This window comes from Gordonia alkanivorans NBRC 16433, from assembly GCF_000225505.1.
GTDB lineage: Bacteria > Actinomycetota > Actinomycetes > Mycobacteriales > Mycobacteriaceae > Gordonia > Gordonia alkanivorans.
Window position 1 is genome coordinate 1 of record NZ_BACI01000120.1, and the last position, 220,850, is coordinate 220,850.

A 220,850-nucleotide genomic window follows, 5' to 3' on the forward strand; every position below is an offset into this window, starting at 1 on the left:
CCTGCTCAACGAATGGGCCTACGCCCGCCCCTGGACCTCCAACCGCGCACGTAGCCGAGCACTTGACCAATTCCTGCGTCGATACAACACTCAACGAGGCCACTCCGCACTCGGCGAAAACCGTCCATCAGCCGGCTCACCGCCTGACAACAACGTGTCTGGTCACTCTGTCGAGATGCAGCGGAGATTAGCAGCGATACCCCCGGAAGTCTGACAGAACATGCGTGCGTCGATGAGTCGTGTCAATTTTGATTCTCCACGTGGTCGGCCATCCAAGTCACTTTCGGCGAACAATTGGCGCAGATCGATCTCTTGCGGCGGCCATGCAGCGGCAACCCCTCTGCTCTGACGACCGAGCATCGCCTCACACAAGTCAGTATGTCGCACAAATGCCAAGTGCCACAACGCCAATCGGAGCAAGACTCATAGACAACTGTACAAGCCGGTGCTTTGTCCACGCTATCTTGCTCATCTCCACGAGCTGTTTCGACAGAACCGGGAGAAGAGTCGGGCCCTCGAGCCGATCCTGAACGGCTTCGGGCGTCAGGTGCCGCAGGTGTCCGAAATAGACAAAGTTGTCCGGCGCCTCAACCTCGAGGTTGGAGGCCCGTAGGCGGGGACGCACAACCCAGGCCGCACATAGGACGCCAGCTACTAAGAGGAGGATGCCAATGACGTACCAGACTACGGCCCAGCCCCCAAGGTGATGGAACACCCGCCCCTCGCCCGACAGGGTGATAACTCCTACGAGGAGCGCGGTCTCAATTGTCAGTGCAAATGATGCCTTCGTATCGACCTTGCCCGTCCAGTCGACTAGCGCTGCATGGATCTTCCACGCAGTGTCAGTTGGGTCGGGTGCCATCAGATGCCCCAATAGGTGTTAGATCCGTAGACGGTGTTGTATGTGCCACCGATCCTGACTTGCGAGTACAGCTTGGACCACGAGCTTCTGCGAACACCAGTCGATTCGTAGTAGACGAGGTCATCCGGCAGTTCATCGAATACCCGGTCGGTGATGTACGTCGAGTAACCATTCTTCAGATCACTGAGCTTGGCGGCGATATTCGGCGCTCCCCCGACTGAAATCAGATCGTTGTTGTTGCGTGCACCCCCGCGCACAATTAGCGACTCGCCGGTATCAACTCCGACCCGGTGACTAATGTTGTAGAAGTCTTCACCGTCGCTCCAGTTCGATCTTATCGCTGGCCGAATGACCTCCTCGACGGCCCAGTTGATCGCTAACGCGGCGCGCACAGCGCTCCAATTCTTATCGTCGCCCATATAGATAGCCATCACCCGGTCCCCGTCGAAGGATCGAATCTCACCACCGAAGTGACGTAATATCCGAGTAGAGCTATTGACGAATGCCCGGATGATCTTTGCTGCGGTCTCTCTTTTGAGGCTCTGCGCAATCGTGCTCGAGTCTGCCAGGTCCGCGTAAGCATAGGTGGCATCCACGAGTCGCCCGCCGTTCTTCATCACGACATCTTCGGTTTCGGGGACCACGGTGCCGTTCGTGATGTTCCAGGTCGCGGCCATAATGTCATCCACACTCGACGCTATCGACGGATACATGGTCTGTCTCCTTTTAGCTCGAGGTTCCGGGAAAGGTGGGTCCTCGATTTCTCGGAAGGTGTCGGTACCAACTGTCTTTGAGAGATTAAAGCAGTCGCCTTCGCTAGGTTGCCAGTAGTTCCATCTAGGAGAACGTCCAGTGGTAGCTGCTCCGGTAGTAGCTGTAGTCCTTGCCTCCCATGCTCAATGAGTACGTTCCATCCCACATATTTGTGCCTTTGGATAGTTTGTGTGTCTCCGAGAGGTTGCCATATGTGCCTTTGCCAATTCGAGTTACGTATCCTGCTTCCGTCCCATCGCCCCGCACGTCGCTCAATTTGGCCGCGAGGTTAGGTGCGACACCAATTGAAATCAGGTCGTCACTGCCTCGGAAGCCGGCACGGGCTAAGAGCGTCTCCCCTGTCGCGATGCCACTGGTTTGCCTAAGAGTCCACCCGGCATCGCTGAGAGCAGGTATCTCCTTATGGAGCGCAGGGGTCACTATCTTGTTCACGGCCCATTTAATGTGCATCGCGGATTTGACCGCGCGATCTTCCTTGTTTGGGCCGGTAAAGATGCCCATGACACGATCGCCGTCGAAACTGCGGATATGGCCGTTCAGGCTTCGAATGATCTTGGTGCTGACATTGAGGAATGCACGGAAAGTCTGTGCCGCAGCTTCGTTGTCTGCAGTGGCCGCGAGTCCTGACGAGTTGAGCATGTCGGTGTATAGGTAGGTTGCGCTAACGAGCTTGCCTTCGGAGTACCCGAGGTCAACCGCCTCTGGCACGGTGGTTGTCGAGTCCTGCTTCTTCGTGACAGTCATCGGCTTTCCGATTGTCTTGTCGACTTGTGCATTGACCTCATCGAGTAGACCCATATCTCCTCCAACTGGTTGGGACTACGGACACTAGACGGGTACGACAGCTTGACCGGCTATCCGCAGCCCTCAGTACTCAGCTCTCCTCGAAACCCGACTGGTCAAACTTGAGGGTTCTGGCATTCTCGGAGACGGTGCGGACGCGGTTCTCGTTGAAGCCGTCGAAGTCGGTCGCTTCTATCTCGATCCGTACTGTCACGTTGGTGTTTTCCCCCGAACGGAGGTGGGCGAGTACTTCGTCGGCTACGTTCTTGAACTCCATCGCGATCATGTCAGAGTTGAGTGTCTTCACACCGTAAAAGCGTGTCGGCCAATCGATGTCCACCCTTGGGCCGGGGCCGGGAGGCGGGGTTGGGCCGGGGCCCGGCGGTACGGGGCCAGGTCCCGGCTTCGGCTCGGGGCCGGGCTCGGCCGAGCGCTGCTTCTCAGCGATGTCTGGCCGCACGAGTAGCAACGTGTCCGTGGCAACGGGTGCGGCACCCTTGTCCTCGGGCGTCCATAGGCCGATGTAGCGGCCGGCCGCCTGGTCGTAGTCGGTAGCGAGTGCGAACGCATCGGTCGACCAGATCATCGGCAGGTCAATGATGCCTTCGTCGAGTACCTTCCGATCTCGGAGCCGCGGCATGTAGGGGTACTGCGCGTAGAGCCCCCAAAGGGAACCCAGCGAGACGTGCCCGTCCTTCCAGATCTGCGGCACCTTGTTGATCGCCAGCCGGATCGTCGCGGCTGCCTGTCGTGTTGAGAGATCTCCGTCGTTGCCAAGTCGACGCGAAACGCGCTCGGCCAGTGACTCCGACTGGCCCTCGACTCTGGTCTCACGGATCAGGAACGGCGAGCTGGGTTCCGGCTGCGTCGGCACCATCGCCCAGGTGAATGTTTGTAGCAGGCGCGCGGTCACTGTCTGGTCGGCCTGATCGCGACGTTGCGCCGCTTGGTTCCTCTGGTTCTGCGTCAGGTCGAGGTCGGCCTCGTTGTCGAGGACGTGCGTCCAGCCGAGGAAGTCCCTGGTCGCGGAGTCGAGTTCTTCGAGGCGCGCCTCATCCGCGGCCAGGTAGACGACCATGTTGCGATTCGTCCGGTTGGCGCTGCCCCGTTGCTCGGTGGCCTTCTGCGCGAACGCTTTTGCGTCAGAATCCGTCTTGCCCTTGTGCGCCACCTTTGGGTGAAGGATGACCAGCCGCGCCTCGTCGGTGTCGGGGATGTCGGCGTTGCTTTCGGGGCAGACGTGGACGCCAGCAAACTCGCCGCGGGTGCGGCCCTGACTTTGGAGGCGGCGGACAATCTCGGCCCAGACGTCCTCCTTGTGCAGACGCTCCGCCTGATCCTTCGCTGTACGGGTGATGTTGGGCTGCAGGTCATACCAGTATTTGCCCGACCCGGAGTAAAAGTATGTCGCGCGGTCACCGAGCTGCGTCAGTGCGGCGTGGAAGTTGCCCGGAACGTCCCCAGGTACCGCGGTGCCGAGGAACACGCGCTGGGTGCCGATGCCCTTGTGGGTGGAACCGGGCGCGATGGTCGGTGCGGCGCCGAAGAACACGGTGCGCGCGAGTCGCTTCGTGAGGGCACGCTGCCCGAACAGCGGCTTCTCTTTGTCGATGCGTCCTGGCTCGGAGTTGGGTCCGTCGACATCGGCGTCGATGATCGTCTTCCAGGAGTCCTGAAGGTACTGTGTCAGTTCGGCATTCACGTTCGCGGTGGCGAGGGGGATCGAGCCGGGCATGATCAGCGGCGATGCATCCTCACCCGTCCAGAGCGCGTGGATGACCGTGCTCATCAGGCGCAGCACACCACGTGTGCGTTGGAAGCGTTCGAGGGATGACCACTCCTCGTAGAGAGTGTCGAACATTTCCGGATGGATCGGGTAGGTCCGCTTGATTCGGTCTTCATACGCGGTGTCTCGTGCTTCGCGCGGGAAGTCGTCGGTGTATTTGCGGTACATCTCGACGTAGGTTCGCGCAGTCGCACCGATGGAAGCGAGCGCGGCGGCGTCAGCGTCTTTGAACAGCCGCTGCTTGACGATGTGGTACGCCTCGTCGGACGACGCCGGCCGCCATTGATCTGCCACGCGACGCACGACGTTCTGGAGCCGTTTCAACGCCTCCAGACCGTGGGCGCCGCCGACTTCCTCGGCGTTTCCAGCGACTATATTGTCTCCACTGTCGCCACTTTCGGAGGCGGGGATCGAAATCGCCAGCAGGACACCCGAAGTGCCCTTGGCCGCCTCCGTCAGCGACTGGGCGAAGGTGAACTGGTCGTCGAACGTGCCACCGGCAAGGTCGTCACGGCCCACGAGTGATCGAGCGTAGGCGACCCACTCATCGATCAGAATGACCGCGGGAGCGTAAGTGCTCAGCAACTCGTGGAGCTTCTCGCCGGGGTGTGTGCGGTCAGCGTCAGACCGCGCGACAAGAGCGAACGCATCAGCGCCGCCGAGCTGCCACGCAAGCTCACCCCAGATCGTGTTGACCTGAGTTCCGTCGTCCTTGACCACACCCGACGGGCTGAAGTGGTTACCGACGATCGCGACCCGATTCACCTTGTCACCCCGGTAGCCGCTGGCTAGCAATAGCTCCTGGGTTGCCTGCGGATACTCACCCACTGGTAGACCGGCGGCAATATGCCACAGCGACAGCATCGAGTGTGTCTTGCCGCCACCAAAGTTGGTCTGAAGGTTGATGACCGGAGAGACGTTGTCGTCTCCGGCAAGACGTCGCACCGCTCGACCGATCAGGTCGCTCAGGCCTTCAGTTAGGTACGTGCGCCGGAAGAACTCGACAGGATCGGAGTAGTCCGAGTCGACCTCGCCGCCAGTCGCAACCTTGTACAGGTCAGCCGCGAACTCCGAGGCATGGAAGTTGCCCGTCGCAACATCATCGTGAGGCTGAAGAACCTCTCGCCAAGGTTTCAAACCCCCGATCGCCTCGGGATTGTCAACTGCCGCTTTCAATGCTCTCTTGTCGTCACGGTCAGCCGTCACGCGACGAAGGTTGAGACGAATGCCCTTGATCAGGTCACCCTCACCGGGCTTGGCAAGCAGGCGCATCAGCCGCTCCGCGGTGTCAAGGACGCGGTAGGCATCGTCGTCGGTGAAGGAACCGTTGTGTGCCCAGGTGTTTCGCGCGTTCTTGAGCTCTGTCGCGAACGCTTCACCAACACGACCGAGTGTGTCGGAGAACGGATACCAGCGAGGCTTGACATTAGTTGTGATCGCCGACTCCGTGAGCATCCGTAGCTGCACCTGGGGATCGAGAGGGTCATAGACCTTCCCAGTGTGTTTGTCTTTGGCCGCGACGAGTTGGACCCAGTTCGCGCCTGCGCTGGGATCTACTGCGCCGATCACCGAGGAGATGTAGTCATCCAGTGCCGGGGCGATGGCCTCGAACATTTTGCCGACGCGGTCGCGGTTACTCAGTGCCATGTCAGTTGTCCTCATCGAAGTCGAACGCGCCTTGCGCCTGGGTCGGTTTCCTCGCGGAGCGGGCAACTTCGAGAATCTCAGGCCAACTCGTCACAAGGCTGTTGAAGGAGAGAGCATCCTTCGTCCACCCATTAGCTTCTGCAACTCGGAAGAGTAGGTGCGCGAGCTCCTTCACCAGGTCGGCATCCACTGCCCCATCGGGCCGGCTCAGCGCGACCTGAAGGAAGTCACCAGCGGGTGCGATGCCATCCCGCTCCAACACCTTGATGAGGTGGTGAAGTGCTTCCCAGTTGCTCGTGTGGAGATCGGTTACAGGGTCATAGTCCCAACTCAGATCGGAAGGCTTGATGAGCTGCACCTTGCCGGCCCGGCTGGAGAGGATCCCGTCGCGATCCATGACGTCGACGGTTGTGTTGCGAGCGTTGGCGAGGTTGTTCGCGTCACCGAACGCGCCGACGTCGTAGCCGTGCTGGCGATACCAGGCAATGGCGAATCGGGAAGGCGCATCGAAGTCACCTTCCTGCTCATTCAGCACCTGGTCGAGAATTTCGTTGATCCTCGCGAGTGCAGATCGCACGGTCATCCTTTTGCCGTCCGGCTCCAAGACCGCACTGTACCGGCTGAACACTGCCATCCCAGGCCCGATGGCTGCCTGCGGTAGATCCACAGGAGCTATCTGACCCTGCTGCAGCCTCCTCAACGCCACTGGCAACTGAGCTTCCAAGGCAGCGATGAACCCTCGCCTGTCCGTCGTCGCAGAATCCGAGGCTCTTGGTCGCAGCGAGAGCACGATGGACGACGCCAACGCATTGGTTCCCTTCGCGATGAGGCGCCCGGCACCCTCTGTACGAAGGGGCCACGTCGAAGTTATCTCCCAGCCCGACCGAATCATGCCTTCCAACAGGGTTTCCCACCCGGTCGACGCCGACCCCGTCGCGTCGGACTCGCTCTGCTTGAACGCGTAGTACACCGTCGTTGGTAGATCATCTCTGGCAGATCGACGAGCGGAAGCAAAGACCTTCCGGAAACCGTCTTCAAAGAAGCTCTTTGCCTCAGCTTTGCTTCCAAGTCGGTACTGGTTTGCCACCAATTCCTCTGCCTTGGGAACGAGCATCGTGGATAGCAGCTCCGGATAGACACCTCGCAGACTCCTACGAAGCCAAACGTAGAAGAAGTCGGCAAGGTCCGAGTAGACGATGTTGTCGTAATACGGCGGGTCTGTGCTAACAAGAGATCCGTCAAAGTCCAAACTCGCCGCGTCGGCCTGTGTCGCGACACCATGACCGATTGGGTTCGCCTCGATGACCCTTGCCTCCTTGTCAAGGAGAGTAAGCCACCCCCCACCGAAGTCGGAAAGTACGTTCGCCTCAACGAAATCCCACGCCATGGGAATGGCCTGTCTGGCAAAGGTCTCGCGGAACGCCCCGCGATCGCTCATCCATGTGGTCACCGAAGAGGATAGATTCGTCATCTTGCTTTGAATGAACGCCAAGTAGGTCGCGACTGCGTCGGCGTAATCGTCGGATCCGCCGTCAGAAATCACCTTCGCCCGCGCGGAACCAACCAAGTCATTGAACGTAGCCAGCGCAACCAGCTGACGGTCCGTGAAGTAGTCCGCAAACGTGAAGAACCCGTATCGCTTGCCTTGGGCATTACCGCCGAAAGTTCCACGTGCACCCGCGCCGAGGTTTGGATCACTGGCCCGTAGGCGTCTCGCTTCATCGACCAGCCCGCGCGCAGCAGCGAGGTGCGGGACGGTCGGTTCGGAATAGACACGACGTCTGTTACCAGCAGCCACCACGGCCAGGAGTCTGTTCGGCGGCTTGTCGCTCACGTCGAGCTGACTATGGACCTGCTCGGGGGAAATCGCCGAACCGCAAACCCAACAATCAAATTTGGCGCCTTGACCACGTTTGTTCGCCTCACCGCGACGGACACCCGACTCGACGACGAACTCGACACGGCCGCTGGCGACGACCGGTCGAAGCCAAACTTCTTGACCGCGCTTCGTACTGAGATCCAGTGATGACACAAGTGGCACTTCGGCAGCGCAGGCTGGGTTCGGACACTGCACCGTTCTGGCCCAAATCCAGCCGATGACAGGGAGTCCATCTGCATCAGGATACTGCTTTCCAAGGCGCTTCCGCGCCTGCTCATGCACCCACTCGCCGTACTCGCGAACGTCGGCTGCTAACCCTTCCCCACCCGCCCAACCGCCGATGCGCGAGTCCTTCAGGCCCGGCCACACCGGCGCTTGGCCGGCGAACTTAGACGGCAGCTCGACCACTGCTTTGTTGAGCAAGACCGCAACAGGATTCAAGTCCGAGGCCCGTGCTTCAAGACCCAGCCTGAGCGCCTCTAGCGGAATGGCGCCGCCACCAGCGAATGGGTCGAGGATCGGTGGTGGGTTGCCGTCGGTCGACTTAAGGATCTCGGCGCGTGCCTCAGCAAGGAGGGCCTCGTCTCGTACGTTCTCCCACACGACCAAGCGCTCGATCATCTCGTGAAGGCGCTCGCGCTCCGCGCGCTGGAGTTCGTCGGTTGGAAACTCTGCGAGCCGCGATGAAGGATCGTCGACAAGCTGAGCAAAAAGCACGGCTCGCGCAGCTGCGAGCGGGCGTCGCGCCCACCACAAGTGCAGGGTCGAGGGGTGGCCGTACCTGATCGACTTCTCCCGGGCTGACTCCCGGTTGATTGCCTCCAGCGGTAGTGCCACCTCGATCAGTTTGCGCTTCTGAACCACGTCGACCCCTCTGCCCGCGCGCGGGCATGACCAAGCGGCGCCGGAGCGCCACGACTTCCACTGTCAAACCTATCGGTGACGTCCGACAGAATCGTGGGCAACGTCCGAGTTCGTCCGGCTTCGACCAGTGGTGACGGCGCCGTGGGGTATGGAGCCCGGTTACGACAGCGGACAAGCTCGCGGTCCGGCGTGGGGCGGCTGCGACGGGGCACGTTTCCCGTCGCGATGCCGCCCACCTGAACACCAGGTCGTCCGTGTGACCGAACAAGGTATTCCACCGAGCCGCTCGACTCCAGCTCCTTCCGTTCAGTGGGGCCACTCCCTCTCGGGTTTCCCTCACGTACTTGTTCGGACAACTCGTCGTCGTCCCTTCAAGGTACCCTGACAGAAGAGAGCAGGCTAGCATTAGCGCCGCACATAACCACAACGCTTGCGCTGATGGCAGTAGGCAGCCACTCGTACCTACCCCCACGCCTGTACAGTTGAGGCAACCACGGCAGCACAGTCAACTATTAGATAGCGGTGATATCCGTGTCAATCTCCTCACCGATGACCGCCCCGACCGGCACAAGCGACACCGATTCGGCCAGCGAACGTCGCCCAAGCCCTCTCGCGCTTTCTGCGGCAGCCGCACTTGCGCAGCGCGCTCGGGGCCGGTCGGCGCAGCTTCGCCGCATCTTCGTCGAACGGGAGGACGTCGCGACACCGACCCCACTCGCACGGATGATCCGTGGAGGCCGTGGCGGAGAGGTGCGCCTGAAGACCTATCTGTCCATGCTCTTCATCGCGGGTGCTGCCCCGTACGATGTCTCCTACCCCGCTCGCGCGTGGGCGACACTCCTCGACCTCGACAAGCCCGACACCAAGGGAGCGCGACGGGTGAACGAAGCAGTGTCATGGCTTGAATCCAACGAGTTCGTGACCGTCGCCAACAATCCCGGTCAGCCAAGCCGAGTGACACTGCTGAACGAACGTGGGAAGGGCGAGAAGTACCAGCTGCCGGGCGAGGTTTACAACAAGCTTCGGAACAAAGAGGGCGAAGAAGTCGCGAAAAGCAACCGCTACATCAAGATCCCTCCAGAATTCTGGACATCGGGTTGGCTTTCGGCGCTGTCGACTCCCGCCGTGTCGATGTACCTGGTCATTCTGTGTGCGCAGACCAGGAATGAAGTGTCTGAGGTCTGGTTTAGTCCCGACCAGGCCAAGAAGCTGTACTCGCTGTCCGCAGACACCCGATCGCGCGGACTCGCGGAGCTCCGCGACTCCGGCCTCGTGACAGTCCGACGCCGAGCGCTGTCGAATGACGTTTTCGACGTGCAGCGTTTCCGAAACGCCTACACACTCGACATCGACCGACTCAGCGAGTCAGCGAGCATCCCTGTCAGTTAGAACGGATGCCTCCCCTTGGCCCACTGCTTGGCCCAGTCGCCTCGGACGCCCGTCGCGTCGAAGTCGCCAAGGTCTGTGGTGGCGAAGGGATCTTCTATGTAGCGGACCTCGTCGTGCCTGGCGCCGCGTGAGTCGACACGGACGAGGGCGAGGCGGTAGCGCGGGACGGCGTTCTTGCCGACCATCACCTCGTTGTGGGTGACGAAGAAGTCGGTCGCTCCTTCGATACGCGCTTTGACCTCGATGCGGTAGGTGTCGCCCTTGGCGTCGGTGGAGAGGATGTCGAAACCGGGGTTGTTGAAGGGCTGCTCGACGGGCTTACGACCGAGCTCACGCTCGCGGGCCAGGACGAGGTCAACGCCGCGGCGTTCTACCTCCTTGGTCTCCTTCGCGTGGATGGGTGCGGCCGCGGGCAGGTCGGCCTCCAGGATTCCGACGGGGAGTACCAGTGCTGCGGTGACGATGCGTGGTGGCTTGGTCGACATGAGCTGCTGCTGGTCAAGCAGCCCGAGCCTCTTGCGTAGACGGGCGTCGAGTTCGACGGCCTTACGATTGAGGCTCTCCGACGATTCTTTCGGTTTCTCACCGGCGCGTTCCTTTTCCGACGCGACAGCGGCATCGAGAATCAGCCGGTCACGTTCACCTTCGAGCCGCTTGATGACCAGGTCACGTGCCTTATTCAACTCGGCAAGGCGCCTCGGCTGAACGTCGGCGAGGTAGTCGGGGAGTTGGTTGGCGATGATCCAACTCGTTGCTTTGTCTTCGGCGTCGGCCAGCCACGGAAGGGTGCGGGCTGCTTCGGTGACGGCGTTCGCGGGTGCCGCCACGCAGTCCAGGTAGGGTGCGGGGCCGGCAGGCGTCACGGTGCCGAAGCTGTCAACGTAGGCGTAGCCGAAGCGGCGTGCGACGGACTCTCCGCTCGCGTCGGTGACCTCTTCGATCACGCCGACGAGCAGGTGTGTCTCCTCCAGCGTCGAGGAAACCAAGACCGTGCCTCGGTTGAGGGAGGCACCGAACTGTCGCACGGACTCGTCCATGACCGCGTCGTGCAGAGGATGACCTGGGGCGAGTAGGTCGGCGCGGCTGAGTTCGTCGGCGTGGACCTTGCCGAGATCGAACGTCACTCGGTCGTATTTGGTGGCGATCGGCCCCTTGCCTGCCGCGCGTATTTGCTGGGGCACGTTCGCGATCTCGTAGCGACCCTGTTCGCGCTTCACGATGCGGCCACCGAGCCGAGAGAAGGCTGCCTTGAACGCCATCTCGATGTAGTGCGGTTGGAGTCTGCGAGCGCGGGCTTCGTCCATTGCCGCGCGCAGTGCATGCAGGTCGGCCTCAGCCAGGTTCTCGGACGCCAATGCCCGTTCGTCGAGGAGGTCTTTGAGTCCGTCCCCAACTGAAGCGTCGATGACCTGGTGCATCTTGGCCTTGATGTCGGGGCGCTCGCCGTATTGGATGGCGTCGAGCAGGAGGTTGCGCAGCGGGGTCTCAGTGAAGGCCTCACCGAGGACGTCGAAGACTTTTCCGCCGTAGGTCTGGCGCATCTGGTCGAGCTTCTCCAGCAGGCGGGTGAAGACCTCACCCTCGCGGGTGTTGGAGGCTACCAGGTTCCAGAGTCGGCAGACCTCTTCCTGGCCGATGCGATGGATGCGGCCGAAGCGCTGCTCGATGCGGTTAGGGTTCCACGGCAGGTCGTAGTTGACCATCAGGTGCGCGGCCTGAAGGTTGAGCCCCTCACCGGCGGCGTCGGTCGCGATCAGGATTTGGACGTCGCGGTTCTTGGTGAACTCCTCGGTGATCACGCGCCGCTCGCCTCGGCGGACGCCACCGTGGATCGCCTTGACCGAGTCGGGCTTGCCGAGCAAGGAGCCGATCTTGGACTGGAGGTAGTCAAGGGTGTCGCGGTGCTCGGTGAAGATGATGAACTTCCGGGGCCATCCGTTGGAATCGGTGACCAGTGCATTGTCCTGAAGGATCGTGGAGAGTTCGGTCCACTTGCGGTCGGTCCCGGCCTCACGAACCTTCTTGGCGGTCGCAGTCAATCCGGCGAGTTCGACAAGCTCTGCATTGAGCTCCTCAACGGTCTGCGCGGCTGTGGCCGCGTCCATCACGTCTTCCTCAAGCTGCTCCAACTCTTCAGCGTTGTATTCATCTTCGTCGAAGTCACCCGGGCCGATGACGTCGACGGGTTCCTTGTAGGTGCCATTCAGAATTTCGGTCTTCTTGCGTTCCAGACGCTCGGAGCGTCGGACGAGGCTCTTGTAGATCGCCTCAGGGCTGGAGGCGAGTCGGCGCTGAAGAACGGTCAGGGCGAATCCGACGGTGTTCTTACGTTTGCCGCCGAGCCTGTCGGCGCGGTTCATGCCCTCGCGGACATAGCGAGTGACGTCCTCGTAGAGGTCCTTCTCGCGCTCGGTCAACTCGTAGGGCACGGTTTCGGCGATGCGTTCGGGGAAGAGCTTTTTGCCTTCGAACGTCAGCAGGTCTTCCTTGACCATGCGCCGCATGATTCCGGTGACGTCGACAGACTTCTTCTGCTTGCCCTCGAACCGGTCGCGGTCGAGCAGGGTGAGGAAGAGCTGGAAGTCCTCTTCCTTGCCCGAGTGTGGGGTCGCGGTCATCAGCAGGAGGTGGCGGGTGATCTGGCCGAGCAGCTCCCCCAGCAAGAAGCGTTTGGTCTTCTCCAGCTTCCCGCCGAAGTAGTGCGCTCCCATCCGGTGTGCCTCATCGACGATGATCAGATCCCACTCGGTCTCTTTGAGTTGAGCCTGGAGTTCCTCGTTGCGGGAGAGCTGATCCATGCGCGCGATCAGCAACGGGTTGGTTTCGAAGACGTTGAGGTTGATGTTGGCGTCGATGAGCTGGTTGGTCAGCAGATCGAACCGCAGCCCGAACTTGAAAAACAGTTCGTCCTGCCACTGTTCAACCAGTCCACCTGGAGCAATAATCAGGCACTGCTTGACGTCGTCGCGGAGCAGCAGTTCCTTGATGTAGAGGCCGGCCATGATCGTCTTGCCAGCACCGGGGTCGTCGGCGAGAAGGAACCGAAGCGGGGTCCGCGGCAGGAGTTCCCCGTACACCGCGCGAATCTGGTGCGGCAGCGGCTGCACGTCGCTCGTGGCTACGGCGAGCATTGGATCGAACAGGCCGGCCAGCGAGATACGTTGGGCCTCGGCGACGAGCTTGAAGTCGCTGGCGGTGGCGTCGAACGCGCGGCTACCGCTGGTGGCGACACTGAGGTTGTCCTGGTCCTTGCGGAACACAACCTGCTGGCCAAGGCCACCTGACGCGTTCTGGTAGGTGAGTGCGAGTGCGTCCGCACCATGCCACTGCGCAGCGATGACAGTGATCACCTCTGCGGGAATGAGACCGTCGATTCGCAGACCGGGCTTCAACTCTTCAAGCTGCACGTGTGGACCTCCTGATTGCCAGCCCTCGAACGCTACCCGCCGACACTGACAGGTTCGCCATCGCCAGGAATTCAACGAGACCAAACCGAGTGGCATTGCCAGGCCTTCGAACGCTTGCTGAGAAGCTGTCGAAGACTTCGCTGAGGTGCCGCCCGACGCCCGTCACCTCGAATTCCCATCGGCGAGTTCGCGCAATGCTCGCCCCAACTCCTCCGGAAGCGTGTCACGAAACACTCGATAAGCCGCCTTCGATTGTCGGGTCACCGGCGGCGGCCACGCCGGGCTGGTGTCCAACCATCCCTGAGCAACTTCGCACCACATCCAAGTCACCGCGTAGGGGAGCGCGACCGCGCGCCTTCTCGGACTCGCCGACCGTGCCCAATCGGTAAACCACGTTTCGGGCGTACTCGCGAGCTTGGTGACTCGTCGCTCGAGCGCCCGAAAGTCCTGTTGATGCGATAGTTCCCTCGCTGCCGCGTTAGCGGCCGCAGCGATGTCTCGGGGACTCGCAGTCAGTCGCGTGCTCGCCGCTCGCGATGTCCGTCTGCCAATGTCCGGGTCGAGTTCGATACTCGCTGCAGCGGCGGACCACGTCGACCCTGGTCGTTGTGCGCGCGCAATACACAGGGAGGCGTACAGCCGCCCCGTGCTTTCCTGCGTTGTCAGCATCCCAGCGAAATGGCGACGGTAGGTGTGCTCGTCGAGAAGCTGAGGGATCGCGGAGAGCGGCAGATCGATCAACGCGTCGTGATGATCGATCTGAAGTCCGACATGGCGACGAGCTGAAAGCACCTGAACCACCAGCCAGCTCAACACCGGACTCGTTGCCGCGCGATTGACGATCCATCCTCTCGGGCCGCCCGGGACGTCCGGGATCAGATCGAACCACTCGGCCAACCGTGCGACGGCGTCCGCACTCTCCGGACTGGACAGAATCCCATCCGCCTCCGCCAGTGCTTCACCGCGGGTGACTGCACTTGTCGGCGGCTGAATACCCCACCGAGGCCCTCGAAGCTCAGTTGTGCGACCAGCGGCTTCGGCTTGGAGCTCTCCGGCCCATTCGACGAAACCCCTTGCGCGAGCCCGGGATGCGAGGTGAAGCAGAAGAGTGGTTAAGTTTCGGACTTCTGCGAGGTACGCGGGGGGCGCGAGAGCGCCATCGAGAACGCTCGTCTCTTCGCCTTCGATAGCGGCCGTAACCCGCTTTGCGGTCCGAATTGCACCTTCGGATGCAGCCGTCGGTTTCTCTCTCAGGATGGAGTGTCGGCAGGGAGCCGAGAATCCGAGCGGATTCCCGCACGGCTGGTGTTCATCGAGCCGAGGACGCAGCGGACTGTGGTGTCGCGTTCGAAAGCGCCGGCTACAACTTGAACACTCAGCGACCAGGTAGACGCCGTGGTCGGGACACACTGTCGAAACCGGTAGCTTCCACGACAGTTGCCAGATTCCGTCGTGCGATAGGCAGAGTGGGCATAGTTGCGTCCCATGCTGCGGGAACCAACCCTGGCAAACGATGGCGCGGTAGCTCGCCCGATCGAGCGGGTCGAAGCCGTCGAGGTTGAGTGGCGCGCCTCCGTCGTAGCGCACCAAGGTCGAGTTCTCGACGGCTGATGCCTCCAGCCCAGTGAGATCCACTATTCGGCCGACGAGGTCATCGCTAGGCCGGACGAGCATGAAAGCCGTCGAGACCGACGATCCGTCCCGGTTCTCCTTGAGCATGCGGACAAGACTCTTGGTCGTCAGATCGTTCACAAGTGCAATCCGCTCGAGGTACGAGTCAAGCGACTCGCGTGGATCAATTGCAACTCGAGCGGGGAGCATTAGCTCAGAGGCTCCGTCGCCAACGCAGTTTGGTGGCGCCCGCAGTCGGCGAGTGCCTGGAAGTCACGCACCCACACGAGTCCGGTCCTCTTCTGCGACTCGGTCCGAATCCACCGCACCGGAGTGTCGACAACCAACCTGACGCACAAGATCTTCGTCGGCGACGCAGAGTGCATCGGCGCCACTGCGGAGGATGAGACGGCCTTCTGGGTTGAGCGCGGCGTCAAATGCTTTCATGTGTTCGGCGTCTGGCCGTGTCCGCGGGCTATCACAGGTTGCATCGAACCACATCCAAGATGCGGCGAGCCGGGCGTAGCCATCGAAGTTCCGGGCGGCTGCGGGCAGGGTGCCGGCCAGGTCCGGTGGGACGGCCTCAATCCTTCTTAGCGCGTCGCGGCGCTCACGGTAGTTGACGAGCTCGTCGAGGCATAAAGCTCGCGCCAGATTCATCGCATGGGCAATGTCGCTCTCGCGGTAGAAGATCGGAGTCCACTTTGGCCACGCCCCTTTATAAATCGAGTAGCTACCAGCTTTCGTCAGACGGTAGGTCGGCTCGTCGGCAAGGCTCCACTGATCGCGCAACCGGACACATTGACTGAGAAGTAGCGCGACTCTGGAACGCCACAACCACTGGGCGGGGTCGAGCACGAACGGTTCGCCTTCTTGCCGGTAGATCCCTGGGATGTGGTCAAGCGTCAATTGAGTATGGCCAAGCACCAGCCGGATCAGATCTTCGCCGCGTGGATGGCGGACTGAGCTCTTCGGTAACCGCATGGTCTTGACAGTCTTCGCGCCAGTGCGGAGTACCCGTCGAGTGAAGACCTGCGCATCGGATATCTCAGAATTCTCTGGTCGGACAGCAGCGGGACGTGGATGTGGAGCAACTCGTGGTGTCAGCCACGTTCGCTGTTCTTCCCAGGCCATTGCGATGGCCAGTGCACGAACGGCGGGAGATCGCGGTAGCTCTACCTCGGACTCGCGACTCGTCGCAAGATCTGCCGTCGCAGTGGTCACCAACTGAGCATCCGCTGGGATCCAGTGTGCAGATCCTCGACTGAGCCGACGAGCCACCAAGGGTAGTTCCGCGCGGAGACACTCAAGTCGGTCGAGCGCATCGAAGTCATTCGCAGATCTGTGCGCAGCGGACGAGACCTCCTTGCAGACCGACAGAATCCGGTCGGGAACTCTGACCGGCTGCGTGGTGCCACTGCCGGGCATCCCGATGAGGTGTCCGCAGAAAAAGCAGACCGGAGACAAAGCCAACGCCCACTCTCGCAGTGCCACTCCGTATGGTGCGCAACGGCAATGCTGGCCCCACTCACGTGCCAGCCAGCCTTCCTTCGCGAGGACTCGACCATGGCAGTCATCAAGGGTCATCGCCGAAATGCGCGAGAAGGGCTGGCGCGTCAGCGTGGCCAGGTGCCGCAGAACCGGCTCGTAGTCAGACGCAGATCGCGATAACTGACTTCGACCAAGGATCTTGGCGACGGTGGTGCAGTTAGCCGTGGCCGCACGCAATACGAAGGACTCCAGCGATTCATCGTCGGCCGGAATCGGTCGAGCAGGCAGATAGCCGATACGAGGCTCTCGCATGGATAGGCCCCTTCCGGTATCTGCCGCTGACATCACACCCTGCTCTGCTTGCTACGGCGCCGAAGATCAATTTCCGCCTCTGCCGCCTGCGCGCGTTTACTGAGGCGGACTGCCTTCAGATGTTCTGGGGTTATCGTGTGCGTGCCGTCGGCAATCGCTGCAAGCGCCGCAATGCGGAGGAGTCGTGTCGCGTCGCCAACGTAGCCTTGAGATCGCTTCCAGATGGGTCCCGCGAGCTGTGAAGTGAGAAGCCCTTCACTTGCCCGGGGAAGATGCGGAAGGAGGTACCCTTCCAGCCCGTAGAGCAGTTGTTGCCACGCGTGTTGCTCCTCTGAAGTCTCGATTCCGTACGGACTGAAGCTCATTGACTGGAGGCGGCCGACGAGTTGGGCATCGCTCATGACGTCACTGGTTTCGAGGTCTGTCCCCACCAGAATCAAGCTGGCGTTGAATTCGCCGAGCTCGGTGTTCATGTACTTCACGTGATCGAGGACCTCGCGGCCACCCTTCCAGTCAGTCTTCAGTAGATGTAAGTCGTCGATTACAAGGGTGTGCGCTCCATGGCGTGCCAACGCCCTGACAGCGGCAATTGACGTCTGGTGGGCGGCGCCGGTGGCGGATAAGCGAAAGAATTCGAGAATTTGGGAGTTAAATGCTTTGACCATCGAGCCAGAAAGCAGATTTACCCAAACGACGGGGCATAGGTCTGCGTCGATCGTTGGCTGCGGGTTCCATGTAGGAAGTTCTGCAGGACCTTTCGGTGCATCGATGATCGATTCCACGTACTTCCTTGTAGCCCAGCGACGGACCGCTGTGCTCTTCCCGAGGGTACTTGCGCCTGTGACCGATGCAATTGCCTTCGCACCGGGGCCCGTTTCAGAATTCTCCTGCACGATATCAGTGAGTCGGTCTGCGACTGCTCGTGTCTCGTCCGTTTCGACATAGAGTCCATTCATCCATTTACGCAGCGCAACGACCGCCCGCCTGCGGTTGTCGGATGTCATCTTGTCCCAACCGTCCGACGTGTACCGAGGTGGTTCTGGCAACTCCGGTCTGGTGCAGGCCAAATGCCAAGCGAGAGAGTCCATCAGGTCTCAGTCCGCATTGTCGGCCACGGGACTTCGAGGATGTCCAAGGGAACGTCCTGGGGTGAATCGGTATGGGGCGTCTTGGTGCGTGCTCCGATGCCGCCCGACTGAGTGGCTTCGTCGCGGGTTGCACCTTGGGCTAACTGAGCCTCTTCGTGGTCTTTGCGCGATTGTTCAACTCTGCGGTGCGCCGCTGACAGTTTGGCAGTCCAGTCAGTTGGAACGGGACCAGAGGTGAGTTCAGTGAGCTCGTCGAAGATCTGCCGCTGCGCTGAGCCCCGACTCAGAATGTGGTTGCCGCCGCGTTCGCGGACGCGCCGCCTAACAGCCTGAACGATCGTATCGGTCATCGGCGCGTCAGTGAAGAAAGATCCTCGCCACGCAACGGGGCGTACACGGCCGGTCTCGGGGTGCGGGAACCAGATGCTCGACAAGTCGTGCGGGTCGACAAGAAAGGGAACCTTGTTGTCGTCGTCCCTGAACTGGCCCCGTGCGACATTCCGGAAATCATCGAGTAGCTTGCCGTCGTAGACCATCTCAGCAAACTCGACACCTGCGACTCCGACTGTGCCCCACTTGACCGGAAGCATCTGATAGATCATGTCTGCACGCTGCGGTACGTCGATACGGCCGGTGACGTCGAGCATGATGTCCCAGAGCTCCAAAGGACTGGTGCGAGCGGTGGGCTCACCACCGATAACCAAGCCTGTGTGCCACGACCGGTGGTAGTCCAAGGCGACGAATCGCCGAAGGTGTTCTTCCAGTTCGGCGGCCGTGACCAATGCCTCCTCGGCGACCAATCGGCCGCGCTCCGAGGTGTTGCGACCTTTGTAGCCAGGGAGCTGTTGAACGGCCCGCTGTAGCGTCTCGTGCCAGCGTTCAACGTGGGGGTTGTCCGTTGGCTTCTTCCCGCGACTGAGCAACAAGTCAATCCCGAAGTCACGCAGAATCGCGCGGAAGTGATCGGCCACGAAGATCGAACCGTGGTCGGCGCGGATCGCGTCCGGCATGACGCCAGGGATGTGGTGCTCTCCTTGAAGCGTAGTGAAATCGGGTGCAACACTTCTGCGCCCAACCTTGACCGCTACATCAGAAGCGTCGACGACTTGGGGCAAACCGGCCCAGCGCCAGTGACTGATGGTGGTGCCCTCCACCATCATCGAGAACGGGCGGCAGATGTCGTAAAGAAGTAGCCCGGCATCGATTCCATCGGCGCTCTTCGGCACCACGCGCAGTGCGAGGATCACTCTGGTGGCGACGTCGATCGCAGTGAGGATTTCGACGCTGAAGGGTCGCCCGAGAAGCGGGTCATATACGAGGTTATCCGCCCTCGTGGCGTCGATGGCGACTATTTGCCCAGGCCTGATTGCGGGGAAGTGCTCTTTGCCCGATACGCGCTGTAGCGACCGGCTTCTCTGGGTGCGGGTTGTTGCGCCCGCGCCCCGTTTAAGGTGCGCGAGATACTCTGCCGTCAGGCGCTGCGGCGTGGAGACATCCACGTGCCCTGCACGCTTGAGCTCAACCTTGATCCGCCGATCAAGCTCGCTGATGTTGACGTCCGCCCGATCTCCGTCCAGGGTCGCGAAGACCAACTCAGCAACAGTCCGATAGCGCTCATCGATTCGCTCCCACGTCTGTTCGCGACGCAGGGATCTGGCATCGAGGAGCCCGAGTAGTCCGTCGCGTTTCCAAGCACGCACCCAGTTGCGGATGGTGCTGTCGACCGGAGCCGATCGCTTGATCTCACCGTTCGCGATGCGGCGTTGTAGGGCACGATCTCCCGCAGCTTCTTGCTGCAACGCGACCGCCATCGCGCGACAGCGCGCCGCCTCGGAGACGCCGAAGCCTTCGCCGAAGGGTGGGCGCGGTTCGCCGTCGCGCGCGAGTTCGGCGTGACCGTCCCGGTAGCCGGTCAGTATCTCTTGCACGATTTCAAGTTTGTCGAGGGCGGCTCGGCGCGTTTCCTCAGACAGGCCATCCCAGTACGGGCGGAGCGCCGGTCTGATTGGCGCTACATCGCCATCGACCACGACTCGCACCTCGGCGAGTTCGGGCCAATCGACGTGCAAGGAATCGCCGACGCTGGTGCGGAGGTCTACGCCGGCCGCTGATACCGCTGTCACCAGACCGGTTCCCCACTCAGTCAGAAGTCGGCCACCGACCTCAACCACCGTGCGACTTGTGTCCATTACGCCACCAGTCCAGCGCGCACTGGCGTTTCCATCGTCAATCGCTTCGAGAGGTTGGTATCCAGTTCGCCGGACCAGACCATGTGCCAGACCACGGCGATGGCCTCCCCGTTTCCGGTATCCAGACGAAATAGGGAGCCCAGAGTCGCGGCGTCGTTACTTGCTTCCTTCCCGATCTCGCCAGCCACCTGGTCATACCAGGAAGGCCTTCGGCGGTAGCCGTGCAGCCACAGAAGGTTTAGGCGTTCTACGCGGTCGAGCCCGTTGAATACCTCGTGGCGCCATCCCACATTCGCGCAGGCGGCCTCGACCATTGCGACCTGAAGCTTGAATTTGTCGTCCATCTTGTGCGGCAGGCGTGCATTCCAGAGCGTTACCGACCCGGTGTCGTCAAGGCTGAGTAAGTCGGGCGTGTTTTTCGCCGAGGACGATCCTCCCCGCTTCAGCTGACACGGTTGCGGTACCAGCGCGACGACATCGTGGAGCCGGTCCAGGCGTCGCAAGAGGTCATGCTCGAGGCCCGACTCGAGTTCAAGGTGGTCGCGCATGGTCAGTGAATACGCAGTGACCGGTATGTGCCGTTGTCGCTCCGACGATCGAGGCTTGCGAATCGGAACTACACGTGCAAGATCCGGCGGACCGTCAGACTGCCAGTTCCACACACGGGACACCTTGTCGCCAGCGAATCGGAACCGCCACGTCACCGCCGCGCCGGCACTCTCAGCCAAGATGGCACCTCCGCTCCCGCAGGAATTAGCAGCAAATCTAGCAAGAATTGAGTCGCAGTCCGTCGAAGATGAGAATCGACATCGCTCAGGCAGCGCCGAGCGGTAGTTCGCCGCCCCGTCCCCGAGTACCAAATGCGCGACGATATTCAGCTGTCTCAGACCTCAGAACATGGCTGTGGAAAATTGCAGGTCCGCCGGGCCTCGGCCAGCAGGGCAGGTGGAGAATCCCGGTGAACTCGGCCACCCACGCCCCGTCACGTTCGACGCCGTCGGCGTCATAGGCATGTCCACGCCTCCGGTGACAGTGTCGATGAGCCCGGCGTGGTGTGGGTCATACTGAACCCGACCGAGAAACTGAGGCGTCGTCCGGTGAGGCATGTCGCGAAATTCATGCGTGCCACCGGCGGAATCGGTTCGGATCAACACGCTCTTACCTCAAAGTCCGCGATTGCCTAGTCTAATTTCGCACCCTTCGCTATCGTCTAGCCAACGAGGGAGTGGCCGTGACCGAACAGAGCAACACGCCCAGCAGTTGGCGACTGATAAGGTACGAAGACGCGCACGTCGAGTCGAGCGGAAGCCAGTTCTTCAGCTATCTGATCGTGAGTGGCGTGGCCGCATACGCGAACATCCGCGTCGAGCTCATGCCTCTCGTGTACATCGATGTGCCCGACTATTGGGGGATCGAGGTAGTGGGCAGCGTCTCCTTTGTCGCACTCCCCGCTATCACACCGTACGAGGTCAGGCTTCCCCTGGATCGCGCGATGGGTCGCAAGGGTATCGAGGTTATCGGTGCAGACGGCCAGTCCATGAGGATTGATGTGACCTTCGAGGATCGGCTTAATCCGGACGACGGGGCAAATCTCGATCTCCTGCACACCAAATCGGGTCGCACTCTCGGCGGTCGCACTCTTGGCGGCAGGACGGAGCGCATCGACACGGCTATCGACGACGAAGCCTGACAACCTGGAATCGCCCTTCGCCCTCGTACTCGGTCCGCGACAGCACGTCGATCCTAACGCCGATCGCAGCTAGGTCGGTGTGAAGGCTCAGTGCGCCGACCGCGCGGTGCTCCTCCATGAGGAGCGTACGCCAGCTCGCCGAACGCACGATCTGGTCAATCACGCCGACTTCGGCCCCTTCGATGTCGAGTTTGACGAGCGCACCTTCGAGTCCGTAGAGAGCTGCGTCGACGCACAAGGTGCGGGTCGCCTGCACGAAGCCGGCGCGCGAAACGTCAACGAGTCCATCTCGGGGACGGTGCAGCTTGTGCCCCCCGGCATTCGAGGGATCGAGCCGCAGTACGCCCAAGCCGCACGACTGGTCGAGCGCGCTCATGCGCGTCTCGATCGGCAAGAGAGGATTCAGAGCGACATTGCGTCGCAGAGCGTCGAAGTTCTCGCGCGAAGGTTCGATCGCAATCACACGGTGCGCATCGTCGCGGGCTGCTGAGATCAACGAGAAGTATCCGGCCTGTGCCCCGACATCGAGGACAACCCTCGAACCGCACTCGTGCAATCGGTACACGTTTTGGATAAGGAGTTCGTCGAGGATGTCGATGTCGCCGACCGCCTGGTTATCGCGAGCTCGGACGTGAGCGCGAGCGCCCGACCGTAGTTCAACGACGAAGTCGCGATCCTTCAGTCCATAGTAATTGTCCAGATAGGTTCTCGAGTCGAGAACGATGCCACGAGTTCGGCGCTCCCGCTCCGCTGCGAGCATTAGGAGTCGCTCCCGACTGGCACGAAGACAGTTTCGACGAAACCCTGTCGCTGACTGCGCCGATAGTCCGCGGCGACATAGGCCGCCGCGATCTGCGACGAATACAACAAGAGTCGTCGGGCCTTTTCATCGGCGTCGTCCTCTCGGTGACGTAGACCACTCGCAACGAAACCGGGAGGACACTGCGGCTGCTCGTACGGCAGGTCGGCGTAGTAGCCGACCATCCACCCGGAATCCGATAGACACCGATCCAATTGGCGCGTGAAGTCGTGGTCGGGATGCTGCCCTATGCTCGCGGGAAGAAGCACGAACGCAGCATTGGCGACCCGGCAGGCGGCGCTCACCACATTAGCGACATCCTCGTCCCGCGGACGGGGAAGTGTGAACCGAAGTGGCCAGTCCGGCCAATCAAGGTAGATCCGCTGCGGCGACAGATCGGCGAAGACTCGGCCGTCCTCGCTTCGCCGACGGGCCGTCACCTCTTCGAGATCGCCGGTTCCAAAGCGGGTGTTGTCGCTAGTTGAGAAGACGTTGACGATCACGCATGCATCCAGGACACCCGACAGGAGAGCCCCTCCGAGTGATAGGAACGCATCGTCTAGATGCGGCGAGACAATGACGCTCCGCGCGATCATCGCTGCTGCCTCGGTGCCGACTCGAGCGAACTACGGATCGTTCTCCAGCAAGATGTGTAGTCGCGAAACCGCCGTGCCGTCTCGGTGAGGAGCGCCACATCGGACGCGGTCTGCGAGTCAGCCCATCGACTGTACGCTTCAAGCTGCTCGCGGACACCGCGAAGTCCATCATAAGGGACGCTCGCCGAAGCGAGTCCCTTAGCCGCGTTTGCCTCCTTCTTTAGCCGATAAAGCACGAGGCGATGGCCTGAAGAAAGCATCGTGTCAGAATGCGTGAGCGCTAAGCGGCAGAGCACGGCCAAGCTCGATCCCAGCGCGTATCGACTGAGGAGTTCCGCGTCGAGCGCACGCAGCCTAGTAGGACGATGGACGCCGCGCAGGCTTGGCTCGGCGTCGACCGCAGCGCCAGGATCGATCATGTGCGTCCAGTGGACGTCCTCGTCGACTCCAGGAGGAAACGGAACGCTCATCGCTCGATGGGTTTCGATGAGCATCAGGCCACCCGAAGCGAACTGGGGGACGCCCCAGTCGTGGCGCTCATCGAATCCAATCACCGTGGGCTTTCCTCCACCGAGACAAGACGCGCTCTCGGCTCGTGCCAGCGCGTCGGCGACATTACGGACTATGGGCCCACCGATTGGCGGCGCCGCCGACGGTCCAGCTTCCGCCCACACGAATGCCTGCATCCATTCGAGTGGCGAGAGGTCTGGCACACCCGACAGTCGCCCGAGCGCGACGACTCGATCGGCGCAGTGTGGGGTGGCGAGAAGCTCAATGTCATCGTCGACTAGGAGGTGATGCGTCGCATCGAACCGTAAGAGCGAGAATAGGATCCCGACATTCCTAGCGAGCCCCGCGCCCCAGCCCGACGGCAGACCCTCACGAAGGCTCGGCAGCTCCGATCCCGTGGCCTCCACGAGCTCCGCGTTAACGTCCGGCTCCCGTACGACATCGACGCGATCAGCGAACGGAACAGACGTCGGATGATCGTTGTCGTCCACGATCACGACGCGCGTCGCAGCATCTCGCGCGAGCACTGAGCGCGCAGCAGCTGCTGCATCGCCTGTACGGCCGCGGGTCGGGATGACAGCGACCACTCGCCTATGCAATGCCTGCGCTCCTCCGGCTGAGACATCCTCCGCAGGCGCCGCACTGAGCCTCGCGATCCAGATCGCACGACCATGTGAGCCCGACGGGAAAGGCCAAATCGTCTGCAAGCGACTTCACGCCGAGCTTCGGGACATCCCAAAACGGGAGCCACATCTCCGGCCCACGCGAGCCGTTCTCGATGTAGTCGGCTTCGGCAGTGAGTCGGTGGACGGACGTACCGATCCTCGGAAGGTCAGACCTCAAGTCGGCGAGGACGAGACGCTCGACGCCGAGCCCTCTCGCTTCTGTAAGCCCCACACTCAGCTGCACAGTCCTCGGAATGTGTGCCGAGGCATTCGGCGGAGGAACGCAGATGTCTCGTCGCTCGAGACCCAGTAACGCGATGACCGTGTCCGCCGCAGTGACCTCACGTCGTGGTCGACGGGGGTGATGGAGTTGAATCGCGAATACGGCGATCGACTGAGCCGTCAGCCAAGCTGCGCACACCGACGAGTCGAGGCCCCCGGAAAGCATGAGACCGACCGAACGGATGTGCGGGGCATCGGGGATCAGGATCATCCTGTGGTTCCCAGTCGTCGGTAGCACTGGGCGGCCCTACCCGATCGCGAGTCTGCCGTCACGCTGCTCAGCCTAGCGGTGCCAGAGAGCGAGTGGGACGACCATTTCACTCTTGGTTAGGCTCCCATGCTCGAACCGATAGACACGATCAACCAGTGGGAACTCGCGTTCGGTCGCGAGCACAATGGCATCGCTGTCGGGGAGGACCTCCGCGACAGGTCCAAGGATCCCGATCAGATCATCGCGCGAACCGACGATGAGGCCTGGGGCGTCGACGTCAGCGAGGATCGCACGCACTTCGGCGGCGGCGCCGGGGCGCGTATAGAGCCACCGGACTCGGCCAGCGCCGCCGGCGGGGCTCTCACAGAAGACCGGAGACTCTACCTGGGCCCACGCCTGAGCGAGCCGGTTCGAGCAGGTCGTGCGCGTCTGCCCGTGATCGGAGTGCAGTAAGACCTCCGATCCTGCGTCCGCCCACCGCCTCGCGGCTCGGCTGATACTCTGCAACGCTGTCCGGAAGGACGAATCGTACCCCGAGTAGTGCACGTGTTCGTCGAGGTTCACGTGTATCCAGATCAGAGTGGGACGACCGACGGACCGACGCAACGAGTCGTCGACCTCCGCGATGGTCGTGCTCGCGATCAAGGCTGGAGCGTCTCGTATAACCGACCAGCGATATCGCGGCTGAATGACGTGCGTTGCGCCGCGGACGAGTGCGTCGGTCCAGGCCCCCGGCATCGTCGAGATATCTCCGAGGTGCACGCGCGACACAACACCGCGACCCGAGAGACGGGCGAAGATTGTCGGCCATGGGCCGAGAATGTGGGTCGTGGGAACGCCGTCTCGCTGCCAGTCGTCGTCGAATCCGTAGTGGCGTCCGCGAAACATGTTCCATACGCGCCCTGGAGGGATTGACGGGTGCTGGCACACCGGGCCGACGATCCCATGGTCTGCGACGTCGAGTCCGCTGGTCGCCGTGATCCACGCGGCGACCGAGGTGCTCGGGAAGACCGCCGTCAAGGGGTGGACGACGTCGGCGCCGAGCTCGCGCGCCGACTCCCACGAGAGACCGTCGACGCCAAGGACGATCGCTGCGGAGTGTGCGTCACTCCCCGACAAAGATTCGTCCAAGATCTCGGGGATGCAGGCAATGCTTTGACGTGGATCGGGAAGTATCGAGCCGCAGACTCCCGAAGACCGCGCGACGAGAGTCTCGTAATCGACGAACCCTTCGCCAACCCTCACCGCAGGCCTCGCACGAATCGCTCCGTTCGGTCCATCGCGCTGACGAGGTCATTCTTCTGCACTCCAGGACTGGCGCGCAGCCACGCACCGTCAAGGCAGTAGGCGAGTATCCCAGGGTAGAAGGCGACGCGTTCGCGACGAAGCAGTCGGCGGAAGAGAAGATAGTCCGGACCGGCCGAACCGGGAGCGAAGGTGACATTGAACGAACAGAGAGGCGCGAAGACCTGCTCGCTGAACGAATGGGCGCGGTCGACGGTGAAGTTGCGAAGCGCGAGCAACTCCCTCTCGCGAGCTTCGCGCTCGATCCGGTAGGAGGCATAGGCATTCACGAGATCACGGGCACACGGCTCATACTCTGCGAGTTCGGCCAACTCGTGCGGTCCCGGTTCCATGAGGTCGCGGATCTCCCAGAGCTCAAAGCGAGCGAGCACTTCCGTCAGCAAATAGAAGAGCGATGGAGGCGAACCATACGCGGTCGACGCCAGCTCGTAGAACTCACTCACTATCTCCTCGTGCGCGAGTATCCAACCGACCTTTAGGCCGGGCGCCCCGTGTGATTTCGACAGACTTCTCACGCGAACAAGATTGGGGTGCAACGACCGGAGCCCCTCGGCTCGCGGTCCGAGACAATCGTGCGAGTCGTCGAGGATCACGACCGTCGAATCGGTCACTGTGCGCAGAAGTCGATCGAGCTCGTTGACGTCGACGCGGGCGCCCGTGGGGTTCGTCACCGTCTGGATGAAGACCAGCGGCGTGTCGGTACGGATCGCATCGAGGAGGGGGCGGAGCGGAGTCCGCTGGCCTTCGCACGCGAGCGGCACCAGCTCTGTCGGGAAGCGCTGTCCTATCGATCGGACGAGCGGAGGGTAGTTCGGGAGGCCGACAACGGCGGTCCCCGATCTGCGGTTCCGGTTCCGGCGAGCGAGTAGCTCGACGAGAGATCCGACCGCAGCAGTTCCCCCGAACGTGACGGCAACGTTTGTGGCGTCGTAGTTGGTGCGGCCCTCACGCGCATTCTCCATCTCAGCGATTGCGCTCCTGGTCGCGTCCCGTCCTAAAGAGTCCGAGTATCCGTACCACCCACGCTCGAGCGCGTAATGCACGCACGCTCTCAGCGCAGATGGGAGACCGAATCGCTCCTCTTCGACGGAGCCTGTCGACAGGAGAATATTGTCCTCTCGCTCCAGACGCCCGTAAAGATCGTCGCGAAAAAAGAAGTTGAATAGCTCCTTGATGAATACTGGTGTCGCCTGGTTCTGCAGCACATCGATAGACGAGACTTCGCGCCGCCGACGGCTCTCTCGCCAATGGTCAGCGAGTTCGGGTCTCGCGCAGTCGTGCCCGAGGTCGTGTTCGACACGGGCGAGGTAGAGCGTTAGCAGCTCCATAGGATCATCCGGACGATTCGCGCGTGCGAATACCTCAAGCAGGCCCTCGTCCACTTCGGTGCTAAGGCATGCCGACGTTGCTGGTCGCGGCGTGGTCATCCGATCGGGCAAAACGGCGAATGGAGTGACCCCGGGCCAGCCTGCAAACAATCGCTCCTCCGCATTTAGCGCCATGCGACGCGCCGCGCATTCGACTTGCTGCTCCCAGCGCTAGTCATGGACACATGTTAGCGGTCGCGCAGGGCAATGCTGGTCGGCTGGCGGGAATTACGAGTCAGGATCATCCGACGCGCCGGACGCGCACGCGCTGCAAGTGCCGTGAGCCATGGGGCTCGCCCGCAGTGCGCGCGTGGAACACCTTCGTGTTGTCGATCGCCGCGATTACGCCCGGCCGCCACGGGATACGCCGCACAAGTCGGGTCTGGTACACGGCCTTCATCGCGGCGAGCACTGCGGCGTCGGCGGCCTCCTTTCCCGAGTCCGAGGTGAATCGATCGTCGGTAACCGACGGATCACGGAGCGCGAACACAGGGGCATCGCATTCGACGACGGGATGACTCGAGCCGACTCGTTGTGTGCTCCGCAGCGTCTCGAGCTGGACCGCCGACAGACATCGCGCGACAGCATCCATCGCAATCGCGACGGTCTGAGCGCTCGCATCGTCTTCGTTCGCGGTCAGGCATTGGAGCACGATCCACGTCGGTCGTTGGCCGCTGGGACGGTGGCTCGCCTCCGTATGCGCGAACAGCTCACGCGGAGAGAAGGGCTGGAGCTCGAAGTCGCCAGCGTCCTCGGTCGACCGCAAGTTGAGGACGTACTCGTTCTCACAAAACGACGTGACGGCTGGATCGCGCTCCGCGAGGACCGTGCCCATCCGCCACCCGAGCTGCACGAGTGCGTCTGCCGTGAGCGGGCGGCCGATGTCGAGCACCGCCACGCCCTGCTCGCTTGATCGCGAGGTCAACCGCGCGGCCAGCGCATCGAGCGAGTCGGTGCCATACGGCGCGGGCTCGAGGCCGAAAGCGGGCCAGAGCACATGCGCACTAAGCACAGCCGCCCGCGCGGCGCACAAGTCTTTCCAGTAGGGCTTCAGGTTCTGACTTCCTCTCAATCAGGAGGTCGGCTGGCACTACGAGTCGCGCGGAATCCCTACAACAGAATAGCGAGCGCGGGGGGGGATTGGCGATCTCTAGTCAGTCCCGAACTAGCCGGCTTGTGCCCGGGCGCGACACCCGCTGGGCCTCGCCGAAGGAAGGCTGGCTGGGCCGCCTTCGGTTCCGGTCATATTTCTTGATGCTCCGAAGGCACTGGAGCCTTAAGGTTCTCGGCCCGGCGCGGCTTGCGCTACTCGATCACAATCAGCGAGGTGGTGTGAAATCCCGCGGCCACTGCACACGGTCCACCCTTGTCGCTGTAGTCAAGTTCGCGTGAGATAGGTCGGCGCCAGTCAAGTTCGCGCCAGTCAAGTTCGCGCCGTCCAAATTTGCCCCGGTCAAATCTGCGTTTGTGAGGTCCGCGTCGGTCAAGTCGACGGAAAACAGCCACGCCATAGTCAACTGAGCGCCGCGCAAACCTGCATTGGCCATTTTTGCGCCCGCCAGATTCGCGCCATGCAAGTTTGACCAGGTCAAGTCGGTGTTGGCCAAGTTCGCACTAGTCATCTCCGCGTAGGACAGTTCCACCCGTGTCAAGTTCGCGCCAGTAAGGTCCACGCTGACCAAGTTCGCGCGAGCGAGGTTAATGCGCCGCATCGTTGCATTAATGAGCGGTGCGTACGACAGGCAGATGCCAGAAAGATCGGGAACGTACGATTCGTCGGCGCCTCTGCGACCCAGAACTTCTACCGCTGTAAACAGGTCAAAGTCGAGCGGCGTCTGTGGGGCGGGTGGTGGAGACTGCGGCCGACGACTATCACATCCGACGGAAGTCAATGTGAATCGGCTGCGGACATAGGCTGCGATGACCTCGTACGCTGGCAAGTAATACGTGGTCGACTCAGTACCGAGTTGCTCAAGTGCGTAGATGCCGCCGAGGCGAGTCTCGAGTGTGTCGCTGCCAAGTTGGCCAACAGCGGCGGTGTAACGGTCACTCTGTTGCCCTTTGCGAGCGAGGTCACGATCACTCGCAGCACCGCAGGAAGTAAACGTCGAGGCCACCACGACGATTATGACCGACAGTACAAGCCCACCGACCGAAACTATTGCCGGCCAATCGAGATTTCGGTTCTCGGAGTTTGGGACCGCCGGCGAGTCCTGCGGTCTGATCGAACGGCTTGTCCTTCGGGACGTCGGTGGCCTTGCTGGCGAGCGGCGGGATTTTTTCATCGAAACCCCTTTGGTCTGTTGATTTCGCGACAGCTATCGGAGAATCATGTCAGATTGGATCTCATTGATTGTCTACCCGCTTTGCCAATGCTCGCTCGCGTTTGGGCGCCGTACCGGGATCGAGGCGACCGGGCCACACAGACCGGATCATCGCGGTTTGTTGTTATTCGTCAGACAGTCCCCGCCAATCGCGAAGCACAGAGACTTAGGATCGGCTGGACGCCGATACCGACAGCGTGCTGATATAGGGATGCGAGCGAAAGATGCCGCGAAAACTAGCAGGAAATCGATCAGATTCGCACGTCTCGGTCCAGAACACACTGAGGTCTTCCCTGGTCAAGGCGACTCGAGCAGACGGCGAGCTTGTTAAACAAGGCATGCACCTTTGTTAATCTTCGCTGCATCTCGACACACTCCAACTAACCCCGCGCCATGTCCACGAACCGGCTGAGGTGTAGCTGGTGCGCGACGGTGATGGTGGCGGTGGGGCCGTTACGGTGCTTGCCGACGATGATGTCGGCCTCACCGGCGCGCGGGTCGTCGCGCTCGATCGAGTCGGGGCGGTGTAGCAGGATGACCATGTCGGCGTCCTGCTCCAGCGAACCGGACTCACGGAGGTCCGACACCTGTGGCTTCTTGTCGGTACGTTGCTCGGGACCACGGTTCAGCTGGCTGATCGCGATCACCGGGACCTCGAGTTCCTTGGCCAGCAGCTTGAGCTGACGCGAGAACTCCGAGACCTCTTGCTGTCGGGACTCGACCTTCTTGCCCGACGTCATCAGCTGCATGTAGTCCACCGCAACGACTTTCAGGTCGTGGCGCTGCTTGAGACGACGCGCTTTGGCGCGGATCTCCATCATCGTGAGGTTCGGCGAGTCGTCGATGAAGAACGGCGCATCCGAGATCTCACCCATTCGGCGGGCCAGACGCGTCCAGTCGTCGTCGCTCATGGTGCCGGCACGCATGTCGGCGAGTTTGACCTTGGCCTCTGCCGAGAGCAGTCGCATGACGATCTCGGTTTTGCTCATCTCCAGCGAGAACATGGCCGCGGTGAGGCCGTGTCCGATCGCCGCCGAGCGCAGGAAGTCCATTGCCAGCGTCGAGTTGTGTGTCGGGACCATCGCCTCGCCGGCGAGGTAGAGGTGCTCGTCGTTGTCGACCTCGACGCAGCGCACCGGCACCGAGTCCACCGGACGCACCGCGACGACGCGGCGGACGCCGGCCTTGCGTCGGAGCTCCTTGTGTCGAATTGCCTTGTGGTGGACGGTGAACACGTCTTCGTCGGCGTCGACGCGCAGCCAGCCGGTGGCCGACCGCTTGTAGTTGAAGCCCAGGCCGGCCACGAGATCGGCGACGACCGCGGTCATGTGCCGGGTCGCGGCGGGCACGGTGATCCAACCGTCGTCGTCGACGGTGGCGCGGGCATCGAGCAGACCGGCCAGCAACGCCCGACGCTGCGCGATCGAACCGCGCAGGTACTCGTAGGGGATCCGTCCGCCGAGGTCGGCCATCAGCGTCATCACGTCGACGGGCCCCTCGGCGTCGATGCGCATGCTGATCTCGGGGTCGTCGAATGCCATCCCCGCCAGCGCCGCGACGGTGTACGGACCGTAGGCAAATCGCTTGCGCGGCAACTCGAGTGGCGCGGTGTTGCGGATGACCGCACACCCCACGTGCGCACGCAGGCCCGCCGTTGTGACGACCTGGCGCTCACCGTCGATCTCGGCCGCCCACTGGTGCTGCTCGTCGGCGACCAACACCGCGCCGTCGTTGAACTCGACCTCGTAGCAGGGACGTTCGGTCATCACGTCGGTCGCGGCGACCACCTTGGTGGGCCGGCCGTGCGCGTCGAGCAGCTTGTCGCCCACCCCGACCTTGCCCATCGTCGTCCAGCCGGTGGGCGTGGGCAGCGGGGTGTCGAGGGCGAGCGCTTTGCCGACGCCGGGTCGCGCGGCCACGATGATCATCTGGCCCGGGTGGAGACCGTTGGTCAGCTTGTCGAAGTCCGCGAAGCCGGTCGGCACGCCCAACGAGATGCCGCCGCGCGAGGCGATGGAGTCGATCTCGTCCATCGTCGGCTGCAGCAGTTCTTCGAGGGGAAGGTAGTCCTCGGCCTGACGGCGTTCGGTGACCTCGTAGACCTCTGCTTGTGCGCGGTCGACGACCTCGGCCACGTCCTGGCCGTCGTTGCCCGCGTAGCCGTACTGCACGATGCGGGTACCGGCGGTGACCAGACGGCGCAGGATGGCCTTCTCGGCCACGATCTCGGCGTAGTAGCCGGCGTTTGCGGCCGTGGGCACCGTCGAGATCAGCGTGTGCAGATACGGTGCGCCACCGATGCGTTTGAGTTCGCCCGACCGCTCGAGTTCTGCGGCGACGGTGACCGCATCGGCGGGTTCGCCCTTGCTGTAGAGGCTAAGGATCGCCTCGAACACCGCCTGGTGAGCGGGCCGATAGAAGTCGGCCGTCCGGATCTTCTCGACGACGTCGGCGACCGCGTCTTTGGACAGCAACATGCCGCCGAGCACGGATTGCTCGGCAGCGAGATCCTGTGGGGGTTGCCTACCGAAGTCCTCGGTGGGCGGTGCATCGTCCGCACCTCGACCCCGACCTCGTTCTTTATCCCGATCGCCGGCGGCAGGACCGTGCCCGCGGTCATCCACAACAGCCACGTGTGTCTAACCTCTCGCATACGCTCGATCCGCTCGCCCTGACGAGTGAATCGACCTCTGTGGTGTCGGCCCCGGCAGGCCACCTCGCGAGTCTCCGGTGTCGACGTACTGCTCTGTCTCTTGCTCTGTCCGTCTCTTCCTATCGGGACGCTCCGACAACGACTGCCGCCGGGCGTGCGAAAACAGGACTGAGACCTGAGCCGTGACACTAAGACCTCCGACACGACGACTCAAACCGGGCTGTTGATGAATCTGGGGAGGACTTGTGGACGACGTGTGAATGAGCGGGGGAGCGATTGTGCACCCGTTGTGGACAACCTGAGGAATTCGGGTGTGAACAACTCTGTTTGCCCAGGTCAGAACACCGATTAATTTCCACAATCAAGAAACTGAAAATCCTTCGACACTCTTCGGCGCGTCGTCAGTTGGGCGTGTTGCGACCGACTGTTCAAGTACGTGTGGCAAACAATTTGGTGAATTTCCCGAGTGATCTACGTAACAGCTAGTCACGACAGTGATCAGTCGTATGACTTATCGCTGGATCGACGACGACGACCCGAATCCGTGTGATGCAATGTCGATCGTGTCGAGGTTGGGGTTGGGAACCGGGGTCATCCGTCGAACGGTCGGGGTGGTGGCCGCGCTGACGGTTGCGACCGGGATCGCGTTGGGTGCGCCGCCGGCGCACGCCGCGCCCGGTCCCACGATGCCCGTCGAATTCGACCTGGCGCGTTACCAGCCGGTCGACCCGACGACCTTCCGCTCGCTCGCCTACGGGGACAACGGGCGTTCGTTCTTCACCACCGGCCGCTGGATGTGCCAGATCGGGCAGGCCTACCGCTACGTGGGCTGTCAGGGCCGTCCCGCGACCGCCCCGCCCACCGCGACGGGCGCCGCCATCACGGCGGACCAGCAGGGCCCGTGGTGGGTCAACAGAGACCAGACGTACCGCTTCGGTTCGAAGACCGGGTTCCGGCCGCCGGTTCTGGGCGTCGGCAAGCGCGTCACCATCGCCGGGGTCACGTGCACCGTGCCGCGGCGCGACGTCGTCGCCTGCCGCACCGGCGAACGGGCGCTGATCTTCACCCCCGCGTGGCACAAGTTCTTCTTCCCGTCCTGGGACACCCTCGGACCGGGCAACAACGCCGTCGCGCACAGCGCAAACCCGGCGCCGCGATACCTGCCTCCACGGCTGCAGTATTGGAATCAGTTGCCCGCCAACCCGCCTGCGCCGAAGTAGGGCGGCCGCACATACGACAAGGCCGGGTGGAATCTCTTCCACCCGGCCTTGTTTCGTGTGATGCGGTGCGTCAGCCTGCGGCGACGACGGCGAGCTGCACGGTTGCCGAGACCTGCGGGTGCAGGGTGACGGTGACCGGGTAGCTACCGGTGGCCTTGATGTGGCCCTTGGGCAGCACGACGGTGCGCTTGTCCACGACGGGGCCGCCGGCGGTCTTGATGGCACCGGCGACGTCAGCCGCGGTGACCGAACCGAACAGCTTGCCCGAGTCGTGGGTCTTGACGTCCAGCGAGACTGCGTCGAGGCCCTCGAGGGCCTGCTTCAGCTCGTTGGCGTGCTCGAGACCGCGAACCTCGCGGGCCTCCTGCGCACGGCGTATGCCCTCGACCTGCTTCTCGGCGCCGCGGGTGGCCTTGATGGCCAGGCCGCGGGGCAGCAGGTAGTTGCGGCCGTAGCCGTCCTTGACCACGACGATGTCGCCGGCTTCGCCGAGGTTCTCCACGGCGGCGGTGAGGATGAGCTTCATGTCAACTGATCCTTTCCGCTTATCGGCTGGTCGAGGTGAAGGGCAGCAGGGCCACCTCACGCGAGTTCTTGACAGCCACAGCGACGTCGCGCTGGTGCTGCACGCAGTTACCGGTCACGCGACGCGAGCGGATCTTGCCGCGGTCGGACAGGAAACGACGCAGAAGCGCGGTGTCCTTGTAGTCGATGTCGGCCTTCTTGTCCTTGCAGAAGCTGCACGCCTTGGTCTTGGTGACCTTTTCGACGCGAGGCTTCCGGCTGGGCTTCGCCTTTGCCATGTGTGTATTGCTCCAGTCAATGCTTCTTCGGGATCACTCACATGTGAGTGTCGTCCCGTGAGATATCAGAAAGGTGGTTCGTCGTCCCCGCCACCGAACGATCCGCCGCTGCTGGCAGGCGCGCTGCCCCAGGGATCGTCGGCGACCTGCTGGTTCGATCCGCCGCCGCGGCTACCGCCGCCGCCACCGGATCCGAATCCGCCGCCACCACCGCCGCCGCCGCCGCCGCGCGAGGCGCGGTTGACCTTGGCGGTGGCATAACGCAGCGAGGGGCCGATCTCGTCGACCTCGAGTTCCACGACCGTGCGTCGTTCGCCTTCTTTGGTTTCGTAGGACCGCTGCTTGAGCCGTCCCTGCACGATCACCCGGGAACCCTTGGTCAGGCTTTCGGTCACGTTCTCCGCGGCGTCGCGCCAGATGTTGCAGCGGAGGAACAGCGCTTCGCCGTCCTTCCACTCATTGGTCTGACGGTCGAACGTGCGCGGGGTGGAAGCCACCGTGAAGTTGGCAACCGCTGCACCGGACGGCGTGAACCGCAGTTCCGGGTCGGCGGTGAGATTGCCGATGACGGTGATGACCGTGTCGCCTGCCATGTGTGTTTCCCCTTGGGTCGTAGGTGGGCACTCGCTGATCGACATGCACCGGGATTTTCTGGGTCAACCCTAGAACCCGGTACCGACGTCTTCAGACGTTCAAGAAACCCTGTGGATTACTTCCGCAGGACCTTGGTGCGCAGAACCGACTCGTTCAGCTTCAGCTGACGGTCGAGCTCGGTGACCGTGGCGGGCTCGGCCTTGAGATCGATGACGGCGTAGATGCCCTCGTTGTGCTTCAGGATCTCGTAAGCGAGGCGGCGCTTGCCCCAGATGTCGACACCATCCACCGAACCGCCATCCTTGCGGACAACATTGAGGAAAGTATCGAGTGAGGGTGCGACGGTGCGCTCGTCCAGATTCGGATCGAGGATGACCATCAATTCGTAGTGACGCATAAGACCACATCACCTCCTATGGGCTAGGTCGGCCACGGACTGTCCGTGGCAGGAGGGTCGCCTGCGTCGGCAACCGGTCCAAGATACATGACCAGGACGTTCTCCCGGAAATCCGAGGTCGTGAGCACCGGTTCAGCGGCTGGTGACGACCTCGATGCGGTAGTTCAGCTCGAGGGTCGCGACGCCGTAGCCGTGGATGTGCGCCTGGGTCTGCAGCCACCGGCCCTCGCCACCACGGGGATCGTCGACCACGGTCGTCTCCGCCCAGGTGGGCCCGATCCCGATCGCCGCCGGCCCGGGGTTGCTCACGTACTGCCGCACGCCGAGCTCGGTGTGGATCGCCTGCGGGTCGCGGCGGTGATCGAGGCTGTCGGGGAGGAAGAACGAGATCGACGTGACGTCGGTGAGGCGGATCATCCCGCGGAACTCCCGGTTGTGATCGAGAGAGACGACGCCCTGGTAGCGCCACACCCGCACCGGCAGTTCGCGTCCCGCGGTGCCGTCGTGCCCGATTCCGGTCGCCAGGGTCGCCTCGACGCTGTAGCGCGGCCCCGGGACGATGCCTGCGACGGTCAGCACGTTCATCGACCCAGGGTAAGTCGGAGAGACACCGGTGGCCGTTGATCGACGATCGGGTCGGTTCGGCGTTCGCGGCTCGTCACACCTCAGGGAACACGATCCAGACGCGACGACCTACTCTGTTGGCCATGTCGGAGCCGCGGATCAGTACGCCTCGGCGGATCCCGTGGTTGTCCGGACGCGGTGAGACCGCGGTCATCGTGCTGGTCTCGCTACTGGCCACCGCGGCGACGATGTTCTGGAGCTTCCAGGCGAAGGCCCGCTGCGGCGGGGCGCCGTTCGACGCCGAGGGCCGCAGCGCCAACTGGCCCTCCGGCGATCCCGGCGGCCTCATCCCCTGCTACTCGGACCTGATGTACCTGTGGCTCGGCCGCGACATCAACAACCACGTGTTCCCCTACATTCACGGTGGGATCGCCGGGGACGGCACCCTGTTCGGCGGCGTGGTCGAGTACCCGGTGTTGTCCGGCCTGCTCATGTACGTCGGGGCCATCGGCGCCGACACCGACACCGCGTTCTTCACCCAGTCCGCACTGTTGTTGGCGCCGTTCGGTTTCGCGATCACCGTGATGCTGGCGCTGATGGTCCGCTGGTGGGCGCTGTTGTGGGCGGCCACTCCCCCGCTGGTCCTGTACTCCTTCCACAATTGGGAGTTGCCGGTGGTCGCGACCGCGGTCGCCGCGATCGCCGTGATGGCGTGGGGCGGTTCGATCGATCCCGCCACCGACCGACGGAGACTCCCGCTGCGCGTCTGTGCCGTGGTGGCGGCCGTCCTGCTGGCCATCGGCTTCTGCCTCAAGCTCTATCCCGGGATCTTCGTGCTGCCGCTGGCCGCCTATGTCCTGACCGGGGACGCCGCTCGTCTGGGACAAGCGCGGCGTCGCGGCCTCGACTGGGTCGGTGCCGCATGGGTGGCCGGCGCCGCGGTGGTCACCGTCGTCGCGATCCAGTTGCCGTTCATGGTCCTCGGATTCGACGGCTGGAAGGCGGCATTGACCTTCCAGGGGCGGCGGCGGGCCGACGTCGACACCAACTCCATCTGGTACTGGGGTCTGCGCTATCTCACCGGAACGACAGACACCTACCACTCCGTCGTCGGGGTGGCGTCGCCGTTGCTGATCCTCGTCAGCTTCGCCGTGGCCATGTACCTGGGGTGGCGCCGCTACGAGCGGATGGGGGTCTTTCCCTGGATCGGCGTGAGCGGGGCGATGCTCGCCGGGTTCATGCTGTTCCACAAAGTGCACTCACCGCAGTACACGCTCTGGATTCTCCCGTTCTTCGTGCTCATGCGAGTCCGCTGGCAGGTGATCGCCGTCTACCTGCTCACCGACATCGCCCTCGACCTGACGATCTTCCGCCTGTTCCCCATCCGCGACGCCGGCGATCCCCTGCCCTGGTGGGTGCTCACCGGTGTCGCCGGCTCGGTCTGGGTTCACGCGTTCCTGCTCGTGTACCTGATCGGCACGCTGGTCCGCACCCCGCTACGTGAACCACTCGCGACGATGACGGTCCGCGACCGGAGTCCCGAAGATCGACCCGACGAGGCCTCTCTTCAGCCCATACCTTCCACGGAAAGAGCATGACATGAGTTCTTGGCTTGGTGCAGGACAGCTTGCGGGTGACCGTGTCACTCTGCGCCCGTTGACATTCGACGATTCAACTGCACTCGCGCAGGTGGTCGCTGATCCGTCCCGGTTCCGCTGGGTTCCCGGCGTGCCCTACGACGAGGGATCCGCTCGACGCTTCGTCGAGTCGGCACTCGAATCACGCCTCGCCTACGCCGTCGTCGACAACTCCGACGGTCGGGTGGTCGGCTCGACGAGCTTCTACGACATCGATGAACACAACCGGTCCGCGTGCATCGGCTACACCTTTTACAGCGAACGCGTCCAGGGCACGACGGTGAACCCGACCGCGAAGTACCTGCTGATGCGTCATGCATTCGAAGATCGTGGCGCCGTCCGGCTCACCTGGCACACCCACGAGCACAACACGCAGTCCCGCGCCGCGATCGCGAAGCTCGGCGCTCAGTTCGAAGGTCTGCTCCGCAAACACCGGAGGTTCGGCGACGGATGGCGGACCACCGCGCTCTACTCGATGACCGACGACGAGTGGCCGGACGCGAAAGCCGCACTGCTACAACGGATTAGCTGACACGCCGGGCATCATGGCTCCTTCGAGTGGTAGGGATGACCATGCGTCCGTCGCTCTTCTTTCATCCGCGCCTCGTACAGATGCCGTTCCCCGTCGGTCAACTCGTTGCGCACCCGTTCCGTATGGGCCCGGAACGGGTGCCAGTACGTGTCGTCGAACTCCTCGACGACCTGAAATGTCCAGCGGCCGTTGATGACATTGCGTCCGACCATCTCTGTTGCGAGGATTTCCGCAATGTCGGCGTGTCCGTCTTCACGTAGCGCGTCCACGGCCTCCCCGAGCAGAAGATCCGCATGCCCGATGAGCTGGTGGAAACTGTAGAGGTGGCCACGGGCGCGCTCGACGTACTCGAGCGCCTCCCCCACCTTGCCGACCGCCTCCGCGGTGCTGTCCGGGATGTTCTCGCCACGCTCAGCCATGTCCAGGCCATACCCACGGCAAGCACGCCTCAACCCTCAGAATCGTCGACCGAGATAGCTGCCGTAGACGTGGTCCTCGTCGAATCCGTTGTTGATCTCACTGACCTCGCCATTGAGCGCCTGGCTGATCTTGCGACCGAGGTCCCTGAATTCGTGTTGCGCCTCAGCGGATCTCGGCGCCAATGCGGACAGAGTGCACAACCAGCGGTGGACGACGCGCAGATCGTCGGTGGACAGCGGGCCGCGCACCCAGTTCGCCTTCTCCCACGTCTGACGCTCCCAGGCCTGCCATGGGTGGTCCCATCCGGTCGGGGGCGAGATCGCGAACAGGCCGCGCACGATGACGTCGTTGCGATCGACCCCGGCTTCCGTGCGCCAGCGATCCACGATCCGCGAGTAGGCGACGTAGTCGGCGGCGGTCCAGACGCCGTCGCGCAGACCCTTCCACCCGGCACGTCGCAGCGACCGGCCGACCTTTGCCTCGAGCACCGGACTCGGGTGTTTCGGGTCGCCGGCACCCGCGAAGTACAGAAACCAGGTGAACCCGCCCGGGCCAAGCCGATCGATGGTGTTGCCGCCCTTGTCCGGTCGCAGCATCGCGTACGCCGCGCCCGGGTCGTCTCGACTGGCCAGGGCGGCCTCCTGGAGCAACCTTCCGAGGCGTTTGCGGTCCGCGGCCACGGCGGCGATCCGCTTCTTGCCGTCGGAGTTCTGCCGGCCCAGGCAGAACGCGACGACATTCCACAGCAGCGCGATCGCATCTTCCGGGGATTCGCCGGCGACCGCACCGAGAGCGAACAACTCCTGTCGGCCGATTCGACTGCCGTGCAACGTGTTCGGCATCTCGAACTCGGCCAGCGTGTCGATCCACCACTGTTGGTCGACCAGCACGGAATCGGACAGGAGCTCGGCCGTACGGTCGCCCTCGGCGAGCCAGTCGGTGAGGTCGTCGGGGAGTGCGAGTTGCGAGGGATTCATGATGGATTGGACGCGCCGGCGCAGCGTTCGGTTCCCTCGGATACGCGTCGGACCGCGGCGCAGCCGCTGTCCGCTCACCGACACCCGGCCGAAACCGGCTCGGCCACTTCGTCTTCGGTACGTCGCCGCACACGCCTCGACGGCAGGCGCAGCCGGATGTGGTCCGGTGCGCCGTCGAGCACCCCACCGGCCGGGTCGTCGTACCAGCGGCCGTCGTTCCCGGCCCGGACGAGGTCGTCCTTCGGATGCCAGATCTGCCAGATCACCACCGCACACAGCACGATGACGATCAATCCCCGGAGCACCACCGCGGTGGTGAACCACTGGTCGGGGAGCCAACGACGTTCCTGGTCGAGGAACAGGCCCATCCGCGGAATCCAGATCAGCGCGTCGATCGTCATCCACGTCAGCAGCAGCCGGGTGTGCGGGATCGCCAGGACCGCCAGCGGCACCAGCCACAGCGAGTACTGCGGGCTCCACACCTTGTTGACGAGGAGGAAGCCGGCCACCGCGAGGAACGCCAGTTGCGCGACCCGGGGACGGAACGGCGCGCACAGACCGATGAGGGCGACCGCCACCAGGACGAGGACGGTCAACCCCACCGACAGCGCGTTCAGATGGTTGATGTTCCATGTGAAACCAAGCGTGTCGGCGAGGATGCGGTAGATGGTGTCGGCGTCGGCGGAGCGGTCGCCGTTGAACCGGAAGAACTCCCACCACCCGGTCGGATACGGGATGAGGATCGGCAGGTTGACCAGCAGCCAGGCGGTGAGCGCGGCCGCAGCCGTGGCCCCGAACTCCCGAACCCGGCCGGACCGCAGACACAACGCTCCCAGCACCACCAGGAGCAACGCCGGATAGAGCTTCGCGGCGGCGCCGACCCCGATAGCCACGCCCGCGATCCACGGCCGGTCCCGCGACCAGGCGAGGAGGGCGACCGCGACGGCTGCCGTCGCGATGGTGTCGAAGTTGGTGAAGGCGTGGACGAACACCAGCGGCGACAGCGCCGCCAGCCAGACCGCCCACATCCGGGTGCGTGCGGTCAGAGCCGTGGCCCAGATCGTGACCAGCCAGAACAGCGCCAGACCGAGCGCGACGATGGTGAAGAACAGCACGACGTCGAGCGCACCGGGGACACCCCAGTTCTCCTCGGCCCACACCCAGCCGCGTGTGAGCTGCGCGGCGCCGTACATGAACATCCCGGTGAGGACCGGGTACTCCATGTAGCGCTTGATGGTCTGGCCCCCGGCGTCCTCCTGGAACCAGAAATCGCGGTAGGGCAGTGCCCCGATGTTGAGTCGTTCGGCGCCGTACAGGCTGATGACGTCGCTGTAGCAGAGGTTGGTGAACTGCCGCTGGTCGTCCCAGTCGAGTCGCATCTCGGCGCCCGGCCGACCCGCCGAACCATCGTCTGGCGGAGCCTGCTGCAGACAGCTCGCCTTACCGAACCAGCCGAGGGCCAGTCCGCACAATGCGAGCGCGAACAACACACGCAGCGGTGTCAGGTGGCGGCTGCGGCCGATGACGGCATGCGCGCCCGCCGGGCCACCGACGAGTGAACTCGCCTCGCGCACCAGGTTGTCCGAGCGCGTGGGGAGTACTCGTTCGGCGTCGACGCGTTCGTCGCGCGCCAACGGCGCAGGGCTGTCCCAGGAAGGGTCGGCTGCGTCGACAGAGTCAGCCGAGGGATCCTGGTCAGCCGACGGGCGGTTCAGGGATTCCTCCGCCGTCCTCACCACCGGGCTGGTTGCCTCCGCGACCCGGCGTGTTCCCGCCGCCGGCACCACCGCTGTCGGGCGAGTTGCCGTCCGGCGAGTTGCCACCGCCGTTGCCGCCTCCACCGCGCGGGCCTCCCGGGAGCGGGATGGTGACGCCCGGTGCGAGTGTCAGGTTGCCGTCACCGCCCTGATCAGGGATCTCGAAGGTCGGTGCGGAAGGTCCGCGCGAGCGCGTCGACGGGGCGTATGTCGTCGCCGGCGCCTCGTACGGGATGCCGACCTGTCCGCCGATCGCCTCTTCGGGTTCGGGGAACTCCTTGATCTCCTTGCCCTCCAGGGCGGAGTTCATGGCCGCCTTCCAGATCTGCGAGGGCAGGCCGCTGCCGTAGATCGACGCGCCGCTGTAGTTGGTGAGCGCCGTGCCGTCGTTGGTGCCGACCCAGACCGCGGTGGACAGCTGCGGCGTGTAGCCGACCATCCAGGCATCCTTGTTCTTGCCGGTGTCGCCGAGCTGCACGGTGCCGGTCTTGGCAGCCGACGGACGCGCGCCCAGCGACGAATCGTAGAGCGAGTTGCCGTTGGAGTACGCGGCGATCGGTTCGAGTGCCGCGGTCACGGTGTCGGCGACCTTGGCGGGGAAGACCCGCTTGCCCTCGTTCTTGCGCTCGAAGAGCACCTGGCCCTCGGAGTCGGTGACCTTCTGCACGAAGTACGGCTCGTGGTAGACGCCGGACGCCGCGAGCGTCGCATATGCCGAGGCCATGTCGATGACGCGGGACTGGTACTGGCCCAGCACCACGCCGCCCTCGGGGGAGCCGTTCGCCTCCTCCAGGGTCTTCTCGATGTTGCCGAAGGACTCGGCGACACCGGCCCGGTGCGCCGCGTCGGCGACGTCCTGGGCGCCTCGCTTGAGGTCCATCATGAGGCGGTAGTAGACGGTGTTCAGCGACATCTTCATCGCGGTCGCGAGGTTGCACGAGCCGCAGCTCTCACCGTCGGAGTTCTCGACCGTCAGTCCACCGCTGGCCTCGAAGGGCGCCGAGCTGTAGGTCTTCGACAGCGGGATGTCCTGTTCGAGGGCTGCGATGAGCGCGAAGACCTTGAACGACGAGCCGGTCTGGAGACCCGCCTGCGCGAGGTCCCATCCCCCGGCGTTGTCGCCACCGTAGTAGCCGCGCACGGCTCCGGACTGCGGGTCGATGGACACCACGGACGCCAGGAGGTCGTCGGGTTCACCGTTCAGCTGACCGTTCGGACACTTGTAGATCTTGTTCTTGCGGCAAGCCGCCTGGACGACACCGTTCTGCACCTGGGGGTCGATGGTGGTGCTGATCTTGAGGCCGCCGGTCTGCAGCTGCTTCTCGGTGATGCCGACGTTGGTGAGCTCTTCGAGCACCCGACGCTTGATCAGACCGTTGGGGCCGGGCGTCTCGTCGCTTCCGCTGACACGCGCCTTGACGGTCTTGGGGAAGACCGCGTTGTCGGCCTGCTGCTTGGTGATGGCTCCGGTCGCGACCATGCCGCTCAGCACATACCGCCAGCGGGCCTCGGTCGCCTCGAGGTTGTTCTCCGGGTCGTAGTACGACGGCGCGCGGATGACGCCCGCGAGCAGAGCGGCTTCCTCGAAGGTCAGCGGGTTCTTCTTCGCCCGCGGCTTGTCGGTGATGGACTTGTTGAAGTACTTCTGCGTGGCGACGGCGACGCCGTAGGCTCCGCGGCCGAAGTAGATGGTGTTGAGGTAGGCCTCGAGGATCTTCTCTTTCGACCAGCCGTGCCGCTCGTTCATCTTGGCGGCGATCGCGAGTTCCTTGAACTTGCGGTCGAAGCTGCGTTCGTCGCCGACGATCGCGTTCTTGACGTACTGCTGCGTGATCGTCGAACCACCGCCGGCGGACTGGTTGCCGGTGATCTGACCGATCATGGCGCGGGACAGGCCGCGCGGCGAGAAGCCGTTGTTGGTCCAGAACTCGCGGTCCTCGGCAGCGACGATCGCCTGGATCATCGTCTCGGGGATCTCGTCGAACGGGACGACGGTGCGGTTGCCGTCGGGCTGGGTGATGTCGGCGAGGGTGCGGCCGGAGGTGTCGACGATCGTCGCCTTCTGGCTGACCTCGGGTTCGGGGATCTCCGCGGTGAAGTAGGTGAATGCGAACGCGATGATCAGCACCAGCACGATGGCCGGGACGATCGCACCCACTGCGCCGAGCGCCCACGCGAAGCGTTTCTGCCGCGCCTCCGTGGCCTGCCTGCTGGCTCGTCCGTTGTTACCGCCACCGTTGCGACCGGGACGGGGTCCGGTACCGCGCGGTGTGGGCGAAGAACCGTACGCCTCGCTCATCGTCCACCTTTCCTACCGGGCCGTGCGGCACGTACACGCACCGCTGACCTCGGGCTCATTCTCTAGCCTCGTGCCACTCCACTTTGACAGCACGCATGAGGCCTCGGCAAAAAACCGCAGGCCAGCGCACTACTTGGCCACACGTCGGGTGCGACGCGTGGTCCGCGGCGGCAGCCCGGCAACGTATGACTGCACCAAATGGTTCCAGCTGCACGTCCGGCACACCTCGACGACATGCACCGAGAACTCCTCGGCGGTGGTCGCCAGCCGGGCGATCTCGTCCGTACTCCGCGCTGAGCCGCTCACCTGGCCGAGCCGTTCACCGAACACCCAGGACACAAGTGTGACCTGCTCTTTTCGGCAGATCGGGCACATCGTCTCGCTGGGCCGACCATGGAATTTCGCCGCGCGCAGAAGGTACGGACTCGCATCGCACACGTCGGCCACGGCGGTCCGGCCCGCGTGGACCGAGGACAGCCGAGCGCGCCGCTGCAGGGCGTAGTCGACGATCTGGCGTTGCACGGTTCCAAGCGTACGTGGTCACACCTTTGTCGTCGGCGCGACGGGTCCGCGCGCTCCACGGAACCGGGTGGCTGCCGAGACCGCCCAACGTACGACGTATCTTCCTCGATCGACCTCGTCGTGGACACCGGTTATATCGGTGCGATACATTGGCAAACACATCGGAGCGAGGTGTTGCGCTGTCAGCACCTTTCGACACATCGACGGACCGGAGGGGGTGACGAAGTGCTCGAGCTCGCGATTCTGGGGTTGCTTCTCGAAGCCCCCATGCACGGTTACGAGCTGCGCAAGCGGCTGACCGGGCTCCTCGGGGCCTTCCGTGCCTTCTCCTACGGCTCGCTGTATCCGACCCTGCGTCGGATGCAGGCCGACGGTCTCATCGATGAAGCCGACGCACCCTCGGGCATGAAGGTTCGCCGTGGGCGTCGGGTGTACCAACTCACCGATGCCGGCCGCACTCGGTTCGCCGAGCTCGTGGCCGACACCGGTCCGCAGAACTACACCGACGACGGTTTCGGTGTGCATCTGGCGTTCTTCAGCCGGACTCCCGCAGTTGCGCGCATGCGCATCCTCGAGGGTCGTCGTCGGCAGGTGGAGGAGCGCCGCGAAGGGTTGCGGGAGATCGTCGGACGGTCCAACCGGGCGGTCGATCGCTACACCCGTCAGCTGCATCAGCTCAGCCTCGAGTCCAGCGAACGGGAGGTCCGCTGGCTCAACGAGCTGATCGCCGCCGAGAGCTCCCAGCAGCGAGACGGGACTCCAAGTCCGTTCGATTCCGACACATTTGATCCCGACGACACCGCTCGGGACGACGCCGGAACCGAACAGTCACCTGTCGATCCGGGGCCGGACGCCGGCACCGGACGAGCCGATGACGAATTGCCAGAACCGGACTCGCCGCAGAGCCGGGACGAACAGCTCGGGCACCCGAGCAAGTGAAAACACCGGTGGCGCAGCGAAGGTCTGCGACGCCGCAACAAGAAGGAGAGCCCGACCATGGGTGAGCCCAATAAGGTGCGCGTTGCCATCGTGGGCGTAGGAAACTGCGCTTCATCCTTGGTGCAAGGCGTGCAGTACTACAAGGACGCCGACGAGAACGCCAGCGTTCCCGGCCTGATGCATGTGAAGTTCGGCCCGTACCACGTCCGCGACGTCGAGTTCGTCGCCGCGTTCGACGTGGACGCCAAGAAGGTCGGCTTCGACCTGTCCGACGCGATCTTCGCGAGCGAGAACAACACCATCAAAATCGCCGACGTGCCGCCGACCGGTGTCACCGTTCAGCGTGGCCACACCCTCGACGGTCTCGGCAAGTACTACCTCGAGACCATCACCGAGGCCGACGGCTCGGGTGTCGACGTCGTCGCGGCCCTCAAGGACGCCGAGGTCGACGTCCTCGTCAGCTACCTGCCGGTCGGCTCGGAGCAGGCCGACAAGTTCTACGCACAGTGCTGCATCGACGCGGGTGTCGCCTTCGTCAACGCACTCCCGGTATTCATCGCCTCGGACCCCGAGTGGGCGAAGAAGTTCACCGACGCCGGCGTCCCGATCGTCGGCGACGACATCAAGAGCCAGGTCGGCGCCACCATCACCCACCGCGTGATGGCGAAGCTGTTCGAGGATCGCGGCGTCACCCTCGACCGCACCTACCAGCTCAACGTCGGCGGCAACATGGACTTCAAGAACATGCTCGAGCGCGAGCGCCTGGAGTCCAAGAAGGTCTCGAAGACCCAGGCCGTGACCTCCAACCTGACCGGCGCGCTCGCCGGCAAGGTCGAGGACAAGAACGTCCACATCGGCCCGTCGGACCACGTCGCCTGGCTCGACGACCGCAAGTGGGCCTACGTCCGCCTGGAGGGTCGTGCCTTCGGTGACGTGCCGCTGAACCTGGAGTACAAGCTCGAGGTCTGGGACTCCCCCAACTCGGCCGGCATCATCATCGACGCCGTGCGCGCCGCGAAGATAGCCAAGGACCGCGGCATCGGCGGACCGATCCTCCCGGCATCGGCCTACCTGATGAAGTCCCCGCCGAAGCAGCTCGCCGACGACGTCGCGCGTCAGCAGCTCGAGGCGTTCATCGTCGAGGCCTGATCCTCTTCGGAACGATCCACGACGTCCCCGTCGGGATTCGTGAGGTACATCCTCACGATCCGGCGGGGACGTCGTCGTTTCCGGCGACAAGTTCGTGAATACGCCCGTGACCTGGTCGTCGGTGCCCGAGAATGATTCCTCGAACCACCAGTTGCCGGACGAGCGACGAGGAGACGACCGGGATGGCTTCGAAACTGATCAGGGCTTGTGTCGCTGTGGCCGTCTCGGGTGTCGTCGTGATGCTCGGTCTGTCCGGGGGCGGAGCTGCCGCTGCTGCACCGTCCCCCACGCCGGCCGTGACCGTGGTCGGCGGCTGCGACGGGGCGAAACTCGTTCAGCCACGCACACTTTCGTCGAACTTCTGCGCCGACGTCGGAGTCATCGTCTCCGACATCACCTGGCTCGCGTGGACCGATGCCTTCGCGGTCGGCTTCGGCACCGAGAACCGCAAGCTCTGCGAACCGAACTGTGCCGCCGGGAAGATCGCGAAGTATCCGGTCGGCATCTGGCTGTTCGCGCCGAAGAAGGGCGCGTTCACGCAGGTGTCGCTCTACTCGTCGATCACCGGCCCGCCCGAGACCTATCAGCTCACGGGGTACGTGCGCTGACGCTCAGCTGATCTCGCCGCTGTCCTGCAACACGGTCTCCTCGGCTCGATGTTCGTCCGGATGTTCCTCGGCGGCGAGCCGCGGGATGAGTCCGCCGGCCAGGACGTCGGACACCTGGCGCTTCGAGAGTCGGTGCCGGACTTCGACATTGCGCTCCTTGGTCACGTTGCGGACGGTGAGGACGTCATCGGCACCCAGGGCATCCCGCAGATTCTCGAGCCGGAGGGTGTCGTCCTGCTCGACGGTGTCGTAATCAGCCGGATCGACGAATTCCACTGCCAGCACACCGAAGTTCGCGAGATTCTGCCAATGGATGCGGGCGAACGACTTCGCGATCACCACCCGGAGGCCCAGGTGGCGAGGCGCGATCGCCGCATGTTCGCGTGATGAGCCCTGTCCGTAGTTGTCACCTCCGATGATGATGTGGCCGGTGTCCGCGGATCGAGCTCTCTCCGTGTAGGTGTCGTCGATGCGCGTGAAACAGAACTCGGCGAGCCTGGGGATGTTCGACCGGTACGGCAGAGCTTTCGCGCCGGCGGGCGAGATGTCGTCCGTGGAGATGTTGTCGCCGACCTTCAGCAGGACCGGGGCCTCGACGACATCGGGGAGCGAGTCCAGGTCCGGTAGATCGGAGATGTTGGGGCCCTTCACCGGCTGGACCTTCGCGGCTTCCTCCGGCGGCAGCGGCGGGACCAGCATCGCGGTGTTGACCGAGTGTTCCTGCGGCAGGTCGAGCTCTGGGTAGGAGACCTTGTTGTCGGCGGCCCAGTCGCGGGGGTCGGTGATCACGCCGGTGAGCGCCGACGCGGCTGCGGTCTCCGGCGAACACAGCCATACCTTGTCGTCCTTGGTGCCCGACCGTCCGGGGAAGTTGCGCGGCATCGTCCTCAGCGAGTTCTGCCCGGTCGCGGGCGCCTGCCCCATGCCGATGCAGCCCATACAGCCGGCCTGGTGGATCCGCGCGCCGCCGATGACGAGATCGGTGGTGGCCCCCATCTTGGTGAGGTCGGTGAGGATCTCCCGTGACGTCGGGTTGATGTCGAAGCTGACATCGGCTGACGTCTGCCTCCCCGCCACCATCGCTGCGGCGATCGCGAAGTCGCGGAGGCCGGGATTGGCACTCGACCCGATCACGACCTGCGAGATCTCCTCCCCCACGACCTCACTGACCGGAACGACGTCTCCGGGTGACGAGGGTTTCGCGATCAGCGGGACGATCTCGGTGAGATCGATGGTCTCCTCGGCGTCGTAGGTCGCCCCGTCGTCGGCGACGAGTTCGGTCCAGTCGCCTTCGCGGTCCTCGGCGCGGAGGAACTCGCGCACCGCGTCGTCGCTGGGGAACACCGTCGTCGTCGCGCCCAGTTCCGCGCCCATGTTCGCGATCACGTGGCGGTCCATCGCGGTCAGACCCGCGAGCCCGGGACCGTGATACTCGATGATCCGGTTCACGGCACCCTTCACGTCGTGGCGTCGGAGCATCTCGAGGATCACATCCTTGGCCGAACACCACTCCGGCAGTTCGCCTTCCAGCCGGACACCCCAGATCTCGGGCATCCGGATGTTCAGCGGGCGACCGGTGATGGCGAGAGCCACCTCGAGTCCGCCGACCCCGATCGCGAGCATCCCGAGCGATCCCGCCGCCGGCGTGTGCGAGTCGGACCCGACCATCGTCTTTCCCGGTATGCCGAACCGCTGCATGTGAGTGGGATGCGAGACACCGTTGCCCGGCTTGGAGAACCACAGCCCGAAGCGCTCACACGCAGTGCGCAGATACTCGTGGTCCTCTGCGTTCTTCTCGTCGGTCTGCAGCAGGTTGTGGTCGACGTACTGGACACTCGCCTCGGTGCGTGCGCGGTCGAGACCCAGAGACTCCAGCTCTTGCATGACCAGCGTGCCGGTGGCGTCCTGGGTGAGGGTCTGGTCGATGTGGATCGCGATCTCTTCGCCCGGGGTCATGTCCCCGGCCGCCAGATGGGATTCGATGAGCTTGCGGGCAACGTTCTGGGCGGGCATCGCACACTCCTGATCGGCTCACGTCCGAGCCACACTGGCTCGGGACTGAACCGACGTCAGAACCTGTCCGGGTTGTCGACACCGCGACACACCTGGCGCTCTCGCTCGGACTGATCTCCATGGTCGCAGTGATCGGCGAGACATGCCACGATCGCTCATCGACGATCACCTGGTTCGGTCACCAGATCGGAACCCGTGGCGCACCCTGGAGCACCGCAGCCAGGTATGGGTCCAGGCTCGCGGCCATCTCGCGCTGCCTTGCCAGCAGGAGCCGTCCGTCACCATCGACGAGTGCAGGCGGCGGCGCCATCGGCAGTTCTGCCCTGTCCAGCAGGGTCGCCCCCAGCCCCTGGGCCATGGCAAACGCGATGTCCCCCGAATCGCCGAACGGATCGGTGGACACTGTCTGTCGCACATCGGTCATGTCGAGGGGAATGTCGAGGTTCAGTGGGCCGGCGTCCGCCTCCGTTGCCACCAGTCCGTGAACACCGCCACTGAGTACGGTTTCGATCAGGTCCGCCATGAGCGTCACCGACCCCAACTGGCGGACCATGATGAACGTCCAGGTGATCCGGTGCTCCAACGATTCCCGCCATCGAGCCCGACGCCGTGCATCGGCGAACTGGAAGCGTTGGTAGTCGCCTGCGATGAGTGCGGCGACCGCCGTGTCGACGGCTTCTGCGCTGAGCGTCGCGCGACGGAGTGGATCGATCGAGGCCTCGGTCACCAGCCGCTTGACTCGATTCCACGCGAGGTTGGCCAACTGGTGGTGCATCCCGGCGGCAGCGAGGCCGTCGCGCGCCGCAGCGAATGCCTCATCTGCGACGGAGAAGTCGTGTCGTGCCAGGGCCGCATTTGCCCTGTTGTACTCGCAGATGGCAACTTTGTCCGGCTTGCCAGTGGCCTCGAAGAACCGGATCGCCTCGGACAACAGTTCCTCGCCTCTGGCCACGTCGCCGGTGGCCATGAACACTAGTGCCAAACCCATCCGACTCTCGGTGGCATGCTCCCGGTCACCCTCACGCTCACAGATCTCGATGGCGCGTTCGAATGCCGGCACCGCGAGTTGAGGCCGACCGGACTCCACGTAGGTCGCCGCCAGCGACGTGAGACACATCGCTGCTCGTAGGGTCGCGTCACCGAAGAAGTCGACGAGCTCGAGAAACGCCTTTTCCGCTTCTTGCCGGCGTCCGGACATCCGGTGGTTGTTCGCCAGATTCAGCCGTACTTCCGCAACGTCGTGGACCGTTCCCAGTTCCAGGTAGATCTGCTCGGCGAGTCCGAGCGCCCGATCCGCGTCGTCGAACTCGCCGACCTGGGTGGACAAGGTGCCGAAGTCGTTGAGCGCACCGGCGAACTTCTCGTGATCTTCGTACTCGGACAGCTCATCACAAGCCAGCCCCATCGCCTCATGTGCCGTTACGTAGTCGCCCGACCGAAATGCGATGAGACCGATCACCTGGAGGAGTTCGGTGGCAGCTTCGGGATCGAACTCGGCATACGCATCACGCGCACCGAGAACGGCATCGATGACCTCGTCGGTACCGGCGACGTCTGCCAGATGTTCTGCGAGCTCGACATAGGCCGCGGCGATCGCACGAGGATCCCCGGCCACGTCCGCCTCGTTTGCGACGGCGTACAACTCAGCGCGAACCCGCTCCCACTCATCGGCATCGAATTCGTCGCGCTGCTCGTCGCTTCCCGCACTCATCTGCTTCCCTCCCCGGGCGCCGTGGTGATCTGGCGTCGAGCACAGACATGTGTTCCCACCGAGGCCCATGTCAGCGGCGAGTTCGCGACCGAGGGCGACGCCCGCCACTGTTCGAGCTTCGATCGTTGCCACGCCGACAACGCCGCGGCCGGATCTGCCGCCATGTGCGTCTCGTCCACTGCCAGAGCCAGTTCCGTCGTGGGGCACACATCCGAGTCGACGGCCGCGAGATCCGAGAAGGCAACATCGGACGGCAAGGTCCAGCGCGTCGTCGTCACGATCTCCGCACCTGCGCTGAACATCGCCACCACCAAACCGAAAGTCTCCGAACTCCGATAGTCCACGCCACCCTCGCAGGCGATCACCGCCACTCGCGGCGGCATCGGCCACAACCGATGGCCGGGGATCCCGTCGCCCACGTGCGGGCTCGCCCCCTCGCCCAGATCCGGTCTCGCGGTGCCCAACAGCAGATCCAGCGCAGCCAGCGGGCGATGCGCCCCGTGGACGGATTCGGCCAGCCCCCACTGCTTTCCGTCGTCGGTCAGATGAATCGATGCCGAACCCGGCTGATTCACCGTCGAGGACACGTGTCCAAAGTAGAACAGGCGGCTCGGTTCAAGACGCAGTTCCTCACTCAAATCCCAGCGGTCGTAGGCCGCTCCGACACCCGAGGCGCTCGTGTGCGAACGGTTCGCCATCCGATCACGGATCAAGCGGGCCCCGGGTGGCTGCGATCGTCGTGGTCCCGACGAGGACACCATCACCTGCCGGAGTCCGGAACCTGCGGGCAGCAGCGGATCCACGACATAGAGCACGGGTCGCCTCGAGAGATCGTCGGTCCAGGGGCCGGGGGTCCGGGCCCGTCCGAGATGCACTGCTGCAGGAGGCTCGAAGCAGACGTCGGCGAGCTCTATCAAGCGCGTCTCCCCGTCCACGGCCAGCAACTCGAACGGAACCCTGGCCAGCGACCGACTCGGCGTGATCCGCACCAGAACTCGCCCCACACGGGCCTTCTCGACCAGAGCCGTCGTCACCGCTGCGGGAAGGATCACCCGAGACAGCCCTTCATTCACCGCGAGCTCACTCTGATAGCGGCTGAACGGTCCGGACAATGCACGGCGTACAGGTTCTTCCGGATCCATGCCGTCGCCACCGATCAGAGCCGCATCGAGGCGAGCCAGCGCTCGGCGCAACTTCGGGGTCGTCACCACGTGCACGTGAGGATATGCGGGGTCGTCGAGCCACCGGAACGACAGATATGTGCCTCCGGCGTCGACCGCCCTGATCAGGAGCACCGACGACGGGTCACGCGCGGTCATCCGAACCCGATCATGTGGAGTTCGGCAAGCGTGGGTCCGCCGGGCCCGTCGGTCCGCAACGGTTCGCGGACCCGATCGTCCAGCTTCTCGACTGCCACGAGACGGGCGGCGATCAGCCGGGTCTCGGATTCTCCGCGGTATCGCCTCGCGAACTGTCGCAGGAGAACTCGCACAGTACCCACGGCATCGGATGCCGCCTGGCGTTCCGTTTCCGCGCCGGCCGTCGCGGCAGCAATCCCGTCGTCAGAGTCGGTGATCCCCAGACCTGCGAGGACGGCACCCGCGTTGCGAAGCCGGGTCCATGCGTGCCGGAAATGCCGATCGACCCGGGTCATCGCCACGCCGAAGTGGTCGAGTCGAAGTTCCGCGGGGTCGGCTTCTGAACCGACGAACGCGAACCGCGCGTCGCCGTCGACTCCGACGATGCGCGCCGTGATCCGGTCGCCGGATGCCGTCGCCGGCGCAAACGCGACCAGGTCACCCGTCTCGGGGTCCGCAGCGACAGCGAAAATCCCATCCACCACTGCTGAATCCGCATCCACACCGTCACGCAACTCCGCACTCACCTCGTACGAACCGTCAACGTTCTCGTTTATCTCGACCTCCGGTTCCTCCGGACCGTCGAACCGCAGCAGTCGAGGCGGTAGCGCACGCAGGTCCGCGACCTGCGTGATCACCGGGGAAATCCCGCCGAGATCGGCGGCGAGCACACCCAGGTCGGTGTCGAGACCGAACAGCGCATCCCACAGGACATCTGATCGATCTGTGCGCACACGCAGCGCCCCCAGCAAACCATCCATCTCGTCGTCGGGAAGTACGCCGATGGCCACCGTGCCGATGACCTCGGCGAGTCGCGTCACCAACGGCCCTCCGTGATCGGCTGATTCGATCTCGTCCACCAGACGACCGGGCACCGAGGATGCCAGTGCCAGGTACCAGCCCATGTCCGGGTCGCCCAGGAGGGCACGCGCATATGCGACGTCCAGTGACAGAACACCGTCGTCGAGATCGCCCAGGTGCAGCGTGTCGACCGCGGTCACCGTGGTAAGCCGAACCAGCCCATCGCTGAGATCCGGAGCAGGGATTCCGGTCGTATCCAGAGCGTTTACGAGATCGTTGACCGCTGACGGGTCGGCGAAAACCGACGCGTCGCGCGCGGATTCCGCATCCCGGATGGTCACCTGCACGGGCTGCTCGGGAAACGCCGCATCGACGGTGAATGTGATTTGTCCGGTGGTGATCGTGACCGGCAGGAACGCCTCGGCGTCGTCGGCGCGCCACGTATAGCTTCCGTCGGGTCCACGCTGCACGGTCCCGCTCATGAAACCACTCCCGCGTCGAGCGTGTCGGCTAGTGAACGTCGAGCGCGTCTACCTGCGGTCTCCAGTGTCAGGTACACGTTCATCCCCGCCTTCATCGCCGACTCACTGCGGGCATCTGCCGGCTGCTCCGAGCGCCAGAGCTGCGCGGCCACCCGTCTCACCTCGCCCGGACTGGCGATGTCGAGCGTGCCGCCGATGGTCAGGAGTGTGATCGCGGTTCTCCCCTCCCAGCAGAGTTTTCCGTCGATCTGTTGGTCAGGGTCCTCGGCGATGGTCGCCGCGATGACGGCAAGGAGCTCGTTGGCCGCGTCGGCGGCAGGGTCAGGTGTGTTCTCCACGCGGTCGTCTGCCTGACTGCGGTCCGGGTCGTCGGCCACGATCAGCCGCCTCTCGTGGAGCCGCCGGACTGCGGTGCGGCGCTTCTCGTCGAGCCGGACGGCATCGAGCCGGAGCTTCAGGTAGTACTCCGTGCCTTCCAGTGGCTTCCCGCGGTGCAGACGGTTCACGTAGGTCGTGACGACGCGTTCGAACGCTTCGCTCAGACGCGGGTCAGAGCGGTCCTTGCCCTTGACCCGATCTGCGATCACGCGCTCGACGAACGTGATCGCAGTCGTGCGGAGCTCCGCTCGGCGCTCAGCGGTGAGCGGCTCTTCTGGTTCCGCACCGAAATCGTCCACGACGCGTTCACCGAGTTCTGCGAGAACCGTCGTCTCCTCCTCGGTCAGGATCGTCGACCCGGCCGCGCCGGCATCGAGCAACCGCACAATCGCGCTGACGAAACCGTCAAGCGCCACTTTCTCATCCACGCCTGCTCTGCTGATGGGGGTCTCGACGAAATTCTGCACGGTGTCGAAGGACTCGTCCACGGACGGCTCAGAACGAACCATGGCACCGCGAACCTTGCGCACAGCCGCGCGCCGGGCCTCCCGCACCGCGGCACCGATCGACCTCCGAAGACCAGACGGGACCAACGGAGCAAGGCTCGAGTACCAGCCCGCGGAGTAGCAGCTCAGTGGTCCGATCGTGTCCCGGCAGACTGCCCCGAGTCGGTCGATCGTGTCGAGATCGGCGACCTCGACCCGCCGGCTACACATCAGCAGCGCGACTGACGGCGAGTATCGCTCACCGACCCATCGCCTCTTCCCCAGCGCCCCGGACCAGCCGCACAGTTCCCCTTGGAGGGACTTGCTCTCCGGCAGCGGTTCTCGCATCGAACGTTGATACTGCTTCAGGTACTCATCCCGGCTGACCCCGGACAGCGGAACCACGACGACCACGATGGCGGGTTGTGCTCCTGGAGGGATCAGCGGAGGCACGAGTCGGCTCACGTCAGACGCTCCTCTCGCCAATGCGATCACCCGGATGTGCGGCTTGGCGCCCACCGGCAGGTGAACCCCCCACAAACTTATTGGGTCGAACGCCTGAGGTCGATCTTCATTGTTTTGGGGGAGACCGTTCGGATCATGGCCCGCGTAGTCTTACCCCCGGTGAAGCAACGAGGAGGGACTAGGGCGGACAGGTGCGATCGATGCGCACGCGTGCTGGTCAAGTGTAACGAATGTTGCGGCGAGGCAGGTGGATACAGCATCGCCGGCCGGCTCACCTGCGTGACCTGTGACAGCACCGGAAGACTCTGCCCAGTCCACGGGGGACACTGGCACACAACACCCGGCCCGTCTCCGTCGAGTCGCACGGCACAACGGGAGAACATCAGCGACGAAGCAGGTGATCACGGTCCACCCACCCGTCGGCCATGAGCTCGATCAGCAACTGAGACTTGTTGGCAACCGGACGTCCGACTGCGATGTAGCGGTCGGACACTCTGCGGAGATGGGTGCGGACGGTGCTCTCCGCGATGAAGTGTCGCGTCGCCGTCTCTCGCACCGTGGCACCGAGGACGTACGTCAGCACCACTTCGCATTCGCGGTCGCTGAGCTGCACCCGACCCTCATCGCCGGTCACATCTCCGGCGACCTTGTCGAGAACCTGGCGAAGCGTGCCGGCCGCGAACGGGGAATCCGGAAGCTCCACTCCGTACTCGCGGCCGGGACATACCCCGATTCCGATGATGTGCGCGCGGTCGAATCGTCCCGGCTCCCGCACCCGAGCCAAATGCTTTGCGCTGCGAACGATCACGGCTCTGATCCCTTCCGGACAGAAGACCCGGGCACGGTCCAGATCGACGAGCAGGGCACGATGTCCGAGACCGGAGACGAGCGCCATCATCGCGGCATCGCCGAAGTCGTGCTCGGCTACCACGGCAACAGGTTGGCGCACAGCCGTTTCACGGATGGAGTCATTGTCGAGGTCGATGGTATCGGTAGTCATGAGAGCTCCTGGGTGACGACAGTCAACGTCTGGTGGTCTGGAACAGGCGATGTCGTCAATACTGGTGGCGCGACCGTGGGGTAGTCAGCCACTACGACGACATCCTTGGTGTCGATTCGGGTGAATATCGCCCTCGGCGGTGACCGTTAATGCGTAATCACGCATGACAACTGACGATGCGGCATGATGTCGCGGTGACCGGACTTCGTATTCTCATCGCCTCGCCCCTCGGCCATGTCGTGGCAGATCCGATCAGGAGCACGTTCGAGGGATCGACCGTTGTCGTGGCCCGGAACCACGACGAGTTCCTCAGCGCGGTCGCCGCTCGTGTCCGATTCGACGTGGTCAGTGCGGACCTCATCTTCAACCACGCGCAACTGGAGTGGACGTTCGATGGACTCGACGTGATCGAGGGACTTCACCAGGCTGATCGGCTGGCACCGGTCCTCCTCGCCACCCAGGGCCATTCCATGGAGGAGGATCACCTCGCCGAGGCCCGACTCCGCTCCGATGTCTCCGGGGTGGTGGCCAAGTCGGCCGGCCTCCATACGTTCATCAACTCGCTGCGGACCGTCGCGCTCGGGCAAGCGCTCGCCGAGCAACACCCGAAGTCCATGCGTCCTTCGCTATTCGAGCTCTTCGACGGTCGGCGCGGTATAACCGCGGCCCGCATGGCCGGTGCGATCGCGGCAGGAAACGCCGTTGACGTCGGCAGCCTCGCCCAAGTTGCACGAGTGTCCAACAACACCGCGAGCAAGCTGGCATCCAACTACGTCGGACCGATGATGCGTGCCCGGCATGAACATGACGACCGGTTGCCACTCACGCAGGCCGCCGTGTTCAGATGGTGCGGACTGCATGCCCGCTACATCGTGAGCTGGTGTCGCCGCCACGGTCACAGCGACGTCCTCGAGGCTCAGAGGTGAGCGGTCGTGTCCCCGTGCACCCCGGCACGGGGACACGACCGGACCATCAGCACGGCAAGAAATCGCCGACCCTGAGGTAGGCACGCCCCGACGGGATATCCGCCCCGCACACAATCTGCCGCGCGACGGTCGCGCCCACCGCACCCGCCATGGTTGCGGCGCTGCCCAACTGCGGCCACGACGGAATGCTCCTGCAGACCTCCGCCAGCGCCTTGGTCACACGCGGAGACACCTCGGGACCGACAATCGCCGAAGCGACAGCCACCCTGTTCTCCGGATCGGACAGTTCCGTTGGACTCATCGTTGTGAGAAACCCTGCCATACCGTGGAACTCGGGGTATGAGGGGTCGACGTCGTAACGCTCGACGTCGACGATGACGCCGTCGCCGTCGTCAGTGACCATCACGAGCGGGAGGCCCGCCGATCTCGCGTGACGCCGTATCACCACTTTCATGGCCAAGTCGTCGACCTCTTCGAGGACGATGTCCGCTCGTGCCGGTCCGTCCAGTCCAAGGAAGGACGCGACATTGTTCTCGGTGACGCCGTCGTCGAACACCTCGACCGTCACGTACGGATCGAGCTCCAGCATCCTGCGCCGCGCCAGAGTCGTCTTCGGGACGCCGAGGTCGCAGACCGACCCACTGAGGCGGTTCAGGTTCGTGACACCGAGCGTGTCGGCGTCGGCGATCCGGAACCGCCGGGCGCCGGTCAGGACGCAGGTGTGCAGCAGTGACGCCCCGACACTCAATCCGGCGACGGCGATCGTCGTACCGGCCCAGCAGTCCTGTTCGTTCTCGGTGACCAGGACCCTGTTCCGCGCGGTCCGGAGCCGGTGGAAGATCTCGTCGTCGGGCAACCGCACCATGACGTTCCTCCACGGGTACACGACATATCGGCTGCGTTCCTCGAGATCGGCGGGGGTCAGGCGCTCCATCCGTGGATCCAGCGACTGAAGCGAGCAGTACTCCTCGAACGCGGTCTCCCAACCATCGACCACGCCGACACCGACGGTACGCAGCTCCCCGATGCGCGACTCGTCCTTCTCCGGGTGCAGGATCTCGATCATTTCACCTCTCCGGTGTACTTGTGCTTCGGCCCGACACGGAACAACCCGGTCCCGTGTGGGTGGAGGGTGACCCGAGGCGCCGTGCGATCGGCACCGCGCTGTGCGTGCAGGGCCCGATACTCGTCGTTGGTGCGCAACAGCGTGTTCTGGCACAGCACCGTCAGGTCGTCGACGAGACCGGGCGGCGCCGTGTGAACACCGGCGGCGAGCTCGACAGCGACACGCAACACAGGACGGTGGTCCCCGCCCGGACTCCCGTCCGCGCGGAACCTGCCCGTCACCAGCCGCGCCACGGCGGGAGAATCGAATGCCGGCGCCAGTTGGGACGGGTAGATGTTGGACGAGTAGAACGTCGTCGACACATCCGGGCGACCGGTCAGGACGACAAAACAACCCTCGGGATCGACTCGGTCCGCGAGCCCGTCATGACCGTGCGCGACCAGGATCTGGCGTAGCCGTGCGCCGGTGAGGACGTCGCCCTTGTCGTTGATCCGGTAACGGATCAACGGGAGAGCACCGTCGATGGTGAACAGAAGGTATCCCTCGCCGTCGACTTCGGCGTACCGGCGCGCTGGGTCGACCTCGACGAATGTGGGCAGGGTCGTCGCCTGCGGGAACAGCTCAGCACGAAGAGCGAGGTCGGCGCGCGCCGCGCGCCGGACCGAAACCGTCACGGGCGACTCGTGTCCCATAACGCCCACCTCGGCCGTTCCATAGATGAGGCACACCCGCTCCGGGCGGTCGCTTCGCCCGATTCGCTCAAGCAGATGGTCGCGCCACTCCTCGGTGACGCCCTCACCGGCCAGCAGAATGGAGATGTCCTGCGCGAGAGCAGCATCGGCCATCTGGTCGAGGACGTCCTTGACCAGCGGCGGATATCCCGCGACGACGACCTTCTCGTACTGCGGCCCCAACTCTTTGATGTTGGTGGCGGCCGCTGCGACATCGATTCCCGGCGTCGTCACCGAAACCCGGTAGCCACGACGATGAAGCCCGTCTCCCGCTTGGTGACTGTAGGTGCCACCGATCCAGGTGCCCATCGCGAAGCAGACCACGAGAAGGACGGAGCGCTCGCCGACCTCGAAGCAGTCGTCGAAGATCTGTCCGTAGAAGTGGATCGCGTCGTTGATGGCAGCCGGATCGCGGGGAAAGAATGTCGGCTGGCCCGTCGAGCCCGACGTCGACGACCACGTGTCCGCACGAGCGATGTCGCCGTCCCACATCAGTTGCGGAATCTCGTGCCGCCTGAGATAACCCTTCTTGGTCGTGACTGGCAGCGCCACGAACTCAGCGGGGGTGATGGCGCCACTGTGCGTATAGCCGCACTCGCGCGCGTGAGTCCCGTACGCCGGAACCCGGTGTAGTGCGTCGCTCGCGACGGCCATGGCGTGGTCGAGTCCGACTGCGGATGTTGTGAGTGGGTGCATGTTTGCCTCCTGGTCGTGGTGACCTGGAAGCCGTTTCCCCACCCGTTTCGATCGGCGCCGGCGCATCCGGCAGGTTGAAAGACGACGGTGCCGGCAGGGTTCCTGCCGGCACCGTCGAGAACTCGGATCAGTTGTCAGACTTGCAATGTGGGCACGTCACGGTGACCCGGTTCCACGAGGACTTTCCCCAGAACGCACGGTTGCAGACGCGGCACTTGTGCGGCTCGGTGTAGTCTCCGCTTCGTCGCGCCGAAGCTGTTTCAGCCATTTCTCACTCCTTTCGCATGAGTCGTTACTCTGTGACTCGGGACGGTCCGCCCGATTCCTGTCAGTCGTCGCCCGCCGGCGGATCGTCGGCGCGCGACCATTCGGCCGCGACCTCCGCCGGCCGGATCACGTATCCCGACAGTTCGTAGCCGCGCCGCATACGTTCGACGATGAGCAGCGACTCATCCGAACTGACACGTTTCGCAACGCTCTTCACCACCCGATGTCTGGCCTTGTCGACCTCGGTTCCGGGTTCGCAGTCGATCGGCTCGACCCCGAAATCCTCGAGCATGTCCAATAGTTCGTCGACAAGGCTGGCCGTGAGCGCCCAGGGGTCCGCCTGCCGTCGGGCATCCTCGAGCTCGACACGGTCGATCAGTGACGCGACCTGGCGGGCGATCGGACGAATGACCGCCTGCGTGATGCCCGTCTCGGCCGCCACCGCGCGGTCACGCAGTGCGATCAAGGACTGCTCGTAGTTGCGTTCGACGATCCCCGAACCCGCCTTGACCGCCGCTTCCAACTGGTCGAACCGGAGATGGATTTCGCTGAGGTCAACGTCGACGTCACCCCTGGGCCGCTCACCTGAGTCGACAGGTCCCGAAGACGCCTGGGACGCTCCTCCTACGGCCCGGGTCGGCACCGGTTCGCTCTGCCTGTACGCGTGCCTACCTTCGTGTTCATCCTCTCGCGAGTCCGCGTGAACCGGCTCATCCAGACTGCCCCTCGGAGGTGCCGGATTCCGTCTCGATCGGCGCGAACCCGATCCTTCCTCTACCGAATCCTGCTGCGGAAGAGTCATTCTGGGTCCATAGTCCGGGTAGACAGGTGTGCCCGAACCTCCGTGCGATGCAGGTCCTGTCTCCCCGTCCGGGTATCCATGCCTCGAATCGGTCATTGGACCACGATCTCTTTGCCCTGCTTGCGAAGCGCCTGCACCTCCGCGCTGTCCAGGTTCGCCGACCTCCGCACTTGCATCTGGCCGATCAACCTGCCGCTCACCGCATCATGGAGCTCCGCCTCGACGGTCTGGTTCTCTCCGATAACGAACACCACTCGCAGAGGCGCCTTGGCGGGAAGGTCGTAGTCCAGTTCCAGCAGAGACTCCCCTAGCACCTTCACGTACTGCAGCTCGGCACCGTTCTCGTCACCCTCCGTGATCTGGAAGTTGATCTGCCGTGTCACGCCGACCGTGGAGAACGAACTCGCCTCGACCCTGTTCGGCACCCGCGTATTCGGTTCGACGACCAAACTGTTCAACATCTTCGACCCGTCGTCCGCCAGGACCGCGACACCGAGCCCCTGAGCGACGACGTCGGAGACATTCGCCCTGACTACCGGGCGGGTACCGTTCTCGACAGCGCTTCGCAGTTCTGCCACGATCGCGGCGCCGAGCGCAACCGCTTCGTCCGGATGCACGCTCTTGTCGGCGTCGATCCCCGTCCACTCCTTGACCGACCGCTCGATGATCTTCATTCGTGTGGAACCGCCGACGAGAAGGAGCTTGTCGACGTCGGAATACGACACACCGGCTTGCTCCATCACATCTTCGAGGATGTACCTGGTTCGCGTCACCAGGTCTGACACAGCTCGTTCGAACTCATCGCGCATGATCGTGATGGACTCTGTTCCGATCCTGATCTTGGCCTTGTCACTGTTCGACAAACGATGCTTGGCTGCCTCTGCCTGCTCACGGATCAGGGCCTGCTGCTCATCGTCATCCGGATTGATCGAACCACCGAGCGCACGGTATCGATCCTCAGCCAGCTTGATGAGTTCGTTGTCGAAATCAAAGCCCCCGAGATTTCGGTCGCCGGCTGACGCCAGCACAGCGAAGTTGTTGTTGGAGATGTCCATCAGGGTGACATCAAACGTGCCTCCGCCGAGGTCGTAGACGAGGACCTTTCCGTTGTATCCAGCCTTCAAGCCGAAGCTGAGCGCCGCGGCTGTCGGCTCATTGATCACCTGGAGCACGTTGAGGCCGGCAATTTCGCCGGCGTGCCTCGTTGCGGTCCGTTCAGCGTCGCCGAAGTACGCCGGCACCGTGATGACCACGTCTTCGACCTTCTCGGCGAGGTAGACGGAGGCATCGTCTACCAGGAACCTGAGGATGAAGGACGAGATGATCTCCGGTCCAAACGCTTCCCCAGCCCCTTCGGGAGCGAACGTGTAGTCCGGGTTGCCCATGAACCGCTTCACATAGCGCACCACATTCCGGGGCAGCGACTTCTCTGCGTTCTTCGCTTGCTTACCGACTGTGACCTCGCCGTCGTCGAACAACACCGCTGATGGTGTGGTGTTGTCACCCTCGCGGTTGTGAATTATGACCGGCAGTCCGTCGTCACCGAGAACTGCAACCGCGGAGTTCGTGGTTCCGAGGTCGATTCCGATCACCTTCCGCATCAGAGTCGTCCGATCATGAGAGCCAACGAATTCCGCCGCTTCGACGCCTTCCACCGCGGTACATACGACTGCCAGATGATGAGGCCGAGAACGACCAACGAACCGAGAATGAACAGCGCTCCGATCCCGCCCGACACACTGGAGATGAAAATTCCGAGCAGGAAGGCACCGATCACACCGCCGAACCACATGAACGGCGCATCCGATACCGGTCCCGGCAGGGACCACACCATATCGGTCTGTTTGTTCAGGTACTCCAACATGTACGCAGCCTGCTTCTGGACGTCCTCATCCATACTCAACTGCTGCGCTTCCGATACAAGGGCGATCATCGGCTGAATCTCCGCCTGTTCTGTTACCGCGTAGCTTCCGTCGCCCTGCAACTTCGGAATCGTCTCTGCCTTTTCGAGCAAGGCGAATGCCAGGTAGTACCGGACAGGCTGTGCATCCGGGTGGTTGCCGAACACTCGGCGATACATGTCGATTGCCTCGTCCAGCAGGCTGTTCTGCTGCAAGACCGAACCCTGGGCAAGCGGATAGACGAAGCTCTGCGGGTCGAGCTGGGTCGCGACCTGGTACTCCTTGAGGGCAGAGACCCAATCCTTCAGCTGCTCATGCACGTTGCCGAGGTTGAAGTGGTACTCGGCGCTGTTCATCTCGATCTCAGTTGCCTGACGTGCTTCGTACAACGCGTCCTGCACACGACCAAGACCCAGATTCGCGCGAGATCGCAGACTCCACGATTCCGCGTTACCGCCGAGAACAGTTGTCGCTTCCTTCGCAGCATACGCTGCCGAGTGATAATCGTTGTTGGCCAACGCTTCACGAGCAAGTGCGACCCAGTCCAGCTCGCCACCGGCCCGGGCGCCCTGTGGCGACGGAACCGTTGACGGCAGCACGCCCTGCTGTAGGGACCGGTCGTACGCGGCGCGTTTCTCGGGACCTGTCAGCAGCGCCTCACGTGCTTCACGCAACCGCTTCATCTTCGTCTCGGCCTCGTGTCGCACGTCGATGTTCGGTGACGAGACACGCTTGGTCCATTGTCGGGTCGCGCGCTTCGATGCCTGTTCGATGTCCTCTTCGCTTGCGTTTCGCTGAACGCCCAGCAGTTCGTAGTAGTCAACTTCAACCATGGCAGACCGCTCCTGTTTCTCGGGATGCTCGTAGAGGCCTATCCGCGCCCTCGGAACTGGAGACCAGGCGTGAATCGAGATCGGCCGTGAGCGTGAAGGTAGCAGCAGGCGCACTCCGGAGAGAGTCGTCAGTTCTGACGAATCCGACAGCGTCTCGAAGGATCCATCTGATTGACGGACACCATCCGGCGCAGCGTCCGAGCACCGAAATCACCTGCAGTACAGACAGATCTTCGGTCTCGGTCCGGATCTCGAACAGCATGGTCCGATCGGACGACCCGTTCCGCCTGTCGCACGATGTCCCTGCTGCCAAGCGGAACGACTGTCGCACAAAAGGATGAAATTCATCGTTTGCCGCTTGATCTGAGTGCTTCGCAATGCAGATCCCGCTGCGCAGAACTACTCTCGCAAGCACGCCACCGAATCATGCTGGGAGGTTTGGAATGTCTGAGACCCTCTCCACGACATCAAGCCAAACGAATCTTCACCAGCCAACGAATCGACCTCACCCTGCTCCAGGATGACCTTCCAGCGATCGATCCCACTCGCGTGGTGCTCCTAGATGCGCCCGAGCACCAGGACACACGCATGCGCGCGCAGTGTGTAGGTCTTCTGATGGCCCACGCAGGCGACTACCCCGTGAATCTCCACAACCGACGGATGGCGCTCGCCGCGGCGAAGTTCGTCGTGGACGACGCCGTCAAGCAGACCACCAACACGGCATACCTGACCTTTCGTGGAGGTGGTGGTGCATGACCACGATGTGTGGCTGGGTAGCCCTCCCTTCAGGTGAGCGTGGTCAGCGACGCCACTTGGTGGACAGCCTCCAAGGCATCACCGGAGCCACCTTCGGGAATGTCCGGCTGGACGTGACAATCGACGAGCGGACCGTCCCTCAAGTAGATCTTGTTGACCGCGAGAGGTCTATACCGCCTACCTGGATCAGGGCGAGTGGTTCATCTTGCTTGACGGATGAGCCGCTCGACCGTCTGCGCCCGATGGTCGCTTCACCTGGTCCGAGGAAGCGACTCGTCAATCGGCGGTGCCTGGTCCTCGACGCTCACCCTGCACAAGACATCAACGAACCGCAGCACCATTTCCGCAGTTCATCCGCATGACCCAGTGACCCCGACACACGCTTCACATAGAGTGTTGTCGGTTGCTCCGAGCGTCTGAACCCCGGACGAATCGGACATCACCAGACCACGTACCAACAGAAAGGCACAATCTCATGGGCGTGAGCCTGAGCAAGGGTGGAAATGTCTCGCTGACCAAGGAGGCCCCGGGACTGACCGCTGTGTCCGTCGGCCTCGGCTGGGACATCCGCACCACCACCGGCACCGACTTCGACCTCGACGCCAGCGCCATCGCGCTCGGCGCCAACAAGAAGGTGCTGTCCGATCAGCACTTCGTCTTCTTCAACAACCTGCGCTCGCCCGACGGCTCGATCGAGCACACCGGCGACAACCTGACCGGTGAGGGCGAAGGCGACGACGAGGTCATCAAGGTCGACCTCGCCGCCGTGCCGCCGGAGGTCGATTCCATCGTCTTCCCCGTGTCGATCTACGACGCCGATGCGCGTTCGCAGTCGTTCGGACAGGTCCGCAACGCATTCATCCGCGTCGTCAACCAGGCCGGCGGCTCCGAGATCGCCCGCTACGACCTGAGCGAGGACGCCTCCACCGAGACCGCGATGGTCTTCGGCGAGCTGTACCGCAACGGCGCTGAGTGGAAGTTCCGCGCCGTCGGCCAGGGCTACGCATCGGGGCTCGCGGGCATCGCCCGCGACTTCGGCGTGAACGTCTGACCCCGGTTTCCCCCGGCTGACACCGCAGCAAATTCCCGTGGATGCCGCACCTCTCCTAGAGTGGGTGCGGCATCCTCGTGTCTTCACCCTCCGACGTCGCCGTCGGCAGCGGTCCCTTGAACACCTCAGAAAGGCCACCATCCAGTGGTAGTACGAATATTCGGCCTCTCGGTCGTCGTGACGGTCGTATCGCTGATCATCGCATTCCTCTATGGCGGTGTCGAAGCGCTGATCCTGACGGCCATCCTGGGCGTCTTCGAGATCTCGCTGTCCTTCGACAACGCGGTCATCAACGCCACGATCCTTCGCAGAATGAGCGAGTTCTGGCAGAAGATCTTCCTCACCATCGGCATCCTGATCGCCGTCTTCGGCATGCGTCTGGTGTTCCCCCTGGTCATCGTGTGGCTCGCGTCGGGACTCAACCCGGTCGACGCACTCGACCTCGCGTTGAACCCGCCGCCCAACGACGCGGCCTACTTCGCCAACGGTGACCCGAGCTACGAGACGATCATCACCGACGCCCACCCGCAGATCGCGGCGTTCGGCGGCATGTTCCTCCTGATGCTGTTCCTGGGCTTCGTGTTCGAACAGAAGGAGATCACCTGGCTGTCGTGGATCGAGCGTCCGCTCGAGAAGATCGGCAAGCTGGAGATGCTCGAGGTCGTCATCGCGATCACTCTCCTCGTGCTCACCGCGACGTTCATCGCGCCGGCCGACGAGCGGTCGACGGTCATGATCGCCGGCGCGCTCGGCATGGTCACCTACATCCTGGTCAACGGCCTCGGTGAGTACTTCAACGTCGAGGTCGAAGAGCACGACGAGTCGGCAGAACCGGGTACCGACTCGGCCGAGAAGGCCGCGGCCGAAGGGGACAACGGGCGTTCCGGTCCGTCGAACCTGGCGAAGGCCACCGGCAAGGCAGGCTTCTTCCTGTTCCTCTACCTCGAGGTGCTCGACGCGTCGTTCTCGTTCGACGGCGTCATCGGCGCGTTCGCCATCACCGCGGACCCGATCATCATCGCCCTGGGTCTCGGCCTCATCGGCGCGATGTTCGTCCGTTCGCTCACCGTGTACCTGGTCCGCAAGGGCACGCTCTCGGAGTACGTGTACCTCGAGCACGGCGCCCACTGGGCCATCGGCGCGCTGGCGTTCATCCTGCTGTACTCGATCGGCACCCACGTGCCGGAGATCATCACCGGCCTGATCGGTGTCGCACTGATCATCGCGGCCCTGATCTCCAGCGTGGTTCGCCGAAACCGCCTCGCTGCGAAGGGCGAGCAGGAAAAGGTCGAGGTGTAGCCCTTCGAGGCTCGTCGCTACGCTCCTCGCACCTCAGGGAGCAGAGGCTCCAGACGACCAACTGCGCCGCAGATCCTTTCCGGATCTGCGGCGCAGTTGTCGTTTGGCTCGTACTCAGCCCTGGTGCTGTGTGAGCTGCTGACTGATCTGCTGGTTGATCTGCTGCAGGCCCGGCACCGAGAGACCCGGCAGCTGGCCCTGGATGGTGCGCAGGACCGACGAGTCGTCGCGCACCTTCTCACTGGACTGCACCAGAACCGTTCCGGCGCCGGTGAAGTCGAACTGCCGCTCCTCGCCGGAATTGATGCCGAATCGTTGGCCGGCGGCGGCGATGAAGCTGTTCACCCAGGCCTGGTCATAGTGATGGCTCGGGGACGGGCAATCCGACCAGCCGACAAGCGCTTCGGGGTCCACGCGCACGGGCGGCTCGACGAACATCACCGGACCGTTCGACGACGCCAGGAACTTGCCGGTGCCGATCAGGGTGAGGAAGCCGGGCACGATCGACTGATTCAGCGACAGATTCGGCTGGAACGCCAGTAGATTCGACGCACGGATGGTGAGATTGCCGTCCTCCAGGTCGTAGGCGTTGATGTCGTAGCCGCGGTCGCCGATGATCAGCTTGCCCTGCCCCTCGGCCACCACGTAATCGCCGAGGTACAGCGGGGCGGAGAACTGTTGCGCCACCATCTGCAGCAGCTGGCCCTGCAAGCCCTGCTGCAGTGAGGTGAACTGCATCTGACCGTAGTAGGCGATCATCGCGCCCTTGGACATGAACCAGGGCTGGTTCAGGTCGATGCAGAACGAGTAGTTGTTGTCCGGAACGTTGTCGTCCGACGGCAGAGTCATCGGACTCCACACGGTGTTGAGTTGGCTCACAGCTTCTCCTCCGATGCCTGCACGTAGACGATGCCCTGCCCGGAACACTCCAATTGCATTGCCTCGCCGCCGGTCCGGCCGACGTTGCGCCAGCTGACCGTCGAGCGGAGGTTGGTGTTGACCTGTCCCGCGGAGCCGACGAAGGCCTGCGGGTCGACGGTCACCGGCGGCTTGTTCGGCGTCACCTCGAGCTCGAAGACCCCGCCGTGGCCGAGAATCACCGCGGAGCCCGGACCGGAGAGCTGCGTCGTGAACATACCCTGGCCGGTGACGGCGCCGGCCGCCGCCGACCGCAGGGCACCGAACAGACCCCCGCCTCCGCCACCTCCCCCACTCCCTCCCTGGGAAGCCACCGATACGACCGACGCCTGCAGGTTCGCGCCGTATGCGAGTAGTCGGGAGGCCTCGACTCGGATGGTTCCGCCGACCGCGCCGAGATCCACGACGTGTACCTCGATGCCGAGGAATCCGTAGTGCACCTCGCCCTGCCCCTGTGCGATCATCGTCGACTCGTGCTCGCCGGCGAGCATACGGCCGGCCATGCCGCCCATCGCACCCAATCCGGGCATGCCGCCGCCCATTCCGGCACCGGCGATCTGATGCGGCTGGAAGAAGACGTTGCCCTTGTAGAAGATCATCGCCCCCTTGCGGGCGATGACCGGTCCGCTGCGGCCGATGTCGACCGAGACGATCTTGCTGTTGACCTTGGTGAACATTCGCTACCTCACCCTCACCGCTCGGCCGGTTGGATCGACACGACTCCGCTGCCGTCCCACCGCAGCGAGAAGGCCTCGCCGCCACCCTGCCCCAGGGCGGAGCGCCAGGAGACGTCGGTGACGAAGGACTGGCTCAATTGCCCACGGGCACACACGAATGCATCCGGATCGACGACCAGTGGGTACTGGGGTGACACCTCCAGATGGATCAGCGGGCCACCGTTGGACAGCAGGGCTATCTGGCCGTGCCCACTGACCGTCGTCGTGAACAGTCCCTGTCCCGACGACGCGCCGCGCAGACCCGCGAACGTCACGTTGGTCTGGAGGTTCCCGTTCAGCACCATGAGTTGCTGGGACTCGACCTGCAGCGTCTCGTTGTTGAGTTCGATGATCGTCGTCTCGGCCGCGTTGTGGGCGAAGTACACGATGCCGTTGCCCGAGGCCTCCATGAAGGACAACGCCTCACCGGTCGCCCGCTGCTTGAGACCGGCGAGCACGCCGTCACCACCGCCGAAGCCGGCCGACTTGAACGCGACCTGCCCCTCGTAAGCCACCATCGAACCGCTGATCGCGCGGACCGCGGTGTTGTTCAGCCTGGCCTCGACCACGCGTTTGGATCGTTGTACCAACTGCATTCGACGTGCCTCTCTCGCGCCGCCGGGAGGCCGCCGCTCGGCCCCCCTCGTGTGTTCCCCGACGCCGTCCCCGAATCACGGCACCGCCGCCGATCGGCATCCATCTGCGCCATGAGGTGGCTGATGAGCTCAGCTGTGAGTCGATCGGTCCGGCCTCATACCGAGTTGAAATTAGCCGATAGCATCGTGTCGTGCCCGGAAACTTCGTACGTCGTTGGTTCGGCAACGATTCACGCACGAATTCCGCCTCACCTGCATCATCGGAACAAATGACAGCGACCTTCCTGGAGTCCGAGACGGTCCTCGCCGAAATCGATCCGGCGGTCGCGGTGGTCGCCGCCACCGACCCGCGCTCGCAGCTGCGCGAGGCGTGGTCGGCGATCCGGGATCAGCACGCCCAGGTGACCGCCGACTACCTCCAACTGGTCTCCCCGCCCGCGGGCACGCGCGTCCGGCAACAGGACTACGACCGCACCACCGAGGCCCTCCGGGCGGTCACCGCGTCGATGCGCGGCTTCGCCGAGGCGAACGCCGGTGCACTCCGACGCGCCCGTTCCGCGGTGCAGACCGCGAACGCCCAGGACCACGAGGCGCGCGTCGCCTCGCATCGGGCGATGACGGCCCTGGAGAACGCCGGTCCGGCGATCGGCCGGCTGCAGTCGGTGACCCGGGCCACCGACGAACTCGACCGGGCGTTGAGAGTTTTCGAGCAGAGTTCAGCCCTCCGTGAGCGGCAGTCGGCGGCTGCGACGGTCATCACGTCGGCACAGCGGCTCGAGAGCCTCCTCCGCGAGGCGCCCGCGTTCGCCGACCGCGCCCGTCGGGTCATCCGGTCGGTGGAAACCCGACGCAGCGCCATCGCGACCCGCAGCGCACAGGTTCCCGACACGCTCTCGACGTTGCGCCGGGAGTTCAGCGCGGACTGTTCCACCGACCTGGAGCGCACCGAGACCATCGTCGACGAGCGTCTGGCCCATGCGGATACGGCGATCTCGACGGCGCGCGGAATGCTCGCCGACGCACCCGACCAGGCAATCGAACAGGCCGACGCCGCCCGCGATGATCTGTCCGTCGCGGAGGCCGCGGTCGACGCCGCCCTGGATCGGCTGAGGCTCCTGCGCGAGGTGCGCGCCGATCCGCAGGACGCCGAACGAGGCGTCCGCTTCCGACTCCGCGACGCCCAACGCTTCGCGGTCAACCATTCTCTGGTTGACGAATGGGGCTCGGTACTCGATGCTCAGGCCGACCGGATCGAGCGTGCGAAGGGGGAGCTCGATCGCGTCCACCCCGACTACTGGGGATATCTGACCCAGTTGCGGGCCGTGGACGACCGGATCAGCGAGATAGTTTCCCGGATGAGAGGACAGGTGGCCGCACGATGACCACCACGGCACGCCACGACGATCCCGGGCTCGAACCCGGAACAATCCGGCATTTCGGTCAATTGGGACTTGCTACGCGCGAACAACTGTTCTTCCGGCAACCGGAGTCGATCGATCGGACCTGGCCCGCACAGAGATTGGCGATCGCGCTCGGCGCCACCCTCTACGTGCCCGCCACCCGTCCTGATCTCGCCGACGTCATCCGCAAGCGGCGGGCCGAGGGCGTGATCTCGATGGTCATCGACCTCGAGGACGCGGTCGCCGACCACGAGGAGGCCGATGCCATCGATCACGCGGTCGCCGCCCTGCGCGACATCGGGGAGAATCCCGGCGAGCCGATGCTCCTGTTCGTCCGGCCGCGATCGGCCGACCGCGTTCTGCGCATCGCCACCGCCCTCGCCGGCCCGTCGGCCGCAGGTGCACCGTCTGCGAGCACCCCATCAGCGCTCACCGGTTTCGTCATCCCGAAGTTCAACTCCGCCAACGCCGAAGAGGCGCTTGGCGCCGTCGCCGAGGCGAGTGAGCTACTGGGACAACACCTGTGGGTGATGCCGGTCCTGGAGTCCGCCTCGGTGGTCCACCGGGAGACACGCGACGAGGAACTGACCACCCTGGCCGCGCATCTCAGCGCACACCGCGCCAGCGTGCTCGCCGTGCGTATCGGGGCCACCGACATCTGCGGTTACTTCGGCATCCGCCGGGACCGCGACCTCACGATCTACGACGTCCGGGTCGCCGCCGACGTCATCGCCGGCATCGTCAACCACCTCGGACGCACCGACGAATCCGGCTTCATCGTGACCGGACCGGTGTGGGAGTACTTCGCCGACCACGAGCGTATGTTCCAGCCGATGTTGCGGCACACACCCTTTCGCGAGAGTGACGCCGTCTACTTCCGGCAGCAGCTGGTCAGCCGGGACATGGACGGCTTGTTGCGCGAGATTTCACTCGACCGCGCCAACGGCCTCCACGGCAAGACGGTGATCCATCCGGCACACGTCGCCGCCGTGCATGCGCTGTCCGCGGTGACCCACGAGGAGTATCACGATGCGCTCGACATCCTCTCCGGGGAAGCCGGCGGCGTCCGGGCGTCGTCGTACCGGAACAAGATGAATGAGCTCAAACCACATCGCAATTGGGCGCTGCGCGTGATCGACCGAGCCGCCGCCTTCGGCGTGACCCGGCAAGGCGTCAGCTTCGTCGATCTCCTGACCGCCCTCGCCGCCCCGGGACCGACCGCCAGGTGAACGCAATGAGCCACGATCCCTCAGACCGCGAACCGGACTGGGTCACCACCCGCTTCGGCGTGCAGGTGACGTCCGACGACACCGGTCATGCCGAGCACGAAGTGCGTGACCTCGTCGTCCTCGGTCTGCGCCACAACAAGCGGCGCGCCCACCTCCTGGTCTCGACCGTTCTCGGCAAGCACATCCCCACGCCTCCCCACGTGGTTCGCCGTGCTGCCGACGACCTCGGTGCGGCGATCATCGAGCAGATCGGCGCCGACCCCGCGCGCAACTCCATCGTGTTCGGTTTCGCCGAGACCGCGACCGGCCTCGGTCACTGTGTCGCGCAGCGGATCTCCGCGTCCCGCTACTTACACTCGACGCGTCGTCGGCTTCCCGGCGTGGTCGTGTCGGGAACCTTCGAAGAGGGGCATTCGCACGCGACCACCCACCTGCTGCAACCCAGCGATCCGCGCTTTCTCGACGCGACCACCCCGGACGAGACGCTGATCCTCGTCGACGACGAGATCTCCACCGGCACCACGGCGCTCGGCGCGATCGAGACGATCATCGCGAAGCGCCCGCGCGCACGGTTCGTCGTCGCCTCACTCGTCGACATGCGTAGCGCCGATCAGCGCGCCATCTGCGCCAAGGCCGCCGCCGACCTCGGCGTGGAGGTCTCCTACGTCGCACTGGCACACGGCTCGGTCACGTTGCCGCCCACTCTGCTCGACGACGTGTGGGAACTCACCTCGGACACGCTCAACCCCGTTGTGCCGGAAAGAGCGGCCGTCACCACACTCGACCTCGACTGGCCGAAGGGGACGCCGGACGGCGGCCGCCACGGGTTCGCGCGATCCGATGCGGGGCCGTTCCGCGTCGCGACCGAGGCCGCCGCCGCGACCATCGCGAAACATCTCGATCCGCAGCGTCCCGTCGTGATGGTCGGACACGAGGAGCTGATGTACGCGCCGCTGTGCATCGCCGAAGGCCTCGAGCAACGAGGCTTCGTGACCGGCTATCAGACGACCACTCGGTCGCCCGCGCAGGTCCACAACGTGCCCGGCTACCCGCTGCGTCGAGGATTCCGTTTCCTCGCACCCGAATCCGATCCGGAGACACCGCGCTACATCTACAACGTCTCGTCGGACGCCCTGCCCGATCCCCAGGTGGTGGTCGTGATCGACACCCCAGCCGACACCCCTGAACTCCGCTCCCCCGGCGGCCTTCTCGACGTCCTCACCACCGCAGGCCATCCCGTCACACTGGCAATCCTCCCGGCAACCGACCAGACGCAACTCCGCGCATCACGACAGGCGGTCAACCCGTGACGTCCACACCCCCGCTCCGCGGTCCCGACTTCGGTTCCTACGCACCCGACGAGGTGACGTGGCTGCTCAAGGATCTCTCCGACATCGCGCTCGAGGGCGACCTGCACGAGCGGGAACGTCGAATCCAGTCGGGTAAGGCGCATTACGCCGAGTCCCTGCCGATCGAGTACCAGCCGGGACGCGAATACCAGGACCTCTTCCAGGCAACGCTGCAGTCTTCGGCACAGCGACTCGCCGAGGCGGTCGGGGTCGTCTCCGAACTGATTCTCACCGAACGGCATTCGTCGCCGACACTTGTGTCACTCGCGCGAGCCGGGACACCCGTCGGCATCCTGATCCGCCGGTGGATGCAGGCGGTTCACGGGATCGAGCCCCAGCACTACACGATCTCGATCGTGCGTGGTCGCGGGATCGACACGGTCGCCCTGGACCACATCGTCGAACGCCATCCCGCTGAGTCGATCGTCTTCGTCGACGGCTGGACCGGAAAGGGTGCGATCCAGCGCGAACTCACCGCGGCGCTGGCCGAGTACGCGCAGCTTCCCGGCCGCCCGGCACTGCACGACGAGCTGGCGGTGCTCGCCGATCCCGGCTCCTGCACCACCCTGTTCGGTACTCGCGACGACTTCCTCATCGCGTCGGCATGCCTGAACTCCACCGTGTCGGGGCTGGTGTCGCGCACGGTCCTCAACGCCGACCACATCGGTCCGGGAGAGTTCCACGGCGCCAAGTTCTATCGGGATCTGGCCGAGTTCGACGTCTCCGGTCGGCTTCTCGATGCGGTGAGCGCCGAGTTCCCCACCGTCGCCGACCGCGTCGCCGCCACGCTGGCCGCCATGACAGCGGAGCATCGGACGCCGACCTGGTCGGGATGGCGATCGGTCGAACGGATTCAGCTCGACTACGGATTGTCGTCGATCAACCTGGTCAAGCCGGGCGTGGGCGAGACGACCCGCGTGCTGCTGCGTCGCGTTCCGTGGCGGGTCCTCGTCCGCGCCGACGACCTGCCCGAGCACCGCCACATCCGACTCCTCGCCACCGAACGCGGAGTGCCGGTGGACGTCTCGCCCGATCTCGCCTACTCGTGTGTCGGGTTGATCAAGGAGGACGCGTGAGCGTGCTGGTCGCCACCGACCTCGACCGGACGATGATCTACTCGCAACCGGCGATGGGCGAGGCACAGTTCGCCGCCCTCGACACCGTCTGCGTCGAGATCTACCGCGACGCCCCGCTGTCGTACATGACGACCACCGCCGTCCAGCTCCTCGCCCACCTCGCCGACGAGGTGCCGGTGATCCCGACGACGACTCGGACGCCAGACCAGTACGAGCGAATCGCTCTGCCCGGCGGACCGTTTCGGTTTGCCGTGGCGAGCAACGGCGGACGGATCCTCGTCGACGGAGCCGATGACCCGGTCTGGCGTCACCAGATCGAACGCGTGGTGTCTGCCTCAGGCGCAGGCCTCGACGAGGTACTCACCGAACTGCGCACCCGCATCGACGATTCCTGGGTGAAGTCGCTGCGGATCGCCGACGACCTGTTCTGCTACCTCGTCGTCGAACCCGCGGCCCAGCCGCATGAGTTTCTGCCCGCGTGGCAGGACTGGTGCGCGGCGCACGGGTGGACGGCCTCGCAGCAGGGTCGCAAGATCTACGCGACGCCCCGGTCGGTCACCAAGTCCGCGGCGATCGCCGAGGTGCGTCGGCGCCTCGTCGACGACGGCACGATCGGCACGGACGCGCAGCTGTACGCGGCCGGTGACGGGTGGTTGGACGCCGACCTTCTCGAGATCGCCGACCACGCGATCCGCCCACGCCACGGCGAGCTCGAGCTCCTCGGCTGGACGACGCCAGGTCTCACCGTCACCGCCGAGACCGGCGCTCTCGCCGGGGTGGAGATCCTCGAATGGCTCCACGCCCGGTGTTCGGTCAGGCCGGCATCGGACCCAGCACATCCGAGTGCCCGTGCCGTCGGCACCAGCTGATCAGGTACCGCGCGTGCAGACCGCACCAGCGGTAGACGGCGGCCTGCGACATCGGTGACGAAGTCGGTGCCTCACCACGCTCGGAGATGATCGGGCCGAGGTAGTGACTCGTCACCTTGTTGGCCGTGTTGGGTGACACCTTGGCCGCGCGCGCCAGACTCGCACCGTCGGACGCGTTGCCCGAAGCGATCGCGCCCGCCAGGCGTCCCGCGGTATGACCCCGCTGGCCCGTGAACAACTCATACAGAGGCCTCCGACGCGGAGGCCCCGGCTTCTCCCCCAGCACCTGACCGAGCGCCACCGCGCGCACCGCGCGCATGAGTGTCGCGAACCCGTCGGACTTCGCGATGACGCCCGCGACCTCGTCGCGCAGTCGCGCCTCATCGAGATGATCGGATTCGAGCCCATGGCCCTGGGTCGCGAGGATGACCGGCGCCTGACGGTCGTGTTTGTTCAGGGCGTCGATGGCGTCGAGCCCGTCGAAGCGCCACTCCAGGTCAGGGCGGTTCCAGATGAGGTCGGCGATCACGACGTCGAAGCGGACGTGGCCGGCAACCGAGCGGGTGAACTCGTCCTCGCTGGTCGCCACGGTGACGACAGCGTGTTCGAGCGCGCCTTGGAGAGGGCCCGCCACGACGTGGCCGAGCGGGGAGGCGACGAGCACGCGAAGACGATTCGGCACGTGCATGATTTTGCCTGATGCGGGCCATCCGTGCGTGATCACGCATTTACTGGAGTCATTCGAGCCAATTATGGCTCGATTACTTATCAATCGGGCCGGAAAGGCAGTGACTTATCGAGCAATGTTCGTAACCCTAGAGAAGTAGACGTTGAGAGCAGTTCATCTCTCCGCCTGCCAAACCGATCGCGAGCAAGGTCGATCACGGCTCCCATCATGCCGCCGGGTCGAGAGAATCGGCGGCACGCGGGGCCGGCAGCAGGATTCTGTCGACAGGAGGACGGTACCGATGTCAGCCCCTCTGGATGAACTTCACCGCCAGCACGAGACAAACCCGCAGCCCAACGTGTCCCGACTCAATTCGGTCGGCCGGACCGTCCCGCAATCCGCCGGGTCGCAGCCCCACTCCCATCTGAGACGCCTCGCCGTCGTGGTCGCCGAAGGCGATCTGTTCGACGCCGCACTGGTGGCCCTCATCGAGGGGGCCGGCTACGGCGCCACCCTGGTCGAGCCTGGGCAGATTCCCTCCCTGCGCAATCCCGCCGTCCTCCTGGTCAGGTCGCCCGGCTCGCTCGCTAAGGTCCGGCGTGCGTCGATGCTGCGCAATGTGCGCGTCGTCTTCCTCGGCGACGGGATCGCCTCCCGCGACCACATCCGCATCTCACCCCGTTCGCCGGGCGCCGAATCCGCATTGCGTCAGGCCCTTGCCGCGATCGTCGGCCCGCCCGATCAGCAGTCGACCCCGCACGCGCCCGCCGACCGCGTGCGGGTGACCGAACGCGAGCGCGAGATCCTGCAGACCTACACCCTCGGCGCCACACTCCGCGAGACTTCGCAGGCACACCAGATCGCGGAGAGCACGGTCCGCGAGCACTACCGCCGCGTCGTGCGTCGTTACGAAGAAGCCGGGCGACCCATCGGCAACAAGGCCCAGCTCCTCCTCGAGTTCATGGCCGACGGTTGGGTTCGCCCCTGAGAACGTCCTGGTCAGGGACCTAGTACCCACGACGCCGACTCGCCGGGCGCGCAGACTGGAGGTATGAGGTCAACACCGGGCCTCCGCCGCCCGCTCACCATCGCTGCCGGATACCGACGTACCTGGGCCGCTGCGCTGCTGGCTGTCGTCGAGTTGCTCGTCGCGTATCAGGCGATCGACGGTGGTCTGGCGCTCGCCGACGACCGGTGGAAGATGCCTCGGGAGTGGCTGCAACACACGCCGTTCGACAACTGGACCGGCCCCGGCCTCGTACTCATCGCAGCGATCGGCGTGCCACATGCGCTCGCGGCACTGGCCGTCGTCGTCCTGCCTGTCGACGCCCGGCTCGGCATTCTCGGGGGTCTGCTGAGCGGCGCGTCGTTGGTGGCATGGATCGGCATCCAGATCGCGCTGCTCCAGATCTTCTTCTTCCTGCAACCGGTCATCGTCGTACTCGGGATCATCGAGATCTGCCTGGCGATCCTATGGCGGCGCACGCTGTCGCGCCGCCCGGTACCGCGGCCCGACGACCCGTATCCGACTCGCCCCCTGTCCGCCGCGTCGAACCGGGACCCGGAATGAGGAGCGGCCCGATCATCGCAGGTCTGCTGGCTTCGACCGCGTGTTCCGCCGCTGCGTACTGCGCCTGGGTCCGGCCGTGGGTGATGACCTGGGGCGCAACGGACGAGGAGGTGGCCGCAGCACTCCCGGGCGACGAGTTCCTGCCCGACGCCGACGGTGTGGCCACGCGCGCGATCACGATCGACGCACCACCGGACGCGATCTACCCGTGGCTGGCCCAGATGGGACCGTCGCCGCGGGGCGGCGCTTACACCTACGACTGGATCGAGAACCTGCTCGGGCTCGACATGCACAGCACCGACCGGGTGCTCGAGGAGTTCCAGCATCCGGTCGTCGGCGAGACGATCGGTGTCGGACCCGAGGCCTCCCGCATCGAGATCGCCGACCCCGGCCGCGCATTCGTCACCCGGACCACCGACGGTGACTGGGTGTGGTCGTTCACCCTGGTCCCCGACGGCGACTCGACGCGGCTGATCAGCCGGAACCGCTTTCGGCTGCCCGGGCTGGGCAAGAAGCTGGCGATGATCCCGATGGAGCCCGGGTCGCTGATCATGGAACGCAAGATGCTCCACGGGATCAAGGAGCGGGCCGAGGCTCTCGCGCACGCCGGGTGACCTCGCAGGTCGCGCCGGGTCCACGGGACGGCGCGCCGGTCGTGGCACAGTGAGAGGGTGCTCCTGCCGACGTTGACCCCCACTGCCCCGGACGATCCCGAAGTGATCCGGATAGGTGAGGATCGACTGTCGCGGGAAGACCTGGTCGGTGCGGCCACCGCTGTCGCGGAACGGATTGCCGGTGCGCGCACCGTCGCGGTTCTGGCGCAGCCGACGGTCGAGACCGTTCTCGCGGTGGTCGGCGGTCTGATCGCCGGCGTGCCGGTGGTCCCGGTGCCGCCCGACTCCGGTCCGCGCGAATTCGCCCACATCCTGGCCGATTCCGGCGCACAGGCCTGGCTGGGACAGGGGCCGGCCGACGCCACACTGCCGGTGGTCCCGGTCCGTCGCTACGCGAAGTCGTGGCATCGGCATCCCGAACCCCACGCCGATTCGACGGCACTGACCCTCTACACCTCCGGCACCACGGGGCTCCCCAAGGGTGTGCCGATCACCCGTCAGGCCATCGCGGAGGGACTCGACGCACTCGCGGATGCCTGGCTGTGGACCGCCGATGACACACTCGCGCATGGCCTTCCGCTCTTCCACGTTCACGGGCTCATCCTCGGCGTTCTCGGGCCGCTCCGCCGAGGCGGCCGGTTGATCCACACCGAGAAGCCGACCGCGGCGGGATATGCCTCCGCCGCCGAAGCCGGTGCGTCGATGTTCTTCGGGGTCCCGACCGTGTGGAGTCGCGTCGGCGCCGATCCCGAAGCCGCCCGAACGCTCTCCAGCGCACGCATTCTCGTGTCCGGCAGTGCCCCACTGCCGGTTCCCGTCTTCGACCGTGTCCGCGAACTCACCGGTCACGAGATCGTCGAACGTTACGGCATGACCGAAACCCTGATCACCGTCAGCACCCGGGTCGACGGCGAGCGTCGCCCGGGCTGGGTCGGACTTCCCCTCGCGGGAGTCGAGACTCGCCTTCGCGAGGGCGACGCCGACGTGCCCCACGACGGCGAATCCGTCGGCGACCTCCACGTCCGCGGACCGATGATGGCGTCGGGCTACCTCAACCGAGCCGACGCGACCGCCGAATCCTGGCTCGACGACGGCTTCTTCGCCACCGGCGACGTCGCCGTCATCGACCCGGACGGCATGCACCGCATCGTCGGCCGCCGGTCCACCGACCTCATCAAGTCCGGCGGCTTCCGCATCGGCGCCGGGGAGATCGAGACCGTGCTCCTCGCGCACCCGGCCGTACGTGAAACCGCGGTGATCGGCGTCCCCGACGACTATCTCGGCCAGCGGATCGTCGCGTATGTGGTGGCCGACGAGGTCGACGACACCGAGCTCATCGAGTTCGTCGCCGGCGAACTGTCGAACCACAAACGCCCCCGCGAGATCCGGTTCGTCGACTCACTCCCCCGCAACGCCATGGGCAAGGTGCAGAAGAAGCTGCTCGGCTGAGGGCTTGCGAGTCATGCCCGGCGGCCCGCACCGAAAGGCGCCCCTGGAAAGCACCCTCGGTGGCGGTGCCGGCGGCGACATAGTGTCGTCGGGCGGGCTGTGGAGGGTGGAGATCAGGGGTCGATTTCAGGGGCGGTTTCCGGCGGCGGCGCGGTTGCGGTGGTACCCCTTCCGGACCCCGGCCGCGATGTCGGCGTACGTGGCCTCCCAGTGGCTGAACACCTGCGCGTAGGTGAGTCGCATCGGTAGATAGCCCAGCGGGATGAGCTTGCGGGACCTGACGCGGTCGCTTTCGTAGTCCTCCTCGCCGGTGTGGTGGGCCCGGCTGTCGAGTTCGATCGCGAGCCGCTCACCGACGAGCAGGTCGATCCAACCCACCCCGGGCACGTGATGCTGCACCTCGACGCGTAGCCCGGCACTCCTCAGCCTCAGGCGTGCCGCAGTCTCGGTTCCCGACGCCGCTAGCCGGTTGCACCTCTCTATTGCGTTCTTGATCGCGAGTGGGGCGAGTCGGAACTCGGAACGGAGATCGTCGTGGGTCAGCTTGCCGTGATGTAGTGCGGAGTCACACAGGATGACGAAGCCCTCCTCGTCGAAGCACCGTGCGGCGTACTGCAGAGCGGTCGCGACATCGTCGACGGCGGCCAGAGCCGGAGTCGGGCGGCCGTGGCATCGGCAACGGTCGGGGGACCGACGTCGTTCGTACCGCGTCACGCGCGCATGGGACTCGACGGGATGGTCGGGAATCCACAATCCGTGGCGGAGCAGCGCACTCGCGCACGACACGACGGCGTGGTCGGCCACCGCCGCAACCACGTCGGGGTCGGCATCGGGAACCCGAAACCATCCGTGCCGAATCCGTTGGATCGCACCGGTTTCGACGGCGCGTCGAATATCCGGCGTGGTCTCTCCGGATTCGAGCAGCTGGCGGGTCGACACCACACCCCCGAAGCGCTCGATGAGCTGGTCGTAGTCCATCGGTTCAGTGTCAGGTGCTGGGGACTCGATCGAGCGTGGCGTCCCGGGGGCTGTGGATAACTCCGCTGGAAACCGCCCCTGGAATAGACCTTCCACAACCGACTCGATGACACTATGTCGCCGGCGGCGCTACGGAGGGCGCATTCCGGGGGCGGATCTCAGGGGCGCATTTCAGGGCGGATCTCAGAGAACCCGGTGATCAGTTGGCCCAACCCCGCTCACCCAACCAGTCGGTGATGATGCCGACCGCCTCCTTGAGGTGCGGGATCTGTTCGCGCCCCGAATAGTAGTGCGTCGCACCGGTAATGGTGTGCAGCGTCTTGTCGGGGTGTCCGACGGCGTCGAACAGTCGGTGGGTGTGACTGGGCGTGCACGCGTTGTCGGCCGAGTTGCCGATGACGAGGGTCGGGACCTCGAGATCGGCGGCGCAGCGCGGACCGTCGCCGTGGGCGTCGTCATAACTCCACTGCGACAACCAGCTTCGCAGCGTCGTGAAGCGCGCCAGGCCGACCGGACCCATGTTGACGATGCGCGGATCACCCAGGTAGCAGCCCAGTTTGCGGTCGCTCGGGTCGACGGACAGGTCCAGCCACCGGGGGTCGGCCATGGTGCCGTGGACGATGAAACCGCGTTCCATCAGCGGCTCGCCACGGCCGCGAAGGTCGGCGAGTTGTTCCTTCACCCACGCGGTGATCCGGCGGTTGCGGTCGATCTGCGCTGCCCGGTACCGCTCCAGGAACTCCGCGGTGTACGGCGGCTGGTTCGGGTTGGCCGGGTTGTAGAGATCGAGCTCGGGATCGCGCTTCTCCGGGTCGGTTTCGTCGAGGATCGAGGGGTCCATCCACTCGGTCAGCGTCCCGTGCCGCGACACGTGGGCGGCGAGGAGCATCATGCCGTCCGCGGCCGGGAGGTCGAGCCGGGTGAGGTCTGGCGGTTCGCCCGCCGGGGTCTCGGTGACCGTCGCATGCTGGGCCTGCTGCTGGTAGTACAGCGACAGCGCACCGCCACCACTCCAGCCGGCCAGGATCACCTTCTCGTAGCCGAGGCGCTCCTTGGCGTCCTTCACGCAGGCGCCGAGATCCTGGACGACCTTCTCCATGATCAGCGCACTGTCGACGCCGCGATACCGGCTGTTGCAGTAGATGACGTGATGCCCGGCGCGGGCCAGCGCGTTGGTCATCGGCAGGTAGGCACCACCGCCGATCGGGTGCATGAAGATGATGACGTTCTTCGACGCCACGCCGACCGGCTTGAGGAGGTAGCTCTCCAGGACGACGCTCTCGGTGACACCGCCATAGGTGTCCTTGTACGCCGACGTGTCGTCGAAGACGACGAGGTAGGGAATGCGCTCGTATTCGTGGCGCGGCAACGTGTTCGGCGACGTCATACCTGTGCCTCTTCCTGGACCTCGGCCTGCGCCGACTCGGTCATGACGGGGGTCGCGATGAGACGACGACGCGTGTCGATCGCGATGACCTTCCACTCCACGCGGTCGAACTCGTCGAACTTGCGGCGCGACCGCTCGCGGGCGCGTTCGGGGATGCCGTGGTGGATGCCCTGCGGCGCATGCGAGACGAATCCCGGCGGCATGCCGGCGCCGAACAGGCTGCCGCCGTGGAAGAACGCGATCTCGTCGAAATCGGTGTTGCGGTGATACCAGGGCAGGCGCTCGGCACCCTTGCGGGCCTCGGCCGGGCGCGGCAAGAAGTTCATCACATACACCCCGGTGGCCTGCATGAACAGGTGCACGGTCGGCGGCAGGTGCACCGACTCCGAGGTGATGACGTCATAGTCGGAGATGTTGAACGTGAACGGGAACAGATCTCCGCGCCAGCCCTCGACGTCGAGCGGGTGGAAGGGATAGAACAGCGTCGTCTGTCCCTCGCGCTGACGGAAGCGGACCTCGTACTCGTCGCGTCCGTCGCCCTCGAAGACCTCGGCTTCCGGGACGCCGACCAGTGACGAATCGAACGGGAAGAACCGTCCGAGGACGCCCGGTTCCGGCACCCGGTACTCGTCGACCGCCTCGATGATCAGCAGCAGGGACTGGTCGTCGGGGATCTGCCGATACGTGCACCCCTTGGGGATGTAGATGTAGTCGCCCGGCCGGTAGGGCAGCCGACCGAACTCGGTCTCGAAGTAACCGCTGCCCTCATGGACGAAGATCAGCTCGTCGCCGTCGACCGGGCGGAACCAGAACGGCGCGGCCTGGCCTCGACGACTCAGCGAGATGCGGCAGTCGTCGTTGTAGAACATCAGCAGCGGCTCACCCGACGGGTCGATCTGGTCGGTCGGGGTCAGCTCGGTGACGAACCGGTCGACGCCGGTGTGCGTCCCGACCGCGCGGAACTGCGTCGGATCGTTGCGGCGGTAGAGGTGCGCAGTGCGTCCGGTGAACCCGTAACGACCGAGCTCGTCGTCTTTGAGGCCCTCGAGGTCGCGGTGGACCTGTCGCGGTGTGCGACCTTTCCGGTGCTGGATGAACGATTCCACTGGCTGACTCCTGTGTGAGTATCGGGAGAGCGACGGGCAGGCGCGATCACCTGCACGGGAACACTCCCCGACGGTTCCCGTGCAGCTTTTCTGATGCTAGATTCAGGTTCAGAATATGACAAGGACCACACCGTTCATCCGGACCTTCTCCGACCAACGTGAATGCGTGGTTCGATGAACTGATCAGTCCCCGGAAGGAGTACTCGGTGCCGCCGACGAACAAGGGACGTCAGACCGAGGCCGCGTTTCTCGACGCGGCGCGGCGTTGCTTCGCCGACAAGGGCTATCTGAACACCAAGATCTCCGACATCGCGGAGGCCGCGGGACGCTCCACCGGCTCGTTCTACAACTACTACGACAACAAGGATCAGCTCCTCGAGGCACTGCTGGATCAGTTCAGCGACGAGGTGGTCGAGGGTTCCCTAGCGACACGACACAGCGATCCCGAAGCCGGCGTGCGTGCCGCGGTCACCGCCTATTGGACGACCTACAAGAAATACCTGCCCGAGATCATCGGCCTGTTCCAGATGTCCATGCTCGACGACGAGTTCCGGGATCGCTGGCACGCCAACCGGGCGTCGGGGATCAAACAGGTGCTGGCGGGTCTGCACAGCGCGGAACGCGCCGGATACGACGTCGGCCTCCCCCTCGAGCCACTCGCGTCGGCATTGGTGAACACCCTCGAGTCCTCCTGCTGGTCCTGGCTCGCCGTCCGCGGAGGCGTGGTCGGGTCGATCCCCGATGACGACACCGCGATCGACATCCTCACCACCATCTGGTTCCGTACGGTCTACCGGTCCGCTCCGCGCATCCGACGCTGATCGCGGACAGGTTCTGGCCCTTGCGCCACGTCGGCGACGGTTGTGATGCTGGGACGCATGACGATCGACGTCCGGCCCGCGACGGTCTTCGCCGACATGGCGACGATCCTCGGCCCCAATAAGCCGACCTCCAACGTGTGCTGGTGTCTCAGCTACCGCATTCCGAGCAAGGAGAATCAGGCGCTGGTCCGCCAACAGCGCGGCGAGTACGTGAAGGAACTGTGCGACAGCGGCATTCCACTCGGCGTCCTCGCCTACGAGTCGACGGACGACGGCGAGGACGTGGTCGGCTGGGCGGCGGTCTCACCGCGAGCGGACACGACCTTTGCGACCAGCCGCACGATCCCGCACGTCGACGACCTCCCGGTGTGGTCGGTCTGGTGCATCCGCGTCCGACCGGGCCACCGCAAGCGGGGGATCGCACATGCGCTCCTCGACGGCGCGGTCGAGTTCGCCCGGTCGAACGGGGCGCCGGCCATCGAGGGGTATCCCGTCGACAACCACGGCGAGAAGGTCGATCTCACCATGGCGTACGTCGGCACCCGGGGACTGTTCGACAAGGCAGGCTTCACCAAGGCCGCCGACACCGGCTCGGTACTGAACGGATTCCCACGCGTGCTGATGCGGAAGTCGTTGGGGTGAGGGTGTCCAGCTCACCGTCCGGGACGTGAATCCACCCCTCGCGCAACGCAACCGGCCGGTCGTCCGGGGAGGGAAGCGTCGTGGAGCCCAACTCCGCAGCGCGGGCGATCAACGCGGTGATGACGGCGTCGAATGCGTCGTCGTCGCTCCGCATCTGACCGATTCGCTCGCCGAGCTCCAGCCACGGTGCTGCAGTCCGGAGTGCATCGACGAGTTCGGTCAGCACGGTTCGATCGGCTGCGCGCTTGTAACCACGAGAGGTCAGTCCCCAGCGTTTGAGTGCGCCGGCGGGATACGCCTCGACGGCCCAGCCCTCGACACGATCCTCGACGCCCAGGTCGGCGAGGAGTCCCGCGCAGCGGAAGGCGACGTGGGCGATCTGATCTGCCGACACACTCAGAGGTCGGCCGAGGCCGGATTCGGCGATCCACCGGTCGGTACGACGCAGCGCGAGCGGGCGTCGATTGGCGATGTCGTCGAGTTTGCGGCCGGGAACCAAACCGCCGCGGTGATGTGCGACAACGAATTCCACGAAGTCATCGGGCCAGCCGAACGGCGAGTCGATCCCGATGCGCGTGGCGCCGTCGACGAGGCGTCGGATCTCGGCGTCATCGGCTCCGACGACCAGGTCCACCAGCTCGGTCCGGTCGTCGAACCAGTCGAGGACCGCGACCGCGGTCTTGGCCGGCGATGCGGACAGGTCGACACCGACCGTCCGCATCGCCGCGGTCATGCTCAGATGTTGCCGTCGAGGAACTCGGCGTAGGCGGGCAGATCGAGCTGGCCGTGACCGGACAGGCCGATGACCACGACCTCTTCCTTGTCACTGTCGGCGACGTGGGCCGCACAGGCCGCGATCGCGTGGGTGGACTCCGGGGCCGGGACAATGCCCTGCGCCCGGGCGAACTGCACGCCCGCGGCGAACGCGTCGTGCTGTGTGATGGCGACGCCCTCGACCAGTCCGAGCTCGACGGTGTGGCTCAGCGCCGGCGCCATGCCGTGGTAGCGCAGGCCACCGGCGTGGATCGGGTCCGGGACGAAATCCATTCCGAGCGTATGCATCTTGAGCAGCGGGGTGAGACCGGCGACGTCGCCGTGGTCGTAGCGGTACTCGCCCTGCGTGATCGACGGGCACGCGGCCGGCTCGGCGGCGACCACGCGCGGGTTCGACCGTCCGTGCAGCTTCTCCCGCAGGAACGGGAACGAGAGTCCGGCGAGATTCGAACCGCCTCCGGCACAACCGAAGACGACATCCGCACCGCCGGCTTCGACGGCGTTCAGCTGCTCGACAGCCTCTTGACCGATGACGCTCTGATGCAGCACGACGTGGTTGAGCACGCTACCCAGGGCGTAGCGGGTGTCGGCGTTCGCAGCGGCCACCTCGACCGCCTCGCTGACGGCCATGCCGAGGCTTCCGCTGGTGTTCGGGTCCTTGGCGAGCATCGCCCGGCCCGACTCGGTCAGGTCCGAGGGGCTCGGGTGGATCGTGCCGCCGTAGGTGCGGATCAGGAAGCCGCGGTACGGCTTCGAGCTGTACGAGGCGCGGACCTGCCAGACCTCGACGTCGATGCCGAACTGCGCGCCGGCGAAGGCGAGTGCGCTGCCCCACTGGCCGGCGCCGGTCTCGGTCGTCAGCTTGGTGACGCCGTCGAGGCTGTTGTAGTAAGCCTGTGCGACAGCGGAATTGGTCTTGTGGCTGCCGACCGGGCTGACGCCCTCGTACTTGACGTAGATGCGCGCCTTGGTGTTGAGCGCCTCCTCGAAGCGGCGGGCGCGGATCAGCGGCGAGGGACGCCACATCTTGTAGATCTCGCGGACGGGCTCGGGGATCTCGATGTAGGTCTCGCTGGAGACCTCCTGCGCGATGAGCCCGGCGGGGAACAGTGCGGCGAGGTCCTCGGGGCCCACCGGCTCCTTGGTGCCGGGGTGCAGGTGCGGGGGAATCGGTGTCTCGAGCTCGGCGGCGAGGTTGTACCAGTGCGTCGGCACACCGACCGTCACCAGATCGGGATTGGTGGCGTCTACTTGCGTCGTCATGGGTTGACACTCTAGTGCGCGAGGTCGGCGGCGTACCCCGCCCGCGGCATTATCAGGTCACGATTTGGGGCGCCGGTATTCCTGACGGGGTCGGCCGGTGGTTCCGTACTGCAGCGACATCCGCAGGCGGCCCGCGGCGACGAGATTGGCCAGGTGTCGCCGGGCAGTCGGAGCGGCGATCCCGACCTCGCGTGACACGTCGTCGGCGAACAGTGCGGTGCCGGGGTCGACGAAGAGGTCGAGGATGCGCTGCTCGGTCGGCGACCCGGATTCCGACCGTTCCGCCGCGCGGGTGCCGAAGCGCAGCGCGGACAGCGCGGCGTCGACCGCGTGCTGGTCGACGTTCTCGCCGCTGAGGACGCGACGGTACTGCGCGTAGCCGGCGAGGCGGCGGGCGAGGTCGGCGTCGTCGAAGGGTTTGATCAGGTAGGCCAGCGCACCGGCGCGCATCGCGGTGCGGACAGCGCTCGCGTCGTTCTCGGCGCCGACGATGAAGCAGTCACAGTCGAGTTCGGCGACCAGGTCGATGCCGGAACCGTCGGGGAGGTAGACGTCGAGGAGTGCGAGGTCGATGTCGGGATGATCGACGAGGGCTCGTCGTGCTTCGGCCACGCTGCCGACCCGCGCACGGACGCTGAAGCCGCGCACAGCGTCGACGATCGTCGAATGCAGTGCGGCGACCCGGAAGTCGTCGTCGACGATCAGGACGCCCAGATCCCCTGTCATCACCTTTGCACTTCCTCGTCGGGCTCGGGCGCGATGATGCCCGGGAGCCGGGCGACGAACAGTGCGCCAGGCGGATCATGCTCCGGTGCCGGGGACCGTTCGCCGCCGGGGTCCGCGACCCACAGGTCTCCCCCGATCCGGCGTGCGACCTGCCGCGCGAGGGACAGGCCCATCCCCCGACCACCGGGCACGTGGTCGCCGGGTTTGGTGGTCGCTCCCTCGGCGAAGACCTCGTCGGGATCGTCGAAGGAGATTCCCGGACCGGAATCGCCGACCGATACGAACAGGGTGTCGCCGTCGGCGATCAGCTCGACCTCGACGATCCCGTCGGCCTGCCCGCTTACTGCCTCAAGTGCATTGTCGATGAGGTTGCCGACGACGGTGGTGGCGACGACGGGTTCGGTGAGTGTGCCCTGCAGCCAGGTCTGGTCGCCGAGGCGGAGCGTGACGCGACGCTCCCGCGCGTGGGCGGCTTTCGCGTCGAGGAAGGCGTGGAGGTGGGGTTCGCGGACGTTGCCCAGTCCGGCGAGCAGCGCGCCGCCGGGGCCGCTCCCGAACAGCTCTTCGAGGTAGTCGAGCGCTTCGTCGGCATGGCCGTGGCGTAGGAGGCCGGCAAGGACATGCATTCGGTTGGCGGTCTCGTGACGCTGAGCGCGGAGGGCGGCGCCCATCGACCGGATGGAGTCGACCTCGCGACTGAGCGCTTCGACGTCGGTGCGGTCGATGACCGAGAGGACCATGCCGAGGTCGCGACGGTCGGCGTGCACCCGATGGGAGCTGACCAGGACGACGCGGTCGCCGACGGTGGCGGCGAGCGGCTCGTCGGTGGGCGTGGCCAGAACGGCCGCGATGCGGGGGGTGAGTCCGAGGTCGGCGGCCTTCGTCCCCACCGGAGCGTCGATGTCGAGAAGCGCGCGGGCCTTGTCGTTGACGACCCGGACGATGCCGTCGGCGTCGACGGCCAGCACTCCGTCGGCCATCGCGTGCAGTACCGCGCCCTGTTCACGAACGAGTTCGGCGAGTTCGTCGGACTCGAGGCCGAGGGTGAGCTTGCGCCAGCGCCGGGCCAGCATGACCGATCCGAGTGCGCCGATGCCCAGTGCGGTCAGCGCGAGGAGCGTCGTGGCGATGATGTCGCTGCGCGTTTCCTTCGCGAGCCGTTCCGTCGAGACGCCGACGCTGACGAAGCCGACGATGCGACCGCCGGGGTCGAAGATCGGGACCTTCGCCCGGACGGACTCGCCGAGGGTGCCCCGGTCGGTCGCGACGTCGTCGGAGCCGGCCAGCGCCTTCGACGGGTCGGTCGACACCGGTTTCGCCAGTTCCGCGACCTCAGGGTGGGCGAGTCGGATGCCCTGGTCGTTGCCGATGACGACGAACAATGCGCCGGTCCGTTCCCGAACCGCGGCCGCCTGGCGTTGCAGCGGGCCGTCGACGAGATCGTCCGCTTCCACGGCTCGACCCTGTTGAGCCGCCACCGCCACGCGGACCCCGGTGTCGGCGGCCACCGAACGAGCTATCGCCAGGGCTCGCTGGGCGTACTCGTCGCGGACACGATCGTCGGCCCCGGCGATGACGAGACCGAACCCGACCGCGAGGCTGACCGCGAGGACAGCGAGCTGCAGCAGCAGCACCTGCGTCCGTAAACGCATGACGTCAGCCTAGTGGCGGCGCTGAATGCAGCGCCGCCACCGACATCGATTCGCTCAGAACGGGATGGCTCCGACGAGCACGCCCGCACCGAGCATGACCAGGGAGACCACCGTCGCCCGCCACAGGACCTTCTTGTGATGGTCGGCGAGGGTGACGCCGGCCAGCGCGACGAGCAGCAGGATCGCCGGGACCAGCGGACTCTGCATGTGGACCGTCTGACCGGTGATGGACGCGCGAGCCATCTCGGTGGGGTCGATGCCATAGCGCGTCGCGGTCTCGGACAGGACGGGCAGCACACCGTAGTAGAAGGCGTCGTTGCTCATCAGGAAGGTGAACGGGATCGACAGGACGCCGATGACGACGGCCATGTGCGGACCCATCCAGTCGGGGATGCCGTCGGCGAGCCAGTGTGCGATGGCGTCGACCATGCCGGTGCCGTTGAACACTCCGGTCAGCACCGCGGCGGCGAGGACCATGGCGACCACCGACACGATGCTCGAGCTGTGCCGGGTGATGGCCGCCTGCTGCTGTTTGACGTGCGGGAAGTTGACGGCGAGGGCGATGCCGGCGAAGACCATGAACAGCACGGGGATGGCGAGGATGTCGGCGCCGAGGATCGCCAGCAGGGCGACGGTGAGGCCGGCGTTGAGCCACAAGAGCTTGGGCCGGAGCGTTTCCCGGTTCGGGTCGAGGACGCCGGAGAACGACTGGTCACGACCCGGGGTCTCGTCGGCTTCGGAACCCGTTGCCGTCGAATCGATTTCCGACGATCCGCCGGTGCTGCGTCGGGGCGGGGTCGACGGAAGGGTCGTGCCGGTGCCGGCGGCGACCAGGACCTCTTCACGCGGAGCCAGCAGCGACTCCTTCATCTCGAGGGTGCCGATGCGGCGACGTTCGAGGACTCCCAGGTGGTAGGCAAAGAGGAGTACGACGGCCAGCGCGGCGCCGAGCGCAGGGATCATCGGGACGAAGACGTCGTTGGTGTCGATGTTGAGCGCACTCGCGGCGCGGGCGGTGGGACCACCCCACGGGAGGATGTTCATGGTGCCGTTGGCGAGACCGGCGACGACGGTCAGGACCACCGGGCTGACACCGAGTTTCACGTACAGCGGCAGCAGCGCTGCGGTGGTGATGATGAAGGTCGTCGACCCGTCACCGTCGAGCGAGACGACCATCGCCAGAACCGCGGTGCCGACGACGAGCCGGGCCGGGTCGTCGTGCACCGCGCGGATGACGAGGCGGACCACCGGGTCGAAGAGCCCGACATCGATCATGATCCCGAAGAAGATGATCGCGAAGAACAGCATCGCCGCGGTGGGTGCGAGGTCCTTGATGCCGTCGGTGATCATGTCGCTGATGTCGAGGCCGGCTCCCGCGAACAGGCCGAACGCAACCGGGACGAGGATCAGCGCCACCACGGGCGTGGCCCGTTTGGTGATGATCAGGACCATGAAGGTGGCCACCATTCCGAGGCCGAGTGCTACCAACATTGTCTAGCTCGATTCTGATGTTGATGTGAGGACGACCACATTTCGGTGGCCACATCAGAAGTGTTGGGGCAGACGTCGACACAGTCACGCTTGAGCGCATAAGTATCGTTTCGCGCGTTTTGCTCACCTCCGCGATCGGTAGAAAGCGTGGGGACATGGCGCGCATGTTCTCTACGAGATTCCTAATCGGGGAGCATCGGTGCGTCGTCGCCGTGATGACGGCCGATGAGTACGGCCCGGGTGACGGAGTCCCGGCCGAAGCGATCCCGCAACAAGTCCATCGTGGCGTCGAGCTGTTCGGCATGATCAGTGTCGAAGGGCAGCGTCAGCTGGATGTTGTCGTGGTCGTCGAGATTGGTCAGCGACAACCCGACGAGGGTGCAGCCGCGCTCCCGGATGATCGGCATCGCGTCGGCGAGGAGGCCGCGAGCCGACGCCATGATGAGGTCGGTGCGGTCCGTGGCCTCGACCAGGGTGCGCGACCTGGTCGCGCGGGTGAAGTCGTCGAAGCGGAGCCGGAGAATGACTGTGCGACAGACCCTTTCGGCGGACCTGAGTCGCCTGCCGAGACGTTCGACGATCGCGGTGATGGTCGCCTCGAGGTCGGCTTCGGACTTCGGGCGGCGACCCAGCGCACGCTGTGAACCGATCGACGAACGGCGCTTTCCGGTTTCGACGCGACGCGGGTCCTGCGCCAACGAGAGCGCGAAGAGGTGGCGACCTGCTCCTGATCCGACGATCGCACTCAGTGACCGCTCACCCATCTCGGCGAGTTGACCCACCGTCTCGACCCCGGCGTCGTGCAGCTTGGCCTCGGTCACCGGCCCGACGCCCCACAACCGACGCACCGGAAGAGGATGAAGGAAGGCGAGTTCGGTGCCGGGCGCGACGATCAGCAGACCGTCGGGCTTGCCGACGGCGCTGGCCACCTTGGCCAGGAACTTGCTGCGCGCGCCGCCCACGGTGATCGGCAACCCGACCTCGTCCCGTACGCGTTCGCGGATCGTCGTGGCGATGTCGTGCGGGGTGCCGCTGATCCGGCCCAAACCGCCGACGTCGAGGAACGCCTCGTCGACCGAGATTCCCTCGACGACCGGAGTGGTGTCGTGGAAGATGTCGAAGACCTCGCGGCTGGCCTCCATGTAGGCATCGAACCGGGGACGCACCACCACGGCGTCCGGACAGAGGGCGCGCGCCTCGTGCCCGGGCATCGGCGACCGCACCCCCTTGGCCTTGGCCTCGTAGCTCGCGGCCAGCACGACTCCCCCGCCGACCAGCACCGGGCATCCGCGCAAGGACGGATCGTCGCGCTGTTCGACCGATGCGTAGAAGGAGTCGAGATCGGCATGCAGGATCGTCGCCTCCTGGCGCTCCCGGCGCTCGATCCGCATAGAACATATGTTCGCATACGGGTCCGACAACTCCGCCCTGCGGCGATGACACTCGGCCTGGCCACCTCAGGTCGGTTCGGACTCGTCGATCTCGTCGAGCACGCAGTCGCGGATCGCTTTCAGATCCATCTCGTACCTCACTCCGCCGGCGTTCTCGTACTCGACGAGTCGCGTGGCGGCCCGATCGTGGAGGCGTCGGGCACCGACAGCATTTCCGCGTCGATGATGCGTCAGCGCCACGCAGAGCTGGGCAAGCCCCTGCCACAGGGGACGTTCCTCGACCGGACAGGACTTCCATCGCGTCTCGAACACCTCGTGCGCGAAGAACGGCCGGCCGTCCTCGAGCAGCCGCCGCGCGAATGCGATCGTCTCGTGCGGTGGCAACGGCTCCTCGGGCACCGGCTCGACGCCCGCCGCACCGTACGGCAGCGGGCGACCCAGTTCGTCACGCGGCCGAGCCTGTCGGGCGCGACCGCCGGGATCCCGATCTCGGTCTTTTCCCATGGCCACATCTCCATCGCGTCGATCTCCGATTCGTGCTGTCCTTCGACTCTGACAGACGCCCTGGGCAGGTGCCGGACGCGGCAGGGGGTGCTTGCATCACAACCCCCCTCGACCGTCATCCTGATGAGGTGATGACCCCCACTTCGAACACCGTCGACGGAGTGCTGCGCCGCACTGCCGCGAGATTCCCCGACCGCGCCGCCCTGCATTTCGGCGACGACACCCTCACCTACCGCGAGCTCGACGACGCCGTGACCCGCGCCGCCGCGCACCTTCTCTCCCTCGGTCTGGCCAAGGGCGATCGCGTGGCCGGTTACGGCACCAACTCGCACGCCTACGTGATCGGCTACCTCGCCGCAGCGCGTGCCGGGCTCGTCCACGTGCCGATCAACTACGCCTTGCGCGCCGGCGAACTGAGCTACCTGCTCGAGCAGTCCGGCGCCCGGGCCGTGCTCGTCGACCCCGCTCTGACCGACAATCTCGACGCCGTCATCGACGTCGTGCCGGCCGAGTTCGTGCTCCCCCTGCGCGACGCCGACGACTCGCTGTTCACCATCGCGACCGCGGGAGGGGTTCCCCCACTCGACGTCTCGGTGGAGGACACCGACCTGGTGCAGTTCCTCTACACGTCGGGCACGACGTCGAAGCCCAAGGGCGCCATGATGACCCACCGCGCGCTGATCCACGAGTACACCTCGTCGATCATCGCGCTCGACCTCGACGCCGACGACAACCCGCTCATCTGCATGCCGCTCTACCACTCGGCGGGCATGCATGTGTTCATGCTTCCGTACCTCGCGGTCGGCGCCACGATCCGGCTGATGCCGGCACCCGACATCCCCGAGATCCTGCGGCTCGTCGAGGAACACCGGATCGGCTCGCTGTTCCTGGCACCGACGGTGTGGGTGCCGCTGGCCGCGCACCCCGACCTCGCGACCCGCGACCTGTCGTCGCTGCGCAAGGCGCAGTACGGCGCGTCGATCATGCCGGTCACCGTCCTGCAGCGCCTCCGCGAGCGCTACCCTGACCTCGGCTTCTACAACTGCTTCGGTCAGTCCGAGATCGGCCCGCTGGCAACGGTTCTCCGCCCCGAGGAGCACAACGCCCGCCCCGCCTCGTGCGGCCGTCCGGTCTTCTTCGTCGAAACCCGCGTCGTCGACGCCGACGGCAACGACGTCCCCGTCGGCGAGCCCGGCGAGATCCTGTACCGCTCACCGCAGCTGTGCCAGGGCTACTGGGACAACCCGACCGCCACCGAGGAGGCCTTCCGCGACGGTTGGTTCCACTCCGGCGACCTGGTCACCCGCGACGAGGAGGGTTACGTCACCGTCGTCGACCGCATCAAGGACGTCATCAACACCGGCGGCATCCTCGTCGCCTCGCGCGAGGTCGAGGACGCGATCTACACCCACGACGCCGTGGCCGAGGTCGCCGTCATCGGCACCCCGGACGAGAAGTGGATCGAGGCGATCACCGCGGTCGTCGTGCTGCGCGCCGAGGCCGTGGTCACCGAGGCCGAGCTGATCGACCACGTCAAGCAGCAGCTCGCGCCGTTCAAGGTCCCGAAGCTGGTGAAGTTCGTCGAGGAACTGCCGCGCAACCAGAGCGGCAAGCTCCTCAAGCGGGAGCTGCGCGCCTGAAATCGTCCGCTGTTCACCGAGATCAGGTTGCGTTTCGCCCCGCTCGCCGAGGGCAAACGCAACCTGATCTCGTCCGGGGACCACTACCGTGGACCACATGACCGAGCGCACGAGCACAGGCCACGAAGTCGACATCAAACCTCGCAGTCGCGACGTCACCGACGGCCTGGAGAAGACCGCCGCCCGCGGCATGCTCCGCGCGGTGGGCATGGGCGACGACGACTGGGCGAAACCCCAGATCGGTGTCGGGTCGTCGTGGAACGAGATCACGCCGTGCAATCTCTCGCTCGACCGCCTGGCCAAGGCCGTCAAGGACGGCGTGCACGAAGGCGGCGGATATCCGCTCGAGTTCGGCACCATCTCGGTCTCCGACGGCATCTCGATGGGCCACGAGGGCATGCACTTCTCGCTGGTCTCCCGCGAGGTGATCGCCGACAGCGTCGAGACCGTGATGAGCGCGGAACGGCTCGACGGCTCGGTCCTGCTCGCCGGCTGCGACAAGTCCCTGCCCGGCATGCTCATGGCCGCCGCCCGCCTCGATCTCGCCTCGGTGTTCCTCTATGCCGGGTCGACGCTGCCCGGCTACGCGACGCTGTCCGACGGCAAGGAACGCCAGGTCACCATCATCGACGCGTTCGAGGCGGTGGGTGCTTGCTCCCGCGGGCTGATGAGCCGCGAGGACGTCGACACCATCGAGCGCGCCATCTGCCCGGGTGAGGGCGCCTGCGGCGGGATGTACACCGCCAACACGATGGCGAGCGCCGCCGAGGCGCTCGGGATGTCGCTCCCGGGCAGCGCCGCTCCCCCGGCCCCCGACAAGCGTCGCGACCAGTTCGCCCGGCAGAGCGGGGCGGCCGTCGTCGAGTTGCTGCGCCGCGGGATCACCGCGCGCCACATCATGACCCGCGAGGCCTTCGAGAACGCGATCGCGGTGGTGATGGCCTTCGGTGGGTCCACCAATGCGGTCCTCCACCTCCTCGCGATCGCCAACGAGGCCGAGGTCGAGCTCTCGCTCGACGACTTCATCCGCGTCGGCGCACGCGTCCCCCACCTCGCCGACGTCAAGCCGTTCGGCCGGCACGTGATGACCGACGTCGACCGCATCGGCGGTGTGCCGGTGGTGATGAAGGCCCTGCTCGACGCCGACCTGCTGCACGGCGACTGCCTGACGGTGACCGGCAAGACCGTCGCGGAGAACCTCGCGCACATCGCGCCGCCGGATCCCGACGGGCAGGTCCTGCGCGCCACCAAGTCGCCCATCCACCCGACCGGCGGCATCACCATCCTCAAGGGATCGCTCGCCCCGGAAGGGGCCGTGGTGAAGTCGGCCGGTTTCGACTCCGACGTGTTCGAGGGCACCGCAAGGGTTTTCGACCGGGAGCGCGCCGCGATGGACGCACTCGAGGACGGCACGATCACCGCAGGCGACGTCGTCGTCATCCGCTACGAAGGACCCAAGGGCGGTCCGGGCATGCGCGAGATGCTGGCCATCACCGGCGCCATCAAGGGCGCGGGACTCGGCAAGGACGTGCTGCTGATGACCGACGGCCGGTTCTCCGGTGGCACCACCGGGCTGTGCGTCGGCCACGTCGCGCCCGAAGCGGTCGACGGCGGGCCGATCGCGCTGGTCCGCGACGGTGACCGCATCCGGCTCGACGTCGGGCGCGGCCTCCTTGACCTATTGGTCGACGACGCCGAACTCAAGACCCGCGCCAAGGAGTTCACTCCTCTGCCGCCGCGGTACACCCGTGGGGTCCTGGCGAAGTACTCGAAGCTGGTCACATCGGCGTCGCAGGGCGCCGTCTGCCGCTGACGGCACCCCCGGCGAGCCGCATTCCCAGGGAAACCGGTCAGTCGTCGACGACGATGACGTTGACGTCGATGTTGCCGCGGGTGGCGTTGGAGTAGGGGCAGACCTGGTGCGCGCGGTCGGCGAGGGCCTGCGCCTGGTCCTGAGGGAGGTCGGGGATGACGACCTCGAGCGTGACAGCGAGCTGGAAGCCGCCCTGCTCGTCGGCGCCGATACCGACCTTGGCCCCGACGCTCGAATCGCCCAGCCTGGCCTTGGCCTCGCGAGCCACCGCCTGCAGGGCGGAGTGGAAGCAGGCGGCGTATCCGGCAGCGAAGAGCAACTCGGGATTGACGGCACCGCCGGCACCACCCATCTCGCGCGGAATGGCGAGGTCGGTGTCGACGAAGCCGTCGGTTGTGCGAACGTGCCCGTTGCGCCCCGCGCCGGTGGCCAGGGCTTCTGCGGTGTAGAGGGTGTTCATGATCGTCTCCTTCGACGGTTGGTGATGACGGACTCTTGATCAGTTACGCGGCTGTCTGCCGCGCGCCTGATCGGTGACCTTGTGCGCCAGCGCATGCAGCGTCGACGCCTCGTCGTACGTGAGGTCCAGGTTGTCCACCAGGCATCCTTGGATCCGGCCACCCTGGCTACGCAGCGCATCCCCTTCCGGGGTCAGGTGGACATGGACCACGCGGGCATCCTCGACCGAGTGTTCGCGGGTGATGTGCCCGGCCCGCTCGAGACGCCGTAGAAGCGGTGACAGCGTGCCGCTGTCGAGCTGGAGCCGCTCGCCCAGATCCCGCACGGTGAGCCCGTCGTGTTCCCAGAGGGCGAGCAGAACGAGGTACTGGGGGAACGTGAGACCGAACTCGGACAGCACTTCCCGGTAGAGGCCGGTGACAGCCCGGGTAGCGGCATACAGCGAGAAACAGAGCTGTCGGTCGAGCGGCTCCGGATTGGTGGGCACCCCCAAAACAGTAGTGCACAACTTAATTGTGCACAACCTAAGTTCCTTGTCGGCGGCGGCAGCGCCATGCGTCTCCGGGTCGCAGTTTGATCGACGGCCTTCCGGGACATGACCAAGATGTGCATACTTCGTTCATGACAACAAGCGATGTCACGGACCTCCGCCTCGCTGCCGAGGGCGGAGGAGCGGCACTCGACCAGGTGTTCCTGATGTCCGCAGCAGCCGGAGTGGTGTCCATCGGACTGCTCTGGATTGGCTACCTGCATCGCACGCACAAGATCACGTGGCTGACCACCCTCGCCGAGTGGGCCGCGCGCCGCGTCAACCGGCCACCGTGGGCGGCCCTGCCGATCTTCCTGTTCACCAGCACCATCATCTGCGCCCTGTTCGGCTTCCTCTGGGACGTCAGCCTGCACATCGGTGACGGCCGCGACGAGGGACCGCTCGCCAACCCGGCGCACTACTTCATCCTGGTCGGCCTGTTCCTGCTGTTCATCTCCGGCATGCTGTCGGTCTTCCTGCCCTTCGAGAAGCCCGGACGCTCCGCGATCAGGATCACCCGCAACTGGTACGCACCGGTCGGCGGAATCCTGTTGGCAGGCTGCGGCTTCTACGCCCTGCTGGGCTTCCCGCTGGACGACGTCTGGCATCGCATCTTCGGTCAGGACGTCACGCTCTGGGGTCCGACCCACCTGATGCTGATCGGCGGTGCAGGACTGTCCCTCATCGCGGTCGTCATCCTCGACCGCGAGGGCAGGGCCGCGATGGGCGCCGACCTCCCGCCGGACGGACGAGGACAGTGGATTGTCCGCTGCCTCGCCTTCGGCGGCCTTGTGATCGGCATGTCGGTCTTCCAAATCGAGTACGACTTCGGCGTCGAGCAGTTCCGGCTCGTGCTGCAGCCGATGATGATCGCCGGTGCCGGCGCATTCGCGCTCGTCGCCGCGCGGATCAGCCTCGGACCGGGCAGTGCGCTCGTCGCCGCGGTGTTCGCGATCCTGCTGCGCGGTGTGGTCGCGGTCGTCGTCGGGCCCGCGCTCGGTGCGCCGATCAACGTGTTCCCGCTGTACCTCGGCGCGGCCGTGGTCATCGAACTGCTCGCGCTGACGCCGCTGTTCAAGCGGCGCGTGCTCTTCGGCGCGGTGGCGGGCCTGGGCGTCGCGACCGTCGGACTCTGGATCGAATCCTGGTGGATCGCGGCCGCTTACCCGTTCCCGTGGGTGACCGGCATGTGGGGAGAGGCCCTGGCCATGGCCATCCCGGTGGGCGTGGCCGCGGGTCTGTGCGGTGCCCTGCTCGGCATCGTCTCGGTCGGTGAGCGCCTGCCCCGACGCTGGATCAGCATCACCGCCGTCGTGCTCTCGGTGGTGGTGATCGGCGGTGCCGTCGCGAACGGTCTGCGCGTCTCCGTGCCGGCGGACATGACCGCACGAGTCGTCCTGACCCCGGCCGGAGCGAACGACGCGGCCGAGCAGAACGTCACGGCCGAGGTCTTTCTCGACCCGTCGGACGCGATCAGCGGCGACCCGGAGTGGGTGACGCTGATGTCCTGGCAGGGCGGCATCGACAACGATCGCGGCATCGTCATCGACCGGCTCGAACGCGTGGGCCCCAACCAGTTCCGGTCCACCGAACCGATGCCGGTGTCGGGATCGTGGAAGACGATCCTCCGTGTGCAGGACGGCACCACCATGGCCGGTGTACCGGTGTATCTGCCGGCCGACCCCGCGATCGGCGCGGAGGGGGAACCGGCGCAGCAGACATCGACGAAGCCGTTCGTCGCGGAGATCTCGATCCTGCAGCGTGAGCGCACCTTCGACTATCCGTCGTGGCTGTTCGGTGCCGCGTCGCTGGTGGTGCTGGTGTGCTCGCTGCTGCTCATCACCGCGCTGTCGTGGGGAGCCGGTCGGGTCAACTCCCGCGAGACCACCACGGGCGCACGGGAACCCGAATTGGCGCCGCAACGATGATCGCCGCCGCACAGGAGATGATGGTCCATCACCTCGCCACGCATCCCCTGATCCTGGCGCTGCCCGCGGTGATCCCGGCGTTCATCCTGGTGGGCGTCATCGTCGCGATCGCGATCCACGACCGTCGTCGTGGCGACGACGAGGACGCTCCGGACTCCGACGAGCCCACCCACTCCGACGCGGATACCGACCCCACCGTCCCACCGACCCGGAACGAGGCCGATGACCCCGACCGTGAGGCCGACGTCTGACACCCTGCTCGCCCACGGTCTGGGCGGTTCGGAGTACCTGCCGGTCCCGCTGACCGCGGTGCTGATCGGCGGCGCCTGGGCTCTGACGATCTCCTTCGCGGTGATCGCATTCGCCTGGCGCACACCGCGATACGGTCGATCTGACGCCGGGCGCGAACTGCCGTCGTGGGTTACGGCCACCGTCGACAATTCCTGGGCTCGCGGCCTGATCGCCGGTGCCGCCCTGGTACTTACCCTGTGGCTGGTGCTTGCCGCGTTCGGCCCGGACACCGACGAGAACCCGCTTCCCGGAGCGTTCTACGTGCTGTTGTGGGTCGGGATGACGGTGCTGTCGGCGCTCATCGGTCCGGTCTGGCGGCTCCTGTCGCCGATCCGAACGGTGCTGCGCGTCGCGGGCGCCGCCCTCGGCCCGCGGGCTGTCGGCCGGAAGGTCTATCCCCGTCGTCTGGGCTGGTGGCCGGCCGCGTTCGGCCTGTTCGCCTTCGTCTGGCTGGAACTGGCCTCGCCGGAGCCGGGTTCGGTCTCGGCCGTGCGACTCTGGTTGCTGTGCTATCTCGTGATCACACTCGCCGGCGGCATCGTCTGTGGACTGCGGTGGACCGACAACGCCGACCCGTTCGCCGTGTACAGCACCGTCGCGTCCCGCCTCGCCCCGTTCGCGAAGAACGCCGACGGCAAGGTGATCGTGCGGAGTCCGATGAACTCGCTGACCACCCTGCCGGTTCTTCCCGGAACCGTCACCGTCCTGGCGATCCTGCTCGGCTCCACCGCATTCGACAGCTTCTCGGCAATCCCGCTGTGGCAGGAGTTCGTCGACGAGCGGTCCGACGGTAGCCAGGTGAGCGCGACCCTGCTCTCGACCGCCGGTCTGCTGGTGTTCGTCGGCGTGGTCGCGGTGACCTTCTGGTCGGCCGCGCGCGCCGTCGGCGGGGTGGGACCCGACCGGCGACGCCGCCTACCCGGTCTGATGGCGCACTCACTCATCCCGATCGTGATCGGCTACATCCTCGCCCACTACCTGCAATCACTCGTCGAACAGGGACAGGAAGCTCTTCTGGCCCTGGGCGATCCGCTGGGACTGGGATGGAACCTGTTGTGGCTGAGCGACGCCCACCCGGTGTACATCATGTCGGATCACCCGACCGTCACCGTGACACTCAAGGTGCTCTTCGTGGTCGGCGGCCACATGATGGGCGTCGCGGCGGCCCACGACGCCTCATTGCGGCTCCTCCCCCGCCGACACCAGCTGACGGGCCAGCTCACGATGATGGTGACGATGGTCTGCTACACCTTCCTCGGGCTGTACCTGCTGTTCGGCGGGTAGATCCGGCCCCGGCTGGCGAACAGCTATAGACCGAGAGAGCCGAGGTCGAGCGACCCGAAGTCCAGCGAACCGTTCGAGCTGCGACACCCGTCGACGACCAGATTCTGCGGTGTCGGTAGACGATCAGCGGTCTGAGGTCCGGTCTTGATCCGGAACCAGATCGTCTTCGTTCCGTCCGACGAGGGTTCGGGCGCGCCGGTCACCGTCTTGAGGTCGATCGTCCGCTCGGTGACGAAACCGTCGGGTTGGGCGTTCCGATTGTACGGATTGCCATTCCCCCAACTCGGAACTCCCGGAGCGAGACCCGAGGTCAACGCCGGTGAATCGCCGACCCACCGCGCAATCGGCCATGGGATACCCGACACCTCACGCCACGGAGCGGACATCTCGGCCGGAATGCTCGTCGCGTTCACCATGGCCGGGTCATTCTCCTGCTCGAACCACCAGTCCGGCTGGAAATAAGTGGAATTCGTGTAGTTGGTGATCTTGATGGTAGCCGTACAGTCTCCGTTGGAGACCCCTTGCAGTGTCAGTCCGCCCGGAGCCGCGGATGCTGTTCCGGCACCGGTGATTCCACCGGCCGCCACGCCCGTCGCCAGCACAGCCGCGCACAGGGCGCGCATCGATGATTTCCTCATGAGCCCTCCCGAAAGGCGCAGGCACGTTTGTCGGTTTTGATCCCCCTGCGCCGACGTCACCGTAAGTCGAAAGGGAAGCGACACGTGCGGTGTTCAGCGAATACGTCTGATCAAGGGACAATGTCCGAGTCGCTTGATGTCGAGGACATCTCGGTTCCCTCACGAAGCAGTCACTCCGAGTTCACTTCTGTGCACAGACGGTCACTCTCGACCCATGCGTTCATGTCGTCGAAGTAGAACCCTCGCCGTCGCGTTGGGAGCGGTGGCCGGACTGATGGCCGGGGCAACCGCGGTTGCGGTCGCCGACGATCCGACCGAGTACGTGGCGCTCGGGGCGTCGTTCTCGGCAGGCGTCGGGATTCCCTCGTCGGTTCCGGGATCGCCGACCGGCTGTGGACGGTCCACCAACAACTTCCCGCGTCTGGTCGCCGAGGAGGAGGGCTACCGACTCAAGGACATGAGTTGTGGTGGCGCCCAGACCCGACACCTCACGACGAGCCAAACCGCCGGCCAACCGCCACAGTTCGACGGCCTGAGCCCGACGACCGATGTCGTCACCATGCAACTCGGTTACAACGACGGCAACGTCTACTCGGGCAGCATCGCCGACTGTTCACAAACCGCCTCGGGCAGCTCACAACTCGCACCGTGTGAAGCCCGCACTCTCGGTCGGTACTCGGCCGAGATCCAACTGTCGGCCGCGAAGATCGCCACCGCCATCGCAGGGATCAAAGACCGAGCCCCAGCCGCGCGGATCCTGGTCGTCGGCTATCCGGCGGTCTACCCGCAACAAGGCAACTGCCCCGGACGAAACCCGTTCTCCGCCGAGGACACCGCCTTCCTCGACCGTCTCGAAGTCGAGCTGAACACCATGCTGAAGACTCAGGCCCAGCTGGCCGGCGTCGCGTTCGTCGACACGTACGGCCCCAGCGTCGGGCACGATTCCTGCAAGTCCCAGTCCACGAGGTGGGCCGAACCGTACACGAATCCCGTTGGCGCACTGCGGCTGCATCCGAACGCCAAGGGGCATCAGCAGGTTGCGAAAGCGGTACTCGCCGCCCTCGACTGACCCACGCGCCCGCTACCGGCCGGCTCGTCGAGCCCGGAACACCATGTCGTGCGTGTGATGACCGCGGCCTGCGGCTTTGCCCCGCTCACGCGTCTCGTCGGTGACGATCTCCCAACCGTCGCCGAGGAGTTCGGCGAAACCGCCCGGCTGCACGTAATCGTCCGGCTCGAACCCGTGCGCTCGCACGCCCTCCGGTGCATGCGCGACGACGAGCAGCGAACCTCCCGGGCCGACAGCGTCGACGAGCTTCCGCGCGACCTCGAGCTCCTCGACGAGGATCGGGAAGTAGTGCAGCGCGACGAGACCGTAATCGGCACCGGGGACTGGATCGACGACGAGATCGGCGCGTGTCCACGTGATCGGCAGTTCGCCACTGATCTCGCGTGCCCGGTCGAGCGCCACCTGTGAGATGTCGACAGCGGTCACCTCCCAGCCGCGTTTCGCCAGCCAGCGGGCGTCGGCGCCCTCCCCCGACCCGACGTCGAGCGCGGTGGTCGGCGTCAGGTCGTTCGCCTCGATGATCAGCGCGGGGTTGACGTCCGCGGTCCACAGCCGCTCGGCATTGCCGTATCGCTCATCCCATTCTGCGGCCCGCTCGTTGTCCATTCGGAGATTCATAGCAGTTGGCCGCGGCAGCAGGCGCGGTTTCGTCGCTATCAGTCGGGCGGGTTGTCGACGACGCGCGCGATCCGTCGGATCGCCTCGGTCAGCACCTCCGGCGAACACGCGACGTTCAACCGCGCGAAGCCGTTGCCCTGCGAACCGAACGCGGGCCCGTAGTGCAGCGCGACGCGGCCGTGTTCGAGGATCGGGAGGCCCGGGTTATCGCCGAGCCCGGCGTCGCGGAAGTCGAGCCACGACAGGTACGACGCACTCGGTCGGGTATAGACGACACCCGGAAGATGCTTTGCCAGAAGGTGATCCAGCAGATCGAGACTCTCGCCGATTACCTCGAGGATGGCGTCGAGCCACTCGTCGCCGTGAGCGAAGGCGGCCTCGGTCGCGGCGCGGCCGAGGATGGAGGTGCGGTACTGCACCTCGTCGGGCTGACGTGCGACGATCGCCCGGGTCGCATCGGAGGTGGCGACCATCAGCGCACACTTGGCGCCGGCGAGGTTGAACGCCTTGCTGGCCGAATGCGCAGCGATGCCCACCTCGCGCGCGGCGTCGCTCACCGCGAGGAACGGGACGAATCCCACCCCGGGATGGACCAGCGGCGCGTGGATCTCGTCGCTCACGACGGTCGCACCGTACGACGCCGCGAGCTCGGCCAGCCGCGCGAGATCGGATGCGTCGTGGACCAGACCCACCGGATTGTGCGGGTGACACAACAAGACTGCCCGCGCACCCGCCTTCAGCGCTGTCTCGATGCCGTCGAGGTCCATCCGCCACCCCGGGTCGTCGAGCAGCGGCACCTCCACGACGGTTCCGCCGGCCTCCGGGATGAGCTCGAAGAACGGTGGATACACCGGCGGCATCAGGATGACACCGTCGCCCGGACGTATCGCCGTCCGCAACGACTCGACGATCACGACGCTCACGTCGGTGGTCAGCGTGACGTCGTCGGCGCTCAGCTGCCAGTCCCACCGCCGCTCGGCGAAACCTGCGAAAGCCGTTCCCACACCGCCCGAGTCGCCGGCGTAACCGACATCGGACGCCCGGATGCGGTCGATCATCGCCTCCGCGACCACCGGTGCGAGCTGGTAGTCCATCTCCGCGATGAACAGTGGCAGGACGTCGTCGGGGTGGGTCGACCACTTCGAGCTGGTGCGGCGTCGGAGTTCATCGAGGGACGGAGCGGCGGGCCTGGGTGTCACAGGCTCTTTGGTACCACCCTTCGAGACGACCCTCCGCAAGCTCCGGGCCTCCTCAGGGAGCAGAAGACACGTCAGCCCCCCAAGCTCCGGGCCTCCTCAGGGAGCGCGGGACCATAAGACGTCGACGTCGACGTCGACGTCGTAACCAGGCAGACTGGTCGCCATGGCCTTTCCTCTTCGTATCGGTGTCCAGATCCAGCCCCAGCACGCCCCCGAGTACGGCCTGATCCGGGACGCGGTCCGTCGCGCCGAGGATGCGGGCGTCGACGTCGCCTTCAACTGGGACCACTTCTACCCCCTCTACGGTGCTCCGGAGGGTGAACATTTCGAGTGCTGGACGATGCTCGGTGCGTGGGCGGAACAGACGTCGCGGGTGGAGATCGGCGCGCTGGTGACCTGCAACTCCTACCGCAATCCGGAGTTGCTCGCCGACATGGCCCGCACCGTCGACCACATCAGCGGCGGCCGTCTGATCCTCGGTGTCGGCGCCGGCTGGTTCCAGAAGGACTACGACGAGTACGGCTATGAGTTCGGCACCGTCGGCTCGCGCCTCAACGACTTCGGGGCGGCACTGCCGCGCATCAAGTCGCGTCTGGGCAAGCTGAACCCCGCACCCACCCGCGACATCCCGATCCTCGTCGGCGGCAGCGGCGAGAAGAAGACGTTGCGCTACATCGCCGAGCATGCCGACGCCTGGCACGGCTTCAACGACGTCGAGCAGTACCGCCACAAGTCGAAGGTCCTCGCCGAGCACTGCGCCGCGGTAGGACGCGATCCGGAGACCATCGAACGGTCGTCGGCGGTGCAGTTCGACGGCGACGTCGACGCCATGCTCCGCGGTGCCGACTCGCTGGCCGATGAGGGCATCAGTCTGCTCACCGTCGGCGTGACGGGCCCCGACTACGACCTCACCGCCGTCGAGGCCCTGTGCCGGTGGCGCGACGCTCGACTCTGAGCACGTGCCGGCACCGATCGAGGTCAAGGACGGACATACACTCACCCGAATGCGGCGGCTGGTTAGATTTGTGATCATGCATCGGGAACCTGCGTTTCGTGGAGGGTGGGGGCACGTCGTGCCACGTCGCGTCTCGGCAGCTCTCGGAGCCGTCGGTCTCGCGCTCGGCATGACCCTGCTGCTGAGCGTCGGAGCCGGCACGGCCGCCGCCGAGCCGCCCACGCGCCTGCCCACCTATGTCGTCGACTCGGCCGAGGTGATCACCCCGGAGCAGCGGACCGAGCTCGAGAACGCCGTCGACGATCTGTACAACGAGCACGACATACAGATGTGGATCGTGTACGTCCGCAGCTTCGACGGCCTCACCAGCGAACAGTGGGCCGACCAGACCGCCATCGCCAGCGAACTCGGCGACCACGACGCGCTGCTGGCCGTCGCGACCGAGGACCGCGCCTACCGCATGTTCGCTCCGGACAGCATCGGCGGACTCGACCAGTCGACCCTCGATGACGTCGCCACCAACGACGTCGTCCCGCAGCTTCGCGAGGGCAACTGGGCGCAGGCCGGGCTGGGCGCCATCAACGGGCTCTCGAATGCCCTCGACCCCAGCTACACCGGGGTCATCACCGCCGGTGTCGTCGGCGGGGCGGTCGTGATCGGCGGTGGCGGCGCGTACCTCTATTCGCGACGGCGCAAGCAGCGTCGGATCGACGGCAGCGTGGAAGCGCTTCGCGAGCAGGAACTGACCGTCGACCAACTCGCGGAACAGCCACTCGACGTACTGGATCCGTGGTCCCGCGAGGTCCTCACCGATCTCGACAACGCCATCCGCACCAGCGAAGAGGAACTGCGGCTGGCCGTCGACGAGTTCGGGCCGGCCGAGACCGCACCGTTCACGAAGGCGCTCGAGCGGGCGAGACGCGGTCTCGCGCAGTCCTTCACCACCCGGCAGCGGCTCGACGACAACGTCCCGGAGACCGACGACGAACGCCGCGGGATGCTCGTCGAGATCATCACCTCGTGCACCGAGGCCGACGCCGCGCTCGACGACCAGGTCGAGGCCTTCGATGCGATGCGCAACCTGCTGATCAACGCGGACACCCGCTTCGACGCGATCACCCAGCAGCTGATCGGCTTGCGCGCACGCCTCGACCCGGCCACGCAGCAGCTCACCGAGTTGACCGAGAAGCACGGCGAGCAGACGCTCGCATCGATCCTGCCGAACGTCGAACTCGCCCGGCAGCAGATCGATTTCGCCGAGGCGACCGCCGATCAGGGTCGTGCTGCGAGTGCCGCACCGGTCGGGCAGCAGGGTCCCGCGGTCGCGGCGATCCGTTCGGCCGAGGGGTCCATCGAGCAGGCCACCGTGCTCCTCGACGCGATCGATCACGCCGACGCGAACATCGCGGCCGCACAGTCCCGTATGCCCGCGCTGATCGAGGAGGTGGAGGGCGAGCTCGCCGAGGCCGCCTCACTGACCGCCGATGGCGGACCCGCGCTGGCGACTGCCGCGGCGGCCGCGCGAACCGCGCTCGACGCGGCCCGCACCGGCTTCGACGCCGATCCCTTGGGATCGTTCACCGCACTGGTCGACGCGGACGCCGATCTCGACGACGCGCTCGACGCCGCAAGGGATTCCGCGGCCGAACGCACCCGTCGCGCACAGGTGTTGACCGCGGCCCTCGAGTCGGCGACTGCGAAGGTGACCGCGGCGTCGGACTTCATCGGCACCCGACGCGGCGCCGTCCAGTCCACCGCCCGGACCCGTCTTGCCGAGGCCCAGCGACTTCTCCGGTCCGCCCAGGAGGCCGCCGGAACCGACCCGGGCGCCGCCACCTCGACGGCACGCCGGTCCGGTGCTCTCGCCGACCAGGCTCTGATGGCCGCCCAGGGTGACGTCGTGAACTGGCAGCAGTCGCAGCAGCCGCGTTCGGGCGGCTCCTCGACCGCCGGAGCCGTCCTCGGCGGCATCCTCGTCGACAGCTTCCTGCGCGGCACCATCAGCGGCGGGCGCGGTGGATACCGAGGCGGATACCCCGGCGGATTCGGTGGCGGGTTCAGCAGCGGCGGACGCAGCCCCGGCTCGTTCGGCGGCTCCGGATCGTCGGGACGGATCGGTACCGGCGGGCGGTTCTAGAGGCTTCGACAGAGCTCAGCCGGCGGACGGCCACCGCACGTTGGGTTCCCGTTCACATCCGGGTCTCCACCGGTTCGCTCGCGCCGCCTAGCGTCCTGCGAGTGCGAATCCAGTTGCCGCTGTTCACCTCCACCGGTCACGACGCCGGCCGTTCCTCTCGCGCCCATGTGACGTGTCGCTACAAATGTGGCGATGCCTGCCGTCACGATCCCGGAAACCGCAGCGACAACGGGTACTTCCGCGACGTCGTGCGTACCGCGGTCTCGCGGCGGAGCGTCCTCAAGACGTCGGCGGGTGCGGCCGTCGCGGTCGGAGCGGCATCGGTGCTCGCGGCCTGCGGCGAGAGCGGCTCGGGAAGCGGCACCTCGACGACCGGATCTGCCACCGGAGATGCGCTGCCGGGCATGAAGTTCGCGGCCGTCCCGGCCAACACCGAAGACGCGGTGGTGATCCCCGACGGATATCGGCAGGAGGTGGTCATCCGCTGGGGCGACCCCGTCCTGCCCGGCGCCCCGGAGTTCGACTTCGCCAATCAGACCCCCGAGGCCCAGGCCGGGCAGTTCGGCTTCAACAACGACTTCGCCGGGCTCATCCCGGTCGACGGCGTGCCCGACCACTTCTACCTGGTCGCCAATCTGGAGTACCCCACCGAACCGTTCATGTTCACCGGGTACAAGGACGGCCAACCCACCGAACAGCAGGCCCGCATCGCGATGGCCTCGATCGGTATCGCCGTGGTCGAGGTGACCGCCCGGCCTGGCTCCGGCGCGCTCACAACCGTTGTCGGACCGCGTAACCAGCGCCTCACCGCGTCGAGTCCGTTCCGCCTGACCGGTCCCGCCGCAGGCACCGAGTTCGTGAAGACGAGCGCCGATCCCGCCGGCACCACCGTCCTGGGTACGATCGCCAACTGCTCCGGCGGGCTCACCCCGTGGGGCACCATGCTCTCGGGCGAAGAGAACTTCAACGGTTACTTCAGCAACGCGAGCACGGTGACCGACCCGAAGACGGCCGGACGTCTCGCGCGCTACACCTTCGAGGACGACGCCGACGAACACCACTGGGGTCGCTTCGACAAACGCTTCGACCTGGCCGTCGAGCCCAACGAGGCCAACCGCTTCGGCTACATCGTCGAAGTCGATCCACACGATCCGAAAGCCGTTCCCGTCAAACACAGTTCAATGGGGCGGTTCAAGCACGAGTCGGCCAACATCTACGTCGTCGGCAGTGGTCCCGGCGAGGGCACCGTGGTCGCCTACAGCGGTGACGACGAGAAGTTCGAGTACATCTACAAGTTCGTGTCGAGCCGAAAGATCAAGAGCGGACTGTCGAAGACCGCGCGCGAACACAACATGCGCATCCTCGACGAGGGGACCCTGTACGTCGCTACGTTCACCGGCGAACCGGTCGACGGTTCCGGCGCCCTGCCTGCGGCAGGCAAGTTCGCGGGCAAGGGGTCGTGGAAGCCCCTGCTCACCGTCAATGCCGACGGCACGGCCCGGTCGTACGTCGCCGGCATGTCACCTGCCGAGGTCGCGGTGTTCACCCGAGAGGCCGCTGACGCCGTCGGCGCCACCAAGATGGACCGTCCCGAGGACATCGAGCCGAACCCGAAGACCGGCAAGGTGTACTGCGCACTGACCAACAACAGCGACCGCGGCACCGACGGCAAGGCCGCCGCCGATCTCGCGAACCCCCGCAACGAGAACAAGAACGGTCAGATCCTCGAGATCACCGACGACCACACCGGTACGGAGTTCACCTGGGAACTCCTGCTCGTCTGCGGCGACCCCGCCGCCGCCGACACCTACTACGGCGGGTTCGACAAGACCAGGGTCAGCCCCATCTCCTGCCCCGACAACGTCGCCTTCGACCCGCACGGCAATCTGTGGATCTCCACCGACGGCAACGCGCTCGACTCCAACGACGGCCTGTTCGCCGTCGCCCTCGACGGTGACCGCCGCGGCGAGACCAAACAGTTCCTGACCGTTCCCAAGGGCGCCGAAACGTGCGGTCCGGTCATCGACAGCAGCCGCATCCTGATCGCGGTGCAGCATCCCGGAGAACTCGACGACCATTCCGCGGACAATCCGGCATCGCACTGGCCCGACGGCGGGAACTCCCAACCGCGGCCGTCGGTGGTCGCGGTCTGGCGCGACGGTGGGAGCCCGATCGGCGTCTGACGCGCGTGTCAGCAGCGTCACACCCTGACGAGATGTTACTTCGAAACTCTAAGTATTAGAGTTTCTAAACGTGCCCGCTTCCGATCCCGCGCAGCTCGCCCTGACGCTGCGTCCGACGATCACCAGGCTCTACCTGGCGCTTCGCCGACGCGCACCAAGGGTCGAGCTCACCGCGGCGCAGACCTCGGCCCTCAACGTCCTCGCCGACGACGGGTGGATGCGGATGGGTGAACTCGCCGATCGCGAGTCCATCCGTATGCCGACAGCGACGTCGGTGATCGACGGCCTCACCAGACACGAGCTCGTCGAACGCAGACCCGACCCGGCGGATCGACGCGCGGTCCTGGTCGGGTTGACCGACCACGGCCGCGCCCTCGTGTCGCAGATCCGCGAGGAGCGCGACGTCGTCCTCACCAGTGCGCTCGCCGCACTGGGCGACGAAGACCGGGCCGCTCTCGCCGCCGCCGGCCCGGCTCTCCAGGCACTGCGCGACCGACTCGACGAGACCCCGACGCAACCGACGAACGCGACCTGACGTCCGCGGGCCGGACACGTCATCAGCCAGCGATCGAGAAGGACCCCATGACAGTCACCGAGAACACGCCGACCACCGGGACCGCCACATCGGAGAAGTCACTGCTCACCACGTTCCGCGAGCAACCCCGTACCGTGTGGATCACCGCCTTCGCCGCCACGATCGCCTTCATGGGCATCGGCCTCGTGGACCCGATCCTGCACAGCATCGCCGAAGCGCTCGAGGCGCCGGCCGAAAAGGTCACCCTGCTGTTCGGCGTGTATGTGGGTGTGCAGTGCCTGGCGATGCTCCTGACCGGGTGGGCCGCATACCGTTTCGGCCCCAAGCGCACGCTCACGGTGGGACTCTCGCTAATCGTCGTCGCCGCCGGTCTGTCCGCCTTCGCCGGTGACATCGACCAACTGATCGCCCTCCGTGTGCTCTGGGGTCTCGGCAACGCACTGTTCCTCGCGACCGCACTGGCATTCATCGTCTCGTCCGCCGTGGGCGGCCGACAGGGCGCGATCATGATGTACGAGGCCGCACTCGGCCTCGGTCTGGCGGTCGGACCGTTGCTCGGGGCGACACTCGGCGAATGGACCTGGCGCGCGCCGTTCGGCGGAACCGCACTGCTCATGCTCTTCGGTGCCATCCTGTGCGCGGTCATGCTCCCCGCCGACTCACCTCGCATCACCCGTGACCGGGTGCGGATCGTCGATCCGCTGAAGGCCCTCCGCAATCGCGCCCTGACGATCTCGGGCATCGGTTCCGCCTTCTACACCGGTGCACTGTTCACCGTCATCGCGTGGGCGCCGATCGCGATGGGGCTCCGCCCGATCCACGCCGGTCTCATCTTCTTCGGGTGGGGTCTGCTCACCGCGCTGGCGGGTGTCTTCGTGGCACCCGCGCTGGCGAAGGCCCTGGGTGAGAAGGCCGGTGTGCTGGTGGCGATCTTCGCCTACGGTTCGATCATGGTGCTGGCCGGCATCGGCACGGTCAGCGATCAGGTGTGGCTCATCGGGCTCGCCGTCGTCCTCTCCGGCCTGCCGTCGGGTGTACTGAACACCCTCTTCACCGACCTTGCCATGTCCTCCGGCGGGACGGGCACCCCGCGCTCGGTGTCCAGCGCGGGCTTCAGCTTCCTGCGGTGGATGGGGGCCGCGATCGCCGCGGTGCTCGTGGCGTACCTCGCCAAGTGGTTCGGTTCCGACGCCGCGCCCTGGTGGTTCGCGACCGCCTACTGCGTCGCCGCGCTGGGCGCCGTCGCCCTCATCAAGGCAACCGACGACGACGAGATCGACGACACCGCCGCGCTGGTCGGCGTCGAGGAGTTCTGACCCGAACACCGGTTCGTCCCGGTACCGTCCGCCTGATGACGTATTCGAAGGTGATCGTGGCGGTGCGCGACGGCGGGCTGACGCGCGACGGTGCCGACGGTCTGGTCACACGATGTGCAGCAGCCGGTGCCGTGCGCGTCCAGCTCAACATCGCCGACGACCGGGTCTCCGGCGCGATGCGGATCGACGAGCTCGATCCGCCGATCGACGCGGTGGTGACGTACTGGGCCGAGGATGTCGACGCCGTCCTTCCCGCGGTGATCCAGAGCGTCGAGGGGCGCCCGGCGGCGTGGGAGGTCACCGCCCGCGCTCCCCTCGACCCGGAGCTCCCTGCCGACGGAACGCGCATCGACGCGCTGTCGAACATCGCTTTCCTACGACGCCCCGTCGAGCTGGACCGCGACGAATGGTTGCGTCGCTGGCTCGAGGACCACACCCGGGTTGCGATCGACACCCAGGCCACGTTCGGCTACGTCCAGAACATCGTCGAGCGTCCACTCACCGACGACCCGCCGCCCGTCGACGCGATCGTCGAGGAGCTGTTCCCCATGGCGGCTGTCTCCGACATCCACGCCTTCTACGGCAGCAACGGCGACCAGGCCGAACTGGAACGTCGAATGACCCGGATGCTCACCAGCGTCGCACGTTTCGGTGCGGACCGACACCTCGACGTGGTCCCGACCTCCCGCTACGACTTCGATCTCCTACGTTTCGATCTCTCCGCCGGGGTGGCCTCAGACGGCTGAATCCGGGAACGCGATGACGGACAGGAAGCGCACGGGCAGTTCGACGAGTTCGACCGGCCCGTGCGCGCCTTCTCCGTCGAGCTGCAACGCGTCGCCGGGATGCATCCGGTACACCGAACGGCTGTGCGCGTAGTCCATCACGCCCTCGAGGACATACAGGAATTCGGTACCAGCGTGCTGGAACAGCGGCTGGGTCACCGACTTCTCGGTCAGCGTCACGAGCAGACATTCGAGCCGTTTGTGTTCTCCGCGAAGCGATCCGAGCAACTCGTACTCGTGGCCCTCACGCGAACCCTCACGGACGATCTCGTTGCCCTCCCCCGCCTTCACGAAGACGGCCGACCGCTCCATCTCCGCACCGCGGAACAACGACGTGACCGAGACGTCGAAGCCGTTGGCCAGGCGGGCCAGAGTGCTGAGACTGCAGGAGGTCTGCGCGTTCTCGATCTTCGACAGCATCGCCTTGGAGATCCCGACGCGGGTCGCCATGTCGCCCACCGACAGTCCCTGCTGACGACGCAGCCGACGCACGTTGTGCGCGATCGCGGTCTCGAGCTCGAGTTCTTCGACCGACTGGTCGACGGGGCGTTCCCGTGCGATGCCAGACTGGTTCCGGATCAAAGGGTCGTCGGTCACCTCGCCAGCATAGTGAGCCAGCTCGTTCACTGTCAGTTGACACATGTTCCCGCGTCCTCTCGTCGGGTTGCCCCCGCCCACCGCTCCGGAACGCTCAGCGCATCTCCCCTGCTCCCACGTAGGGGAACCTCGTCTTCAGCGGGTCTCCCTCCGCGAACCGGGAGAAACGGAAGTCCGACTCGGGGATCCGGTGGTCCGAGCTGCGTCCGTCGACCACCAGATCGGCGACGAGCCGCCCCACCGCCGGCGAGATCTTGAACCCGTGACCACTGAAACCGACCGCAAGCACCAGGCCGTCGAGCGGTCCTCGCGAGATGATCGGATTCCAGTCCGGTGTCACGTCGTAGCAACCGGCATAGCTGCTGGTGATCGCCGGTTCGGTGAAGCCGGGAAACCGGGTGCCGACCTTGTCGACGGTCAGGTCGACGAAGTCGCTGTCGACCCGGTTGCTGTAGCTGTCCGGGTCGGCGATCTGGAGTTCCTGGAGATCGCTGTTGCCGAACAAGATCTCGCCGCGTACGTCCGGTCGCACGTACTGGAGTGAGACGAGGTCGGAGAACACCGGAACCTCGCCGAGATCCTCACCCGGGTGGATCATCACGATCTGTTCACGATGCACCGAGATCGGGACGTCGATGCCGTGCGGCGCGAGGAGCGGCTTGGACCACACACCGGTCGCGACGACGACGGTGTCGGCGGAGATCGTCGACCCGTCGCGCAGGCGGACGCCGGTGACCCGGTCCCCGTCCACGATGAGCTCGGTGACCGTCGTGCCCTGCCGGATCCTGATGCCGGTGGCACGTGCGGCGGCGGCGAAGGCCTGAGCGGTCTGGTAGGCGTCGCCGTACCCGCCGCGCTCCTCCCAGCCGAAGGCCGCGAACGGCTCGAGATCGGCTGCCGACCACATCTTCGCGACCTCGGCGGCGTCGATCTCCTCGGTCTGGACGCCGACCTCACGCTGTGCTGCAAGGCTTTTGCGCAGGCTCTCGACGTTCGCCTCGCCGACGCCGACGACATAGCCGGTTTGTCGGAAGCCGATGTCGGTACCGAAGATCTCCTCGGCCTTCTCGAAGACCTCGAGGCCCACCGCCGCCATCGCGGCGAGCGAACTGACGCCGTAGTGGCAGCGGACGATGCCCGACGACTTGCCGGTCATCCCGCCGCCCACGGTGTCCCGTTCGCACACCACCACATCGGTGATGCCGCGCTGACCGAGTGCCCACGCGGTTGCGGCGCCTTCGAGTCCGCCGCCGATGATGACGACCGATGCGGTCGAATCCTGCTCGCTCACAGCCCACTCCCCGGAATCCAGTTGGTGCCGGCCATCGGGACCCGCGCCATCGCCGCGGCCTCGATCGTGATGGCGACGAGGTCCTCGGGCTCGAGATGCTGGAGATGCGCCTTGCCGCAGGCACGGGCGATGGTCTGGGCCTCCATCGTCATGACCCGCAGGAAGTTGGCGAGACGCTTGCCCCCGAGCACCGGGTCGAAGCGCGCTGCGAGCTCCGGATCCTGCGTGCTGATGCCGGCCGGGTCGCGTCCGTCCTGGAAGTCGTCGTAGTAACCGGCCGCCGAACCCAACGCCTCGTACTCCTTGGCGTAGCGGGGATCGTTGTCGCCCAACGCGATCAGAGCGGCGGTGCCGATGGCCACCGCGTCTGCACCGAGCGCCATCGCCTTGGCGACATCGGCACCGTTGCGGATGCCGCCCGAGACGATCAGCTGGACTGCGTCACGGCCCGCCCCTACTCCCGCCCGGCGGTGAACTCCGAGTTCCTGCAGCGCCTGCACGGCCTGCGGGATGGCGGCCAGCGTCGGGATGCCGACGTGCTCGATGAACACCTCCTGGGTGGCCGCGGTGCCGCCCTGCATGCCGTCGACCACCACGACGTCGGCGCCGGAGTGAACGGCCAGCTTCACGTCGTAGTAGGTGCGGCTGGCGCCGACCTTGACGTAGATCGGCTTCTCCCAGTCGGTGATCTCGCGCAGTTCGTTGATCTTGATGGCGAGGTCATCGGGACCGGTCCAGTCCGGATGCCGGCACGCACTGCGCTGGTCGATGCCCTGGGGCAGCGTGCGCATACCCGCTACGCGCTCGGAGATCTTCTGCCCCAGCAGCATTCCGCCGCCGCCCGGCTTGGCGCCCTGACCGAGGACCACCTCGATCGCGTCGGCCTTGCGCAGATCTTCGGGGTTCATGCCGTAGCGCGAGGGCAGGTACTGGTAGACGAGGTGCTTGGACTGACCGCGTTCCTCCGGGGTCATACCGCCGTCGCCGGTGGTGGTCGACGTGCCGACCTCCGACGCCCCTCGACCCAGTGCCTCCTTGGCGCCGGCCGACAGCGCGCCGAAACTCATGCCCGCGATCGTGACCGGGGTCGACAGATGCAGCGGGTACTTCGCGTTGCGGCCACCCAGGACGACGTCGGTGTCGCAGCGTTCGCGGTAACCCTCGAGCGGGTAACGCGACATCGAGGCACCCAGGAAGAGCAGGTCGTCGAAGTGCGGCAGCTTGCGCTTGGCGCCCCAGCCGCGGATGTCGTAGATACCGGTCTCGGCCGCCCGCTGGATGGCGGCGATGGTGGTGCGGTCGTAGGTGGCGGATTCACGGAGTCCGCGCTGCTCGACGCTGAGGTTCTCGGTCATGGTGATGTCTCTTTCGGTCAGGGGCGCGAGGGGTTGCGGCCCTTCGTGGCTCGTCGCTATCGCTCCTCACACCTCAGGGAGCGAGGGGAGGCTTCGCTATCGCTCCTCGCACCTCAGGGAGCAAGGGCTCGCACCCGGAGAGCGACGGGTGGCTCAGTAGGCGGAGGCGTTGTCCACCTTGAAGTGGTAGAGCTCGCGGGCCGATCCGTAGCGGGTGTAGGCGGTCAGGTCGTCGTCGCCGTAGCCGGCGGCCTTGAGCAGGCCGGTGAGCTCCTCGAGGTGCTCCTCGCGCATCGGCTTGGCGATGCAGTCGGCACCGAGGGAGGCGACCTCGCCGCGGACGTAGATGCGGGTCTCGTAGATGGAGTCGCCGAGTCCGTCGCCGGCGTTGCCGCGGATGACCAGGCGGCCGGCCTGCGCCATGAACGCGCTGTTGTGTCCGACGTTGCCGCCGATCACGATGTCGACGCCCTTCATCGAGATCCCGCAGCGCGCGGCCGCGTCGCCCTCGACGACGAGGAGCCCGCCGTGCGCGGTGGCACCCGCCGACTGCGAGGCGTTGCCCTTCACGATGACGCTGCCGCTCATCATGTTCTCGGCGACACCGGTGCCGGCGTTGCCGTTGATGGTGACCTCGGCCTGCTGGTTCATGCCGGCGGCGTAGTAGCCGACGTGACCGTTGACGGTGATCTTGACGGGGGCGTTCACGCCCGCCGCGACGCTGTGGGCGCCGGCCGGGTTGTCGATCACGATCTCACCGGAGATCTCGCCGTGTAGCGCCGAGTTGATCTCTCGCAGTGGGGTGTTCGCGAGGTCGAAGTGGTGATTGGGGCTCATCGTCTCCGCTTTCGCTGTGCCGGTGGGGGAGTAGGTGGAGTGGCCGAGGGCCTCGGGTTGTCCGAGTGTCCCCGGTTGTTCGAGAGTCACCGCGTCCATGCGTAGACCACCTCCGGCTCGGGCTCCCAGATGCGGGCGTTTTCGACGCCGGGCAGCTTGGCGAGGGCGCGGTACTCACTGGCGATCGCGACCCAGTCGTCGGTCTCGGCGATCACGGCGGGCTTGCAGGCGATGGCATCACGGACGACGGCGAAGGAGTCCCGGTTGGAGACCACCAGGGTGTAGAAGCCGTCGAAGGTGGCGCACACCTCTTTGAGCGCGGTCTCGACGTCCCTGCCGGCGGCGAGCTGGTGGGCGACGAAGCGTGCGCCGACCTCGGTGTCGTTCTCGCTGTCGAATTCCACTCCCTCGGCGCGTAATTCGCGCCGGATGGTGGCGTGGTTGGCGAAGGAGCCGTTGTGCACGAGACACTGCTCCGGGCCGACGGCGTACGGATGTGCGCCCGACGGGGTCACGGCCGACTCCGTGGCCATACGGGTGTGGCCGACGCCCTGCCAGCCGGAAGCGTTTGCCAGCCCCCAGGATTCGGTGAGGTCACGCGGCGCGCCGACACCCTTGAGGACGGTGAGATCCGAGCCGAAGCCGGCGACGAGCGCGTCCGGGTAGGCGGCACGGGCCGCGCCGAGAAGTTCTTCGGCACCGACCGGGGCCGACGCGACCAGAGTGGCGTCGACGAGCTGGGCGGCGACGGATACGCCGAGTGCTGCACCGAGGGTCGACGAGACCTCGTCGGGCAGGACGTCGAGTTCGAGCAGCGAGACGCAGCCGTGGCCGGGCGGCGCCCACTCGGGGTTGCCGTAGACCGCGATACCGGCTGAGTCCGCGCCGCGATCCTGCATCTCGCCGAGCATCTCGGCGAGCATGGCGCCGAGTCGGGGATGAAGATCGGGATTACGCAGATGCAATCCGACGATTCCGCACATTGTCGAATCCTTTACGTCGAAGGGGAGTTGGATGTGGTTCGGTTCGCGCGCCCCGGGTGCGGCCGCGTCAGAAGGCGGTGAGGTACTGGTCGACTTCCCACGGGGAGACCGCGGCGTGCCAGTTGAAGAACTCCTCGCGCTTGAGGCTGGAGAAGTAGGTCGACACCTTGCCCTGGTCTTCGGGCCAGTCCTGGGGGAGTGCGGCGTCGAGCGCGCCCGCGACGACGGCGTCGGCCTCGAAGGCCTCGACCGCGTGCAGCAGGGTGAGGGGCAGTTCGGCGATGTGGCTGGGTGCACCGCCGACGGCGCCGGGGTCGAGGCTTCGCTTGATGCCGTCGAGGCCGGCACCGAGCAGCGCGGCCGCGGCCAGGTACGGGTTGGCCGATCCGTCGCCGCCGCGGAGTTCCACGCGCTGGTCGTCGGGAACGCGGATGTAGTGGGTCCGGTCGTTGCCGCCGTAGGTGGCCTTGCGCGGCGCCCAGGACGCTCCCGAACGGGTGGCGGTCGCGCCGGTTCGCTTGTAGGAGTTGACAGTCGGTGCGATGACGGCCTGCAGCGCCGGCGCGTGCTCGAGGATGCCGCCGATGAACCCATAGGCGGTGTCGGAGAGGCCGAGTCCGCGATCGTCTTCGCTGACCTGCGGGAACACCGGCTCGCCGCCCTTGGTGAGCGAGAGGTGGAAGTGGAGTCCGGAGCCGGTGCGGTCGGCGAACGGCTTCGGCATGAAGGTGGCGATCATGCCCTTCTCCGCGGCCATGGCCGAGAGGAGGTAGCGGAGAGTGACGACCCGGTCCGCGGTGGTGAGCGCGTCGGCGTACTTGAAGTTCTGCTCGAACTGTCCGTTGCCGTCCTCGTGGTCGTTGGCGTAGTTGCTCCAGCCCAACTGGTTCATGGCAGTGGACACCGCGGTGAGGTGTTCGTACATCCGGGTGAGGCCACGGACGTCGTAGCAGGGCTGGTCGGAGTCGTCTGCGGAATCGGCGGTGACGAGCGAACCGTCGTCGGCACGCTTGAGCAGGAAGTACTCGACCTCGGCCCCCACCCAGGGCTCGAAGCCAGCGTCGGCGGTCTGTGCGATGAGGGTCTTGAGGATGTTGCGCGGGGCGAACGGCCACGGCTTGCCCTCGACGTGCGGATCGCACTGGACGACGGCGAGGCCTTCCTTGATGAACGGGATCGGGAGGAAGGAGCTGACGTCGGGGATCGCGATGAGGTCGGGGTCCTTTGGCTCCTGGCCGATGGCACCGACCGCGTAGCCGGCGAAACCTACTCCCTCCGTGGCGAGTTCGTCGACCGCCTCGACCGGAACCAGCTTGGCGCACGGCTTTCCGCGAAGGTCGACGAACATGGCGAGGATGAACTTGGTGTCGGTCGCCGCACACAGCTCGGCGAGGGTACTGGTGTCGGGGGCTGCGTTGGTGGTGGTCATGATGCGCTCCGGGGTCGACTGTAGGTGTTGCTTGTCGGGATGTCCACTCGCGTGAATCAATGTCTACCGTTAGTAGACCGATCGATTGTTTCGCCGCTGTTTCCGCCCGATGAGCGGTCGGTGTCGTTTCGGCGCCTCGTGTGACGGGACGAAAAAGGCCCGGGGCACACCGTTCTCACGGTGGGCCCCGGGCCGTTGTTCACTGTCCCCGCGCGGTCAGACCTGTGCGGGTGGAGTCGAGGCGGGCATCGACCTCTCCACCGATTCGGCAGCTGCCGCCGGCGAGAGGGAGGCGAGGCCGCCACCCGGGTGACCCACACTCGCGCTGGGGATCTCGTAAGCGGTCTCGGCGTGCAGGACGGTGTCGAGGCCGACCATCTCGGTCTCCTCGTCGACGCGCAGCCCGATCAGCTTGTCGAGGCCCTTCGCGATGAGCCAGGTCATCACGAACGAGTAGGTGCAGGTGATCGCGATACCGGCGAGTTCACGCCAGATGATGTCGACCGGACCACCGAACAGGACGCCCTGGACGCCAGCGGGCGCCGCTTCGGTCGCGAACAGGACGATGCAGAGGGTGCCGACGATGCCGCCGATACCGTGAACGGCGAAGGCGTCGAGCGTCTCGTCGATCTTCAGCCTGCTCTTGAAGCTCAGCAGGAAGGCGACGACCGCGGCGGCGAAGATGCCGACGAGGAGTGCACCGAGCGGGGCCATACTGCTGGCTGCCGGGGTGATGCCGACCAGACCTGCGACCACACCGGTGATGATGCCCAGCGAGGTGACATGGCCTTCACGCCACTTCTCGATGATCGCGAAGCCGATCATGCCCGCGGACCCGGCGAGCAGCGTGTTGAGGATGACCGACTGGGCCAGGAAGTTCGCGCCGAGCGCGCAGCTGCCGTTGAAGCCGAACCAGCCGAAGAACAGGATGCCGCCACCGAGCATGGTCATCGGCACGTTGTGCGGACGCTCGACGCGACGCTTGCGCGCCCCGAGCACGACGGCCAGGGCGAGCGCGGCGACACCGGAGTTCATGTGGACCGCGGTTCCGCCTGCGTAGTCGACGATCTGGAGCTTGTTCAGCAAGAAGCCGCCTTTGTAGTCGTCGTCGACGTCAGCCGCGAAGACCCAGTGGGCGAGGGGGAAGTACACGACCAGCAGCCAGATCGGCGCGAAGACGAGCCACGACGAGAACTTCATACGGCCGGCGGCACCGCTGGCCACGATGGCGATGGTGATGGCGGCGAACAGGATGAACCACGCCGCGAAGTACAGCGTCTGGGTCGCCCCCGAGGCGTCGTCGGTCAGCCAGTTTGTCAGGCCGATGAAGTCGGTCGGGTTGCCGATGAGGCCCCACCCGCCCACCGACGGCCCGGACACGAGTCCGTAGCCGATGACGACGTAGAGCACGGCGGTGATGCCGAGGGTCGAGATGACCATCGACATGATGTTCAGGACGTTCTTCGAGCCGACCATGCCGCCGTAGAAGAAGGCGAGGCCGGGGAACATCAACAGGACGAAGACGAAGGCCGCCAGCATCCAGGCCAGGTCGGCGTTAGCCGCGAGTATCGGTTCCATGGGCGATCTTTCGGTTCGGAGACTTGAGGTCCGGGTTACTTACACCAGCAGCTCACGGGCGTCATTGACCGCGTAGATATGCGACGACACTGTCGCGATAGTCGAGGAATCCCTTGTAGGCGGCGATGTCCTCACCGAGTGTCTCGATGACGGTCGCCAACTGACTGGCCCACTCGGGTATTCGTTTCACGTCCTCCAGCGAGGCCATGAATGTCCGGATATTGAACGTCACGGCACCCGACATCGGCAACCGGACGAAGTGTTCCAGCTCGATTCGCAGGCGTGCCCTGGCGAAATCGCCGTCGGCGACCATGCCCGGGACGTCAGCGGCCCAGGCCGGCAGCTCCTCGAGACTGACGTCGAGCTTGTGCGAATCCGACGCCGACAGAGTCCAGTTCACCCTGCGGTACACCTGATCTGCCGGTAGCCTGCGCAGGAACTGCTCGGCGCGGGCGACGATGCCCTCGCGGAGCATGCGCGGGACCGGGGCATGGATCTCGTACATGTCCATGCCCACATCGAAGGACACCGACCACGCCGCCGCAAAGGTCACGACACCGGCGTCGAAGTACAGGTGCCCGTCGCGTTCGGTGACGAGAAGGAGGTCGTCGGGCACCTCCCGCGCCAGGAACTCCATCGGCCCGTAGGGCAGGGACTCGGGGTCGCCGAGCACGAATCCCTGGTCGGTGCCGAGGATCTCGTTGCGCCAGTGAAACCGACCGTCGCCGTGTTCGTCGAGGTGCATGAGGCCGGGGTAGGAGATGCTGAGATCGCGCAGGTAGTAGAGCAGCAGATCCCAGCACGCGATCTCCATGCCGGCACGGACCCGCACCCGTGAGGGGTCGTTGTCGAGAATCCGACGGCGTTCGGCCATCATCTCCGGGTACTCCGCGCCACCGAGATCGACCAGATGCCTACCCCATTCACCACCACGGGTGCGTCGGGGGATGCGGGCGGGTTCGACGTTGACGCTGTAGGAGAACTCCTCGAGGTCGTCCGGGAACGGCCACGGCAGATTACCGAGATGATCCACCGGCTGGTTGAGGAACAGTTCTGCGGATTCGGTCGGGATCGCTTCTGTGGTCACAGGTCCACCTCGATGTTCTGCCCCCGGGATACACAGCACAGCATCGCATCACCGAGCGCCTTCTCCTCGTCGGACAGCACGAGGTCGCGATGCTCGATGATGCCTCCGCGCACAGGGATTCGGCATTCGCCGCACACGCCCTGGCGGCACAGGTTGGGCACCTCGACACCACTGTCGAGTAGTCGTTGGAGTAGGGACACCCCGGCCGGGACGTCGATCCGGTCCCCGGTCGAGGACAGCGTCACGGTGAACGGGTCACCGGGCTCCTGCTCCGGCGCGGCGAATCTCTCGAGATGGACTCGCGCCGTGGGCCATCCGGTCTGAGCAGCGAGTTCTTGATAGGTGTCGAGCAGGGCTGCCGGTCCGCACGCGTAGGCGTGGGTCCCCAGCGGCTGCGACCGGAACCTGTCGGCGATCAGTTCCGCCGTGGCCTCGACTCCGGACACCTCGTGCAGGGTGATGTTCGGCTGCTCGGCGAGCGCACGGAGATCGTCGAGGTGCGCTCCGCTGCCGGGTCGGAAGGAGTAGACGATGTCTGCGCGAAGCCCCTCGCGTGCCAGTGCCCGTGCGTGCGACAGGACCGGTGTGACGCCGATACCGCCGGCCACCAGCAGTGCTCCCCGCTGGTCGAGGACGGGTGCGAACATCGACCGGGGCCCCTCCACCTCGACGACGGCGTCCTCGGAGAGGTTGTCGTGCAACCAGTCCGACCCCCCGCCGGCACCGCGTCGTAGAACCGAGATGCCGTAGGTGTTGGGGTACATGCCGTCGTCGACGAGCGAGTAGGCGTTGCGGTGCTCACCGGCGGTGATGATGAGATGGCTGCCCGGTTGGTAGGGCGTCAGGACCTGCGGGGTGTCGGCGAGCGGCGCGAACCGGAAGTGCGTGATGTCCGCGGTCAGCTGCCGGACGGCGACGACGCGCATGGGCCGTGTCGACGTCGCATAGCCCTGGTGCAGGTGTGCGGGGATGGCTGCCGCCGTCATGCATCACCTCCCGCAGCCGATGCCAGGAAGCTGCCCATCGTCGGTGAATGGTGTTCGTGGATCTCCAGATCGCGGGAGCAACCGGGACAGGTGGCTGTCCCGCCGGCACGACCCTCGACGCGGAAGGTGTTGCGGCAGTGCGCACAGTAGAGCGGCAGGTCGCGGAGGTGGACGACATGGGAGGACAGTTCGGCGGGTACGGCCCCGGCCTCGCGCGCGATGGCCAGCGCGGTCAACACGTCGTACTGGCCGCCGGTGACGAGAATGCGCGTGCCGGTGAGCGCTTCGTCGAGGGCGTCGTGCAGGGACGCACGATCCTGCTCGTCGGTGAGCGTGTCGAGCACGAGCAGCCGGGTGGCTCCGACGGCCTCGGCCGCCGCGACCCAGTTGCGTGACACGTGTGCGGTCTCGGCGTCATCGCCGACGGCGACCACGAGGAAGGCCGCCCCGGTGGTGTCGACCGCCGGGGGAGTGGCCGGCCAGACCGGCAGGCCCGGGCCGGTCGGCGCCGGCGGAGTGGGCGCCGGCGGAGTGGGCGCGGCGTCGCGCAACCACTGGGCGGCGCGGTCCCGGTACTTGATGATGCCCTTGTAATCGGCCATGTCCTCGGGCAATTCGGCCAGGACCTCGGCGGCACGACGCCGCCACGGATCGACGGTGGCCAGCTGCTCCAGAGGCAGCATGTAGGTGCGGATCAGGAACATGACCGCTCCCGAATCCGGGAGCCGGATGAGATGTTGCACCTCCACGCGTAGGTGGACGCGGCGTCCGAACTCGGCGTCGTCGACGAGCTGGATGCTCTCGCGGTCGGGGCCCCACTCGGGGTAGATCTCGGTCGAGACATCGAGGCGGCGGTCGATGGTGAGTGTCCAGTTGGTCCGCCGGTAGGGCTGGTGCGGCTGAAGACGCTTGAGGAACTCGTGCGCCCGGGTGATGACGCCTTCCTTGCGCACCCGCGGGACGGGCCCGTGGATCTCGAGGAAGCTCATCCCGACGTCGAAGCCGAAGCTCCAGTCGGCGGCGAAGGTGACCACCCCGGCGTCGACGAAGAGCTGGTCGTTGCGCTGGTCGAGGAGCGCGATGTCCTCCTGGACCTGAGAGGTGATGTAGCGCAGTGGTTCGTCGGGCAGGGTGGTGGCGTCGCCGTAGCGGAAGTGCTGTTCGATGCCGAGGATGTCGTTGCGCCACAACCATTCGTCGGGTCCGGTCGAGCGGAGCTGCATCTGCTCCGGGTACGCGGCGTCGAGTTCGCGCATGAGGGTGAACATCGCATCCCACGCGGCGGGCACCATGTGGGGGAGTACGGCGTGGCGGGTCGGATCGGCGGCGAGCGTCACCGCACGCTGGTCGAGTTCGGCGCGGTACTCGGAGTCGATGTCGACGACCGCGGTGCCCCACTGACCCGCGGGCGTCGTGACGGGTTGCTCGGCCGGTTCGACGTTGGTGCTGTAGCGGTACCGGTCCTCGAGGAACGGGAACGGGAAGCCGGCGACCAGGTCGGCCGCGGTCTCGGCGGTTGTGTTGTCGAGTGTGCTTGTCACAGGGGAACCTCCAGGGTGCAGCCGCCGGCGGCGCGCGAGACGCACGGCATGATGGCGTCACCGGCGGACTTCTCCTCGGCGCTGAGGTAGAGATCGCGGTGGATGGGTGATCCGCCGGACAGGGGGATGCGACATTCGCCGCACACGCCCTGACGGCACAGATTCGGGACCTCGACGCCCGCCTCTTCCAGGGCCGCGAGCATGCTCGTCCCCGACGGGACATCGATGCTCCGGCCGGATTCGGTGAGCTCGACGCGGAACGGGTCACCGGCGTCGAGTGCATCGATGCCGAAGCGTTCGAAGTGGATTCGGGAGTCGGGCCATCCGGCTGCTGCGGCGGCCGCCACGACGGAATCGATCATGGACGACGGTCCGCAGACGTACAGGTGGGTGCCGACCGGCTGGGTACGAAGCGCTTCGTCGAGGCGCCCGGTGAACGAGACACGGTCGGTGAACAGTTCGGCGCGAGCCCGGGCGAGCGCCGTGACGTCGGCCAGGTGGGCCGCGGCTTCCTCACGGAAGACATAGAGCAACTGCACGTCCCGGCCCCAGCGCACGGCTGCGCGCAGGTGGGACACCATGGGAGTGATCCCGATCCCGCCGGCGACCAGCAGGTGTTTGCGGGCGCGGGCGATCGGCGCGAAGGCGCTTCGGGGGAGTCCGACGGTCAGCGTGTCGCCGACAGCGAGTTCGTTGTGCAGCCAGCGGGACCCGCCGTTGCCGTCGTCGACCTCGAGGACCGAGATCGAGTAGTTCGTGGGATAGGTGCCGTCGCCGGTCAAGCTGTAGGCGTTGGTGTTCGAGCCGGCGTGGACCACCAGGTGACTGCCGGGGACGAAGCCGGGGAGGGCCCGACCGTCGGGGTCGGCGAGCGTGATGCTGCGGATGCCGGTGACGGTGGAGTCGATCGCGGTCACGACGAGCTGCATCGTGGGCATCCGGTCGACGCGGCTCGTCGACTCGGCGGCGGCGCCGGCCGAATCGGGTTCTGCTGCGACGGTGATGCTCACAGTTGGACCTCCTCACCGGTGGACAGGGGTTGGGCGGTCTCGGCGTCGACCATGAAGCCCAGGTACTGCCCCGTTCGACGGGACACGTGGTGGTACACCAGCAGGTCGCGACGACATCCGGCGCACGGGATGACGTCATCGATCACCGCTCGGACGCGGGTGACCGACCGGCAGTGCGAACAGAACACGTCGGCCTCGGCCTGGCCGTCGGAATCGGCTGTCATGACTTCGATCTCGTCGTCCTCGAGTCCGGCGTTCACGGCGACGGCGCGCAACCGCAGTGCCGCACCGGCGTCGGCGACGATCCAGACCCGGACCCCGACGGTGGCCTCGGCGAGCGCTCCGGCGAGCAGGTCGGCGGCGGTGTCGGCGTCGCCGTGGATTCGAGTGGTGACCAGCGGAGGGAGGTCGGCTTCCCAGCGGCCCAGTGCGTCGGCGACGTCCCCGACACCGACCAGCAGGTAGGAACTACCGGTCGGCGTGGGGGTCGTCGTCTCGACCAGGTCACCAGGTCGTGCCCACGCCGGCACGCTGGAGTACGTGATCTGCGACATCGTCAGCGATCAGAGGAGAGTGGCGTCGCGCAGACCGGTGTAGAAGGCGAGCGCATAGTCCGGTGTGCTGAAGTAGATCTTCGATCCCTTCGGGAAGAAGATCGCGTCCTTGGCCTTGGCGACCGTCTTCTGCCCGGTTTCCTTGTTCTCCAAGAGGAACTCGCCCTCGAGAACGACCTTCATCTCGTCGTACTCGTATTCGTAGTAGAGCGGCTCGTCGGTGTGGCGGAGTTCGAAGTACCCGCTGCACATCGGGCTGCCGTCCGGGTTCTCGTAGACGTCACCGATGAATCCCTCGGTGCCCGGGTACTCCGCCTCCGGCATCTTCGGAAGATTCTTGAAACCATCGCTGGTCACGCGGAACTCCAACGCCTTGGCACTTTCGATCGTCACGATGCTCCTCCATGTCTCACTCGGGCGCGAATGCGCTCGTCGGGTACGTGGTCGGCGTCCTCGTGCCACCCGGGGGTTCGTGATGACTCTTCGTAGTGGACGCCGTCCCCTGTTATGAAACAAGTGGTGTGTTTCCGGAGTGTGACGGCTCTGTAATGGTGTGCTACGCGGCGTACGTCATGCGGTGCGGAGCCTCGTCGGAGGTTCGGCGTGAGATCGGCTCACGTAATCCGTTCCCGCTCACACTTATCGGGTGAGCGGGAACGGAGGGGGTGAGCGAGAGTCGCAGCGCCTACTGACGGCGATAGTCGAGCAGCCCGACCCAGAACTCGTCGGGGATCACGTCGCCGGCGCGCAACACGCGCGCGAGTCCGGCGGCCATGAACGCACCGAGGAGTCCGAGCCACAGTCCCGCCAGCGAGATCGCGGTCCAGGCGACGGCGACCGCGATCGGCCAGGGGTCGAGGATCAGCAGGATCGGCGCGAAGAAGAAGCCCGCCCCGATGAACCACGACGAAAGCGCACGGTCGCATCGCGCCACGGCCACCAGCCACCGCGGCGTCGAGGCGGTAGGCATCGCACCCAGTGGGGGTCGTCGGTTCCGGTGAGTGGTCTTCTCCGTGGTCATCGGACACCTCCTGAGACGGATTGCGATGACTCCCAGACTCCGCCCCCGAACGCGCGGAAGCCACTACCTCCCAGGTAGTCGGAACGACACTCTCAGTCGAGCCAGTCCAGCACCGACGCCGCGGTCCAGCTCTGCTGCATGCTGCCGAGAGGCTCGCCGGTGAAGGGCTCGTAGTACTCCGCGAACGAGCCGTCGGTGGCCTGACGCAGACCCTCCTCGCGGAGCCGCGCCGAACGCTCGGTCCAGCCCCGACGCGCGAACGCCCAACTGAACAGCCAGGTCATGACCGGCCACACCGGACCACGCCAGTACTCGCGGGGTCGGAAGTCAGCCGAGATCGGCGACGTCGACGGTGGGACGGCGTACCGAAGGTCGGGATGTCCGCAGAAGCGCGGGCCCTCGAACAGCCGGAGCAGCGCGCGTTCCCGCTCACGGGGGAGCCCGCCGCAGATGAGCGGAGCGAACGCGGCGATGGTCTCGGTGGTGATCCAGGAGTTCGCCCGCAGATCGAAATCCCTTGCGGCACCGTTACGGTCGTTGGCCGCGGCGACCACGCCGGAACGGAACCGGTCGGCCCAGGCGCGCAGGTCGCGAACGTCGGCCAGCGGCTTGGAATAGTCCTCGCCGATCGTCGCGAGCACGTCGCAGGCGACGGCGAAGATCGCGCTGACGAAGACGTCCTCGACGGCGAAACTCATGACCTTCGGCAACAACTCGTCGTCGTAGTTCGCACGCTTCATCTGCTCGACGAGCCAGATGTACCGGTCGTACTCGAGGTCGGTGGGCCGCATCGACAGGTCGGTGACGTGATCGAGATCGGCACGCTGGTACGGCGGAAGGTCTAGTCCGGGAACGACATTCGCATACGCGGAGTCCCAGCGCGGCGAGTTGTCCATGCCGGATTCCCAGCCGTGGAAGATGGTGATCCGGCCGCGTCCCATCGGATCCCGGGCGTGGGCCAGCCAGCGATGCCACCGCACCAGCGAACTCCAGCGGCGGTCGATGAACTCATTGGCCACCGCCCGCGTCGTACGACCGTGACGTCGGGAGTGGTCGAGAATGCGCTGCACCGCGATCGCGTGGACCGGCGGCTGAGTGATGCCCGAGGTGTCCGGGAAGTCGGGGGCGCACTCGGCCAGTCGTGCGCACTCCCAGCGGGACGGGCCGGGAAAGTATCCGTCACGGCCGTTGGCGAACACGATGTGCGGGATCATGCCGTTGCGCCACTGGGCCGACAGCAGGGTGTCCATCTCGATCACCGCACGCTCGACGGACAGCGGCGCGAGACCGACGGTGACGAACGCGGCGTCCCAGCTCCACATGTGCGGGTACAGCTTGGGCGCCGCACTGGTCATGGTGCCCAGGTCGTTGCCGCGCAGCAGATAAGCGGCACGTGCCGACAGCTGCGTTGGGGTGAATCCGTACCTGGCCACGCCGACGATTGTGCCCCCCGGCGCGCACGTCTGCTCATCGAGGCGGCCTCGATACGCGGCGTCCTCACTCGCCTCGGTCGTCGTCACCGGGCCGACGGAGGGTGGGCATGACGATTTCGGCATCCGGGTCGCCGCAGTAGGGTTGGCAGAGTGCCCACCGCATTGATCACCGGGGCCAGTCGCGGCCTCGGCGCACAGATCGCCCGACAGCTGGCCCCCACGCATGACCTGTTGCTGGGCGGCCGTCCCTCACCCGAACTCGACCACCTCGCCACGGAGCTCGACGGCGCGAGCACCTTCGCCGTAGAACTGACCGACTACGACGAGGTCGCCGCCGCGGTGGAGACCATCAGCGAACTCGACGTGCTGGTCCACAATGCCGGCGTCGGCAGCAGTCTCGAACACGTCTCGGACACCCCCGTCGAGGAATGGCATCACGTACTCGAGGTGAACCTCGTGGCGGTCGCCGAACTGACGCGGCTCCTCCTGCCGGCGCTGCGGCAGGCAGAAGGGCACGTCGTCTTCGTGAACTCCGGAGCCGGCCGGTCGGCCAAGCCGCGCTGGGCGCCCTATGCGGCAAGCAAGTTCGGCCTGCGCGCACTCGCCGACTCCCTACGCGCCGAAGAGCCGACGCTCCGGGTCACATCCGTCTACCCCGGACGCATCGACACCGACATGCAGCGCGAGCTGGTCGCCATCGAGGGTCGCGACTACGACGCCTCGCAGTTCCTGCGCCCGGAATCGGTCGCGGCCGCCGTCGTGCACGCCGTCGAGACCCCGGCCGACGCCCATCCACAGGACATCGTGCTGCGGCCGACGGGGCGTGGGTAGCAGCTCAGAGCGGAGTCAGAGCTGCGTGAGGTCTTCCGGCCGCCAGACCGCGCGCATCGACGACACCTTGCCGTCGGCGTTGAAGACCATGATGTCGACCGGGGTGATCTCGAAGGCGAGTCCGGAGGTCTTGGTGACGAGGGTGAACTCGAAGACAGCGGTGTCGCCGGCGACCTTCTTCCACTTGAGGGCCGCGGTGCGCTCGTCCATGCCGGTGATCACCGAGTAGAACTCGACGAGCTGTTCGCGGGTGTTGCGGATGTCGGCGCCGATCGGGTCCTCGACCGTCGCGTCGGGCGCGTAGAGGTCGGCGATCTGTTCGGCGGTCCCGGTGTTCAGCAGCTCGACGTAGGCGTCGACCGCCGCGTCGATCTTGTCGGCGAGGTCGGCTTGCTCCACGGTCATGAATCCTCCAGAAATTAGAACGTGTTCTAGTTCCGCACCGTAGCACGCGCGTCCGTCGACCGGTGGATGTTTCCGGTGCCTGCACAGGGTTCTTTGATACGTTCGCCGCAAGAGTCTCCTCGGGCGTCTAGTCCGTGAAACGACGAGTCCCAGCAGCACGGAAAGGCCGGTATCCGTGACCCCGATCCTGGCTGCTCCTCTGGACCCCGGCAACGAGCAGGCCCGACGCTGGGCCGAGGACGAGCTGTCGAAGGACGTCTACCAGCCGCCGGAACCGTCGTGGTGGGACGAGTTCAGCGACGGCGTGTGGGAATGGATCGCCGACAACGTCCTCGACCTGTTCGGTGGTTCGGACACGATCCGGGCGATCGTCATCGTGCTCGCGATCCTTCTGGTCGTGGGCCTCGCCGTGCTCGTGACCCGCCGGGTTCGACGCATCCCGCGGGCCCCGACAACGGCCGACACCACCGCGGCCAAAGTGGTGCTGCCCGGTACGCGCTCGGCGAAGGAACTCCGGGCCGTGGCCGAGGACCGATACACCGCAGGCGACTACGACGGCAGCGTGATCCACGCCGTCCGTGCCCTCGCCCGCCGCGCCATCGAACGGGGTCTGCTCGCCGACGAGCCGTCTCTCACCGCGCACGAGGTGGCCGCCGAACTGGCACTCCGGTTCGCCGACCACGGCGTCGAACTGCGCCGCGCCGCTGATCTGTTCGACGCGATCGCCTATGGCGACCGACATGCGGCCGCCGGGTCGGCGCGTGCGGTGCTCGATCTGGAGCGTGCGGTGTCGTCCGCCCAACCGGCCGCGGCGGACACCTCAGGTCCGCGTCGAATGGCGGTGCCCCGATGACCACGACAACCCGTGCCCCGTCGATCGCGCTGTCCCCGCCGAAGCGCGGCACACCGCGGTGGATCTGGGTGCTCGTGGTGGTTCTGGTCGTCGTCGTGGTCGGCGGGATCGGCCTGCTCGGGGTATCCGCGCTGACCGTGTTCGGGGCGGAGCCCGGGCCGGGTGTGAGTTACGACCCCGACAACCCCCGACCCCAGGGCGCCCGCGCCTTGGCTCAGATCGTCGACGAGCATAGCGGCGACCTCCGACAGGCTCGCGGCCTGGACGAGTTCACCGACGCACCGCGCCCCGGCAGCAACACGACGGTCGTCGTGTCGTCGGTGGGTGCGTTCAACCCGGGTACGGCGCAACAGTTCCTCGACCGGGTCTCCGAGGCGCACCGGGTGATCCTGATCGCGCCGCAGGACTACGCGCTGTCGCTTCTCGGACTGCCCGTTCGGCTCGAGTTCGACGGCGCCCCGACCGGGGTGCCCGCCCGCTGCACGACCGGCGAGATCGCCCCCGACGACACCATCACGGGCGGCACGCTCGGTTACAGCACCTCCGCACCGGGTACGACGTCGTGCTTCACCACCGGCGCCGCGTCGAATGTGCTGTACCTTCCGGCCGCCGCCGGCCGTCCGGAGATCGTGGTCGTGAGCGGCGACATGCTGCTCAACGAGAACCTCGCGCTCCGCGACAACGCCGGCGTGACGACCCGGCTCTTCGCCAATGCCGACGACATCCTCTGGTACGTACCGTTCGTCACCGACGAGGTGCCGTCCGAGAACGAGGAATCCGACGTCCCGGCGGCGATCGGGCCGCTGATCGTGCTGGCCGCGTTCGCGGTTCTGGCCCTCATGCTGTGGCGGGGTCGCCGGTTCGGCGCGCTGGTCACCGAGCCGCTGCCGGCGGTCGTCAAGGCGATCGAGACCACCCAGGCACGGGGTCGGATGTACCACAAGGCCCGCGCGGATGCCCGGTCCGCCGCCGCTCTGCGCATCCACACGCTGGCCTCACTCGCGTCGTATCTCGGCCTGCCGTACGACGCCGGGAAGGCCACCGACCAACTGGCCATACCCGGATGGGAATCGATGGTGGCGCATGAGGAAACCGCCGACCCCGCGGTGCACGCCATCATCATCACAGTCGTGTCCGTCACCGGCCGGGACCTAGCCCGGGTGCGGGCCCTGCTCGCCGGACCGCTCCCCACCACCGACACCGGCCTCGTCCTCTTCACCAGCGAACTGACCGCCCTCGACAAGGAAGTCCGACAAACGCCATGACCGTCGATCCATCCCGCACCTTCGGCCCCGGTCCGTTCGAGATCGCAGCACCGCCGCAGAATCCGCACGGCGGCCCCGCCCCGTCGTCGAACACTGCGCGCGACGCACTCGGTGCGGTACGTGCCGAGGTCGCCAAAGCGGTTGTCGGACAGGATCAGGCGGTCGCAGGCATCCTCATCGCACTGCTGTGCCGCGGGCACGTCCTGCTCGAAGGCGTACCCGGTGTCGCGAAGACACTCCTCGTCAGATCGGTCGCGGCCGCGCTCGACGTCGAGACCAAACGCGTCCAGTTCACCCCCGACCTGATGCCCGGCGACGTGACCGGTTCACTCGTGTTCGACGCCGCCAGTTCCCAGTTCACCTTCCGCGAAGGCCCGGTCTTCACCAATCTCCTGCTGGCCGACGAGATCAACCGCACCCCGCCGAAGACGCAGGCGTCGTTGCTCGAGGCGATGGAAGAACGGCAGGTGACCGTCGACGGCGTCGGCCGTCCGCTGCCCAGCCCCTTCCTGGTGGCGGCGACGCAGAACCCCGTCGAATACGAGGGGACCTACCCGCTGCCGGAGGCCCAGCTCGATCGCTTCCTGCTCAAGGTGACGCTGCCGCTGCCGCCCCGCGAGGACGAGATCACCGTTCTCACCCGGCATGCCGCCGGGTTCGATCCGCGCAATCTCGCCGCGGCGGGGCTCCGACCGGTCGCCTCAGCCGCCGACGTCGAGGCCGGCATCGAGCAGGTCCGTTGCGTCGGCGTCGCCCCGCAGGTGGCCGCCTACATCGTCGACATCGCCCGCGCGACACGGTTCTCACCGTCCCTGGCCCTCGGCGTCAGCCCGCGCGGCGCGACGGCATTGCTCGGGACCAGCCGGGCCTGGGCATGGCTCAACGGACGTGACTTCGTGACCCCGGATGACGTGCAGGCGCTGGCACAGTCGACGCTGGCGCACCGGTTGTCGCTGCGTCCGGAGGCCGAACTCGAAGGCGTGTCCGTGAGCTCGGTCCTCGACGCCGCCGTCAACTCGGTTCCCGTCCCGCGCTGATGTTCCTCACCGGCCGGTTCCTGATCCTGGTGCTGCTCGGCGCAGTGCCGATCCTGGTATGGCCGAACTATGCCGTCCCGGTGCTGTGGGTCCTGTTCTGCGTGCTCCTGATGTGCCTCGACCTCGCGCTCGCCGGGTCGACGAAGACCGTGACCCTGGCACGGTCGGCGCCCGGTCCGGTCCGGCTCGGCGAGACCACCTCGTGTTCGGTCGCGGTCACCAACAACGGAAGCAGCACGTTCCGCGGCGTCCTGCGCGACTGCTGGCAGCCGTCGGCCGGTGCCACCGACGACGAGCATCGGCTCACCGTGCCCCCCGGCGAAGCACGCACTGTGACCACCACTCTCACCCCGACGCGCCGTGGCGACCGGCTCGCGGTGCGGATGACGGTTCGTCGGCTCGGCCCCCTCGGACTCGCCGGACGGCAACGCGGTGTGCCGCTACCCGGTCGGGTCCGGGCGCTCCCGCCGTTCGGTTCACGGCGACTGCTGCCCTCCCGGCTCGCCCACCTGCGTCAGCTCGACGGCCGGTCCGCGGTCCGGATACGCGGACAGGGAACCGAATTCGACTCGCTGAGGGACTACGTCGAAGGAGACGACGTCCGCAGCATCGACTGGCGGGCGACAGCACGACGCCGTTCGACCGTCGTGCGTACCTGGCAGCCGGAGAAGGATCGTCACATCGTCATCGTGCTCGACACGTCGCGCACCTCGGCCGGTCGCGTCGGCGACGTCCCACGCCTCGACGCGGCGATGGACGCTGCTCTACTGCTCGCCGCGCTGGCGTCGCATGCGGGCGACCGCGTCGACCTCATCGCAGGTGACCGACGCGTTCACCGACGAGTGGTCGGGGTGGGCCGGACGACGCTGCTCAACAGCCTGGTCTCTGCGATGGCGAACCTCGAACCGGCTCTGCTGGAGGCCGATTGGCCGATGCTCGGGGCGGAGGTCGCGAAGATCGGCCGTCAGCGCGCCCTGCTGGTGTTGCTGACCCCGCTGGAGCCGGCCGCCGTCGAGGAGTCACTGCTGCCGCCGCTGTCGGTTCTCGCGCAGCACTACAAGGTGGTCATCGGATCCGTTGCGGATCCCGCACTGGAAGAGATGATCTCGGCCCGGGAGGATCCGGCGACCGTCTACGACGCGGCGGCCGCGGCCCGGACCGTCACCCTGCGGAATCGGACGGCCACCGCCGTCGGCCGACTCGGCGTCGACGTGGTGGACGCACCGCCGGACAAGCTCCCCGCGCGGCTCGCCGATCACTATCTGCTGCTCAAGTCGCGCGGGTTGCTCTAGCCGGTCAGCTCTTGGCCTGCACCGCGCGGTAGCCGAGGAAGCCCAGGTAGCCGGCGAGTCCGGCCAGGCCGAGCCGGCGGGTACGGGGAGACACCAGCGCGACGCCGATCGCGGTCTCGCACGCCCCGTTCCGATAGGTCCAGGTGGTGGTGTCCTCGGGGAACACCGGCGCGGTGATCGGGGCGAACAGCTCCGGCTTGACGAAGTGCGTCAGACCGACCGCGGCGAGACCTCCGCCGATCAGCGAAACCGCGTCCAGGGACTTGTCGTTCTTGGCCATTCGGGTGTTCCTCTCGGGTGGATGCACTCCGTCCATTCCTACACGGTGGGCGCGGTGAGGCCTCGATCCAGCTCGGCGAGGTCGCCGGTTTCACCGGACTCGTGCGCACGACGTCCCGCGACGAAGACATAGGCCATGAACAGCAGCCAGGCGGTCACACCGATCCCGACACGCGCCCAGGTCGGAAGGGGAGAGGGGGTCACGAAGGCCTCGATGACGCCGCAGATCAGCAACACGACGACGAGTCCCAGGGCCACGCCGATCGCGGCGCGCCCCTCCTCACCGAGAGCGGCTGCGCGCGTTCGGTTCCCGGGTGACACCCACGACCAGAAGATCCGCAGGCCGACCCCCGCGGCGACGAACAGGCAGGTGAGCTCGAGCATGCCGTGTGGGAGGAGTAGCCCGAAGAACAGGTCGCCGCGGCCGTGCCGGATCATGATCGACGCGATCACCACCAGGTTCAGGATGTTGGTGTAGAGCATCCAGATCACCGGCAGGCCGAAGATGCCGACGACGATGCACATCGCGGCGAGCCAGAAGTTGTTGGTCCACACACGCGCCGCGAACGAGGTCGCCTCGTATTCGCTGTAGTAGCTCTCGAAGTCGTTGGTGACGAGACGCTCGATCTCCTGCGGAGAGGCGAAGGAACTCTCGATGCGCGGGTGCTCCAGAACCCACCAGGTCATGACGGCGGCGGCGAGCAGGCAGACACCCATCACGGTCAGCCACCACCACCGCATCCGGTACAGCGCGGCGGGGAAGGAGATGGCGAAGAAGTCGATGAACGTCGACCAGGTACTCACCCGAGTGCCCGACGCCCGACCGCGGGCCCGCGCCAACAACGCCGACAGATACGCGACGAGCGAGGCGTCGGGGGCCGAGGAGCGGATCACCGAAAGGTGGGTGGCCACGCGCTGATAGGTGTCGATGATCTCGTCGGCCTCGGCTCCGGTCAGCCGACGTCGGCGCGACAGCGTGTCGAGTCGTTCCCACGTCGCGCGATGCGCGGACACATAGGCGTCGAGATCCACTCCGCCAGCGTAACCGGCATCCGACCCGGTGCAGAGCGTGTCATTCGACGGGCGTCGTGGCGTGTGCTCACACCGCGCGGACCGCAGTAGGCGTCGTATGGTGAGGCGGTGCCGCCCGGATCGTTGCCACCACGACCTCCGGTGATGGCGGGTGCGCCGGTCCCGGTCGGGCCGCCGCCGACCGTCTGGGGTGGCGGTGTGTCGGCCACCGTCGGCGTCGGCCGCAACGACCTCGTCTCCGGTGAGGCGGTCGCGCTCGCACTACCGCCGGGCGGTCTCGGCTACCGGATTCTCTCGGGGATGCTCGACGTCGCGCTGGGGATCGCTCTGTGGCTGTTCCTCTGGTGGCTGTCCTACACGGTGACCGGTGACCTGAACGACGCGTGGCGGGGCACCGTCAGCACGTTGCTGCCCATCGTCAGCGTGATCGCCCTACCGACCGTCACCGAGACACTCACCCGCGGCAAGACCGTCGGCCATCTGGTGGTCGGGCTACGCACCGTGCGAGACGACGCCGGGCCCACCGGTTTTCGGCAGTCGCTGACCCGAGCGCTCGTCGGGTTCGTCGAGATGTACGCCTGCCTGGGTCTACCCGCGGTCATCAGCGCGGCCATCTCTCGAAAGAACAAGCGTCTCGGTGATCTCCTCGCCGGGACCTATGTGATCCGCGACCGCCACCGCATCGAGGAGCAGCATCCCATCGAGATGCCCGCCGGACTCGCCACGTGGGCGGTGTCTGCGGATATCGCGGCCATTCCCGACGAGCTCGCCGTCGTCATCCGCCAGTTCCTCAACGGTCGACATGGCATGAAACCCGAGCCCCGCGCGGTCGCCGCGCGCCGACTGGTCTTCGCCGTCGCTCCGTTCGTGGCACCTGCTCCGCCGCGGGATGCACCGTTCGAAGACGTGCTGTGCGCGATCATGGCCGAACGTCGACGTCGGGATACCGAACGCCTGGAACGCGAGGCACGGCTACGGGAACGGTTGTTGCGCTGAGCCGAGCGGGCCGGTTGCCTCAGCCTCTCGTCACCGAGACGGCTAGCGGCCCAACCAGGTACGAGCCGCGACGACCAGCGCCCGTACTCCAGTACCCAGCGTCGGATCGATCACCGGAGCGTAATGCGGAGAGTGGTTCGACGGCACTTTCAGCAGCGCCGGGTCCGTCAGGTCGCCGGTGGTGAACAGAGAAGGATCGGCTCCGCCCAGCAGCCAGTACGAAAGAGGTGCACCACAACTCGTGGCCAGGATGCCTACGTCCTCACTTCCCGCACCTGCCCCCGGGTCGAGGATGTTGGACGCACCCAACCAGTCCGTGAAGGCATCCAGGGTCGTGCGCAGCGCGTCCGGGTCGTTGGTGACCACGGGAAAGCGTTCGATCTCGGTGATCGTCGGCTCGTCCGGCGCGCCCGACGCCGCCGCCTCGCCACGCACGATGCGCTCGACGCTGTCGAGAATCTTGCCGCGAACGGTCTCGTTGTAGCTGCGGATGTTCAGCTGGATCTCGGCCTCACCCGGAATCACATTCGCGGCGTCACCCGCGTGGATCGATCCGACGGTGAGCACCGCGGTTGCGGTACTCGGGATCTCCCGCGAGATGATGGTCTGCAGCCTCAGCACCGTGGCCGCGGCCAGCACGATGGGATCCACCGAGGCCTCGGGCATCGAGCCGTGTGCACCCCGGCCCACCAGCTTCACCCGCAGTGAATCCGACCCGGCGTACGAAGCTCCCGGGTGTCCGGCGATCTTGCCGGCCGGCAGCGGTGAGACATGCTGACCGAGCACGACGTCGGGCTTGGGAAAACGGTCCCACAAGCCGTCGTCGACCATCGCCTGCGCGCCGGCACCCAGCTCCTCGGCGGGCTGGAACACCAGGACAACCGTGCCCGACCATTCCGACGTAGCGGAGGCGAGGATGTCCGCCGCGCCCAGCAGGCATGTCGTGTGCAGATCGTGGCCGCAGGCGTGTGCGACCGGAACCGTCTTACCCGTGTCGTCGGTGGCCGTGACGGTGCTGGCGTAGTCGAGCCCGGTGTCCTCGCGGACGGGTAGGGCATCCATGTCCGCGCGCATCGCGATCGTCGGACCGTCACCATTACGCAGGACACCGACCACACCGGTCCTGCCGACACCGGTGGTCACGTCGAACCCCGACGCTCGGAGCCGATCGCCCACCAGACCGGCGGTGCGGTGCTCCTGAAAGCCGAGCTCCGGGTGTCGGTGAAGGTCTTTGTAGAGGTCCTCCAACGAGGGATCGATGCGAATGCCTGCAGGTGCGGTCATGTCAGGACCTTCCGACGGGAGTCGTCCGGACCGAATGCCGGCCCAGCCTCCATCGTCACACGCAGTTGTTCTCGTCCGTGCCGCTTTGGGAACCCGAGCGTCGTAGGACTGCCCAACACCTCACTTCAGGTCGGTGCTGGACTTTCCCAGAACGCGGCGGGCGATGATCAGCTGCTGGATCTGCTGAGTGCCCTCGAAGATGTCGAGGATCTTCGAGTCACGTGCCCACTTCTCGAGGAGGGAGGTCTCCGAGAAGCCTGCTGTCGCACCGATTTCCACGGCCTTGTTGGTGATCTCGGTGACCGTGCGCCCCGCCTTGGCCTTCGACATCGAGGCCTCGGTGGAGTTCGGCTGGGCGTTGTCGGCCATCCAGGCGGCCCGCAGCGTGTGCAGCCACGAGGCCTCCCACTCCGATTCGAGGCGGATGAATTCGGCGACGGTCGCATGCTGGGCGGCTGCCGGCCGGTCGTAGTCGATCTCGTGGCCGGCCTCGTCGAGCATCCGGCGGAGCTCCTCGAGGGCGGCGCGGCCCAGGCCGATCGCCATGGCCGCGACGACGGGACGGGTGTTGTCGAAGGTCTGCATGACCCCGCCGAAGGCCTTCTTGGTGTCGATCTCCGGCGAACCGAGCAGATTCTCGGCGGGGACGCGGGCGTTCTCGAAACGGATCACGGCCGTGTCGGAGGCCTTGATGCCGAGCTTGTGCTCGAGGCGGGCGACCGTCACGCCCTCGGTGGTCATCGGGACGACGAAACTCTTGATGGCCGCGCGGCCCACACTCTTGTCGATGGTCGCCCACACGACGACGTGATCAGCACGCGAACCGGCGGTCACGAAGATCTTCTCGCCGTTGATGAGGTAGTCGTCGCCGTCGCGGGTTGCCGTCGTCGACACCGCCGCGGAGTCCGACCCGAAACTGGGCTCGGTGATGGCCATCGCCGCCCAGACGTCGGAGAACTTCTCGAGCTGTTCGGGGTTGGCGACGGCCGCGATGGCGGCGTTGCCGAGTCCCTGGCCCGGGATCGAGAGCAGCAGGCCCACGTCGCCCCAGCTCATCTCGAGTGCGGAGATCAGGCCGCGCATGTTGGCGCCGTTGACCGACGGTCCGTCGTCGCTGCTCGACGAGTCGGCCGCCTTCTCCGACCCGCGTCCCTGCTTGGCGAGCTTCGCCAGGTCGTCGAGTTCCGTGGGGTATTCGTGCTCGGCCTTGTCGTACTTGCGTGAGATCGGCCGGAAGATGTGCTCGGCAGCCAGATGGGTGCGCTCGACCGTCGAATCGAACTTCTTCGGGAGCTCCAGGTTGATCGCCATGGCATGACCTTACTGCTCGGTAAGTTGGTTGCCAAGTCTTTCCCCGTCACACCCGCCGAATAGCCTGGAGACGTGGCTTACGACGAGGAACTCGCCTTCCGCATCCGCGCGCTGCTCGCGGCGGAGGTCGGCGTGGACGAGGTCCCGATGTTCGGCGGCCTGGCCTTCCTGATCAACGGCAACATGGCCGTCACCGTGAGCGGCAAGGGCGGGATCATGGTCCGCGTGCCGCCCGAGGAGACCAGCACCCTGCTCGAATACCCGCACACCGCGCCGATGCACATGTCGGCGCGCGAGACACTCGGCTGGCTGCGCGTCTTCGAGGATGGGATCGCGTCCGATCGGCAGCTGACGCGCTGGGTGACCATCGGTGCCGACTACGCCAGGAGGCTCCCGCCGAAGTGAGACGGGAGCTCGGCGGCGACGGGCGTCAGCCGGGCATTGACGAACCCCCACGTTCCGGGCACCCGGTGCGAGATACTCGTGATTGCGATTCGAACGTGATGGCGTCGGGAACCGAACATCGATCTGAGCCGCGCAGCCCGCGGGCCTGCCGGTGGAGGAGTCCCGATGTCTGCCGATTTCTCCGACCAGACCGACTTCGACAATGCCACCCGCGGTCTGATCGGGGTACTCGACCCGGCCGTCGTTCACGGCGGCGACGGCCGAGTGGTCTACGACGCCGCGGGTTTCGCGGAGGCGACCGTCGGCGACTGCCCCGACACCGTCAACCCCAGTCTGTGGCGGCAGGCCCAGCTGACGTCAGTGCACGGGTTGTTCGAGGTGACCGCCGGTATCTATCAGATCCGTGGGTACGACCTGTCGAACATGACGATGGTCGAAGGGGACACCGGTGTGGTGGTGATCGACCCCCTGGTCTCGTCGGAATGTGCAGCGGCCGGCCTCGCCCTCTACCGCGAGCATCGTGGTGACCGTCCGGTGAGCGCGGTCATCTACACCCACTCTCACGTCGATCACTTCGGCGGCGTTCTCGGTGTCGTCGACGCCGACACGACGGTGCCGATCGTCGCGCCCGAACACTTTCTCCAGCATGCCGTCTCCGAGAACGTCTACGCCGGCACCGCGATGCTACGGCGCAGCATGTACCACACGGGGATCGTCCTGCCCGTCGGTGCAACCGGAACCCTCGGTGCTGGCCTCGGGCCCAGTACATCCACCGGCACAGTGGGTTTGATCGCGCCGACGCTCGACATCACTCACACCGGACAAGAGGAGACCTTCGACAATGTCCGGATGGTCTTCCAGGTCACGCCGGGAACGGAAGCCCCGTCGGAGATGAACTTCTGGTTCCCCGATCACCGAGCACTGTGTCTGGCAGAGAACGCAACTCACAATCTCCACAACCTCCTGACACTCCGTGGGGCACAGGTCCGCGACGCCCGTGTCTGGTCCCGGTATCTCAGCGAGGCGATCGAGATGTTCGCCTACGACTCCGATGTCGCGTTCGCTTCGCACCATTGGCCGACCTGGGGGACCGACGAGCTGCTCGTCTATCTGACCCAGCAGCGCGATCTGTATGCATACCTTCACGATCAGACGCTCCGGCGACTCAATCAGGGCCACCTCGGCAGCGAGATCGCCGAAGACTTCCCGATGCCGCCGGCTCTCGATGCCGCCTGGCACGCCCGTGGGTACTACGGCTCGGTCAGCCACAACGTCAAGGCCATCTATCAGCGCTACCTCGGCTGGTACGACGGCAATCCGGCGCACCTGTGGCAGCATCCACCGGAAGCCGCCGCCGCACGTTACGTGCAGGCGCTCGGCGGCGTCGAGGAGACGGTCGCCAAGGCGACACAGTTCGCCGACGACGGGGATCTGCGATTCGCCGCAGAACTCGCCGGTCATGCGGTCTTCGCCGAGCCGGGCCATGCCGGCGCGAAAGAGTTGCTCGCGCAGGTCTTCACGACGCTGGGTTACGGCGCCGAGTGCGCCACCTGGCGCAACAACTTCCTCGTCGGAGCCGACGAACTCGGTGGGCAGGTCCATGCCGCCCCGATCAACGCATCCGGGGTTTCCTCAGCGCTCACCGTCACACAACTCTTCGACAGTCTCGCCATCCGCCTCGACGGTCCACGGGCCTGGGACCTGTCGTCCTCGATCCGTTGGCATTTCACCGATCTCGACGAGACCTACCGGATGGAACTGTCGAACGGAGTCCTGATCCACCATCCGACGCGGCGGCAGGATCCCGCCGACCTCGTCGTGACACTCACCAAACGCGATCTGCTCGGACTTCTCACCGGCGCGTCGGCCGACGGTGTCGGTCTCGAGGGCGACACGTCGGTGATCGGGACCATCATCGGACTGATCGACAACCCCGACCCAGGGTTCGCGATCGTGACGCCGTGAGCGTAACCGTTGGATCGAGAGGCGTCAGGGGACGATGTTGACCATGCGGCCCGGGACCACGATCACCTTGCGCGGCTCGGCACCGTCGAGGAGAGCGGCGATCTTCTCGTCGGCGAGGGCGGTGGTACGCAGGGTTTCCTCACCGGCGTCGGCGGCGACCGTGATGCGACTGCGAACCTTGCCCTTGACCTGAACCGGGATCTCGATGGTGTCCTCGACCAGCCAGGCCTCGTCGGCCACCGGGAACGGCGCACGGACGACGAGGGTGTCGTGGCCCAGGCGGTGCCACAGTTCCTCGGCGATGTGCGGTGCCAGCGGCGCGAGCATGATCACCAGAGCTTCGACGGCATCCCGTGGGGCACCGGTCTTCTCGAAGTTCTTGGTGAGGTGGTTGGTCAGCACGGTCAGCTTGGCGACGGCGGTGTTGTTGCGCAGCGCGTCGTAGTCCTCGCGGACACCGGCGATCGTCTTGTGCAGCAACCGCTTGGTGTCGTCGTCGGACTCGGCGTCGGCGACCCGCGACGCGCCGGACTCCTCGTCGACGACGAGACGCCAGATGCGCTGCAGGAAGCGCTGCGAGCCGACGACGTCCTTGGTCGCCCAGGGGCGGGACTGGTCGAGCGGGCCCATGAACATCTCGTAGACGCGCAGGGTGTCGGCACCGTAGTCGCGGCAGATGTCGTCGGGGGTCACCGAGTTCTTCAGTGACTTGCCCATCTTGCCGTACTCCTGGTTGACCTCTTCACCGTTGTAGAAGAACGTGCCGTTCTCCTCGGTGACCTCCTCGGCCGGCACGTAGATGCCGCGCGAGTCGGTGTAGGCGTACGCCTGGATCATGCCCTGGTTGAACAACTTTCGGTACGGCTCGCGGCTGGTGACGTAACCGAGGTCGAACAGGACCTTGTGCCAGAACCGCGAGTACAACAGGTGGAGCACCGCGTGCTCGACACCACCGATGTAGAGATCGAGGCCACCCGGGTCGTTCGGACCGTGCAGCTCCGGACGCGGCCCCATCCAGTAGGCCTCGTTGTCCTTGTCGCACAGGGTGTCCTGATTGGTGGGGTCGATGTAGCGCAGCTGGTACCACGAGCTGCCCGCCCACTGCGGCATGACGTTGGCGTCGCGGGTGTACGTCTTCGGACCGTCACCGAGATCGAGTTCGACGGTCATCCAGTCGGCGGCTTTGGCCAGCGGCGGCGACGGCTCGCTGTCGGCGTCGTCGGGGTCGAAGGAGACCGGCGCGTAGTCCTCGACCTCCGGGAGTTCCACCGGCAGCATCGATTCCGGCAGGGCGTGCGGCTGACCGTCGGCGTCGTAGACGATGGGGAACGGCTCGCCCCAGTACCGCTGACGGGCGAACAGCCAGTCCCGCAGCTTGTACTGGATCTTGCCGGTACCGACGCCGTCGGCCTCGAGACGCTCGACGATGGCGGCCTTGGCGTCCTCGACGTTCAGACCGTTCAGGAAGTCGGAGTTCACCAGCGGACCGTCGCCGACGTAGGCCTCGGCCTGCACATCGGTGTCGGAGCCGATGACCTCGATGATCGGCAGGCCGAAGACGGTCGCGAACTCGTGGTCGCGGGAGTCGTGCGCCGGGACCGCCATGATGGCGCCGGTGCCGTAGCCCATGAGGACGTAGTCGGCGATGAAGACCGGAACCTGGTGTCCGTTCACCGGATTGATCGCGAAGGAGCCGGTGAAGACACCGGTCTTCTCCTTGTTCTCCTGGCGCTCGAGATCGGACTTCGCCGCGATCGACGCACGGTAGGCGGCGATCGCCGACGCCGGATCATCCGCGCCGCTCCCAGCGCCGCCGGTCCAGCGGTCGTCGGTGCCCTCCGGCCACGCGTCGGCGGTCAGCGCATCGACCAGCGGGTGCTCGGGTGACAGCACCATGTAGGTGGCGCCGAACAGGGTGTCGGGGCGGGTGGTGAAGACCTCGATGTCGCCGACCCCGGGCGCACTGAACCGGACCTGGGCGCCGCGCGAACGGCCGATCCAGTTGCGCTGCATGGTCTTGACCTTCTCCGGCCAGTCCAGCAGGTCCAGGTCGTCGAGGAGACGGTCGGAGTAGGCGGTGATCCGCATCATCCACTGCCGCAGATGCTTCCGGAAGACCGGGAAGTTGCCGCGGTCGCTGCGGCCGTCGGCGGTGACCTCCTCGTTGGCCAGCACGGTGCCCAGACCGGGGCACCAGTTGACCAGCGAGTCACTCAGGTACACGAGACGGTGGTCGTCGATCACCGCGGTGCGCACGGCCGGGGAGAGGTCCGCCCAGGACTTGCCTGCGTGCTCGCCGGTGAGTTCGCGGGTGCCGGCGACGAACTCGTCGACCAGCTCGGAGATGCGTCGGGCCTTGCCCTGATCGGCGTCGAACCAGGCGTTGTAGATCTGCAGGAAGATCCACTGCGTCCAGCGGTAGAAGTCGACGTCTGTGGTCGCGACACGACGACGCTCGTCGTGGCCGAGGCCGAGGCGTCGGATCTGACCCAGGTAGCGCTCGATGTTCTGCTCGGTCGTGGTCCGCGGGTGTGTGCCCGTCTGGACGGCGTACTGCTCGGCGGGCAGACCGAAGGAGTCGAAGCCCATCGTGTGCAGAACGTTCTTGCCCGTCATCCGCTGGTAGCGCGCGAAGACGTCGCTGGCGATGAAGCCCAGCGGGTGGCCGACGTGCAGACCCGCGCCCGAGGGGTAGGGGAACATGTCCTGGACGAACAGCTTGTCGGGGGCGTCGGCGCCGCCGCCGCCGAACGCGCTCAGGTCACCGGCCAGCGGTCCGACGGGGTTGGGTGCCTCGTAGGCATGCTCGTCGGACCAGGTCTGCTGCCAGCGCTGCTCGAGTTCGCCCGCAACCTCCGCGGTGTAGCGATGAGCGGTGGTGCCGGCGGAGCCGTTGGTGCTGGTGGTGTCGACTGAAGTCACCCGACCAGGGTAAATCCTGGGCCCGACCAGCCTGAAATCCGGTCAGCCCGCCACCCGCGACCGGGCGCGTGCCTCTATGAGGTGCAGCTCACCGACCATCCTCGATTCGGTTGCGCGGTGGACGCGGTCGTATGCTGTGGGTCGTGAATGCCCTGTCCGTCGCCGTTGCCGTGCTGCTCTTCGCGTTGGCCGGGCTCTGGGCCACGGTCGGGGTCCGCGGGCTCCGCGGCTCACTCCCGCGCAATCGCCGCTTCGGCGTTCGTACCGACGAGACCATGCGCTCCGACGAAGCCTTCCGCGTCGCCAATCGCGTGGCCGCACCGGGCACCCTCGGCGCCGGCGTGATCCTCGTCCTCGGCGCCGTCGCCACCCTCGCCGTCGACGGCGGCTGGTCGATCCTGTTCGGTGTGGTCGCCCTGGTCGCCGCGCTGGTCATCATCGGCTTGGTCAGCGCCATCGGGGTCCGCGCCGCCGCCACCGTGCCGGCCGAGGACGCGGGTTGCTCCTGCTGCTCGGGTCACGACGACGGCCACAGCCATGCCGAGCCGGCCGGGGAGCAGGGCACCTCCGAGCCCGCCGCCGACTGCGGCACCAGCAGCTGCGGTGCATGCTCGCTGCGCGGCGTCTGCTCGAGCGACACCGCGCAGGCCTGACCAGGCCTGCCGCCGGCAGCTCGGACGTATGCGCACGCTCAAGAACCTTCTCGACCGCTCGCCGATCGACGGATTCATCCTCGCGATCGTCGCCGCGGTCGTCGTCGCCGCTTTCCTCCCCGTCCGCGGGGCCGCCGGGGAAGTCCTCGACTGGGTCGTGATCATCGCGATCGGCGCCCTGTTCTTCCTCTACGGCACGCGGCTGCACCCCCGAGAGGCCCTCGAGGGTCTGAAGCACTGGCGCCTGCACGTGACGATCCTCGCGTTCACGTTCGTGGCGTTCCCGATCATCGGTCTGGCCCTGAAGCCGGTCGTCGAGCCGCTGATCGGCTCCGACCTCTACGCCGGACTGCTGTTCCTGTGCCTGGTGCCCTCGACCGTGCAGTCGTCGATCGCGTTCACCTCCATCGCGAAGGGCAACATCGCCGGCGCGATCGTCAGCGCCTCCGCGTCGAACATCCTGGGCGTGTTCCTCACCCCGCTGCTGGTGGTCGCACTGATGCACAACACCGGCGACGCGAGCATCGACGCGACGTCGATCCTGAAGATCGTCGCGCAGATCCTGGTGCCGTTCGTGGTCGGTCAGCTGGCTCGGCCGTGGGTCGGGCCGTTCTTCGCCCGACACGCCAAGATCACCAAACTCGCCGACCGCAGCACCATCGTCCTCGTGGTCTACGTCGCCTTCAGCGAGGGCGTCGTCAACGGCATCTGGTCGTCGGTCGACGCCGCACAGGTGATCGCCGTCGCGGTGATCTCGCTACTACTGGTGCTGATCATGCTCGTCATCACCGGCTGGGTGCCGAAGAAGCTCGGCTTCGACCGCGCCGACACCATCGCCATCCAGTTCTGCGGCACCAAGAAGAGCCTCGCCACCGGACTGCCGATGGCCACCGTCCTCTTCGCCGGCTCGACCGTCGGCCTCATCGTCCTACCGCTGATGATCTTCCATCAGATCCAGCTCATCATCTGCTCATGGCTGGCGACGCGGTACGGACGTGAGGCGGAAGCGATCGAGGCCGGCTAGCTGACGCAGGCACGCTACTTTGACGAAACTTTGGGGCAAATGACACTTTGTCACTAGCCCCAAAGTAGGATCAAAGTCATGTCCGGTATCGATACTGCTCTGTCTAAAGTTCGCTCAGGTACCTCTGCTGACTCGGTTGAGTCTTCGACCCTGGACTTCAAGACCGAGAAGCAGGGTGGGTTCAAAGAGACCGCGGTGGATCTTGCGGAAGCATGCGTGTGCTTCGCGAACTCGACCGGCGGAATAGTTGTACTCGGGATCAAGGACAAGCCGGGAGGGGCCGATGCATTCGTCGGAACGTCAATCAACGCCGACAAACTGCGATCCGCGATCTATGACCGCACCGAACCCCACCTGACAGTGAGTATCGAAGAAGTTCACTACGAGGGTTCGCGGCTACTGCAGATCACAGTGCCAGAGGGCCTCGAAGTGTACTCAACGTCCCAAGGCGAGTACTGCCAGCGCTGGATGTCTGAGTGCCGTCCTATGGATCCGGGCGCGGTCGCGCGATTGAGTGACGAACGGCGCGGAAACGACTGGTCTGCAGAATCATCGGGCACTCCGATCGACGCAGTCGACACAACCGCAATAGAGAAAGTCCGTGAGCTCCTGCGTCTGACCGACGACGACGCCAGGGTTCACTTGTCACGCTCTAGCCCAGCGGAAATCGTGCGTCGACTCGGGTTAGCAGCGGACGACGGATGCCTCACAAGGGCAGGCGAGATCCTCCTTGTCGAGAAGTCGTCAAGTGGCCCACAAGAGCTACTCGTTTATCAACACCGCCGCACCCCCAGCGGCGAAGCCGACTTCAGTCGCCGATGGGGCACGCCGCTGGTGACAACCTTCGCCGAGGTCCTTGAGGTGATCTCAGCCCGTCTCTCTGTCACACCCATAACCGTTCGCTCGGGCCAGCAACTCGCAATCGAGGACTTCTCGTCGATCGCCATCCGCGAAGCGCTCGCCAACGCCCTGATCCACCGCGACCTACGCGAAAACCAGCCAGTCCAAGTACGCCACTCGCCGGCAACGCTGAACATCAATTCCCCTGGCCCGCTAGTAGCTGGCGTCACTCCAGACAACATCCTCACGCGTGGAACGAAACCGAGATACCCATCGCTCGCCAAGGCCTTCAACACCCTCGGTTGGGGGGAATACCTCGGCCAAGGAGTAAATCGGATGTTTCGCGAAATGGCGCGAAGCGGACGGCCTCTGCCCGAAATCCAGAGTTACCCCGACCGCGTAGAGGTGCTGTTCAGGGGTGCCCCACCAAATATCCATGTCGCTCGACTGGTTGCAGAGCTGCCCGAGGACTTGAAGAACGACACCGACACTCTGTTGATACTGATGCGATTGTGCGCCAAGAAGAGTGTGACCGCGCAGCAAATAGCGCCGATCATCCAACGTTCGGTCGAAGATGCGGAGTCTGCTCTTCGCCACGCAAGCCAATCCGAGGTCGAGCTTGTCGAGCCCACAGCAGGGACGCGAAATCGCAAGTATCCCAATTACAGATTCCGTGGCGATGTACTCGCTCGCCTTGGCCCTGCGGTCGCCTATCACTCTCGTACAAGCGGCGAAGTCGACCGGAAGATCATCGACCATGTCCGGGAATACAACTCAATAAACAACGCGACAGTTCAGCGTCTATTCGACATCGACGTTTACGGTGCGCGCGACATTCTCAAGAATCTTGTCGGGCGTGAAGTCCTAACCCGGGTATCCACTCAGACCCGTGGCAAGGCCGTGAAGTACGGACCGGGACCGAGATTCCCCGCGAAGAAGACAAGACGGAAGCAAACCTCCAAGGGTGAATCGCTCACACTGTTCTCGGACGGCTCGGAGTAGCTGCTTCGATCACGACGGTGGGAGTGAATCAACATCGTCGGGCCCGTTCTGCGAGTACGCCAAAGCGTCAGCCGATAGGCGTCGAGACCGGCAGGTTCACGAAGCTCGGCCGGTTCGGGTCGAGCTGGATGTGCTGCGGCCTCAGTCCGGACTCGTTGAGCAGCGGCCGAAGCGGCAGTCCGCGCGGGAAGTTCATCGCGAAGACGTCGACGCGCAGTCGGTGACCGGGCTTCACGATCGCCTCGGTGGGCAACAATCCGATGTCGATGCTGACCGGTCGTCCCGGCGCCACCCGCTGTCGTGTTGACAGGGTAAGGTTGTAGAACGGGTCGATGACATCGCCATTGGGTGCGAATTGTGATGTCGCACGGTCATATCCGCGCAGGGACGCCACCACCTGGCCGGAGGTGATGACCTTCGACGTGCCATCGGGTGCGACGTCGTTGAGGGTGGCCGTCCAATAGCCGTCCGTGGCGTCGAGCACGGTGTTCAGCCGGACGTTCGAGTAGCCGGACACGCTGCGGGTCGTCGTCAGCGGGGGAGTGGTGAACGTCAGTGCGGCGCGCTCGGAGATCCGGGCGTCGTCGGAGCAGCCCGGGAAGATCGCCAGCGCGCCGGCCATCTGCTGCGCGGCGTCGCGCGAACACACGGGTGCGAGGCCGGGGGCGACGGTCATGCGCGCCCGCGACTGCGGCGCCGTCGGGGTCAGGCTGCCGTCGCGGACCGCATACGGGGCGGTACCGCTACGACGGTCGCTCAGGTAGAGGCGCTGGCGTTCCATCCCGGCGCGCGGGAATTGCCGCGCGGTGATCCAGGAGTCGCCGACCTGCTTGAGGTTGACCGGACCGTAGGAGTCGATGCCGTTGTCGATTCCCTTGAGCCACTTGTCGAACCAGGCCTTCTGCAGCACGTCCAGGCGCGGCGGCGAGCCGGCGCGTCCCTGCTGGCCGCCACCGATGGTGAGGTGGTAACCGTCGCCCATGATCAGCTGCTTCTTGCCGGGGGGCAGCGGGATCTTGTTGTACATGCGGACTTCGGAGTTGGTGAACAGGTCGAACCAACCGCCGTAGATGAACGTCGGCGTGGTGATGTTCTCGGCGCGATCGAGCCAGGCCGTGCGCGGCTCGGAGTCGGTCTCCAGCAACTCCTTCAGCTCCGGCGGCACCGACGCGATGTCGGGGGTGAAGAGGCCGGCGAGGAGTTGCGGATAGAAGGTGAGCGGATCGGCGATCCGGTCGGCCAGCCACTTCCAGTCGAAGGTGCCGTTCAGCATCGACGCCACGTTCGGGATCATCTTGGTGGTGTTGACCAGCGTCAGCCAGAGCGGCAGGAAGCCGACGCCGAGTGCGCCGCCGGGCGCGACGATGTCGCGGATGAGGTCGCCGCCCGGTTCGACCGGGAAGATCGCCTTGAGCGCCTTCGGGTTCTTGTTGGCGGCCTGGATCTGGTTGATCGCCGAGTAGGAGACCCCCGACATACCGACCTTGCCGTTGGACCACCGCTGCTTCGACGCCCAGTCGATGACCTCGACGGTGTCGCGCTGCTCGCGGTCCTGGAAGACATCCCACTTGCCCTGGGAGAAGCCGGTTCCACGCACGTCGACGACGACCTGCGTGTAACCGCTGCGGACGAGGTCGAAGTCGACGAGGAAGGTCTTGGCGCCGCCGTCACGGATGGTGTGCGCGATGTCGTTGATGCCGTCGATCGGGGTGCCCGACAGATTGATCGACCGGGCGAGCTGCAGGAGGAACGGTTCGAGCACCGGATGCTGGGTGACCGCGGAACCGATCGAGCTGACCAGCTTGGTGTACGGGGTCATGTTGACGATGACCGGCGTCTTCGTCGACGTCGGACGTTCACGGGCGTCGGCGGGCCGGTACACGTTCGCACGCAGGACGGTGCCGTCGCTCATCCGGATCGGCACGTCCCAGCTGACGTTCACGCCGGCATGAGGTTGCGGACCGTCGTGGCTCGCGGCCCAACGCGCTGCCGCCGACCCTCCCGTCGGACCACTCGGTGCGGCACCCGAAACCGCGGTCGGCGCGACCAACACCGCGACGAGTGCGATCACCCCCGCCAGCAGACGAACACTCTTCGACGACCTGCCCATACACACCCCCGCGTGTGATGCGCCGCGCCGACGGCTGAGCGTCGTCGCGGCGATACCTGATCAAGCGATCACAACTTAGCATCGGTGGTGATGTGGGTCACCGGTGGTCAGTTGAGGCTGAGGTCGATCGGGTGCGTCGCGAGAAGCGGCATCGGCCACGGTTGCCGGCGCAGCATGTCGAACCAGACGTCGACGCCGGGCGGGGCGAGCAGGTCGCGGGGGAGTGCCGAGGCGAGCATCCAGCTGAACTGGTCGAGCTCGTCGTCGAGCTGACCGATTCCCCATCCGCTGTAGCCGGCGAAGATGCGCACACCTTCGAGCACCTCGGACAGCGGTTCCGGGTCGGCGTCGAGGTCGACGAGGACTACGCGGCCGTCGACGGGACGAAGAGCGGGATGGTCGTCGACGTCGTAGCCGTGCTTCATCACGCCGAGGCACAGTGCCGCGTCCTGCTTGACCGGGCCGCCGATGTAGAGCGCGCGAGGCGACGCCGCGATGTCCGTCCACTGCGGCAGCAGGTTGTGCACCGCTGTCTGGCTCATGCGGTTGAGGACGACGCCGAGACTGCCTGCCTCGTTGTGCTCGATGACATAGATGACCGTGCGCGCGAATGTCGGTTCGATGAGATCGGTCGACGCGATCAGCGCGGTGCCGGGACGGACGCGATGGGTGGGATCGGCGTCCCAGGGGACACCGGGCATGCGACCACTGTCACCGCTGCCCGCCGAAGGATCCCCGGAGCGGAATTCCGGTGTGGGATCGTCTGCGTCGTCACCGCCGGCCACTCAGCCATCATCGCACGTCCGTCGAGTCCCGGGGTCGGCGCAGCCGACGGACCCCACCGGCGTCGGTGAGTACGCTTGAACGGGTGAACAGCACCGAGGTGAGCCAAAGCCGCGGGTGGTCGGTGTTCATCCATTCGCTCCGTCACTCACCGGGTCTGGGACGGTTGCTGTTCGTCCGTCTCTCGAGTCAGGTCACGGACGGGATCTTCCAGGCAGCGCTCGTCGGGAGCATCCTCTTCAACCCCGAACGTCACGCGGATCCGCTGGCCGTCGCGGGCGGTCTCGCAGTGCTGTTGTTGCCCTATTCGCTCATCGGTCCGTTCGCCGGAGCGCTGCTCGATCACTGGGATCGACGCAATGTACTGCTGTACGCGAACCTGTTGCGCGGCGCGATCATCGGACTCGTCGCGATCGCGGTCGCATCCGGCGCACCGGACCTGGTGGTGCTGATCTCCGCACTCGCCGCAACGGGTGCGAGCCGGTTCGTCGCCGCGGGTCTGTCCGCCGGACTCCCGCACGTGGCCAGACGCGAGGTGATCGTGGCGACCAACGCGTTGTTCACGACGCTCGGCGGCGCGATGCTCAGCGTCGGACTCGGGATCACGCTGGGTCTGCGCGCCATCTTCGGCGACGACAACTCGGGCAGTGCGCTCACCATGCTCGCCGGCATCGTGTTGGCTGTCGTATCCGGCGGTCTGGCGCATGGATTCCGACCGCTGCAACTGGGTCCCGACGAACCCGACGATCCGGGCAGGTCGGCGTTCCATGCGGTCTCGGTCGGCCTGTGGCACGGCGCCCGGGCGGTCGCGACCCACAAGACGGTGGCGGCCGCACTGTCGGCCATCGGCGCCCACCGACTCGTGTTCGGCATGAACACGTTGATGATCCTCGTGCTGACCCGCCAGATGGGACCGGGCGACGGGCTCGACCGCGTCAGCCTCGTCATCGGTTTCACCGGAGCAGGTGCCCTCCTCGCCGCGGTGATCACCCCGATCGCGGTGGCACGCGTCGGGCGGTACGCCGCGCTGATGTGTGCACTGGGCGTCGGAGCCGTCGCCGAGGTGACCGTCCTGGGATTCCACTTCGCGGTCATCTGCGGATCGGCGTTCGTGCTGGGTCTGATCGGCCAGGTCGCCAAGCTGTGCGGTGACGTCGCGATGCAGGTCGACGTCGGTGACGCGGTACGCGGTCAGGTGTTCTCCGTGCAGGATGCCGTGTTCAACATCGCCTACGTCGGCGCGGTCACCATCGCGGCACTGGCGATCCCCGTCGACGGCCACGCCACCGTGCTCGTCGTCCTGGGTGTGGTGCTCTACCTGCTCGGCATGGTGGCGGTGCGCGCCCTCTACAACCGTGCGGAAGAAGCCGGTGAACCCGCGGCCGGTCCACGGGCGGTCAGCGACCCCGCCGCGTGAACCGCGGGTCCCGCTTGTCGTAGGCCGCGTCGGCGACCCCGTCTCCGTTCAGGTCCACCAGCACCGTGTCCGTCACACCGTCCCCGTCGGCGTCGACATACAGGCGCTCGGCCGTCAGCCGACCTCCCTTCTCGGCCCCCACCAGTTCGAGGTCGGTGGATCCGTCCGCGTCCAGGTCGAGGCGCAAGTCTCTCGGCCCGTCGGGTTCCCCTGACCCGTCGGCCTCGGGGGAGCGCGCCTCCGGCGAGCCGGATTCGCCAACCACCCCGACGCGGTCGACGGCACGGTCCCACAACCCCGCGCCGGAGTCGCGGTAGAAGGCGTCCGGCTCCCCGTCCTCGTCGGTGTCGAGAGCTGCCACATCGGCGATGCCGTCGCCGTCGGTGTCCCACATCGCGTCGTCCCGACGGCCGTCACCGTCGAAGTCGAGGCGGACCGCGTCGGGCCCGGAATCGCCGAGAGCGGTGTCGGCAGGAGTGGACCAGCGGGTCGTCGAACCATCGCCGGGCCCGAAGAAATACTCGATCACCGGGTCCATGCGTTCTTGGACGCATGCACCACCCCGGCCGGTTCCATCGATCCCACGCCACATCACCCCCGGCGTGTGACCGAGCCCGTTCGTACCCGGTAGGTTGAGGCCCTATGTACGTCAGCGACCTCGGCGAGCAATGGCATGCAGCGCGGCTGAAACCCGCCCTCGCGCATCTCGACTCCGCATCCGCCGGGCGATCGTCGTACGGCGTGATCGGCGCGATGACCGCTCACCTGTGGCGTGAGACCGAACGTGGCTCCTACGTCGCCGCCGACGACCGCGCCGAGGAAATCGCCCGCGACACACGCAATCTGGCCGCCCTGATCGGGCACACGCCCGACGAGATCATCTTCCGCGAGAGCGCCCGTGCAGCCCTGCGCGCCCTGCTCACCAACTGGAGTCTCCCCGTCACCTCGACGGTGTGGGTGGCGAAGAACGAGTTCGGTCCCAACCTCGAGGAGTTCGAGCGTCGCGGCTATGCCGTCCGCACGATGCCCGACGCCGACGTCTACGGCCACGTCGACACCGATGCGCTCGAGAACATGCTGCAGTTCGAGCAACCCGACTTCATCCACATCTGCCACATCGGGTCGATGTCCGGCGCGGTGCAGCCGGTCGCGCGGATCGTCGAGCTGGCCCACCGCGTCGGCGTGCCGGTGGTGGTCGACATGGCCCAATCCGTCGGGCACGTCCCCACCGTCACCGGCGCCGATGTCGTCTACGGCACCAGCCGCAAGTGGCTGGCCGGCCCGCGCGGTGTCGGTTTCGTCGCGGTGCGCCGAGACTCCCTGCGACCGGTCGAGATCGACGGATCCGACGCATTCATCGCCGGCCGCCTCGGACTCGGCATCGCGGTTCGCGAACTGCTCGACGTCGGACAGCAGCGGGTCTTCCGCGAGCTGGCGATGATCGGCAGGGTCACCCGCGAGCGACTGCACGGCATCGCGAGCTGGGAGGTCGTCGAACCGCTCGACGAGCCGTCGGCGATCGTGACCCTCGCGCCGCCGCCCGGGTGGCAGTTCGAGGACGTCGCCACCGCACGGGAGAAGCTGCTCTCGCTCGGCATCCTGGTCACCGCGGCGGGCACCTGGCGCGCACCCCTGGCGGCCGAGACGCCGGTCCTACGCCTCAGCCCGCATCTCGACGCGCAGCGCGAAGACCTCGACCGTCTCGCAGATGCGTTGCGCACCATGGGGTATTGAGCGCGGAGCGCTCAGCCCAAGACCCGACCCACGATCTTCTCGATCTCCGGTCGTGCCAGATCGGCGCCGCGCCGGACCAGGCCGATCCGTGTCCGCCGGTGCAGGACATCGTCGACGCCGACCGCGCCTTCGTGCGTGACCGCGAACTCGATCTCGGCGCGGGTGACGTCGATGCCGGGGGCGATCGGATCCAGCGGTCGGTCCACCGTGGCCGTCTCGACGACCGTCGGGGCCTCCCCGCCGAGGCGCGCCACCAGCGACGCCGGGAGTCCCTTCTCGCGCGGGTCGCGCAGGGCTCCGACCAGCGCGGTCGTGGTGGTGACACACTCACCCGCGGTCAGATCGGTGGTGGTCAGGGCGGCGTCGACCGCGTCCTCCGCCATCCGGCGGTAGGTCGTGAGCTTGCCGCCGAGCACGGTCACCAGTCCGTCGCCGCGAACCCGGACGTGGTGCCGGCGCGAGACATCGGCGAGGCCGTCTGATTCGGCGCCGGGGGTCCCGCGTTCGTCGATGAGCGGCCGCAGACCGGCGTAGACGCCGATGATGTCGGAGCGGTCGAGGGTCCGGGTCAGGGCGGGGTTGATCGCATCGAGCAGGAAGTCGATTTCGGAGTCGTCCGGTGTCGGCACATCGGGAATCGCGCCCGGCGCCGCGACGTCGGTGAGGCCGATGTAGACCCGACCCAACTGTGCGGGTAGTGCGAAGACGTACCGGGACAACGACTTTCCGACCGGGACGGTCAGTGCGGCGGTCGGGTTCCCCAGGGCCGTCGCGTCGACGACGAGATGGGTTCCGCGGCTGGGTTGGACGGCGATCGAGTCGTCGACCGCGCCGGACCAGACGCCGGTGGCGTTCACGACCATCCGCGCGCCGACGTCGAAGCTCTCACCCGTGAACACATCGCTGAGCGTGGCACCGCGCCCGTCGACCCGGTCGGCGCGCGTGTACGTGCAGATCAGCGCACCGTAGGCGGCCGCGGTGCGCGCCACGGCGACGACGAGCCGGGCGTCGTCGATCAGCTGCCCGTCGGTGGTCGAGATCCCGCCGCGGAGTCCGGCCGGCGACAGGGTCGGGCAACGGCCGAGGGTCTCCATGACCGACAGTCGCGACGGCGGCGGCAACAGCGCACTCGGCGTTCCGGCGTTGCGGCGCAACAGATCTGCCGCACGCATCCCGAATCGCAGCACCGAGCTCTGCCGTTCACCGCGGTCGGGGAGGATCTGTCTGAGCGGAGAGATCAGATGTGGCGCAATGGATGTCATCAGGTGATGGCGTTCGACGGCACTCTCCCGGGCGATCCGGAGATCACCTTTCGCGAGATACCGCAGACCACCGTGTACGAGTTTGCTGCTCCAGCGTGACGTACCGGTGGCCAGGTCGCCCTGCTCGACGAGGGCGACCCGCAGGCCGCGGGTGGCCGCGTCGAGAGCGACACCCGCGCCGGTGATCCCGCCACCGATCACCAGCAGATCGAGGGGCCCAACACTCGATGCCATCGACTCCAGAGCGCGACCGCGGGTCCGCGCGGACAACGTGGCCATCAGCAGGACGTCCTCATGGCGCGGGCCTCAGATAGCCGGCGATGACGCCGTGGAGTTCGGTGCTCCAGCCCTCGGCGAGGATGTCCGACACCAGCGCCCCGGATTGCAGGAAGCTCTGCGCGATCAGCAGCACCATCGACGCCATCCGCTTGGCGTCACCGGCACGCACCTGCTTGCGTCCCTGCCCTTGGGCCAGCATGTCCGCCAGCAATGCGAGCACACCCTGCTGACTGGTGCCGAGGCGTTCGAAGACGTACGGCGCCATGAAGTCCCGCTGTTCACGCCACAGGGACGAGATGAGGTCGCTGTCGCGCAGCGCCCCGACCACCGTCACCACCTGGTCGGCGAGTGCGTCGAGGTCCTGCGGCTCGCCGCGCTCACCGATCACGTGGTCGACGATGGTGAGAACCTCACGGGTGAGCAGATCGCGGATGATCTCGGTGATGTCGGGCCAGCGCCGATAGACGGTGGGTCGGCTCACCCCTGCTTGGCGGGCGACCTCGGAGACGGTCACCTTGCGGCCGCCACTACGCAGCAGGCAGACCCTGGCCGCGTCCAGAACGAGATCCCCGATCTCCTCGTTACGGATTGACATGATGTGTAACACTGTAACGGATCACACAATCGGCGGGGGGCCGACCACATGACCATCCGACACGTCACCATCGTGGCCAGTCCGTATGCGCGGCACGGAGCCGGGCTACACGTGGCGCAGGACGCCGCCGGCCTCCTGAAAGCACAGAACGTCGCGGTCGACATCATCGTCGGGGAGGACATGGCCGATGCCGCCGACCTCGCCGGAAAGGCCGCTCGGGGAGACACGGACGTGTTGGCCATCACCGGCGGTGACGGCACCATCCGCCTCGCGGTCGAGGCCAGCATCGGTTCGGGCAAGCCACTCGCCGTCATCCCCGCCGGCAGCGGCAACGACTTCGCCCGCAACCTGCACATCCCGCTCGACACCGCCGAAGCCGTCCAGGTGATCCTCGACGGCCACCGACGACCCGTCGACCTGGGCCGCGTCAGCTTCCCCGACGGCCGCACCGCCCTGTTCGCCACGGTCGCGGCCACCGGCTTCGACGCCGCGGTGACCGCGCGCGCCATCGACATGCGCCGGCCCCGGGGACAGTCGCGGTACACGATCGCCGCATTGTTCGAGCTCATCGCCCTGCGGTCACGGCACTACCAGGTCCGCGTCGACGACGACACCGTCGAGGCCGACCTCATCCTCGCCGCGATCGGGAACACCACCTCCTACGGCGGCGGCATGAAGATCACCCCGAAGGCATCGGTGTCCGACGGGCAGCTCGACGTCACGCTCGCGAAGATTCCGCCGCGGTTCGCCCGGCCGACGCTTGCCCGCGTCTTCCCGAAGGTGTTCGCCGGCACGCACGTCGACCATCCGCTGGTGCAGACGATGCGCGGGGGCGAGGTTGAGCTCTACTGCGACCCGCCCGCGCTGGTGTCCGTCGACGGTGATCTCGTCGGTGAACTGCCCGCGGTGTTCGAGGCTGTCCCGCACGCGATCGAGGTCTTCACGCCGCCGACGCCGGCACCGACGCCGAGCTGACGGGTACTGCTCCTCCCCGCGCCTACTTCTCCCCTCGCGCTGCCCACCACTCCCCGAGCGCCTGTTCGGCCTCCTCGTGGCTGAGCGGTCCGCGGTCCAGCCGGAGTTCTTTCAGATACCGCCAGGCCTGGCCGACGATCGGTCCGGGCGGGACACCGAGCATCTCCATGATCGCGTTGCCGTCGAGGTCGGGGCGGACCTTCTCCAGGTCCTCGGCCTCCTTGAGGGCTGCGATCCGCTGTTCGAGGTTGTCGTAGTTCTGCTGTAGCCGGCGGGCGCGTCGCTTGTTCCGCGTCGTGCAGTCGGCACGCACCAGCTTGTTGAGACGGTCCAGCAGGGGACCGGCGTCGTTGACGTAGCGCCGTACGGCCGAGTCGGTCCAGGCACCGTCGCCGTAGCCGTGGAACCGCAGGTGCAGGAACACCAGGTCCGCGACGTCGGAGACGACGGCCTTCGGATACTTCAGCGCCCGCATCCGCTTGCGCACCATCTTGGCACCGACCACCTCGTGGTGGTGGAAGCTGACACCGCCGCCGGGTTCGTGGCGCCGGGTCGCGGGCTTGCCGATGTCGTGCAGCAGTGCCGCCCAGCGCAGGACGAGGTCGGGATCGCCCTCCTCGAGGTCGATCGCCTGCTTCAGCACGGTGAGTGAGTGCTGGTAGACGTCCTTGTGCTGGTGGTGCTCGTCGATGGTGAGCTTCATCCCGGGGATCTCGGGCATCACCCGTTCGGCCAGACCGGTTTCGACCATCGCGTCGATCGCGTCCAGGGGGAACTCCCCGCAGATGAGCTTGTCCAGCTCGGCGCGGACCCGTTCGGCGGTGATGCGGTCGATCTCACCGTTCATCTCGGTGATGGCCTGCCACACGCGTGGCGCGAGCCCGAATCCGAGCTGCGAGATGAAACGGACGGCGCGCAGCATGCGCAACGGATCGTCGCCGAAGGACTGTTCCGGTGTGGCCGGGGTGTCGATCATCCCGGCCAGCAACGCGGACATACCGTCGAGCGGATCACAGAAGTCCTCGGCGCCCGTCGCACCGATACGTACGGCCATCGCGTTGACGGTGAAGTCACGGCGGATCAGGTCGTCGTCGAGGGTCTCGCCGAAGGTGACCTCGGGATTCCGGCTGACCTGGTCGTAGCTGTCGGCACGGAAGGTGGTGATCTCGATCTGGTGCTCACCCTTGCGGATGCCGACCGTGCCGAACTCGATGCCGACATCCCAGAAGGCGTCGGCCCATCCCTTGAGGAGGCGGGACACCTGCTCGGGACGAGCGTCGGTGGTGAAGTCCAGGTCGTTGCCCAGCCGACCCAGCACGGCGTCTCGCACCGAGCCACCGACCAGGTACAACTCATGACCAGCCGCCGCGAACAACTCCCCGAGGGGAGCCAGGACGTCGTCGAGCTCCCGGAGCGCTATCGCCGCTGCAGCCAGCAGCCGCGTCTTGCGGTCCGGATCCGACACCGACGGCCGTACATCCGACGGAGAAGAGTCATTCACGGCTTGCCACCCTACCGTCGTCGCCCGCGGCTTCGACGCCGTGGAGGAGGCCGGACCACGGGCCGAGTCGTGGCCACCTGTCGATATCCGTCGTACACCGTGTCCGCCCGTTCCGTGGCCGGTGTCGACATCCTCCCCGCACTACGAGGCGTCCGGGCAAACTGCAGGTGACCAGCCGCTAGCATCGTGGAGTGTCCACCGATTCCTCGACCAACCCTTCAGACGTCAGCGACGTCTCGTCGGGTTCGCATGGGGACGGTGGCGGACATGCAGGTCAGAATCCCGCCGGCCAGGGGCGTCGCACCCGGCGCGGTCGCCGGCGTCGAGGCCGCCGCAAGGGCGAGGGTCGCGGAACGACCGCGGCGCACAACAACGGTGGTCACGCCGCCGCCGGTCACAAACAGTCCGGTTCCAAGCAGAACGGCCCCAAACAGAACGGCCACAAACCGGGCTCCCACAAGCAGCACAACCCGGCCACGTCGCCGGCGCCGTCGACCGGCCGGCCCACCCCGAACGACCTCGTCCGCGCCCGCACCGCCGATCCCGCCTGCCCCGACCCCGTCGAGGCCGAGTCGGTGGAGAAGCTCCCCGTCGACCCCGACCGAGCCCGCCCGAAGGTCACGCCGCCGAAGCCTTCCGACATGGCCACGGTCACGGCGACCATCACCACCAAGGGCCTGACCCAGACGACGACGGGCAAGGCCGGTAAGGGCCGCCGCCGCTCCTCACGGGCGGATCGCACCGCCGACCGGTCCGACGATCGCACCAACACCGAGAAGCTCCGGACCGTGCGGGAGACGTCGGCCGGCGGACTCGTCGTCTCCGACCTCGGTCTGCCGATCGACGAGCTGTCCGCCGCGCTGATCGGCCGGGTGGATCGTCGCGGCCGGATGATGTGGTCGCTGCCCAAGGGCCACATCGAAACCGGCGAGACCGCCGAGCAGACCGCGATCCGTGAGGTCGAGGAGGAGACCGGGATCCTGGGCACGGTCGTCGCGCCGCTGGGCAAGATCGACTACTGGTTCGTGAGCGAGGGTCGTCGCATCCACAAGACCGTGCACCACTACCTCCTGCGTTGTGTCGGCGGCGAATTGTCCGACGCCGACTACGAAGTCAGCGAGGTGGCCTGGGTGCCGTTGCACGAGTTGCCGCGTCGCCTCACGTACTCTGACGAGCGGCGACTCGCCCGGATGGCCCGCGGCGTGATCGCCGATCTCGCCGCCGACCCGACCCGACTCGCCCAGTCCGAGGCCGACAGCATTCGCACCGAACCCAACGCCTATGAGAAAGCCGCCGCAGCGCGCAATCAGCGCCGCAACGAGCCCCCGCCCCCGGCTCGTCCGCGCCGGCGACGACGCCGTCCCCGACGGCCCGCGGCCGCCGATGGCTGAGCCGCGGCTGTTGCCTGTCCGGTCCGGTCCGTTCTCTCGTCCTTCTCTCCGCCGATCCGAGCGACGCCATGATCGTCGCGGCGGGATCATCGATCCGCGGGTGCAGGTCGTGATCGCGTTGGCCGCGGTGCTGGGGGTCGTCGCACTACTGCTGCTGCCGGGTGTCGCCGCACCGGCCTCCGCCGTACCCGAGACGAGTGCCACCGGGGCGAATCCCGCCCAGCAGTCGTCGCCGCGGTTCGCACGCATCGTCATCGACTCGATGTCGCCGTCGATCGTCACCACCACCAGCCGGCCGGTGGTGACGGTGAGCGGTCGTGTCGACAACATCGGCGACCGCTCGATCAGCAACCTGTCGATCCGCCTCGAACGCGGTGATGCCGTCGGGTCGGCCTCGGGACTCCGCACCCAGCTCGCCGACGACGATCCCGCGGTGGCCGTCGCCGGTCCGTTCGAGGCGCTCAGCGAGTCCCTCGCGCCGGGGGAGAGCGTCGGCTTCCGGATGTCGATGGCGCTGTCCGCCGGTTCCGGACCCGACGGCCAGGGACTCGGGATCTCCGCGACCGGCGTCTATCCGATGCAGGTCAACGTCAACGGCACCCCCGACTACGGCAACCCGGCCCAGGTCGCCGGTTCGCGCATGCTGCTGCCCGTGCTGTCGCTGCCGCCCGACGAGATCCGCGCCCGCGACTACGTCGACCCGACCGCCGACGAGACGGGTTCCCCGTCGGTGCCCGGGCTCGGGCCCGACGGTTCGGTCTCGGCTGATCTGGCCAGCCCGGCCCGGATGACGATGCTGTGGCCGATGGCCGCGCCGCCGCAGCTCGCACCCGGCGTCCTCGGCGGCAGCACCGAGCCCGTCCGGCTCATCAACGAGGACATGGCACGGTCGCTCGACACCGGCGGCCGGTTGAACGAACTGCTCAAGGCCTTGCAGAAGGTGGTCGGGGCACCGCCGCGCGAGCAGTCCGGACCACCGTCCTCCGAGCCCCCGGCAGAGAGCCCGGCCGAACCGGCCCCGGTCGCGGTGCCCGGCTCCGAGAAGCTCGCCGAGAGCATGTGCCTGGCCATCGACCCCGACCTCGTCGTGACCGTCCGCGCGATGTCCCTCGGCTATGAGGTGTCGACGAACCCGGCCGACCCGACCTCGGCCGCCCGGCCCGGCAACGGATCCGAGATCGCCGGCCGCTGGCTCGACGACCTGCGGTGGACCGCGAGCCGGATGTGCGTGGTGGCGTTGCCGTTCGCGCAGGCCGACCTGACGTCGCTCGCCCGGATCGGCAACACCGGACTCACCGAGGCGGCACTCCGCAAGCCCGCCGACATCGTCGACGCGATCCTGGGCGTGCGCAGCGTGCGAGGCCTGTCCGTGCCCGCGCTCGGCGCCATCGACGACGCCGGTGCGGACGCCCTGGCCGAGGCCGCGGTGACCTCGACCGCGCTCGCGTCGAACTCGGTCGTCCCCACCGGCCGTCGCGACGACACCGGCCGCTACCGCGTCGGACGCCTCACCGCCCAGACCTTCGACGCACCCATCACGGCGTCACTCGCGGCGATCGGCACCGCACCGAGCACCCCGGCCCTCACCCCGGAATCGCAGCAGGTCGACCTCACCGACGAGTCGACGGGGAGTCGACGCCAGAGTGCGATCGCCGCGCTGGCCTACCCGGCGATCGTCGCGCCGCAACCGGATTCGGCCGACGGTTCGAACCCCCGGATCCCGGTGGCGGGTCGCTCGGCGTTCCTCGTGCCCCCGACCTATTGGTCCCCGACGGTCGCGGATTCGGATGCACTCTTCGCGACCGCGCGCCTGCTGCTCGAGTCCGGTGCCGCGACGCCGACACCCCTGCCGTCCCTGGTGCAGGAACTGAACACCGCCGGCGCCACCGGCCGCCTGACCAACCCGCCGGGGGTGGGGCCCGTCGGTCGCGTCGGATCCGTCCTCACGTCGCAGGCGACCGCCGCCATCCGTCGAAACGTCGAGGACAGCTGGCAGTTCGAGGGCGCGCTGGTCCGGTCGGCCGATGTCGCGGCCACCCCGGAGCGGTACATGTCGCCGCTGCGCGAGGACCAGCTGCGTGCCATCAGGTCCCCTGATGTGGAGGGATCCGCGGTCTACACGCATCTGCGACGGCTGCAGGAGGAGCGCATCGACGCCGTGGCGTCGACCCTGCACCGCCTCGGTCAGTCCGTGACGATCCTCGACCCCGGCGGCCGGTACACCCTGGCCTCCGAACGCAGCCCGGTCCTGCTCGCGGTCCGCAACGACCTCGCCCTGCCGGTTCGGGCCCGCCTGACCACCTCCGCGCCCGAGGGCATCGAGATCGGCGATCTCGGGGTGATCGAGATCCCCGCCCGCGGAACCCGGCAGATCCAGCTCCCCACACGCGGTGAGACCTCCGAGGCCATCACCATCGACATCCGGCTGGCCACGGTCACCGGTGTACCCCTCGGTCAGCCGATCACCCTGCAGGTACACACCAACGCCTACGGCAAGCCGCTGTTCTACATCACCATCGTCGCCGGCGTGGCGCTCGTGCTGCTGACCGCACGCAGGCTGTGGCACCGGTTCCGCGGTCAGCCCGACCCCGCCGACGCCGACCGTCCCGAACCCGACGAACTCGAGCGGATGCTGGCGGGAAGCGGGTATCAGGAGCGACGCCGTACCCTGCAAGGCGAAGGTCGGCCACCCGGAGATGAGCCGGAAGACCACCCGCACGACCCCTGATCGAGCACTGAACGAGGATGGCGAAACACCACGTGAACTGGAACGATGTGCCGCGCGAACCGCGGCCGGGGACACCCGGTGCGGTGCCTCCCCAGCGTCCGGATCGCGCAGCACCCCGCCGGATCCCGCCCGGCTCCGGCCCCGTGCCGCCACCACCGCGGCCCGGCCGGCCGGTCCCGCCGCCTCCTGCTCCCGGCGCCCGGCATGCCCAGGGACCCGTCGCCGGCGGTCTCCGAGTCGACGCCCCGCCGGCCCGGCCCGGCCGTCTGGACGCGGCCGGCTACCACGAACGACACAGCGGTGAGACCGACGCCGTCAACACCGGGTCGTCGAAGACGGTGACCGCCGGCGACGACTCGTCGTCGACCGGTCTGGCGCGCGACTCCGACTCGAGCATCCTGCGGACCAGTGGCTCGATCGCCATCGCGACCCTCTTCAGTCGCATCACCGGCTTCCTGCGCACCGTTCTGATCCTGGCGATGCTCGGTTCGGGCATCGCCTCGGCGTTCCAGGCCGCCGACGTGCTGCCGAACATGATCGCCGAGGTCGTGCTGGGCGCCGTGCTCACGGCCATCGTCATCCCGCTCCTCGCGCGCGCGGAGGCCGAAGACGAAGACGGTGGTCAGGGGTTCCTCAACCGCATCTTCACGATCACCGTGGTGGTGCTCGGCTCGGCGACGGTCCTGGCCGTCATCGCGGCGCCACTGCTGACCTACCTGAATCTCGGTGACGGACAGGTCAACCGGGACCTGTCCACCCACCTCGCGTACCTGTTGCTGCCGGAGATCCTGTTCTACGGGCTCTCCGCACTATTCATCGCCGTGCTCAACCTGCGCGGCCTGTTCAAACCGGGCGCTTGGGCTCCGGTGCTGAACAACGTCGTCCAGATCACGACCCTCGTGCTGTACGCCCTGGTGCCCGGCGAGATCACTCTCAACCCGGTCCGGATGAGCGATCCGAAGCTGCTCGTCCTGGGTATCGGCTGCACTCTCGGCGTGGTGCTGCAGGCCATGGTCCTGGTGCCGTTCCTGCGTAAGGCCGGGGTGCATCTGAAGCTGGAATGGGGCATCGACGCCCGGCTGCGCCAGTTCGGCAACATGGCGCTGGCGATCGTCGCCTACGTCGCCCTGCTGCAGGTCGGTCTCATCGCGACGTACCGGATCGCCGCCTCCGCCGAGGAGTCCGGCGTCAGCATCTACTTCACCCACTGGCAGTTGCTGCAGCTGCCCTACGGCGTGCTCGGCGTGACCATCCTGACCGCGATCATGCCGCGACTGTCGCGCAACGCGGCCGCCGACGACACGAAAGCCGTGGTCGACGATCTGTCGCTGGCCACCCGACTGACGATGGTCGCGCTGGTTCCCGTCGTGGCGTTCATGACCTTCTTCGGGCCGGCCATCGCCATCGCGGTGTTCAACTTCGGCCGGTTCGACGCCGCCGACGCCTCCCAGCTGGGTTCAGTGCTCGCCTGGGGTGCGTTCACGCTGATCCCGTACTCGATGACACTCGTCCAGCTACGCGTCTTCTACGCCCGTGAGGACGCCTGGACCCCGACCTTCATCGCGCTCGGCATCACCGTGGTCAAGGTGACGTCGTCGTACATGGGCCCCGTCCTGTTCGACGACCCGTCGAACGTCGTGCGGTGGCTCGCCCTGTCCAATGGGCTGGGCTACCTGGTCGGCGCCATCGTCGGCCACTATCTGCTCCGCAGCCGCCTGCGCGGCGCACGACTGACGAACGTCGCCCGCACCACGCTGGTGACCTTCGCGGTCTCCCTCAGCGTCTCGGCGGTCGTGTGGGCAGTCGCCAAGATGTCCGGCCTCGATCACATGATCGGCTGGCTCGGCAAGGTCGGCTCGGTGCTCTACCTCGTCCTCACTGCGGTCGTCGTGCTGTCGGTGACCTACGCGGGTCTGGCCGCCGCGCGGGTGCCGGACGTGGTCGCGATCGGCAACTCGGTGCGTCGTCTCCTCGGCCGGTTCATCCCGGCCCTCGCGCCGCCCGCAGAGCCCGAACGCGAACAGTCCCCGGCGATCACAGTTCAGTTTCCGCGCGTCTCTGCCGACGAATCGCTCCCGTACTCTGGTCAGGTACAAGTGCTGCGCCGTTTCGACAGGGGTACCGCGACGTGGCAGTCCTACTCTGTGCACTCCGGCGGCGCGATCGGCGCCGGCCGGGATGTACGTCCCATCCCAGAGCGTGCACCGGTTCCGCGCGACATCAGATACCGGAGGAAAGGAGTCCGTCGCGTGAGTGACAGCGAGATCGACACGACTGCGCCCACCGGGTCGCCCGTCGAATCCGGTCCCGGCGAATCCCATTCCGCCGAATCCCATTCCGCCGAATCCCATTCCGCCGAACCCCATTCCGCCGGACCCCAGACTCCCTCCACACCCGCTCACGCCCCGACCCCGGATGCGGCGGCTGCTGCCCCCGCTCCGGAGGTCGCCCGTCGACGCGGCCCGCGCCTGATCCCGGGTGCGGCGGTCGCCGGCGGCCGATACCGACTCCTCGAACAGCACGGCGGCACCCGCGGTCTGCAGTTCTGGCGCGCCCAGGACATCAACCTCGACCGCGAGGTGGCACTGACCTTCGTCGACGCGGACCAGCTCGCCCCGCCGCTCGAGCGCGGACAGGCGATCAAGGCGACCGACCAGGGACCCCAGGCGGTCCTCTCGCGGACCCTGCGCCTCGGACAGATCACCTCCGACGGCGTGGCCCGGGTGCTCGACGTCGTGCGCGGCTCCTCCGGCGGCATCGTGGTCGCCGAGTGGGTGCCCGGCTCGTCGCTCGCCGACGTCGCCCGGTCCGAGCCGTCCCCGATCGGTGCCGCTCGTGCCGTGCGCTCGCTGGCCGCGGCCGCCGAGATCGCCCACCGTTCGGGCGGCGCACTGTCGATCGACCATCCCGACCGCATCCGGATCAGCCACGACGGCAACGCGGTTCTCGCCTTCCCGGGCACACTCGCCGGAGACGACAAGGCCTCCGACGTGCGCGGACTCGGCGCGGTGCTCTACGCCCTCCTGCTCAACCGGTGGACCCTCGATCCCGAGAACGGCTCGCGACTCGTCACCACCGAGGACGTCACCGAACCGATCGGCGGAATCCCGGTGGCCGCACCGGGTGAGAACGGTCAGCCGCTTGAACCGAGGGCGGCCAAGCCCGACATCCCGTTCGAGATCTCGGCCGTCGCAGCGCGTGCGCTCGACGGCACCCGCGGGATCCGGACCGCGGCGACGGTCCAGCATGTCCTCGACCAGGCAACGGTCGTTGACCTCAACACCGACATGCTGCCCGCCATCACCGACGCCGACGCGCCGCCGCCGGTCTCGGTGGCGCCGCGGGTCGGCAGCGCCGAGCACAAGCCGGGACGCAAGAACCTGGCACTGCTGATCGGCGCAGGCCTGCTCGCGATCTTCGTGGTCATCGCGCTGATCGTCGGAGCCACCAACGTCTTCGGGAGCGGTGACGGCTCGAGTGACATCGACTCGATCCTGACCACCACCGAGCCGGCACCGCCGGGCGAACCGGCCCCCGGGGCGAATGCACCCACCGAGGCCCCGCCGGCGCAGGACATCGCGCTCCGGTCGGTGACCGTGGCCGACTTCTCGTCGCAGCCGCCGGACAACTCGGCCAATGTCGGCAATGTGATCACCGGTGCCGCGCCGCCGTGGCAGACCGACAACTATCGGGGCCGTCCCGAGTTCGGCGGTCTGAAGCCGGGCCTGGGGCTGATGTTCGACCTCGGGGACGAGCGCGCCGTGAAGTCGGTGACCATCGAGACCCCGACCCCGGGTTTCGACGTCGAGATCCGCACCTCGCCGAACGCGAAGCCCGCCTTCGCCCGGACCACCCCGGTGGCCGCGGGTCGTGTCGATCAGAACACCACGACCATCCGGATCGCGTCTCCGCAAGCCAGCCGCTACGTGATGGTGTGGATCACCACGCTGCCACCTGCGGCGGGCGGCTACCAGGCCGAGGTCGGCCGCGTCACGATGGCGGGCTGACCGACTCGTTCGTGGCCGACCAGCATCCAAGAGCTCATCGGACGCGCTGAGGATGCAGACCTGGCTGCGGCCCGCGCGCCAGACCTGCGTCGATGACGATGCGGCCGATCGCGACAACTCATTACGGTGTGCCGCGGGTGGGTCTACTGTGAGCGGTCGTGACTGCCCTTTTCCGTGTACACCCCTGGGGGATTGTTCGGCGTGCCGCGGCTCGCGCAGTGTTGACCCCGGCTCGCGTGGTTGCGTTGGGATTCGCGGCCGCCATCGCGGCGGGGACGATGCTGTTGATGCTGCCTGTCTCCACGCGTACCGGAGCAGGTGCGAGCCTGGTAGACGCACTGTTCACCTCTACATCGGCGACGTGCCTGACCGGACTCATCGTCACCGACACACCGGTGTACTGGTCCGGGTTCGGGCAAGGCGTGATTCTTGCGCTGATCCAAGTCGGCGGTCTGGGAATCATGACGATGGCCTCGTTGGTCGGGTTGTTGCTGGCGAACCGAATCGGCCTCAAAGCCAGACTCAACACCGCCGCCGAAGCTCGCGCATCGGGGCTGGGCGACGTTCGCTCCGTCGTCATCGGAGTGGTGCGGGTCAGCCTCTTGTTCGAGGCCGTCATCGCTGCGGCGCTGACAGCCCGGTTCGCCCTCGGCTACGACCACACCCCTCTACGCGCACTGTGGCTTGGTGTGTTCCACTCGATCTCAGCGTTCAACAACGCTGGGTTCGCTCTGTACAGCGACAACATGATCGGTTTCGCTGAGGACCCGTGGATCTGTCTGCCGTTGATGATCGCGGTCATCGCCGGCGGATTGGGCTTCCCCGTCCTGTTCGAGATCGGACGCCGAGTCCGCAAGAACCGCTCAAACTACGTCTCACGCAGGTGGAGCCTGCACACCCGCCTGACCACTGTGATGACCGCGATCCTGCTGGCGGTGGGTTTCGGATCGGTGCTGGCATTGGAGTGGTTCGGCACCTTGCAACACCACGGCCTCGGTTCAAAGTTGCTCATCGCTGCTTTCCAGGGAGTGATGCCACGCACTGCCGGATTCAACAGCGTGGACTATGCGCAGATGGACGACGCGACCCTGTTGATCACAGATGTGCTGATGTTCATCGGCGGCGGCAGTGGCGGCACCGCAGGCGGAATCAAGGTGACCACCTTCGCGGTGCTGCTCGTCGTCATCATCGCCGAAGTCCGAGGAGAGAAATCAGTAACGGTGTTCGACCGACGTATCGATCCGCGCCTTCAGCGTCAGGCCCTCACGGTCGCAGCCATCGGCATTGCCCTCGTGGTCGTACCGACCGTGCTGCTTCTTGCCGGGACCACCTTCGACCTCAACGCCTTACTGTTCGAGGTCACATCGGCCTTCGCGACCGTCGGGCTGTCGACCGGGATCACCGCCGCACTTCCGCTCTGGGGACAACTGTTGCTGATCGTGCTGATGTATCTCGGCCGGATCGGACCCATCACCCTCGTAAGTGCTCTCGCAGCGCGCCAGCGAAGTCGGCGCTACGAACTACCCACAGAAAGGCCCTTCATTGGCTAGGCAAACACCCTCCGACGTCGTGGTGGTACTCGGACTCGGACGCTTCGGCAAGTCGTTGGCCCTCGAACTGATGAACCAAGGCACTGAAGTACTCGGCCTCGACGCCAGCGAGGCGGTGGTGCAAAAGCTCGCACACCGCCTCACCCACGCCGCCGTGGTCGACACCACCGACGAGGAATCGTTACGGCAACTCTCCGTCGACGAATACGACCGCGCCGTGGTCGGAATCGGCTCCGACCTCGAAGCGAGCCTGCTCACCGCTTCCGCCCTGATCAATCTGAACGTCCCCAACATCTGGGCCAAAGCGATCAGCCACTCCCACGCCAAGATCCTCACCCAAATCGGGGTCCACCACGTGGTGCGACCCGAACACGACATGGGTAAACGGGTCGCCCACGTTGTCCGTGGTCGCATGATCGACTACATCGAATTCGACGACGGCTTCGCGATGGTGAAAACGTCCCCGCCACCCTTCACTCTCGGCCGCCCGCTCGCCGAAACCACCATCCGTTCAAAGTTCGGTGTCACCGTGGTCGCAATCAAACGTCCCGGCGAAGGATTCACCTACGCCACCGCCGACACCATCCTCTCCCCCGGTGACACCATCATCGTCTCTGGAAAGGTCCGCGATGCCGAACGATTCGCGGAACAGACCTGAAATGCCTGTGAGCGACGGAGACCCACACCCTCACCGCCAGCGGCCACAGCACCGATCTCCGCGACCAGTCCCTCTGGGGAACCTTACAAAAGCCACGATCACCTGCGTTGATTGTCGACCCGTTTCACCGTTGATTCTCAGCTTGAGCACCCACAGCGAGCCCTGGCCGGCTGTTGGTCGGTCCGCCCGCACACGCTGATGTCAAGGCCCTCGGCAGCACCGAGACGTGATCAGGTCGGGCGCTCCGACACCGCCGGTTCAGGATCGCGTCCGCTGATGCTCGGCGTCCACCCGGGTGGTCCGAAGATGTAACCGAGGCGTGCTCGCCAGCTCGACGTCGACTTCACGTCACGGGCGATCGCCACGTACTCGTGCGTCTCGAGCCGCCAGATGTTGTACGTGTCGACCGGTTTGGTGAGGCCATAGCGCGGGCGTCGTACCTCCGGTGTGAACGACCCGAACATCCGGTCCCAGATGATGAAGACGCCACCGTAGTTGCGGTCGAGATACTCGGGATCGCGCCCGTGATGGACGCGATGGTGCGACGGGGTGTTGAACACGTACTCGAACGGTCGCCACATCCTGTCGATGTGCTCGGTGTGAATCCAGAACTGGTAGATGAGGTTCAGCGAGTACGCGAAGAAGACGAGAGCCGGCGGCACGCCGAGCAGGGGGAGCGGTAGCCACATCACGATCGCCGCGCTGATGTTCCACTTCTGGCGCAGCGCGGTCGCGAAGTTGAAGTACTCGCTGGAGTGATGGGCCTGGTGGGTCGCCCACACGATGCGCACGCGGTGCGACACCCGATGCACCCAGTAGTAGATGAAGTCCACCGCCACGAAGGCGATGACCCACGAGTACCACTGGTCCATCGGCAGATGCCACGGAGCGACATAAGTGAACAGGGCGGTGTAGGCCAGCAGCCCGAGAAGTTTCCAGAACGCGCTGGTGCCGATGGAGACGAGCCCCATGAGGACACTCGCGCGCGCGTCCCGCGTCTCATACGCGCCCGGCAGCGGTCCGCCCTCGCCGTCGAGGCCGTCCTCGAGGTCGTGTTCGAGCTTGGCCGCGGCGAACCATTCGATCGCCAGCATCGTCACGAAGAACGGGATCGCGAGAACCGTCGGCTCGCGCATCGGTTCCGGTAAGAACTCCAACACGGTGTACCCCTTCGCCCACCATCTGACACGTCAGCATGTCAGTTTGCTTCTGACAAGGTAACGTGTCAGAAGTGAAGCTGTAAAGGACCTGGTGGTGAAGAAGGAGGAGCGGTGTCGGTCTCGTCATCGACGGCCGGTCGCCGCTACGGCGGGGCCGATCCCGAGGAGCGCCGCGCCCGACGCCGCGCCGCGCTGATCGAGGCCGGACTCGAGATCTTCGGAACCCACGGCTACGCCACGGCATCGGTCAAGAACATCTGCGCTCTTGCCGGCCTGACCCAGCGCTACTTCTACGAGTCCTTCGGCGACCGCGCCGAGCTGCTCGAAGCGGTCTACCTCGACTCCGTCGACTTCGTCCGGTCGGCAACCGTAGCCGCCGCGGCGGAGTTTCTCACCCCGGGACCGGAAGACCGAACCACCGCCATCCGATCGGACCCCGATCGTTCGGACAGCGAGTACGGGACTTCTTCTCCGGAGATGAAAGGCATTGCCGCCGAGCATGTTCCGTGGGCAGCGCGGGCCACCCTGGGTGCCTTCATGACGTGCCTGGCGCAGGACCGCCGGCGTGCCCGCGTGATGCTCGTCGAAGTGGTGGGGGTCTCCGGGAAGCTCGAGCGGGTCCGCATGCACGCCATCCACGGATGGGCTGAGCTGATACTGAACCTGGCCCGCGGGACGATGACGCCTTCACGCGGGCAGCGTTTGACCTCCGTCGCCCTGGTCGGTGCCGTCACGCAGCTGCTCGTCGACTGGTACATCGCGGGGGAGGAGCCCGGGGAAGAACCGACACCGCCGTCCCACGACCCGCCCGACCGTGACCTCAACAGCGGTGACCTCAACAGCGGCAACGACATCGACGACATCCTCGACGTCTCCGTCGACCTGCTCATCGCCTCGCATGCCCGGCTGGTGACCTGACCCCCGACCGCTGCGTCGCCTACCGCGACGGCCACTGGCGGCAGAGTCCGCACCCCGGCCCAATAAGCACTTTTCGGACTGCTCGCGGAAATACTCTTATCTGGCATTCTGGACGCTAATCGTCAATATTCTCTGGTTCCCATCAAGCATTACATCAATGTGTTTCAAGAATTACAGAGAATCGATTTTCTGATCGGGCACGAATCGAGCCCGATCCAGAGTGTCGAAGAGTACATTCAGCAACGTTCGCTGTTGCCGATCAGGCCCCCCGGAGGTGCCAAGTGAGCACTGCCAAGGAACGTGCGGAACAACTGCATCTTGTTGCGCGACTTCACTCTTCGTATCCAGAGTTGATTGATGCCCCGTACCCGGACATGCTCGACCACGCCCGGATCGCCGCATATTGGAAACCCGTTCACGACGTCGGTGGCGAGCCAGACGCACCGATGTTCCTCGAGGGCAAAGAGTACGAGACATGGGAGCACATGACCTACGTCATGTGTGAGGTCCTCGCCTGGCGAGGAATCTGGTTGTCGGAGGAACGGCGACGTATCGGCAATGTCGATGTCGGGCGAGCCCAGTACCTCGGACTGCCGTACTACGGTCGGTGGATAATCGCCGTTGCGCGGGTCCTCATCGAGAAGCACCACATCAAGCTGGGCGAGCTCACCGAGCGCATGGTCGAGATCCAGGAGCGCTACGCGAACGGAACAGGTGGCAAGGCCCCCGAGGCCAAACCACGCGGTGAAGGCGACGGTTCCGGGGTCGCCCGCAACGAACATCACAAGCGGGCCGTCGGCAAAGGTGACCCCCAGGTATATGCCGGTCAGGCGGGCGAGCCGCGATTCGCGTTGGGTGACGAGGTCCTCGTCCGGGAGATGCCGGTCATCTTCTACACGCGCACACCCGCATACTGCCGTGGCGCCACCGGAAAGATCGTCGAGATCGCCTATGAGAGCCCGGCGGCAGAAGACGAGACCTTCGCGATGGACGACGCGAAGACCGAATGGTTCTACGTCGTGCAGTTCCCGATGGCCGACCTGTGGCACGGCTACGGCGGGCCGACAGGCGACACCTTGCAGACCGAGATCCCCGAACGTTGGCTGGCACCAGCCGGCGGCTAGGACACGCAATCATGAGCAACGACGCACACGACCACGACCACGACCACGACCACGAGCGGACCGTCGCGCCGATGGTCGACGAGATCACCGACTTCGAGGTCCTCGAGATCGCCCTGCGCGAACTGTGCATCGAGAAGGGGATCTTCACCGCGGACGAACATCGACGATTCACCGAGTTCGCCGAACAGATCGGCCCCACACCCGCGGCGACGCTCGTCGCACGGGCCTGGCTCGAACCGGACTTCAAAGAGCTCGCGATGAAGGAGCCGATGACCGCGAGCAAGGAGGTCGGGGTGGACTGGCTGGAACCCACGGGTTTCGGAACACCCAGTGACTTCACGGCGTTCGAAATTCTGGCGGACACCCCCGACGTGCACAACGTGATCGTGTGCGCGCTGTGTTCGTGTTACCCGCGTCCGATCCTGGGCAATTCACCCGAGTGGTACCGGACGCCGAACTACCGCCGTCGGATGGTCCGCTGGCCGCGCCAGGTCCTCGCCGAGTTCGGCCTCGAACTGCCCGAGGGCGTCAGCATCAACGTGCAGGACTCCAACCAGAAGCACCGCTTCATGGTGATGCCGCAGCGTCCGGCCGGGACCGAGGACTGGAACCACGACCAGCTCGCCGAGATCATCACCCGCGACTGTGTCATCGGGGTCGCCCTGCCCAAACCCGGGGTCACAACCAACCGTGTCACGTCGATCCGTCCCGCAATCCACCCGATGGAGGGCTGACACGATGTCGACTCCGCACCGTCTCCGCGTCTATCCGCCTCTCGTCGACATCGTCGGACGCGGCCAGGTATGGCCCCGGATGGCGTCGAAATACGGTGTGGAGAACGCGATTCCGCCGTGGAAGTCCAGCCTGGACGGGATCTGTGACGCACTCGATCAGGCCTCCGGCACCACCTGTGCCCCTGGCCCGGTCGAACGACGCGACGAAGAGGACCGGCTGGCGGCGACCACCTATGCCGACCTTCCCTATCCGGAGAATCAGCTCGTCGCCCTCGCCCACACACTGCTCGACCGCGGGGTGATCGACGAACGCGAACTCGCCGCACGGATGGCCGCGGTCCGGTCGCGGCTGGAGGCCTGAGGGCGCGGGCACCGCAGCTGTCCACAGTCGACGCAACCCTGTAGACAACCGCCTCATCGCAGCGTCGTGAGTTGACTTCTCCATTACTCTCAGCGCATGGCCGGGGGGAACGACGCAGTTGACCTGCGCACCGATGAGCAGTTGCTGGGCGCTCACGTCGCCGGCGACCCGGGCGCATTCTCCGTCCTCGTCAACCGTCACCTCGACTACCTGTGGTCGGTCGCCATCCGGACCAGCCAGAGCCCCGAGGATGCTGCCGACGGGTTGCAGGACGCACTGCTGGCCGCGCATCGAACCGCGGCGGATTTCCGCTCCGACGCGAGGGTCACCAGCTGGCTGCACCGGATCGTCGTCAACGCGTGCCTGGACCGGATTCGCCGCAACAACGCCCGCAAGACCGTCCCCCTGCCCGAATGGGACGTGATGTCGATTGCGGACACGACCGACGACATCTCCGCGGTGGACCTGTCGGTGTCGATCGGTCGGGCGCTGCACACGCTGCCCGAAGGGCAACGACAGGCCATCGTCGCAGTCGACCTAGAGGGCTATTCGGTCGCCGAAGCGGCGTCATTGCTCGGCGTCGCCGAGGGGACGATCAAGAGCCGATGCGCACGGGGGCGCCTCAAACTCGCTCAGGTCCTCGGCCATCTCCGGACTGCCGATGATTCGTAAGCCACTGCCTGCCAATGGTTTTCCATCGGATTCGGTCGGGGCGGAACCGGAACCGCGCGTCGTGCGTCCAAGTATTCGACGACCAATGGACAACGACCAGCGAGATGCAACCACCGACACACCGACGCCCGACCTTCGGAATGGAAGACTGACACCATGACCCCGCGGGGACCTGACGACACCGAGTCCGGCGATCTGCCCGAGCCGCCGTATTCGGCGGAGACGCTGGCCGATCTCCACGCCGGAGTGCTGTCCGAACGCGCTGCCGCCCACGTCCGCGCACGGATCGCCGATGACGCTGCCGCGCAGGAGATCCTGGCAGCCCTGGTCCGGACGACGAGTCAGCTCCGCACGTCGGCCCCCGCCCCGCATGCGGTTCCGGATCATGTCCGCGCCGACGTCCAGGCCACACTGGCCGCTCTCGCCGGATCGTCCGCGATCGGTGGTGCGGCAACTCCCGGTCCTGTGCGGCCCGGTCCCGGCCAGGACGCCCCGGTGGATCTCGCCGCACGGCGCGAACGATCCCGCCGGTGGAAGATCCTCCCGGTGGTGCTGGCCGCGGCGGCAGCGATCGTGGTGGTCGCTCTCGGCTCGATCGGCGTGCAGCGCCTGATGTCCTCGTCGTCCGACGACACCCCGTCGCCGATGCAGGCTCAACCCGGATCGACCCAGACCCTGGACCCGTCGGGTTCCGCGTCGGCCATCGCAGTCCTCGGCCGTACCGACGGTGCGCCGTTCGGGTCGGTCGCCGCGCTCCGGCGCTGTACCGCGGCTCATCTCGTCCCCGCGACGGTCGTCATCGTGGGCTCCGGGCGGATCATCTTCCACGGCGACCCCGCTGCCGCCATCCTGCTGTCGACGGGGATCGCCGGCCGGTTCGACGCCCTGATCGTCGGTCTCGAGTGCGACACCGACAATCCCGCGCTCCTGGCCAGGGGGACCATCGGCGCCTGATCCCCTCTACAGAGCCGAGACCTGCGTCACCACGCCGGACGCATGGACTTGACCGGGAACATCTGCGCTTACCCTTGTGTTGAAGCAGCCGTGATCCCGACGAGAACTCCGGGATCTCGCATACCCCACAGCACGGAGGACGGATGAGCCAGCCAGAGACCCAGCAGATCCACGACGTGATCATCATCGGATCTGGTCCTGCCGGGTACACCGCGGCGATCTACGCCGCGCGCGCCGAGCTAGCGCCGATCGTCTTCGAGGGCACCCAGTTCGGTGGCGCGCTGATGACGACCACCGAGGTCGAGAACTTCCCCGGCTTCCAGACCGGCATCCAGGGCCCTGCCCTGATGGACGAGATGCGCGAGCAGGCGATCCGATTCGGCGCCGACCTGCGCATGGAGGACGTCGACACGGTTCGCCTCGCGGGCGACATCAAGGAGGTCGAGGTCGGCGGTGAGGTGTTCCGCGCACGCGCGGTCATCCTCGCGATGGGCGCAGCAGCTCGGTACCTCGGCGTCGAGGGAGAGCAGGAGCTCCTCGGTCGCGGTGTCTCCGCATGCGCGACCTGCGACGGCTTCTTCTTCAAGGACCAGGACATCGCCGTCATCGGCGGCGGCGACTCCGCGATGGAGGAAGCGACCTTCCTCACGAAGTTCGCCCGCACCGTCACGCTGGTCCATCGCCGCGACGAGTTCCGCGCCTCGAAGATCATGCTCGAGCGCGCCCGCGACAACGACAAGATCCGGTTCGTCACCAACGCCGCCGTTCGGTCGGTCATCGGCGACGGCTCGGTGAGTGGCCTCGAGATCGAGGACATCCGCAACGGAGAGGTGAGCAACCTCGACGTCACCGGCATGTTCGTCGCGATCGGCCACGACCCGCGCAGCGAACTGGTCCGCGGACAGGTCGACCTCGACGACGAGGGCTACGTCCTCGTTCAGGGTCGCACCACCTACACCTCGTTGCCCGGTGTCTTCGCCTGTGGCGACCTGGTCGACCACACCTACCGTCAGGCCATCACGGCAGCCGGTAGTGGCTGTTCGGCTGCCATCGACGCAGAGCGCTGGCTCGCCGAACAGGGTGAAGCGCCCGCGCACACCGTCGACGCCGAGTCCGTTGCCGACGTCGAAGCTGTTCAGGCACCCGCCTGACCTGAACTTTTCCTTTCCAACTTCATTCTCTGAGTCCATCTGAGGAGGACATCACCATGGGTGCAAACACGGTCGTCGTCAACGACACCACTTTCAAGGACACCGTCCTCGGTGCCGACAAGCCGGTTCTGGTCGACTTCTGGGCGACCTGGTGCGGCCCGTGCCGCATGGTCGCCCCGGTTCTCGAGGAGATCGCGCGCGACCACGGCGACAAGCTCACCATCGCCAAGCTGGACGTCGATGAGAGCCCGGCCACCGCGCGCGACTTCCAGATCATGTCGATCCCGACCATGATCCTGTTCGACAAGGGTCAGCCGGTGAAGACAATCGTGGGGGCCAAGGGCAAGGCGGCACTGCTCCGCGAGCTCGATTCGGTGGTCGGCCAGTCGGCCTGACCTGCATTTTCTTCTGATCCGCGGCGAGAGTCCGACGGGTGAACGACGTTGTCGTGGGCCCGCGGGCTCTCGTCGTTGGTAGTCTCGGCCCGGGTCCCCGACCATGAGGGACACGAGCCGACAACGACGCCGCTGGACCTGTTCCAGTTTGGTGTAGTGAACTTCAGCTGAGAGAATGCAGGCTGATGCTGACCGGTGCCGCAGTGATGTGGTCCGCCAGATCTCGCCGGCAGGGCGTCACCCTGCCGCGATTCGTACGAGGGGTGACGACATGCCATTGTTCCGACTTGGGGATCACGGCTCGGCGGTGGCCGAGATCCGCGCCATCCTGGTCGGGCTCGGTCTGTTGCCCGAGGGTGGGGAACCTGTTTTCGACGAAGCCTGTGACCGGGCACTTCGGGCGTTCCAGCAGCAGCGCGGTCTGATCGTCGACGGAATCGTCGGACCCGCGACCTACCGGGTTCTTCGCGAGGCCTCGTATCGTCTCGGTGCCCGTGTGCTCTCGTACCAGCTGTCGGCACCCATGGTCGGCGACGACGTCGCGACCCTGCAGCATCGACTCCAGAACCTCGGCTACTACACCTCGCTCGTCGACGGAATCTTCGGGCTCAACACCCACAACGCAGTCTGTCTGTACCAGAGTGAATACGGTCTGGCGTCTGACGGGATCTGTGGTCCGGCGACTCTGCGGTCTCTCGAGCGTCTCGGCACGCGTGTGACCGGTGGTTCGCCGTATGCGATCCGTCAGGAGGAGCAGGTTCGACGCTCCGGTCCGCAGCTGTCGGGCAAGCGGATCCTCATCGATCCGGGTTCCGGCGGGCTGCATCCGCTGTCGACCGGTGACCTCGCCGAACGCGAATCCGATCTTCTCTGGGATCTGGGAGCGCGTCTCGAGGGCCGCATGGCCGCCGCCGGGATGCAGACCTTCCTGTCTCACGATGGTCGGGGCCGGCCGGGTGACAACGAACGCGCCCGAGTCGCGAACCTCATGGACGCCGACCTGATGATCTCGCTGCGTTGCGGTCATTACCGCAACGTGCAGGCCAACGGCGTCGCGTCGTTCTACTTCGGCAACAACCAGAACTCTTTCTCGACGATCGGTCGCAATCTCGCCGGGTTCATCCAGCGCGAGATCGCCGCTCGCACACCGCTTGCCGATTGTCGGACGCACGAGCGCACGTGGGATGTCCTGCGGCTCACCAGAATGCCGGTCGCCCTCATCGACGTCGGCTACATCACCAACCCGGATGATGCCGCGGTCCTTGCCGATTCGGATTGGCGCAATGTCATCGCGGATGCCATCCTGGTGGCCGTGAAGCGGTTGTACCTGCTCGATCAGGACGATCGTCCTACGGGCACTTACACTTTCGCGGACCTTCTGGCTGCGGAGAACGCTTCGCGCTGACGCGCCCCCGACCGGATCCCACCGGGACAGCTGTGCGCTGCCGTCCGATGAGATCGATCTCGGCCATCACCACAAGCTTCTCCAGGGCGCTCTCCACCTCGAACTTCCAGCCGAGTCCTTGGTCGAGCTCCAGACGGAACCGCGGAAAGCGGTGATGCGATGAGACGACGTCGAATCCGGAGTTCTTGAGGAACGACGCGTCGATCATGCACGTGGTGCACAAGTCCGCCTGTGAGTCCTCGAGAATCTCCCGCGCGACTTCGATGATCTCTTCGTCCGTCCAGAAATCGAGATCGGCGAGACCTCCACCGGCGACGGCCCCACCCGTCTCCGAAGATCCGGATGGTGTGGCACCGAGCGTCGAGCCGAACTCGGCCCCGCCGGCACCGTTGCGAACCAGTCCGAAGGATTCGACCGCGCGGACACCGCGGCGAATCAGATCACCGACGACTGCGTCGAGCAGAATCGTCGCGACTTCCTCGTGGCCCGGCTCGGTTCGGATGCTTGTGAGTAGTACGGCATCGTGACTGACCGGGGAAGTGGGGAAGTGCTGCGAGCGAGGCACCCTGTTCGGCGGTGCGTAGAACGCCGTACCGATGACGGAGTTGGTCGTTGATTCGATCGCGACCTGTCCGCACGCGCCCCACTCGAGCAGCAGCCCGGAGATCCAGGCCTCCTTGTCGAACTCGCTCTCGTAGGACTCACCGTTGGTGGTCGGTTCGACTTCCCAGAAGACACATCGCCGGGTGTGGTGGGGGAGCGACTCGAAAGATCCGAGTTCCAGCCGCACAATCGACACGCTCATGTCACCTAGCTCCGAACCGAAGACCTGAATCTACGAAACATATTGGGCTGCAGACCATTTCGAAATCCAGGTCGCCGCTTGATCCATCAATCGTCACTGTGACATTACTTCCGCATCCGGCTGGTACCGAGAATACCGCGGTGGAATTCACTTGTTCGGATCGATGAACTGAACGATGCGTTCCAAGTCATCAACCGATCCGAACTCCACGACAATCTTCCCTTTCCGCTTCCCTAGACTGACTGTAACCCTGGTGTCCAGGCTGTCGGACAGTCTCTCGGCGAGGTCCTGGAGTCCAGGCATCTGCATCGGCTTGCGCTTGGGTGCGGCCGGCTTCGCCTCAGGTCCGTCCCCGCGGTTGGCGAGAGTGACAGCTTCCTCGGTCGCGCGAACCGACAGGCCCTCGGCAACGATTCGCGCGGCGAGAGCCTCCTGTGCGTCGCTTCCTGTCTCGAGGGCGAGGAGGGCGCGAGCATGCCCAGCGGACAGAACGCCCGCCGCGACTCGTCGCTGGACCGGGATGGGCAGCTTCAGCAAGCGGATCATATTGCTGATGAGCGGGCGTGAGCGGCCGAGCTTGGCTGCGAGCTGTTCGTGGGTGACACCGAACTCTTCGAGAAGCTGTTGGTAGGCGGCCGCCTCTTCCAACGGATTCAGCTGAGCGCGGTGGATGTTCTCGAGCAGTGCGTCGCGCAGCATGTCGCCATCAGCTGTCTCGCGGACGATGGCCGGGATGGCCTCGAGACCGACCTCCTGGCTCGCCCGCCACCGGCGCTCACCCATGACGATCTGGTAGGCGACACCGTCAGCCGTCGGCTCTTTCAGGCGCCGTACGACGATCGGCTGCATCAAACCGAACTCGCGGATCGAGTGGACCAGCTCGGACATCTGCTCGTCGTCGAAGACCGTCCGGGGCTGGTTCGGGTTCGGCTGAATCTGTTTGGGCGGGATCTCCCGGTAGACGGCGCCGGCCTCTTCGCGGCTCAATACGTCGACCGCTGAGGCGCCGGCAGGGGAGGAATGGCCGTCGACGGCAGGCGACGGGCCCTTCCCGATGACGACGTCGGCAGCGGCGTTGCCCAGTCTGGGAGCGCTCGACTGGTCCTCGGTGGGACCGGTCGGAATGAGTGCGGCCAGTCCACGACCGAGTCCGCCTCGTCGCTGCGCGGTGTCCCGTTGACTCATGCCTCTACCTCCACTCGGAACCGGATCTGTGTCGTCATGCCTGAGCGCTTTCCGCTGCGCCGCGGAGAGCCAGTTCGCGCGCCGCATCCAGGTAACTCATCGCGCCACGTGAACCGGGATCGTACTCGATGATCGTCATCCCGTAACCGGGTGCCTCGGACACCTTCACACTGCGGGGGATGATCGTGCCGAGCACCTTGTCGCCGAAGTGGCGACGGACTTCTTCGGCCACCTGGTCGGCCAGCTTGGTCCGACCGTCGTACATCGTTAGGACGATCGTCGACACGTGCAACTCGCGGTTGAGGTGCGCCTGAACGAGCTCGATGTTCCGGAGAAGCTGTCCCACGCCCTCGAGTGCGTAGTACTCGCACTGGATCGGGATGAGGACCTCACGGGCGGCGACCATCGCGTTGACGGTCAGCAGGCCGAGTGACGGCGGGCAGTCGATGAAGACGTAGTCGAGCTGATACTCGGCAAGCACTTCGTCCGAGAGGGCGTTGCGGAGCCTGTTCTCGCGCGCCACCAGGGACACGAGTTCAATCTCGGCACCGGCCAGATCGAGTGTCGCGGGGACGCAGAAGAGACCCTGTTGGCTCGGCGACTCCTGGATGGCCTCCTGGAGCGTCACCTCTCCGAGGAGGAGTTCATAGACGGAGGCGATGTCCTCGGCGCGATGGTCGATACCCAGGGCCGTACTCGCGTTGCCCTGCGGGTCGAGATCAACGACGAGCACGCGAAGTCCACGCAGAGCCAGACCGGCAGCCAGGTTCACCGCAGTGGTCGTCTTGCCGACGCCACCCTTCTGGTTCGCGACCGTCATGATGCGGGTTTGCTGCGGGCGGGGGAGTTGGCCGGCACCGCCAGGTGTCAGGACCTGACTCGCGCGCTCCGCAGCCATGGCGATCGGGGTGTCGGCGTATGGTTCGCCCGCGACGTGCGGGGCTCCAGCGGGTGGCGTTTCACGTGAAACGTTCGGGTCTTGCTCGACCACGCGGGCACTCCTTTGACCTACTTGGTAGGCGTTCGAGTTGTCGGGTCCAGGGGACGTCGCCCCGGTTCCAACTGATGCAGAATCGTCAACGGCAGCGCGCTGAGTCGCACTGCCAGGACGCTTTCTATTCTGCGCCTTACGCGGACTCCATACCAATTCAGAACTCCCTCTGTGTGACACCGTCGGCACAATCGGCCGCACTACCGCGGATGATCCAGGCGATGCTCATCGCCGTCGCTGCTTTCTCGCGGCCCGCTCTGCCTTCGTCCCCACCACGACAGTCGTCGGGGTCTCGAGTATGGCCCCGCACGTGATTACCCGGAGGTCACTGATTCCGGTCCTCCCGACGACCGCGCGATCCCGCTCGATCTCCTCGGCCGCAGACGATCCCTTGATCGCGATCATCCGTCCGCCCCCACGAACAAGGGGAGCGGACCATTTGGCGAGCCGCTCAAGCGGTGCGACAGCCCTGGACGTCACCACGTCCGCAAGACCTACGCCCGCGCGGACCGCCTTCTCCTCCGCACGGCCGCGGACGACTGCCACGTTCTCGAGGCCGAGGGTCTGGACTGCTCGCTCAAGGAAGGTACTACGACGAAGCAGCGGCTCGATCAGAGTGATGGACACATCCGGCCGTGCGATGGCGAGCGGTAAACCGGGTAGGCCCGCACCGCTCCCGACGTCGAACACGATCTCGTTCTTCTCGATCAGTTCGCCGATGACTGCACAGTTGAGGATGTGCCGATCCCACAGACGAGGAACCTCTCGGGGTCCCATCAGGCCGTGGTCGATGCCATCGGTGGCCAGAATTCGCCAGTAACCCTCCGCCAGTTCCTTACGTTCACCGAACACCGCGTCCGCCGAGGCCGGCGGGGTCTGCAGTGAATCAAGGTCGGGATGGTCATCGGGTTGAGCGTCTGACGACACTGCGCCTCCGTTTCTAGTTGGTCCTATGACAGTGTTTCACGTGGAACCTGGCGGGACTCACGGTCGGTGCACATGGAGCCCGGAGGCACATTTCTCACGTGAAACCACATTGGTGTTATTCGATGGACCGCTGAACTCGTAGTCGCATGACCGGAGCAGAGTTGCCGATCCACGGCCCGGCGGACGAGTCGTTGGTCATGACGCCGAATCCAAACGCCCAGTTCTAACTCAATCGCTTGTCGTGCCACAGCTGGATCCGGTCGACGAGAGAGGAGCCCGGGGAAGCACTGTCGGATGCTCACCGCTACGCGTCATCACGGCACGGCGGCTTCTGGGGGGAGGGGAGCAGTCAACTCGCGATGCGGGCCTGCGCACCGACTCAACCCCGTCTGCTCTCAACCCCATTTGCTTCGTACCTCTCAAGTGTCCCTCACGATGGACGACGCTTCGCGGCTCGGACGCCGACGAGATCTCAATCGGTCGCGAAAGGGTTGGATGAATCGGGGCCGGCAGAACGGGGCATTCATTACGGTGGCGGGGCCTAGGCACGCTTCTCGACTTCGGGCCGAGCGACGCCGCGTACACCGCGCTGGTTCCCGTGGACCTCAGCACCGCCCCGTTTCACGTGAAACCAGATCGGCGACAGATGACGCGAGTCATGTCGCTGCCCGCCACGAAGGGCGACATCTACCATCATGCGAGCCTGCCAGCACTCACCGGCCCGCAACCAGACCGGCACACTCACTAGAACCTCGGCTTCCTATGAAGGGACCGGTGAGAGTCTCTGTGGGGGGGACACTCCACAATCAGCATCGCACTTCGATTGCATCGAACCCGCGAACGGATGGCCGCCAAGGGATGCAGACGGATTCGCGGAGTCGCATCGGGCCGCAATGAGCCGATCCAAAATGAAACGACACGTGACAAATCAAGCCCGATGACTGAGGTCGCGGAGATCCGGTGCCATAGTTGGCCGGAGGGCGTCGAATCGACGGCTCTTCGCCGCGCACGAGAACCCATAACGTCCCCTCACGCGAGAACTGACGAAGGCCCCAAAGACCGACGTTTCACGTGAAACAACACCCCTGTAATTTCTCGCAGCCATTCGAGCGTCGGGAACCTTGAAGGGGAGGGGAGCCCGGAAACGACTCAGGCCCCGACCGACGGTCGGGGCCTGAGTGCAACTTGGTAGTCCGGGCGACTACTACTCGGGGAGGACCACCACGCGACGCTTGGGCTCGGCGCCCTCGCTCTCGCTCACGACACCGTCGACGGCGGCGACCGCATCGTGGACGATCTTGCGCTCAAACGGAGTCATCGGATCCAGCGCCTCGCGCTCGCCCGACTTGAGGACGCGCTCGGCGACCTCGCGGCCGAGACGGGCCAGGCGGTCACGACGATCGGCACGCCACCGGGCGATGTCGAGCATCAGCCGGCTGCGCTCACCGGTCGCCTGCTGGACCGCGAGACGGGTCAGTTCCTGCAGGGCGTCGAGAACCTCACCCTTACGGCCGACGAGCTTCGTCAGGTCGTCACCGCCGTCGATGCTGACGACGGCACGATCACCGTCGACATCGAGGTCGATGTCTCCGTCGAAGTCGAGGACGTCGAGCAGCTGCTCGAGGTAGTCGCCCGCGATCTCGCCCTCTTCGACGAGGCGATCTTCGTCGTCCTCGTCATCGTCCTCGTCGTCGTCCTCGTCATCGTCGAAGTCCTCGGCGGACTCGTCGGTGACGTCGGTGTCGGCAGCGGTGTCCGCGCCGGTGGACTCGGCGGTGGACTCGGTCTGGTCTTCGGTCGTGGCCTTGGCGTCGTCCTGCGCCTCGGTCTCGGTTCCGGTTTGAGTTGCAGTCTCTGCTGTCATCTCATTCACCTAACTGTGTGCTTCTTCGAACAAGTCTTGTGCGGTCATCGCTTGCCGCGTTTCTTACCGCTCTTGGCGGTGGACTTCCCGCCCCGGTTGGGGGGTTGCTTCTTGGAACCCGGACCGGCGCCGGCGTTCGAGCGCGTCGGTTTCTGTCCCGGCTTCGGCTTCGCGCCCGGCCCGGAGTCCGTGGCGCCGCTGGGGGAGGAGTCGCTCGTCGCATCCGCGTCGTCGGTCGCACCCGCCTTGGTCATGGACACCGCTGTCGTCTCCGAGTTGCCGGATTCGTCTGCGGCTGCATTGCGTTTCTTCTGGCGGTCCGGACGCACACCCGGCTTGGGGGCATTCGCCTTCAGCTTCTCCTGCTTGAGGAGCTTGGCCTCTTCCTCTTCCTTGGCGATCTTGCCGAAGACCAGGTGCTGCTGGCCGTAGGTCCAGATGTTGTTGCTCATCCAGTAGAGGAGGATCGCGACGGGGAAGAACGGACCGGTGACCAGGATGCCGATGGGGAAGATGTAGAGCGCGAGGTTGTTCATCATCCGCGTCTGCGGATTCTCCAGTGCAGCCTCGGGCTGACGCTGCACCGAGGCGCGCGAGTTCATGTGGGTGGCGATCGAAGCGACGATCATCATCGGCACCACGACGTAAGCAATCTGCGGGCGGGTGAAGTCGATCGGGGCACCCGGCTCGACGAAGGCCTGGAACTCGGTCGACGGTTCGACGAGATACGACGACAACGGGACGCCGAACAGGCGCGCGTCGAGGAAGTTCTGCACCTGCTCCGCGCTGAATACGTAGTTGCCCTGCGACCGGGTCTCGGCGGCGCTCATGCCGAGCTGCCCCATGCCGGTGCCCATACGGTTGAACGAACGCAGCACGTGGAACAGACCGATGAACACCGGGATCTGCAGCAGCATCGGCAGACAGCCGAGCATGGGGTTGAACCCGTGCTCCTTTTGGAGCTTCTGCATCTCTTCGGTCATCTTGACCCGGTCCTTGGCGTACTTCTTCCGAATCGCCTGGAGCTGCGGGTTGATTTCCTGCATCTTCTTCGTGGTGCGAATCTGCTTCACGAAGGGCTTGTAGAGAATTGCACGCAGGGTGAAGACGAGGAACACCACGGACAATGCCCAGGCGATGCCGTCGCCACCGGGACTGGCGGGCGTGACGTAGCTGAAGAGCCAATGCCACACCCACATGATCCCGGACACCGGGTAGTAGATGAAGTCGAGCACGGGTCAGTACCCCTTACTTGTTGTTCTCTAGGTGGAATCGTTCCGCCGGGACGGTGGCTGATGGGTCCGGCCATCGTGGGCCGACTGCGGCCCGCCGGAGAGTTCACGGATCCGGCCGCAGAGATCGCTCCACAGTTCGCGGGGACCTTTGTCGGGAACCGGGTCGTATCCGGGCTTGTGCCACGGACCGCACTTGAGGAGCCGGACCGTCGCCAGCAGAGAGCCGTACAAGAAGCCGTGACGTTCGAGGGCCTCCACTGCATAACCCGAGCAGGTCGGTTCGAACCGGCACGTGGGCAGCCGCAGCGGCGATACCCAGGTCCGGTAGAGCTCGATGAGAAAGATGACCGTGCGGCGGGGGAGCAGATGGGCTACCCGGCGCATCCGGGCGATGACGGTGAGCTGATCGTCCGCGTCCGCGGGCGAGTCGGTCCGAGTGTTCGGAGTCGACGATGACGGGGTGGGGAGGGGGCCGATCCACGGTCATTCAGCTCGGCGTCGATCATCGTCCGACACCCGCCCCGGTCGGTGTGCCTGCGGTGGGCGTCATCTCGATGACCCGCCGGCTGGTCAAAGCCGATCGCAGTTGATCCGCCAGTTCTTCACTGGTCCTGTCCGCGGCGCCGCGTCGAGCGCGGATCACCACGTATGTCTCGACGGCCGGACAGAGATGCCGCGTAGCCGCGAACGCGGCCCGCAGCCGTCGTGCGACGGCATGGCGGACCACGGCGTTGCCCACCGACTTACTCACGACAAGGCCGAGCCAGGGTCCACCTGTCATGGCGACGTCGCGGCGTAACCCGGTCGGATCCGGCCACTGTGGGCCGACCGGTGCCAGGTGTACGACGAAGTCACGAGCATTCACCCGCGCACCGGACTTCAGGGTGCGTGAGAAGTCGGATCCACGAGAGATCCGATGAGAAGACGCAGTCATCATCAGCTGACCGGACCCGGAGGATCCGGTGGGTAGCCGACGATCAGGCGGTGAGCTTCGCGCGGCCCTTGTTACGGCGGCTGCTGACGATCGCACGGCCGGCGCGGGTCCGCATACGCAGACGGAAGCCGTGCACGCGCGAACGACGACGGTTGTTCGGCTGGAAAGTACGCTTGCCCTTGGCCACGGTGACTCCTTGTGCTCCCTGTGAGCACGCCGGTTACCCGCACGTGACCCACATGTTGTCGTTGGTCGTTGATCCAGGACGGTGCCGAACTCTTGTCGGTGATGAACTCGGCGAACATGACAAAACGCCGCGCAAATCCGCAACCTGGATGACCAGTCGAGACTACTGACAGCGCGCGCTCAAATCAAACGCGGTCGTCGGGGCAGCAGAACAGTCTCTCACCAGGTGTGTTCTGGAGCACGCGGATCGCGACAATCAGTCTGAACGAGTCAATTGTCCCGATCGCTTTGTAGCCCGCCGACACCTCTGTTAGGTTCTGTCAGAGCGTCGGCCACGAACCCCCGCCGGACACCAATGAAGTGTCGCCGGGATCCGAGGTTACCGACCAAAGTCCCAAGTTCGTCATCACCGTTGTACACAGGTGTGGATAACTCTGTGGAGAGATGCGGTCGATGACGTGGGGTGCCCCGGCCCGCGTCAACGCTGGTAGTTTTCCGGGTCAGGAGGCCAGCCCCGTGACTTCAGACCGCGACACATTCGGTGAGGTGTGGCAACAGGTCGTCGCCGAACTCAACGACGACGAAGCCGCACGTGACCACGAACCACTGACCCGCCAGCAGAAGGCGTGGCTGTCACTGGTCCGACCCCTCACCCTGACCGAGGGTTTCGCCCTCCTCACCGTGCCGACCGCTCTGGTCCAGGAACAGATCGAGCGGAATCTGCGCGAGACGATCCGTTCCGTGCTGAGCCGTCACCTGAACGAGCCGGTCGATCTCGGCGTCCGAATCCAGACACCCCGCAACGACGAGCCGATGCCCGAGCCGGCCGCGCCCGAACCCCGCGTGGTCAACGGCGCGGCGCCGGTCGACTACTCCGCGGTCCCGGGCGCGGCGATCGGTGCCGGCTTCCCGGCGACCCCGGGCGCCGGACCCGCGCCGGGTGGCGACACCGGCCGGCCGTCGGGCGACTGGGCCTCGTATTTCGCCGAGCGGCCGACCAGTACGCCGTCGCCGTCGGGCGCAAACCTGAACCCCAAGTACACCTTTGACACTTTCGTCATCGGTGCGTCGAACCGCTTCGCGCACGCGTCGGCGGTCGCGGTGTCCGAGGCTCCGGCACGGGCATACAACCCGCTGTTCATCTGGGGAGAGTCGGGACTGGGCAAGACCCATCTGCTCCACGCGGCCGGGCACTACGCCCAGCGCCTGTTCCCCGGGATGCGCGTCAAGTACGTCTCGACCGAGGAATTCACCAACGACTTCATCAACTCGCTGCGCGACGACCGGCGGGTGGCGTTCAAGCGTCGCTACCGCGACGTCGACGTGCTGCTGGTCGACGACATCCAGTTCCTCGTGGGTAAAGAGGGTATCCAGGAAGAGTTCTTCCACACTTTCAACACGCTTCACAACGCGAGCAAGCAGATCGTCATCTCGTCCGATCGCCCGCCGAAACAGCTTGCAACACTTGAAGATCGGCTCCGTACGCGATTCGAGTGGGGACTGATCACCGACGTCCAGCCGCCGGATCTGGAGACCCGCATCGCCATCCTGCGCAAGAAGGCGCAGATGGACAACATCGCCGTGCCCGACGACGTCCTCGAGCTGATCGCGTCGAAGATCGAGCGCAACATCCGGGAGCTCGAAGGTGCGCTGATCCGCGTGACGGCGTTCGCCTCACTCAACGACGCCGCCCTCGACAAGTCGCTTGCCGACGTCGTGCTGCAGGCGCTGCTGCCCAACTCGGGCACCCTCGAGGTCAGCGCCGCCAGCATCCTCGCGATCACCGCCGAGTACTTCGACATCTCGGTCGAAGAACTGCGGGGCCCCGGCAAGACGCGATCCATCGCCCAGGCACGTCAGATCTCGATGTACCTGTGCCGCGAGCTCACCGACCTGTCGCTGCCGAAGATCGGCGAGACGTTCGACCGTGACCACACCACGGTCATGTACGCCGAACGCAAGATCCGCAAGGAGATGGCCGAGCGCCGCAAGGTGTACGACCACGTCCAGGAGCTGACCGCCCGCATCAAGCAGCGTGCGGTGGGCTGACACTCCTCTTCTCTGCTCTCCACGCGCCTCTCGTGCCTTGCACGGGAGGCGCGTTTCGTGTGTCAAGGGCGTGTGCAGGCCTGGACGCCGTCATATCCCGATTCCTGAGGTGCGAGCGTGGGGGAGCCTCAGAGGGGCGAGACGGCGCACTGGGCCTTCGAGGCTCGTCGCCACGCTCCTCGCACCTCAGGCAGCGGTAGCCGGCTCTCGCACCTCGCTCCTCGCACCTCAGGCAGCGGTAGCCGGCTCTCGCACCTCGCACCACCCGGGAAGAGATGACACCACTGTCCGCCGGCCCCGCACGGACGTCGGATCCATCACCGAGAACCACAACTCTGTTCCCCGGGTCGAGACTGACACGTCGATCTTCTGTGTTCTCGCACACTCGGATCGGCCGTCTGGAATGACAATTTTCAGGTCCTGAGGCTGTGGATCGGCATGGGATAACAGCCGAAGACCTGTGCACCGACGGTGGACGCCGCGCGAACAACAAGTTTTGTCCACAGACTCTTTGGATTCGACTCAACGACGCTCCACCGGTCATGCACACCCGCGCACCCCGTCCGACTGGCCCGATGTAACTGTTGTCCACAGATTCCACAGTTCCTATTACTGAGATGGATCCCTCTCTAAAGAGAAATCTTTTGTAAGAAGGACTGTGCACAAACACCCATCCGCGGGCCCTGCAGGCCCGTCCTCCCGGATGGACTGAGTTGGCCCCAACCATCCCGGCATCGGCGGTCGCGTTCTACAGTGGGATTCCCGGATGTGGGACGTGATCGACCATGCCGTCGTTTCGGCTCCGGCATGCCGACGATCCGCACGAGAGAGAAGGGCAATCTCCCAGCATGAAGTTCCGTGTCGCACGTGACGAGTTCGCTGATTCCGTCGCCTGGGTTGCTCGAAGCCTGCCCTCTCGTCCGCCGGTACCGGTTCTGGGCTGTGTGGTGCTCAACGTCGGCGAGACCGGTCTGACCGTCTCGGGATTCGACTACGAGGTCTCGGCCCAGGAGAACCTGGGTGCCGAGGTGGCCGAGCCCGGCCAGGTGCTGGTCTCCGGTCGCCTGCTGGCCGACATCACCAAGGCCCTGCCCAACAAGCCCGTCGACGTGACCCTTGACGGCTCCCGCGTTGCGATCACCTGCGGTAGCGCCAAATTCTCCCTGCCGACGATGCCGGTCGAGGACTACCCGCAGCTGCCCGACGTCCCGGCCATCACCGGCACGATCCCCTCACAGCTGTTCGCCGAGGCGATCTCCCAGGTCGCCGTCGCCGCCGGCAAGGACGACACCCTGCCGATGCTGACCGGCGTGCGCGTCGAGATCGAGGGCAACTCCGTGGTCCTCGCGGCCACCGACCGTTTCCGCCTTGCTGTGCGCGAATTGCAGTGGGAGCCTTCGGACCCCGACACCAAGGGGGCGGTTCTGGTCCCGGCCAAGACGCTCTCCGAAAGCGCCAAGACCGCGGGCGCCGAGGGCACCGGCGTCGTCTCGCTGGCCTTCGGCAGCGGTGCGGCCATCGGATCCGACGGCATCCTGGGCATCCTCGGCGAGACCAAGAAGACCACCACCCGCCTGCTCGACGCGGAGTTCCCGAAGTTCCGCCAGCTGCTGCCGGCCAGCCACACCGCGGTCGCGACCATCGACAGCGCTCCGCTGATCGAGGCGATCCGCCGCGTCGCTCTGGTCGCCGAGCGCGGTGCGCAGGTCCGGATGGAGTTCACCGAGGGATCCGTGCTCCTCACCGCCGGTGGCGACGAGGCGGGCAAGGCCGAGGAAGAGCTGCCCGTGTCGTTCCACGGCGAGCCGCTGACCATCGCCTTCAACCCTGGCTACCTGCAGGACGGTCTGTCGGCGATCAACGCCGACAGCGTCGACTTCGGTTTCACCACCCCGAGCCGTCCGGCGGTCCTGCGTCCGGCCAGCGGCGAGGATCCGGTCGCCGACGAGTCCGGCGCCTACGTGGCCCCCGAGAGCGCGTTCAGCTACCTGCTGATGCCGGTCCGCCTGCCGGGCTGACCCGCGCCGCGCACCCAGCCGATCACCGCAACCGACCGTGTTCGTACGTGAGCTGCACCTGAGGGATTTCCGCTCGTGGCAGGCCGTCGACCTCGATCTGCGGCCCGGCCCGACGGTCTTCACCGGCCGGAACGGCTTCGGCAAGACCAACCTGCTCGAGGCGCTGTTCTACCTGGCGACCCTGCGGTCGCACCGGGTGAGTTCCGATGCTCCGCTGGTGCATTCCGGATCCGCGTCGGCCCTGGTCACCGCCACCGTCGAGAACGAGGGCCGGGAGCTGACCGCGGAACTGCGCATCAACGCCGAAGGTGCCAACAAGGCGTCGATCAACCGCAGTCCCGCCCGACGATCCCGCGATCTGCTCGGGATCCTGCGGACCGTGCTGTTCGCTCCCGAGGATCTCTCGCTCGTCCGGGGGGATCCCGGCGACCGGCGACGTTTCATCGACGAACTCGTCGCCCAGCGCGGTCCACGGTGGGTGGCCGCTCGCGCCGACTACGACCGGGTGCTGCGACAGCGGTCGGCGCTGCTCAAGACGGCGGCCGCGGCGCTGCGGCGCGGCGGTGACCAGGCCGAGTCGGTCATCAGCACGCTCGATGTATGGGACGGTCAGCTCGCCGATCTGGGCGGACAGGTGACCGCGGCACGGCTGCAGGTCCTGGCCGAGCTGGAACCACATTTCACCCGCTCCTACGCGTCGATCGCGCCGCATTCGCGGCCCGCGACCCTGCGCTATCGGCCCGCCGGCGGCGTCGAAGTCGAGACGGCCACGGCCGAGTCGATCAGCGAGATCCTCACCGCTCGTCTGAGCGACTTGCGCGACAAGGAGATCGATCGCGGTATGTGCCTGGTCGGTCCGCACCGTGACGACATCGACATCGTGCTCGGCACCGACGTAGCGAAAGGCTTTGCCTCCCACGGTGAATCGTGGTCGCTCGCACTCGCTCTGCGGTTGGGCTCCGTCGAACTGACGCGCGCCGAGGGGATCGAACCGGTCATCATGCTCGACGACGTCTTCGCCGAACTCGACGCCAAGCGTCGGGAGAAACTGGTGGAGTTCACCGCCGGCGCCGAGCAGTTGCTGATCACCGCAGCGGTCGCCGACGACATCCCGGGCGAGATCGGTGGCCGTCGGATCCTCGTCGACGTCGTCGAGGACGCAGACGGTCGCCGGTCGACGGTCGTCGGAGACGAGTCGGATTCACCGCCCGAACGCGTCGGGGAACCGGTGAGCGGGGTCTCCGATGAGTGACGAAGCACCTTCGTCGCGTCCCGACGCAGCCGGGGAGCCGTCGAACCGGCCGATCGAACCGGGCGAACTCGGCGGATACGAACGTGCCCGGAAGGCTCTGGAGGAGGCCCGCGCCGCGGCGCGGGCGGCCGGGAAGTCGGTGGGACGCGGTCGCGCGTCACCCGTGCGCCGCACACCGCGGGGTGCCCAGACACGTAAGCGATGGTCAGGGTCGGGTCCCGATGCGCGGGATCCGCAGCCCTTCGGTCGTCTCGTCGGCGGTCTGGCGAAGGACCGCGGCTGGCAGGAGAAGATCGGCGAAGGCACCCTGTTCGGCATGTGGGACCAGATCGTGGGAGCCGACATCGCCGCACACGCGAAGCCGATCGAGTTGCGGGACAACGTACTTCACGTGCAGGCCGAGTCCACGGCATGGGCCACGCAGCTGCGGTACGTGCAGTCGCAGATCCTGGCGAAGATCGCGGCGGCCGTCGGAGACGGCGTGGTGAAGTCCCTGCGCATCAGCGGCCCCAAGGGTCCGTCGTGGCGTAAAGGCGAACGTCATGTGCGGGGGAGAGGCCCGCGGGACACCTACGGCTAGGCCGGGCTTAGCAGACTCGTCCGCACATTACTAGTCGATGTGCCCCGTGAGCCGACTTTCCTCCCCAAGCCACGATCGAACCGGGCTAGTCCCAAGAAAATCGATCTGAGGGCCTGTTAGCGGCCCCGGATGCACGTTCCTGGGCAAGTCAGGCAGTACACTGTGAGGTGTTGTCCCGACAGGGGACCACCAAACGGCAGAACGACCGCCGCCTTCAGGCAACCCGGGAAGTCCCGGGCATACCTGTGTGCGCATCGACCTGCCCGCCCCCTGGTCGAGTAGATCGAAGACGGATCTCGGGTACCTGGGATCCGCCGATGAGCAGAACAGGAGCGGACGCACCTCGTGGCCGACACCAACGACACCGGACCCAAGAAGAGCAAGAAGAAGCCGTCGGAGTACGGCGCGGACTCGATCAACATCCTCGAAGGTCTGGAAGCCGTCCGCAAACGGCCCGGCATGTACATCGGTTCCACCGGTGAACGCGGCCTGCACCACCTGATCTGGGAGGTCGTCGACAACTCGGTCGACGAGGCGATGGCCGGCTTCGCGAGCCGCGTCGACGTGACCCTCCTCGAGGACGGCGGAGTCCAGGTCGTCGACGACGGTCGTGGCATCCCGGTGGAGAAGCATCGGACCGGTGTGCCCACCGTCGAGGTCGTCATGACCCAGCTGCACGCCGGTGGCAAGTTCGACTCGGATTCCTATGCGGTGTCCGGTGGTCTGCACGGCGTCGGCATCTCCGTGGTGAACGCCCTCTCGACCAAGGTCGAGCTGGAGATCGCGCGCGACGGTCACAACTGGACACAGGCCTATTCCTACGCCAAGCCGGGTGCCCTGGAGCAGGGCGATGCCACTCGCAAGACCGGTACGACGGTGCGGTTCTGGCCGGATCCCGACATCTTCACCGAGACCACCAGATTCAACGCCGAAACCGTGGCGCGTCGTCTGCAGGAGATGGCCTTCCTCAACAAGGGTCTGACCATCACGCTGACCGATCAGCGCCCCCAGGCCGTCGAGCCGCCCGGCGATCCCAACGGCGACGAGGACGCACCCACGACCGATGTCGCCGAGGTCGTCCTGTCGGAGACCGAGAAGGCCCAGGCCGCAGCCAAGCCGAAGACCCGGACGTACCACTACCCGGACGGGCTCGTCGACTACATCAAGCACCTCAACCGCACGAAGCAGTCGATCCACAACACGGTCATCGGGTTCAGCGCCAAGGGCGAGGGACACGAGGTCGAGATCGCGATGCAGTGGAACGCGGGTTACTCGGAGTCGGTCCACACCTTCGCCAACACGATCAACACCCATGAGGGCGGCACGCACGAAGAGGGCTTCCGCGCGGCGCTGACCAGCACGGTCAACAAGTACGCCCTCGAGAAGAAGCTCATCAAGGAGAAGGACGGCAAGCTCACCGGCGACGACATCCGCGAGGGTCTCGCCGCCGTCATCTCGGCGAAGGTCTCCGACCCGCAGTTCGAGGGCCAGACCAAGACCAAGCTCGGCAACACCGAGATCAAGGGCTTCGTCCAGCGCACCTGCAACGAGCACCTCGGTCACTGGTTCGAGGCGAACCCCGCCGAGGCCAAGATCATCATCAAGAAGGCCGCCGACTCCGCCCAGGCCCGCATGGCCGCGCGTCGTGCGCGAGAGATGGTGCGCCGCAAGACCGCAACCGACATCGGCGGCCTCCCCGGCAAGCTCGCCGACTGCCGCAGCAACGACCCCACCAAGTGTGAGGTCTACATCGTGGAGGGCGACTCGGCCGGCGGTAGCGCCAAGTCCGGCCGCGACTCGATGTATCAGGCGATCCTTCCGCTGCGCGGCAAGATCATCAACGTCGAGAAGGCCCGTATCGACCGAGTTCTCAAGAACGCCGAGGTCCAGTCGATCATCACGGCCTTCGGTACCGGCATCCACGACGAGTTCGACATCGCCAAATTGCGGTATCACAAGATCGTGCTGATGGCCGACGCCGACGTGGACGGCCAGCACATCTCGACGCTGCTGTTGACGCTGCTGTTCCGCTTCATGCGACCGCTCATCGAGCACGGTCACGTCTTCCTGGCGCAGCCGCCGCTGTACAAGCTGAAGTGGCAGAAGTCGGCTCCGGAGTTCGCCTACTCCGACCGCGAACGTGACGGTCTCCTCGAGGCGGGACGTGCCGCCGGCAAGAAGATCAACACCGACGACGGTATCCAGCGCTACAAGGGTCTCGGCGAGATGAACGCCAAGGAACTGTGGGAGACCACCATGGACCCGGCGGTGCGCGTCCTGCGTCAGGTGACGCTCGACGACGCCGCGGCCGCCGACGAACTGTTCTCCATCCTCATGGGTGAGGACGTCGCCGCACGTCGAAGCTTCATCGCCCGTAACGCGAAAGACGTTCGCTTCCTTGATGTCTGATCACGGATCGAATGGATTCGCAGTGATCGGAGAAAGAACACACAATGACTGACACCACCCTGCCGCCTGCCGACGGTGAAGGCGACCGGATCGAACCTGTCGATCTCGGCCAGGAGATGCAGAAGAGCTACATCGATTACGCGATGAGCGTGATCGTGGGCCGCGCCCTCCCCGAGGTGCGCGACGGTCTCAAGCCGGTGCACCGCCGCCTGCTCTACGCATCCTTCGATGCCGGTTTCCGTCCCGACCGCAGCTACGTCAAGTCGGCGAAACCCGTTGCGGAAACGATGGGTAACTACCATCCCCACGGCGACACCGCGATCTACGACGCCCTGGTGCGCCTCGCACAGCCGTGGTCGATGCGCTACCCGCTCATCGACGGACAGGGCAACTTCGGTTCACGCGGTAACGACGGCGCGGCCGCCATGCGTTACACGGAGGCCCGCCTCACGCCGCTCGCGATGGAGATGCTCCGTGACATCGGCGAGGAGACAGTCGATTTCACGCCGAACTACGACGGCAAGACCCAGGAACCGACGGTACTGCCGGCCCGGATCCCGAACCTGCTGATCAACGGCTCCGGCGGTATCGCCGTCGGTATGGCCACCAACATGCCGCCGCACAATCTCAACGAGGTTGCGGATGCGGTGTTCTGGGCGCTCGAGCACCACGACGCCGACGACGAGACGACTCTCGCCGCCTGCATGGAATGCATCAAGGGACCCGACTTCCCCACGGCTGCACTGATCGTCGGTAGCCAGGGCATCAAGGACGCCTACACCACCGGCCGCGGCAGCATCCGCATGCGCAGCGTCGTCGACATCGAGGAGAACAAGGGAACCACCACACTGGTGGTCACCGAGTTGCCCTACCAGGTCAACCCGGACAACTTGATCCAGTCGATCGCCGAGCAGGTCAACGAAGGAAAGCTCAAGGGCATCAGCCGGATCGAGGACCAGTCCTCGGACCGCGTCGGCATGCGCATCGTGGTCACGCTGCGTCGTGACGCGGTCGCCAAGGTCGTGCTGAACAACCTGTACAAGCACAGCCAGCTCCAGACCAGCTTCGGCGCCAACATGCTGTCCATCGTCGACGGCGTGCCCCGCACCCTGCGTCTCGATCAGATGATCCGCTACTACGTGGCGCATCAGATCGACGTCATCGTGCGCCGCACCCGGTACCGGTTGCGCAAGGCCGAGGAACGCGCGCACATTCTGCGCGGTCTGGTGAAAGCCCTTGACGCACTTGACGAAGTGATCGCGTTGATCCGCCGGTCGGCCAACACCGACACCGCGCGCACGGGCCTCATCGAGCTGCTCGACATCGACGAGATCCAGGCCGACGCCATCCTGGCGATGCAGCTGCGTCGTCTGTCGGCGTTGGAACGCCAGAAGATCGTCGACGAACTGGCCGAGATCGAGCTCGAGATCGCCGATTACAAGGACATCCTCGACAAGCCGGAGCGTCAGCGCGCCATCGTGCGTGACGAGCTCAAGGAGGTCGTGGAGAAGTACGGCGACGCGCGTCGTACCAAGATCATCGCGGCCGACGGCGACGTCAGCGACGAGGATCTGATCGCCCGCGAGGACGTCGTGGTCACGATCACCGAGACCGGCTACGCCAAGCGCACCAAGACCGACCTCTACCGCAGTCAGCGTCGTGGCGGCAAGGGCGTGCAGGGCGCGGGCCTCAAGCAGGACGACATCGTCAAGCACTTCTTCGTCTGCTCGACCCACGACTGGATCCTGTTCTTCACCACCAAGGGTCGGGTCTACCGGGCGAAGGCCTACGAGCTGCCCGAGGCCAATCGCACCGCGCGTGGCCAGCACGTCGCCAACCTCCTGGCCTTCCAGCCGGAGGAGCGCATCGCCCAGGTCATCCAGCTCAAGACCTACGAGGACGCCCCGTACCTGGTACTCGCCACCCGCAACGGTCTGGTGAAGAAGTCCAAGCTCGTCGACTTCGACTCCAACCGCTCCGGCGGTATCGCCGCGATCAACCTGCGCGGCGAGGACGAACTCGTCGGCGCCCAGCTGTGCAGCAAAGACGATGATCTGCTGCTGGTGTCGCAGAAGGGCCAGTCGATCCGGTTCCACGCCGACGACGAGACCCTGCGCCCCATGGGCCGGCAGACCTCGGGTGTACAGGGCATGCGGTTCAACGCCGACGACACCCTGTTGTCGCTCAACGTGGTTCGCGAGGACACCTACCTGCTCGTCGCGACGTCGGGTGGGTACGCCAAGCGCACCGGCATGGACGACTACCCGGTCCAGGGTCGCGGCGGCAAGGGCGTGCTCACCATCGCCCACGATCGCCGGCGCGGTGAACTCATCGGCGCGCTCATCGTCGACGACGACTCGGAGCTGTACGCGATCACCTCGGGCGGCGGTGTCATCCGCACCGCGGCCAAGCAGGTCCGCAAGGCGGGACGCCAGACCAAGGGTGTGCGTCTGATGAACCTCGACGAGGGCACCACCGTCATCGCGATCGCCCGCAACGCCGACGAGCCGGAGGAGACGGACGCCTCGGAGTAGGCGTTAGGGTTGAGAACACGTGCAGCCGACCAGTCGGTGGCGGTAGAAAGTGACCCGACGCGTCGATGTCCATCGGCAGTGACGCCAGAGTGAGGGATTGCCTGTGAGCACACCGAACGAGCCGAGCCAGGAGCAGAACGGGCGCCCGTCCGGGAACCCGTCCGGTCCCGGAACGGGGACACCGACCGGTGGGCTGGTGCCGCCGTGGCAGCGCGGACCGGTCGAGGAATCGTCCGGTTCCGCGCCGACCGAGGCGTTCGGGCGTGAGGACGACTCGCGCCCGAACGCGCAGGACAACCCCGGCGGCCTGCCGCCGGAGTCTCGGGGCGGCCCGCCGCCGGAATCTCGGGGCGGCCCGCCGCCGCGGGGCATCGTGACCAACAGCGGCACGGCCGCGGCCAGCATGAGCGGTCAGCAGGCTCCCGTCACCAAGCTCGACAGTCCGCGTCGGCCGGGCTCCGCCGTCGCGACCGAGGAGCCCGGTTTCGTCGAGTCGCCGACGAGCACCATCGACCGGGAGAACCTGCCCGGACACGATCTGCCGGATCTCGATCAGATCCACCACACGGCCGATCTGAAGCGTCCTCCGGAGGCGCCGCCGGCCGCGGCACCGTCGAAGGTCGCGCCCCGGTCGGCACCGCGTCAGGTCGGGGCGGGTTCGGCTCTGCGCGCCGCGGTGCAGCTGCGTCGGATCGATCCGTGGGCGACGTTCAAGATCGCCGCGGTGCTGTCGTTCGTCGGATTCTTCATCTGGATGATCGCGGTCGCGGTGCTGTACCTGATCTTCGACGGCATGGGCATCTGGGATCAGGTGAACAACAGCTTCGGAACGCTCGTGGCGGACGAATCGAGCACCGCGGGGGATGTCATCGGGGCGGGTACCGTTTTCGGCGTGGCGGCTCTTCTGGGGGCCGTGAACGCCATCCTGTTGACGGCGATCGCGACGGTCGGCAGCTACATCTACAACATCTGTGCCGACCTCGTCGGCGGTGCCGAGGTGACGCTCGCGGATCTCGACTGAATCGAGCCTCTGACCAGCTGTTTTGGTTGGTGGGGGATCCGTCGGGTAACCTCACTTCTCGGTTCAAGGGCCTATAGCTCAGGCGGTTAGAGCGCTTCGCTGATAACGAAGAGGTCGGAGGTTCAAGTCCTCCTAGGCCCACTGCGACGGAAGTTTTCGGACTCCCAATTCGCATCCCGTCGACCGATTCCGGTCGGCACGGGGCCTTAGCTCAGTTGGTAGAGCGCTGCCTTTGCAAGGCAGATGTCAGGAGTTCGAATCTCCTAGGCTCCACCACTGCAAGAACCGCAACGCACCACCGGACCCCGGTGGTGCGTTTTGCTTCTCGGGCATATTCTCCGCACTCAGGCGCGGACATACTCGGTGAACGACACCCCGGTCTCGAACTCCCGGTTGCTGACCCGTTCGAACCGTCCCGGTGCGTACGTTCCGGGCGCGAACAGCGAGATCCCGTCCCCGAACAGCAGCGGTTGCCGTTTGAGCACCAGGCGATCGATCTCGCCGATCAACTGCGTCGCCAGCGACCCGCCCCCGCAGAGCCAGATGTCCTTGCCGCTCCGGGACTTCAGCTCCCGCACGAGTTCCACGGGATCGCGGTCGGTGAACGTCACGCCGTCGACCGGTTCCGGCTTTCGGTGGGTGAACACGTACTGGTCGAGATGCCGGTAGGGACTCGGCGCCTCCGGCAGGCCGACCGCGTAGGTGTCGGCGCCCATGAGGACGGTGTCGAAGCCGCCGCCGCTCTGGTCGATCCCGAGGGCCGTCGCGTAATCGGTCGGGATCGTGTCGGCGAAGCGCTCGTTGATGCCGACCATGTGGTCGCCCTCGACGAGAAAGGCGTCGAACTCGCCGTTCGGCCCCGCGATGTACCCGTCGAGGCTCACCGCCACGTAGTACACGAGTTCTCGCAATGCTCACTCCAATCACTTCAGATGTAGTGGTTAGGAATGTACAGCAGCTGCAGTGGTCGGCGCTATCGTTTTCGCTATGGCCCGAAACGACGAACGACGCCGCGCCCTCGCCGACGCGGGACTGACGGTGCTCGCGACAGCGGGCGCACGCGGACTCACCCATCGCGCCGTGGACCGGGAGGCGGGCGTTCCGCAGGGCACGACGACGAACTACTTCCGCAACCGCGCAGCGTTGCTCCAGGGGCTCGTGGAGCGCATCGGTGAGCGACTGGCGCCCAGCGACGAGTTCATCGCCGCACGGGCAGGCCAGTCGCCCAGTCAGAAGCTGTTCGCGGAGTATCTTCGCAACATCGTCGAACGACTCCTCGCCAACCGGGAGGTGACGATCGCCCTCATCGAATTACGACTCGAGGGCATCCGCCGACCCGAGGTCGCCGAGATCATCGGGGAATGGCGTCGAACGGGCTTCGCCGGCGACGTGGCGTTCAACGAGCAGGCGGGCCTGCCCGGGTCCGCTCGCGAGATCGCGCTCTTCCACTACGCCGTCGACGGCCTGGTCCTCGACCGGCTGACCGGACCGCTGATGCCCGAGGAATCGCTCGACGACATCGTCGACGCGCTGGTCGACGGACTGCTCCCGGCCTAGAGGCCGCTACGCGGATTCCTCCGCGACCTTCTTCACGCGGTGCAAGACCTCGCGGGCCAGCTTCTCCGACGACGCCGGGTTCTGTCCGGTCAGCAGGTTGCCGTCGGCCTGGGTGTGCACCGTCCACGGCAGGCCGAGCGTGACCTTGAAACCCTCATGGGTGAGCCGGTTCTCGAGTAGCCAGGGCGCCTTGTCGGCGAGTCCGGCCTGCTGCTCCTCGGCGTTGCCGAAGCAGGTGACCGTACGACCGGAGAACACGTTCACGCCGTCCTCGCCCTTGGCGGCCAACAGGATCGCGGGTCCGTGGCACACGATGCCGATGGTTTTCTTGGCCTGGTCGGCGGCGATGAGGAGCGCACCCGCGTCAGCGTCCACCGCGAGGTCCTCCATCGGCCCGTGCCCGCCGGGTACGAACACCGCGTCGTAGTCCGCGACGTTCACGTCGGTCAGGGCGATCGGTTTCTGCAGTTCGGGGGCGGTGTCGAGCACGTTCCGGATCTCTTCGGCCCGTTCCACGGATCCGACCGCATCCGGGCTGAGGCTGCCCTCGTCGACCGGGGGACGCACGCCGCCCGGGGTCGCGACGGTGACCGGGTATCCGGCCTCCCGGAACACCTCGAGTGGTGCCACCGCCTCCTCGGCCCAGAAGCCGGTCTTGTGACTCGATCCGTCGTTCAGCGTCCATGCGTCGGCGCCGGTCATGACGAAGAGGATGTTGTGCGTCATCTTGCGCTCCTTCGGTTGGGGTGACCCGGGGCGGGTCAGTTGAGCCCGGTGAGTTCCGCTGACTTCTCCCACAGTCCGTCGATGAGCTTCTGGTCGTGTGCCTGCCGGTTCTCGAGCCCGTTCGGCTTGTGCCGGCTGAAGTACACGCCGTTGACCGACGGATCCGCACCGCGTTCGGCGAGGGCGATCAGCGGTGCGGCGCCCTGCTCGGGAGTGATGGTCACCAATCGGGTGATCGGTGAGCGATAGGCGAGTCCGACGAACCGGGAGTCGCGTCCGAAGCTCGTCGCGGCGGGACCGGGATGTACTGCGGCGGAATAGATCTTGTCGTCGGACCACCGCTGCGAGATGCCGCGGGTGAACAGGATGTTCATCAACTTCGCCGTGCCGTAGGGGCGGAGGGCCAGCGCTCGGCGCTTCTCGAAGTCGAGATCGTCGAAGTCGACGCTGCCGGCCAGATTGCCGACGCTCGCCGTGTTCAGGACCAGTGACGAGCCGGCCGCGGCCAGCCGGTCGCGCAGCAGGTGGGTCAGCAGGAACGGAGCGAGATGATTGATCTGGAAGTTCGGCTCGTGGCCGTCCGCCGTGCGGTCCTTGTGATCGAAGGTGCCGCCCGCGTTGTTCATCAGGACGTCGATGGACTCGACGCTGCCGGAGATCTGCGCGGCCAGATCACGCACCTGGGCGAGGTCGGCGAAGTCGGCGGTGAACGACGTCGCGCCGGTCTCGGCCGCGATGGGCGCGAGTTTCTGCGGGGACCGGCCGACGAGGATCAGATTCGTCGACGGTCCGGACAGCGCGCGGGCCGCGATGGCACCGATGCCGTCGCTGGCACCGGTGAGGACGATGGTCCGCTTCTCACTGGCCATCTGCCGTGCCCTCCGATCCGCCGACCGCGTGATCCTTCGGAGCATCGGTGTCGGCCGGCGCCGCGTCGTAAGCAGCCCTCTCCTCCTCGATGCGCTTGGTCTCACCGACGGGGGCGTCGCCGGACGTGGGCAGCACCGAGTCCGGACCATCACGCTCCGCGGGCTGCTCGGGCATGTCGGGGTCGATCTTCAGGTCGTCCTCGGTCGTCGTCCACTCGGGCTGCTCGTTGTCGGCCATCCCTCCACCATGCCTGAGGATCGGCGAAACGTCACCGGTCGTCGTGGTGGTCCTCGGTTCGCCCGTTGCCGGATCGGCGGTCGGCGGCCGGGGCGTCGACCATCGGCGCCTCGACGTCGACGTCGTCGCACGGGTCCGCGTGAAACCGGCCGAACGGATCGTCCAAGGTGTCCCAGAAATCCTGTCCCGCGGCCAGTTCCACCTCGTTCAGGCAGGCGGCACGCAGCGCTTCGTCGATCTCGTCGGGGTCGCCGCGGTGGACGAGCACCACCAGCGAAGAGTGGCGATCCCCGAACGTGTCGTCCCAACGCAAGGCCCCGAGTGCTCTCCGTTCGGGTGAGACCCGGGCGAGCTCGTCGTCGTCCATCGCGGCGAGCCACCGACCACCCGGCGCGACGCGTAGCCCGCCGCCGGCCGACTCCAGCCACAGCGCCTCGTCCGGCTGGGTCGCGACCCACAGGCGTCCTCGTGCGCAGACCACTCCGTCCAACAGTGAGTCGATCGCATCGTGCAGGCGGCCCGGGTGCAGGGGCCGGTCGGTGTGGAACTCCATCCAGGTGACACCGCAGTCGGGATCGAGGGAAGGCTGGTCGACCAGGAGCGGGTCGTGCGGCCCGTCGATGCGCCCGCGCCGCGACGAAGGCGGGATCGCGGCGACCAGCTGCTCGACGAGCAGGGGAGTGAGCGGCCGCTCCGGCAACTCGAACATCATCGGCGCCCTCGGTGACAACCGCTTGAGGACCGCCATGAGGCGAGCGGACTCCCAGGCGTCCCGGGCGGCGGGATCGCTGCCGACGACGACGAGGGCGTCGGCGAAGGCCACCTGACCCACCGCAACCTGTGCGAGGGTGCGCTCGTCGTCGGGCGGTACGGGCAACACCTCGCACAACCCGAGATCGCCCGTCGCATGGTGCAGCCACAGTTCCTCTGCGACAGAGACAATCGTCGATTCAACCCGCACGTCGAGGGCCGCCGGTGCCGCGGGCGTGTCGGGCTCGTCGTCGACGACCACATGCTCGATGGACCACGCGATCCGTTCCGGTTCCAGGATCGGGTCGAGGGTGAGGACGATGCGTCGAACCGACGATCGCCGGTGAAGCCGTCTGAGCAGGGGCAGCAGATCCTCGCGCAGCGTGCACGACACACAACCGTGAGCGAGTTCGATCACCGTGACCCCCTCACGGCGGCGGCCGTCGGATTCCCGCCAGGTCAGGGTCCGGATCACGCGCCCGTCCCCGACTCCGCTGAGGTCGTGGTGGACCTGCACCGTGCCGGGATCGGACGTCAACGCGTCTCCGATCCGGCGAGATGTGGGTCGGTCCAGGCCGGTCACCAGGATGACGGGCGTTCGGTTGTCGGCAGGGAGGAATCGCATCTGCCCGTCCTCGGGATTCAGGTCGGCCACGTCCACACTCCAGACTATTGAGAATCATTTCCATTTAGGTCTGGTCGACGGTAACGTGTCGACGACGCTAATGCCAATCATTGTCAATAAGGAGGACGGCATGTCACGACGATGCCAAGTCACCGGGCGCGAACCGGGCTTCGGTAAGCAGGTCTCGCATTCCCATCGACGCACGTCTCGTCGCTGGGACCCGAACATCCAGCGCAAGCGGTACTTCGTACCCAGCGAGGGGCGGTACATCACCCTTCGGGTCAGTGCGAAGGGGATCTCGACCATCGACCGGTACGGGATCGAATCCGTGCTGCGCACCATGCGTGCACGAGGGGAGAAGATCTGATGGCGCGCAATGAGATCCGACCCATCGTCAAGCTCCGGTCCACGGCCGGCACCGGTTACACCTACGTCACCCGGAAGAACCGCCGCAACGATCCGGATCGCATGGTGCTCCGCAAGTACGACCCGGTCATCCGCGCCCACGTCGACTTCAAGGAGGACCGCTGATGGCGAAGAAGTCCAAGATCGTCCGCAACGAACAGCGTCGCGAGGTGGTGGCCCGATACGCCGACCTCCGCGCGGAACTCAAGCGGACCATCGTCGCACCCGACTCCACCGGCGCCGAACGGGCGGAGGCCCAGCGTCGCCTGCACGCCCTGCCACGCGACGCCAGCCCGACGCGCCTGCGCAACCGGGACGCCATCGACGGCCGGCCCCGCGGCTACATCGGCAAGGCCGGGTTGTCGCGGGTGCGGTTCCGCGAACTCGCGCATCGCGGTGAGCTGCCCGGCATCCACAAATCCAGCTGGTGAAAGACCCGAACAGGAGGCGTTCATGAAACGCAGACCACGCCGCGACGACGAACGTCCGGCCCGCAAGAAGAATCAGCTGTCCGCGCTCGGCATCCGGACCGACGGCCGGAACCCGGTGGACTACAAAGACGTTCAACTTCTCCGACAGTTCCTCAGTGACAAGGGACGGATCCGGAGTCGACGGCTGACCGGCCTCACACCACAGCAACAGCGCCAGGTCGCCACCGCGATCCGCAACGCCCGGGAGATGGCGTTACTGCCGTACAACTCACGCTAGGTGCCGACACAGCACAACGCCGCCCCCGGTTCGGATTCGAACCGGGGGCGGCGAATTGCGTTGTGTGTCAAGAACTCACGGCGTGCGAGTCCTTCTTGCCCCAGGCCGGGGAGTTCTCGATCGCACCGATGATCCGCGGGCGCAGCTCCTCGGCGCGGATGACGGCGTCGACCGAACCGACCTCGACGGCGCGCTGGATGCTGTGCACCTTGTCGAACTCGGCGGCGATCTCGCTGATCTTCTCCGCACGGACCGACTGCCGGATGTCGGCGAGCTCGGCGTTCAGGCTCGAGCGATCGGTGCCGAAGGACTCGGCGACGCTCGTCTCCAGCTCGCGGACGCGCGGATCGGCGGCGACGCGCTTGGCGACCTCACCGGCGAACACCACTGCGGCGGCGGGCGCGCCACCGAGCACGGAGGCGAACGAACCGTCGATGGCCAGCACGGTCATGTTCGGGTTCAGAGCCTTCGAGAACACCACGAACGCACCGCCGTGGTAGCGCGAGATCACGCAGAACACGATCGGGCCGCGGAAGTTGACGATCGCGCGACCGATCTCGGCGCCGTACTCGAGCTGCAGCTTGCGCATCGACTCCGGCGAACCGTCGAAGCCGGACAGGTTCGCGAGCACGACGAGCGGACGATTCCCGCTGGCCACGTTGATCGCCCGGGCGGCCTTCTTCGACGACTGCGGGAACAGCGTGCCCGCGGTATAGGTGTCCGGACCGTCGGTCGGCTTGTAGCCACGACGCGCGACCTCACGCGACTCGATGCCCAGCATGCACACCGGGATGCCGCCCAGGTGGACGTCGCACACGACGGCCGTCTCGGCGTCGGCCATGCCCGCCCAGCGTTCCAGGACGACGTGGTCCTGGTCGGCGACGGCGCGTATGACGGTGCGGATGTCGAAGGGCTTCTTGCGATCCGGGTTGTGCTCGCGCGAGAAGATCTGACCCACCGTGGTGAAGTCGCTGCCCGCGAGGACGTGCGGGTAGTCCGAGACGTCGCGGTCCGACGGATCGGCCGTGTCCGCCCGGCGCGGGGTGCCCTCGCCCGGCAGCACGTACGTGTGCTCGTAGTGGGACATCAGGACGTCGCGGGCCGCACCGAGATTCGGCGCCCAATACTGTGCCTGGCCGTTCGGGCCCATGACACGGTCGAAGCCGCCGATGCCGAAGTTGTCCTCGGCCGAGACGCCGCCGGAGAAGTCCAGCGACTGCTTGCCGGTGAGGACCATCGCCGAATCGGGGGTCATCACCAGGATGCCCTTGGTGTGCATGAGCATCGTTGCCTCGGCGTTCCAATACGGCTGCGCACCGACGTTGATACCCGCCACGACGATGTTGATCTCGCCGCCGTCCTGGGTGTACTCGACGACGCGCTTCAGTGCGCGGGCGACCCAGTCCATGTTCTCGGTACCGGAGTCCATCGAGATCCGGGCACCCGAGGACAGTGCGTACCACTCGAGCGGCACCTGCATCTGCTCGGCGAGATCGAGCGCGGCGATGACGCGGCTGCACTCCGGTTCCGACAGTGCGCCAAGCGATTTCGTCGGATCACCGAGCAGGACCACGCGGGTGACGCCCTCCGGGAACTTCTCGGTCGGAGTGGTCACGACACCGGCGACCATCGCCGCCGTGTTACGACCCTTGGGCCGGTCGACCGGGACCAGGCGATGCTCGGCGTCGAGGTCGTATTCGGTGAAGTCACCGAGGATCTCGGCCAGCTCGTACGGGTAGACGGTGTTGCGTGCCGCGGCGCGCTTGACCTTCTGGCGGTACTCGTCGACGGGCTCGATGGGCGCGTCGGTCGGTGCGGTGACCTTCACCTCGAACTCGCCGGTCGCGGTGAGCGAGAAGTGCACCGAGACCTTGGTCAGCTCGCCGGAGTCGGGATTGCGGCGACGGGCGATCACCTGGACCTCTTCCAGGCCGATTCCGCGTGTGACTCCGCTGATGTGATCGGCGATCGTGTCGAGGATCGACGCGTCGTCGTCGATCGGCGGCCAGACGTAGAGGACGATCCGGTTGGTGCTCGACGGCCGGGCCGCCCCGCGCTGGGCGCGGCGGATCGAGTCGGCACACGAGGCGAGTGTCGCCTCGGCGGTGGGAAGCGTCAGCAGACGTCCGCCGGGCTCTCGGACCGCGGTGAGGTCGCGGACCTGGGCGAAGGCGATGAGTCGCTCGTCGGACGGGTTTTCCCGTGCGACACAACGGAAGAGGTACACCTCTTCGTCGTCGGCCGACGGGAGTCGGGTGAGGTCGAACTTCCGCAGCCGCTCCATCCGCATCCGCTGCGCGATGTGCGGGTGCAGACCGCGGATGAGGCGTTCCTCCGCCATGCCGGTCGCGGACTGACGGAAGGTGACGTGATGATGCATTCGCGCGTCGCCGCGGCCGGCCACCGTGATGGTGACCCGGTGGACCTGCGGTGGGAGTGCGGCGTTCGAGATGGTCTCGTGCAGGGTCTCGGCGAGGGCGTCGAAGCCGCTCGGCTGCTGCTCCCAGCTGAGGTAGATGTCGGCGTCGACCGCGGCGGCGCCACGGGCGAGTTCGCCGAGACCGTTCAGCGCTGCCGGCAGGCCCGCGAAACCGACGGCCGCGGACATCAGACTGCCGCTGTCACGGTCGGCGACGACGAAGGTGGTGCCACCGGCCTCGTGGTTGCGGATGTCGGAGAGACCCTTGTTGCCGTAGTAGCGACGGGTCAGGACCTCGAGCATCACCTGGTTGTCGGTGGTGCCGCGTTCGATGCGCTGACCGAGGAGGCGGACGAGTGGCTCGGTGCTGCGCACCATGTTGTCGACTCGCTCGTCGCGGTCCGCGGCGTTCGGGTTCTCGTCGAGGTAGCGCAGCTGCTTGCGGACGTTGCTGTAGACGCGGGCACGGTCGCGGAGCAGCAGCGGCTGGCCATACCAGGCGTAGACGACACCGCGGGCGAGGTCGGCGATGGCCGGGTAGCGCATCTGGGTGGCGGCGATCAGTCGGTCGAGGGCGGGGCCCACGTCGTCGCGCAGTTCGTCGCGCGGCGTCGGCTCCTGCAGCCATTCCCGCAGCAGGGTGGTGATGACGGTGACCGATCCGGCCGGGTTCTGCAGGGCCAGGAAGATGCGGAAGACCGCGGCTTCCAGCTCCGGGGTCCGGTCGAGCTCGGTGACGCCGTAGTGACGCAGCGCCCGGCTGAGCTGGTCGTGGAAAGCGGCGGGGAGCCCGTCGCGCTCCACGTCGAGGCTCTGCAGGTAGGTGTGGAAGTTCTCGCGGGCACTGTGCACGTGCTCGACGCCGAGCTCGTCGCTCGACGGGCGGTTCTGGCTCAGCTCGGCGAGGTCGGCGAACACGGTGATGAGTTCGAGCTCGTCGGCGAGAGGCCGGCGACCGCTGGCCATCACGGCACGGCGCACGGCGAGGTAGTCGTCGAGCAGACGGGTGGCCTCGTTCGAGTCGACGTCGAAGCCGAGGAGCTGCGCACGCAGGTCCTCCTGGGTGCGGGTGGTGCGCTCGTGCGCCTCGACCTCGGGTTCGGTGGGCAGGTCGAGATCGACGCCCGCGACCTCCTCCGGGGCCTCGTCGCCGTCGTCCTCGGTCAGCGGCTCGAGACGCAGCAGCGTCGCGCCGGTCTCGACCTGGGTGCCGACCGACACCAGGCTCTCCTTGAGCCGTGAGCGGACCGGTGCGCGCAGCACGGTCTCCATCTTCATCGATTCGAGGACCAGCACGGGTGCGCCCGCCTCGACCTCGTCGCCGACCTGCAGCGGAGTGGCGACCACGAGTGCGGGTGCCGGCGAGCGGACGACGCCGCCCTCGTCCCGGCTGACGCGGTGGGTGATGCCGTCGACGTCAACGAGGTGGACGGGTCCGTGGGTGTCGGTGACGAGACGGAACCGTTCACGGTTGACCACCAGCTGGGCGGCATGTTCGTCGAAGCGCTCGAGCTCGACGTCGGCGGTGCGGGTCTCGGTGCCGGCCTCGATGCTCACACGGAAGCGGTGTGCGCCGATGCGGGCGACGCGGACGCGGTAATTGGCGCCGCGCAGCTTCAGGTCGAGGGGACGGCCGCTCTCGTGCTGGACCTGCGGGCGGCCGCCCGAGGCGGTCGACATCAGGCGCTGCTGCTCGACCTTCTCCTCTTCCTCGTAGGCGTCGATGGCCGCCGCGGTGAGCGCGATCGCCGAATGCTGGTTGGCGACCAGGCCGCCCTCGGCACGGACCCGGTCGATCCAGCCGGTGTCGGCGCTGCCGTCGATGACCTCGGGCTGGTCGAGCAACTCGAGCACGAAGGACTTGTTGGTCGAGCCGCCGGCGATGATCACGCGCGTCTCGCGCACAGCGCGGCGGAGGCGTCCGAGTGCCTCGTCGCGGTCGCGGCCGTAGGCGATGATCTTGGCGATCATCGAGTCGAAGTCGGCGGGGATGGTGTCGCCCTCGCTGACGCCGGTGTCGACGCGGATACCAGGGCCGGCCGGTAGTTCGAGGAGGTTGATGCGTCCCGGCGCCGGAGCGAAGTCGCGGTCGGGATCCTCGGCGTTGAGACGGGCCTCGATGGCGTGGCCGCGCTCGGTCGGCGGCTCGCCCTCGAGCTTGCCGCCCGAGGCGACGTGCAGCTGGGCACGCACGAGGTCGAAGCCGTTGGTGATCTCGGTGATCGGGTGCTCGACCTGGAGGCGGGTGTTGACCTCGAGGAACGCGAAGAGCTTCTCGCCCGGGTGGTAGAGGAACTCGACCGTGGCGGCACCGCGGTAACCGACGGCGACGGCGAGGCGCTCGGCGGAAGCCTTCAGCTCGGCGACCTGCTCCTCACCGAGAACGGGCGACGCCGACTCCTCGACGACCTTCTGGTTACGACGCTGGACCGAGCAGTCGCGGACGCCGAGCGCCCATGCGGTGCCCTGACCGTCGGCGATGACCTGCACCTCGACGTGGCGCGCACCGGTGACCAGGCGCTCCAGGAAGACGACGCCGCTGCCGAAGGCCCGGGCGGCCTCGTCACGGGTGCGCTCGTAGGCGTCGCGCAGTTCCTCGTCGTTGTTGACCACGCGAATACCGCGTCCGCCACCACCGGCGGTGGCCTTCAGCATCAGCGGGTAGCTGATGTCGGCGGCTGCGGCGAGCGCGTCGTCGATGGTGTCGACGGCACCGCGGCTCCACGGAGCGACCGGCACGCCGACCTCCTCGGCGATCAGCTTGGCGCCGATCTTGTCGCCGAGCTTGCGCATCGCGTCGGGCGACGGGCCGACGAAGGTGACGCCGATCCGCTCGCAGAGTTCGGCGAAGACCGGGTCCTCGGCGACGAAGCCCCAGCCGACCCACGCCGCGTCGGCGCCGGTCTCGAGGAGGGCGCGCTCGAGCACCTTCATGTTCAGGTACGGGCGCGACGCCGCCGGACCGAGGTCGTACGCGATGTCGGCCTCGCGCACGAACGTGGCGGCGGCATCGACATCGGTGTGCAGGGCAATGACCTCGATCGGCTGCCCCGTCTCGGCGGACAGGCCACGGACGGCATGGATGAGGCGCATTGCGGCCTCGCCACGGTTGACGATGGCGATTCGGGAGAACATCACCGACTCCTTCGGTTCGTCGTGCCGAGGATGTGTTCGGCACACGCGAGGTGGTTCAACAGATCGATAGTTGCGGACCGAAGCCATTACGCGCGAGTACGTTCACGCGCGTCGGCATCGGGTCGTCGCGACCCAGCGGCTCACCTGGACCGGGAACGTGCTGGGTGGAGACCCTTTTCGGCTATCCGATCTTCCTACCGAAACAGATTGCGATTCGGTGCCGATCTGCGATCTCCGATCGGCGAATTCGTGCCGTACCGACTGTGACCGGGGTCATGAAGGTTGCGGCACCGGCCGGGTGCGGGTCAGGCGGCGAAGAGAATCCAGCTGTAGATCAGCAGGCCGAACACCAACACGCCGAGGTAGGCCCAGCCCAGCCAGATCGCGACGTCGGCGAACGGCAGACCGGACTGTCCCCGGGTGCGTCTGATCTGGCCACGGGCGCGGTAGCCGAGCACGAGTCCGATGGGGAACGTGATGCCGAGCCCCGAGAGGATCAGGGCCCACACGGCCAGGCGATTGAGGCGTAGGCCGGACTGGGGAGCCACGTTGTCCTCCGGATCGTCCTCGAATGCTGAGTTGTTGTCTGCAGAGTAGGCCTGGGACACGGGTGTGAAGACCGTGTGGTCGTCGGAGCCGGGCGTCTCGTCGTCGTGTTGCTTGGCGGGGGCTGCCGAAGCGGCCGGCGGCTTGACGAACATGGTGGCGTCGGCCGCGTCGGAACGTCGGGTCTCGTCGTCGAGCGCAGCAGGGCGTGACCGGGGAGGTTCCGGCCGCGACGGTGCCGGTCCCGGACGGGCACCGAGGGCGTCGGGTCCCGGAACGCCGGTCCTCTGCGTCGGATTGCCCTGTGGCAGATTCCCTTGTGACGCAACAGGATTGGTACCCGGCGGTGGGCGGTGTCCGGCCGGGGGGCGACCGGCGGGATTCATCGGTCCGGGGTTGCCCGGCGAACTGCCGGGAACCGGTCGCGGACGTGGGCCGGTCGTGTAGGCGCCGGCCGGGCGCGGGAGAGGCTGCGGACGGGGGCCGGCGGGCTGACCGGGGCCGCCCGGACCGGGCGGACGGGGACCGCCGGGCGGGGGACCGGGTCGCTGAGACGATGCCGGGCCTGCCGGACCACCGGGCGCGGGCGGCAAGGGCCCGCGAGGGCCGGGTCGTCCCGGATCGGGCAGGTCGCGTCCGCGGGGCGGGGAGGGAGCGCTGATCGGCGCACTCGGTACGCGCTCCCAGGGCGCGGTGCCGTGGGATCCACCGGTGGGAGCCGGGCCCGAAGAACCGGGGCCGGTCGGACCGGGCCGGGCGGGTTCGGGGTCGCGGGGCTTCGCGTCGTCGGACATCGACCACAGCTCGCGTGCCCGCTCGGACGCGCCACCGAGGGAAGTGGGCGTGTTCGGAGAGCGCTCGTCGTCTGAGGTCACGTGTTCAAATTACCTGTGGATGCCGCCGGCGCCCGGATCGACCGTCGGCGGTGTCGTCACGAGGCCTGTGATTCTGTGCTCTCCGCGAGGGCCTCACGGACCTCTTCGACGCGGGGAACGGTCGGCGAGACCGGCGGCGGATCCTGGCGTGCACGACGCAGGATGACAGCGCCGACACCGGCGGTGAGCGCCGCTGCGAGCACAGCCAACGCGGCGACGAGGTAGTTCTTCGGCATGTCGACCAGAGTGCCAGCCCGGCGCCCGCCGATGCCACCTCCGGCGATGTGACCCTGCGCGCGCATGTGCGGTCGAGAGCCACGTCTTGACCATCGAAAACGGCACAAGTGGTTGGATGGAGGGGTGACCACTCAGAAAACCTCCGCAGTCATCCACACCAACCGCGGCGCCATCAAGGTCGACCTGTTCCCGAACCACGCGCCCAAGACCGTCGAGAACTTCGTCGGCCTGGCCGACGGAAGCAAGGATTACAGCAAGCCGAACGCATCCGGCGGCAACTCCGGCCCGTTCTACGACGGCTCGGTCTTCCACCGTGTGATCGCCGGCTTCATGATCCAGGGCGGCGACCCGACCGGCACCGGCATGGGCGGCCCCGGCTACCAGTTCGGTGACGAGTTCCACCCCGAGCTGCAGTTCGACCGTCCGTACCTGCTGGCCATGGCCAACGCCGGCCCGGGCACCAACGGTTCGCAGTTCTTCATCACCGTCGGCCCGACCCCGCACCTCAACCGTCGCCACAGCATCTTCGGCGAGGTCACCGACCCCGAGTCGCAGCAGGTCGTCGACGCCATCGCGACCACGTCGACCGATCGTCAGGATCGTCCGCTCGACGCCGTCGTCATCGAGAAGATCGAGGTCAACTGACTTCTCCGGAACACACCGTCCCGCAACGGGCGGTGTGTTACCGGCATCCCGACCGCCCCACCGGCCTGTCCTGCAGCCGGTGCGGGCGGCCGGCGTGTCCGGACTGCCTTCGACCGGCGTCGGTCGGCCAGCACTGTCTCGAATGTCTTCGGGACAGTGGCGTTCAGAGGGGCTTCCAACAGACGCCGGCCTTCGGTGACCGCGGAGTGCGACGGATGGCGACCACTCGCCTGTCCGCGGGCAAGCCGTACGTCACCTACACCCTGATCGGGATCAACATCCTGATCTTCCTGCTGTGCGCCGTTCAGGCGGGCAGCTTCGGCGACCCCGGGGCCGCCACCATCTTCAGCTCCGGAGATCTCCTCAAGAGCGATGTCGCCGCCGGTGAGTACTGGCGCCTGCTGACGTCCGGCTTCCTGCACTTCAGCGTGATGCACGTGGCCGTCAACATGCTCTCGCTCTACATCCTGGGCCGCGACCTCGAGCTCGCGCTGGGAATGTCCCGCTACCTCGCGGTCTATCTGATCGCACTGTTGGGCGGCAGTGCCGCCGTCATGCTCTTCGAGAACGATCGCGCCCTCACCGCAGGCGCCTCGGGCGCCATCTACGGCCTGATGGGCGCGATGCTGGTGGTCATCCTCAAGGCCCGCGTCTCGCCGGTGCCCGTCCTGTTGATCATCGGGTTCAACGTTGTGCTGTCGTTCTCGCTGCCCGGGATCTCGGTCCTCGGGCACCTCGGTGGACTCGCCTTCGGCGCCGCGGCCACCGCCGCCATCGTCTATCTCCCGGGAATGGTCCTGTCGGAGGGGCGTCGGACCCCGGAGGCGGCCAGCCGGGTCGGCTGGATCGCGCTCGCCGCGCTGGCCGTCGTCGCGCTCGGCCTGGGGGTCGCCGGCGGGATCACCTACGACGGACTGACCTACATCCGCTGACGGGCCAGGCGTCGAGAGCCGGCCCGGTCAGCGGTCATCGTCGACGTGGAATCCCGCTGCGCGGAGTGCGTCGACCACCGACATGAGGTCGGTACCGAGATCCCAGCGGCTGAAGACGAGCAGCCGGGTGTCGTCGCGCGGTCCCGCGGATCCGTCATCCCGACGAAAGGTGTCGGCGTCGTCGTCCAGGACGTCGATCTCGAGCTGTCCCACCCGGCGCCCGACGCGGCGCATCGACAGCAGGCGGATGCGTTCGACGCGGTCGGGTGGGTAGCTGCGTCGTCCGGTCAGACCGCGCACGGTCAGCGTCGCCGGGCGTCCCGCGGAGAGTTCGAGCCGCGGCCGGACCAGAAGCGTGTAGACGCCCAGCGCGACCAGCAGCACGCCGGCGATCCCCATGAGCACTGATCCGGCGGGGTCGTTGGACACCACGACCGCGCCGCCGAGCAGAATCACGCCGCCGATGCAGCCCGCGATGCCCGCACCGACCGGCGTCGACCATGCGTGTGTGGATGAGTCGGCAGAGTTATCCACAGGAGTTACTCACAGTGGGGACTACTTACACACATGTTATTTCCACAGTGTGGATAACTTACACACATGTGTTTTCGCAGCTCAGAGCGTGACACGCGGGAATGATTGTGAATCGGATCAGCGCCACCGCATGGTCATCAACAGGCCGGCCACCATGAGGGAGAACCCGATGAGGAAGTTCCAGGAGTTGAGCTCGGCCATCCAGTGGAGGACCTGACCCTCGGCGCCGTACGCGGTCGGGGTGGCGGCGAGGTAGTAGACGACGAGCCAGGCGAGCCCGAGGAGCATCAGGCCGAGCATCACGCTCACGTAGATGGTGCTGGAAGCTCCGGCCTTGACCTTGACCGGAGTCCTACTCGCGGCGTTGATCGTGTAGTCGGTCTTCTTCCGGACTTTTGACTTCGGCATGACATCCTCTGTTGTGCTGTACCGCAGCAGCGGTCGTACGCGTGCCCGGGAGTCCGAACGTCGTGTGGACGATCGGTCCGGGTTCGGAAACACTCGACTTCTACGGTATCTCACCAGGTCGCTGACCGAGGTACCCGCTTTCGGCGGTAGCCTTTTCTGCGTGAGTCGCATCCTGGTCATCGACAACTACGACAGCTTCGTCTACAACCTGGTCCAGTACCTGGGTCAGCTCGGCGTCGAGGCCGTCGTGTGGCGCAACGACGACCCCCGGCTCACCCCGTTCGATGCCGAACATCTGCGTGAGGCGGTCTCGGGATTCGACGGGGTGCTGCTCAGCCCCGGACCCGGAACCCCGCAGCGCGCGGGCGCGACGATGCCGATGGTCGAGGTGGCCGCCGCCGAGGCACTCCCGCTGCTGGGTGTCTGCTTGGGTCATCAGGCGATCGGTGCCGCGTTCGGCGGAACCGTCGACCGCGCACCGGAACTCCTGCACGGCAAGACGTCGCTGGTCTTCCACGACGACAAGGGTGTGCTCGCGGGCCTGCCGGATCCGTTCACCGCGACCCGCTACCACTCGCTGACGGTGCTGCCCGAGACCATCCCGGACGAACTCGTCGTCACCGGACGCACCGAGTCGGGCATCGTCATGGCGATGGCCCACCGCGAGCTGCCGATCCACGGCGTCCAGTTCCACCCGGAGAGCGTCCTGACCCAGGGCGGGCACCGGATGCTCGCCAACTGGCTCAAGACGTGCGGCATCGAGATCGACGAGGCGCGCGTCGCGGCGCTCGAAGCGGAGATGGCCGGCGCGGTCGGCTGAGCGCCGATCCACTGGTGTCTGAGGTGCGAGGAGCGCGGCGCTTCGCTCGCACCCCGGGGAGCCGTCGGCCGCTCTAGTTCGGCAGCAGGCTGGCCTGGCCGATGATGATCGTGACCGCGCCGCTCTTGCGCGCCTTCGAGCCCGCCGGCGGTTCCTGTCCGACGACCCGTCCGTTGTCGGGACTGTTCAGCGGCACGTTCCGCGTCTGACGCGTCAGCGTCGACCGTTCCCAGCCGGCCTGTTCCAGGGATGCCTGGGCCTCGGCGGGTGTCTTACCGCGCAGGCTCGGGACGGTGAACAGGTTGCCCCGAGACACCGAGATCTGCACCGTGCTGCCCTGCTCGGCCGTCGAACCGGGACCGGGAGAGGTGGAGAGGACCTCGCCTGCGCGCTGGTCGGAGTCGACCGCCACCTCGTCGACCGTCATGCCGAGCTCTTCGAGGACCGCGCGGGCGCGGTCGGCCGGCATGCCGATGACGTCGCGGACCGTGATCTCCCTGGGGCCGTTGCCCACGTTGAGGACCACCGGTCCGTTGACGGGCACCTCGGTGCCGATCTTCGGCGCGGTCGACACGACCTTGTCCTTCATGTCGACGGTCGAATCCACACGTTCGGTCTTGACGTTGGTGAACCCGAGCACCTTGAGGGCATCCAGGGCTTCGGCCGGAGTCTTGCCGACCAGGTCGGACGGTATCCGGTGCCGTTGCGGACCGGTCGAGATGTACAGCGCGACCTCGGAGCCCTCGGCCGCCAGCACACCCTCGCCGGGCGTCGAGCGGGTTGCGAGACCCGGCCCGACGTCGAGGCTGGGTTCCTCGAGGACACGCACCTCGAAACCGGCTCGTTCGAGGGCCGACTGCGCATCCTCGGAACTCAGTCCGGCGACCGCGGGCACGCTGACGTCGGGATCGGAGCCCGAACTCCACGGAGACCACAGGAAGAGCGTTCCGACCAGCAGCACGACCGCGGCGATCGCGCCGGCCATCAGCCGGCGGGACCGCCGACGCGGCGGATCGTCGTCGGAGTCGGACCGGTAGTCGGCGTCGCGTCGGTGGCTCCCACCGGCACGGGCGGGGATGGCGCGCCGCGGTCCGGTCGTTTCCGACCGGACGGGGCGTCGGGGGCCGGTGTCGATGAACTCGGTGCGTTCCTCGTCGGTGAGCAGCATCGGTGCCGACGGCTTGCCGCCGGCGAGCACCCGGATCAGGTCGGCGCGCAGATCGGCGGCCGACTGGTACCGGTTGTCCTTGTTCTTGCTCATCGCCTTGAGCACGATCGAGTCGAGCTCGCGCGGGATGTCGGGACGCACATGCGACGGCCACGGCGGGTCCTCGTGCACGTGCTGGTGGGCGACCGCGACCGGCGAATCACCGGTGAACGGCGGCTCCCCGGTGAGCAGCTCGAACAGCACGCAGCCCATCGAGTAGATGTCGCTGCGCGGGTCGACCTTGATGCCGCGGGCCTGCTCGGGCGACAGGTACTGGGCGGTGCCCATGACGGCGGAGGTCTGCGTCATCGTCGACGTGGAGTCGCTCATCGCGCGCGCGATGCCGAAGTCCATCACCTTCACCGCGCCGGACTTGTCGATCATCACGTTCGCCGGCTTCATGTCTCGGTGCACGATGCCGTTGCGGTGCGAGAAGTCCATCGCGGCGGCGACATCGGCCATCCACGTCATCGCCTGCCGCGGCGCGATCGGACCGTTGGCGCGCAACACGTCTCGCAGGGTGTCGCCGTCGACGTACTCCATGACGATGAACGGCAGCGGACCGTCCTCGGTCTCGGCCTCGCCGGTGTCGAAGACCTGGACGATCGTCGGGTGGTTCAGCTTCGCCGCGTTCTGGGCCTCACGCCGGAAGCGCAGGTAGAACGACGGATCGCGCGCGAGGTCGGCGCGCAACACCTTGATCGCCACGTCCCGGTGCAACACCAGGTCGCGGGCATAGTGCACCTCGGACATGCCACCGAAACCCAGCGTTTCGCCGAGTTCGTAGCGGTCGGAGAGGTGGTGTGGTGTCGTCATCTGCCTCGGGTCAGCCTGGGATCTCGGCTCAGCGGGTCGTCGGGGGTGGTATCAGCATGGCGCGGTGACCTAACACAGGGGGAACGGCACGCCGGGGAAGCACGGGGTGCCGGTGGCGGCACCGGTGTCCGTCGTATCGTCGGTGGTCGTCGGCGGACCGGGCGCGGTGGTCTCCGTCGTCTGCTCGCTGGTGGTCGTCGTCTCCTCGCTCGTGGTCGTGCGGGTCGGACGTCGCGTGGTCGTGGTCTCGTCGGGTTCCTGGGTCGGGACCACGGTGGTGGTCCGGGTGACCGCCGACGAGGTCGAGGGTGCAGTCGGGGTGGCATCGCTCCCACCGCTGCTGACCAGGTAGAAACCGATCAGGCCGATCGCACCGACCAGCAGTGCGGCGGCCACGCCGGCGAGAACCTTCTGTCCGGTGGTCCAACTGTTGTCCGGCGGCGGCGCGACCGGGGTGCGGGACGTCGGACGAGGGGTCACGGGACGCGATGCGGTTCCCGGCGCCGTCGTGGCGCGGGTCGCGACGGTGTTGCCCAGCGCCGCCGCACCGGCAGCACCTGCTGCGGCGCCGGCGATCGCGCCCGGGCGCGGGGGCCGGCGACCTGCGCGGACAGCGGCCACCGCGTCGGCGAACTCGCCTCCGTTGGCGTACCGCTGACGCGGGTCCTTGGCCATCGTGATCTCGATGAGCTCGCGGACACCCGACGGCAGGTTGGACGGCAGCGGCGGCGGCGACTCGCGGATGTGCTTCATCGCGACGGTGATCGCGCCGTCGCCGAGGAACGGCCGACGGCCGGTGAGGGCCTCGTAGCCGACGACACCGAGCGAGTACACATCCGACGCGGCGGTCGCCTCGTCACCGGTGGCCTGCTCGGGAGAGATGTACTGGGCGGTGCCCATCACCATGCCGGTTTTGGTGACCGGGGCCGAGTCGACGGCCTTGGCGATGCCGAAGTCGGTGATCTTCACCTGGCCGGTCGGCGTGATCAGGATGTTGCCCGGCTTCACGTCGCGGTGCACCAGACCCTGGCTGTGCGCGGCCTGCAGCGCCCGGCCGGTCTGCTCGAGCATGTCGAGCGTGTTGGTCAGCGACAACCGGCCGAGCCGGGAGATCACCGAGTTCAGCGGCTCGCCGTCGACCAGTTCCATCACCAGGTAGGCGAGCGGGTCGCCGCCGTTGTAGTCCGGCGTCTCGCCGTAGTCGAAGACGTTGGCGATGCCCGGGTTGTTGAGCTTCGCCGTGGTCTGGGCCTCCGCGCGGAACCGGGCGATGAACTCCGGGTCGCTCGTGTACTCGGCCTTCAGGACCTTCACCGCCACACGACGGTTCAGCCGCGTGTCGAGGGCTTCCCACACCTGGCCCATGCCGCCCGTCGCGATCAGACGGATGAGCCGGTAACGATCACCGATGGTGGTGCCGTTCTGCAGGGTCATCGACTGCCACCTCCCACCAGTGAGTTGATCACTTCTCGTCCGATCGGCGCAGCCACGGTCCCTCCGACCGAATCCGCACCGAATTGTCCATTCTCCACCACCACGGCCACCGCGATCTGTGCGTTCGACGACGGGCCGAAGGCGATGTACCAGGAGTACGGGGTGTCGGTGCTCGAACCGCTCTCCGCGGTGCCGGTCTTCGACGCGATCGTCACCGGTCCGCCGGCTCCCGAGGTCGACCGCTCGGACTCGATCATCATCGATGTCAGCTCGGCCGCCTGCTCGGGTGTGATCGGCTTGTTGGCGGTCGTCGGCGGTGTGGTCTGCAACGTGCGCAGATCCGCCGATTGAAGCTTATCGACCAGGTACGGCTGCATACGCACCCCTCCGTTGGCGACGGTCGCCGCGATCATGGCGTTCTGCAGCGGCGTCAGCCGCACGTCCCGCTGTCCGATGGATGCCTGTGCTAGGACATCGAGCGACGGGATCGGACCCACGGTCGAGTCGACGACCGGCATCGGGATGTCCGGGCCGGGCTGGTCGAGACCGAACAGGCTCGCGGTCTCGGTGAACTTGGGTATCGCGTCCGACATCTTCTCGGTCACCAGCTCGGCGAACGCGGTGTTGCACGAGTACTTGAACGCCGTCTCCAGCGACACGGTCCCGCCCGACGATCCGGGGCAGGTCTCGCCGCCGTAGTTCGGCAGCGACACGTTGGTGCCCGGCAGCGGGAAGCTCGGCGCCGCGGTGAGACGGATGCCCGGGGTGATGTTGTCGCGCAGGGCGGCCGCCGAGGTGACGACCTTGAAGGTCGATCCCGGCGGGTACAGCTGGCTGATCGCGCGGTTGAGCATCGGCTGCGCGGTGTCGCCGGGACGGTTCCACGCCTCCCAGCTGCTCTCGCGGACATCTTGGTCGTGGCTGGCCAGCTTGTTGGGGTCGTAGCTCGGAGTCGAGACCATCGCCAGGATCTTGCCGGTGTTGGGCTGCAGCGCCACCACCGCGCCGCGGCACGGCCCGTCGCACGGCCCGTTGAGCATGGCGCGGTAAGCGGCCTGCTGCACCTTCGGGTTGATCGTGGTGACGACGTTGCCGCCCCGCGGGTCGCGGCCGGAGAACATGTCCATGAACCGCTGACCGAACAGCCGGTCGTCGGAGCCGTTGAGGATCGAGTTCTCGTAGTGCTCGATCTGGTTCGCGAGGTACTGGAACGAGTAGTAACCGGTGACCGCCGCGAAGGCCTCGGCACCCTCCCGCGGGTACTGACGCAGGAACTTCAGCCGGCTGTCGATGGGCACCGACAGCGCGATCACGGTGCCGTCGGCGGTCGTGATCAGGCCACGCTGGCGCGAGTACTCGTCGAGCAGGACCCGGTTGTTGCGCGGGTCGGTCTTCAGGGCATCGGCCTTGAACACCTGCACGTAGGTGGCGTTGGCCAGCAGCGCGACGATCATCACGATCACCGCGAGCGACACATTGCGGATCGGCTTGTTCATTTGCGCTTCACCACCTGGGTGGGCAGCGCGTCGACCGGCTTGGCCGCCGGACGCTTCTTGACCGGATCGGGTTCGCGGGCGGCGTTCGAGATCCGGATCAGCAGCGCGACGAGGATGTAGTTCGCCAGGAGCGACGAGCCGCCGTACGACAGGAACGGCGTCGTCAGACCGGTCAGCGGGATCAGCTTGGTGACACCGCCGACGACGACGAAGACCTGCATCGCGATGGTGAACGCCAGGCCCGTCGCGAGGAGCTTGCCGAAGCTGTCGCGCACGGCGATGCCGGTGCGCAGGCCGCGGTGGATGAACACCATGTACAGCAGCAGGATCGCGGTCAGGCCGGCGAGGCCGAGCTCCTCGCCGATGGTCGAGATGATGAAGTCGGTGTTGGCGAACGGCACGATGTTGGGTCGTCCGGATCCGAGGCCGGTGCCGAACAGACCGCCCGTGGCCAGGCCGAACAGACTCTGACCGATCTGGTAGCCGGAGCCGTCGAAGTCCTCGAAGGGGTTGAGCCACACCGAGACACGGGTCTGCAGGTGGGAGAAGATCGACCACGCGACGACCGCACCGATTGCGAACAGCCCGATGCCGAGCACCAGCCATTCCACCCGCGAGGTGGCGACGTAGAGCATCGTCAGGATCGTCGCGAAGATCAGCAACGACGTGCCGAGGTCCTTCTGGACGACCATCACCGCGATCGCGATCGCCCATGCGGCGAGCAGCGGACCGAGGTCACGGGCGCGCGGGAGATCGACGCCGAGGACATGCGGGCCCGCGGTGATGAACAGATCGCGCTTCGACACCAGGACCGCCGCGGCGAAGATGATGATCAGGATCTTCGAGAACTCGCTCGGCTGGATCGAGAAGAACGGCGTGATGATCCAGTTCTTGGAGCCGTTGATCTCCGAGAACGCGCTGGGCAGGATCGCCGGGATGATCAGGAAGACCAGTCCACCGAGGCCGAGGGTGTAGGCGTACCGCGACAGCGTGCGGTGATCGCGGATGAGGATCAGCACCGCGGAGAACGCGATGATGCCCAGGCCGGCCCACAGCAGCTGCTGATCGGCGTTGTTCGTCGCCTGGGTGGGGTTGATCGACTCGCCGGTGTTGCCCGACCCGAGGTCGAGGCGGTGGATCAGCACCAGACCCAGCCCGTTGAGCACGGCGACGACCGGCAGCAGGATTGGGTCGGCGTGCGGCGCATAGCGTCGGACGACGAGGTGGGCGATCCCGAACAGCGCCGTGTACGCGGCGACGTACTTGAAGATGTCCCACGTCAGGTTCTGGCCCTGGGCGGCCTGGACGATGAGCAGGGCGACCGTCACCAGGCCGATGGCGAACACCAGCAGGAGCAGCTCGGCGTTCCGGCCGGTGCTCGTCGCGGGCTCGCGAGGCGGGGCGTGCGGGGCGGGCGCGGCTTGAGTCATCTCACCTGCTGCCGGCAGCTGGTACCGGCGTCCTCTGGAGGTGCGGGCTTCTCGGCGGGTGCGGCGTCCGGGGCGGGCGGGGCCACCGACTCGGTGGCGCCTCGCTGCGGGATGCCGGACGGTGCAGCAGTGGCGCGCGGAGCGGGCGGCGCGCTCGACGCAGGGGGCGGGGGAGTCGCCGAGGACGGGGGCGGTGGGGGAGTCGCCGAGGGAGCGTTGTCGCAGCGGAAGGTGAGCTCCTTGGTCACCACGCCCTCGATCTCCTCGGCGCTGCGGTCACGGATCATCACGTTCTTCACCGACTGGGCCGGTCCGGACACCAGATCGTCGACGTTGAGCGGGATCTCGCAGGTGTCGTCATAAGGGATGAAGGTGTAGGTCGGCTTCTCCTGGTCGAGATCCTCGACGCACACGCGCGTGACGGGCTTGCTCATCGACACGAAGAGGACGTCGGCCGGTGAACCCTGGTGGATCACGACGTCGCCGTCGGAGTCGGCGGCCACGTAGTAGTTGCTCTGCACGATGGACCGCGTCACGAAGAATCCGGCGACCAGTGCCGCGATGACCGCGAGGGCGACACCGACGGCCAGCCACCGGCGCCACGTGCTCTTGTGCTTCGGCGGTTCCTCCGCCTCGGTCAGCACGGTGGGGCGCTGCGGCTCGGCGGGCGGCGGACGCAGCGCGGCGGCGCGTCCGGCCGCGGTGGCCGGGTCGGGGGTGTAGGACTCCTCGTTGCCCCCGGCGGCACCGCCGACGATCGGGCGGGAGTCGCCGTACTCGGTGTCGACGACGTCGGCGAGGACGACGGTCACGTTGTCCGGGCCGCCGCCGCGCAGCGCGAGTTCGATGAGTCGGTCGGCGCACTCCTTCGGATCGGCGATGGATCCGAGGGTCTCGGCGAGGGTCTCCTCGCTCACGACGTCGGACAAGCCGTCGCTGCAGAGCATGTACCGGTCTCCGGCACGTGCCTCGCGCATCGTGAGTGTCGGTTCGACCTCGGAGCCGGTCAGGGCACGCATGATCAACGACCGTTGCGGATGCGTGTGCGCCTGTTCGGCGGTGATCCGGCCCTCGTCGACGAGGGTCTGAACGAAGGTGTCGTCGCGGGTGATCTGGGTGAGGGCGCCGTCGCGGAACATGTAGCCGCGTGAATCGCCGATGTGGCACAGTCCGATTCGGCTGCCGGCGAAGAGGATGGCGGTGAGCGTGGTGCCCATGCCGTCGAGGTCGGGGGCCTCGTGGACCTGTGCGGCGATGGCCTCGTTGCCCGCACGGGTGGCACGACTGAGATGGCTCAGCAGGTCTCCGCCGGGCTCGTCCTCGTCGAGTTCGGACAGGGCGCGGATGACGAGTTGACTCGCGACCTCACCGGCCGCGTGTCCGCCCATGCCGTCGGCGAGCGCGAGCAGGCGCGGGCCGGCGTAGAAGGAGTCCTCGTTGTTGGACCGGACGAGACCGCGGTCGCTGCGCGCGATGTAGCGCAACACGAGTGTCACGGGCGCAACTCGATCACGGTCTTGCCGATGCGGATCGGCGTGTTCAGCGGGACCTTGACGGCGGTCGTCACCTTGGACCGGTCGAGATAGGTGCCGTTGGTGGAGCCGAGGTCTTCCACGTACCAGTCGTCACCGCGTCTGGAGAGTCGCGCGTGACGTTCCGAGGCGTAGTCGTCGGTGAGGACCAGGGTCGAGTCGTCGGCGCGACCGAGCAGTACCGGCTGCTGGCCGAGGCTGATCCGGGTGTTGGCCAGCGCGCCGTGCGTGACGACCAGATAGCGCGCCGCGCCTCGGACCCCGCCACTGCGTCGACGCTTCTCCGCGCCTCCCGAGTAACGCGGGATGCGCATGCCGCCGGCCGAGGCGATGTCGGCACGAAGAGTCCGGATCACAGCAAAGACGAACAACCACAACAACAGCAGGAACCCGATACGGGTCAGTTGCAGCACCAAGCCCTGCATGTCTTGCGTTCACCTCCAGCGCCGTCGCATCTCGGATCGGTCGTACTCGGTAAGCCGTACCGGGCGGGTGTCGATCTCGACTGCCGATGGCAACCGGCGGACCCCGTGTGCATCTTATGGGCAGTTGAGCGGAACCCGTTCATTCACATATGACAGTTCAGTATCAACCGCCCCCGCGGAGTCGCCCGGATCACTTCGATCAGCGACCACCGCCGCCCGTGTTCGGCGGGCGCTGAACGGCGTTCTCCGGGACTACTGGAACCGGACGGTGATGTCGGAATGTCCCACGCGGATGCGGTCGCCGTCGGCCAGTTCCCAGGTGTTGACCTGCAGGTCGTTGACGGTGGTGCCGTTGGTCGAGTTGAGGTCGGTGAGCATCGCGGTGGTGCCGTCCCAGCGGATCTCCACATGGCGACGCGAGACACCGGTGTCGGGCAGGCGGAACTGCGCGTCCTGGCCGCGGCCGATCACGTTGGAACCCTCGTGTAGCTGGAAGGTGCGGTTGCTGCCGTCCTCGAGGAGGAGGGTGATCGACGCCGGCGCGTAGCCGGCGGCGGGACGTCCCGCACCGTAAGCCTGGCCCTGGTCGTAGCCACCCTGGTAGTCGTAGGCGGCCGGGGGCTGCTGGCCGTAGCCCTG

192 protein-coding genes, 2 tRNA genes and 3 pseudogenes are annotated in these 220,850 nt (G+C 66.2%); 81 read left to right on the forward strand and 116 right to left on the reverse strand.

Annotation, left to right across the window (positions count from 1 at the left end; translation table 11 throughout):
* Position 1: 1 nt before the first annotated feature.
* Entirely contained in the window at positions 2-214 is a 213-nt protein-coding gene (locus GOALK_RS24425) for an integrase core domain-containing protein (protein WP_373278727.1), read from the forward strand.
* 159 nt (positions 215-373) lie between these two features.
* Here the strand turns inward: GOALK_RS24425 and GOALK_RS24430 are convergent, their stop codons facing one another.
* The 5 genes from GOALK_RS24430 to GOALK_RS21800 form a co-directional block, all read right to left on the reverse strand.
* Positions 374-862: a Pycsar system effector family protein gene (locus GOALK_RS24430; protein ID WP_006361009.1), complete on the reverse strand. Its 489-nt coding sequence runs from the start codon at positions 860-862 to the stop codon at positions 374-376.
* On the reverse strand, positions 862-1,539 hold the full coding sequence (locus GOALK_RS21785; RefSeq protein ID WP_157139180.1) for an adenylate/guanylate cyclase domain-containing protein: 678 nt from the start codon (positions 1,537-1,539) through the stop codon (positions 862-864). Before GOALK_RS21785 ends, GOALK_RS24430 begins: the two co-directional genes overlap by 1 nt.
* 160 nt (positions 1,540-1,699) lie before the next feature.
* Positions 1,700-2,434: an adenylate/guanylate cyclase domain-containing protein gene (locus GOALK_RS21790; protein ID WP_006361011.1), complete on the reverse strand. Its 735-nt coding sequence runs from the start codon at positions 2,432-2,434 to the stop codon at positions 1,700-1,702.
* A 76-nt stretch (positions 2,435-2,510) separates the two neighbouring features.
* The gene (locus GOALK_RS21795; protein ID WP_006361012.1) at positions 2,511-5,852 is read right to left on the reverse strand and encodes a DUF499 family protein; all 3,342 of its coding nucleotides are present in this window, start codon (positions 5,850-5,852) and stop codon (positions 2,511-2,513) included.
* 1 nt (position 5,853) lies between these two features.
* Entirely contained in the window at positions 5,854-8,595 is a 2,742-nt protein-coding gene (locus GOALK_RS21800; RefSeq protein ID WP_006361013.1) for a DUF1156 domain-containing protein, read from the reverse strand.
* Between the two features lie 549 nt (positions 8,596-9,144).
* On the opposite strand from GOALK_RS21800, the gene GOALK_RS21805 reads away from it, so the two are divergent.
* A complete protein-coding gene (locus GOALK_RS21805) occupies positions 9,145-9,984 on the forward strand; it encodes a hypothetical protein (protein ID WP_157139181.1) in 840 nt (279 codons plus the stop codon).
* On the opposite strand, the gene GOALK_RS21810 is transcribed toward GOALK_RS21805, so the two are convergent.
* The 8 genes and pseudogenes from GOALK_RS21810 to GOALK_RS24720 all read right to left on the reverse strand — a co-directional run.
* Positions 9,981-13,391 (reverse strand): helicase-related protein, encoded by a 3,411-nt coding sequence (locus tag GOALK_RS21810; RefSeq protein ID WP_006361015.1) that lies wholly within the window; start codon positions 13,389-13,391, stop codon positions 9,981-9,983. The genes GOALK_RS21805 and GOALK_RS21810 overlap by 4 nt on opposite strands.
* Positions 13,392-13,553: 162 nt before the next feature.
* Complete coding sequence (locus GOALK_RS23675; protein ID WP_081474376.1) at positions 13,554-15,212, reverse strand: TniQ family protein; 1,659 nt, start codon at positions 15,210-15,212, stop codon at positions 13,554-13,556.
* Positions 15,213-15,275: 63 nt separating this feature from the next.
* A complete protein-coding gene (locus tag GOALK_RS24435) occupies positions 15,276-15,986 on the reverse strand; it encodes a hypothetical protein (RefSeq protein WP_232283211.1) in 711 nt (236 codons plus the stop codon).
* A 543-nt stretch (positions 15,987-16,529) separates the two neighbouring features.
* A pseudogene (locus tag GOALK_RS24440) lies at positions 16,530-16,838 on the reverse strand (TniQ family protein); the annotation flags it as partial.
* The gene (locus GOALK_RS21820; RefSeq protein ID WP_006361018.1) at positions 16,838-17,893 is read right to left on the reverse strand and encodes a TniB family NTP-binding protein; all 1,056 of its coding nucleotides are present in this window, start codon (positions 17,891-17,893) and stop codon (positions 16,838-16,840) included. The pseudogene GOALK_RS24440 and the gene GOALK_RS21820, both read right to left, overlap by 1 nt.
* The gene (locus tag GOALK_RS21825; protein WP_232283205.1) at positions 17,893-20,016 is read right to left on the reverse strand and encodes a transposase; all 2,124 of its coding nucleotides are present in this window, start codon (positions 20,014-20,016) and stop codon (positions 17,893-17,895) included. The genes GOALK_RS21820 and GOALK_RS21825 overlap by 1 nt, the downstream gene beginning before the upstream one ends.
* Positions 20,017-20,081: 65 nt before the next feature.
* Entirely contained in the window at positions 20,082-20,786 is a 705-nt protein-coding gene (locus tag GOALK_RS21835) for a TnsA-like heteromeric transposase endonuclease subunit (RefSeq protein WP_306302404.1), read from the reverse strand.
* A 226-nt stretch (positions 20,787-21,012) separates the two neighbouring features.
* Positions 21,013-21,245: pseudogene (locus GOALK_RS24720) on the reverse strand (IS1380 family transposase); the annotation flags it as partial.
* A 68-nt stretch (positions 21,246-21,313) separates the two neighbouring features.
* Between GOALK_RS24720 and GOALK_RS21840 the strand changes: the two are divergent.
* A complete protein-coding gene (locus GOALK_RS21840) occupies positions 21,314-21,772 on the forward strand; it encodes a hypothetical protein (RefSeq protein WP_198136094.1) in 459 nt (152 codons plus the stop codon).
* Here the strand turns inward: GOALK_RS21840 and GOALK_RS21845 are convergent.
* The 9 genes from GOALK_RS21845 to dnaB form a co-directional block, all read right to left on the reverse strand.
* Positions 21,753-22,532 carry an FkbM family methyltransferase gene (locus GOALK_RS21845; RefSeq protein WP_006361023.1) on the reverse strand — a complete coding sequence of 260 codons (780 nt, stop codon included), beginning with the start codon at positions 22,530-22,532 and terminating at the stop codon, positions 21,753-21,755. The two genes, GOALK_RS21840 and GOALK_RS21845, sit on opposite strands and share 20 nt — an antisense overlap.
* Positions 22,532-23,167 (reverse strand): PIG-L family deacetylase, encoded by a 636-nt coding sequence (locus tag GOALK_RS21850; RefSeq protein ID WP_006361024.1) that lies wholly within the window; start codon positions 23,165-23,167, stop codon positions 22,532-22,534. Before GOALK_RS21850 ends, GOALK_RS21845 begins: the two co-directional genes overlap by 1 nt.
* Positions 23,164-24,264 carry a hypothetical protein gene (locus tag GOALK_RS21855; protein ID WP_157139182.1) on the reverse strand — a complete coding sequence of 367 codons (1,101 nt, stop codon included), beginning with the start codon at positions 24,262-24,264 and terminating at the stop codon, positions 23,164-23,166. The genes GOALK_RS21850 and GOALK_RS21855 overlap by 4 nt, the downstream gene beginning before the upstream one ends.
* 4 nt (positions 24,265-24,268) lie before the next feature.
* Complete coding sequence (locus GOALK_RS24695; RefSeq protein WP_006361026.1) at positions 24,269-24,835, reverse strand: 7-cyano-7-deazaguanine synthase; 567 nt, start codon at positions 24,833-24,835, stop codon at positions 24,269-24,271.
* A 72-nt stretch (positions 24,836-24,907) separates the two neighbouring features.
* Positions 24,908-26,080 carry an alkaline phosphatase family protein gene (locus GOALK_RS21865; RefSeq protein ID WP_040004430.1) on the reverse strand — a complete coding sequence of 391 codons (1,173 nt, stop codon included), beginning with the start codon at positions 26,078-26,080 and terminating at the stop codon, positions 24,908-24,910.
* Positions 26,077-27,468 carry a pyridoxal phosphate-dependent aminotransferase gene (locus tag GOALK_RS21870; protein ID WP_006361028.1) on the reverse strand — a complete coding sequence of 464 codons (1,392 nt, stop codon included), beginning with the start codon at positions 27,466-27,468 and terminating at the stop codon, positions 26,077-26,079. Before GOALK_RS21870 ends, GOALK_RS21865 begins: the two co-directional genes overlap by 4 nt.
* 280 nt (positions 27,469-27,748) lie before the next feature.
* Complete coding sequence (locus GOALK_RS21875; protein ID WP_157139183.1) at positions 27,749-28,540, reverse strand: TauD/TfdA family dioxygenase; 792 nt, start codon at positions 28,538-28,540, stop codon at positions 27,749-27,751.
* Positions 28,541-28,826: 286 nt separating this feature from the next.
* Positions 28,827-29,624, reverse strand: coding sequence for a pentapeptide repeat-containing protein (locus GOALK_RS23685; protein WP_198136095.1), 798 nt, complete (start codon positions 29,622-29,624; stop codon positions 28,827-28,829).
* Between the two features lie 587 nt (positions 29,625-30,211).
* Complete coding sequence (gene dnaB / locus GOALK_RS21885; protein ID WP_040004432.1) at positions 30,212-32,464, reverse strand: replicative DNA helicase; 2,253 nt, start codon at positions 32,462-32,464, stop codon at positions 30,212-30,214.
* A gap of 574 nt (positions 32,465-33,038) precedes the next feature.
* Here dnaB and GOALK_RS21890 point away from each other — a divergent pair.
* On the forward strand, positions 33,039-33,704 hold the full coding sequence (locus GOALK_RS21890; RefSeq protein ID WP_035754051.1) for a hypothetical protein: 666 nt from the start codon (positions 33,039-33,041) through the stop codon (positions 33,702-33,704).
* Positions 33,705-33,774: 70 nt separating this feature from the next.
* Here the strand turns inward: GOALK_RS21890 and rplI are convergent, their stop codons facing one another.
* The 5 genes from rplI to GOALK_RS21915 form a co-directional block, all read right to left on the reverse strand.
* Positions 33,775-34,230, reverse strand: coding sequence for a 50S ribosomal protein L9 (rplI, locus tag GOALK_RS21895; RefSeq protein ID WP_006361033.1), 456 nt, complete (start codon positions 34,228-34,230; stop codon positions 33,775-33,777).
* Between the two features lie 19 nt (positions 34,231-34,249).
* Positions 34,250-34,507 carry a 30S ribosomal protein S18 gene (rpsR, locus tag GOALK_RS21900; protein ID WP_006361034.1) on the reverse strand — a complete coding sequence of 86 codons (258 nt, stop codon included), beginning with the start codon at positions 34,505-34,507 and terminating at the stop codon, positions 34,250-34,252.
* Between the two features lie 65 nt (positions 34,508-34,572).
* Positions 34,573-35,100: a single-stranded DNA-binding protein gene (locus tag GOALK_RS21905; RefSeq protein ID WP_006361035.1), complete on the reverse strand. Its 528-nt coding sequence runs from the start codon at positions 35,098-35,100 to the stop codon at positions 34,573-34,575.
* A gap of 116 nt (positions 35,101-35,216) precedes the next feature.
* On the reverse strand, positions 35,217-35,498 hold the full coding sequence (rpsF, locus tag GOALK_RS21910) for a 30S ribosomal protein S6 (RefSeq protein WP_006361036.1): 282 nt from the start codon (positions 35,496-35,498) through the stop codon (positions 35,217-35,219).
* Positions 35,499-35,630: 132 nt separating this feature from the next.
* Positions 35,631-36,083, reverse strand: coding sequence for a hypothetical protein (locus tag GOALK_RS21915; protein WP_006361037.1), 453 nt, complete (start codon positions 36,081-36,083; stop codon positions 35,631-35,633).
* A gap of 122 nt (positions 36,084-36,205) precedes the next feature.
* On the opposite strand from GOALK_RS21915, the gene GOALK_RS21920 reads away from it, so the two are divergent.
* Positions 36,206-37,660 (forward strand): glycosyltransferase family protein, encoded by a 1,455-nt coding sequence (locus GOALK_RS21920; protein WP_050918791.1) that lies wholly within the window; start codon positions 36,206-36,208, stop codon positions 37,658-37,660.
* A gap of 1 nt (position 37,661) precedes the next feature.
* Positions 37,662-38,231, forward strand: a complete 570-nt coding sequence (locus GOALK_RS21925; RefSeq protein ID WP_006361040.1) for a GNAT family N-acetyltransferase — start codon at positions 37,662-37,664, stop codon at positions 38,229-38,231.
* A gap of 11 nt (positions 38,232-38,242) precedes the next feature.
* Here the strand turns inward: GOALK_RS21925 and GOALK_RS21930 are convergent, their stop codons facing one another.
* From GOALK_RS21930 to GOALK_RS21950, 5 genes are all read right to left on the reverse strand, one after another.
* On the reverse strand, positions 38,243-38,650 hold the full coding sequence (locus GOALK_RS21930) for a hypothetical protein (RefSeq protein ID WP_006361041.1): 408 nt from the start codon (positions 38,648-38,650) through the stop codon (positions 38,243-38,245).
* A 36-nt stretch (positions 38,651-38,686) separates the two neighbouring features.
* Positions 38,687-39,628, reverse strand: coding sequence for an 8-oxoguanine DNA glycosylase OGG fold protein (locus GOALK_RS21935; RefSeq protein ID WP_035754047.1), 942 nt, complete (start codon positions 39,626-39,628; stop codon positions 38,687-38,689).
* A gap of 74 nt (positions 39,629-39,702) precedes the next feature.
* Positions 39,703-41,262 (reverse strand): glycosyltransferase family 87 protein, encoded by a 1,560-nt coding sequence (locus tag GOALK_RS21940; RefSeq protein WP_040004433.1) that lies wholly within the window; start codon positions 41,260-41,262, stop codon positions 39,703-39,705.
* 61 nt (positions 41,263-41,323) lie between these two features.
* On the reverse strand, positions 41,324-43,684 hold the full coding sequence (locus GOALK_RS21945) for a transglycosylase domain-containing protein (RefSeq protein WP_006361044.1): 2,361 nt from the start codon (positions 43,682-43,684) through the stop codon (positions 41,324-41,326).
* A 129-nt stretch (positions 43,685-43,813) separates the two neighbouring features.
* Positions 43,814-44,206: a DUF5318 family protein gene (locus GOALK_RS21950; protein ID WP_006361045.1), complete on the reverse strand. Its 393-nt coding sequence runs from the start codon at positions 44,204-44,206 to the stop codon at positions 43,814-43,816.
* A 225-nt stretch (positions 44,207-44,431) separates the two neighbouring features.
* Between GOALK_RS21950 and GOALK_RS21955 the strand changes: the two genes are divergently transcribed.
* The 3 genes from GOALK_RS21955 to GOALK_RS21965 all read left to right on the forward strand — a co-directional run bounded on the left by GOALK_RS21955 (position 44,432) and on the right by GOALK_RS21965 (position 46,902).
* Positions 44,432-45,145 carry a PadR family transcriptional regulator gene (locus GOALK_RS21955; protein ID WP_035753986.1) on the forward strand — a complete coding sequence of 238 codons (714 nt, stop codon included), beginning with the start codon at positions 44,432-44,434 and terminating at the stop codon, positions 45,143-45,145.
* A gap of 57 nt (positions 45,146-45,202) precedes the next feature.
* Positions 45,203-46,294, forward strand: a complete 1,092-nt coding sequence (locus GOALK_RS21960) for an inositol-3-phosphate synthase (RefSeq protein WP_006361047.1) — start codon at positions 45,203-45,205, stop codon at positions 46,292-46,294.
* Positions 46,295-46,476: 182 nt separating this feature from the next.
* Positions 46,477-46,902, forward strand: a complete 426-nt coding sequence (locus GOALK_RS21965; RefSeq protein ID WP_006361048.1) for a hypothetical protein — start codon at positions 46,477-46,479, stop codon at positions 46,900-46,902.
* 3 nt (positions 46,903-46,905) lie between these two features.
* Here the strand turns inward: GOALK_RS21965 and GOALK_RS21970 are convergent, their stop codons facing one another.
* The 6 genes from GOALK_RS21970 to GOALK_RS21995 form a co-directional block, all read right to left on the reverse strand.
* Complete coding sequence (locus GOALK_RS21970) at positions 46,906-48,915, reverse strand: aconitate hydratase (RefSeq protein WP_006361049.1); 2,010 nt, start codon at positions 48,913-48,915, stop codon at positions 46,906-46,908.
* Between the two features lie 178 nt (positions 48,916-49,093).
* A complete protein-coding gene (locus GOALK_RS21975) occupies positions 49,094-50,626 on the reverse strand; it encodes a tetratricopeptide repeat protein (RefSeq protein WP_006361050.1) in 1,533 nt (510 codons plus the stop codon).
* Positions 50,623-51,945, reverse strand: a complete 1,323-nt coding sequence (locus GOALK_RS21980) for a hypothetical protein (RefSeq protein WP_006361051.1) — start codon at positions 51,943-51,945, stop codon at positions 50,623-50,625. The genes GOALK_RS21975 and GOALK_RS21980 overlap by 4 nt, the downstream gene beginning before the upstream one ends.
* Positions 51,942-53,267, reverse strand: a complete 1,326-nt coding sequence (locus GOALK_RS21985; protein WP_006361052.1) for a hypothetical protein — start codon at positions 53,265-53,267, stop codon at positions 51,942-51,944. Before GOALK_RS21985 ends, GOALK_RS21980 begins: the two co-directional genes overlap by 4 nt.
* Entirely contained in the window at positions 53,264-54,595 is a 1,332-nt protein-coding gene (locus GOALK_RS21990; protein WP_157139184.1) for a hypothetical protein, read from the reverse strand. The genes GOALK_RS21985 and GOALK_RS21990 overlap by 4 nt, the downstream gene beginning before the upstream one ends.
* Before the next feature lie 382 nt (positions 54,596-54,977).
* Positions 54,978-55,595: a helix-turn-helix transcriptional regulator gene (locus tag GOALK_RS21995; RefSeq protein ID WP_006361054.1), complete on the reverse strand. Its 618-nt coding sequence runs from the start codon at positions 55,593-55,595 to the stop codon at positions 54,978-54,980.
* A gap of 194 nt (positions 55,596-55,789) precedes the next feature.
* On the opposite strand from GOALK_RS21995, the gene GOALK_RS22000 reads away from it, so the two are divergent.
* Positions 55,790-56,521 (forward strand): MSMEG_1198 family transcriptional regulator, encoded by a 732-nt coding sequence (locus tag GOALK_RS22000; RefSeq protein WP_006361055.1) that lies wholly within the window; start codon positions 55,790-55,792, stop codon positions 56,519-56,521.
* Between the two features lie 46 nt (positions 56,522-56,567).
* On the opposite strand, the gene GOALK_RS22005 is transcribed toward GOALK_RS22000, so the two are convergent.
* The 5 genes from GOALK_RS22005 to GOALK_RS22025 form a co-directional block, all read right to left on the reverse strand.
* Positions 56,568-57,377, reverse strand: a complete 810-nt coding sequence (locus GOALK_RS22005) for a ThiF family adenylyltransferase (protein ID WP_232283206.1) — start codon at positions 57,375-57,377, stop codon at positions 56,568-56,570.
* A 206-nt stretch (positions 57,378-57,583) separates the two neighbouring features.
* Positions 57,584-59,014: a phenylacetate--CoA ligase family protein gene (locus tag GOALK_RS22010; protein ID WP_006361057.1), complete on the reverse strand. Its 1,431-nt coding sequence runs from the start codon at positions 59,012-59,014 to the stop codon at positions 57,584-57,586.
* 328 nt (positions 59,015-59,342) lie between these two features.
* Complete coding sequence (grpE, locus tag GOALK_RS24445) at positions 59,343-59,804, reverse strand: nucleotide exchange factor GrpE (protein ID WP_006361059.1); 462 nt, start codon at positions 59,802-59,804, stop codon at positions 59,343-59,345.
* Between the two features lie 371 nt (positions 59,805-60,175).
* Complete coding sequence (locus GOALK_RS22020; protein WP_006361060.1) at positions 60,176-61,684, reverse strand: Hsp70 family protein; 1,509 nt, start codon at positions 61,682-61,684, stop codon at positions 60,176-60,178.
* Positions 61,684-62,817 (reverse strand): tetratricopeptide repeat protein, encoded by a 1,134-nt coding sequence (locus GOALK_RS22025; RefSeq protein ID WP_006361061.1) that lies wholly within the window; start codon positions 62,815-62,817, stop codon positions 61,684-61,686. The genes GOALK_RS22020 and GOALK_RS22025 overlap by 1 nt, the downstream gene beginning before the upstream one ends.
* Before the next feature lie 615 nt (positions 62,818-63,432).
* Between GOALK_RS22025 and GOALK_RS22030 the strand changes: the two genes are divergently transcribed.
* The 3 genes from GOALK_RS22030 (at position 63,433) to GOALK_RS22040 (ending at position 65,923) form a co-directional block, all read left to right on the forward strand.
* Positions 63,433-63,573 carry a hypothetical protein gene (locus tag GOALK_RS22030; protein ID WP_157139185.1) on the forward strand — a complete coding sequence of 47 codons (141 nt, stop codon included), beginning with the start codon at positions 63,433-63,435 and terminating at the stop codon, positions 63,571-63,573.
* A 475-nt stretch (positions 63,574-64,048) separates the two neighbouring features.
* The gene (locus GOALK_RS22035) at positions 64,049-64,624 is read left to right on the forward strand and encodes a TerD family protein (protein ID WP_006361063.1); all 576 of its coding nucleotides are present in this window, start codon (positions 64,049-64,051) and stop codon (positions 64,622-64,624) included.
* A 144-nt stretch (positions 64,625-64,768) separates the two neighbouring features.
* The gene (locus GOALK_RS22040; protein WP_035753981.1) at positions 64,769-65,923 is read left to right on the forward strand and encodes a DUF475 domain-containing protein; all 1,155 of its coding nucleotides are present in this window, start codon (positions 64,769-64,771) and stop codon (positions 65,921-65,923) included.
* Positions 65,924-66,037: 114 nt separating this feature from the next.
* Here GOALK_RS22040 and GOALK_RS22045 read toward each other — a convergent pair whose 3' ends face one another.
* The 3 genes from GOALK_RS22045 to GOALK_RS22055 are packed head-to-tail and all read right to left on the reverse strand — an operon-like array spanning position 66,038 to position 68,153.
* Positions 66,038-66,802, reverse strand: coding sequence for an AIM24 family protein (locus GOALK_RS22045; protein WP_006361065.1), 765 nt, complete (start codon positions 66,800-66,802; stop codon positions 66,038-66,040).
* Positions 66,799-67,518: an AIM24 family protein gene (locus GOALK_RS22050; protein ID WP_006361066.1), complete on the reverse strand. Its 720-nt coding sequence runs from the start codon at positions 67,516-67,518 to the stop codon at positions 66,799-66,801. Before GOALK_RS22050 ends, GOALK_RS22045 begins: the two co-directional genes overlap by 4 nt.
* A gap of 14 nt (positions 67,519-67,532) precedes the next feature.
* The gene (locus GOALK_RS22055; protein ID WP_006361067.1) at positions 67,533-68,153 is read right to left on the reverse strand and encodes an AIM24 family protein; all 621 of its coding nucleotides are present in this window, start codon (positions 68,151-68,153) and stop codon (positions 67,533-67,535) included.
* 269 nt (positions 68,154-68,422) lie between these two features.
* On the opposite strand from GOALK_RS22055, the gene GOALK_RS22060 reads away from it, so the two are divergent.
* From GOALK_RS22060 to GOALK_RS22080, 5 genes are read left to right on the forward strand one after another with little or no spacing between them, the layout of a single operon-like run.
* Positions 68,423-69,535 (forward strand): hypothetical protein, encoded by a 1,113-nt coding sequence (locus tag GOALK_RS22060; RefSeq protein WP_006361068.1) that lies wholly within the window; start codon positions 68,423-68,425, stop codon positions 69,533-69,535.
* Entirely contained in the window at positions 69,532-70,782 is a 1,251-nt protein-coding gene (locus GOALK_RS22065; protein WP_006361069.1) for an HpcH/HpaI aldolase/citrate lyase family protein, read from the forward strand. Before GOALK_RS22060 ends, GOALK_RS22065 begins: the two co-directional genes overlap by 4 nt.
* A gap of 5 nt (positions 70,783-70,787) precedes the next feature.
* Positions 70,788-72,092, forward strand: coding sequence for a phosphoribosyltransferase family protein (locus tag GOALK_RS22070; protein ID WP_006361070.1), 1,305 nt, complete (start codon positions 70,788-70,790; stop codon positions 72,090-72,092).
* Complete coding sequence (locus tag GOALK_RS22075; RefSeq protein WP_006361071.1) at positions 72,089-73,207, forward strand: cysteine protease StiP family protein; 1,119 nt, start codon at positions 72,089-72,091, stop codon at positions 73,205-73,207. The genes GOALK_RS22070 and GOALK_RS22075 overlap by 4 nt, the downstream gene beginning before the upstream one ends.
* Positions 73,204-74,076 carry a hypothetical protein gene (locus tag GOALK_RS22080; RefSeq protein WP_006361072.1) on the forward strand — a complete coding sequence of 291 codons (873 nt, stop codon included), beginning with the start codon at positions 73,204-73,206 and terminating at the stop codon, positions 74,074-74,076. The genes GOALK_RS22075 and GOALK_RS22080 overlap by 4 nt, the downstream gene beginning before the upstream one ends.
* On the opposite strand, the gene GOALK_RS22085 is transcribed toward GOALK_RS22080, so the two are convergent.
* Positions 74,021-74,764: an MSMEG_1198 family transcriptional regulator gene (locus GOALK_RS22085; protein ID WP_006361073.1), complete on the reverse strand. Its 744-nt coding sequence runs from the start codon at positions 74,762-74,764 to the stop codon at positions 74,021-74,023. The two genes, GOALK_RS22080 and GOALK_RS22085, sit on opposite strands and share 56 nt — an antisense overlap.
* A gap of 280 nt (positions 74,765-75,044) precedes the next feature.
* Between GOALK_RS22085 and GOALK_RS22090 the strand changes: the two genes are divergently transcribed.
* The 4 genes from GOALK_RS22090 to GOALK_RS22105 all read left to right on the forward strand — a co-directional run bounded on the left by GOALK_RS22090 (position 75,045) and on the right by GOALK_RS22105 (position 78,376).
* Complete coding sequence (locus GOALK_RS22090; RefSeq protein ID WP_006361074.1) at positions 75,045-75,731, forward strand: helix-turn-helix transcriptional regulator; 687 nt, start codon at positions 75,045-75,047, stop codon at positions 75,729-75,731.
* A 63-nt stretch (positions 75,732-75,794) separates the two neighbouring features.
* Positions 75,795-76,313 carry a hypothetical protein gene (locus GOALK_RS22095; protein ID WP_006361075.1) on the forward strand — a complete coding sequence of 173 codons (519 nt, stop codon included), beginning with the start codon at positions 75,795-75,797 and terminating at the stop codon, positions 76,311-76,313.
* Positions 76,310-76,927: an SRPBCC family protein gene (locus GOALK_RS22100; protein WP_006361076.1), complete on the forward strand. Its 618-nt coding sequence runs from the start codon at positions 76,310-76,312 to the stop codon at positions 76,925-76,927. The genes GOALK_RS22095 and GOALK_RS22100 overlap by 4 nt, the downstream gene beginning before the upstream one ends.
* A gap of 57 nt (positions 76,928-76,984) precedes the next feature.
* Positions 76,985-78,376 carry an acyl-CoA synthetase gene (locus tag GOALK_RS22105; protein WP_006361077.1) on the forward strand — a complete coding sequence of 464 codons (1,392 nt, stop codon included), beginning with the start codon at positions 76,985-76,987 and terminating at the stop codon, positions 78,374-78,376.
* Positions 78,377-78,502: 126 nt separating this feature from the next.
* Here the strand turns inward: GOALK_RS22105 and GOALK_RS22110 are convergent, their stop codons facing one another.
* The 3 genes from GOALK_RS22110 to GOALK_RS22120 all read right to left on the reverse strand — a co-directional run bounded on the left by GOALK_RS22110 (position 78,503) and on the right by GOALK_RS22120 (position 81,847).
* Positions 78,503-79,354: a type IV toxin-antitoxin system AbiEi family antitoxin domain-containing protein gene (locus GOALK_RS22110; RefSeq protein ID WP_006361078.1), complete on the reverse strand. Its 852-nt coding sequence runs from the start codon at positions 79,352-79,354 to the stop codon at positions 78,503-78,505.
* Positions 79,355-79,553: 199 nt separating this feature from the next.
* A complete protein-coding gene (locus tag GOALK_RS22115) occupies positions 79,554-80,741 on the reverse strand; it encodes an alpha/beta fold hydrolase (protein WP_006361079.1) in 1,188 nt (395 codons plus the stop codon).
* Complete coding sequence (locus tag GOALK_RS22120; RefSeq protein WP_006361080.1) at positions 80,738-81,847, reverse strand: homogentisate 1,2-dioxygenase; 1,110 nt, start codon at positions 81,845-81,847, stop codon at positions 80,738-80,740. The genes GOALK_RS22115 and GOALK_RS22120 overlap by 4 nt, the downstream gene beginning before the upstream one ends.
* 206 nt (positions 81,848-82,053) lie before the next feature.
* Between GOALK_RS22120 and GOALK_RS22125 the strand changes: the two genes are divergently transcribed.
* Both GOALK_RS22125 and GOALK_RS22130 read left to right on the forward strand, forming a co-directional pair.
* A complete protein-coding gene (locus tag GOALK_RS22125; RefSeq protein ID WP_006361081.1) occupies positions 82,054-82,668 on the forward strand; it encodes a TetR/AcrR family transcriptional regulator in 615 nt (204 codons plus the stop codon).
* A 57-nt stretch (positions 82,669-82,725) separates the two neighbouring features.
* Positions 82,726-83,310 carry a GNAT family N-acetyltransferase gene (locus GOALK_RS22130; protein ID WP_040004452.1) on the forward strand — a complete coding sequence of 195 codons (585 nt, stop codon included), beginning with the start codon at positions 82,726-82,728 and terminating at the stop codon, positions 83,308-83,310.
* Here GOALK_RS22130 and GOALK_RS22135 read toward each other — a convergent pair.
* From GOALK_RS22135 to GOALK_RS22165, 7 genes are all read right to left on the reverse strand, one after another.
* Positions 83,237-84,043, reverse strand: coding sequence for a DUF429 domain-containing protein (locus GOALK_RS22135; protein ID WP_006361083.1), 807 nt, complete (start codon positions 84,041-84,043; stop codon positions 83,237-83,239). The two genes, GOALK_RS22130 and GOALK_RS22135, sit on opposite strands and share 74 nt — an antisense overlap.
* A gap of 2 nt (positions 84,044-84,045) precedes the next feature.
* On the reverse strand, positions 84,046-85,347 hold the full coding sequence (locus GOALK_RS22140) for a TrpB-like pyridoxal phosphate-dependent enzyme (RefSeq protein WP_006361084.1): 1,302 nt from the start codon (positions 85,345-85,347) through the stop codon (positions 84,046-84,048).
* A gap of 57 nt (positions 85,348-85,404) precedes the next feature.
* The gene (locus GOALK_RS22145; protein ID WP_006361085.1) at positions 85,405-86,073 is read right to left on the reverse strand and encodes a response regulator; all 669 of its coding nucleotides are present in this window, start codon (positions 86,071-86,073) and stop codon (positions 85,405-85,407) included.
* Positions 86,073-87,725, reverse strand: coding sequence for an ATP-binding protein (locus GOALK_RS22150; RefSeq protein WP_006361086.1), 1,653 nt, complete (start codon positions 87,723-87,725; stop codon positions 86,073-86,075). Before GOALK_RS22150 ends, GOALK_RS22145 begins: the two co-directional genes overlap by 1 nt.
* Before the next feature lie 54 nt (positions 87,726-87,779).
* Complete coding sequence (locus GOALK_RS22155; RefSeq protein WP_006361087.1) at positions 87,780-89,216, reverse strand: CitMHS family transporter; 1,437 nt, start codon at positions 89,214-89,216, stop codon at positions 87,780-87,782.
* A 182-nt stretch (positions 89,217-89,398) separates the two neighbouring features.
* Positions 89,399-90,607, reverse strand: a complete 1,209-nt coding sequence (gene dinB, locus GOALK_RS22160) for a DNA polymerase IV (protein ID WP_006361088.1) — start codon at positions 90,605-90,607, stop codon at positions 89,399-89,401.
* Between the two features lie 66 nt (positions 90,608-90,673).
* Positions 90,674-91,111 (reverse strand): DUF309 domain-containing protein, encoded by a 438-nt coding sequence (locus GOALK_RS22165; RefSeq protein ID WP_006361089.1) that lies wholly within the window; start codon positions 91,109-91,111, stop codon positions 90,674-90,676.
* A 131-nt stretch (positions 91,112-91,242) separates the two neighbouring features.
* Between GOALK_RS22165 and GOALK_RS22170 the strand changes: the two genes are divergently transcribed.
* Both GOALK_RS22170 and ilvD read left to right on the forward strand, forming a co-directional pair.
* Entirely contained in the window at positions 91,243-92,751 is a 1,509-nt protein-coding gene (locus GOALK_RS22170; protein ID WP_006361090.1) for an acyl-CoA synthetase, read from the forward strand.
* Between the two features lie 97 nt (positions 92,752-92,848).
* Positions 92,849-94,564 (forward strand): dihydroxy-acid dehydratase, encoded by a 1,716-nt coding sequence (ilvD, locus tag GOALK_RS22175; protein WP_040004437.1) that lies wholly within the window; start codon positions 92,849-92,851, stop codon positions 94,562-94,564.
* 37 nt (positions 94,565-94,601) lie between these two features.
* On the opposite strand, the gene GOALK_RS22180 is transcribed toward ilvD, so the two are convergent.
* Both GOALK_RS22180 and GOALK_RS22185 read right to left on the reverse strand, forming a co-directional pair.
* A complete protein-coding gene (locus GOALK_RS22180; protein ID WP_006361092.1) occupies positions 94,602-95,024 on the reverse strand; it encodes an organic hydroperoxide resistance protein in 423 nt (140 codons plus the stop codon).
* 39 nt (positions 95,025-95,063) lie between these two features.
* On the reverse strand, positions 95,064-95,510 hold the full coding sequence (locus GOALK_RS22185; RefSeq protein ID WP_050918789.1) for a MarR family winged helix-turn-helix transcriptional regulator: 447 nt from the start codon (positions 95,508-95,510) through the stop codon (positions 95,064-95,066).
* Positions 95,511-95,644: 134 nt separating this feature from the next.
* Here GOALK_RS22185 and GOALK_RS22190 point away from each other — a divergent pair, with 134 nt between their 5' ends.
* From GOALK_RS22190 to GOALK_RS22200, 3 genes are read left to right on the forward strand one after another with little or no spacing between them, the layout of a single operon-like run.
* Positions 95,645-97,480, forward strand: a complete 1,836-nt coding sequence (locus tag GOALK_RS22190) for a hypothetical protein (protein WP_040004438.1) — start codon at positions 95,645-95,647, stop codon at positions 97,478-97,480.
* Entirely contained in the window at positions 97,477-97,731 is a 255-nt protein-coding gene (locus GOALK_RS22195; protein ID WP_040004439.1) for a hypothetical protein, read from the forward strand. Before GOALK_RS22190 ends, GOALK_RS22195 begins: the two co-directional genes overlap by 4 nt.
* Entirely contained in the window at positions 97,703-99,055 is a 1,353-nt protein-coding gene (locus tag GOALK_RS22200; RefSeq protein ID WP_006361096.1) for a hypothetical protein, read from the forward strand. The genes GOALK_RS22195 and GOALK_RS22200 overlap by 29 nt, the downstream gene beginning before the upstream one ends.
* A gap of 23 nt (positions 99,056-99,078) precedes the next feature.
* On the opposite strand, the gene GOALK_RS22205 is transcribed toward GOALK_RS22200, so the two are convergent.
* Positions 99,079-99,678: a hypothetical protein gene (locus GOALK_RS22205; RefSeq protein ID WP_006361097.1), complete on the reverse strand. Its 600-nt coding sequence runs from the start codon at positions 99,676-99,678 to the stop codon at positions 99,079-99,081.
* 289 nt (positions 99,679-99,967) lie between these two features.
* Between GOALK_RS22205 and GOALK_RS22210 the strand changes: the two genes are divergently transcribed.
* Positions 99,968-100,762, forward strand: coding sequence for an SGNH/GDSL hydrolase family protein (locus tag GOALK_RS22210; protein ID WP_006361098.1), 795 nt, complete (start codon positions 99,968-99,970; stop codon positions 100,760-100,762).
* 12 nt (positions 100,763-100,774) lie between these two features.
* On the opposite strand, the gene GOALK_RS22215 is transcribed toward GOALK_RS22210, so the two are convergent.
* Together GOALK_RS22215 and GOALK_RS22220 are read right to left on the reverse strand one after the other, a co-directional pair.
* Positions 100,775-101,368, reverse strand: coding sequence for a class I SAM-dependent methyltransferase (locus tag GOALK_RS22215; protein ID WP_006361099.1), 594 nt, complete (start codon positions 101,366-101,368; stop codon positions 100,775-100,777).
* Between the two features lie 50 nt (positions 101,369-101,418).
* Positions 101,419-102,579, reverse strand: a complete 1,161-nt coding sequence (locus tag GOALK_RS22220; RefSeq protein ID WP_040004441.1) for a MalY/PatB family protein — start codon at positions 102,577-102,579, stop codon at positions 101,419-101,421.
* 163 nt (positions 102,580-102,742) lie between these two features.
* Between GOALK_RS22220 and GOALK_RS22225 the strand changes: the two genes are divergently transcribed.
* From GOALK_RS22225 to GOALK_RS22250, 6 genes are all read left to right on the forward strand, one after another.
* Positions 102,743-103,534, forward strand: a complete 792-nt coding sequence (locus GOALK_RS22225) for an LLM class F420-dependent oxidoreductase (protein ID WP_006361101.1) — start codon at positions 102,743-102,745, stop codon at positions 103,532-103,534.
* Between the two features lie 169 nt (positions 103,535-103,703).
* Complete coding sequence (locus tag GOALK_RS22230; protein ID WP_006361102.1) at positions 103,704-105,671, forward strand: TPM domain-containing protein; 1,968 nt, start codon at positions 103,704-103,706, stop codon at positions 105,669-105,671.
* 101 nt (positions 105,672-105,772) lie between these two features.
* Complete coding sequence (locus GOALK_RS22235) at positions 105,773-107,854, forward strand: PhoX family protein (protein WP_006361103.1); 2,082 nt, start codon at positions 105,773-105,775, stop codon at positions 107,852-107,854.
* Positions 107,855-107,924: 70 nt separating this feature from the next.
* A complete protein-coding gene (locus GOALK_RS22240; protein WP_006361104.1) occupies positions 107,925-108,389 on the forward strand; it encodes a MarR family winged helix-turn-helix transcriptional regulator in 465 nt (154 codons plus the stop codon).
* A 47-nt stretch (positions 108,390-108,436) separates the two neighbouring features.
* The gene (locus tag GOALK_RS22245; RefSeq protein ID WP_006361105.1) at positions 108,437-109,705 is read left to right on the forward strand and encodes an MFS transporter; all 1,269 of its coding nucleotides are present in this window, start codon (positions 108,437-108,439) and stop codon (positions 109,703-109,705) included.
* Between the two features lie 35 nt (positions 109,706-109,740).
* Positions 109,741-110,451 (forward strand): EthD domain-containing protein, encoded by a 711-nt coding sequence (locus tag GOALK_RS22250; RefSeq protein WP_035753941.1) that lies wholly within the window; start codon positions 109,741-109,743, stop codon positions 110,449-110,451.
* Here the strand turns inward: GOALK_RS22250 and GOALK_RS22255 are convergent.
* The 15 genes from GOALK_RS22255 to ggh all read right to left on the reverse strand — a co-directional run bounded on the left by GOALK_RS22255 (position 110,440) and on the right by ggh (position 126,192).
* The gene (locus GOALK_RS22255) at positions 110,440-111,132 is read right to left on the reverse strand and encodes a helix-turn-helix domain-containing protein (RefSeq protein WP_006361107.1); all 693 of its coding nucleotides are present in this window, start codon (positions 111,130-111,132) and stop codon (positions 110,440-110,442) included. The genes GOALK_RS22250 and GOALK_RS22255 overlap by 12 nt on opposite strands.
* A 49-nt stretch (positions 111,133-111,181) precedes the next feature.
* A complete protein-coding gene (locus tag GOALK_RS22260) occupies positions 111,182-112,378 on the reverse strand; it encodes an NAD(P)/FAD-dependent oxidoreductase (protein ID WP_006361108.1) in 1,197 nt (398 codons plus the stop codon).
* Entirely contained in the window at positions 112,375-113,733 is a 1,359-nt protein-coding gene (locus GOALK_RS22265) for an FMN-binding glutamate synthase family protein (RefSeq protein ID WP_006361109.1), read from the reverse strand. The genes GOALK_RS22260 and GOALK_RS22265 overlap by 4 nt, the downstream gene beginning before the upstream one ends.
* A 153-nt stretch (positions 113,734-113,886) precedes the next feature.
* Positions 113,887-114,669, reverse strand: a complete 783-nt coding sequence (locus GOALK_RS22270) for a GltB/FmdC/FwdC-like GXGXG domain-containing protein (RefSeq protein WP_006361110.1) — start codon at positions 114,667-114,669, stop codon at positions 113,887-113,889.
* Positions 114,657-115,553 (reverse strand): class II glutamine amidotransferase domain-containing protein, encoded by an 897-nt coding sequence (locus GOALK_RS22275; protein ID WP_006361111.1) that lies wholly within the window; start codon positions 115,551-115,553, stop codon positions 114,657-114,659. The genes GOALK_RS22270 and GOALK_RS22275 overlap by 13 nt, the downstream gene beginning before the upstream one ends.
* A gap of 67 nt (positions 115,554-115,620) precedes the next feature.
* Positions 115,621-116,982 carry a type III glutamate--ammonia ligase gene (glnT, locus tag GOALK_RS22280; RefSeq protein ID WP_035753939.1) on the reverse strand — a complete coding sequence of 454 codons (1,362 nt, stop codon included), beginning with the start codon at positions 116,980-116,982 and terminating at the stop codon, positions 115,621-115,623.
* 216 nt (positions 116,983-117,198) lie between these two features.
* Positions 117,199-118,560, reverse strand: coding sequence for an ammonium transporter (locus GOALK_RS22285; RefSeq protein WP_006361113.1), 1,362 nt, complete (start codon positions 118,558-118,560; stop codon positions 117,199-117,201).
* A 61-nt stretch (positions 118,561-118,621) separates the two neighbouring features.
* Positions 118,622-119,647 (reverse strand): heme-dependent oxidative N-demethylase family protein, encoded by a 1,026-nt coding sequence (locus GOALK_RS22290; protein ID WP_006361114.1) that lies wholly within the window; start codon positions 119,645-119,647, stop codon positions 118,622-118,624.
* Entirely contained in the window at positions 119,644-120,633 is a 990-nt protein-coding gene (locus tag GOALK_RS22295; protein WP_006361115.1) for a PDR/VanB family oxidoreductase, read from the reverse strand. Before GOALK_RS22295 ends, GOALK_RS22290 begins: the two co-directional genes overlap by 4 nt.
* Positions 120,630-122,174 carry a heme-dependent oxidative N-demethylase family protein gene (locus GOALK_RS22300; RefSeq protein WP_006361116.1) on the reverse strand — a complete coding sequence of 515 codons (1,545 nt, stop codon included), beginning with the start codon at positions 122,172-122,174 and terminating at the stop codon, positions 120,630-120,632. The genes GOALK_RS22295 and GOALK_RS22300 overlap by 4 nt, the downstream gene beginning before the upstream one ends.
* Positions 122,171-123,184 (reverse strand): PDR/VanB family oxidoreductase, encoded by a 1,014-nt coding sequence (locus GOALK_RS22305; RefSeq protein WP_006361117.1) that lies wholly within the window; start codon positions 123,182-123,184, stop codon positions 122,171-122,173. The genes GOALK_RS22300 and GOALK_RS22305 overlap by 4 nt, the downstream gene beginning before the upstream one ends.
* Complete coding sequence (locus GOALK_RS22310) at positions 123,181-123,738, reverse strand: dimethylamine monooxygenase subunit DmmA family protein (RefSeq protein ID WP_006361118.1); 558 nt, start codon at positions 123,736-123,738, stop codon at positions 123,181-123,183. The genes GOALK_RS22305 and GOALK_RS22310 overlap by 4 nt, the downstream gene beginning before the upstream one ends.
* 9 nt (positions 123,739-123,747) lie before the next feature.
* Positions 123,748-124,131 carry a cupin domain-containing protein gene (locus GOALK_RS22315; protein WP_006361119.1) on the reverse strand — a complete coding sequence of 128 codons (384 nt, stop codon included), beginning with the start codon at positions 124,129-124,131 and terminating at the stop codon, positions 123,748-123,750.
* 292 nt (positions 124,132-124,423) lie between these two features.
* Positions 124,424-124,759, reverse strand: a complete 336-nt coding sequence (locus tag GOALK_RS22320) for a hypothetical protein (RefSeq protein WP_006361120.1) — start codon at positions 124,757-124,759, stop codon at positions 124,424-124,426.
* Positions 124,760-124,851: 92 nt separating this feature from the next.
* Positions 124,852-126,192: a glucosylglycerate hydrolase gene (gene ggh / locus GOALK_RS22325; protein WP_006361121.1), complete on the reverse strand. Its 1,341-nt coding sequence runs from the start codon at positions 126,190-126,192 to the stop codon at positions 124,852-124,854.
* A gap of 150 nt (positions 126,193-126,342) precedes the next feature.
* Between ggh and GOALK_RS22330 the strand changes: the two genes are divergently transcribed.
* Positions 126,343-127,023, forward strand: coding sequence for an SDR family oxidoreductase (locus GOALK_RS22330; RefSeq protein WP_006361122.1), 681 nt, complete (start codon positions 126,343-126,345; stop codon positions 127,021-127,023).
* A gap of 15 nt (positions 127,024-127,038) precedes the next feature.
* Here GOALK_RS22330 and GOALK_RS22335 read toward each other — a convergent pair whose 3' ends face one another.
* A complete protein-coding gene (locus GOALK_RS22335; protein ID WP_006361123.1) occupies positions 127,039-127,428 on the reverse strand; it encodes a nuclear transport factor 2 family protein in 390 nt (129 codons plus the stop codon).
* A 175-nt stretch (positions 127,429-127,603) separates the two neighbouring features.
* On the opposite strand from GOALK_RS22335, the gene GOALK_RS22340 reads away from it, so the two are divergent.
* From GOALK_RS22340 to GOALK_RS22355, 4 genes are read left to right on the forward strand one after another with little or no spacing between them, the layout of a single operon-like run.
* Entirely contained in the window at positions 127,604-128,281 is a 678-nt protein-coding gene (locus GOALK_RS22340) for a DUF4129 domain-containing protein (RefSeq protein ID WP_006361124.1), read from the forward strand.
* Positions 128,278-129,546 carry a DUF4350 domain-containing protein gene (locus tag GOALK_RS22345; protein ID WP_006361125.1) on the forward strand — a complete coding sequence of 423 codons (1,269 nt, stop codon included), beginning with the start codon at positions 128,278-128,280 and terminating at the stop codon, positions 129,544-129,546. The genes GOALK_RS22340 and GOALK_RS22345 overlap by 4 nt, the downstream gene beginning before the upstream one ends.
* On the forward strand, positions 129,543-130,583 hold the full coding sequence (locus tag GOALK_RS22350; RefSeq protein WP_006361126.1) for an AAA family ATPase: 1,041 nt from the start codon (positions 129,543-129,545) through the stop codon (positions 130,581-130,583). Before GOALK_RS22345 ends, GOALK_RS22350 begins: the two co-directional genes overlap by 4 nt.
* Positions 130,583-131,875 carry a DUF58 domain-containing protein gene (locus GOALK_RS22355; RefSeq protein WP_006361127.1) on the forward strand — a complete coding sequence of 431 codons (1,293 nt, stop codon included), beginning with the start codon at positions 130,583-130,585 and terminating at the stop codon, positions 131,873-131,875. The genes GOALK_RS22350 and GOALK_RS22355 overlap by 1 nt, the downstream gene beginning before the upstream one ends.
* Positions 131,876-131,879: 4 nt before the next feature.
* Here GOALK_RS22355 and GOALK_RS22360 read toward each other — a convergent pair whose 3' ends face one another.
* A complete protein-coding gene (locus GOALK_RS22360) occupies positions 131,880-132,155 on the reverse strand; it encodes a DoxX-related protein (RefSeq protein WP_006361128.1) in 276 nt (91 codons plus the stop codon).
* 38 nt (positions 132,156-132,193) lie between these two features.
* Positions 132,194-133,186, reverse strand: coding sequence for a stage II sporulation protein M (locus GOALK_RS22365; protein ID WP_006361129.1), 993 nt, complete (start codon positions 133,184-133,186; stop codon positions 132,194-132,196).
* 144 nt (positions 133,187-133,330) lie between these two features.
* On the opposite strand from GOALK_RS22365, the gene GOALK_RS22370 reads away from it, so the two are divergent.
* Positions 133,331-134,182: an RDD family protein gene (locus GOALK_RS22370; RefSeq protein ID WP_006361130.1), complete on the forward strand. Its 852-nt coding sequence runs from the start codon at positions 133,331-133,333 to the stop codon at positions 134,180-134,182.
* A 42-nt stretch (positions 134,183-134,224) separates the two neighbouring features.
* Here the strand turns inward: GOALK_RS22370 and GOALK_RS22375 are convergent, their stop codons facing one another.
* Together GOALK_RS22375 and GOALK_RS22380 are read right to left on the reverse strand one after the other, a co-directional pair.
* Positions 134,225-135,466, reverse strand: a complete 1,242-nt coding sequence (locus GOALK_RS22375) for an amidohydrolase (protein ID WP_006361131.1) — start codon at positions 135,464-135,466, stop codon at positions 134,225-134,227.
* Positions 135,467-135,586: 120 nt separating this feature from the next.
* Positions 135,587-136,777, reverse strand: coding sequence for an acyl-CoA dehydrogenase family protein (locus GOALK_RS22380; protein ID WP_006361132.1), 1,191 nt, complete (start codon positions 136,775-136,777; stop codon positions 135,587-135,589).
* A gap of 72 nt (positions 136,778-136,849) precedes the next feature.
* On the opposite strand from GOALK_RS22380, the gene GOALK_RS22385 reads away from it, so the two are divergent.
* Positions 136,850-137,182 (forward strand): TfoX/Sxy family protein, encoded by a 333-nt coding sequence (locus GOALK_RS22385; protein ID WP_006361133.1) that lies wholly within the window; start codon positions 136,850-136,852, stop codon positions 137,180-137,182.
* Between the two features lie 165 nt (positions 137,183-137,347).
* On the forward strand, positions 137,348-139,147 hold the full coding sequence (locus GOALK_RS22390) for an alkyl/aryl-sulfatase (RefSeq protein ID WP_006361134.1): 1,800 nt from the start codon (positions 137,348-137,350) through the stop codon (positions 139,145-139,147).
* A gap of 24 nt (positions 139,148-139,171) precedes the next feature.
* Here GOALK_RS22390 and leuS read toward each other — a convergent pair whose 3' ends face one another.
* Positions 139,172-142,069 carry a leucine--tRNA ligase gene (gene leuS, locus GOALK_RS22395; RefSeq protein WP_006361135.1) on the reverse strand — a complete coding sequence of 966 codons (2,898 nt, stop codon included), beginning with the start codon at positions 142,067-142,069 and terminating at the stop codon, positions 139,172-139,174.
* Between the two features lie 131 nt (positions 142,070-142,200).
* Between leuS and GOALK_RS22400 the strand changes: the two genes are divergently transcribed.
* From GOALK_RS22400 to GOALK_RS22410, 3 genes are all read left to right on the forward strand, one after another.
* Positions 142,201-142,722, forward strand: coding sequence for an SdpI family protein (locus tag GOALK_RS22400; protein WP_006361136.1), 522 nt, complete (start codon positions 142,201-142,203; stop codon positions 142,720-142,722).
* A 28-nt stretch (positions 142,723-142,750) separates the two neighbouring features.
* The gene (locus GOALK_RS22405) at positions 142,751-143,746 is read left to right on the forward strand and encodes a bile acid:sodium symporter family protein (protein WP_006361137.1); all 996 of its coding nucleotides are present in this window, start codon (positions 142,751-142,753) and stop codon (positions 143,744-143,746) included.
* Positions 143,747-143,824: 78 nt separating this feature from the next.
* The gene (locus GOALK_RS22410; protein WP_006361138.1) at positions 143,825-145,588 is read left to right on the forward strand and encodes an RNA/DNA-binding domain-containing protein; all 1,764 of its coding nucleotides are present in this window, start codon (positions 143,825-143,827) and stop codon (positions 145,586-145,588) included.
* Positions 145,589-145,655: 67 nt separating this feature from the next.
* Here GOALK_RS22410 and GOALK_RS22415 read toward each other — a convergent pair whose 3' ends face one another.
* Together GOALK_RS22415 and GOALK_RS22420 are read right to left on the reverse strand one after the other, a co-directional pair.
* Positions 145,656-147,698, reverse strand: coding sequence for a CocE/NonD family hydrolase (locus tag GOALK_RS22415; RefSeq protein ID WP_006361139.1), 2,043 nt, complete (start codon positions 147,696-147,698; stop codon positions 145,656-145,658).
* Between the two features lie 107 nt (positions 147,699-147,805).
* The gene (locus GOALK_RS22420; RefSeq protein ID WP_081474381.1) at positions 147,806-148,399 is read right to left on the reverse strand and encodes a YqgE/AlgH family protein; all 594 of its coding nucleotides are present in this window, start codon (positions 148,397-148,399) and stop codon (positions 147,806-147,808) included.
* 167 nt (positions 148,400-148,566) lie between these two features.
* Here GOALK_RS22420 and GOALK_RS22425 point away from each other — a divergent pair, with 167 nt between their 5' ends.
* Positions 148,567-149,898, forward strand: coding sequence for an MFS transporter (locus GOALK_RS22425; protein ID WP_006361141.1), 1,332 nt, complete (start codon positions 148,567-148,569; stop codon positions 149,896-149,898).
* Here the strand turns inward: GOALK_RS22425 and GOALK_RS22430 are convergent.
* Complete coding sequence (locus tag GOALK_RS22430; RefSeq protein WP_006361142.1) at positions 149,879-150,436, reverse strand: hypothetical protein; 558 nt, start codon at positions 150,434-150,436, stop codon at positions 149,879-149,881. The genes GOALK_RS22425 and GOALK_RS22430 overlap by 20 nt on opposite strands.
* Before the next feature lie 104 nt (positions 150,437-150,540).
* Here GOALK_RS22430 and GOALK_RS22435 point away from each other — a divergent pair, with 104 nt between their 5' ends.
* On the forward strand, positions 150,541-151,632 hold the full coding sequence (locus GOALK_RS22435; protein ID WP_006361143.1) for an aminotransferase class V-fold PLP-dependent enzyme: 1,092 nt from the start codon (positions 150,541-150,543) through the stop codon (positions 151,630-151,632).
* Positions 151,633-151,643: 11 nt separating this feature from the next.
* On the opposite strand, the gene GOALK_RS22440 is transcribed toward GOALK_RS22435, so the two are convergent.
* Both GOALK_RS22440 and GOALK_RS22445 read right to left on the reverse strand, forming a co-directional pair.
* Positions 151,644-153,173 (reverse strand): glycerol-3-phosphate dehydrogenase/oxidase, encoded by a 1,530-nt coding sequence (locus GOALK_RS22440; RefSeq protein WP_006361144.1) that lies wholly within the window; start codon positions 153,171-153,173, stop codon positions 151,644-151,646.
* Positions 153,174-153,186: 13 nt separating this feature from the next.
* A complete protein-coding gene (locus GOALK_RS22445) occupies positions 153,187-153,768 on the reverse strand; it encodes a TetR/AcrR family transcriptional regulator (protein WP_006361145.1) in 582 nt (193 codons plus the stop codon).
* A gap of 48 nt (positions 153,769-153,816) precedes the next feature.
* Here GOALK_RS22445 and GOALK_RS22450 point away from each other — a divergent pair, with 48 nt between their 5' ends.
* On the forward strand, positions 153,817-154,743 hold the full coding sequence (locus tag GOALK_RS22450; RefSeq protein WP_006361146.1) for a diacylglycerol/lipid kinase family protein: 927 nt from the start codon (positions 153,817-153,819) through the stop codon (positions 154,741-154,743).
* A gap of 22 nt (positions 154,744-154,765) precedes the next feature.
* On the opposite strand, the gene GOALK_RS22455 is transcribed toward GOALK_RS22450, so the two are convergent.
* Positions 154,766-156,208, reverse strand: coding sequence for a CCA tRNA nucleotidyltransferase (locus GOALK_RS22455; RefSeq protein ID WP_006361147.1), 1,443 nt, complete (start codon positions 156,206-156,208; stop codon positions 154,766-154,768).
* A 227-nt stretch (positions 156,209-156,435) separates the two neighbouring features.
* Between GOALK_RS22455 and GOALK_RS22460 the strand changes: the two genes are divergently transcribed.
* The 5 genes from GOALK_RS22460 (at position 156,436) to GOALK_RS22480 (ending at position 166,578) form a co-directional block, all read left to right on the forward strand.
* Entirely contained in the window at positions 156,436-157,635 is a 1,200-nt protein-coding gene (locus tag GOALK_RS22460) for an NUDIX hydrolase (RefSeq protein WP_006361148.1), read from the forward strand.
* Positions 157,526-160,363 carry a DUF6049 family protein gene (locus GOALK_RS22465; RefSeq protein ID WP_373278728.1) on the forward strand — a complete coding sequence of 946 codons (2,838 nt, stop codon included), beginning with the start codon at positions 157,526-157,528 and terminating at the stop codon, positions 160,361-160,363. The genes GOALK_RS22460 and GOALK_RS22465 overlap by 110 nt, the downstream gene beginning before the upstream one ends.
* A 17-nt stretch (positions 160,364-160,380) precedes the next feature.
* Positions 160,381-164,370: a murein biosynthesis integral membrane protein MurJ gene (locus GOALK_RS22470; RefSeq protein ID WP_006361150.1), complete on the forward strand. Its 3,990-nt coding sequence runs from the start codon at positions 160,381-160,383 to the stop codon at positions 164,368-164,370.
* A 278-nt stretch (positions 164,371-164,648) separates the two neighbouring features.
* Positions 164,649-165,920: a TrkH family potassium uptake protein gene (locus tag GOALK_RS22475; protein ID WP_006361151.1), complete on the forward strand. Its 1,272-nt coding sequence runs from the start codon at positions 164,649-164,651 to the stop codon at positions 165,918-165,920.
* A gap of 19 nt (positions 165,921-165,939) precedes the next feature.
* Positions 165,940-166,578, forward strand: coding sequence for a potassium channel family protein (locus GOALK_RS22480; RefSeq protein WP_040004443.1), 639 nt, complete (start codon positions 165,940-165,942; stop codon positions 166,576-166,578).
* A gap of 230 nt (positions 166,579-166,808) precedes the next feature.
* On the opposite strand, the gene GOALK_RS22485 is transcribed toward GOALK_RS22480, so the two are convergent.
* Positions 166,809-167,738, reverse strand: coding sequence for a sterol desaturase family protein (locus tag GOALK_RS22485; protein WP_006361153.1), 930 nt, complete (start codon positions 167,736-167,738; stop codon positions 166,809-166,811).
* Positions 167,739-167,849: 111 nt separating this feature from the next.
* On the opposite strand from GOALK_RS22485, the gene GOALK_RS22490 reads away from it, so the two are divergent.
* The 9 genes from GOALK_RS22490 (at position 167,850) to GOALK_RS22530 (ending at position 175,452) form a co-directional block, all read left to right on the forward strand.
* Complete coding sequence (locus tag GOALK_RS22490) at positions 167,850-168,656, forward strand: TetR/AcrR family transcriptional regulator (RefSeq protein ID WP_006361154.1); 807 nt, start codon at positions 167,850-167,852, stop codon at positions 168,654-168,656.
* Between the two features lie 281 nt (positions 168,657-168,937).
* A complete protein-coding gene (locus GOALK_RS22495; RefSeq protein WP_006361155.1) occupies positions 168,938-169,780 on the forward strand; it encodes an SH3-like domain-containing protein in 843 nt (280 codons plus the stop codon).
* A gap of 11 nt (positions 169,781-169,791) precedes the next feature.
* Entirely contained in the window at positions 169,792-170,514 is a 723-nt protein-coding gene (gene scnC / locus GOALK_RS22500) for a thiocyanate hydrolase subunit gamma (RefSeq protein WP_006361156.1), read from the forward strand.
* 4 nt (positions 170,515-170,518) lie between these two features.
* Positions 170,519-170,875 carry an SH3-like domain-containing protein gene (locus tag GOALK_RS22505; protein WP_006361157.1) on the forward strand — a complete coding sequence of 119 codons (357 nt, stop codon included), beginning with the start codon at positions 170,519-170,521 and terminating at the stop codon, positions 170,873-170,875.
* A gap of 96 nt (positions 170,876-170,971) precedes the next feature.
* The gene (gene sigM / locus GOALK_RS22510; RefSeq protein WP_006361158.1) at positions 170,972-171,547 is read left to right on the forward strand and encodes an RNA polymerase sigma factor SigM; all 576 of its coding nucleotides are present in this window, start codon (positions 170,972-170,974) and stop codon (positions 171,545-171,547) included.
* Positions 171,548-171,703: 156 nt separating this feature from the next.
* Entirely contained in the window at positions 171,704-172,501 is a 798-nt protein-coding gene (locus GOALK_RS22515; RefSeq protein WP_006361159.1) for an RsmA family anti-sigma factor, read from the forward strand.
* Between the two features lie 143 nt (positions 172,502-172,644).
* Entirely contained in the window at positions 172,645-173,652 is a 1,008-nt protein-coding gene (gene trxB / locus GOALK_RS22520; RefSeq protein WP_006361160.1) for a thioredoxin-disulfide reductase, read from the forward strand.
* A gap of 56 nt (positions 173,653-173,708) precedes the next feature.
* The gene (gene trxA, locus GOALK_RS22525; protein WP_006361161.1) at positions 173,709-174,047 is read left to right on the forward strand and encodes a thioredoxin; all 339 of its coding nucleotides are present in this window, start codon (positions 173,709-173,711) and stop codon (positions 174,045-174,047) included.
* A gap of 271 nt (positions 174,048-174,318) precedes the next feature.
* Positions 174,319-175,452 carry an N-acetylmuramoyl-L-alanine amidase gene (locus tag GOALK_RS22530; RefSeq protein ID WP_006361162.1) on the forward strand — a complete coding sequence of 378 codons (1,134 nt, stop codon included), beginning with the start codon at positions 174,319-174,321 and terminating at the stop codon, positions 175,450-175,452.
* On the opposite strand, the gene GOALK_RS22535 is transcribed toward GOALK_RS22530, so the two are convergent.
* The 9 genes and pseudogenes from GOALK_RS22535 to rpmH all read right to left on the reverse strand — a co-directional run bounded on the left by GOALK_RS22535 (position 175,397) and on the right by rpmH (position 183,580).
* Positions 175,397-176,257, reverse strand: coding sequence for a hypothetical protein (locus GOALK_RS22535; protein ID WP_006361163.1), 861 nt, complete (start codon positions 176,255-176,257; stop codon positions 175,397-175,399). The genes GOALK_RS22530 and GOALK_RS22535 overlap by 56 nt on opposite strands.
* A gap of 147 nt (positions 176,258-176,404) precedes the next feature.
* On the reverse strand, positions 176,405-177,442 hold the full coding sequence (locus GOALK_RS22540; protein ID WP_006361164.1) for a ParB/RepB/Spo0J family partition protein: 1,038 nt from the start codon (positions 177,440-177,442) through the stop codon (positions 176,405-176,407).
* 34 nt (positions 177,443-177,476) lie between these two features.
* The gene (locus tag GOALK_RS22545) at positions 177,477-178,433 is read right to left on the reverse strand and encodes a ParA family protein (RefSeq protein WP_006361165.1); all 957 of its coding nucleotides are present in this window, start codon (positions 178,431-178,433) and stop codon (positions 177,477-177,479) included.
* Positions 178,434-178,658: 225 nt separating this feature from the next.
* Entirely contained in the window at positions 178,659-179,360 is a 702-nt protein-coding gene (gene rsmG, locus GOALK_RS22550; protein ID WP_006361166.1) for a 16S rRNA (guanine(527)-N(7))-methyltransferase RsmG, read from the reverse strand.
* A gap of 1,204 nt (positions 179,361-180,564) precedes the next feature.
* The gene (locus GOALK_RS22555; RefSeq protein ID WP_035753894.1) at positions 180,565-181,224 is read right to left on the reverse strand and encodes a Jag family protein; all 660 of its coding nucleotides are present in this window, start codon (positions 181,222-181,224) and stop codon (positions 180,565-180,567) included.
* A 44-nt stretch (positions 181,225-181,268) separates the two neighbouring features.
* Positions 181,269-182,459, reverse strand: coding sequence for a membrane protein insertase YidC (gene yidC, locus GOALK_RS22560; protein WP_006361168.1), 1,191 nt, complete (start codon positions 182,457-182,459; stop codon positions 181,269-181,271).
* A gap of 27 nt (positions 182,460-182,486) precedes the next feature.
* A pseudogene (gene yidD / locus GOALK_RS22565) lies at positions 182,487-182,965 on the reverse strand (membrane protein insertion efficiency factor YidD).
* Positions 182,962-183,393, reverse strand: coding sequence for a ribonuclease P protein component (rnpA, locus tag GOALK_RS22570; protein ID WP_035754031.1), 432 nt, complete (start codon positions 183,391-183,393; stop codon positions 182,962-182,964). The pseudogene yidD and the gene rnpA overlap by 4 nt, the downstream one beginning before the upstream one ends.
* A 43-nt stretch (positions 183,394-183,436) precedes the next feature.
* Positions 183,437-183,580, reverse strand: a complete 144-nt coding sequence (rpmH, locus tag GOALK_RS22575; protein WP_005200386.1) for a 50S ribosomal protein L34 — start codon at positions 183,578-183,580, stop codon at positions 183,437-183,439.
* Between the two features lie 515 nt (positions 183,581-184,095).
* Between rpmH and dnaA the strand changes: the two genes are divergently transcribed.
* The 9 genes from dnaA to GOALK_RS22620 all read left to right on the forward strand — a co-directional run bounded on the left by dnaA (position 184,096) and on the right by GOALK_RS22620 (position 195,718).
* A complete protein-coding gene (gene dnaA / locus GOALK_RS22580; protein WP_006361171.1) occupies positions 184,096-185,628 on the forward strand; it encodes a chromosomal replication initiator protein DnaA in 1,533 nt (510 codons plus the stop codon).
* 848 nt (positions 185,629-186,476) lie between these two features.
* Positions 186,477-187,646, forward strand: a complete 1,170-nt coding sequence (gene dnaN, locus GOALK_RS22585) for a DNA polymerase III subunit beta (RefSeq protein WP_006361172.1) — start codon at positions 186,477-186,479, stop codon at positions 187,644-187,646.
* A gap of 37 nt (positions 187,647-187,683) precedes the next feature.
* Entirely contained in the window at positions 187,684-188,898 is a 1,215-nt protein-coding gene (gene recF / locus GOALK_RS22590) for a DNA replication/repair protein RecF (protein WP_006361173.1), read from the forward strand.
* Positions 188,891-189,478 carry a DUF721 family protein gene (locus GOALK_RS22595; RefSeq protein WP_006361174.1) on the forward strand — a complete coding sequence of 196 codons (588 nt, stop codon included), beginning with the start codon at positions 188,891-188,893 and terminating at the stop codon, positions 189,476-189,478. The genes recF and GOALK_RS22595 overlap by 8 nt, the downstream gene beginning before the upstream one ends.
* A gap of 345 nt (positions 189,479-189,823) precedes the next feature.
* A complete protein-coding gene (gyrB, locus tag GOALK_RS22600) occupies positions 189,824-191,887 on the forward strand; it encodes a DNA topoisomerase (ATP-hydrolyzing) subunit B (RefSeq protein WP_006361175.1) in 2,064 nt (687 codons plus the stop codon).
* A gap of 44 nt (positions 191,888-191,931) precedes the next feature.
* The gene (gene gyrA, locus GOALK_RS22605; RefSeq protein ID WP_006361176.1) at positions 191,932-194,421 is read left to right on the forward strand and encodes a DNA gyrase subunit A; all 2,490 of its coding nucleotides are present in this window, start codon (positions 191,932-191,934) and stop codon (positions 194,419-194,421) included.
* A 103-nt stretch (positions 194,422-194,524) separates the two neighbouring features.
* On the forward strand, positions 194,525-195,442 hold the full coding sequence (locus GOALK_RS22610) for a DUF3566 domain-containing protein (protein WP_006361177.1): 918 nt from the start codon (positions 194,525-194,527) through the stop codon (positions 195,440-195,442).
* 67 nt (positions 195,443-195,509) lie between these two features.
* A tRNA-Ile gene (locus GOALK_RS22615) sits at positions 195,510-195,583 on the forward strand.
* A 59-nt stretch (positions 195,584-195,642) separates the two neighbouring features.
* Positions 195,643-195,718, forward strand: a tRNA-Ala gene (locus tag GOALK_RS22620).
* 68 nt (positions 195,719-195,786) lie between these two features.
* Here the strand turns inward: GOALK_RS22620 and GOALK_RS22625 are convergent.
* Complete coding sequence (locus tag GOALK_RS22625) at positions 195,787-196,353, reverse strand: dihydrofolate reductase family protein (protein ID WP_006361178.1); 567 nt, start codon at positions 196,351-196,353, stop codon at positions 195,787-195,789.
* Positions 196,354-196,429: 76 nt separating this feature from the next.
* Here GOALK_RS22625 and GOALK_RS22630 point away from each other — a divergent pair, with 76 nt between their 5' ends.
* Positions 196,430-196,999, forward strand: a complete 570-nt coding sequence (locus GOALK_RS22630) for a TetR/AcrR family transcriptional regulator (RefSeq protein ID WP_006361179.1) — start codon at positions 196,430-196,432, stop codon at positions 196,997-196,999.
* A 6-nt stretch (positions 197,000-197,005) separates the two neighbouring features.
* Here the strand turns inward: GOALK_RS22630 and GOALK_RS22635 are convergent, their stop codons facing one another.
* The 4 genes from GOALK_RS22635 to mrf are packed head-to-tail and all read right to left on the reverse strand — an operon-like array spanning position 197,006 to position 200,243.
* Positions 197,006-197,725, reverse strand: coding sequence for a type 1 glutamine amidotransferase domain-containing protein (locus GOALK_RS22635; protein ID WP_035753885.1), 720 nt, complete (start codon positions 197,723-197,725; stop codon positions 197,006-197,008).
* Between the two features lie 35 nt (positions 197,726-197,760).
* A complete protein-coding gene (locus tag GOALK_RS22640) occupies positions 197,761-198,594 on the reverse strand; it encodes an SDR family NAD(P)-dependent oxidoreductase (protein ID WP_006361181.1) in 834 nt (277 codons plus the stop codon).
* Entirely contained in the window at positions 198,584-198,832 is a 249-nt protein-coding gene (locus tag GOALK_RS22645) for a hypothetical protein (RefSeq protein WP_006361183.1), read from the reverse strand. Before GOALK_RS22645 ends, GOALK_RS22640 begins: the two co-directional genes overlap by 11 nt.
* A 31-nt stretch (positions 198,833-198,863) precedes the next feature.
* Positions 198,864-200,243 (reverse strand): ribosome hibernation factor-recruiting GTPase MRF, encoded by a 1,380-nt coding sequence (mrf, locus tag GOALK_RS22650; RefSeq protein ID WP_006361184.1) that lies wholly within the window; start codon positions 200,241-200,243, stop codon positions 198,864-198,866.
* Positions 200,244-200,337: 94 nt separating this feature from the next.
* Between mrf and rpmB the strand changes: the two genes are divergently transcribed.
* The 4 genes from rpmB to rpsR (GOALK_RS22670) are packed head-to-tail and all read left to right on the forward strand — an operon-like array spanning position 200,338 to position 201,320.
* Positions 200,338-200,574, forward strand: a complete 237-nt coding sequence (gene rpmB, locus GOALK_RS22655; protein ID WP_035753882.1) for a 50S ribosomal protein L28 — start codon at positions 200,338-200,340, stop codon at positions 200,572-200,574.
* Complete coding sequence (gene rpmG, locus GOALK_RS22660) at positions 200,574-200,738, forward strand: 50S ribosomal protein L33 (protein ID WP_005200413.1); 165 nt, start codon at positions 200,574-200,576, stop codon at positions 200,736-200,738. Before rpmB ends, rpmG begins: the two co-directional genes overlap by 1 nt.
* Entirely contained in the window at positions 200,738-201,043 is a 306-nt protein-coding gene (rpsN, locus tag GOALK_RS22665; protein WP_005200415.1) for a 30S ribosomal protein S14, read from the forward strand. The genes rpmG and rpsN overlap by 1 nt, the downstream gene beginning before the upstream one ends.
* A 22-nt stretch (positions 201,044-201,065) precedes the next feature.
* Positions 201,066-201,320 carry a 30S ribosomal protein S18 gene (gene rpsR, locus GOALK_RS22670; protein ID WP_006361186.1) on the forward strand — a complete coding sequence of 85 codons (255 nt, stop codon included), beginning with the start codon at positions 201,066-201,068 and terminating at the stop codon, positions 201,318-201,320.
* Positions 201,321-201,387: 67 nt separating this feature from the next.
* Here rpsR (GOALK_RS22670) and GOALK_RS22675 read toward each other — a convergent pair whose 3' ends face one another.
* From GOALK_RS22675 to GOALK_RS22685, 3 genes are all read right to left on the reverse strand, one after another.
* Complete coding sequence (locus GOALK_RS22675; RefSeq protein WP_006361187.1) at positions 201,388-206,874, reverse strand: ATP-binding protein; 5,487 nt, start codon at positions 206,872-206,874, stop codon at positions 201,388-201,390.
* A 305-nt stretch (positions 206,875-207,179) separates the two neighbouring features.
* The gene (locus tag GOALK_RS24450) at positions 207,180-208,295 is read right to left on the reverse strand and encodes a DUF4190 domain-containing protein (protein ID WP_232283209.1); all 1,116 of its coding nucleotides are present in this window, start codon (positions 208,293-208,295) and stop codon (positions 207,180-207,182) included.
* 56 nt (positions 208,296-208,351) lie between these two features.
* Positions 208,352-208,531: a hypothetical protein gene (locus tag GOALK_RS22685; RefSeq protein ID WP_035754030.1), complete on the reverse strand. Its 180-nt coding sequence runs from the start codon at positions 208,529-208,531 to the stop codon at positions 208,352-208,354.
* A 124-nt stretch (positions 208,532-208,655) separates the two neighbouring features.
* Here GOALK_RS22685 and GOALK_RS22690 point away from each other — a divergent pair, with 124 nt between their 5' ends.
* On the forward strand, positions 208,656-209,177 hold the full coding sequence (locus GOALK_RS22690; protein ID WP_005200422.1) for a peptidylprolyl isomerase: 522 nt from the start codon (positions 208,656-208,658) through the stop codon (positions 209,175-209,177).
* A 215-nt stretch (positions 209,178-209,392) separates the two neighbouring features.
* Complete coding sequence (locus GOALK_RS22695; RefSeq protein WP_006361191.1) at positions 209,393-210,109, forward strand: rhomboid family intramembrane serine protease; 717 nt, start codon at positions 209,393-209,395, stop codon at positions 210,107-210,109.
* A gap of 27 nt (positions 210,110-210,136) precedes the next feature.
* On the opposite strand, the gene GOALK_RS22700 is transcribed toward GOALK_RS22695, so the two are convergent.
* Together GOALK_RS22700 and crgA are read right to left on the reverse strand one after the other, a co-directional pair.
* On the reverse strand, positions 210,137-210,643 hold the full coding sequence (locus GOALK_RS22700; protein ID WP_006361192.1) for a PH domain-containing protein: 507 nt from the start codon (positions 210,641-210,643) through the stop codon (positions 210,137-210,139).
* Positions 210,644-210,760: 117 nt separating this feature from the next.
* On the reverse strand, positions 210,761-211,051 hold the full coding sequence (gene crgA, locus GOALK_RS22705) for a cell division protein CrgA (RefSeq protein ID WP_006361193.1): 291 nt from the start codon (positions 211,049-211,051) through the stop codon (positions 210,761-210,763).
* Positions 211,052-211,211: 160 nt separating this feature from the next.
* Here crgA and GOALK_RS22710 point away from each other — a divergent pair, with 160 nt between their 5' ends.
* Positions 211,212-211,871, forward strand: coding sequence for an aminodeoxychorismate/anthranilate synthase component II (locus GOALK_RS22710; RefSeq protein WP_006361194.1), 660 nt, complete (start codon positions 211,212-211,214; stop codon positions 211,869-211,871).
* Positions 211,872-211,944: 73 nt separating this feature from the next.
* On the opposite strand, the gene pknB is transcribed toward GOALK_RS22710, so the two are convergent.
* From pknB to GOALK_RS22745, 7 genes are all read right to left on the reverse strand, one after another.
* Entirely contained in the window at positions 211,945-213,894 is a 1,950-nt protein-coding gene (gene pknB, locus GOALK_RS22715; protein WP_006361195.1) for a Stk1 family PASTA domain-containing Ser/Thr kinase, read from the reverse strand.
* A gap of 69 nt (positions 213,895-213,963) precedes the next feature.
* Positions 213,964-215,328 (reverse strand): protein kinase domain-containing protein, encoded by a 1,365-nt coding sequence (locus tag GOALK_RS22720; protein ID WP_006361196.1) that lies wholly within the window; start codon positions 215,326-215,328, stop codon positions 213,964-213,966.
* A complete protein-coding gene (locus GOALK_RS22725) occupies positions 215,325-216,824 on the reverse strand; it encodes a peptidoglycan D,D-transpeptidase FtsI family protein (RefSeq protein WP_006361197.1) in 1,500 nt (499 codons plus the stop codon). Before GOALK_RS22725 ends, GOALK_RS22720 begins: the two co-directional genes overlap by 4 nt.
* Positions 216,821-218,254 (reverse strand): FtsW/RodA/SpoVE family cell cycle protein, encoded by a 1,434-nt coding sequence (locus GOALK_RS22730; protein WP_006361198.1) that lies wholly within the window; start codon positions 218,252-218,254, stop codon positions 216,821-216,823. Before GOALK_RS22730 ends, GOALK_RS22725 begins: the two co-directional genes overlap by 4 nt.
* Positions 218,251-219,750, reverse strand: coding sequence for a PP2C family protein-serine/threonine phosphatase (locus tag GOALK_RS22735; protein WP_006361199.1), 1,500 nt, complete (start codon positions 219,748-219,750; stop codon positions 218,251-218,253). Before GOALK_RS22735 ends, GOALK_RS22730 begins: the two co-directional genes overlap by 4 nt.
* A complete protein-coding gene (locus GOALK_RS22740; protein ID WP_005200436.1) occupies positions 219,747-220,211 on the reverse strand; it encodes an FHA domain-containing protein FhaB/FipA in 465 nt (154 codons plus the stop codon). The genes GOALK_RS22735 and GOALK_RS22740 overlap by 4 nt, the downstream gene beginning before the upstream one ends.
* 252 nt (positions 220,212-220,463) lie before the next feature.
* Positions 220,464-220,850, reverse strand: a 387-nt coding sequence (locus tag GOALK_RS22745; RefSeq protein ID WP_006361200.1) for an FHA domain-containing protein, incomplete at its 5' end; no start/stop codon positions are given.

Coding starts and splice junctions, on each gene's coding strand:
- GOALK_RS24430 (WP_006361009.1), bottom strand. CDS start 862: ATGGCACCCGACCCAACTGACACTGCGTGGAAGATCCATGCAGCGCTA.
- GOALK_RS21785 (WP_157139180.1), bottom strand. CDS start 1,539: ATGGCCGCGACCTGGAACATCACGAACGGCACCGTGGTCCCCGAAACC.
- GOALK_RS21790 (WP_006361011.1), bottom strand. CDS start 2,434: ATGGGTCTACTCGATGAGGTCAATGCACAAGTCGACAAGACAATCGGA.
- GOALK_RS21795 (WP_006361012.1), bottom strand. CDS start 5,852: ATGGCACTGAGTAACCGCGACCGCGTCGGCAAAATGTTCGAGGCCATC.
- GOALK_RS21805 (WP_157139181.1), top strand. CDS start 9,145: ATGACCGCCCCGACCGGCACAAGCGACACCGATTCGGCCAGCGAACGT.
- GOALK_RS23675 (WP_081474376.1), bottom strand. CDS start 15,212: ATGCTCCCCGCTCGAGTTGCAATTGATCCACGCGAGTCGCTTGACTCG.
- GOALK_RS24435 (WP_232283211.1), bottom strand. CDS start 15,986: ATGCGGTTACCGAAGAGCTCAGTCCGCCATCCACGCGGCGAAGATCTG.
- GOALK_RS21820 (WP_006361018.1), bottom strand. CDS start 17,893: ATGGACTCTCTCGCTTGGCATTTGGCCTGCACCAGACCGGAGTTGCCA.
- GOALK_RS21845 (WP_006361023.1), bottom strand. CDS start 22,532: ATGCTCGCAGCGGAGCGGGAGCGCCGAACTCGTGGCATCGTTCTCGAC.
- GOALK_RS21850 (WP_006361024.1), bottom strand. CDS start 23,167: ATGATCGCGCGGAGCGTCATTGTCTCGCCGCATCTAGACGATGCGTTC.
- GOALK_RS24695 (WP_006361026.1), bottom strand. CDS start 24,835: ATGATCCTGATCCCCGATGCCCCGCACATCCGTTCGGTCGGTCTCATG.
- GOALK_RS21870 (WP_006361028.1), bottom strand. CDS start 27,468: ATGGAGCTGCTAACGCTCTACCTCGCCCGTGTCGAACACGACCTCGGG.
- GOALK_RS21890 (WP_035754051.1), top strand. CDS start 33,039: ATGTCGATCGTGTCGAGGTTGGGGTTGGGAACCGGGGTCATCCGTCGA.
- rplI (WP_006361033.1), bottom strand. CDS start 34,230: ATGAAGCTCATCCTCACCGCCGCCGTGGAGAACCTCGGCGAAGCCGGC.
- rpsR (WP_006361034.1), bottom strand. CDS start 34,507: ATGGCAAAGGCGAAGCCCAGCCGGAAGCCTCGCGTCGAAAAGGTCACC.
- GOALK_RS21905 (WP_006361035.1), bottom strand. CDS start 35,100: ATGGCAGGCGACACGGTCATCACCGTCATCGGCAATCTCACCGCCGAC.
- rpsF (WP_006361036.1), bottom strand. CDS start 35,498: ATGCGTCACTACGAATTGATGGTCATCCTCGATCCGAATCTGGACGAG.
- GOALK_RS21915 (WP_006361037.1), bottom strand. CDS start 36,083: ATGAACGTGCTGACCGTCGCAGGCATCGTCCCGGGGCCGCGCTACAGC.
- GOALK_RS21920 (WP_050918791.1), top strand. CDS start 36,206: ATGTCGGAGCCGCGGATCAGTACGCCTCGGCGGATCCCGTGGTTGTCC.
- GOALK_RS21925 (WP_006361040.1), top strand. CDS start 37,662: ATGAGTTCTTGGCTTGGTGCAGGACAGCTTGCGGGTGACCGTGTCACT.
- GOALK_RS21930 (WP_006361041.1), bottom strand. CDS start 38,650: ATGGCTGAGCGTGGCGAGAACATCCCGGACAGCACCGCGGAGGCGGTC.
- GOALK_RS21935 (WP_035754047.1), bottom strand. CDS start 39,628: ATGAATCCCTCGCAACTCGCACTCCCCGACGACCTCACCGACTGGCTC.
- GOALK_RS21945 (WP_006361044.1), bottom strand. CDS start 43,684: ATGAGCGAGGCGTACGGTTCTTCGCCCACACCGCGCGGTACCGGACCC.
- GOALK_RS21960 (WP_006361047.1), top strand. CDS start 45,203: ATGGGTGAGCCCAATAAGGTGCGCGTTGCCATCGTGGGCGTAGGAAAC.
- GOALK_RS21965 (WP_006361048.1), top strand. CDS start 46,477: ATGGCTTCGAAACTGATCAGGGCTTGTGTCGCTGTGGCCGTCTCGGGT.
- GOALK_RS21970 (WP_006361049.1), bottom strand. CDS start 48,915: ATGCCCGCCCAGAACGTTGCCCGCAAGCTCATCGAATCCCATCTGGCG.
- GOALK_RS21975 (WP_006361050.1), bottom strand. CDS start 50,626: ATGAGTGCGGGAAGCGACGAGCAGCGCGACGAATTCGATGCCGATGAG.
- GOALK_RS21980 (WP_006361051.1), bottom strand. CDS start 51,945: ATGACCGCGCGTGACCCGTCGTCGGTGCTCCTGATCAGGGCGGTCGAC.
- GOALK_RS21985 (WP_006361052.1), bottom strand. CDS start 53,267: ATGAGCGGGACCGTGCAGCGTGGACCCGACGGAAGCTATACGTGGCGC.
- GOALK_RS21995 (WP_006361054.1), bottom strand. CDS start 55,595: ATGACTACCGATACCATCGACCTCGACAATGACTCCATCCGTGAAACG.
- GOALK_RS22010 (WP_006361057.1), bottom strand. CDS start 59,014: ATGCACCCACTCACAACATCCGCAGTCGGACTCGACCACGCCATGGCC.
- GOALK_RS22020 (WP_006361060.1), bottom strand. CDS start 61,684: ATGCGGAAGGTGATCGGAATCGACCTCGGAACCACGAACTCCGCGGTT.
- GOALK_RS22025 (WP_006361061.1), bottom strand. CDS start 62,817: ATGGTTGAAGTTGACTACTACGAACTGCTGGGCGTTCAGCGAAACGCA.
- GOALK_RS22030 (WP_157139185.1), top strand. CDS start 63,433: ATGGCCCACGCAGGCGACTACCCCGTGAATCTCCACAACCGACGGATG.
- GOALK_RS22035 (WP_006361063.1), top strand. CDS start 64,049: ATGGGCGTGAGCCTGAGCAAGGGTGGAAATGTCTCGCTGACCAAGGAG.
- GOALK_RS22050 (WP_006361066.1), bottom strand. CDS start 67,518: ATGTTCACCAAGGTCAACAGCAAGATCGTCTCGGTCGACATCGGCCGC.
- GOALK_RS22055 (WP_006361067.1), bottom strand. CDS start 68,153: ATGCAGTTGGTACAACGATCCAAACGCGTGGTCGAGGCCAGGCTGAAC.
- GOALK_RS22060 (WP_006361068.1), top strand. CDS start 68,423: ATGACAGCGACCTTCCTGGAGTCCGAGACGGTCCTCGCCGAAATCGAT.
- GOALK_RS22065 (WP_006361069.1), top strand. CDS start 69,532: ATGACCACCACGGCACGCCACGACGATCCCGGGCTCGAACCCGGAACA.
- GOALK_RS22070 (WP_006361070.1), top strand. CDS start 70,788: ATGAGCCACGATCCCTCAGACCGCGAACCGGACTGGGTCACCACCCGC.
- GOALK_RS22085 (WP_006361073.1), bottom strand. CDS start 74,764: ATGCACGTGCCGAATCGTCTTCGCGTGCTCGTCGCCTCCCCGCTCGGC.
- GOALK_RS22090 (WP_006361074.1), top strand. CDS start 75,045: ATGTCAGCCCCTCTGGATGAACTTCACCGCCAGCACGAGACAAACCCG.
- GOALK_RS22095 (WP_006361075.1), top strand. CDS start 75,795: ATGAGGTCAACACCGGGCCTCCGCCGCCCGCTCACCATCGCTGCCGGA.
- GOALK_RS22100 (WP_006361076.1), top strand. CDS start 76,310: ATGAGGAGCGGCCCGATCATCGCAGGTCTGCTGGCTTCGACCGCGTGT.
- GOALK_RS22110 (WP_006361078.1), bottom strand. CDS start 79,354: ATGGACTACGACCAGCTCATCGAGCGCTTCGGGGGTGTGGTGTCGACC.
- GOALK_RS22115 (WP_006361079.1), bottom strand. CDS start 80,741: ATGACGTCGCCGAACACGTTGCCGCGCCACGAATACGAGCGCATTCCC.
- GOALK_RS22130 (WP_040004452.1), top strand. CDS start 82,726: ATGACGATCGACGTCCGGCCCGCGACGGTCTTCGCCGACATGGCGACG.
- GOALK_RS22135 (WP_006361083.1), bottom strand. CDS start 84,043: ATGACCGCGGCGATGCGGACGGTCGGTGTCGACCTGTCCGCATCGCCG.
- GOALK_RS22140 (WP_006361084.1), bottom strand. CDS start 85,347: ATGACGACGCAAGTAGACGCCACCAATCCCGATCTGGTGACGGTCGGT.
- GOALK_RS22145 (WP_006361085.1), bottom strand. CDS start 86,073: ATGACAGGGGATCTGGGCGTCCTGATCGTCGACGACGACTTCCGGGTC.
- GOALK_RS22150 (WP_006361086.1), bottom strand. CDS start 87,725: ATGCGTTTACGGACGCAGGTGCTGCTGCTGCAGCTCGCTGTCCTCGCG.
- GOALK_RS22155 (WP_006361087.1), bottom strand. CDS start 89,216: ATGTTGGTAGCACTCGGCCTCGGAATGGTGGCCACCTTCATGGTCCTG.
- dinB (WP_006361088.1), bottom strand. CDS start 90,607: ATGCGGATCGAGCGCCGGGAGCGCCAGGAGGCGACGATCCTGCATGCC.
- GOALK_RS22165 (WP_006361089.1), bottom strand. CDS start 91,111: ATGGGAAAAGACCGAGATCGGGATCCCGGCGGTCGCGCCCGACAGGCT.
- GOALK_RS22170 (WP_006361090.1), top strand. CDS start 91,243: ATGACCCCCACTTCGAACACCGTCGACGGAGTGCTGCGCCGCACTGCC.
- ilvD (WP_040004437.1), top strand. CDS start 92,849: ATGACCGAGCGCACGAGCACAGGCCACGAAGTCGACATCAAACCTCGC.
- GOALK_RS22180 (WP_006361092.1), bottom strand. CDS start 95,024: ATGAACACCCTCTACACCGCAGAAGCCCTGGCCACCGGCGCGGGGCGC.
- GOALK_RS22190 (WP_040004438.1), top strand. CDS start 95,645: ATGACAACAAGCGATGTCACGGACCTCCGCCTCGCTGCCGAGGGCGGA.
- GOALK_RS22195 (WP_040004439.1), top strand. CDS start 97,477: ATGATCGCCGCCGCACAGGAGATGATGGTCCATCACCTCGCCACGCAT.
- GOALK_RS22200 (WP_006361096.1), top strand. CDS start 97,703: ATGACCCCGACCGTGAGGCCGACGTCTGACACCCTGCTCGCCCACGGT.
- GOALK_RS22205 (WP_006361097.1), bottom strand. CDS start 99,678: ATGCGCGCCCTGTGCGCGGCTGTGCTGGCGACGGGCGTGGCGGCCGGT.
- GOALK_RS22210 (WP_006361098.1), top strand. CDS start 99,968: ATGGCCGGGGCAACCGCGGTTGCGGTCGCCGACGATCCGACCGAGTAC.
- GOALK_RS22215 (WP_006361099.1), bottom strand. CDS start 101,368: ATGGACAACGAGCGGGCCGCAGAATGGGATGAGCGATACGGCAATGCC.
- GOALK_RS22225 (WP_006361101.1), top strand. CDS start 102,743: ATGGCCTTTCCTCTTCGTATCGGTGTCCAGATCCAGCCCCAGCACGCC.
- GOALK_RS22230 (WP_006361102.1), top strand. CDS start 103,704: ATGACCCTGCTGCTGAGCGTCGGAGCCGGCACGGCCGCCGCCGAGCCG.
- GOALK_RS22245 (WP_006361105.1), top strand. CDS start 108,437: ATGACAGTCACCGAGAACACGCCGACCACCGGGACCGCCACATCGGAG.
- GOALK_RS22250 (WP_035753941.1), top strand. CDS start 109,741: ATGACGTATTCGAAGGTGATCGTGGCGGTGCGCGACGGCGGGCTGACG.
- GOALK_RS22255 (WP_006361107.1), bottom strand. CDS start 111,132: ATGTGTCAACTGACAGTGAACGAGCTGGCTCACTATGCTGGCGAGGTG.
- GOALK_RS22265 (WP_006361109.1), bottom strand. CDS start 113,733: ATGACCGAGAACCTCAGCGTCGAGCAGCGCGGACTCCGTGAATCCGCC.
- GOALK_RS22270 (WP_006361110.1), bottom strand. CDS start 114,669: ATGGACGCGGTGACTCTCGAACAACCGGGGACACTCGGACAACCCGAG.
- GOALK_RS22275 (WP_006361111.1), bottom strand. CDS start 115,553: ATGTGCGGAATCGTCGGATTGCATCTGCGTAATCCCGATCTTCATCCC.
- glnT (WP_035753939.1), bottom strand. CDS start 116,982: ATGACCACCACCAACGCAGCCCCCGACACCAGTACCCTCGCCGAGCTG.
- GOALK_RS22285 (WP_006361113.1), bottom strand. CDS start 118,560: ATGGAACCGATACTCGCGGCTAACGCCGACCTGGCCTGGATGCTGGCG.
- GOALK_RS22295 (WP_006361115.1), bottom strand. CDS start 120,633: ATGACGGCGGCAGCCATCCCCGCACACCTGCACCAGGGCTATGCGACG.
- GOALK_RS22310 (WP_006361118.1), bottom strand. CDS start 123,738: ATGTCGCAGATCACGTACTCCAGCGTGCCGGCGTGGGCACGACCTGGT.
- GOALK_RS22320 (WP_006361120.1), bottom strand. CDS start 124,759: ATGACCACGGAGAAGACCACTCACCGGAACCGACGACCCCCACTGGGT.
- GOALK_RS22335 (WP_006361123.1), bottom strand. CDS start 127,428: ATGACCGTGGAGCAAGCCGACCTCGCCGACAAGATCGACGCGGCGGTC.
- GOALK_RS22345 (WP_006361125.1), top strand. CDS start 128,278: ATGACCACGACAACCCGTGCCCCGTCGATCGCGCTGTCCCCGCCGAAG.
- GOALK_RS22350 (WP_006361126.1), top strand. CDS start 129,543: ATGACCGTCGATCCATCCCGCACCTTCGGCCCCGGTCCGTTCGAGATC.
- GOALK_RS22355 (WP_006361127.1), top strand. CDS start 130,583: ATGTTCCTCACCGGCCGGTTCCTGATCCTGGTGCTGCTCGGCGCAGTG.
- GOALK_RS22360 (WP_006361128.1), bottom strand. CDS start 132,155: ATGGCCAAGAACGACAAGTCCCTGGACGCGGTTTCGCTGATCGGCGGA.
- GOALK_RS22370 (WP_006361130.1), top strand. CDS start 133,331: ATGGCGGGTGCGCCGGTCCCGGTCGGGCCGCCGCCGACCGTCTGGGGT.
- GOALK_RS22375 (WP_006361131.1), bottom strand. CDS start 135,466: ATGACCGCACCTGCAGGCATTCGCATCGATCCCTCGTTGGAGGACCTC.
- GOALK_RS22380 (WP_006361132.1), bottom strand. CDS start 136,777: ATGGCGATCAACCTGGAGCTCCCGAAGAAGTTCGATTCGACGGTCGAG.
- GOALK_RS22390 (WP_006361134.1), top strand. CDS start 137,348: ATGTCTGCCGATTTCTCCGACCAGACCGACTTCGACAATGCCACCCGC.
- GOALK_RS22400 (WP_006361136.1), top strand. CDS start 142,201: ATGCTGTGGGTCGTGAATGCCCTGTCCGTCGCCGTTGCCGTGCTGCTC.
- GOALK_RS22405 (WP_006361137.1), top strand. CDS start 142,751: ATGCGCACGCTCAAGAACCTTCTCGACCGCTCGCCGATCGACGGATTC.
- GOALK_RS22410 (WP_006361138.1), top strand. CDS start 143,825: ATGTCCGGTATCGATACTGCTCTGTCTAAAGTTCGCTCAGGTACCTCT.
- GOALK_RS22415 (WP_006361139.1), bottom strand. CDS start 147,698: ATGGGCAGGTCGTCGAAGAGTGTTCGTCTGCTGGCGGGGGTGATCGCA.
- GOALK_RS22420 (WP_081474381.1), bottom strand. CDS start 148,399: ATGCCCGGTGTCCCCTGGGACGCCGATCCCACCCATCGCGTCCGTCCC.
- GOALK_RS22430 (WP_006361142.1), bottom strand. CDS start 150,436: ATGGACCCGGTGATCGAGTATTTCTTCGGGCCCGGCGATGGTTCGACG.
- GOALK_RS22435 (WP_006361143.1), top strand. CDS start 150,541: ATGTACGTCAGCGACCTCGGCGAGCAATGGCATGCAGCGCGGCTGAAA.
- GOALK_RS22440 (WP_006361144.1), bottom strand. CDS start 153,173: ATGGCCACGTTGTCCGCGCGGACCCGCGGTCGCGCTCTGGAGTCGATG.
- GOALK_RS22445 (WP_006361145.1), bottom strand. CDS start 153,768: ATGTCAATCCGTAACGAGGAGATCGGGGATCTCGTTCTGGACGCGGCC.
- GOALK_RS22450 (WP_006361146.1), top strand. CDS start 153,817: ATGACCATCCGACACGTCACCATCGTGGCCAGTCCGTATGCGCGGCAC.
- GOALK_RS22465 (WP_373278728.1), top strand. CDS start 157,526: ATGAGAAAGCCGCCGCAGCGCGCAATCAGCGCCGCAACGAGCCCCCGC.
- GOALK_RS22470 (WP_006361150.1), top strand. CDS start 160,381: ATGGCGAAACACCACGTGAACTGGAACGATGTGCCGCGCGAACCGCGG.
- GOALK_RS22475 (WP_006361151.1), top strand. CDS start 164,649: ATGCTGTTGATGCTGCCTGTCTCCACGCGTACCGGAGCAGGTGCGAGC.
- scnC (WP_006361156.1), top strand. CDS start 169,792: ATGAGCAACGACGCACACGACCACGACCACGACCACGACCACGAGCGG.
- GOALK_RS22505 (WP_006361157.1), top strand. CDS start 170,519: ATGTCGACTCCGCACCGTCTCCGCGTCTATCCGCCTCTCGTCGACATC.
- sigM (WP_006361158.1), top strand. CDS start 170,972: ATGGCCGGGGGGAACGACGCAGTTGACCTGCGCACCGATGAGCAGTTG.
- GOALK_RS22515 (WP_006361159.1), top strand. CDS start 171,704: ATGACCCCGCGGGGACCTGACGACACCGAGTCCGGCGATCTGCCCGAG.
- trxB (WP_006361160.1), top strand. CDS start 172,645: ATGAGCCAGCCAGAGACCCAGCAGATCCACGACGTGATCATCATCGGA.
- trxA (WP_006361161.1), top strand. CDS start 173,709: ATGGGTGCAAACACGGTCGTCGTCAACGACACCACTTTCAAGGACACC.
- GOALK_RS22530 (WP_006361162.1), top strand. CDS start 174,319: ATGCCATTGTTCCGACTTGGGGATCACGGCTCGGCGGTGGCCGAGATC.
- GOALK_RS22535 (WP_006361163.1), bottom strand. CDS start 176,257: ATGAGCGTGTCGATTGTGCGGCTGGAACTCGGATCTTTCGAGTCGCTC.
- GOALK_RS22540 (WP_006361164.1), bottom strand. CDS start 177,442: ATGAGTCAACGGGACACCGCGCAGCGACGAGGCGGACTCGGTCGTGGA.
- GOALK_RS22555 (WP_035753894.1), bottom strand. CDS start 181,224: ATGACAGCAGAGACTGCAACTCAAACCGGAACCGAGACCGAGGCGCAG.
- rnpA (WP_035754031.1), bottom strand. CDS start 183,393: ATGACTGCGTCTTCTCATCGGATCTCTCGTGGATCCGACTTCTCACGC.
- dnaN (WP_006361172.1), top strand. CDS start 186,477: ATGAAGTTCCGTGTCGCACGTGACGAGTTCGCTGATTCCGTCGCCTGG.
- GOALK_RS22595 (WP_006361174.1), top strand. CDS start 188,891: ATGAGTGACGAAGCACCTTCGTCGCGTCCCGACGCAGCCGGGGAGCCG.
- gyrA (WP_006361176.1), top strand. CDS start 191,932: ATGACTGACACCACCCTGCCGCCTGCCGACGGTGAAGGCGACCGGATC.
- GOALK_RS22630 (WP_006361179.1), top strand. CDS start 196,430: ATGGCCCGAAACGACGAACGACGCCGCGCCCTCGCCGACGCGGGACTG.
- GOALK_RS22635 (WP_035753885.1), bottom strand. CDS start 197,725: ATGACGCACAACATCCTCTTCGTCATGACCGGCGCCGACGCATGGACG.
- GOALK_RS22640 (WP_006361181.1), bottom strand. CDS start 198,594: ATGGCCAGTGAGAAGCGGACCATCGTCCTCACCGGTGCCAGCGACGGC.
- GOALK_RS22645 (WP_006361183.1), bottom strand. CDS start 198,832: ATGGCCGACAACGAGCAGCCCGAGTGGACGACGACCGAGGACGACCTG.
- rpmB (WP_035753882.1), top strand. CDS start 200,338: ATGTCACGACGATGCCAAGTCACCGGGCGCGAACCGGGCTTCGGTAAG.
- rpmG (WP_005200413.1), top strand. CDS start 200,574: ATGGCGCGCAATGAGATCCGACCCATCGTCAAGCTCCGGTCCACGGCC.
- rpsN (WP_005200415.1), top strand. CDS start 200,738: ATGGCGAAGAAGTCCAAGATCGTCCGCAACGAACAGCGTCGCGAGGTG.
- rpsR (WP_006361186.1), top strand. CDS start 201,066: ATGAAACGCAGACCACGCCGCGACGACGAACGTCCGGCCCGCAAGAAG.
- GOALK_RS22675 (WP_006361187.1), bottom strand. CDS start 206,874: ATGTTCTCCCGAATCGCCATCGTCAACCGTGGCGAGGCCGCAATGCGC.
- GOALK_RS22685 (WP_035754030.1), bottom strand. CDS start 208,531: ATGCCGAAGAACTACCTCGTCGCCGCGTTGGCTGTGCTCGCAGCGGCG.
- GOALK_RS22695 (WP_006361191.1), top strand. CDS start 209,393: ATGGCGACCACTCGCCTGTCCGCGGGCAAGCCGTACGTCACCTACACC.
- crgA (WP_006361193.1), bottom strand. CDS start 211,051: ATGCCGAAGTCAAAAGTCCGGAAGAAGACCGACTACACGATCAACGCC.
- pknB (WP_006361195.1), bottom strand. CDS start 213,894: ATGACGACACCACACCACCTCTCCGACCGCTACGAACTCGGCGAAACG.
- GOALK_RS22720 (WP_006361196.1), bottom strand. CDS start 215,328: ATGACCCTGCAGAACGGCACCACCATCGGTGATCGTTACCGGCTCATC.
- GOALK_RS22725 (WP_006361197.1), bottom strand. CDS start 216,824: ATGAACAAGCCGATCCGCAATGTGTCGCTCGCGGTGATCGTGATGATC.
- GOALK_RS22730 (WP_006361198.1), bottom strand. CDS start 218,254: ATGACTCAAGCCGCGCCCGCCCCGCACGCCCCGCCTCGCGAGCCCGCG.
- GOALK_RS22740 (WP_005200436.1), bottom strand. CDS start 220,211: ATGCAGGGCTTGGTGCTGCAACTGACCCGTATCGGGTTCCTGCTGTTG.